Raw genomic sequence first — 230,686 nt, 5'->3', positions numbered from 1 at the left:
AGCCCGCGGAACGCTTCTTCAAACCGCTGCCGGTCGAGCTGCCCTTCGAGTAACATAGCTCCCGGTATGTTGTAGCTCAGCTCGCCTCCTTCCAGCTGGTTCAAGATGTAGAGACGTTTCTGAGCAGAAGAGAGCGGATAATACTCGCTAGGTTCCGCAACCGGAATAGCCGTAAACGAGCCGATCTCCAAACGCTCCATAGCCACAGCCATTTCCTCAACTGTCGAGTAGCGGAATACGTCGCGAAGCGGGAATTGGGCGCCCAGCTCCTTATGCATTTTGCTGACAAGTGTTGTTGCCCGCAGGGAGTGTCCTCCGAGGTCGAAGAAGTTGTCCGTTACGCCTACCGCCTTCTCCCGAACAAGCACTTCCTGCCAAATGGCGGCCAGCTTTGCCTCCAGTTCGGTGCGCGGCGCCACGTATTCGCGGCCTCCGCCTGCTCCCCCTTCCGGCGCTGGCAGCGCCTTCCGGTCAATTTTCCCATTCGGCGTTAGAGGCAATTGCTCCAGTTCGACGAAATACGATGGAATCATGTATCCCGGTAGCTCGCTGGAGATCGCCCGTTTCAAATCTGCCGCCGTCAAGTCTTTTTCCACTGTATAATAAGCGCACAACGCTTTCTGCCCCTCTTGATCTTCCCTGACAACAACGACTGCTTCCTTCACGCCACCTACACTCAGCAGTTTCGCTTCGACTTCGCCCGTCTCGATCCGGTAACCCCGGATTTTTGCCTGGTTATCGATCCGGCCGATGAAGTCCACGTTGCCGTCTTCCATCCACCGCGCCAAGTCTCCCGTGCGATACAACCGCTCACCAGCGGTGAAAGGGCTGTCTACAAACTTCTCTTCCGTCAGCCCCGGACGGTTCAAGTACCCGCGAGCCACACCGACTCCGCCGATAACCAATTCGCCCAGCACGCCGACTGGCACCGGATTCAGATGTGCATCCACGATGTAGAACTTCGCATTCAACCACGCTTTGCCAATCGGCACATGGCCTGTCTGCGGCAGTTTCGCCAGTTCCTCATCATAGAAACTGGAGTCGATTGCCGCTTCCGTCACGCCATAGGCGTTAATGATGCGGAATGACGGGCCGAACCGTTCCTGCAAGGTACGGTAATCTGCTACACTGCAGCTGTCCGAGCTTGTGATCAACAGCTCCATATCGCTTAATTCCAACCCCTGCTCATGCACGTACTCCATGAACGGCACGATCAGCGCTGGTGTTGATTCAAAGATGGTGACCTGCTCCCGTTCTATCCAGTGGTGCAGACGAGACGGATCGATCCGGTCGTCCTTCCGTACAATGACCATGCTGCCGCCGTTGTACAACGTCCGCGCGATATCGCCCACGAAAACATCAAACGAGAAGCTGGCGAGTTGCAGCAGGCGCACCGGGAACTGATCCAACCGATATTCCCGTCGGTAACCCGCTGCCGTGTTCACCAGGCTACGGTGCTCGATCATTACACCCTTTGGTTTACCCGTTGTTCCCGACGTGTAGATGACGTACGCCAGATCCTCTGGACGGGCTTCATGGAAGTTGTCCATACCGACAACATCAACATCATTTGGGTGACTCTCATTACGGTCGTTCACAGCACCCGTCAGCTCGCCAGAGACCAGACCTGAAACCATGCTGGAGCCAAGCGGTGTATTCGCTCGATCTTCGCTGTATGACGTTTCGTCATCGAGATACAGCACCGTCGCCAGTGCTAGTTCCTCTTCGCCGAGCCAGGATTCGGCACGCTCTCGCAGCAGCGTTTGTGTCAGCAGTACCTTCGCACCGCTGTCTTCCAGCATGAACCGCAACCGGTCTGCCGGATAATCCGGATCAAGCGGTACATACGCCCCTCCCGCTTTCCAGACGGCCATCACGGCCACCAGCAAATCGACCGAACGCTCGGCGAGAATGCCAACAATCTCCTCACGACCGATGCCGCTTGCACGCAACGTTGCCGACAGGCGGTTCGCCCGCTCGTTCAACTCCGCATACGTCAACCGATCGTTCTCGTACACGACGGCTTCCTCTTCCGGTGTGCGTTCCGCCTGTTCCTCGAACAGTCGATGGAACGCTGCCACAGGAGCCACTTCCGGCTGCACCGGATTAAACACGCAGACAATTTCTTCTTTTTCCGCCGCCGTCAAAAGCTCTAACTCATGTACACGAACATTCGGATTAGCCGCAACCTGCTCCAATGCACGGGCAAAATGACCGTGGATCTGCCTGATGTCTTGCTCTCTGAATGTCAGTGCATTGTACGTAAACCGCAGCAAAATATGCTCTTCCGGAATGACGGTAATGTCCAGGTCGTAGTTCGTTTGTTCCGGCGATTGGATATTAGCGATTTTCAGCGCTTCTTGGCCTCCGCCGACAACCTGCTCAATCTGTTCTTCCATCGGATAATTTTCAAAGACCATAATATGGTTGATCAAGTCGCGCTTTTGCTCACTCAGCGACTGAATTTCGAACAGCGGGAACGTTTCGTAAGCTCCCGATGTCAGCGCGTGATCCTGGGTTTTTCTCAAAATATCGGCTACAGTCTCCTCGGCTTTGCCTTGAATACGGACGGGGATCGTATTAATAAACAGGCCAATCATACTTTCGATGCCTGGAATTTCCGCCGGACGCCCGGATACAACGGAGCCGAACACGACATCCTCGCTGTTGTTGTATATCTGTAGGACCAGTCCCCATACAGTCTGCATAAACGTGTTGAGTGTCACCTGTTGCTGGCGCGCCACACGCTCAATTTGTCCAGTCAGTCCTTTGCTGAGTTCCACATCAATTTCAGCCATTTCAAAAGTATGCTGTTTCAGCTGCGTTCTCTCCTGCGGCAGCTTGGTCTGCTGATCGTAACCCGCCAAATACTCAGACCAGTAACCCGAAGCTTTCGCTAAATTTTGAGCTTCCAGCCATTCGATATATCGGGAGTACGAGGTAACCGGAGGAAGCTCCAGCGTCCGCTGCTCTTGGAACGCAAAGTAAGTGTCGAACACTTCCTTGATCATGAAGGACATACACCAGCCATCCATCAAAATGTGATGATGACTCCAGATCACATGGTAGGACTCATCGCCTGTGCGCAAAACGGTCACACGCATAAGAGAGTCTTGGGCCAAATCAAACTTGTTCGCTTTATCCGCGCTGACAAAATCGGCTATTGTCTTCTCCGGATGTTCATCTCTTGCCGAGCGAATATCTTCAAAATACACTTCACACTTCCGCTCGCGGAATACCACTTGAATCGGCTCGTCTCTCCAGCCGGTAATAAAATTGGTCCGGAGCGCCTCATTTCGCTGTACCAGCGTATCCAATCCTCGGGTGAAGGCTTCCACATTCAGGCTTCCGTACAGATCGAAGGTCACCTGTTCGAAGTAAGCTTCCGAATCGGCATCCAGCAAACTGTGGAACAACATCCCTTTTTGCAATGGAGTCAGGGTGTATACATTCTCCAGTTCGCCGAGTGCCGCCGTATGTTCGGACAGCCGCTCCAGTTCCTCCACCGTCACATCTTGAAGCAGTACATCACTAGGCGTAAGCTCCGGCCGCTCTTTTGATACGCAATGGCTGATGACTTCACGCAAACTCGATTCAAGCAAGGTGCCCAGGCGTTCAACCGTCTCCCGTTGATACTGGGTTTCCCCATAACGGATCGTAAGTTCCAACACACCTTCCGACACCATACCGTTGATATCGAGGACATAATCCATCACAGCATTTGGGCTTGAATCGGACCCCGGGCTGAACGGAGACGGCTGCGAGCCACTACTTTCGTAATCCTGGTCGAATTGACCCAAATAGTTAAAACTGATCTCCGGCTCCAAAGCAAAGCGCTCGCCGTCATGCGGCGCCGACAAATAACGCAGGATGCCGTAGCCGATTCCCTTGTTCGGAATGCGCCGCAAGTTTTCTTTCACCTGTTTCACCTGATGACCGAGTGCCTGAGCGTGACCCGGCTCCAGAACAACAGGGAATTGGCTTGTAAACCAGCCTACCGTACGCGTAATGTCCACATCCGGCAAAAGTTCTTCCCGACCGTGGCCTTCGAGATTCACCAGCACGCGTTCCCGACCGCTCCAAGCTTGTACCGCGAGGCCAAGCGCGGCAAGCAGCAAATCGTTCATTTCCGTATGGTAAGCACGGTGTGCCTGCTTCAGCAGCTGTTCGGTTTCCTCCGCCGTCCAGCGGACGGTCACGAGCCCGCTGTCCTTCAGCTTGGATGTGCCTTGTTCAAAATCTTTCGGAAGCGGCTCATAGGTCAATTGCTCGATATGCTGCCAATACGCTCTCTCGCTTTCCATCGCCGAACCGTTCGCATAATCAGCGAGCTGTTTCGCCCACGTTTGGAATGAATCCGTTTTGAGCGGCAGACGGATCGGCTGCCCTTGCAGCGCCTGCTCATAGGCGGCAGCAAAATCCTCAAGCAGAATCCGCCAGGATACGCCGTCTACAACCAAGTGATGGATTGCGATGAGCAGGTGGTCGCCGTCGTCACAGCGGAACAAACCCAGCTTCACCAGCGGACCGTTTTCCAGATCAATGCTTGCTTGAATGTCATTTGCCTTAGCCTCTACCGCTTCTTTCACGTCGAGGGCTCCCTTGAAATCGACAACCTCCAGATCGAACAGCACTTCGTTCTCCCCGGCGCCTCGGTTCCAGGCGGTATAACCATTCTCGGTTTGACGATAAACCGTACGAAGAGCATCGTGATGCACGATAAGCTGACGCACCACTTGGCGTAAAGCTTTTTCATCAAACCCTTGCTTGGAGAACTGCATGATCGCCTGGTTGCTGTGATGAACGTCGGCCGGATTTTGTTCAAAGAACCAGCGCTGAATCGGGGTCAGGATCACCTCTCCCGTCACTTCGGATTGGCTTGCCGTTCTCTCCGCTGTTTGCAACCGCAAACTAAGGGCGGAAATTGTCGGGTAATGGAACAAATCTTTCATGACCAGCTTGTACCCCGTTTGCAAAAGACGAGAAGATACCTGTAAAGCTTTAATTGAATCCCCACCAAGCGCAAAGAAATTATCCATGGTGCCAACCTGATCCACGCCTAACACTGACTGCCAGACCAACGCGAGTGCTTTCTCGGCAGGAGTACGCGGCGCCGTGTATGCAGCCTCGGCACGAATGCTTCCTTCCGGCACAGGCAACGCTTTACGGTCGATCTTGCCGTTCGGTGTAAGCGGTAGTTGCTCCAGACGCATGATGCGCGAAGGTACCATATGAGAAGGCAGTACGGCGTCCAGATGGGCCACAAGCCCTTCCAGATCAAAGCTGGCATCCACAACGACATACCCGCACAAATATTTCTGCCCCCGCTCGTCCGTCCGGTCGATGACAAGCGCTTGACGCACCTCGGCAACATTTTTCATGGCCGCTTCGATCTCACCAAGCTCGATCCGGTAACCGCGAATTTTCACCTGATTGTCGATTCGGCCGATGAAATCTACGTTGCCGTCAGGCATCCAGCGTGCCAGATCACCCGTCCGGTACAACCGCTCCCCAGTGGTGAATGGGCTATCTACGAATTTCTCCGCCGTCAAATCCGGGCGGTTCAAGTAACCGCGGGCCACACCCGCTCCACCGATAACCAGCTCGCCGAGCACCCCGATCGGCACCGGCTTCAGATTTGCATCCACGATGTAGAACTTGGCGTTCAGCCACGCTTTCCCGATCGGCACGCTGCCCGTGTTCGGCAACTTCTCCAGCGGCTCGTCATAGAAGCTAGAGTCAATCGCTGCTTCCGTTACGCCGTAGCTGTTAATAATACGGAACTGCGAGCCAAAGCGCTCCTGCAAGGTGCGGTAATCTGCTACACTGCACGCATCCGAGCTTGTGATCAGCAACTGCATCGAGCTGAGGTCCAGACCCTCGGTATACACATGCTCCATGAACGGCACAACCAGCGCAGGAGTTGATTCGAACACTGTCACGGCGTAGTCGCGAATCCAGCCATAGAGACGGGTTGGATCAATTCGGTCTTCCTTCGGCACGATGACCATAGTTCCACCGTTGTACAGCGTCCGTGCAATGTCACCAACGAACACGTCAAACGAGAAACTGGCAAGTTGCAGCAGTCGGATCGGGAACTGATCCAGACGGTAGTCCCGCCGGTAGCCCGCCGCCGTGTTCACCAAGCTGCCGTGTTCCACTGCCACGCCCTTCGGACGGCCCGTCGTACCGGAGGTGTAGATGACGTAAGCCAGATCACCTGGCTTGTTAACATTTGCCGGATTTGATGCGAGATCCGCCACTTGTACGTTCTGCTCAGCTTCTGCCGTGGCAGAAGTTTCGACAGTAGCCGTTGCCACTTGCGCCAAAGCCTCCGCCTCTGCGCCCGCTTCGCCCAAAGCTTGTACGCCTACAGCTGTTTCCGCCGCGCCGAGGCTGTACGTCGTGGCGTCATCAAGTGCAAGCACTGTTTGCAGCGTTAGAGCTCCGTCGCTGCGCCAAGTTTCCGCCTGCTCCAGCAGGCAGGTCTGCGTAAGCAGGACCGATGCCCCGCTGTCCGCGAGCATATATTCGATCCGCTCCGCTGGATAGTCGGGGTCAAGCGGTACATAAGCACCGCCAGCTTTCCATACGGCGAGTATCCCGATCAACAGCTCCGCTGAACGGCCGGCCAGAATGCCGACCACCTGTTCCGGCTTCACCCCGCGTGCCCGCAGTACATACGCCAAACGATTCGCTTTGGCGTTCAGCTCCGTATACGTCAGCTTGCTGTCTTCGTAGACAACCGCCAGCGCTCCCGGAGTGCGCTCCACCTGCTCCTCGAATCGCTCGTGGAACGTTCTCCCTCTCCACGACTCATCCGCTTCCAGACCTGCACCCTCTGTGGCGGATTGCTTTACAAGAGCCGAAGACGACACGTCAAACCCGACCAATAAATTATCCTTTTCGCTGTCCGTCAATATATCCAAATCCGAAATCCGCGCACCCGGCTGAGCCAGGATCGACCCCAAAATCTGCTCGTAATGACCCGCCAGCCGTACCATCGTGTCCTGTCTAAACAACGAGGTAGCGTACTCGATCTTGCAAACCAACTCGTTACCCTCTTCCACGATGTCCAAGCTAAGATCAAACTTTGCCGTCTTTTCCTCGATGTCATACAGTGACCATTGCAAGCCTTCAAGAGTTAAATCCAGGCTTTCGTGCTTTTGCAAAGAAAACATGGTGTCAAACAGCGGATTTCGGCTTAAATCCCGGCTCACCTGAAGAGCTTCTACCAGCTCCTCAAACGGATAGTCCTGGTGCTCGTAGGCTCCAAGTGTCGTTTCCTTCACTTCCTGCAAGTAATCCATAAACGTCCGCTCTGCCGTCGGACCCAAGCGAAGAGCCAGCGTATTGACAAACATGCCGATTATCGGCTGCACGTCGGCGTGAGAACGAGCGGCAATCGGAGTGCCGACTACGATATCTTCCTGTCCCGCGTATTTATGCAGCAATACGGAGTACGCAGCCAGCAGAAGCATGTACAACGTTGCCCCCGAATCGCTGGCAAGCTGTTTGAGAGCTTCGCCTTTCTCCGCATCTAGCCTAAACGTGAGCGTTTGACCGTCAAACTGCTGAACGGCTGGACGGGAGAAGTCAAGAGGCAGCTCAAGAACCGGAAGCTCGGAGCTGAATACCCCGCGCCAGTATTCCTCCTGTCGTTTGATGCGTTGACGCTGTTCCTCGGATTGCTGCCAAACGGCGTAATCCTTGTATTGAATCCGCAGCTCCGGCAATTCTTCCCCATTGTACAGCCGCACGAATTCGCGTAGCAGCACATCCATGGAAAGGCCGTCGGAAGCAATGTGATGCATATCCAGCGCGAGCAGGAATTTTTCTTTCTCCAATTCAATCAACAGGGCGCGCAGCAAAGGCGGCTGGGTCAAGTCAAAAGGCTGAATGAAGCCTTCTAGAATGGCTGCAACCTGATCTTCGCTTGCTTGAAGCTTCTCGACCTTGAAAGCGACGAGCGGATGAATACGCTGAATCGGCTCCCCATTCATGATTTTAAAACCGGTGCGAAGCATATCGTGCCGGGCCATCAAAGTAGTCAGCACATCTTCTACTTTGGCCTCGTTCAAAGCCCCTTCCAATTGTAAGGCGCTTGGAAGGTTATAATTCAGCTCCAAGCTATCCAGCTGGTGCAGGACGTACAGCCTTTTTTGTGCAGAGGAAACCGGATAGTACGCTTTCTCTTCTGCTTTTGGAATCGAGCTGTGCTGCGATTCTTCCAAACTGGCAATAGCCCCTGCCATCGATTCTACCGTCATATAACGGAACACATCGCGAAGCGGAAATTCCACGTTCATTTCCTTCCGAATCTTGCTGACAAGGTTTGTCGCCCGCAAGGAATGCCCTCCGAGCTCGAAGAAATTGTCCAGGACCCCAATGCCGGAGTTGCCCAGAACTTCCTCCCATATCTTCACAAGCTGGGACTCCGTAAGGTTACGAGGAGCTAAGTATTCAACGCCCGTTTGCAGGCTACCTTGCGGCTCCGGCAGTGCTTTGCGGTCCACTTTGCCGTTGGACGTCAGCGGCATGCGTTCCAGCTGCACGAAGTACGACGGGATCATATATCCCGGCATTCCCTGGGCCAGCGAGGTTCTCATTTCGCTAACCGTCAGCGTCCGGTCCGCCACAAAGTAGGCAACAAGCGCCTTTTCGCCCCCGTTGTCCTGACGGGCGAGCACCACCGCTTCTTCCACGCCCTTCACGTTCAGCAGTTGGGTCTCAATTTCGTCCAACTCGATTCGGTACCCGCGGATTTTGACTTGATGGTCGATTCGGCCGAGGTATTCAATGTTGCCGTCCGGCAGCCAGGCCGCCAAGTCACCCGAACGGTACAGTTTCTCCCCCTCCGCAAACGGAGAATCAACGAACTTTTCCGCCGTCAGATCCGGGCGATTCAGGTATCCTCTCGCCAGGCCTTCCCCGGCCACGTACATTTCGCCTGCTGCGCCGATCGGAACAGGACGACGGTTTCCATCCAGAACGTACACGCTCAGCGTCGGGATCGGCTTGCCGATATTACTCTTCGCCGCCTCCATCTCGATCCATGTGATTTCCTTATACGTCACGTGAACCGTCGTTTCGGTAATACCGTACATATTGATTAGTTTTGTCTCCGGATACTTCGTCTTAAAACCCTTGAGCAACAGCGGACTGAGCGCTTCGCCACCGAAGATGACGTTGCGAATCCTCAGATCGTACGCATGGTCCGCTAGAACCTCACGCAGCAGTTGGTAGAAATATGTTGGCGTCTGGTTCAAGATCGTGACCCGTTCGTGGCTCAGCAGTGCCAGGAACTCGGCCGGATTTTTCGCCGTAATCGGTGGTACAATGACCAGCTTGCCTCCATTCAGAAGCGCTCCGTACATCTCCCAGACGGAGAAATCGAAGCAGAACGAGTGAAATAACGTCCACGTGTCGGACGGGCCAAAGTCGAACAGGTTCTTGTCGTTGAACAAAAGGCGCACAACGTTTTTATGCTCGATCAACGTGCCTTTGGGTTTGCCAGTCGTTCCCGATGTGTAGATGACATAAGCCAAGTTACCCGGCCCGGAAATCGGCTCTAGATTCGAAGCGTCCAGCTCACCAGCGGAATCCGCCCCTTTGTCGCCCCAAACGATATCGTCCAATTCAAGGCGCGTTCCTGCGAAGTCGGTCTTCTCATGCAAATGCTTTTGAATCAGCAATAACGGTGCGCCCGAATCCTCAATCATGAAGCGGATGCGTTCCTCCGGGTAGTCGGGATCGACAGGCACGTAGGCTCCGCCCGCTTTGAGAATCGCCATAATGCCGACAACCATATCAAGCGAACGTTCGGCCAGAATCGCTACCAACTGATCCGCTTCGACTCCTGTCTCCCGCAGCTTACGTGCAAGGCGGTTGGATCGCTCGTTCAGTTCGTGGTAGGTCAACTGCCGCTCATTCATGACGGCGGCCACGTTATCCGGGTAAAGCTTCGCCTGCTCTTCGAACAAGCCATGAATCGTCTGCTGACGCGGGTAGTCTGCCTCCGAATCATTAAAACCGCGCACCAGTTCACGGATTTCCTGCTCCGTTAGCATTTCCAGTGAAGCAATATCCCCTTCCGGCGCTGTTGCGATAGTTTCGAGTAGCTTGTCATAATGTCGGGCGAACCGCTCCGCAGTCTCCTGTTTATACAAAGCCGTAGCGTACTCCAACCGGCATTCGAGCTGACCATCCAGCTCCGAAATATCCAGAAGCAGCTCGAACTTGGACGTTCGGTTTTCCAACGGATAAAACGATTGCTCCAGCCCCTCGATTACAATTTGCTCATTCTCCGTATTTTGCAGGGAGAAGAACGTATCAAAGAGCGGATTCCGGCCGGTCGCGCGCGGAATGTGAAGACTTTCCACCAAATCTTCGAACAAATAATTTTGGTGTTCAAAAGCCCCGAGTGTGATTTCCTTCATTTCTTCCAAATACTTAAGGTACGGCTTGGAACGCTCCGGCTGGCTGCGAATGGCAAGCGTGTTGATAAACATACCTACGATTGGCTGCACTTCTTCCTGCGTTCTTCCGGCAATCGGCGTTCCCACGATCAGATCTTCCTGACCCGAATATTTATGCATAAGGATCGAGTAAGCAGACAATAGCACCATGTACAGGGTCGTGCCCGTCCGTGCGGCCAGTTCTTTCAGCTTCTCCGTCCGTTCTTTCCCAATATCAAACTTCACGGTCCGGCCGTCAAAACTTTGCACCGCAGGCCGCGGGAAGTCCGTCGGAAGTTCCAATACAGGCAGCTCGCCCGACAGCTGTTCCAGCCAGTACTCCTTCTGCGGCTGGATCAACTGCCCGTAGGCTTCGGAATGCTGCCAAACAGCATAATCTTTGTATTGAATACGCAACGGAGCCAGCTCCTCACCCCGATACAGGCGGCTGAACTCGTCGAAAAGCAGCGCTGTCGAGATGCCATCCGAGACGATATGGTGCATATCAAACAGCAGAATGTGGCGATCCTCGGCGACTTCGATCAGGCCGATGCGAAGAAGTGGCGGCTTGGTCAGATCAAACGGGTGATAGTATGCTTCCACCACATGGTCCACTTCTCCCTCGCTCGCCTGGAAATAGTCTACAGCAAACTCCACCTCGTCATAGATGCGCTGCACAAGCTCACCTTGAACCTGCTCGATCCCGGTACGCAGCGTCTCATGGCGCTGAATCAACGCCCGGAACGCGTACTCTACGCGCGTGCGGTCCAGCTTGCCTTCGAGAAGAAGCGCCGCCGACATATTGTAGCTACGCTCGGCCGCGTCAAGCTGGCGCAGGACGTACAGACGCTTTTGCTCGGATGAAACCGGATAGTACTCGGCCTCTGCCGCCTTTGTAATCTCATACGTTTCTTGCTGCTTTAAACCGCTAATTCTTTGGGCAAGCTGTTCGATCGTGGTGTAGCGGAAAACGTCCCGCAGCGGAACCTCGACTTGCAGCTCTTTTCGAATCTTGGAAACAAGCGCGGAGGCACGCAAGGAATGACCACCCAGGTCAAAGAAATCGTCTTGGACTCCAACTCGCGCAATACCCAGCACCTGCTGCCAAATAAGAGCAAGTCTTGTTTCCAGCGTTGTGCGAGGAGCCACATACTCACGGCCGGCTTCTATCTCTCCTGTCGGTTCAGGCAGCGCTTTACGGTCAATCTTGCCATTTGGTGTGAGCGGAAGCTGATCAAGAGACACCAGTCGGGCCGGGACCATATGGGCCGGCAGCTCTTGCTTCAATTGGGACTGCAGATCGCTCAGCTGCAAGGAAACATCCCCCGCCACGTAACCGCACAAATACTTTTGCCCCTGTTCATCCGTACGGTCAGTCACCACAGCCTGCTTGACCCCCGGGAAACTGAGCAGGGCCGTTTCAATTTCGCCGAGTTCGATCCGGAACCCGCGAATTTTCACCTGATAGTCGATTCGACCGATGAAGTCAACGTTGCCGTCTTCCAGCCAGCGGGCCAAATCTCCTGTCCGATATAGACGTTCGCCAGGCACAAACGGGCTGTCTGCAAACTTCTCGGTGGTTAGGTCCGAACGGTTCCAATACCCGCGCGCTACCCCGGAGCCGCCGATGACAAGCTCACCCGGAACCCCTACAGGAACCGGTTTTAACCCGGCATCTACAATGTAAAACCGGGCATTCAGCCAGGCTTTGCCGATCGGCACATGACCCAACGATGGCAGCTTGTCCAGCGGCTCATCGTAAAAGCTGCTGTCAATGGCCGCTTCGGTTACGCCGTAACTGTTGATGATGCGGAATTGTCCGCCGAATCTTTCCTGCAGCAATCGGTAATCGGTGACACTGCAAGCATCCGAGCTGGTAATCAGCAACTGCATGGAGCTGACGTCCAGCCCTTCTTCATAAATATGCTGCATGAACGGCAGGATAAGCGCAGGTGTCGATTCAAATACCGTAATGTTTTGCTCCCGAATCCAGCCGTATAAGCGGTTCGGATCAATCCGGTCATCCTTTGGCACAATTACCATCGTGCCTCCGTTATACAGCGTCCGCGCGATGTCTCCAACGAACACGTCAAACGAAAAGCTTGCCAGTTGCAGCAGCCGCACCGGGAACTGATCCAACCGGTACTCACGGCGGTACGCATCCGCCGTATTCATGAGACTACCATGCTCAATCATGACGCCTTTTGGGCGTCCCGTCGTACCCGAGGTGTAAATCACATAAGCCAAGTCTTGCGGGGCACTATCAGCAGATTCAAATTCCACGGCTGAGGTATCCCCGTTATACATCTGTTCATCGTCCATCGCATACACAGCTTGAAGCTTCAGTCGGTCATCGGCCAACCAACCTCCGGCCCACTCCAACAGATGACGCTGCGTAAGCAGCACCGATGCTTCGCTATCGCTGAGCATGTACTCAATCCGCTCCGCCGGATAATCGGGGTCCAGCGGCACATAAGCTCCGCCGGCTTTCCATACGGCGAGCACACCAACCAGCAGTTCCACCGAGCGCTCCGCCCAGATCCCCGTAATCGTCTCCCTTCCCACGCCCTGTTCACGAAGGAGCGCAGCCAGTCGCTCGGCGCGTTCGTTCAATTCGCCGTAAGTCAGCTGTTTGTCCATGTAAACAACTGCCGGGTGATCCGGAATGTCTCGGGCAAACTTTTCGACATACCGATGAAACGCTATTCCCTCGCTCAGTGCTGCCACCGGCGGGTTAAACACGTCCAGAATACGGTGTCTCTCCTCATCGCTTAACAGAGAAATCTCATGCACCCGCAGTTCGGGAGTCTCAAGAAACTGGTCCAGAACGGTTACATACTGCTCCATAATCCGATCAATCTCGGTCGTCTCGAACAGGCCGGTACGATAGGAAGCATGGAGAATGACATGGCCTTCATTCAGCATATGGTCGAAGCGCAGCAGTAGATCGTCCATCTCGTGTCTAGCAAAGTGAGCCTCCAGACGTACCTTGATTTCTTCGTACTCCACGATTTTCAAAGGCAGATATTCCAGAGACGTGCGGAACAGCTCCGAAAGATCGTTGCGGCCGTGTTGTTCACGTAAATCCTGGATCAATTGGTTATAAGGATACTTCTGATGTCGCAGATCCGCCGTATTTTCCTTGGAAACCGTTTGGATCAAGGAAAGCACGGACCCATCTGGATTCAGACTAATCCGCGTAGCCACGGTGCTGACGAACATACCGATCGTTTCTTTTTCCTTCTTGCTGGTGCGATTGGCAAAAACCGTGCCGACCGGAACATCGGTGCTGTCGGTCAGCTTATACAATAAGACGTACATGGCGGACAAAAATAACGTATATAAACTGACCTGATATTGTTCGCTAAAAGCCAGAATGCGGTCATACCGGGAACCATCCAAAGTGATGGAACGTTTATTCGATTCGCTGCCAATCGAGAATGGCGGAACCGATTTAATGCCGCTCGTTTCAGGCAAAGTGTTGTACTTGGTCAGCCAGTATTCCTTGCCTTTTTGATAACGCTGCGATTGCGCATATTCATGTTCAGTTGAAATATAATCCAGATAGGAAGGGGCCTGGTAACTGCTGGAGATGCCTTTGCGCAGTTCCAGGTATTTTTCCATCACCGCATGCAGCAAAGCAGTGACGGACAAACCATCAGCAATGATATGATTTACAGTCAAATTAAGCCATACTTGGCCGTTTGCAATATGGATCATCGTAAATTGATAGAGGTGTTCGTCGAACACACTGGCCGGTTTTTCGGTTACTTCTTTCACCCAAGCATAGAATTGTTCGGTTGTGCCTATTTCGAGGTGGCTTATCCTGGCTTGGACATTCTCCAGCTCTTCGAACCACTGCGTTGGATTTTGCATATCCCCGCTAATGCGGATTCGGAAAGCGTCATAGGTTTTGACAATCTCTGCCGCCGCTTGCTCAAGCAGCTTGGTGTCGATCTCGCCTGTAATCTGATAGGTCGCGGAAAGCATCGTGATGGATGTGCCCGGATTCATAATTTCCATGAACCATATCCGGCGCTGGGCTTGCGTTAATCCATATTGCTTGTTCGTATTCTCTCTCACATCGACACACTCCCGTATTAGAGATTGTTTGTAGATAGGCTTTATACCTGGATATCAGCAGGAAGCCGCCCCGCCGTAAAGCGGGTCTATCCGTACAGCCGAGCGTAATAACCTCCGAGCGCCAGCAGGTCCTGATGGCGGCCCCGTTCGACGACCGTTCCTTGGTTCATGACCGTAATCAAATCTGCATGTTCCACCGTGCTGAGACGATGCGCAATCAGAATGGTGGTGCGCCCCTTCATCAATACGTTCAGAGCTTGCTGTACCCAATGCTGGGATTCGTTATCCAATGCAGAAGTCGCTTCGTCCAGCAGCAGAATCGGGGCGTTTTTGAGAATCGCCCGGGCGATCGCAATTCGTTGCCTTTGTCCGCCTGACAACGACGCTCCTCTCTCTCCCACCGGCGTTTTATACTGTTCAGGAAGTTCCTCAATGAAATGGTGCGCGTACGCCGCTTTGGCCGCTTCAACCACTTCTTCATCCGTTGCATCCGGGTTGCCATAACGGATGTTTTCCTCAATCGTGCCGGTAAACAAAAATGGCTCCTGCGGAACGTATGCAATCTGCCTGCGGATTTCGTCCAGCGTGTAATGGCCGAACGGTTTGCCCTGGAGCAGGATATCACCGCTATCCACAGGATAAAAGCCGAGCAGCAACTTGATCAGTGTACTTTTGCCGCTGCCGCTGGCTCCCACGATCGCAGCGACCTGACCAGGAAACACCTGCATGGACATGTCGACAAGTACCTTTTTATTTGCCTGATAGGAAAATTCCACATCGCGAAACTCCACCGCAGCCTCCGATACAAGCTCGCTACGAGAAGATCCCAGACGCTCCGGTTCCTCTTCCTCGCTTAGTACCTCTTGAATCCGGTGAGCGCCCGCGAGCGAATTTTGGGTCATCGACAGAACCGTCCCCAAGTTCAACAAGGCGTGCGTCAGATTCACTTGCAAAACTGCCAGAGCGGCGACGCTTCCCATTCCCATCAATCCGTAGGCATAAAGAAGACTTCCGATGACGATGATGCCGCAGAACGTGACGTAGCTGATAAAATGGTTCACCGCAGCCTGCATACCGTTCTTCTTCGCCGTTTGCCGAAGCGTTTGCGTCATTTGTTCGTTCAACGCCTCGTACTGGCCGTAAATCGTGCGGATGCGGAACAGCTTCACAATTTGAATGCCGCCCATAAAATCTTTGAATTTTTCAGTCATTTTACCGAGCGTTTGCAAGCCTTGTTCGGACAAAGCGCGGATATCCCGTGCAAATTTCAGGCTGACCAGAGAGGACAGCAGCAGAACGACGAAGGATACGCCGGCAAACCGCCAATCGATCACCACCATGGAGACAATGGAGCCGATGCAAAAGACAACTTGAAGCAACAAAACGAAGTAAACCTGCGAGAATGTAAACTCAACGGTCGTTACGTCGTTGTTCACCCGCGACAGCAAGTCACCATGGTGCGTCTGCTCCAGGAATCTCGGCCGCACCCGGCACAGCTTGTCATAAAGACGTTTGCGGATATTCAGCACAGTCAGCTCGACACTGCGCTGGTATAAGTAAATGAACCAGGGAGAAATTATATTTTCCAGAAACAGGGCCGCGCCCAAAATAATAAAAGCTTCCACCATCAGGGACGTATCTCGGGACACGGCGAAATCAACCAAGTTATGTACGACCAAGCTGAAGGCGATCAGAAACAATGTCTGGGTGAGCGCCGTTACAGCAAGGCCAATCGCGTACTGGGTTCTGCGCTTGCGGTTCATAAACGTCAGCAAGTAACCGAGTTCTTTCACTTGCGAGAGCCTTCCGCCCTTTTTCATGTGTACGACACCTCCCTGCGTTCGGCAGACTCGGTAAATTCCTGGTAGTACGACTGGGCGTACATTCCCTTCCTCTCGAGCAATTGTTCATGAGTGCCCTTTTCGATAATATTTCCTTGTTCCATAACCCAGATTTCATCGGCGTTTTGTACCGTAGAAAGCCGGTGGGCAATAACCATGGTCGTTCTCTGCTTCATCAATACGCCCAGCGCTTCCTGAACCGCGCTTTCCGACTCCGGATCAAGAGCCGATGTGGGCTCGTCCAGCAGCAGTACGGGAGCATCCTTCAGAAAAGCCCGGGCCATTGCAATGCGCTGTCGTTGCCCACCGGACAAAAAGCCGCCGCGCTCTCCGACATACGTCTGGTAGCCAGCCTCAAGCTGCATAATGAAAGAATGAGCCTGAGCGGCTTTGGCGGCTTCAATAATCTCGTCCATCGACGCTTCTTCCCGCCCGTAGCCGATATTTTCGGCGATCGTACCGCTAAACAAATATGAATCTTGGGTTACCACGGAAAAATGCGACCGAAGCTGCTCTGGATTAGAGCCGTGGATCAGGCTTCCGAACACGCGGATCTCGCCCTGATCCTCCGGAAGTGGATAAAAGCCGCATACCAGCTTAAACACCGTGCTCTTCCCTCCGCCGCTCGCTCCGACAAGTGCAATCGTCTTGCCTTCCGGCACCGAGAAACTAACATTCCGCAGAATCGGAGAACTCTCTTCATACCCGAAGGTTACGTTCTGAAAATGGATGGGAGCGGCGCTCGCTTTTGGAAGCAAACGGCCATTCTCCGTTTCGGTCGGCTGCTCGACGATTTCGGAGACCCTTCTCAGGGCACCGGTCATTTCGAACGTGCGCGTGATGAGCTCGGGAATATGCTCCAGCGGCTCCAGACACAGATTAAGCAAGTACAGGAAGGCGATTAGTTCTCCCGCGCCTAGCTGCCCGTTGTAGATCAAATAGCTACCGTAACTGACGGCGAAAATGATCGGGCTGATCATCAGCGTAGAAAGCAGCGGGTTAACCCAGGCTTCCCGCTTTTTCACGGCCAGCTTTTTTTGAGCCGTCAGTTGCAGCAACACTTGGTAGGAGCGAGATAACATACCGGATAGCAGATAGCTTTTTACAATAGGCATCCCCCCAAGCGTATCCTGGAGGTTGATGTTCATTCGGCCCATGTTTGCCTGGGCTTCCTCCGTCAACTGTTCCAACTGCTTGCCGATCCATTGGGAAACCAGCAGTGCTACGGGAAATAACAACAGGCTGTACAGCATCAGCTCCCATTGGAGATACATCAAATAAGAGAAACAGCCGATAAATAATAGCGGATGATAAAACCACTGGGCGAGGTCCCGAATCATAAATTGCTGGATGAGCTGCAGATCGTTGTTGATCCGCGACAACACGTCGCCGGAGTGCTGCTTTTCCAAATAGGGGACCGGGAGTTTGCCGATATGACGCATGACATGGTTGCGGATATCCTGCACCGCAGAGGCACTGCTTCGCTCCACACCAAAGCTCATGAAAAACTTCGCCGGCACACCGATCAAGATGACCACAAAGACCGTGTACACGATCTGCAGAACGATTGGCCCCGCCCCATTCTCGGCTTGTGTGGTCAGCTGCTCGACCAAACGCCCCGTCCATATCTCAATAACCGCGGCGGCAATTGCGGACAGGATACCGACGACCATCCAGCCTTTGTGATGGCTCACATAGGACATCAGCCAGCGGAATGCTTTCCAGGTGGCATAAGCGGTTCGGCGCTTGGAAGGCGCCGCTGTGCCTTGTTCTTGAACAGACGTCTGCCGATCAGCTCCCATGCAGGACACCGGCCTCCGCTTCGATTTGCCGCTTGATTTGCACTAAGATGTCACGGATGACAACAGCCGTTTCGTCCACGCGCGCGAGTTCCAGTAATTCCTCGTGTGCCCCTTCCAGCCGGTAATCGGCGTAAGCTTGCGTCGTTGCCCTCTGCCAAGACGGCAATTGGTGCTCCAAGCGGAACGCTTCACTGTCCTTCGCAATCAGTTCGTAAATCCGGGCAGTTATCGTGCCTGAATTAATAAGCTGCGCTTCGTATGTCAAGGTGGCTTTGATCTTCCGATGAACACGCTCCCGCACGAGCGGATTGCTCATTAATTCCTTCTCTTCTTCGTCGAAATCCGCAAGCATTTCTTCAAGCTCTTTCTCAGACGTTTCATAAGGTGTGAGTGTGTCCTTAATCCACGAGTCCACCATGAGCACGTCCGTTACGGAATACCCTCTTCTTTCCATCATTTTGGCTACCTCGAACGTCAGGTTGCCTCCGAAGCAGTAACCGAGCAGCACGTAAGGTCCTTCCGGCTGGATGCGAACAATCTCATCCACATAACGGTTCAGCATGGCCTCGTAATCGATGACATCGTCTATAAAATCAATGCCGTAAAGCACGACTCGGCCGTCTAGCCTGCTTGCAAGCTCTCGGTAACCGATGCCGAAGCCGCTGCCTGGAGGGAAGCAGAACACGTTCAGATCCCCTGTTTTATTCAGCTTAATGAAGGAATCTCCCCCCTTATCCAGGCCCAGATCCTCCTCTCCAAAAGCCATGGCTTCAACGGTTACACTATGGAATTGGCGATTCAGCGGTATCTCGATGCCCGTTTCATCGTAAACGGCTTGAACGAGCCTCATCAGACTTAAGGAATTGCCGCCCAGCTCAAAAAAGTTATCCTTTACGCCGACCTGTGGAATGCCAAGTGTATCCTGCCAGACACGGGCGATCTTCATCTCGAGCAGTGTTCTCGGCGCAACATATTCCACTCCTACAGCCGCAGCTTCCTCCGGTAGCGGCAGCGCTTTGCGGTCGATTTTTCCGTTCGCGGTCAGCGGCATCTGCGAAAGCTGCACAAGATGCGCAGGAATCATATATCCCGGAAGCTGCTGGGCGAGCTGCTCCTTGAGTTCATTCGCCGCCAGCTTTGTTTCCGCAACGTAATAAGCAACAAGTTGCTTATGGCCGTTTGCGTCGTCCCGGGCGAGTACCACCGCTTCTTCCACGCCCTGTGCGTTCAGAAGCTGCGTCTCGATTTCGTCCAGCTCGATCCGGTACCCGCGAACTTTGACCTGGTGGTCGATCCGGCCCAGGTATTCGATGTTGCCATCCGGCAGCCAAGTCGCCAAGTCGCCTGAGCGATACAGTTTTTCCCCATCCGCAAACGGGGAATCAACGAACTTCTCCGCCGTCAAATCCGGACGGTTCAGGTATCCTCTCGCAAGCCCTTCCCCGGCCACGTACATTTCGCCCGCTACGCCAATCGGCACAGGGCGGCGGTTTTCATCCAGGACATAAACCCTCAGTGTTGGGATTGGCTTGCCGATATTGCTCTTCGCCGCCTCCATTTCGACCCACGTAATTTCCTTATACGTCACGTGAACCGTCGTTTCGGTAATTCCGTACATATTGATCAGCTTTGTCTCCGGGTACTTCGTCTTGAAGCCCTTGAGCAAAAGCGGACTGAGCGCTTCGCCTCCGAAAATGACGTTGCGAATCCGCAGATCGTATGGATGATCCGCCAAGACCTTACGCAGCAGCTGGTAGAAGTACGTTGGCGTTTGGTTCAAAATCGTGACCTGTTCGCGGCCCAGCAGCGCCAGAAACTCGGCCGGATTTTTCGCCGTAAGCGGCGGTACGATAACCAGCTTTCCTCCATTTAGAAGCGCTCCGTACATCTCCCAGACGGAAAAATCGAAGCAAAACGAATGGAATAACGTCCACGTGTCGGACGGCCCAAAGTCGAACAGGTTCTTGTCGTTGAACAAAAGGCGCACAACGTTTTTATGCACGATCAACGTGCCTTTTGGTCTGCCAGTCGTTCCCGACGTGTAGATGACATATGCCAGGTTGCCTGACCCGGAAATTGGCTCCAGATTCGAAGCGTCCAGCGCACCTTCCGAGTTCGCCCCACTGTCTCCCCAAACGAAATCATCTATTTCAAGGCGCGTTCCTGCGAAGTCGGTCTTCTCATGCAAATGCTTTTGAATCAGCAATAACGGTGCACCCGAATCTTCGATCATAAAGCGGATGCGCTCCTCCGGGTAGTCGGGATCTACAGGCACGTAGGCTCCGCCCGCTTTGAGAATCCCCAGTATGCCGACAACCATATCGAGTGAGCGTTCGGCCAGAATCGCTACCAGCTGGTCCGCTTCGACTCCCGTCTCCCTCAGCTGGCGCGCAAGACGGTTGGATCGCTCGTTCAGCTCGCGGTAGGTCAACTGCCGTTCGTGCATGACAACGGCCACGTTGTCCGGGTAAAGCTCCGCCTGTTCTTCAAACAAACCGTGAATCGTTTTCCCCCGCTCGAACCCGGTTTCGGTATCATTAAATCGATTCAGCAACGTCTCCCTCTCGTCCGGGGAAAGTACATCGGCTTGTCCAAGCTCCAGATCCGGCTGAAATACAAGCACGGACAGAAGCCGAACAAGGTGGTCGGCCGCCTGTTCCACAAATGCCTGCTCGTATCGATTCCCGTCAAAGCTTATTTCCAGCTCGATAGAGTCGTTTTGGCGGTCGAATCGAAAAACCGTATCGGCTGCCACCCGGTTAACCAGCGGTTCAGGATGAATCGGGGCGAAGGATGCAACGGTGTTGACGACCGGAAGACCTTCCCCTGTATAGTCCAGATGGAGCGGCTCCACCATTTTCCGAAAAGGCAGATGCTGATGCTCCAGCGCCTCGCCGATAGAAGCTTTGATGCCCCCGAGCAGCGTTTTCAGCGTGGTCTGGCTGCTTACGGACGTTTTGATCACCAGGATGTCATGCGGAGGCTGAGTCACGTCCGGGTCCGCGCTATAAGAAGGCATGCCGACCAGTACTTGATCCTGCCCGGTATATTTGAACAGCAGGCTTTTTACTCCTGCCAAAACAATCATGTACAAAGCCAGATCCGAACCATTGGCGAGGCGAATAATTCTCTCCGAGAGCTCACTCGGCAGGGTACGGTGAAGCAAAGCCGGCTCTGCCGCAGCTTCGCCGCCCGCAGATAATTTGGAGGATTGACTATAGGGAAGGAAGCTCAGGCTGTCTTCGTCGTCAAACTTGCTGCTCCAGTACCGTTCTTCCTTTTCAAATAAAGATTTCATTCGTACCTCCCCTAAAAATGAAGTGACCGCATGCCCCGGCGCAGGTCCGATAAAACTTGCTTTCGGCCTGCGCGTTTACGGGCTTGATTTACGGACTTGCAAGTTGTTCGACGTCTTCCTGGGATGCGCACCACTTTCGCTTGACGGCGGAGCGCGCTTGTAATATTAAAACGCGAATTCGATCGTATCGACGGCACTCTTTGCGCCTGCCGCCGGTTTATGACATTCAATCCGGCTTAGCTCAAGTTGTGGATTTTCCGCAATTTGAGAAAGTACCCGCAGGTAATCCTCGGTTAAGGTGCGGATCATCGTTTCTTTGAACAGTTTGGTGGCGTAGAAAAAGCCCCCGCTCAGCGCCCCTTCGTTTTCATACATAAACAGCGTCAGATCAAACTTCGCTTCTTCCAGTTGGTCAAGCTCGTAATTCTTCAGGCTGACCCCTTCCAGTTCGGCGTCTCGTTCTTCGATATTTTGCAAGTCGAAAACGGCATCAAACAGTGGGAAGCGGCCAGGCTCCCGCTTCACATTCAAACGCTCCACGAGCTCCTCGAATGGATAATCCTGATTCTCAAAAGCTCCCAAAGCCGTTTCCTTGACTTCATCAAGGTAGGACAAGAACGTTTTTTCGCCTGACGGACGATTTCGGAGCGCCAGTGTATTAACAAACATGCCGATGACCGGCTCCAAATCGGCGTTAGTTCTTCCCGCCACCGGGGTGCCCACGATTAAGTCTTCCTGCCCGCTGTACTTGGACAGCATCACGGTATATGCCGCAAGCAGTACCATGTACAGCGTGCTTCCACGCTCGGCCGCCAATTCACGCAGCCGCGCAGAGAGAGAAGCATCGACATCGAACTCCAGATGCGCGCCTTCGTAGTTGCGAACTGTAGAACGTTCGTAGTCCATCGGCAGATCCCCCGTTGGCAGCTCGCCTTCAAAGGTTTGCAGCCAGTACACTTCCTGCTGCCCGATCCGCTCTCGGTGAACCTCCGACTGCTGCCAAACGGCATAATCCTTATATTGAATGCGTAGTGGCGGCAGTTCTTCCCCGGCATAGAAACGCGAGAATTCATCCATCACAATCGCCATCGATACGCCGTCCGACACAATATGATGCATATCGAAAAGGAGAATATATCGGTTCGGCTCCAGTTCGATGACTCCGGCGCGCAGCAGCGGCGGCTTGCCGAGATCAAACGGACGAACGAAGTTGCGGACGATCTGCTCAACTTGAGCTGCATCCTCTGTATCCGCTTGATGATGCTCAATAGCAAAATCGACCTGCGGGTAAATCCGCTGAACCGCTTCGCCTTTCACCATTTCAAAACCGGTGCGCAGCGATTCATGCCGTGTTATCAGTTTCCGCAATGCGGCTTCCAACCGGTCTAAATCAAACTTGCCTTCCACCTGTACCAGTTCCGGCATGTTGTAAAGTTGATCCGCTCCATCCAGCGTGTGCTGAATAAACAGCCGTTTCTGCGCGGAGGACAGAGGGTAGTACTCTCTCTCTTCCGCTTGAGGGATGGCCTCATGCTCCCGCCGTTCCATCCGGGCGATCGCCTCGGCCATCGCCGAAATCGTCGAGTGACGGAATACGTCACGCAGCGGGAGGTTGACGTTTAATTCCTTAAATACCTTGCCTGCCAGCGTTGTCGCTCGCAGGGAGTGACCGCCGATGTCGAAGAAGTTGTCGTACACGCCAATCTCCTTCGCAAGCCCCAGCACCTCCTGCCAAATCACCGCCAGCTTCGTTTCCAGCTCATTGCGTGGTGCGACGTACTGCGTTCCGCTTCCCGCTTCTCCTTCCGGCGCTGGCAGCGCCTTCCGGTCTATTTTGCTGTTCGGTGTCAGCGGCAGACGCTCCAGCTCCACGAAGTACGACGGGATCATGTAACCCGGTAACTCCTGTGCCAGCGCATTGCGCAGATCGTTCACCAACAGCTCCGCACCGGTCTCCAGCGTGTAATATGCACACAGCGCCTTCTGACCGTTCGCATCACTTCGAACCAGCACCACCGCTTCGCGCACACCTTCCACCCGCAGCAGCTGCGACTCGATCTCACCCGTCTCGATCCGGTAACCCCGGATTTTTGCCTGGTTATCGATCCGCCCGATGAAGTCCATGTTGCCGTCTTCCATCCACCGCGCCAAGTCTCCCGTGCGATACAACCGCTCACCCGTGGTGAAAGGGCTGTCTACAAACTTCTCTTCCGTCAGCTCTGGACGGTTCAAGTACCCGCGCGCCACGCCGACTCCGCCGATAACCAGTTCACCCAGCACGCCGACTGGCACCGGGTTCAGATGTGCATCCACGATGTAGAATTTCGCATTCAGCCACGCTTTGCCAATCGGCACATGGCCTGTCTGCGGCAGTTTCGCCAACTGCTCGTCATAAAAGCTGGAGTCGATCGCAGCTTCCGTCACACCGTAGGCGTTAATAACGCGGAACGACGAGCCGAACCGTTCCTGTAAGGTACGGTAATCCGCCACACTGCAACTGTCCGAGCTTGTGATCAACAGCTCCATCCCGCTTATATCCAGCCCCTGTTCGTGCACATATTCCATAAACGGTACGATCAGTGCCGGCGTCGATTCAAAGATGGTGATCCGCTCCCGCTCCATCCAGTGGTGCAGACGAGACGGATCAATCCGGTCCTCCTTAGGCACAATCACCATCGTGCCTCCGTTATACAGCGTCCGCGCGATATCACCCACGAATACGTCAAACGAGAAGCTGGCGAGCTGCAACAGCCTTACCGGGAACTGATCCAATCGATATTCCCGTCGGTAACCCGCTGCCGTGTTCACCAGACTACGATGCTCGATCATTACACCCTTCGGCTTACCCGTCGTACCTGACGTGTAGATCACGTAGGCCAAATCCTCTGGACGAGCTTCATGGAAGCTGTCCAAGCCAGCAACCTTCAGATGACTCGGATCATCGCTGTTCACAGCACCCGTCAGCTCGCCGGAGGAGCCTTGTCCGAAGTCCATTGGTGCATTCGCTCGGTCTTCGCTGTATGACGTTTCGTCATCGAGATACAGTACCGTCTCCAGTGCTAGTTCCTCTTCGCCGAGCCAGGATTCGGCACGCTCTCGCAGCGGCGTTTGTGTCAGCAGTACCTTCGCTCCGCTGTCTTCGAGCATAAACCGCACCCGGTCCGCCGGATAATCCGGGTCGAGCGGTACATAGGCCCCTCCCGCTTTCCAGACGGCCAGTACGGCCACCAGCAAGTCCACCGAACGCTCGGCGAGAATGCCGACGATTGACTCCCGGCCGATACCGCTTGTGCGCAGCGCAGCCGCCAAGCGGTTCGCCCGCTCGTTCAGCTCCGTATACGTTAAGCGATCGTTCTCGTACACGACGGCTTCCGCTTCCGGTGTGCGTTCCGCCTGTTCCTCGAACAGCTGGTGGAACGCCGCCACAGGAGCCGGTTCTAGCTGCGCTGGATTAAACGCACCGAGAACTTGTTCTTTTTCCTCTGCAGTCAGCAAGTTCAGCTCGGCAATCTTCGCATCGGGACGGTTTACAATTGTCACGAGCAGCTGCTCATAATGTTTTGCCAGCCGTTCAATCGTCTCCCTTTTGTAAAGAGCCGTCGCATATTCAAAGCTGTAATCCAACCCGCCGTTCTCCTCGCCCACATCCAAGCTGATATCAAACTTCGCAGTATCCAGTACGCTCGGATAAGGAATCAGGCGAAGCCCTTCCAGCTCAAATTGTTCGTTCTCCGTATTTTGCATCGTAAACATCGTATCAAAGAGCGGATTACGGCTTAAATCACGGGTGACTTGCACCTTGTCCACCAATTGTTCAAACGGATAGTTCTGATGCTCAAAGGCATGCAGAGTTGTTTCTTTGACTTCGTTCAGATATGACAGGAATGTTTTTTCCGAAGACGGATAACTGCGAATCGCCAGCGTGTTTAGGAAAATCCCGATCAACGGCTGCACATCTCCATGATTCCTTCCGGCAATTGGCGTACCAACGATCACGTCTTCCTGACCTGAATATTTGTGCAAAAGCACGTTATACGCCGCAAGCAGCACCATAAACAGCGTCGTGCCCGTTTCCGAAGCCAGCCGTTTCAGGCCGTCGGTTTTTGAAGCGTCGAAGAAAAACTCCATCGTTTGGCCCTCATAGCTCTGTACAGCCGGACGTGGATAGTCGGTCGGCATTTCCAGCACTGGAAGCTCGCCCTGGAACATGTCCAGCCAATACGCCCCCTGATGCTGAAGCCGTTCCTGCTGCTCCTGCGAATGCTGCCAAACGGTGTAGTCTTTGTACTGAATGCGCAGCGGCTCCAATTGCTCTCCACCATACAAGCGCACGAATTCTTCAACAAAGATTTCCATTGAAACGCCGTCAGAAATAATATGATGCATGTCGTACATCAAAATATGGCGTTCCGGAGCCAGCTCAACAAGGCCTACCCTCAGCAGCGGTGGCTTAGCCAAGTCAAACGGACGGACGAAACCGTGAACCACCGCTTCGACCTCTTGCTCATCCGCTTGATAGAACTCCACCGCAAAATTCACATCCTGGTAAACTCGCTGTGATGCTTCGCCATCCATCATTTCGAACCCTGTGCGCAACATTTCATGCCGCGCCACGAGCTTGCGGAACGTTTCTTCGAACCTTGCCCGGTCCAAAGCACCCTCCAGCAGCATCGCTTCCGGCATGTTGTAACTAAGCTCCGCACCTTCCAGCTGGTTCAGGATAAAGAGACGTTTTTGAGCAAAAGATTGCGGGTACACCTCTCGGTCATCCGCCACCGGAATGGCAACGAATGTCTGCTCATCCAGCTGGTAAATGACGGACGCCATGCTCTCGATCGTGGAATGGCGGAACACGTCGCGCAGCGGCAGATCCACGTTCAACTCCTTATGAATCTTGCTGACCAACGTTGTCGCGCGCAGGGAGTGGCCACCGATGTCGAAGAAGTTGTCGTGAACACCAATCTCCTTCGTAAGCCCCAGCACTTCCTGCCAAATCACCGCCAGCTTCATTTCCAGCTCATTGCGTGGTGCGACGTACTGCGTTCCACTTCCCGCTTCTCCTTCCGGCGCTGGCAGCGCCTTCCGGTCTATTTTGCCGTTCGGTGTCAGCGGCAGACGCTCCAGCTCCACGAAGTACGACGGGATCATGTAACCCGGCAACTCCTGTGCCAGCGCATTGCGCAGATCGTTCACCAACAGCTCCGCACCGGTCTCCGGCGTGTAATAAGCACATAGCGCCTTCTGCCCGTTCGCATCACTTTGAACCAGCACCACCGCTTCGCGTACACCTTCCACCCGCAGCAGCTGCGACTCGATCTCACCCGTCTCGATCCGGTAGCCCCGGATTTTTGCCTGGTTGTCAATCCGCCCGATGAAGTCCACGTTGCCGTCTTCCATCCACCGTGCCAAGTCTCCCGTGCGATACAACCGCTCACCCTCGGTGAAAGGACTGTCTACAAACTTCTCTTCCGTCAGCTCTGGACGGTTCAAGTACCCACGTGCTACCCCAACGCCGCCGATGACCAGCTCGCCCAGCACCCCGACAGGCACCGGGTTCAGGTACGCATCCAAGATGTAAAACTTCGTATTCAGCCACGCTTTGCCGATTGGCACATGACCTGTCTGCGGCAGTTTCGCCAACTCCTCGTCATAAAAGCTGGAGTCGATCGCAGCTTCCGTCACACCGTAGGCGTTAATAACGCGGAACGACGAGCCGAACCGTTCCTGTAAGGTACGGTAATCCGCCACACTGCAACTGTCCGAGCTTGTGATCAACAGCTCCATACCCCTTAATTCCAACCCCTGCTCATGCACGTACTCCATGAACGGTACGATCAGTGCTGGTGTTGATTCAAAGATCGACACTTGCTCCCGCTCTATCCAGTAGTGCAGACGAGACGGATCAATCCGATCGTCCTTCGGTACAATGACCATGGTGCCTCCGTTATACAACGTGCGAGCGATATCGCCCACGAACACGTCAAATGAGAAGCTCGCGAGTTGCAGCAGCCGCAAAGGGAACTGATCCAACCGGTATTCCCGCCGGTAGCCCGCCGCCGTGTTCACCAAGCTGCGGTGCTCGATCATTACACCCTTCGGCTTGCCTGTCGTCCCCGACGTGTAGATCACATAGGCCAAATCCTCTGGACGAGCTTCATGGAAGCTGTCCATGCCCACAACCTTCGAATGGCTCTCATCTCTACCGTTCACAGCCCCCGTTAGCTTGCCGGCGACTGGATCGGAAACCATGCTGGAGCTAAGCGTTGCATTCTCCCGGTCTTCGCTGTACGACGTTTCTTCGTCGAGATACAGCACCGTCGCCAGTGCCAGTTCCTCTTCGCTGAGCCAGGCTTCAGCACGCTCTCGCAGCGGTGTTTGCGTCAGTAGCACCTTCGCTCCGCTGTCTTCAAGCATGAACCGCACACGGTCCACTGGATAATCCGGATCAAGCGGCACATATGCCCCGCCTGCTTTCCAGACGGCCATCATGGCCACCAGCAGGTCCACCGAACGCTCGGCGAGAATGCCAACAATCTCCTCCCGGCCAATGCCGCTTCCGCGCAGCGTAGCCGCCAAGCGATTCGCCCGCTCGTTCAGCTCCGCGTACGTTAGGCGGTTATTTTCATACACTACGGCCTCCGCTTCCGGCGTGCGTTCTGCCTGTTTCTCAAACAGCCGGTGGAACGCGGCCACAGGAGCCACTTCCGATTGCGCCGGGTGGAACTCGCCGAGAATTTTCTCTTTTTCATCTGCCGTCAACAAGTTCAGCTCAGCGATCTTTGCATTCGGACAGCTTACGATCGCCGCAAGCAAATGTCCAAAATGAATCGACAGCTGCCGGATCGTGCTTTCTTTATAAAGAGCCGTTGCGAATTCAAAGTTGCACTCCAGCCCGCCATTTTCTTCCGTAACATCCACACTCAGATCGAACTTGGCCATACCATATTCGCTAGGGTACGGGGACAATTTCAGCCCTTCCAGCTCAAACTCTGACTCCTCCAGGTTTTGCAGGGAGAACATCGTGTCAAACAGCGGGTTGCGGCTCAAATCCCGGCTAACCTGCACTTTATCGACGAGTTCTTCGAACGGATAATTCTGATGCTCATAAGCGCCTAAGGTCGTTTCTTTCACTTCTTCCAAATACGACAGGAAGGTCTTCTCCGAAGCTGGATAATTGCGGATCGCCAGCGTGTTGACGAACATTCCAATCAAAGGCTGCATGTCGCCGTGCGTTCTGCCCGCAATTGACGTGCCAACGATCAAATCATCCTGACCTGTGTATTTATGCAAAAGCACGGTATATGCGGCAAGCAACACCATATATAGCGTCGTTCCTCTTTGAGCGGCCAGCTGCTTCAAGCCTTCGTTCGTTGCCTCATCCACGAAGGACGTCAGCGTATGTCCCTCATAGCTCTGTACAGCAGGACGCGGATAGTCCGTTGGCATTTCCAGAACCGGCAGCTCGCCCCGGTAACGGTCCAGCCAGTAAGCTTCCTCGCGTTTCAATTGCACTTTTTGCTCGTCCGATTGCTGCCATACCGCATAGTCCTTGTACTGAATGTGCAAAGGCTCTAATGACTCACCCCCATACAGACGAACGAGTTCCTCAACAAACACGTCCATCGAAACCCCGTCGGAGATGATATGGTGCATGTCAAACATCAGTAAATAACGATCGGCTGCCAGCTCTACGAGCTCGGCACGCAGCAACGGTGGCTTCGCCAAGTCGAAAGGTCGGATAAAAGCCTGCACGACTGCAGACGCTTCTTCCTCGTTCGCATGACGGCACTCGACGGCAAAATTAACGCTCTCGTAAATACGCTGTACCGCTTCGCCTTGTACGATCTCAAATCCGGTTCGCAGCGTTTCATGACGTTTGATCAGTCCGCGGAAAGCTTTCTCCAGCAGGCTATGGTCAATCGATCCTTCGAGCAGCAGCACACCCGGCATGTTGTAGCTCTGATCGGCTCCTTCCAGCTGATTCAGGATAAACAGCCGCTTCTGAGCTGAGGAAAGTGGGTAATACGCTCTTTCATCTGCCAGCGGAATCGACGAGAACAACTGCTCTTCAATCCGGGAGAGGGCGAGAGCCATCTCTTCGATCGTTGAGTAGCGGAATACGTCGCGGAGAGGCAACTCGACGTTCAACTCCTGATGCACCTTGCTCACCAGTGTCGTTGCCCGCAGGGAATGGCCGCCCAAGTCAAAGAAGTTGTCATGAACTCCGATGTGCTCCAATCCAAGCACGCTTTTCCATATTTCAGCCAAGCTGGCTTCCAACGGAGTCCGAGGCGGAGTACGTCCTTCGCCCGGCTGCAGGCTCTCCTCAGGTGCCGGGAGGGAGCGGCGGTCGACCTTGCCGTTCGTTGTCAGCGGGAGCCGCTCCAACTGGATCATGTAAGCCGGGATCATATAGGCCGGCAGTTCCTGGGAAAGCACGCTCTTCAGCTCAGCCGCCGGAAGATCACGGTCCGCCTCATAATAGGCGCAAAGCTGCTTCTCTCCGGAGGTGTTTTCCCGCGCGAATACCGTCGTTTTCCGAATTCCCTCCACTTTCTGAAGCTGAGCTTCGATCTCGCCCAGCTCAATACGGAAGCCGCGGACTTTCACTTGGTCATCTGTCCGCCCCACGTATTCAATCGTGCCGTCCGGTAGCCATTTCGCCAAATCCCCTGTCCGGTACATGCGCTCTCCCTGCACAAACGGATGGTCCACAAATTTCTCCGCCGTCAGCTCCGGCCGGTTATTGTAGCCCCCTACCAAGCCTTCTCCGCCGACGCAAAGCTCCCCGGCCACGCCGATCGGCAGAAGTTTATTCTGGCTGTCGACGATATACACCGTCGTATTGCTGATCGGCCGTCCGATGGGTACGGTAACCGCGGACTCATCGACAAAGTCGACTGGAAGATACGTGGTATAAACCGTGCTTTCCGATGGGCCGTACAGGTGGTTGAGCCTGCCCGGTCCGATATGAGCGAGTGCTTTACGCACATGGCCGACCGATACGCGCTCTCCTCCGAACAAAATCGCCCGGACATCCCGCAGGCAGTCGACGTTCACATCCACAAGGACGTTGAAGAAAGCCGTCGTAATCAGCATGACCGAGATTCGCTCACGCTGGATGAGATCCGCCAGCTGGCCGATTTCCAGCAAAGTCTCGTGGGGAACCAGCACCAGCCGTGCCCCGTTGGTCAAAGCGCCGAAAATATCAAAAATCGCTCCGTCGAACGAATAGCTCGAAAGCTGGAGGACATGGTCCCGCTCAGTGATGTCGATATAATTCGTATTGCGCACGATCCGCACGATATTGCGGTGTGAAACAAGGTTGCCTTTTGGCTTGCCCGTCGTGCCTGACGTATAGATGATGCAAGCCAGATCTGTCGCTTCGTTACCCGGATTTAGATTTGTGCGGTCCTCGTGATAGAAGGACTCGTCATCCAGTAAAATCACGGAGTCCGAACCCGCCAGGCGCTCGCGCAATCGGCTTTGCGTCAGCATAACCTGCGCACCCGAATCCTCGATCAAGAAACGGATACGCTCCTCGGGATATTCCGGGTCAATCGGTACGTAAGCCGAACCGGCTTTGTGTGCCGCCAGCATACCCACCACCATTTCGATGGAACGCTCAGCCATAATGGCGACCAAACGACCTTTGGATATCCCGTGGCTACGCAAGGTACGAGCAAGGCGGTTAACGCGTTCGTTCAGCTCGCGGTAGGTCAGCTCTTGCCCATTCAAGGAGATGGCAGCTGCATCCGGGATGCGCTCCGCCTGCTCTTCGAACAATTGAATGAGCGTTTTCCCGCGCGGAAATTCCGTGGTGGTGTCATTAAAACTTCCGAGAAGGTCAGCCTTTTCCGCCTCCGTCACAAGTTCCAGCTCGCCCACGGTAATTTCCGGGTTATCCGCCACCTGTTCCAGCAAATGAACGAGATGCCCCTTAAGCCGCTCAATACTATCTTTATCAAACACTTCGGCGTTAAAGTCGAACCGAATTTCAATCTCGTCTCCCGGCACCACGGTGACGTTGAAGTTATAGTTTGTCTGCTCCTCCATCTGAACATCAGCGATCGTCAGGTCGCCGTGCTGCTGGTCCCCCGCCTGCTCCATCTGCTCGTCCACCGGATAGTTCTCAAAAGCGATGATGTGGTTGATCAGGTTCTGCTTTTGCACGCTGCGGGCCTGAATTTCATACAGCGGATAGTAATCATAACGCCCGGACTCCAGCGCCCGCTCTTGAAGCTTCGCCATCAGGTCGGCGAACACGGTGTCCGCTTCGCTCGTAACCCGGACTGGCACCGTATTGATGAACAGCCCGATCATGGACTCAATGCCCGGGATTTCCGCCGGTCTTCCGGCCACGACGCTGCCGAATACGGCATCGTTTGTTCCGTTATATTTTTGCAGCATCACGCCCCAAATAGCTTGCAACAGTGTATTGACCGTAACCAGGCGCTGTTTCGCCACACGGTCCATCCGCTCGCTCAAGTCCTTGCCCAGCTCGGCGGTGACGTGATCAGCCGTAAATCTGCCGTTGGGCGCCAGTTCCTTTTGTCCCGGGAGTACGGTTTGCCCTTCATAACCTGCCAGGAATCCCATCCAATAGGCTAATGCCGCCTGATCGTCCTGTTTCTCCAACCATTCGATATAGGCGCCATAATCCGATCCCTTATCTCCCGCTGACTGCTCGCCGGATGCCAAGGCCGAGTATGCCTCAAACAGCTCCTGCATCAGCTGAGCCAGGCACCAGCCGTCCATCAAAATATGTTGGAAACTCCACAGTACATGATAGCTTTGCTCTTCGGTGCGCAGGATCGTGAACCGAACGAGCGCGTCATGTTCCATGTCGAAGCCGCGAAGCTTGTCCTCCTCGGCCTTTTTATCCAAGTAAGCTTGTTTCTCGTCCACCTGCAAATGAAGCAGCTCTTCATATTCAAAACCGACCGGCTTGTCGCGGTATATGATTTGCAACGGCTCGCCCGCCGGTCCTTTCACAAAATTCGCCCGCAGCACCAGATGACGTTTCGCAAGTTCCATCCAACTCCTCTCAAAAAGCTGGACGTCGAGCGCTCCCCGCATCGTAAACCGCGTCTGCTCAAAGTAAGCTGCCGTTTGCCGGTCAAGCGCGCTGTGGAACCACATGCCCTTCTGCATCGGCGTAAGCGAGTAAATATTTTCGATTTCCCCAAGATGGCCGGAGCGCTGGGGGATTTGCTCCAATTGGGCAATGGTCAATCCTTTAAATTGCACGTCGCTCGGCGTCAATTCAGTGTTTTCTTTACCTGCACAGTGGATAATGATGTCTCGGAGACTTTGCTCAAGCCCCTGAGCGAAGGCTTCCATCGTTTCCTTGCGATACTGCTTCCGGCTGTAGCTGAGATCGAGCGATAAAGCGCCGTCCAGCACCATGCCGTTGATATCCAGCACAAAGCTACGGGCCTGCCGGTCGCTAGCCGGGCTGCCGCTGGAATAAGAAGATATGCCGATCTCGTCCTGGTTGACATCATCGTCGAACTGACCGAGGTAGTTAAAGTTAATTTCCGGCTCTGCGCCCCAAACCAAGCCATCCTCCGATTTGGAGAGATAGCGGCATACCCCGTACCCAAGCCCCTTGTTCGGAATGCGGCGCAAGTTTTCCTTGACCTGTTTAATCTGATAGGCCAAATCTCGGTCGGTTTCCGGCTCCAGTACGACCGGAAACTTGGTCGTAAACCAGCCCACTGTACGCGTGATGTCGATATCCGTTCCGATTGATTCACGTCCGTGTCCTTCGAGATTGATCCGCACCCGTTCGTACCCCGTCCATTTGTGTAAGGCTATTCCGAGCGCCGTTACCAAAATATCATTCATTTCAGTGTTGTAGGCACGGTGAACCCGCTTCAGTAGCAGCTCCGTTTCTTCAGGAGTCAAACGGACAAACAGCGATTCGCTGTCCTGCTGCGTCGTAACGTCCGCCTCCATATCCTTCGGCACGGCCAGAACCTCCATTTGTTCCACGGCCTGCCAATAGGCCCGTTCCTTTGTCATCTCCGGACTTTGCGCGTAAGCAGCCAGCTGCTCGGACCAAGTGCGGTACGCATCTGTTTTCGCCGGGAAACGAATTTCCTCGCTTTTTCCAGTCTGCTCGTAACCTAGAGCGAAATCCTCCATCAAAATGCGCCAAGACACGCCGTCTACCACAGCATGATGAACCGCGAGCAGCATATGATCTCCGTCCTCGCACTGGAACAGTCCCGCCTTCATGAGGGGCCCGTTCTCCAGATCGATGCCTGCTTGAATGTCCGTTGCCTTCGCTTCCACAACCTGCGTGGGATTCTCCGCATCCTTAAAGTCGAACACGTCCAGCGTGAACAGCCCACCATCCTGAATCGCTCGGTTTAACGCACTAAACCCTTGTTCCGTCTTGCAGAACACCATGCGCAAGGCATCATGATGCTCGGCCAGCTTTTGCAGCACCTGATACACTGTCTCTTCGTTGAAGCGTACCTTCCGATAAAACATCACCGACTGGTTGAAATGATGCGGGTCCGCAAAGGAACTCTCGAAAAACCAATGCTGAATCGGTGTCAAAGCCGTTTCACCCGTTATTTCGCCTTGATCGATGGTACGTCTGATCGGTTTCACATGCAGGCTGAGCTGTGAAATCGTCGGATATTTGAATAAATCCCGGATTTCCAGCTTGTACCCGGCTTGATGAAGCCGCGAAGATACTTGAATGGACTTGATCGAGTCTCCGCCGAGCTCAAAGAAATGATCCGTTACCCCAACACGATCGGCGTTCAATACCGCCTGCCACACAGCAGCAAGCGTTCGCTCAGCTTCATTGCGAGGAGCTACGTACGCGCCGCCGGTCAGTGCGTTTCCTTCCGGGGCAGGTAAAGCTTTACGATCGATTTTGTCGTTCGGCGTGAGTGGCATCCGCGGAAGCTGAACAAAATGTGCCGGAATCATGTAATTCGGCAATTTTTGCGCCAGCGCGCTTCTCAGCTCGCCGAGCGTAAGAGGGAGACTCGCGACCAGGTAAGCGCACAGTTCTTGCCCGCTTTTGCCTTCCCGCGCGATCACAATCGTCTCCTGCACCGAGTTGATCTGCAGAAGCTGCTCTTCAATCTCACCGACCTCGATTCGGAATCCACGGATTTTCACCTGATGGTCGATCCGGCCCAAGTACTCCATATTACCGTCCGGCAGCCAGCGGGCGAGATCTCCTGTCCGGTAAAGGCGTTCTCCCGGCGCAAACGGATGTTCCACGAACTTCTCTGCCGTCAGCTCCGGTTGGTTCAGGTAACCTCTCGCAAGTCCCACGCCTGCCACGCACAGCTCGCCGTCCACTCCCGGAGGCACAAGTTGCAGGTGGGCATCCAAAATAAAAATCTGATGATTAGCCAGCGGGCGCCCAATCGGAATAACTCTGCGCTCCGGCTGCTGCTCATCCGCATCCCAAAGCGTCGTAACAATCGAAGCTTCGGTAGGACCGTAAGCATTGAAATAGTGAACCTTTGCTTTCCACTGCTGCACGAATTCGGCCGATACCGCCGAACCTCCGGTTACAAGCTTTGTTAAGCTGGGAAGACGGTCCGGGTTCAAATGAGCGCTGTATGTTGGAGGCAAAATCGCCGCCGTAATCGCATGCTCGTTCATATAACTCTCGAACAGACGAGTGTCGAGAATTGTTTCGGCCGTCGGGATGTACAAAGCCGCGCCAAAATAGAGTGCTTTGAACACTTCCCAGCAGGATGCGTCGAAGGACAAGCTGGCAAATTGAACGATCCGGTCATGCTCCGTGATGCCCAGCCTGTCTGCGAACATCAGCTTCAAACTGACCAAACCACGATGCTCCAGCATAACCCCTTTGGGTTTGCCCGTTGTACCTGACGTATAAATGACATAAGCAAGATCGTTTGGACCACTGGCCGCCTCCAGGTTGGAGCCATCGTCGCTATAGGCTTGTTTGTCATCTAGCGCCAATACGGTCCCTTCGAACGGGACTTGCTGTAACAGCTCTCTTTGAGTCAATAGCAGCTGCGCGTTCGAGTTCTCCAGAATGTAGCGGATACGTTCTTCCGGGTACTCCGGGTCGATCGGCACGTAGGCACCGCCAGCTTTCAGAACCGCCAGAATGCCAATGACCGTCTCCAGCGATCTCCTGACCATCAAGCCTACCAACTGATTGGGCAGCACACCGACCGATCGTAGCGTACGCGCCAGTTGGTTTGCCCGTTTGTTCAACTCTGCATATGAAAGCCGCTGCCCCTCAAAAACAACCGCCGTCGCCTCGGGCACACGCTTCGCTTGCTCCTCCACAAGCTGATGAATCGTCCGATCACGAGGATAGTCCTTCTCGGTATCGTTAAAGCTTTGCAGTAATTGAAATTTTTCGTCCTCCGACAGCATGTCCGCTCGCACGATGTCCAGCTCCAGCTCATGAAGCCCCACGGACAGCAGGCGATTCAGATGGCCGACGACCCGATTCATGAACTCGGAGTCATATAAGTGCTCGTTATATGACAGCGCTAGCTGTATCGTCCCGTCGGTTAAACTGAATTCAAAGGAACAGTCCGTGACCACGTTTTGCCCAATTTCGTCCAGATGCAGCTCATTAAGGGATACTAGCGTATGGACGAAGGGTATCCCTTCTGCATATTGCAGATCCAGCTTCTCCGTCATTTTCAAGAACGGAATATGTTGATGCTGAATGGCTTCCGGCAAGGAAGTCCTCAGTTCGCTCAGAAGCGTTTTAAAAGTTGCCCCCACCGAAAGCGAGTTTTTCAAAATGACCGTATGATTAACGGATCGACGCGTCTCCCCCTTTTTCGGCACAACCGGCATGCCGACCAGAATGTCTGAAGCGCCTGTATATTTATGCAAGAGTGCCTGAACACCGGCGAGCAAAATCATAAAAGCGGCCAGCGGAGTACCCTTGCTCATTTGAAGGACGCGCTGCGCCGCTTCCTCCGAAAGCGAACCGCCAACGGTTTTCACATTGGGCACCAGGGAGTTTGGAGCTTTGCTGTAAGGCAACCGCGTCAAGGTATAATCGTCACTACCGAATTTTTCGTTCCAAAACAACGTTTCTTTTTCAAAAGCCATCTGGATCGTTCCCCTCTCTTCATCGGTAAAAGCAATCCGGCGGAGCATATGCCAAAGCAACACTCCAGCCTCGCTCATCTCCTTTTCAAACATCTGACAACAATATTAATGGCTTGCGCCATGTCACCGCTTGGATTGCCCAGTTGATCGCATGCGGCAATCCTCTGCCTAGCAGCTGTCCCGCTCGGCTCCCATGCGTAAAGGACAACAACAAGCATTGTTCTACGCAAGAGATGCTCGGACTTCTCTGCTTCAATATGCTTGCTGCAGACGAGCCACCCGAAGACGGGATTTGGTTTAACATAGGGTTTGGAATTGGATTTGGGGATAAACGACAAGGAATGTACCTCCTGTCGATGTAAGGCTTGCCGCAGGGTTCCGGCCGTCCAGCAGGAAGTCGACCGTAATTCCTGATTTGGCACCCGAGCTGCCTTTGACGAAGCCTATGTTTAAGGGGTATTGATACACTCTATGTACGATTTGCTTATTCCCCCACAGCCCTGGTGTGGATAAGTAAAGATTCGGCTGCGGGGTAGTGAGCTTTTCCTGACGATTAAATTTAACGAGGGTACTGCATGAGACTCAAGGAACGCTCCGTATGGCACAAACGGGACTGCCCTTGGCGGAGAAGTCCATGTTGATTGACGTTACCGCAGGTAGCATGAGGAGAAAGTCTTCCACTGAGGTGAAAGCGCTACCTTAACATCAAGTCCGCACGCCCTCCGGAAGGCACTTTCGTGCCTCTTGCCGGGGGCGGCCATCGGCTTGGCCAAGCTTAGGTCGTAACTAGCAAATCCTTGGTCTCCTGAGAGATCACCTGCTGCATACTGGACTTGATAATGTCGCAGCCGGCAGCCAGATGCTCCATCGAGACGGTCAGCGGAGGCATGATCTTCAGCACACAGTCTCCTCTGCCAGCTCTTTCAATGATGAGCCCGTTGTCGAAGCTGATATCCGTCACCCGCTTCGCCCCGGCTTCATCCATGAACCCCGAGACGTCAATGCCCCAGATCAGGCCGAGTCCGCGGATGGCGATGGACGGATGCAGAGGCTTGATTTCTTGATCAAGGAACGAGCGCACAAACTCTTCCTTCTGTTTCACCTGAGCTTCCAGTTCGGTTCTGTCCCGGAACTCGAGAGCAGCCTTCGCGGCCACAAAAGCCAGCTGGTTGCCGCGGAAGGTGCCGTTGTGCTCGCCCGGCGTCCAGATATCCAGTTCGGGCTTCAGCAGCAGCAGGGACATTGGCAGGCCGTATCCGCTGATCGACTTCGACAGGGTAATGAGATCCGGCTCGATCCCCGCACGTTCGAAGGAGAAGAATTCGCCTGTCCGGCCGCATCCTACTTGAATCTCGTCTGTAATGAGCAGAATATCGTGTCTGCGGCAAAGCTTCTGCAGCTCGCGTAGCCACTGCGCGTCGACAACGTGAATTCCGCCTTCGGCTTGTACCGTTTCAAGCAGGATCGCGGCCGGCTTGTCGATTCCGGAGTGCGAATCAGTCAGGATATTCTCGATATAACCGAGCGTATCCATTTCTGCGAAAGCCCCGCTCGGGTGCGGCATGAACGTAACTCCGTCCAGAGGAAGCCCCGCCCCTTCTCTCATGGACTTGGAGCTTGTCGCCGACAGACTGCCGAGCGACATGCCGTGGAAGCCACCCATGAATGCAAATATTCCACTTCTCTTCTTCGCCTTGCGTGCGAGCTTCAGGGCCGCTTCCACCGCATTCGTCCCTGTTGGACCGCAGAATTGAAGCTTGTAATTCAGCTTCTTCGGCTCCAGGATCCGCTCCGAGAAGCTCTGGATGAATTCACGCTTGGCCATTGTATACATATCCAGACCGTGCATAATCCGGTCGGAGGTCAAGTAATCGAGAACCCGGTCTTTAATATAATCGTTGTTATGGCCGTAATTGAGTGCCCCGGCACCTGCAAAGAAATCAATATATGCTCTTCCGTCCTCAGAATATAAAAGGTCTCCCTTGGCCCGGTCGAATACCACCGGAAAGCTTCTGCAGTAAGATCTTACGTTGGATTCCAGCTTTTCAAAAATGCTCACTCACTTCATCCTCCATCGGAATTGGGATAAGGTTGGCTCCATCTTTCTGAACCTTCCTTTCTGAACCTTCTGACGTCATGGAGCAACATATTCTAGGCTGTCATTTTCCACAATTGTTGGTCCCCGCATGCCGGCTTGTTGGTTAGCCAGTATACTGGTCTTTCGCACACAGCTTGGATGGGTATAAAAAACCCTACAATTCCATTTATTAGAATAATAGGGAATAAGACCTAGGTTGAATTATAACAAAATTTACAAGAATGTATAGTGATTTTTTTGTTAAATATAGTCATTATATTGTTAAATTTGGTTCATAAAACATAATGTGTTAACAATCTTCGCTAAAAAGAGTGAATGGAGAAGAAACGTGGGAATGGTTTGGCATCAATCGAGGTGTTGACATTCAGCCATGGAATAGGATAAATTGGTATATATTCCCTGTAAGTATTCTTTGTCGGTGTTCCGATTCCTTGCACTTTGTAATAACTTAACATGATTACCTGACCAATTTCTGAAAGCCTGGCTGGAAACTGGCCGCAGCGTCCGCACGGATGGCAGCCGGCATAGTTTTGTATCACGCCTTCTTCTCTGCACCTCTGTTAGAGTAAAGGGCAAATATTTTCTGCTCCTCTTCATCAAACTGTACGTAAGGTTTTCCCTCATTTGCTTTCCGATGTCCTTCATTATTTACATGCAGATTACAATCGCGTTCTGAGTCCGAATTGAACGGACAATGATTTCATTTCGTGTAATATGCTCCTCCATCGAGCACGTTGACGCTTCTTGGCATACCATTTTGTGCGTAGCTGAAGGATGTACCAGTCACGTTTAGTCATCTTCCTTTATTGTTCAAATGATCTTTTATGCCCGACCCGCATCCTTCTTGGGGATATATTGACACTTTCGAGTTGCTAATTTTAATGACTTTATTTAAGAAGTTGATTACATTCGTGCACGAAGAGTATTTCAAATGTGAGAATTACAAAAAGATACTCTTCCTAAGGTACTCTATAATATGGGTGAGTTTTCGTTCAATGAATGACCGCAATTTGCAATGCACAAACACAAATAAGGTGGTTCTAATATTTTGAACCACCCTCCTGAAACATCAAAAAAGTCCTGATGACTTAGAGTCATCAGGACCATTATTTTGTTCATACTTTATTAGTTTACTAAATCTATTGATTAACCCATTATCCATGTCATTGGACAACAGTTAGTGTAATTCCATACTTTTGTTAATGGTTCTACACTTATTTATCACTAGACAATAAACTAATTTATACAGAATACCTTATTCAACCGTTACACTTTTCGCCAGGTTACGTGGTTTATCCACATCATGACCCAGTGCCAGGGAAGCATAGTATGCCAGCAATTGCAGCGCAACAACAGACAAAGCAGGGCTAAGCAGTGGCAACGTCTTAGGAATCGCAAACGCTTGGTCTACGGATTTCAGCAATGGTGCTACGTGCTCTTCGTACGTAATTGCCAATACATCTGCGCCACGTGCTTTTACTTCCTTAATGTTGCTCACTGTTTTCTCAAGTACATTCTCCTGCGTTGCCAGGGCAATAACAGGGATACCGTCTTCGATCAATGCAAGCGTACCGTGTTTCAACTCACCCGCAGCATACGCCTCGGAGTGAATATAAGAGATCTCTTTCAGCTTCAAAGATCCTTCTTGAGCTACTGCATAGTCAAGACCACGGCCAATGAAGAAGAGATGTTCATGTTTGGAGATTTGCTCTGCATATCCTTTGATTGCTTCGGCTTGCTCCAACATGGATTCCACTTGCTCAGGCAATGCTTGCATCGCTGCCAGCGTGTGTGCAATCTCTTCAGCAGATTGTGTACCACGAACTTGTGCAAGGTACAGACCAAGCAAGTTAAACGCGATCAACTGTGAAGTATACGCTTTGGTAGAAGCTACTGCAATTTCAGGACCTGCCAAAGTTGCGATAACATCATCTGCATCACGTGCAATGGAGCTACCCACTACGTTAGTGATTGCCAGTACATGTGCACCATTGGATTGTGCTTCACGCAATGCAGCAAGCGTATCGGCAGTTTCACCGGATTGGCTCACTACGATTACGAGTGTATCTTTGTGCACGATTGGGGAACGGTAACGGTACTCGGAAGCCACATCTGTTTCAACCGGAATACGTACCAATTGCTCAATCACTGTACGTCCAACCAGACCTGCATGGTACGCTGTACCACATGCAATGATTTGAACGTTACGGATATTTTTAATTTGTTCTTCAGTCATCTTCAACTCAGGAAGTTGAACTTTTTTACCTTCATTATCGATGCGACCCAGCATTGTATCACGATATGCTTTTGGTTGCTCATGAATTTCTTTCAGCATGAAGTGCTCAAATCCGCCTTTTTCTGCGGTTACAGCATCCCAATCGACACGAATCATTTCCCGAGAAATAAAGTTGCCTTCAATCGTCATCAATTCGACAGCATCATGTGTCAATACAGCCATTTCACCATCATTCAGAATGTACACGTTACGTGTATGTTCCAGAATTGCCGGGATGTCGGAACCAATGAAGTTCTCGCCTTCACCAATACCAATAATCAATGGACTTGCTTGACGCACAGCTACGAGTTTCTCAGGCTCATGCTCTGTCAATACACCCAATGCAAATGCGCCACGCAACAACGTGATCACTTTTTGTACTGTTTTGACGATATCACCATTGTATTCACGTGCGATCAGGTGAGAGATAACCTCAGTATCTGTCTCGGAAGTGAACGTGTGACCTTGAGCCATCAATTCGTCCTTCAGATCCAGGTAGTTCTCTATAATACCGTTATGCACAACAGAGAACTTCTGGCTTCCATCCGTGTGTGGATGAGAGTTCTCATCCGATGGTTTACCATGAGTTGCCCAACGTGTGTGTCCGATTCCGGCATTACCTACCAGTGGTGCACCATCCAGCTTGGCTTCAAGGTTCGCAAGGCGACCAAGAGCTTTCGTGATTTGCAGACCTTCGGGTGTGAATACCGCAATACCTGCAGAATCATAACCACGATACTCAAGTTTCTTCAACCCTTCAACCAATACCGATTGAGTGTTCTTATTACCAATATATCCAACAATACCGCACATAATTTATTTCCTCCGTTTGTATATGAATACTGTGTCACGAAGAGAAACAGGCAGAGGCGGCACATCGGAAAAATGAGTGATTGCCTAGCGTTTCATGAATACTTGGTACTTATTCAATTATCAATGATCAGAGCGACCTCGTGTCGCCCCGCAGTCATCATAAGCTGTTATGAATGCAATCATGAATGTACATCATTTTCCCGTCCGCGTACTGTTTACGCTCTTCACGCACATTCATTTTAATTTTAGTTTAACTCTTGCACCTGCACCGGCGCGTTGTGTGGACAGTCACCCATCCATTTTCCGCAATCCGGTTTACGGCTCTGGTGCTTCACCGGGAGGTCCCCGCCGAACAATCCGAACACCTCCACCTCGTCAGCTTGATTGCCGTTGATCTTAATCAGTCGTTCTTCAACCTAGAAGAAATCCTGATCAACATCATCCCGCGCAACTTCAAGCTCTGGCGCTTGTGTAACTGTAACCTTACGTTCCTCACTTTCTGTGTCTGAATGACGACTCCACTCATTATATGCACGTCAGGTCCATTTTGCAATGGAGCAAAGTACCTGTGACAATTTCAGCATATTTACCCACAATCCCGACCGGATAAACGGACCTATGGTCTCATCAGGCCGGGACGCAGGAATATTAAGAGGAAATTCAAAAAGTCCGCTTTTGATTACGAATCATGCCTATTGGCATAATCAGCATCGAATATGAAATTCAGCCGAAATGTCCGTTGTTCACGTAGTTTCCCTACGCTCCGCTACTCCATTTCTATCTTCATTCCATCTTCTCGGTACTGAAAACCAGACTTTTTGAACACGCACTATATGTCCTAAATCCTGTTATATCATACCCTTTATACACAACAATTCTCTTAAGAAAACCGTATGCACAAGGGATTGCTTCCAGTCTTATACCAGTTCTTTTTGCACTACATCTGCGATTTGAGACACAAATTGTTCAAGTTCGTCTTTATCTGGTCCTTCCGCCATAACACGGATCAGAGATTCAGTACCTGAAGCACGAACGAGTACACGTCCATTATCGCCGAGTTGTTGTTCTACTGTAGTAATGGCTTGCTCGATTGCAGCATTACCCTCGTATTTGCTCTTATCTTCAACACGCACATTCACCAGTACTTGTGGGTACTGGGTCATCAACGCTTTGAGCTCACTCAGTTTTTTACCGGAAGCCTTGAGTGTGTCCACGAGTTGAATCGCAGTCAACATACCGTCTCCGGTTGTATTGTAATCCAGGAAAATAACATGGCCAGATTGCTCTCCACCCAAGTTATAACCGCCGCGACGCATTTCCTCCATCACATAACGGTCACCCACTGCCGTTTTAGCTGTTTTCAGTGCAAGTTTCTCCGTTGCTTTATAGAATCCGATGTTACTCATAACGGTCGATACAACAGTACTGTCCTTCAACTTGCCTGCACGATTCATCGCATCACCGCAGATACACAAAATGAAGTCTCCATCCACCTCAGCGCCTGTCTCATCAATAGCAATCAGACGATCCGCATCCCCGTCAAAAGCAAGACCCAGATCTGCTTTATGTTTGAGCACTTCTTGTTTCAGGTTCTCTGGATGAGTTGATCCACATTGCTCATTGATATTCAGGCCGTTAGGTTCAGCGCCAATGGCAATGACTTCTGCACCAAGTTCACTGAACAATTTCGGTGCCAGCTCATAAGCTGCTCCGTTTGCACAGTCCAAAACAATTTTAAGACCAGAGAACGACTCATTTACTGTTGTTTTCAGGAAATCGAGGTAACGATAACGGGATTCTTCATCCGTCGTCACGGTACCCAGACCGCCACCAACTGGCCGTGGCAATTGATCTGTCTCCGCATCCATCAGCTCTTCAATCCGGTTCTCTGTTTCATCAGACAGCTTGAAGCCATCTCCACCAAAGAACTTAATTCCGTTATCCTCAACCGGATTGTGGGAAGCCGAGATCATCACGCCCGCGTCAGCTTTCAACAAACGTGAGATATACGCCACTCCCGGAGTGGATACAACGCCCAGACGAATCACATCAGCGCCAATGGACAACAGACCTGCAACAAGTGCGGATTCCAACATCAATCCCGAGATACGAGTATCCATGCCGATAACCACTTTTGGTCTTTCCACACCACCTGCAAGCACGTAACCACCACAACGTCCAATGCTGTAAGCCAGCTCTGCCGTTAACTCTTTATTGGCAACCCCTCTTACACCGTCTGTACCAAAATATTTACCCATGATTTAACTCCTTCTATTCGCATCATATACGAGCACTATTATTATTTTTTGAGAATTTTAAAATTAGAACGTTTACGGATTCGCGCCACTTTTACTGCCAGTACCGCTGTTATTATTATTTAAATTACCTCGACTGCTTGTGCTCCCCTGTTGGCCCTGATCCTGAGTATCCGTATTCGATTCCGTTTCTTCTTCATCAGGAACAGGCTCCGTTTCCCCGTTTTCGACCTCGGCTGGTGAAGGGTCAGGTGATACGGTTCCCTCGTCAGTCGGATCTTCGCTAGGAGTAGTTGCGGTGTCTTCAGTCTTTTCGCTAATTTTGACCGTTGCACTCAGAGCATTGGATGATTCATCCAGTTTGGCATAACGGGGCAGGTCGGCTTCAAGCTTGATCTCGTGCGTTCCGACCGCAAGTCCAGCAAGATCCCCGGTCAACGTGAGATCATCACTACTCAGACCCTCAAGCATACTTGCTGAGCCTGTAAGTGTAAGGTTCAGACCGCCGCTTCGAGGCGTAACCAGCGTCCCTTCCAGTCCATTCCCCGCACCAGTAAGTGTGATGGGCACGTTCGGAAAGACTTTGGTTGTCTCCTCTGCCTCGTCAAATGGTGATATGGTTACCTTGATCTGAATCGAACTAGGCTCGATTTTCTCAAAACCGGAAGGCGGCGTCAAGTCCACGTTAACTGTCGATGTACCCGACTGATCAAACTGTGTTAGATCAAGGGTTACTTGGTCGTAGGACTGTATACCCGCAAGCGCATCCTCTGATCCATAAACCGAGACTTCTTTCACGCTTGGCTCTACCGTGGAGAGTACCAGGCCTTCCGGAAGCTGTCCCGAATATTTGATTCTTAAGGGTACAGATGTATAGGGCTGATTGACCGGAACTCGGACTTCAACCGTTTGAGGCGTTATAATCGCATTTTCAAGGACCTTGCCTTCAGCATCGTATGCTTGAAGTTTCACTTTTTTCTGTATGACATCTTCCTTGGCATCTTTCACGTTCACACTGCCCTGGACCTTCGCTACAGCCTCGAGTTGCCCTTCAGGCAGAGTTACCTTAACCGGCGTCGAAGGTTCAATTACGGGCGTTCCAGCGCTGTATCCGGCGGATGGTTCCCCTTCGGATACAATATTCACATTGAAGGATTTGGTGCCCAATTTTTCTACATTCACCGTAACCATGGAAGGTTCCATGCTGACCACTTCTACCCCGGAAGGCAAATCAGGTACGAGTGGCAGTGTATTGGACCCATCTTTCACCTGACTCAGATCGACCAGTACCTTGTAATCGTCATTCGTAAAAATCGATGTTAGCATCGAGCGCTGTCCTTTGATCTCCAGCCGGACCTCATCCGTACTTAATGAAGTAAGCACATAGCTGTTGCTGTCTAATCCATAAGGTTGAACAGGAACCGTACGTTCCACAACCTTGTTGGTTGTCCCTGTTGTAATTGTAGGGGTGGTTGGTACTTCATCCAGATGAATCATGAACCAGAGCAGCAGGCTCACCGCAAGCGCAAGTATTTTGGCAAAGTTATTATTGTTAAACCATTTATCCATTGTTACGTCCTCCCTTCCGTTTCCAGAAGGTTGTCCAGCCATTCTTTTTCAGATTGGATGTAGGGCGCAACTCCTCATACAGTTTGGCAATCAGCGATTCTTCCTTAATATCACGAACGACCTGTCCATTCATTGCAAGTGACACTTGTCCTGTCTCCTCGGAGACAACCAAACAGATCGCATCTGCAACTTCGGTAATCCCGATTGCTGCACGGTGACGCGTTCCCAATTCCTTACTGATAAACGGATTCTCTGATAATGGCAAATAACAGGCTGCCGCCGATATCTGTTTCCCTTGTATAATGACGGCTCCATCATGGAGCGGTGTATTTGGAATAAAGATGTTAATCATCAGCTCCGAGCTGACCAGTGAGTGCATCTTAATGCCCGATTCCGTGTAATCGTTCAGACCCGTCTCACGTTCAAATACGACCAATGCGCCAATTTTACGCCGTGACAAATAATTAACAGACTTAATAATCTCACCAATTAACACCGTTAATTCTTCATCACTCGCTGCCGCTGAACGTCCAAACAGCTTACCGCGTCCCAATTGCTCCAGACCACGACGCAGTTCCGGCTGAAAGATAATGAACACCGCAACGACACCAAACGTAAACATCTGGTTCATTAACCATTTGAGCGTATACAGGTTTAGCCACGTACTTAATGCCCAGATCAGCACAAGGAACAGAATCCCTTTCAGGAGCTGAACTGCACGTGTCCCCCGCACAAGTAAAATCAGTTTGTACATAATATAGGTAACGATCAATATATCGATAACGTCCTTAATGGACTCTGTCCACGTTAAGTCAGCAAAATAATTCATAAGCCAGCCCCCGCTATCCCCATTGATGAGTAAACCCTGATCTCATATTAACCCATTAGGATTTTATATAATCCTTTGTCTCCGCATTTCTGCATCATTCGATTTGTGCAAAATGCGTATCTATATGTAGTAGTATGTTCTCTTTAGTATCTAGGTTATAACGTTAACGTTCAGGTTGCAAGTTACGGCAGTCTCAAACTGCACATAAACATCACATTTACCATTAATTACAAAGTTTCGTATAAAAAAAGAGTACCCCATGCAATCTGGAGGTACCCTGCTTGGTATATACCATTGAAGATTTTACCCTGTTCTAGCGATAAGCCACTTCATTTACCATATTGGTTATTTTGTACCAGAACCAGTCCAGCGCCTGATCAATACTTTTCACCTGACCAGAAATATGCGCCGTTGAAGCCTGAAACAGTTGTCCGTCGATAACCGTCAGATTGCCGTTCACATCACCATATACTTGTGCGGTTCCATTTTCTATCGTAAGATCGCCAGCAATAGACTTACCTTCAGGAACAATAACCGTGTTACCCTGAATCACGATCTGGTCCAGATTATTTCCCTTAACAACCATTTCGTTATTCTGATTCCAGAAATTCAAGGCGCTAAAGAGCATCACGACCAAAAAGAAGGCTGCCGCCGTCAGCGCGGGATGTCCTTTGACCCATTTGAGCCATGCTTGCTGTCTCTTGGGCTGGGGCAGAGCATTCATAATTCGATTGGTCAGCTCATCAGAGGCAGACGGTGAATAGTGTTTCATGGCAAAGAGTAGCATTTCCGTCTGTTCCAACTCTTTAAAGCGCATGCGACAATCCGGACAGATCACAAGGTGACTTTTCAGTTCAACCTTCTGGGCCGGGGACAACGACTCATCCAAACATTCATGCATTAAAGAGACGGCCGAGTTGCAATCCATATGAGAGCCAATCCTTTCTTAAATCACTTAGTCCATGTGCCATTAAAAAGCACGCATAAGACTTGCATACATTACATACGCATCCGTTTCGGATATGTTTCAAATAATTTCGCCCATAATTTAAAGGCTCTTAACATTTATAACTTATACTCCAATTTTTTACGTAGAAAATCACGGCCCCGATGAACGCGTGTCTTGATCGTTGTTACGGGCATACCTGTCACATCACTGATTTCCTGTAGCGACAAGTCCTGTAAATATCTCAGAATCATAACGGACTTATACTTGGCTGGCAAACTGTCAATGGCCTCACGAATGAGTGTCTGCGTTTCTGACAGGAGTGCTTCACTCTCCGGTGTACGATCATCACTCGGGAGCATCGCATAACCATCAGATCCTTCCTGATCATTCAGTTCAGCATCCAAAGAGTATGAAGGTTTCTTTCTGCGCAGTCGGTCAATACACAGATTCGTCGCGATCCGGTAGATCCAGGTTGAGAACTTCTGGTTCGGATCGTACTTCTCCATATTACGAAACACACGCAAAAACGTCTCCTGCACAACGTCTTCAGCTTCATGACGATTGTTCAGCATCCGGTATGCCAAATGAAATAGCTTGTCCTTATATAGTTCAACGATTTCTGCGAAGGCTCTCTGGTCGCCCTTGAGCACCAGTTTCACAAGCCTGTTCTCCAAATTGTCCACCCTTATTCCCCCAGACATGCTGATGGGTCTTCCGTCTTCTGATACCCGTCCACACTTGTAATTCACCAATCAAATCGTAAATCAACTTTGGTCAAAAATCAAGACTGTATGACAAATATCCGCCAAAAACAGTAAAAACGGGAACTCCCGCAGGAGTCCCGTTTCATCTCTCACTCCGTAGAGCAGAGAATGGAGCTTTTATTCAACAAAGTAATGGGTACTTTGTTACATATAATTATTCAATGCAGCAGTTCAATCATCAACCTGTGTTACGCAGTCCTGCAGCGATGCCATTGATGGTCAGCAACACTTCTCTGAGCAGTTCCGTATCATCCTCACCACGTTCACGCATATCTCTGAGCTCGCTCAGAAGTTGAACTTGCATGTAGGACAACGGATCTACATAAGGGTTACGAAGGCGAATGGACTCTTGAATAACCGGTACATCATCCAGAATTTCAGCTTCTCCGGTAATTTTCAGAATCAGATCTTTTGTGAGCTTGAATTCGGCTTCGATCTGACCGTATATGCGATCACGGGCTTCCTCGTTCGAAGTCATGGCTGAATATTCTTTGGCAATCACCAGATCTGCCTTGGCTACGGCCATCTGTACCGTATCAATTAATGTACGGAAGAATGGGAAGCTTGCATACATTTCTTTCAGGACAGCCAGATTTTCCTCTTTATCCTGATAGTAACTTTGCAATCCTGTTCCTGCCGCATACCATGCCGGAAGCAGATAACGACTTTGAGTCCAGGCGAATACCCAAGGGATCGCTCTCAGATCTTCAAACTTATCGCTATTTTTACGCTTGGATGGACGGGAACCAATATTCAGCTCACCAACCTCCGGAAGCGGCGTTGATTCTTTGAAGAAGGTAAAGAAGTCTGGATCACGGAAAATCAGATCCTGATATTTCGTCAGAGATACTTCCGAAATCTCTTTGATGATGCTGTCCCAATGACGTTCGGATGCTGACTCTTGCGGCTCAAGCCCATTAAGTGCTGCTGTGATTAGAGCCGAAGTTGCCTGCTCCAGACTGCGGTATGCAATCCCCTGAAGGGAATAACGGGAAGAAATAACCTCTCCCTGCTCCGTAATCTTGATGCCTCCACCAATCGTATGTGGTGGTTGAGCAAGAATACTGCGGTTGAGTGGCATGCCGCCACGTCCAAGAGCCCCGCCACGTCCATGGAAGAACTTCAGCTTAACGCCGTGTTCATTACCTACAGCCGTGATGGCATTCATTGCTACGCGCAGTTCCCAGTTGGCTGTAACCACGCCGCCATCCTTGTTACTATCTGAATAACCAAGCATGATTTCATGCAGTTCATTCCGCCCTTTTACGCTTGCGCGGTATACAGGAAGGTTGAACAGCTTCTCCATAATGTCCGAAGCCGCATGTAGATCATCAATCGTTTCAAACAGCGGTACCGCTTGAAGTGTAGATACAACATCACCGTTGTGACCTTTGGTGAATAAGCCCACTTCCTTGGCAAATACCATAACCTCCAGCAAATCACTTGCGCCCTGCGTCATACTGATCAGGTAACTTGTGATACAGCCGTTCCCAAATTCATTCTGGGCACGCTTAATGGTACGGAAGACATCCAGACACTCTTTGGTTCCCTCCGTGTATTGGTGATAAGGAGAAGTAAGCGGACGTGGATCATCCAGCAAACGAGCAAGCAGATCAATTTTACCGTCTTCAGTCAGACGCGCATAATCCTCTACAATGTTCATTTTAGCTAAAATTTCCGACATCGCATTTTCATGTTCCTTACTGTGCTGACGCACATCCAAAGCTGCGGTATGGAAACCAAACAATTCGACTTGACGAATCATTTTGCGAATGGTCGTATCTGCTACGTAATCTGCAAAATGATGGCGCAGACTTCGATCAATAATCATCAGTTCATCAATCAAATCCTGTGCGCTATGATAACGGTCAGGCTGACCTAATTTGTTCTCATCCAGTACATTGTTCAGCTTGGCAATCATATAGGCCAATTTGATGCGGTATGGCTCTTTTTCATTCCGCCAGATATCCACTTTTTTCAATGTAACAGATTTACGGTCCTGCTCAATCGACTGCACCAGCTCATCCGATACATGAATGATGTTTGTGCTGAAGCTGAGATGGCCCATAAGTTCAATCATAATCCGTTGGTATTCACGCAAAGCAAGCTTGCGTTGCATCAACAGCGTCTGCCATGTTACATCTGAAGTTACCGAAGGATTTCCATCCCGGTCTCCACCGATCCAGGAACCGAACCGCAAATACGTCGGCACATGCCAGTCATGGTCAGGATAAAATTTGTTCAGGCAGCGTTCCAGCTCCTGATATACATCCGGAAGTACGTGGAACAACGTTTCATGAAAGTAATACATCCCGTTCCGCACTTCATCGAGTACAGTCGGTTTGCGGTCGCGAAGTTCATCTGTCTGCCAGAGTGTAATAACTTCATTCAGCAGTTTCTCCCGCAACTGTTCACGTTCACGCAACGTCAGCGTAGGATTATCAAGTGACATGACGTCTTCGGATATCCGCTTGTGGATGTCCAGTATAACCCGGCGCATGGCTTCGGTTGGGTGAGCTGTCATAACGAGTTCCAACGACAAATCGTCGAGAATCTCTTCCACCTCTGTATGAGACAGTCCACGTTCCTTAAGATCCTGTACTGCTTTCTCAATCGATCCTGGCTGCACAGCGTCCCCTGCAGAACGTTCATAATCCCGTTTACGCCGGATCCGATGGTTTTGTTCAGCAATATTAACTAATTGAAAATAAATAGCGAAAGCCCGAATAACCTGATGACGATTGTCCGAGTCTAATTCCTGGATCATCGTTTTGAACTCTGCATAGAGTTCTGGCAGAAATTCTGCACGCAACGATTTGCTCGTTTCCCGAATCTTCTCAACGATATCTAGAAGCTCCGTGCCGCCTTGATGGACAAGAACTTCTCCGAGTATATTGCCCAGGAACCGCACGTCTCGCCGAAGCAGGTTGTTGGATTGGCTTTTGCTGGCGGTTACCATAGTTTCAGTCATGCTTATCCTCCCATCTGATCGTTCCATTCGTACACGTAAATTTGACACCTTCATAACATCATACAATAAAATGGTACGAAAATCTTTATTTTTCTACTAGAAAAAATGGGGATTATCCCCGATTTACAGCACAAAAACACGCTTTTTTATTCATTTTCTTGTTCTGCTTCAATTAATGGTCATATGCTGTCGCATGATACCTTTTTCACGTACTTTAAATAACTCAAATGTCTCATACCTATTCTAAAAAATTCATAAATATACAGTTCTTTTAGATATGATCCCATGTACCTGATCGTAAGGTTTAACCGCATAATTCCATTGTTTGAGAACAGATGATATACAAAGAAACATGACCGGCAAAGCAAGCTTTTGTATACTTTACCACAGTGACGCAATAAATTAAAGATGTAATTATAATTTTCTTCCCACTTCAGTCTGCTTATTAGGGGAGCTTCTTATGTACTTTGTTAATTCTCTGTAGTCAAAGGGATATCTTAACAGACCATTTTTACATATTGTCCTTGTCTTCTTGGGCAGATTAATTTATAGCTCTAACCAAAAAGGAGGAATTCAAATGATGAAGAAAGGTACAACAATTATTGCTTCCGTGCTTCTGGTGGCCGCGATGGCTGGCCCTGCTGCTGCAGATGGTCATATGTCCAAAGGAATGGATACAACCGGCTCACGTGTCCGGTCTTATCAGGACACCAACTACATGGATCGCACAAACACCAATCTGAATATGGATGGAAACTACCGCAACAATGGTGACTATCGTACCAATAGTGTTCGTGCAAACGCCACAACAACCGACCGTGACAACGGCATGGATTGGGGCTGGCTCGGTTTGCTGGGACTGCTTGGATTAGCTGGCATGCGTAGAAGAGTGACGGATCACAACGAACGTTAACTTGTACTCACGTCACGTTACAATAGCTGCTACGTCTTAGAAGCAACTCATCCACAGAGATACACAGAAGAGCCAAGACCCCTTTGCTATTGAGATAGGGAGGTCTTGGCTCTTTTTTAAGTAACCTATACTGTACTTTACATAAAATATCACATAAAATAACTGCTGATTCTTGCTTTAATATAAATAAAAAAGCCTCTGCAGATGCAAAGGCTCTTTCATTATGTCCTGTAAGCGGGTGATGGGAATCGAACCCACGCTATTAGCTTGGAAGGCTAAAGTTCTACCATTGAACTACACCCGCATAAATAAAAATCGGGATGACACGATTTGAACATGCGACCCCCTGGTCCCAAACCAGGTGCTCTACCAAGCTGAGCTACATCCCGATACTAAAAAAATAATGGCGCGCCCTGAGAGATTCGAACTCCCGGCCTTTTGATTCGTAGTCAAACGCTCTATCCAGCTGAGCTAAGGGCGCAAAATATTGGAGCGGAAGACGGGAATCGAACCCGCGACCCTCGCCTTGGCAAGGCGATGCTCTACCGCTGAGCCACTTCCGCAAATAAAGGATGCGCGTGGAGGGACTTGAACCCCCACGTCAAAGACGCTAGATCCTAAGTCTAGTGCGTCTGCCAATTCCGCCACACGCGCATATGATGGTGAGTCATGAAGGGCTCGAACCTTCGACACCCTGATTAAAAGTCAGGTGCTCTACCAACTGAGCTAATGACTCATACTAAAATGGCTGGGGATATAGGATTTGAACCTATGCATGACGGAGTCAAAGTCCGTTGCCTTACCGCTTGGCTAATCCCCAATAAAATAATATGGTGGAGGCTGAGGGGATCGAACCCCCGACCCTCTGCTTGTAAGGCAGATGCTCTCCCAGCTGAGCTAAGCCTCCAACTATATGACCCGTAGGGGATTCGAACCCCTGTTACCTCCGTGAAAGGGAGGTGTCTTAACCCCTTGACCAACGGGCCCCATTTCCAAAGCTCTCAACCGGGATCGAACCGGTGACCTCATCCTTACCATGGATGCACTCTACCTACTGAGCTATGAGAGCAAATGGCTCCCCGAACAGGGCTCGAACCTGTGACAACTCGATTAACAGTCGAGTGCTCTACCAACTGAGCTATCAGGGAATAATATGCATTTGCAGGGCAAATGCAATTCATCGTACAACGTCCACATGCAGAGCCTGTTTTCTATGTATGATGAAAGAGTTCGCTTGGCGGCGTCCTACTCTCCCAGGACCCTGCGGTCCAAGTACCATCGGCGCTAGAGGGCTTAACGGTCGTGTTCGGGATGGGTACGTGTGGAACCCCTCCGCCATCGCCACCAAACGCGTAGCTTACATTTCAGAGTGTTGTTCTCTGAAAACTAGATTCGAAACGAAACACGCGAATTATCACTTGCTATTGGATAAGCCCTCGACCGATTAGTACTGGTCAGCTCCATGCATTGCTGCACTTCCACCCCCAGCCTATCTACCTCGTCGTCTTCAAGGGGTCTTACATACTGGGAAATCTCATCTTGAGGGGGGCTTCACGCTTAGATGCTTTCAGCGTTTATCCCGTCCGTACATAGCTACCCAGCGGTGCTCCTGGCGGAACAACTGGTACACCAGCGGTACGTCCATCCCGGTCCTCTCGTACTAAGGACAGCTCCTCTCAAATTTCCTACGCCCACGACAGATAGGGACCGAACTGTCTCACGACGTTCTGAACCCAGCTCGCGTACCGCTTTAATGGGCGAACAGCCCAACCCTTGGGACCTACTTCAGCCCCAGGATGCGATGAGCCGACATCGAGGTGCCAAACCTCCCCGTCGATGTGGACTCTTGGGGGAGATAAGCCTGTTATCCCCAGGGTAGCTTTTATCCGTTGAGCGATGGCCCTTCCATGCGGTACCACCGGATCACTAAGCCCGACTTTCGTCCCTGCTCGACTTGTAGGTCTCGCAGTCAAGCTCCCTTATGCCTTTGCACTCTTCGAATGATTTCCAACCATTCTGAGGGAACCTTTGGGCGCCTCCGTTACTCTTTAGGAGGCGACCGCCCCAGTCAAACTGCCCACCTGACACTGTCCCCGCACCGGATTACGGTACCAGGTTAGAACCTAGATACGATCAGGGTGGTATCCCAACGTTGCCTCCACGCAAGCTGGCGCTCACGTTTCAAAGGCTCCCACCTATCCTGTACAGATCGTACCCAAATTCAATATCAAGCTGCAGTAAAGCTCCATGGGGTCTTTCCGTCTTGTCGCGGGTAACCTGCATCTTCACAGGTATTAAAATTTCACCGGATCTCTCGTTGAGACAGCGCCCAAGTCGTTACGCCATTCGTGCGGGTCAGAATTTACCTGACAAGGAATTTCGCTACCTTAGGACCGTTATAGTTACGGCCGCCGTTTACTGGGGCTTCGGTTCACAGCTTCGGGATTACTCCCTAACCACTCCCCTTAACCTTCCAGCACCGGGCAGGCGTCAGCCCGTATACTTCGCCTTACGGCTTCGCACAGACCTGTGTTTTTGCTAAACAGTCGCTTGGGCCTTTTCACTGCGGCCCCCTCGTGCTATTCACACTACCGGGGCACCCCTTCTCCCGAAGTTACGGGGTCATTTTGCCGAGTTCCTTAACGAGAGTTCTTCCGCGCGCCTTAGAATACTCTTCTCGCCTACCTGTGTCGGTTTGCGGTACGGGCACCATCACCTGGCTAGAGGCTTTTCTTGGCAGTGTGAGATCATGACCTTCGCTACTACAATTTTCGCTCCCCATCACAGCTCAGCCTTACAATGTGCGGATTTGCCTACACATCAGCCTCACTGCTTAGACGGACATCCATCAGTCCGCGTCACTACCCTACTGCGTCCCCCCATTGCTCATAACGGCTTACGGTGGTACAGGAATTTCGACCTGTTGTCCTTCGACTACGCCTTTCGGCCTCGCCTTAGGTCCCGACTTACCCTGAGCGGACGAGCCTTCCTCAGGAACCCTTAGGCTTTCGGCGGATCAGATTCTCACTGATCTTTTCGTTACTCATACCGGCATTCTCACTTGTATAATGTCCAGCGCTCCTTACGGTACACCTTCAACCCTTATACAACGCTCCCCTACCCCTGATGCAAAGCATCAAGCCATAGCTTCGGTGGTGTGTTTAGCCCCGTTACATTTTCGGCGCAGAGTCACTCGACCAGTGAGCTATTACGCACTCTTTCAATGGTGGCTGCTTCTAAGCCAACATCCTGGTTGTCTGTGCAACTCCACATCCTTTCCCACTTAACACACACTTGGGGACCTTAGCTGATGGTCTGGGCTGTTTCCCTTTTGACAATGGATCTTAGCACTCACTGTCTGACTCCCGGAAGTAAGTCTATGGCATTCGGAGTTTGACTGAGCTTGGTAACCCTTGCGGGCCCCGCACCCAATCAGTGCTCTACCTCCACGACTCTGTTTTCCGAGGCTAGCCCTAAAGCTATTTCGGGGAGAACCAGCTATCTCCGAGTTCGATTGGAATTTCTCCGCTACCCCCACCTCATCCCCGCATTTTTCAACATGCGTGGGTTCGGGCCTCCAGTGCGTGTTACCGCACCTTCACCCTGGACAGGGGTAGATCACCCGGTTTCGGGTCTACGTCCACGTACTCAGTCGCCCTATTCAGACTCGCTTTCGCTGCGGCTCCGGCTCTTCACCTTAACCTTGCACGGGAACGTAACTCGCCGGTTCATTCTACAAAAGGCACGCCATCACCCCTAAAACGGGCTCTGACTTTTTGTAAGCACACGGTTTCAGGTTCTATTTCACTCCCCTTCCGGGGTGCTTTTCACCTTTCCCTCACGGTACTGCTTCACTATCGGTCGCTAGGAAGTATTTAGCCTTGGCAGATGGTCCTGCCGGATTCATACGGGGTTTCACGTGCCCCGCACTACTCGGGATCCGTCTCGGAGGGAACAGACTTTCAACTACAGGGCTTTTACCTTCTTTGGCGGGCCTTTCCAGACCTCTTCGCTTAACCGGTTCCTTTGTAACTCCATGTGAGACGTCCCACAACCCCAAAGAGCAAGCTCTCTGGTTTGGGCTTCTCCGCGTTCGCTCGCCGCTACTGACGGAATCACTATTGTTTTCTCTTCCTCAGGGTACTTAGATGTTTCAGTTCCCCTGGTATGCCTCACACTAACCTATGTATTCAGTTAGGTGTAACTGGAAATTACCCCAGCTGGGTTTCCCCATTCGGACACCCCCGGATCAAAGCTTGCTTACAGCTCCCCGAGGCAGTTTCGTTGTTCGCCACGTCCTTCATCGGCTCCTAGCGCCTAGGCATCCTCCGTGTGCTCTTAGTAGCTTAACCATTTTGTTCCGGTTTCGGTCGCTCGCTTCCCTTGGTTTGGACTGCGTCCAAATCCAAAAGTCACTCTCACCCGATACCATCACAAAAGCAATTTGACTACCGTTTTTATTGAAACTTGTTTAACACAAGTTCAGCTAAAAAGGAATGTTCTAATTCGCGTTTGTTTCGTTTCGATATCTAGTTTTCAAAGAACAAACTTGTAAATCATTTTTGGTGGAGCCAAGCGGGATCGAACCGCTGACCTCCTGCTTGCAAGGCAGGCGCTCTCCCAGCTGAGCTATGGCCCCATATAAAGTTTAAAGGTATAGATGGTGGGCCCTGGTGGACTCGAACCACCGGCCTCACCCTTATCAGAGGTGCGCTCTAACCAACTGAGCTAAGGGCCCACATTACATATACTATTTGAACCCAAAATGGGTTACGCTTGGCGGCGTTCTACTCTCCCAGGACCCTGCGGTCCAAGTACCATTGACGCTGAAGGGCTTAACGGTCGTGTTCGGGATGGGAACGTGTGGAACCCCTTCGCTATCGCCACCAAACGTTTGAGAGTTTGAGCTCTCAAAACTGAGCAACGAGTGAGTTGCTTGTGCTCTTCATTTCATCCACACCGAAGTGACGGACCGAAATGAATCGCTGTTGCAGGTTCTGAGAACCTGCATATTTGAATGTTTCCGTTGCAGGAAACGATTCTCCATAGAAAGGAGGTGATCCAGCCGCACCTTCCGATACGGCTACCTTGTTACGACTTCACCCCAATCATCTATCCCACCTTCGGCGGCTGGCTCCTTGCGGTTACCCCACCGACTTCGGGTGTTATAAACTCTCGTGGTGTGACGGGCGGTGTGTACAAGACCCGGGAACGTATTCACCGCGGCATGCTGATCCGCGATTACTAGCAATTCCGACTTCATGCAGGCGAGTTGCAGCCTGCAATCCGAACTGAGACCGGCTTTGTTGGGATTGGCTCCATCTCGCGATTTCGCAGCCCGTTGTACCGGCCATTGTAGTACGTGTGTAGCCCAGGTCATAAGGGGCATGATGATTTGACGTCATCCCCACCTTCCTCCGGTTTGTCACCGGCAGTCTATCTAGAGTGCCCATCCGAAATGCTGGCAACTAAATATAAGGGTTGCGCTCGTTGCGGGACTTAACCCAACATCTCACGACACGAGCTGACGACAACCATGCACCACCTGTCTTGAATGTTCCGAAGAAAAGGTACATCTCTGCACCGGTCATTCAGATGTCAAGACCTGGTAAGGTTCTTCGCGTTGCTTCGAATTAAACCACATACTCCACTGCTTGTGCGGGTCCCCGTCAATTCCTTTGAGTTTCAGTCTTGCGACCGTACTCCCCAGGCGGAGTGCTTAATGTGTTAACTTCGGCACCAAGGGTATCGAAACCCCTAACACCTAGCACTCATCGTTTACGGCGTGGACTACCAGGGTATCTAATCCTGTTTGCTCCCCACGCTTTCGCGCCTCAGCGTCAGTTACAGCCCAGAGAGTCGCCTTCGCCACTGGTGTTCCTCCACATATCTACGCATTTCACCGCTACACGTGGAATTCCACTCTCCTCTTCTGCACTCAAGTCACCCAGTTTCCAGTGCGATCCGGGGTTGAGCCCCGGGATTAAACACCAGACTTAAATGACCGCCTGCGCGCGCTTTACGCCCAATAATTCCGGACAACGCTTGCCCCCTACGTATTACCGCGGCTGCTGGCACGTAGTTAGCCGGGGCTTTCTTCTCAGGTACCGTCACCTTGAGAGCAGTTACTCTCCCAAGCGTTCTTCCCTGGCAACAGAGCTTTACGATCCGAAAACCTTCATCACTCACGCGGCATTGCTCCGTCAGGCTTTCGCCCATTGCGGAAGATTCCCTACTGCTGCCTCCCGTAGGAGTCTGGGCCGTGTCTCAGTCCCAGTGTGGCCGATCACCCTCTCAGGTCGGCTACGCATCGTCGCCTTGGTGAGCCGTTACCCCACCAACTAGCTAATGCGCCGCAGGCCCATCCCCAAGTGACAGATTGCTCCGTCTTTCCAGTTTCCTTCAGGCGAAGAAAACAATTATTCGGTATTAGCTACCGTTTCCGGTAGTTGTCCCAAACTTGAGGGCAGGTTGCCTACGTGTTACTCACCCGTCCGCCGCTAACCATCAGAGAAGCAAGCTTCTCTTCAAGTCCGCTCGACTTGCATGTATTAGGCATGCCGCCAGCGTTCGTCCTGAGCCAGGATCAAACTCTCCAATAAAGTATTGAAAAGAGCGATAAGCTCATTTTGAATCTGACGAGATTAAAAATCTCATTTGTGCTCCAGCCGATTCAAGCCAAGGCTTGTTTCAAACTTTCGCGTTCATTCTGCAAGCAGAATGTTTACTCACTCGTTGTTCAGTTTTCAAAGATCAAACATTCAATTTAGTGCGGTTTTTCATGTTGTCGTCGTTTCAGCGGCGACTTTTATAATATATCATGTTGAAGTTCTCTTTGCAAGCATTATTTTTTCGATTATTTTCAATCGCTTTATTTTCATGCTTGTTTTAGTGAACTGCTCCTAAAAAAGGAACGAAAATTAATTTACCATATGAAATTAGAAAGGTCAACCCTTTTTCGACAAAAAGTATGAACCCCCTTAACAATCTCACATTCTCATGGTTCAGAGGTACAGCACCCGCTAACAAGAGCCGCACCTCACTTCCATTACTGTAAAGCGAATATATGATCAGCTTCAGCATTACGGCTTCGACTTTTTCAGCTTCCCACCTCTTGCATACTTGGACAACTCTTTTGGTGGGGCAAAGCGTGCATACATGCGGAACACAGTCTTATATCGGCTCGCGATAGCATATTTGATCTCTTGGTCAAGACGATTATCACTTAGATCGAAAAGCATCTCATCTAATTCTTTACGCAGCACATAGTCTAGTTCCTTGCATTCCTTCTCGTTAAACAACATACCCAGCATTAGAGTTCTCCTTTTTGTGCATAGCCTCTTTATCACACTTACAGAAGTTCCATGCAGCACCTCGTGCATTCGCTTTTTGTAGGTGCTGCTGGAACCCGTTTTATTGTTATGGTCAACTTTCTGAAAATTTATGAATGCCAACCATCACAAAATTTTATCCTCTCACCAGAGTATACGTAAGTGTGCTTTCGATGATTGCTGCAACAAGAAGCAAGATGACAACCCAGAAGGATGCCGTTAACGTCCTATACATGAATGTTCTCCACCGGCTACCCATCGTATTTCGCTTGTCACTTCCAAGTTGTGCAAGGCTTTTGATAACCAGACCACCAAACTTCAGTCCGAAGGCGCAAGCAATAATAATGACCGGAATTTCAATAATGCCATGCGGAAGTAAACCTTTAACCACAATATCATAGAAGCTTGCTCCATAATTCATCGTGGTGTGCACCACAAATCCAAGGACCATCCCATTGATCAGCAGGAAGATGACAGGCAGAATTCCGAAGAATATACCGGCATAGATGACAAGTACACTTTTGATGGCATTATTGAAAAAGATAAACAGAAAGAAGTTCCATTGCACATTTCCCCCCTGCTCCAGCCGTTCACTGACTTCACGTAATCCTCCGATTTGGTTCAATAACAGTTCTTCCAGTGGCCCTGTACTCACCCATCCTGCCCCTATACCAACAGCAAACAAAACTACGGACCAGATTAATGCACTGCGGATGGAACCAAGATCTTTAAGAAATGTACTGAATTTTAACATAATAACCTCCTGTAGAATCTAAAATGATGGACAAACAAGGATCAGTGACGAATAACTGGGCAGTACGAGCATACATTGGAGAGTAAACAAGCATTTCTTATGGGAGAGGGGCGCTTATTGAAATGAACTCGTTCTATGTATTTAGCGGCAAAAAGATTAAACGGTACCTGATTGTCCTCGTTGCTGCCATCTTTGCGATCGGTATTATCTATCTGGAGAGAGGCAATGTCTCCGTATTCTCGGAGGAAGCACCATCAGCCGTTTACAGCGTTCCAACCGAGAAGAAGGTAATCGCACTTACCTTTGACATTAGCTGGGGGGATAAACGGACAGAGCCGATTTTGAAAGTTCTTCAGGAGAATAAAGTGCAAAAGGCAACCTTTTTCCTTTCCTCCCCCTGGAGCAAGACACACCCCGAAATTGTTACTGCCATCAAAGAGGCAGGATATGAAATTGGCAGCCATGGTCACAGACATGAGAACTACAGCAGCCTGACTGAGGAAGAAATTCGCAAAGAAATTTCGACAGCTCATAGCATTTTAACCGATTTAACGGGAAAAGAACCGAAATTACTACGTCTGCCCAACGGGGACTTTGACAAGCGAGTGCTTCAGGTAGCCAATAGTCTGAATTATCAGGTTGTGCAGTGGGATACCGACTCCTTGGATTGGAAAAACCCTGGTGTACAGACCATTGTTGATCGCGTGGTTAGTAAAGCACATCCGGGTGACATCGTGTTACTGCATGCAAGCGATTCCTCCAAACAAACGCATGAAGCACTCCCTGTCATTATCGACAAATTGAAAAATCAGGGTTATGAATTCGTTACTGTCTCGGAATTACTGAACCATTCCAGTGTCGAGGGCAAAGAAGTTCGTGACCAAGCCAGTAGTCAATAAGTGGTTGATTGCTAGAGCTACAGCTCGAATACGAGTGTAAAAGTTGAAAAGAGCTAACCAGGTTAGCTCTTTTTGGTATGTTTTTTATGCAAATTGAATTCTATGCTCGGCTTTCTTTCAACTGTTCTGCCTTTCCACTTACACTCCGGTTCGTAGATACATCCACCAGCCTGTGCAATATCAGCATTTGGTATGCATTACATAGGAGCAAGGGAACCACAATAAATATGGTTGCAGCATTTACATCAATACGTAATACGCCGATCGTCTCCACTATGGTGACGGCAATCATGAAAAAGAGTGTAGGTACAAGCGCGGAGAGATGAGTGAGCTTTACTTTAACGTAAGCGGTAACAATTGCAGCTGCCAAAATAATGAGACCTAACACAATATCCGATATGCGCTCCCGGTCTCCCCCAACAAACAGACGTAAAAACATCACGTCAAACAGGGCTAACACGGTTAATACTACTTGCACGATCTGCCAACCGCGCTTAGGAAATACACCTTTACCCATATAATTCAATATCAGATATGCAAAGAAACCCATTTGTGAATACACGCTGATCATAACCCCTGATCCAAATAGGATCAAAAGATACAGAAGAAAATCATTTAATCCATTTGTTTTCTCCCCGTTCACCAGCATCATAATCAATCCTGTACCCAATGCTCCCGCGGCCCCGATAAGCAAGGCTGTCCAAAACAGGAAAAACCATCTACGTAAATTCAAAAGTTTTCCACCCCCGAGTGTTTATTTTACCAACCTTCTCAGCAAAAAACCATCATCGCTCAACATATTTCCCCCTTTCCCATCACATACTACATCCAGTATCTAATCAAGGAGGGATTGTACACATGAAACGGCCTTTGTGGCAGCTATGCTGTGTCGTACTGGGGCTATCCGTCATGCTTGCCGGCTGCGGTTCAGATCAGAGTTCTTCGCCTCCTCAGGGCAGTTATAAAGAGATGAAAACAATGGTTGTAGATATTTTGAAAAGTGATGAAGGCAAGAAAGCGGTGGAGGAAGCTCTTACAGGTCAAAGCTCATCCAGCGGTAGCAGCGGTTCTGAAGAAGGCGGCGGTTCGGGTGGTGCTTCGGGATCCATTGGTATGAAGATGTTAATGCCTGTGCAATCTTCGGAACAAATACGTATTGCAGTAAAAGATACCATCACAGCTCCCGAATATAAGAAGGAATTCGAAAAGATCATGACCGATCCGCAGTTTGCGGGTGAATTTGCCAAAGTGATCAACGCACAAAGTAAACAACTTCATATGCAATTGATTAAAGATCCCACATATCAAAAGTCTGTTGAAGACATCATGAAGTCACCTGAGGTATCCAAGATGTTCATGGATATGACGAAGACTCCGGATTATCGTAAACAGACGATGACTGTCATGCAGGAAGTGATGCAAAACCCGTTGTTCCGCATGGAAGTACTAACTTTGCTCAAGAAGGTAGTGCAGGAGGAATTGCAACCCAAAGTAGAAAGTGGCGGACAACAAGGGCAAGAGCAAGGCGGACAGCAAGACGGTCAAGGCCAAGGTGGTAGTGATGGCGGAGATGGTGGTAGCAGTGGAGATTCGGGCGGCGGATCATAAACAGTAGGTGTTAATACGCACCACAGATACTGAAAAGCCTGCATCCAAATGGACGCAGGCTTTATTTGTATTTATAACACTCATACCATTAGAATTTGGATTCAATGGACCGGGCAACTTCATCGTAGATAGCCCCTATACGGGAATCTGCTTTGTAAACAGAAGGTGAGAAATCAGGCTCGGAAGGATGATTATCCGGCGTGCCTAATGGAATCTGGGCAAGCAGGCTCGTATGCAGACTTTCCGCAAGTCTTCCCCCACCTCCACGACCAAAGACATAATCCTTCTCTCCGCAACTGCCACACTCATAGTAAGCCATATTCTCAACCACACCAAGTAACTCATGATCGGTCTGAATGGCCATCGCACCCGCACGTGCTGCGACAAAAGCTGCCGTTGCATGCGGCGTGGTAACGATGATTTCCTTGCTCTGTGGCAACATCTGATGCACATCCAAAGCAACATCTCCCGTACCTGGTGGCAAATCCAGTAATACATAATCTAATTCGCCCCACTGGACATCCGTAAAGAATTGACGCAGCATCCGACCTAGCATGGGTCCACGCCAGATTACCGGGTTATTCTCCCGAATAAAGAAGCCCATCGACATGACTTTGACGCCAAAACGTTCAACCGGTTGAATAACGCCATCTTCAACGACCGGATATTCTTCAATCCCCATCATGTCGGGTACACTGAAGCCATAGATATCCGCATCAATTAAGCCCACTTTCTTGCCTTGACGTGCCAAGGCTGCAGCGAGATTAACGGTTACCGTTGATTTACCAACGCCACCTTTACCACTGGCCACGGCAATAAAACGAACACCTGATTCAGGACTCAACAACTCATGTCCATCTAGACCCGCTGCATGACCTTTTACGAGCACTTCGTCCCGATCTGGCTCATTATCGGGTTGTCCCATATTCAGGCTCTCACGATCATGCTCAGAAGCTGCACGCACACGAATATGTACATCCTTCAGTCCGTGCTGGGACAACAAGTTACGCGCTGCATCACTTAAGGCTGTTGTATCCTCAGGTCGATTTTCCAGTGTCACTATGGTCAGAGCCACATGATTTTCTTTCACCATAATATCTCGAACCCATTCCAGTTCGGTCAGACTTACTCCCAATTGCGGTTCTTGTAATGGCTGTAATAGTTCAAGTATCTGTTCTTTTGATAACATCAGACAGCACCTCAGCTTTATCTATTGGCATGTAATTAGGTATGCTGATCCAATTATATCATTACCTTTCTTGTTCTGACTAACTTTTAGGCCGTTCTCCTGAGGAATATCTGAGAATCCCATTATAGATCGAAGCAGCTACCTTGCGTTGATAAGCTTCGTCGGCAAGCATACGTGCCTCTTCCGGATGAGAAAGGAAACCCACTTCTACCAGCGCTGAAGGGATCTTCAGAGCCTGTAACAGATAAACCGTATTCACCGTTTTGGCGATTCGATCTGTATTCTCCAGATTACGAACCATCTCTTGTTGAAGCAAATTGGCCAAACCTTCGTTATCCGGATGGTTAGTTGTATAGAAAACCTGCGCTCCACTCCATCGGTTGGACGGGACGCTGTTCATGTGAATGCTAATAAAGAGATCTGCTTGCTTATCCTCTATCCGCCGTACTCTTTGTTTCAGATCTTCCGTCTTGCGTTTGGAGTACCCTTTAGTGTCCGCTTCCGCCAGATCGGTATCTATTTCTCGTGTCATAATCACTAAGGCCCCTGCCTGTTGCAAATAATCTCTCACATACAGGGCGATAGACAGGTTGATATCTTTTTCAATAACCCCCTGTTTACTCACAGCTCCCCCATCTGGACCTCCGTGTCCTGCATCAATGGCAATGACTTTACCCGCCATCGGCAAACTCCAATAACCTGACGTCTTGGCGGAAGGCAGCTCATAGGACATTACGGCCACTAACATGGCCAGCAGACAGAGGCTCAGCATGACCCTTTTGAGTGTTTTTAACCTAATCCAAACTACAAAGTGTTTCCCCATATTTTTACGCATAAAAAAAACCACCTCGTCCCTATAAATGACTCTAATCATCTATATGGGACAAGATGGACAAATATACCGCTAGGACCGGACTTGCTCCGCCATTCCCTCAATCAGCACCTCAGCTACCTCAGGACGTGTAAATTCAGGTGGAGGGCACTGACCGTCACGGAGCAACCCGCGTACTTTGGTGCCGGAAAGCGCCATATGGTGTTCTTTATCATGTGGGTAAGTTTTGCTAGATGCCATGTTTTCACATTTGGTACAGAAGAAACTATGTTCGAAGAACAACGGAGTGATCCCCAGTTCCTCTGCTGTAAAGTTAGTAAATATCTCTTGTGCTTCATATGTTCCATAATAATCACCCACACCCGCATGGTCACGACCAAAAATAAAATGGGTACACCCGTAATTTTTGTGAACCATCGCATGGAAATAGCTTCCCGTGGACCGGCATACCGCATGGCTGCAGGGAACACACCAAGAAACGCACCATCAGCCGGGTAATAGTTCTCCAGTAATACCAGATAACTCTTCATCCGAACATCTGCGGGAACATCGTCGGACTTCGTCTCTCCCACAAGCGGATTCAGGAAGGGGGCATCTACAATCTCCATAGCGCTCTTCTGGATGTACTCATGAGCCTGGTTGGTGGACCGGATTACGTGTCTGAAAACCGACTACCGTCTTCCAACCCTTCTCCTTAAAAATCTTCCGGGTATCTGCAGGATCATAATAGAACTCTTCAAATTTCGGAGGTTTTGGACGGTTCAATACTTGATTGGACCTCCTACGTATGTTTCAGGGCGCTCCAACAGTTTTTTAACACCAGGGTGCTCGGGATCATCTGTTTTGAGTACACGCCGGACTTCGTCACCCTGATCCACCTGGTATAAACTTTGGACTTCGAGCAGTCCATAAGTTACTCCATCTTGATCACCAACAAGTTTCACAAGTTCACCAATCTGGAGGGATGCAGCTTGTTTATCGTCAACAGCAAGTGTAATCGGTATACTCAAGACCGTTCCATCAGCGAGACGCATGCGAGACACCACCGAAAGGTAATCTTCCTCATTCAAGAAACCTTAAAGTGGTGAGAAGGCACCCACACCAATCAGATCCAAATCTGATATCGTCCAGGTATTAATAAGCAAAGAGGATAAGTTTTTACTGTCTTGCAACAATTGCTCCCGTTCTTTTCCTTGTACGATACGCTGAACCAGCGTACCTCCATGTGGCAGAATCGATGTCATCTTGTCAGTTCCTTGTGTATCTATTATTTATGAAGGCCACATTCCGTTTTATCATTACCAGACCAGCGTCCAGCACGAGGGTCCTCGCCAGGCATAACCTGACGTGTGCAATGCTCACAGCCAATACTCGGGTAGTTCTGATCATGTAGAGGATTATATACAACGTTATTGTCACGAATATATTGCCATACATCCTCCGTCGTCCAATGTGCAATCGGATTAAACTTCATCAGGCCAAATTTTGAATCATACTCAACCTTCTTGGAGTTTGCACGAGTTGGTGCTTGATCTCTGCGAATACCTGTAATCCATGCATCATACTGAGAAAGAATTCGTGTTAACGGTTCGACTTTGCGAATGTTACAGCACGCATTGGGATCAGACTTCCACAACTCTTCACCGTGTTGAGCTGCCTGCTCTTCCGGAGTAATCTTAGGTGACACGCGTACAAATTCAAGGTTGTAGTTCTCTTGCATCTTATCACGTGTTTCATATGTTTCTTTGAAGTGGAAATCAGTATCCAGATAAAAAATATCTGTGGATGGGCTGATCTTCTGCAACATATCTACAAGTACAACATCTTCCGCACCAAAGCTACATGCAAAAGTGATATTAGGAAATGTTTCAATAGCATAACGAATAATATCCTCTGGACTAGCATGTTCCAGTTCCTCTGCCTTCGTCCGTGCCAATTCTTCTTTCTCCAACAAGTTCATCTGTGAATTTCCCCCATTCTGCATTTCAATACATCTTAAAGCCGACTAATCTAATATGAATTATGTTTAGTATAAATCTTTCAATGCGGATGTCAATGCCTGCCATATGGTAAAATAAATCAGTTTTTGCCCATTTTTGATTGTCGCTCTAACACAATATTTTGGTTCAATTTATCCATTTCTCAGTTCATGAGACAAAAACAATGATGTTGGTCCAAGTCATTGGTCAGATGATAAATATCTCTTCAGCTTGGAAAGTTTTGCTGCTACTAGGTTTGGACAGTTCTTGCAGGCAAAAGCAGCATTCAAAAATCACTGGTCGATTGAAAATAAGAAAAAGAAGATAAAGTTTCAAAGGGAGCTGAGTGACAACATATATCAATTGATATGTAAGGGACTTTTATCGTTTCCATAAGAAATACTGATGAGACTTGCAGTAAAGAATTAAGTGCAAAACCAGTAAACCAAACGCTTTAAGAAATCCAGCGTAAGCGCCAATTGATGATTTTATAAGAAGGTGTTGATCGTGGTGACCGATGGGTAAGCGCAAAATGAATGATCTAAAACAATTAGAGAGGTTCAATAAGATGTAGATGTATTAACGTACATATTATAGGGCTGTATTGAGGGACATTAAAAGAAGATTGAAAAGGCAATGAAGGAAAAATGCACAAGCATGTGGAGAGACATCAGAGTTATGAGAGTTATTGCAAAACATATATAGTATAAGGTTGAATGGTCATGAATATATAAAAAAGCCTTTGACCGAGGCCAAAGGCTTTTAATATTAACGTTTGGAGAACTGAGGTGCGCGACGAGCCGCTTTAAGACCGTATTTTTTACGCTCTTTCATACGTGGATCACGAGTCAGGAATCCTGCTTTTTTCAGGGATGCACGGTATTCCGGATCTGCTTTCAACAGAGCGCGGGAGATACCATGACGGATTGCGCCGGCTTGACCGGAGATTCCGCCACCATGAGCAATAACAAGAACGTCATAGTTGTTAAGCGTTTCTGTCAAGTTCAGTGGTTGTTTTACGATCAGTTTGAGTGTTTCCAAACCGAAGTATTCATTAATATCACGTTTATTGATGACAATGCGTCCTTCACCCGGTACAAGGCGAACACGTGCTACCGAATGTTTACGACGACCTGTCCCATAGTATTGTACTTGTGCCATGAAACTGTCCTCCTTTTAATTAACCGCGAAGTTCGTAAACTTCTGGTTTTTGTGCTGCATGTGGATGCTCAGTGCCTCTGTACGCTTTAAGTCTCAACTTCATTTTCTCGCCCATGCGAGTTTTAGGAAGCATACCGCGAACAGCCAATTCCAACATACGCTCAGGTTTGTTTTTAACCATCTCTTCAGCAGTAGTTACTTTCAAACCACCTGGGTGCATAGAGTGACGGTAGTATTTTTTACCTTGCATTTTCTTACCAGTCAATACGATTTTCTCAGCATTGATGATAACAACGAAATCGCCAGTGTCCACATGTGGAGTGAATTGTGGCTTATGTTTGCCGCGAATCAAAGCAGCTGCTTCGCTCGCCAAACGTCCGAGGGTTTTGCCTTCAGCATCAATGATGTGCCATTGGCGCTCAACTTCGTTAGGCTTCGCCATGTACGTAGTACGCATGAAAAGTTCCTCCTTAAAATGTTCAAAATCATCATTTTCATTTATCTTCGTTCGTTAAGTTATAACTTTAGGTGTTGATGGATTGTAAATTTGATGTGAACCTCTTAATTGGGGCTGTGGGAAAGCCATTAAGAAAACACAACTTTTATATTACATGATAGGCGATTAAATCGCAAGTGTTAATTAAGCTTTTCACTCACCAAATTTAATCTTTTTTGTATTCAAGATCCCAGAGCATTAAACCGCAGCTAACTGCAGTAGGTCCTGCAGCAGATCGATTACATGCAGCAATCATATTTGGTACATCAGAGGCTTTCCGTTTGCCCTCTCCGATCTCCAGCAGTGTCCCAACAATAATACGAACCATATGCTGCAAAAAGCCGTTACCACTCACATAAATGTGAATGACACCCTGATCGCGTGGATGGTCTCTGCACATTGATCGGTCCACTTCCATCCATGCTTCGTATACCGAACGGACATGATTCTCTTTCTGAGACTTGCGTGAAGCAAAAGAGGTGAAATCATACGTCCCTATGAAATGTCGTAAGCCCTCCTGCATTGCCATAATATCAAGCTTCGCATGATGATGATATTGCAGTCTTCTGTTGAATACATCCGGGAATTGATTCGCATTGACTGTATAACGATACGTTTTCTTTTTCGCTGCATAGCGAGAATGAAAATCAGCCGAAACTTCAATCGCATCAATAACGACAATATCGGAAGGTAATCTGGAGTTGAGTGCAATACACCAACGTTCAATCGGGATCTGGGACTCCGTAGGAAAATTGAAGATTTGTCTGCGGGCGTGAACACCTGCATCTGTTCGGCCTGAACCAGTAATTTTAACCTTCTCACCGGTTAAAGCACGAATCGCATCTTCAAGATGATCCTGAATGGTATTCCCGCCCGGCTGTACTTGGAAGCCGTAATAGGCAGTGCCATCATAAGTTAACGTCATACATAAGTTCCGCATTATTACCACACCTTTGTTCCATACTATACATATCCCTATCCCGAACAGCAAAAGAAGCCCCTTACGGAGCTTCTATTACAGCACGAATTCCGAAATGAAGAGAAAAAAAGGGTTAATCCAGAATCGTTGATTCTGTCCCCTTTCCTCATCTCATCTGTTTTACGCGCGGTCTACCAGTTCCAAGTAAACCATTGGCGCTGCGTCACCACGACGAGGTCCCAGTTTCAGGATACGAGTGTATCCACCTGGACGCTCAGCGTAACGACCGGACAATTCGCTAAACAGTTTTTGGATTGCATCTTGCTCACCATCGATAGTTTCGCGGCGAACATAAGCTGCCACTTGGCGACGGGCATGAAGATCTCCCTTTTTCGCTTTAGTGATCAATTTTTCAGCAATAGAGCGAACCTCTTTTGCTTTCGCTTCAGTTGTCTGAATGCGTTCGTATAAGAACAGGTCGGTTACCAGGTCACGGAACAAAGCTTTACGTGCGCTGGAATTACGGCCCAACTTTTGGTATGCCATTGTTTTCCCTCCTTCACTTCAAGCACTCGGCTGTCTATTCTTCTGTACGGAGTCCCAAACCAAGTTCCTCAAGCTTCTCTTGAACTTCTTCCAAAGACTTGCGTCCGAGGTTACGGACTTTCATCATGTCTTCTTCCGTTTTCGTAGTCAGCTCTTGCACGGTATTAATACCGGCACGTTTGAGGCAGTTGTAGGAACGAACAGAGAGATCCAGCTCTTCGATCGTCATTTCGAGTACTTTTTCTTTTTTGTCTTCTTCTTTTTCGACCATGATCTCTGCATCTTTCGCTTCGTCTGTAAGACCCACGAAGAGCATCAGATGCTCAGTCAAAATTTTAGCGCCGAGGCTTACAGCCTCTTCAGGACGAATACTTCCATCAGTCCAAACTTCCAACGTGAGCTTGTCATAGTTGGTCACTTGACCGACACGCGTATTTTCCACAGCGTAGTTAACGCGACTGATCGGGGTGAAGATGGAATCGACTGGGATGACGCCGATCGGCTGGTCATCGCGTTTATTCCGATCTGCCTGGACGTAGCCGCGACCGCGATTGGCAAAAATACGCATGTGAAGTCTCGAACCTGGTCCGAGCGTAGCAATGTGCAAATCCGGATTAAGGATTTCCACATCGGAGTCAGCACGGATATCTCCAGCCGTAATTGCTCCTTCGCCTTCAGCATCAATCTCGAGCACTTTCTCCTCATCAGAATGAATCTTAAGCGACAAAGCTTTCAGGTTAAGAATAACCTCCGTTACATCTTCCATTACGCCAGGAACTGTAGCAAATTCATGCAGAACGCCATCGATTTGAACCGAAGACACTGCCGCACCCGGCAGTGACGAGAGCAAGATTCGGCGAAGCGAGTTTCCAAGCGTCGTACCGTATCCGCGCTCAAGCGGTTCTACTACGAATTTCCCATAGGTGCCATCATCGTTGACGTCTACCGTCTCAATTTTCGGCTTTTCGATTTCAATCACTGCAATACCCCTCCTTCAAAACGTCGGTCCTCTATGACACATTTACCTTCTCTTGCGAAAACATGTAGTAGTATGCCTAAACAACCATTATTAGCAGATTGTGCCGGAAATATACCACACGCAGGGGCAAATCTCATTAGACACGACGACGTTTTGGAGGACGGCATCCGTTATGCGGGACTGGAGTTACGTCTTTGATCAGGTTAACTTCAAGACCAGCAGCTTGCAAAGAGCGGATCGCTGCTTCACGGCCTGCGCCTGGTCCTTTAACCATAACCTCAACGGCTTTCATCCCATGTTCCATTGCAGCTTTGGCAGCAGTCTCAGCAGCCATTTGTGCAGCAAACGGAGTCGATTTACGGGAACCTCTGAATCCGAGGCCGCCGGAGCTTGCCCACGAAATTGCATTTCCGTGAGGATCCGTAATAGTAACGATAGTGTTATTGAAAGTGGAACGGATATGCGCCACGCCAGATTCAATATTTTTACGGTCACGACGTTTAGTACGTACGACTTTTTTCGGTTTAGCCATTTTCTCTTATCCCCCCTTATTATTTCTTCTTGTTCGCTACTGTACGACGAGGACCTTTACGAGTACGAGCATTCGTTTTCGTACGTTGTCCACGAACAGGCAGACCACGACGATGACGAACTCCACGGTAACAACCGATCTCCGTCAAACGTTTAATATTCAAAGAGATTTCTCGACGCAGGTCACCTTCTACTTTGACCTCTTTATCGATACTTTCACGCAATTTGCTGACTTCATCTTCCGTCAAATCACGAACACGAGTGTCCGGATTGATGCCTGTTGTGCTCAGAATTTTCTGGGAAGTCGTTTTACCGATTCCGAAAATATAAGTCAAGGCGATCTCAACGCGCTTATCACGTGGCAAATCCACACCAGCTATACGTGCCATTTTACGCTACACCCCCTTCTTTAACCTTGTTTTTGTTTGTGTTTCGGATTTTCACAGATAACCATAACATTCCCTTTGCGGCGAATGACTTTGCATTTTTCGCAAATCGGCTTGACCGAAGGTCTTACCTTCATGTGAATTACCTCCTCAAAGTTTTGCTAAGCAAAACCCTCTTCGTAAGCATTGACCTTGTTCTACTATTGTAAAACCGGCTTCGAAGCTTTCGCAAGTTTTGCCGGGCAAAACCCGCTACATAAGCTTCACAGTTCATTGCAACTGTCTACTACTATTTACGGTAAGTTATGCGACCTTTTGTTAAATCATAAGGCGACAACTGAACAACTACTTTGTCTCCAGTCAGGATACGGATAAAGTGCATCCGCAGTTTTCCGGAAACGTGAGCGAGAATTTGATGACCGTTCTCAAGCTCAACCTTGAATGTTGCATTCGGTAGCGGTTCGAGAACCGTACCTTCCACTTCAATGACATCTTCCTTGGCCATTAGTCAGTCTCCTTTCTCTTCAGCTTGAATGTTGGTGGATTCCAGAAATGAATGAACCGCGTAACGGAGCTTTCCATTTGTCACCCGACCACTCTCGTTTAAACTGTTCACAACCTCGCTGCTAATCATGGGCTGGAGTTCAAGATGAAGAAGATTCTTCTTCTTAGGTTGATCAAACTTACGTTTGTCTCCATCCGCAATATATACGAACTTACTGTCCGCTATAGCAACAATTACTGCGGCTTGGTCCGCATTGCGGCCTTTACGGATCTTCACAAGTTGACCGAGCTGCGGATTAGACTGACTGTTCATGCCTCATCACCTACGCATTCAGTTTCGTGAAAATTTCCATACCATCTGGTGTAACTGCTACGGTGTGTTCAAAGTGGGCACATAACTTACCATCAACCGTGACGACAGTCCAGTTATCTTCCAACGTTTTCACATACCGTCTACCTACGTTAACCATCGGCTCTATGGCCAGCACCATGCCCGCTTTAAGCCGTGGTCCCCGATCGGGAAGACCATAGTTCGGAATCTGTGGTTCTTCGTGCAGATCTGCGCCTATGCCGTGACCGACATATTCACGAACTACGGAGAACCCTTCATCTTCAATATATTTCTGAATCGCATGAGATATTGTAAACAAGCGAACGTCCGGTTTCACCAGCGCCAGACCTGCGTATAACGAAGCCTCGGTAACGTCCAGAAGACGACGGGCTTCTTCGGAAATACGGCCGACCGGATAAGTCCAGGCGGAATCTCCATGATACCCCTGGTACTGCGCGCCAATGTCAAACGTAACGATATCGCCCTCGTTCAACTTGCGTTTGCCGGGAAATCCATGTACCAACTCTTCATTGACTGAAGCGCACACACTGGCAGGGAAACCGTTATAACCTTTGAAAGACGGCACAGCTCCTTGACTGCGGATATATTGATCTGCCATATGGTCAAGTTCTCCAGTCGTAATACCGGGAGCGATATGCTCTGCCAAGAGACGATGCGTTTCCGCAACAATTCTCCCTGCTTCCCTCATCAAGCCCAGTTCCGTTTCGGACTTACCAATGATCATCAATTAACCTCTCAGTAAGGACACGATTTCTTGAGAAACTTGATCGATATCCTGTTCTCCGTTCATTTGACGAAGAAGACCTTTAGTCTCATAGAACGTGAGGAGTGGTGCTGTTTTGTTGATATACTCGTCCAGTCGTGTACCTACACTCTCTTCATTATCATCAGAGCGTTGATACAACTCACCAGCGCATTTATCACAAATACCTTCCTGCTTAGGCGGATTGAATACCACATGATAAGTGGAACCACAGTTTTTACAAATTCGACGACCCGTCAAACGAGCGAGCAATTTGTTGCGATCCACTTTCAGGTTGATTACATGATCGAGACCTGAGTTCAATCGATCCAGAATGCCATCGAGCGCTTCTGCTTGCGAAAGAGTTCTTGGAAATCCGTCCAAGAGGAAACCTTCTCTGCAGTCAGGCTGCTGCAAACGTTCTTCAACGATGCCAATGGTTACATCATCTGGTACAAGCAATCCTTGATCCATATATTCCTTGGCTTTCATGCCAATGGGAGTTCCCTGTTTGATCGCGAGACGAAATGCATCGCCTGTTGAAATATGGGGAATACCGAACTCTTTCACGATGACGTCTGCTTGCGTTCCTTTTCCTGCCCCCGGAGGGCCCATGAATAGGATGTTCACGTTATGTCACTCCCTCCAAGACTACCCTACATCAACAAACAGCACAATAGGTGCCGGCAAGTAAATCTTCACTCGACCGGTACCTATTGCCTATTTATTGATAAAACCTTTGTAGTGGCGTTTGATCAATTGGCTTTCGATTTGCTTCATCGTATCCAGCGCAACACCGATAACGATCAGGAGGGATGTTCCTCCAATTTGCGCAGATTGAGGCAAACCAGAAAGTGCCCCTAAGAATACAGGCAGAACGGAAATGACTGCCAAGAAGATGGCTCCGGCCATTGTCAAACGAGTCATGACACGGGTCAGATATTTCTCGGTTGCTTTACCCGGGCGAATGCCTGGGATGTAACCGCCGTTCTTTTTCATATTGTCAGCCATCTGCTGTGGATTCATCTGTACAAAAGTATAGAAGAATGTGAAACCGAAGATCATCACGACATACAGCAACATACCAAGAGGTTTGTGTGTAGTCAGGTTTTGTCCGATCCACTGTGCCCAGAGGCGATCTGCCCAGAAGTTGGCGATGATCGTTGGGAACATCAACAGCGATGAAGCAAAGATGACAGGGATAACACCTGCTGCATTAATTTTCAGCGGGATATGTGTATTCTGTCCACCGTACATTTTGTTACCTACGACACGTTTAGCGTACTGTACCGGAATCTTCCGAATCGCCTGCTGAATGTAAATGACCCCTATGATGATCAACACAATAACAATTGCGATGATAACACCTTTAAGAATATTCATAAACAGTTGGTCAGGTTGAATGAAGTCAGATTCGATCGTTTGTTTGATAATGTTAGGCACCGTAGATAGGATACCCGCAAAGATCAAGATCGAAATCCCGTTTCCTATGCCCTTCTCGGTGATCTGCTCACCAAGCCACATCAGGAATGAAGTACCGGCCGTAAGTACAATCGCGATCAAGATATAATCTGCAAATGTAGCGTTAGGCACCATCTCTGTATTGTACAAGCGGTTGAATCCGATCGACGTACCAAACGCTTGAATCAATGCCAGCCCGATGGTTAAATAACGGGTCAACTGTGCAGATTTCTTCTTACCTTGTTCACCTTGCTTTGCCCACTCCGCTAATTTAGGAATAACGTCCATGGAAAGCAACTGTACTATGATAGACGCAGTGATGTAAGGCACGATCCCGAGCGCAAATATCGAGAACTGGAAGAGCGCTCCACCCGAGAACGTATTGAGAAGTCCAAAAACTTCTTTACCCGCAGAATTTGTCGCTTCGAACACATCTTTGTTAACTCCCGGTACGGGAACAAAGGAGCCGATGCGGTAAATGATCAGTACAAAAAGGGTAAATAATACCCTTTTGCGCAGATCTTCAACCCGCCAGATATTCTTTAGGGTCTTGAACATTAAATCACCTCAGTTGTACCGCCGGCAGCTTCAATTTTCTCAATAGCAGATTGAGAAAACTTGTTAGCTTTAACAGTCAGCTTCACAGTGACATCACCGTTACCCAGGATTTTGATTCCGGATTTAGCGTTTTTAACTACGCCATTCGTCATCAAGAATTCTGGAGTTACTTCAGTACCCGCAGCAAAACTGTTCAGGTCTTCAGTATTCACAACTGCATATTCTTTGCGAGTTGGGTTTACAAAACCACGTTTTGGCAAGCGACGATACAATGGATTTTGTCCACCTTCGAAGCCTGGACGTACTCCACCGCCAGAACGAGCGTTTTGTCCTTTGTGACCGCGACCTGATGTTTTACCTGTACCACTACTTGGACCGCGACCAAGACGTTTACGTTCTTTGCGGGATCCAGGAGATGGTGAAAGCTCATGTAACTTCATCGTTCGTTGCACCTCCTTAAAGATTTGTGGGATTAACCCGTTTTTAAGCTTCTACTTCTTTAACAGCAACCAAGTGGCTTACTTTGTTAATCATACCACGGATGGCAGGATTATCGTTTTGTACCACTTTGCTATTGATTTTGCGCAAACCCAATGTTTTCACAGTTGTTCTTTGCGTCTCCGGACGTCCGATCAAACTGCGGACGAGGGTAATTTCTAATTTAGCCATGAGAATTCCCTCCTTAACCCAGAAGCTCTTCGACGGATTTTCCGCGCAGTTTAGCCACGTCTTCAGCACGCTTCAAACGGGACAAACCTTCCAAAGTCGCATTGACCATGTTCATGGAATTCGAAGAACCCAGAGATTTTGTCAAAATGTCACCTACACCAGCAAGTTCGAGAACCGCACGTACAGGACCACCAGCGATAACACCAGTACCTTCAGATGCTGGTTTCAACAGCACGCGTCCTGCGCCGAACTTACCTGTTACCAAGTGAGGAATCGATGTTCCTACGAGTGGAACGTGTACAAGGTTTTTCTTAGCGTCTTCAATACCTTTGCGAATTGCATCAGGTACTTCGCCCGCTTTACCGATACCAGCTCCAACCCAGCCGTTGCCGTCGCCGACTACAACCAGTGCGCTAAAGCTGAAACGGCGTCCGCCTTTTACTACTTTAGCTACGCGATTAATATTTACAACTCTTTCAGTCAGTTCCAAAGTATTCGGATCTACACGCAAGTCGTTAACCTCCTTTTGAAAAATATCTTAAAACTCAAGTCCTGCTTCACGAGCCGCTTCAGCCAATGCTGCGATACGACCATGGTACAGATAACCGCTACGGTCAAATACGATGTTGGAAACACCTTTATCTTTAGCACGTTTAGCAACGAGTTCGCCAACTTTACGAGCTGATTCAACAGATGCACCATTTTTGATGTCAGTGCTCAATTCTTTGTCTACAGTAGACGCAGAAGCGATTGTTACACCAGCAACATCATCGATGATTTGAGCATACATATGTTTACCAGAACGGAATACGTTCAAACGAGGACGTGCTGCCGTTCCTTGGATTTTCTTACGAACACGAAGGTGTCTTTTCAGACGAGCCTTATTTTTATCTGGTTTCGTAATCATCTCAAAGATTCACTCCTTTCAGGTTACCTCGCTGGCTTCAAAGCAGAAGCCACGGGGTATATTAGAAACACACGAAGCAAGCAAGCCGAAAGCCGCGCAAAGGCGGTAAGAGAAATCTTATTTCTTCTTACCGGCTTTACCTTCCTTACGGATGATACGCTCGCCTTCATATTTAATACCTTTACCTTTGTACGGCTCAGGTTCACGTACGGAACGGATTTTAGCAGCGTAAGCACCTACACGCTCTTTGTCAATTCCGCGAACGATGATTTTTGTATTCGAAGGTACTTCGAATTCAATTCCCGCTTCCGGTGTAATTTCAACCGGGTGAGAGTAACCAACGTTTAGAACGATTTTATCTCCGGATTTGCTTGCACGATACCCGACCCCAACCAATTCCAGAGATTTCGCGAATCCTTCAGTAACGCCGCTCACCATATTGTTTACAACGCTACGCGTTGTGCCGTGCAAAGAACGGTGAGTTTTGTTATCGGAAGGACGCACAACTGTGATTTCGTTATTTTCAACTGTAACCTTCATGTCTTTATGAAGCTCACGAGTCAAAGTTCCTTTTGGTCCTTTTACCGTAATAACGGTGTTGTCCAGGGTGATGTCTACACCACTTGGTACTGTGATTGGTTTGCGACCAATACGAGACATATGTTGCACCTCCTATCTTGTGACGTTATATTACCAAACGTAGCAAACGACTTCTCCGCCGGATTTCGATTGACGAGCTTCTTTGTCCGTCATGATACCTTTAGATGTCGAGATGATCGCGATTCCCAGGCCACCAAGTACACGAGGTACTTCGTTGCTTTTCGTGTAAACACGAAGACCAGGTTTACTGATTCTTTTCAGACCAGTGATAACGCGCTCGTTATTTTGACCGTATTTCAGGAAAACACGGATAATCCCTTGTTTGTTATCATCGATAACTTCAGCGTCACGGATGAAACCTTCACGCTTCAGGATATCGGCGATTTGTTTTTTCATTGTCGAAGCAGGCATTTCTACCGTTTCGTGACGAACAGTGTTCGCGTTACGAATACGAGTAAGCATATCTGCAATTGGATCAGACATAGTCATTGTGAGTTAACCTCCTTCCCGTTCAGGACTTTTTACCAGCTTGCTTTTTTCACGCCAGGGATCTGGCCTTTATAAGCTAATTCACGGAAACAAATTCTGCAAATTTTGAACTTTTGCAGGACCGAATGTGGACGTCCGCAACGCTCACAGCGTGTATATGCACGTACTTTAAACTTAGGTGTACGTTGTTGTTTAACTTTCATCGAAGTTTTTGCCACTTAGCCTGACACCTCCTAAATAATTTCGGAGAAAAGGGAGTCTTTCCAGACACCCGGAAACGTTATGCCAACATTACTTAACGAAAGGCATTCCCATTTGCGTGAGCAATTCGCGGGACTCTTCGTCTGTTTTCGCCGTTGTTACGATGACAATATCCATACCGCGGACTTTATCAACTTTATCATACTCGATCTCTGGGAAGATCAGTTGTTCTTTCAGACCCAGCGTGTAGTTACCACGTCCGTCGAAAGCTTTGCTCGATACACCGCGGAAGTCGCGGACACGAGGAAGCGTAACGTTGAACAGTTTATCGAGGAAGAAGTACATACGCTCGCCGCGCAATGTTACTTTAACACCGATAGGCATATTCTCACGCAGTTTGAATCCTGCGATAGATTTTTTTGCACGAGTGATTACAGGTTTTTGACCTGCGATCAGTTGCAAATCGTTTACTGCGGAATCCAACACTTTGGAGTTTTGAACAGCCTCGCCCACACCCATGTTGATAACGATTTTCTCGATTTTCGGCACTTGCATTACCGTTGTATAGTTAAACTTCTGCATCAAAGCAGGAGCGATTTCTTGCAGGTAACGTTCTTTCATTCTTGATGCCATGAATCATAGCCCTCCTTTCTCATTCGGTTCAATTAGTCGATAATTTCTCCGGAACGTTTAGCAACGCGCACTTTCTTTCCGTTATCCAAAACTTTGTAACCTACACGGGTTACTTTTCCGCTCTTCGGATCGATGTGCATTACGTTGGAAACGTGAATCGGAGCTTCCTTCTCGATAATGCCGCCTTGCGGATTTTGCTGGTTAGGCTTCTGGTGTTTTTTCACCATGTTAACACCTTCCACAAGGACGCGGTTCTCACGAGGATAAGCAGCGATGACACGGCCTTTTTTACCTTTGTCTTTACCGCTGATCACCATAACCGTATCTTCCTTCTTAACGTGAAGTTTGTTGTTATGGGATTCCAGAACTTTTTTCACTCTTGGCATTTCGTACACCTCCTGTTTCTAACATCACGAGATTAAGCTTTAGATAACTTCTGGAGCCAAGGAAACGATTTTCATGAAGTCTTTATCGCGAAGTTCGCGAGCAACTGGTCCGAAAATACGTGTTCCACGTGGGCTTCTGTCGTCTTTTACAACAACCGCTGCATTTTCATCAAAACCGATGTAGGAACCGTCTTTACGACGTACAGAACGTTTCGTACGAACGACAACCGCTCTAACTACATCACCTTTTTTGACAACGCCGCCTGGTGTTGCTTGTTTAACAGAACAAACGATCAGATCACCGATTTGAGCTGTACGACGTCCCGTACCGCCGAGTACGCGGATACACATCAGTTCCTTCGCACCGGAGTTGTCAGCCACAGTCAAACGTGTAAATGGTTGAATCATTTAGTATTCCTCCTTTCAGCAGTGCTGCTGAGCATTAGATGATAACCGCTTTTTCTACGATTTCAGTAAGTCTCCAGCGTTTATCTTTCGAAAGCGGACGAGTCTCCATGATTTTCACCGTGTCACCGATTTTCGCAGTGTTTTCTTCGTCATGTGCTTTGAATTTTTTAGTAACCTTAATGCGTTTATGGTACAAGTTGTGTTTTTTGTAAGTTTCTACAGCAACAACAATTGTTTTGTCCATTTTATCGCTGACCACTTTACCAGTTTGCACTTTACGTGCGTTACGTTCTTCGCTCATTGTTGGCCTCCTTCCTGATTACGGACGGATTGTCCATCCTATCCCTAATTAACCGATTCCCAATTCTCTCTCACGGATAATGGTTTTAGCACGAGCTATTTCTTTCCGCACATCACGGATGCGAGTCGGGTTATCCAGCTGACCGGTAGCTAATTGAAAGCGGAGGTTAAAGAGTTCTTCTTTAAATCCGGCAATCTTTTGCTCGATTTCAGCAGAGGTTAGGTTGCGAAATTCACTAGCTTTCATTTGCTTCACCACCCAATTCTTCACGTTTCACGAACTTCGTTTTGATTGGCAGTTTGTGAGCGGCAAGACGCATTGCTTCGCGTGCAATTTCCTCCGGTACACCAGCAAGTTCAAACATGATCTTACCTGGTTTCACTACTGCAACCCATTTTTCTACGTTACCTTTACCGCTACCCATCCGAACCTCGAGAGGCTTTTGAGTGATTGGTTTGTCTGGGAAAATTTTGATCCAAACTTTACCACCACGTTTGATGTAACGAGTCATCGCAATACGAGCCGCTTCGATCTGACGGTTCGTAATCCAAGCCGGTTCCGTAGCTTGCAGACCGTATTCGCCAAAGTTCAGAGTCGTTCCGCCTTTAGCTTGGCCTTTCATATGTCCACGTTGTTGCTTACGGTGTTTTACGCGTTTTGGTACCAACATGATTAGTTGCCTCCTTCCTTAGCAGCTTGTTTCTTAGCCGTAGGAAGAACCTCTCCACGATAGATCCATACTTTTACGCCGATACGTCCGTAAGTAGTATGAGCCTCTGCTGTACCATAGTCAATGTCAGCACGCAGTGTGTGCAGTGGAACAGTTCCTTCGCTGTAGCCTTCAGAACGTGCGATCTCAGCACCGCCAAGACGTCCGCCTACTTGAGTTTTGATACCTTTAGCACCGGAGCGCATAGTTCTTTGAATTGCTTGTTTCAGAGCACGACGGAAAGAAACACGACGTTCCAATTGTTGTGCAATGCTTTCTGCTACAAGAACAGCGTCCAAGTCTTGGTTCTTAATTTCAGAAATGTTGATGTGTACTTTTTTACCGCCAGCAATTTTCGTAATTTGGTTACGAAGATTTTCAACTTCCGAACCACCCTTACCAATAACCATACCTGGTTTAGCAGTGTGAATCGTTACGTTTACGCGGTTAGCCGCTCTCTCAATTTCTACACGAGATAAAGCGGAGTCTTTCAATTTATTTTTCAGGAATTCACGAATTCTCACGTCTTCCATCAAAAGATCACCGAAGTCTTTGCCTGCATACCACTTAGATTCCCAGTCACGGATAATTCCGACACGGAGTCCGACTGGATTTACCTTTTGGCCCACACATTTCCCCTCCTTCTACTTCTCAGATACCACCAAAGTAATGTGGCTAGTACGTTTGTTAATACGACTTGCACGTCCCATTGCACGAGGGCGGAAACGTTTCATTGTCGGTCCTTGGTTCACGTAAGCTTGCGAGATAACCAAGTTGTTAACATCCAAAGAATAGTTATGTTCCGCATTCGCAATAGCGGAGTTAAGCAACTTCTCAACGATTGGAGAAGCGGATTTCGGAGTGTGACGGAGAATGGCAACCGCCTCACCTACTTGCTTGCCGCGAATTAAGTCAACAACGAGTTGAACTTTACGAGGAGCAATCCGGATAAACTTAGCATGTGCTTTTGCTTCCATTGTGTAACCTCCTCTCAAACATTAAAGATGTTCATTTATCTTCTTGTTTTCTTATCATCATCAGTATGGCCTTTGTACGTACGGGTTGGAGCGAACTCACCCAGTTTGTGTCCGACCATGTCCTCAGTTACATACACTGGCACGTGTTTACGACCATCGTAAACGCCAAATGTGTGTCCGATGAATTGTGGGAAAATTGTAGAACGACGGGACCAGGTTTTGATTACGTTCTTCTTACCTGAAGCTTCCATCTCTTCTACCTTTTTGAGCATGTAGCCATCAATGAATGGCCCTTTTTTCAAACTGCGACCCATGTGGAGATCCTCCCTTCAAACGTAGCTATTATGCATCCGCAGATGCCTCACGAAGTTATGCACAATGTGTATTACTTCGTGCGGCGGCGAATGATGTATTTATCAGAAGCTTTATTTTTCTTACGCGTTTTGTAACCAAGAGTAGGTTTACCCCATGGTGACATTGGCGATTTACGTCCGATTGGAGCACGACCTTCACCACCACCGTGTGGGTGATCGTTAGGGTTCATTACTACACCACGAACCTCAGGACGTTTACCCAACCAACGGCTACGACCGGCTTTACCGATTTTGATGAGCTCGTGGTCTTGGTTACCAACAGATCCGATTGTCGCGCGGCAAACTTTCAAAATACGACGAACTTCTCCGGAAGAGAGACGAACGGAAACGTATTTTTCTTCTTTACCAAGCAATTGAGCTTCTGTACCAGCAGCACGAACCAATTGTCCGCCTTTACCTGGTTTCAACTCGATGTTGTGGATAACAGTACCTACTGGAATGTTTTCGAGTGGCAGTGCGTTACCGATTTTGATGTCTGATTCAGGTCCGGAGAATACTTGATCTCCAACTTTCAAACCTTTAGGAGCGATGATATAACGTTTCTCACCATCAGCATAGTGAATCAGAGCGATGTTGGATGTACGGTTCGGGTCATACTCAATCGTAGCAACGCGGCCCGGTATTCCATCTTTAGTACGTTTGAAGTCAATGATACGGTATTTACGTTTGTGTCCACCACCATGGTGACGAACTGTAATTTTACCTTGGTTGTTGCGGCCTGCTTGTTTGCTCAACGGGGCCAACAACGATTTCTCCGGCTGATTTGTGGTGATTTCCTCAAATGTAGAAACGGACATGTTCCGTCTTGCCGGGGATGTTGGTTTATACTTTTTGATTGGCACTGGGTTTCCCTCCTTACTTCAAAAATTCAATTATACTGTTTCAAAGAACTCAAGCGTTTTGCTGTCTTTTGTCAGCGTTACAAACGCTTTTTTCCATTCGCTAGTATATCCGGAATAACGTCCGTACCGTTTCGGCTTAGCTGGAACACGAAGCGTGTTCACGTTTTTCACTTTTACATTGAAAATAGCTTCTACTGCCTTTTTGATCTCGGTTTTGTTTGCACGGATATCGACTTCAAATACATATTTCAAGTCGTTCATCATGTCAGCAGTACGTTCCGTAATAATCGGACGTTTTACAATATCACGAGGATCCTTCATTACGCGAGCACCTCCTCTACCTTCTGAACTGCTTCTTTCGTAATGATCAATTTGTCGTGCGAAAGCACGTCAAGAACATTAATGCCGTCAGCAGCTACGAATTTCACGCCTGGAATATTCCGTGCGGAAAGAGCTACATTATCATCATAGCTAGGAGCTACGATCAAAGCTTTACGTCCCACTTTGAGGTTACTCAAGATGGCTGCGAATTCTTTAGTTTTAGGCGTGCTCAATGTGAGAGCGTCCAAAACGATAATGTCATTGTCAAGCACTTTGGATGAAAGGGCTGATTTGATCGCCAAGCGGCGAACTTTCTTAGGCAGTTTATACGCATAGCTCCGTGGTGTTGGACCAAATACGATACCGCCGCCTTTCCATTGTGGTGAACGAATTGAACCTTGACGAGCGCGACCTGTACCTTTTTGTTTCCAAGGCTTACGTCCACCGCCACGTACTTCAGAACGTCCTTTTACTTTGTGGGTACCTTGACGAAGGGAAGCGCGTTGCATAAGAACTGCATCGTACAGAACGTGTTGGTTCGGCTCAATTCCGAAAACCGCATCGTTCAATTCAACTTCGCCTACTTGGCTACCATCTACATTGTAAACTGATACTTTTGGCATTTTGTGTTCCTCCTTTCTTCAGTGGTTATTTTTTCACCGTTTCTTTAACTTTAATGAGACTGTTTTTCGGTCCAGGAATGGAACCTTTCACGAGCAACACGTTACGCTCAGCGTCTACTTTAACTACTTCAAGACGTTGGATTGTAACAGTATCATGTCCCATGTGTCCTGGCAGGCGTTTGCCTTTAGGAACGCGGTTAGCTTGGATCGAACCCATTGAACCAGGGCCACGGTGGTAACGCGAACCGTGTGACATAGGTCCAGTGCTTTGTCCCCAACGTTTGATAACGCCGGCAAAACCTTTACCTTTAGAAATACCCGTTACGTCAACGAATTCGCCTTCAGCGAAAATGTCAGCTTTCAGCTCTTGGCCAACTTCATATTCTGCGATGTTGATACCGCGAACTTCACGAACGTAGCGCTTAGGGGCAGTGTTCGCTTTTTTAGCGTGACCTGCTTCTGGCTTGTTAGCATTTTTCTCTTTCTTATCGGAGTAACCGATTTGAATTGCTTCGTAGCCATCGTTCTCAATGTCTTTCTTTTGCAAAACAACACAAGGGCCTGCTTCGATAACCGTTACTGGAACGACGTTACCTTCAGGAGTAAATACTTGAGTCATTCCGAGTTTTTTTCCTAAGATTGCTTTCATGTTGACACCTCTTTTCCTCTATACATGGTCTTTGTTGTAGCTATATTACAATTTAATTTCGATATCTACACCGGACGGCAGATCCAAGCGCATCAAGGCATCCACAGTTTGTGGAGTCGGGTTAACGATGTCGATCAAACGTTTATGAGTACGTTGTTCGAATTGTTCCCGAGAATCCTTGTACTTGTGCACCGCACGAAGAATAGTAATGATTTGTTTTTCAGTAGGAAGCGGAATCGGACCGGATACACCAGCACCCGAACGTTTTGCTGTTTCAACAATTTTCTCCGCGGATTGATCAAGAATTCTGTGGTCGTAAGCTTTCAAACGAATACGAATTTTTTGCTTTGCCATTTTAGTCCCTCCTTCTATCGCCCAATTTTTTATCGGACATACTCCGTGAAAATTTTCTAGCCACTCTCCCATGGCAAAGGGGCCGGGTGTGCCAGTAACCTCTCACATCATCGCAACGTCACAGAACAACATTCATTATTATATAGAAAAGATAGGCGTATTGCAAGCATATTTAAGAAAAACATTTAAACTTATCTTTTCTGATGAAATGACTTCGTTTATTGCAGTGTTTATCTTCAATATCCAGGCTGCCTTGCCAATCCTTCTAAACTCGTAAATGATGTTCATTTCATGTGACGCAGGTTCCGAGCTTTAAACATAATAAAAGAGTTCTCTATCCGATGTCGGATAAAGAACTCTTCCGAAGCTTCGTTACAATACAATGTTACTCGTTCCAGTACACTGTTACATATGCTTTATTCAGCGTTAAGCCGAATTATTTTTGGATAGATGCTACGGAACCGGCACCTACTGTACGTCCGCCTTCACGAATGGAGAATTTAGTTCCTTCTTCAATCGCGATTGGGGAGATCAGGGAAACAGTAACAGTGATGTTATCACCAGGCATTACCATTTCAGTACCTTCAGGCAAGTTGATGATGCCTGTTACGTCAGTTGTACGGAAGTAGAACTGTGGACGGTAACCAGTGAAGAATGGTTTGTGACGTCCGCCCTCTTCTTTAGTCAGAACGTAGATTTGAGCTGTGAATTCTGTGTGAGGCTTAACAGAACCCGGTTTAGCCAAAACTTGGCCACGCTCGATGTTGTTACGGTCAACACCACGAAGAAGTGCTCCGATGTTGTCACCAGCTTGAGCGGAATCCAGCAATTTGCGGAACATCTCAACGCCTGTTACAACAGATTTTTTAGTTTCTTCAGTGATACCAACGATTTCGATCTCTTCGCCGACTTTAACAGTACCACGCTCTACACGGCCAGTAGCAACAGTACCACGACCAGTGATGGAGAATACGTCCTCGACAGGCATCAAGAAAGGTTTGTCAGTTTGACGCTCAGGCAGTGGGATGTAAGTGTCGATCTCTTTGAACATCTCAACGATTTTTTGAGCCCATTCGCCATCTGGGTTTGCCAGTGCTTCACGAGCGGATCCACGAGTGATTGGAGTATCGTCACCTGGGAACTCATATTCGTTAAGAAGGTCGCGAACTTCCATCTCAACCAATTCCAACAACTCTTCGTCTTCAACCATGTCACATTTGTTCAAGAATACAACAATGTAAGGTACGCCTACTTGACGGGAGAGCAAGATGTGCTCACGAGTTTGTGGCATTGGGCCGTCAGCTGCGGATACTACCAAGATAGCTCCGTCCATTTGTGCCGCGCCAGTGATCATGTTTTTAACATAGTCGGCGTGACCTGGGCAGTCTACGTGAGCGTAGTGACGAGTGTCAGTTTCGTACTCAACGTGTGCTGTGGAGATAGTGATACCGCGCTCGCGCTCTTCTGGCGCTTTGTCGATTTGGTCGAATGCTACAGCAGCACCACCGTAAGTTTTGGACAATACAGTTGTGATTGCAGCAGTCAGTGTTGTTTTACCATGATCGACGTGACCGATAGTACCGATGTTAACGTGGGGTTTATTACGTTCGTATTTAGCCTTTGCCATTTGAACGTGGCCTCCTTAAAATTATAATTTTATGTTTTCACTGAATGAAGTGCTCCGAATTAAATTCTTATGCACTTGCATCCAGTGTGAGAAAACTACTCGGTGCCTTTTGTTTTGGCAACGATTTCTTCAGCGATGCTCTTAGGAACTTCTTCATAGTGAGAGAGTTCCATGGAGAATACGCCGCGTCCTTGAGTACCGGAACGAAGAGTTGTAGAGTAACCAAACATTTCAGACAGAGGTACCTTAGCACGGATGATTTGAGCTCCACTACGGGAATCCATACCTTCGATGCGGCCACGACGGGAGTTCAACATACCCATTACGTCACCCATGTACTCTTCTGGAACAGTTACTTCTACTTTCATGATAGGCTCAAGCAGAACTGGTTTACACTTGTCTTTAGCCGCTTTAAGCGCCATAGATCCGGCAATTTTAAATGCCATCTCGTTGGAATCGACATCATGGTAAGATCCGTCTACGATTGTAGCCTTAACGTCAACAAGCGGGAAGCCTGCAATAACGCCGTTTTTCATTTGCTCTTCAATCCCTGACAGTGCAGGTTGAATGTATTCTCTTGGAACGGAACCACCGACAACCTTACTTTCGAACTGGCTGCCTGTACCCGGCTCGAGAGGTTCGAATTCAACCCATACGTGACCGTATTGACCACGACCACCGGATTGACGTACGAATTTACCTTCAACGCGCGCTGGAGCACGGAATGTTTCACGGTAAGCTACTTGTGGTTTACCCACAGTAGTTTCAACCTTGAACTCACGACGCATACGGTCGATGATGATATCAAGGTGAAGCTCACCCATACCTGCCAAGATTGTTTGACCTGTTTCTTCGTCAGTATGAGCACGAAGAGTTGGATCCTCTTCAGTCAACTTACCGAGAGCAACACCCATTTTATCTTGGTCAGCTTTGGTTTTAGGTTCAACGGCGATTTCGATAACCGGATCAGGGAAGTTCATTGACTCCAGGATAACCGGATTTTTCTCATCACATAGTGTATCACCTGTACCCGTATCTTTCAAACCTACGGCAGCTGCAATATCACCGGAGTAAACTTCAGTGATCTCTTGACGGCTGTTCGCGTGCATTTGAAGGATACGACCGATACGCTCACGTTTGTTTTTAGTGGCATTCAATACATATGATCCGGATTGAAGAACACCGGAGTATACGCGGAAGAATGTCAATTTACCAACGTAAGGGTCAGTCATGATTTTGAATGCCAATGCGGAGAATGGCTCTTCATCAGAGGACTTACGAACTGCTTCAGTTCCATCTTCAAGATGACCAGTGATTGATGGTACATCTGTTGGAGCTGGCAAGTAGTCGATAACAGCATCCAACATCAGTTGAACACCTTTGTTACGGTATGAGGATCCACAGATAACTGGGAAGATCTTAACATCTACAACACCTTTACGGAGTACGGCTTTGATCTCATCAATTGTGATTTCTTCGCCTTCCAGGTATTTCATTGTCAAATCTTCGTCCAATTCAGCAACGCGTTCAATCAACTCGTTGCGAAGTTCTTCAACTTGATCTGCAAATTCTGCAGGAATGTCGGTTTCTTCGATATCTTGTCCAAGATCATCTTTGTACATATGAGCTCTTTGTGCAACGATATCGATGATACCTTTGAAATCATTTTCAGCGCCGATTGGAAGTTGAATCGCAACAGCGTTCGCTTGAAGGCGATCACGCATGTCAGATACAACGTTCAGGAAGTCAGCACCGATGATATCCATTTTGTTTACATATGCGATACGAGGTACGCCGTACTTGTCAGCCTGTCTCCATACGGTTTCGGACTGAGGCTCAACGCCTTCTTTCGCACTGAATACACCAACTGCTCCGTCCAATACACGAAGGGAACGTTCAACTTCAACAGTGAAGTCAACGTGTCCCGGGGTATCAATAATATTAACGCGGTGGCCTTTCCAAGCAGCGGTAGTTGCAGCGGAAGTAATCGTAATTCCGCGCTCCTGTTCCTGTTCCATCCAGTCCATTGTCGCAGCGCCTTCGTGTACTTCACCGATTTTGTGCGTACGTCCTGTGTAGAACAAGATCCGCTCAGTTGTCGTGGTTTTACCCGCATCAATATGAGCCATGATCCCGATATTACGTGTATTTTTCAAGGAGAACTCTCTAGCCATGAAATGGGTCTCCCTTCAAAATTGAAGTTTTTTATTGTGAACTGAATCCTACCAACGGTAGTGAGCAAACGCTTTGTTCGCTTCAGCCATTTTGTGCGTATCTTCACGTTTTTTAACGGAAGCGCCTGTGTTGTTGGAAGCGTCGATGATCTCAGCCGCCAAACGCTCTTCCATTGTTTTCTCACCGCGGTTGCGGGAGTAGTTCACGAGCCAACGTAGTCCCAGAGCAGTACGTCTCTCTGGTTTTACCTCGATTGGTACTTGGTAGTTGGCACCGCCGACACGGCGAGCTTTAACTTCCAGGACTGGCATGATATTCTTGATTGCTGCTTCAAATACTTCCATCGGGTCATTACCCGTACGTTCTTGAATCAACTTGAACGCATTATACAGAATGCTTTGAGCAACACCGCGTTTTCCGTCGAGCATGATGCGATTGATCAAACGAGTAACCAACTTGCTGTTGTATACCGGATCTGGCAACACGTCTCTTTTCGTAACTGGACCTTTGCGTGGCATGGATATCCCCCTTTCTTTCTTGTTCAGCAGACCCTGTACCTTCCAGACCTAAGCCAGAAGGCTTTCAGGTTCTCTGCTTATAATGGTTTAGGCTTTTTTAGCTTTTGGACGTTTTGCACCGTATTTCGAACGAGCTTGCATACGGTTGTTTACGCCTGCAGTATCGAGAGCTCCACGAACGATGTGATAACGAACTCCTGCAAGGTCTTTAACTTTACCTCCGCGGATCAATACCACACTGTGCTCTTGAAGGTTATGTCCGATTCCCGGGATATAAGCAGTTACCTCGAGACGGTTCGTCAAACGAACACGAGCATACTTACGAAGTGCAGAGTTTGGTTTACGTGGAGTCATTGTACCTACACGAGTGCAGACACCACGTTTTTGTGGGGCACTGATGTTAGTAGATTCACGTTTCAAAGCGTTGAATCCTTTTTGCAAAGCTGGAGATTTTGACTTCTCAACTTTTGCTTGACGTCCTTTACGAACCAGTTGATTAATAGTTGGCATGTGATTGCCACCCCCTTCCTCAAATATTCATGTTTCTTTATAAACCTCTTTTAGCTAAGTCCACAGACCCAGGCGGTTCATAAAAAGACAAATGAAAAGTTTTTGCCTTGGAGAATCCCTAAAAGTTCTCGGACAAAAACGTTCCTTACACTATCATTTTACGACAGCAGCCATAGCTGCTCCCACTCCAATCCCGCAAGCTTTGCCGAGATTTTTCATTGTATCCACTTTCGTGTACTTCACATTGTGTTGTTCACACAAAGCAATGATTTTGGAAGTGAGCTGCGGATCACTATCTTCTGCGACATAGACTTCAGAAGCCATACCTGTCTGCACCATCCGCATGGTCTGTTTGGTACCTATTTTGACATGAGCATCTTGCAAGGCTTTTTCATTAGACATTGTGCATTCCTCCGAATAGAACCATGTACAATCAGCTGCCCACGCACCTTTGATATATTAGCATCTAGCGCAAGCATTGTCAATGCTAATCCTAAAACATTTTTTAAAAGTTTACGCACATCAGGATTCGTCCGCCTGCATTATACAAGCGTCCGCCTCCTGACGTACAAAACTTTCATTCTCCTCTAAATGAGGAGGAATCTATTTAATCAACCGAAACTGGCTCAAGTTCTTCTACTGAAGATTGACCATCTTCTGGCTCAGCAAATTTGATGCTGCGGTAACGGTGCATACCTGTACCTGCAGGAATCAATTTACCGATAATTACATTTTCCTTCAGACCTAGCAACTGATCGACTTTACCTTTGATCGCTGCATCTGTCAGTACACGTGTAGTTTCTTGGAACGAAGCCGCCGAGAGGAAGGAGTCTGTTTCCAGGGATGCTTTCGTAATACCGAGCAGGATTGGTTTAGCAACCGCTGGCTCTTTATCACTAAGAATCGCAATTTTGTTAGCTCTTTCGTACTCATGCGTATCTACGAACGATCCTGGCAACAGTGTTGTATCACCTGCATCTACGATGCGGATTTTACGCAGCATTTGACGGATCATAACTTCAACGTGCTTGTCATTGATTTCTACGCCTTGGTTACGGTATACGCGCTGTACTTCCTGCAAAATGTAGTTTTGTACGCCACGTACGCCTTTAATGCGCAGCATTTCTTTAGGATCGATGGAACCGTCTGTCAACTCGTCACCCGCTTCAATTTCCATGCCTTCGCTTACGCGCACACGGGAACCGTAGGTAACAGAGTATACTTTGGACTCCGCTTCACCTTGAATTTCGATTTCACGACGATCTTTCGCTTCGCGAATCTCTTTAACCACACCATCAATCTCACTGATCGTTGCTTGACCCTTAGGATTACGAGCTTCAAACAACTCTTGGATACGCGGCAAACCTTGCGTAATATCGTCTCCGGCTACACCGCCGGTGTGGAACGTACGCATTGTAAGCTGTGTTCCTGGCTCACCAATGGATTGTGCTGCAATGATACCAACTGCTTCACCAATCTCCACGTGTTTACCTGTCGCAAGGTTACGACCATAACACTTCTTGCAGACACCATGACTTGCACGGCAGCTGAGTACGGAGCGGATTTGCAATTTGGTGATTCCCGCTTTGATGATCGCTTCTGCTTTATCGGAGTCAATTAACTCATTGCGACCTGCAATGATTTCTTTTGTTTCCGGATGACGAACTGTCTCGAAGCAGTATCTGCCTTCAATACGGTCGTAGAGATCTTCAATAACCTCTTTACCATCCTGGATACGACTTACCGTAAAGCCTTTATCTGTACCACAATCATCATCACGCACGATTACGTCTTGGGCTACGTCTACGAGACGACGAGTCAGGTAACCTGAATCGGCTGTACGCAGGGCTGTATCCGCCAAACCTTTACGCGCTCCGTGAGTGGAGATAAAGTACTCGAGTACTGTCAGACCTTCACGGAAGTTCGATTTGATTGGGAGTTCGATAATACGACCGGATGGGTTGGCCATCAGACCACGCATACCGCCCAATTGGGTGATTTGCGATTTGTTACCCCGTGCTTTGGAGTCTACCATCATCATGATCGAGTTGTAACGATCCATGGACTTCATCAGAATCTCAGTGATGTCATCTTTGGATTTTGACCAGATATCAATGATGCGGTCATAGCGCTCTTCATTCGTAATCAGACCACGACGGTACTGATTCGTAACGATTTGTGCTTTTTCCTCAGACTGTCTAAGAATTTCAAACTTCTCAGGCGGAACGATAACATCAGATACCGCAACCGTAATACCGGCACGTGTAGAGTATGTGAATCCAAGTTGTTTGATTTTATCCAAAATAACGGCTGTTTCCGTTGTGTGATAAATTTCAAAACAACGTGCAATGATGGAGCCGAGGTATTCTTTACCGACACCGCCAGCCAGAGGAGCATTCATAATAGCTTCTCTGAGATCAGCACCTTTTTCATATACAAATGAGTGATCTGCAGTACCTTGGTATAGGTTAGCACGAGTCGCATCATTGATATACGGGAAGCTTGCCGGGAAAATTTCGTTAAAGATAATTTTACCGATAGTTGTCAGCAACATTCCTTCTTGCTGTTCTTCCGTGAAGCTTGTTTTACCAAGCGCCTTAACCGGAATAGCTACACGCGCATGCAGACCAGCAGTACCACGTTGGTATGCCGATACAGCTTCGTTAACTGTACGCAAGATCATACCTGTGCCCTTTTCTTCCTTGTTGTCCATAGTGAGGTAATAAGAACCAAGCACCATATCCTGGGAAGGAGTAACAACCGGTTTACCGTCTTTCGGGTTCAAAATGTTACCAGATGCAAGCATCAGGATACGTGCTTCCGCTTGAGCTTCAGCGGACAACGGAACGTGCACGGCCATTTGGTCACCGTCAAAGTCGGCATTGTATGCCGTACATACGAGTGGGTGAAGACGAATTGCTTTACCTTCAACGAGAATCGGTTCAAATGCTTGAATACCGAGTCTGTGAAGCGTAGGGGCACGGTTCAACAGAACCGGATGCTCCTTGATTACTTCTTCAAGAACATCCCATACTTCAGGACTTACACGCTCAACTTTACGTTTCGCGCTCTTGATGTTGTGGGCAAGCCCTTTATTAACAAGCTCTTTCATAACGAAAGGCTTGAACAATTCAAGTGCCATATCTTTTGGCAGACCACACTGATACATTTTCAGGTAAGGTCCGACAACGATAACGGAACGACCAGAATAGTCAACCCGTTTACCGAGCAAGTTCTGACGGAAACGTCCTTGTTTACCTTTCAGCATGTGGCTGAGAGATTTCAATGGACGGTTACCAGGACCCGTTACCGGGCGTCCACGACGACCATTATCGATCAATGCGTCAACAGCTTCCTGCAACATCCGTTTTTCATTTTGCACGATAATATCTGGCGCGCCCAGATCAAGCAGACGTTTCAGACGGTTGTTCCGGTTGATTACACGGCGATACAAGTCATTCAGGTCAGACGTTGCAAAACGTCCACCATCCAACTGTACCATTGGACGAAGTTCCGGCGGGATAACAGGAAGTACATCCATGATCATCCACTCTGGCTTGTTGCCGGAGTTGCGGAATGCTTCGATAACTTCCAGACGTTTGATTGCACGATTACGACGTTGTCCTTGCGCAGTCCGGAGCTCTTCTTTCAGGAACTCGAGCTCTTTGTCTATATCAAGGTCTTGAAGCAGTTTTTTAACCGCTTCTGCGCCCATGCCAGCCTGGAAACCATAGCCGTATTTTTCACGGTAGCTGCGGTATTCTTTCTCGGACAACAGCTGTTTTTTCTCCAGTGGAGTTTCTCCTGGATCAGTTACAACATATGATGCAAAATAAATAATCTCTTCAAGAGATCTTGGAGACATATCCAGAGCAAGACCCATACGGCTCGGAATACCTTTGAAGTACCAGATATGCGATACCGGAGCAGCGAGCTCAATATGGCCCATCCGTTCGCGGCGTACTTTCGCACGTGTTACTTCAACGCCACAACGATCACAGACAACGCCTTTATAACGGACGCGTTTGTATTTACCGCAATGACATTCCCAGTCTTTTGTAGGGCCAAAAATCTTTTCGCAGAACAGCCCTTCTTTTTCCGGTTTCAACGTACGATAGTTGATCGTTTCCGGTTTTTTCACTTCTCCGCGGGACCAAGAACGAATTTTCTCTGGGGAAGCAAGCCCGATCTTCATGTATTCGAAATTGTTGACGTCCAACAAGGAGCAACCCTCCTTAACCAATTCCTGTATTCTAGGTTACGCCCACTCCGGCCGAAGCCGGAGCAAGACGCGAGCCTGATGAAAAACGCCGGTCATCATGCGCTCGAAGCGGTTTATTCCGCTCCGACCTCTGTACCCTCAAGGTTGAGGCTGAGCTTATCGCTCGCAGCGTCATCTTCATCGTCCATTTCTCTCATTTCAATCTCTTGCTCATCTTCGCTCAAAATCTTAACGTCCATACCCAAGCTTTGCAGCTCTTTGATCAATACTTTGAATGATTCAGGAACACCTGGTTCCGGAACATTCTCACCTTTGACAATGGATTCATACGTTTTAACCCGACCAACAACGTCATCGGATTTAACAGTCAAGATTTCTTGCAGTGTATAAGCAGCACCGTATGCCTCAAGCGCCCATACTTCCATCTCCCCGAAACGCTGTCCACCAAATTGGGCTTTACCACCCAATGGCTGTTGCGTAACAAGTGAGTAAGGACCCGTGGAACGGGCATGGATTTTATCATCAACCATGTGTGCCAATTTGATCATGTGCATGACACCTACGGTAACTTCACGTTCAAACTCTTCACCTGTACGACCATCATACAGGACAGTTTTACCATTACGTTGCATACCTGCTTCTTCCATCGTATCGAAGACGTCATACTCCTTCGCTCCGTCGAATACAGGAGTTGCTACGTGAATACCCAGTTGCATCGCGGCCATACCCAAGTGAACCTCGAGCACTTGACCGATATTCATCCGGGAAGGTACGCCCAGTGGGTTAAGAACGATCTGAACCGGTGTACCGTCTGGCAGGAAAGGCATATCTTCTTCCGGCAAGATGCGGGCCACGACCCCTTTGTTACCGTGACGTCCGGCCATTTTATCACCCTCGGAAATTTTCCGTTTTTGAGCGATATATACACGAACGAGTTGGTTAACACCTGGAGGCAGTTCATCACCGTTTTCACGGGTAAATACTTTCACGTCTACTACGATACCGTCAGTACCATGTGGTACACGCAAGGAAGTATCACGTACTTCACGTGCTTTCTCACCAAAGATTGCATGCAAGAGACGTTCTTCTGCTGTCAGCTCTGTTACACCCTTAGGTGTTACTTTACCAACCAGAATGTCGCCAGCGCTAATCTCAGCACCGATGCGGATAATACCGCGCTCATCCAAGTTACGCAACGCTTCTTCCCCAACGTTAGGGATATCACGTGTGATCTCTTCAGGTCCAAGCTTGGTATCACGTGCTTCTGACTCATACTCCTCGATATGGATGGATGTGTATACATCTTCCTTAACGAGTTTTTCACTGAGCAAGATCGCATCCTCGTAGTTGTAACCTTCCCAAGTCATGAAGGCAACAACAACGTTACGTCCCAGAGCCAATTCACCCATTTCCGTTGAAGGACCATCAGCGAGGATATCGCCAGCTTTGACAGCAGCACCTCTTTTGACAATCGGACGTTGGTTAATGCATGTTCCTTGGTTCGAACGCATAAATTTGTGTAATTTATATTTAACGATATCGCCTTTAACTTCCTGACCGTCCACTTCTTCAACACGACGGAGCCAAATTTCGTTCGCAGAAGAACGTTCAATAATTCCGTCATAATCGGAGACAATACATACACCAGAATCTTTTGCAGCTTTGTGCTCCATGCCTGTTCCTACAAGTGGTGCTTTAGGAATCAAGAGTGGAACCGCCTGCCGCTGCATGTTAGATCCCATGAGTGCACGGTTGGAGTCATCGTTCTCAAGGAACGGGATCAGCGCTGTAGCGACGGATACAACCTGTTTAGGAGATACGTCCATGTAGTCAACTCGCTCACTCGGCATCGTAAGGATGTTATCCGACTGTTTGTTGTAACGTACAATGATCGCTTCTTCTTCAAATGTACCGTCTTCGTTCAACTTCGCATTCGCTTGCGCGATAACATAGTTGTCCTCTTCGTCCGCTGTCAGGTAATCAATTTGCTCGGTTACAATACCTGTCTTCGGATCAACCCAACGATATGGAGCTTCAATGAAGCCATATTCATTCACACGGGCGAACGTAGACAAGGAGTTGATCAAACCGATGTTTGGTCCCTCTGGCGTCTCGATTGGACACATACGGCCATAGTGTGATGGATGGACGTCACGCACTTCCATACCTGCGCGCTCACGCGTCAAACCACCGGGTCCGAGTGCGGACAAACGACGTTTATGTGTCAACTCACCCAGTGGGTTCGTTTGATCCATAAACTGTGACAACTGAGAGCTACCAAAGAACTCTTTAATCGATGCAATAACAGGACGTATGTTGATCAAAGCCTGTGGTGTAATTACGTTAGCATCTTGAATGGACATTCTCTCACGAACCACACGCTCCATACGGGACAAACCGATACGGAACTGGTTCTGCAGGAGTTCACCCACCGAACGCAAACGACGGTTACCCAGATGATCGATATCATCCGTGCTACCAATTCCCTGCAGAAGGTTAAGGAAATAACTGATGGACGAAATAATATCCGCCGGTGTCACGTTTTTAACGGACTTGTCAATGTTTGCATTGGCAATCAGTTTGACCACTTTACCATCTTCAGTTGGTGAGAACACATCAATCGTTTGCATAGGGATATCATTGGCATCCAAAACGCCGTTACCCACGTGATACGTGCGGAATCCAACGCTCTTCTCCAGATACGGCATGATTTCATCCAACAAACGACGATCAACCATTTGACCTGCTTCAGCAATGATTTCACCTGTCTCAGCGTCAACAAGTGACTCAGCCAAGCGTTGGTTAAACAAACGGTTTTTGATGTGAAGTTTTTTATTCATTTTGTAACGACCTACATTAGCCAGGTCATAACGTTTTGGATCAAAGAAACGTGCTACGAGCAAGCTTTTCGCATTATCCAGCGTTGGCGGCTCGCCCGGACGAAGACGCTCATAGATCTCAATGAGTGCTTTCTCCGTGGAATCCGTGTTGTCTTTGTCCAGTGTGTTGCGGATATATTCGTCATTACCGAGCAGATCCAGAATCTCAGCATCTGTGCCAAAACCAAGTGAACGCAGGAGAACCGTAACCGGTATTTTACGTGTACGGTCGATCCGGACGTAAACAACATCCTTCGCGTCCATCTCCAGTTCCAACCAAGCGCCGCGGTTAGGAATAACTGTAGCGGTATACGTTTTTTTGGCGTTTTTATCTACTTTGGTACTGAAGTAAACGCTAGGAGAGCGAACCAACTGGCTGACAATAACCCGTTCCGCACCATTAATAATAAATGTGCCCGTGTTGGTCATCAGCGGGAAATCTCCCATGAATACTTCCTGCTCTTTGACTTCGCCGGTTTCCTTATTAATGAGCCGGACTTTGACCCGAAGCGGTGCTGCATACGTAACGTCACGCTCTTTCGCGTCGTCTACTGTATACTTCGGTTCACCGAGACTGTAATCGATAAATTCCAAAATCAAGTTACCTGTAAAATCCTGGATCGGCGAGATATCCTGGAACATTTCGCGCAACCCTTCCTCCAAAAACCAATCATAGGATTTTTGTTGGATTTCAATCAGGTTAGGAACTTCGAGTATCTCGTTAATTCGTGCATAACTGCGCCGAGTGCGTCGACCATATTGAACAAGATGTCCTGCCAACTTAAACTCACCCCTCAATGTCTACTCACTTTAAAAATTTCGTTGCGAACCTCTGTTTGTAACCTTATAATGGTACACATACAGAGCAAAGCAATGCATCCACAAATAAAGAAAAGCCCTTACTCGAAATGTCGTTCGAAAAAAGAGCAACTTTGATCGGCGGATGTCTTTCCAAATCATTCTTATCCCCAGTTTGCCCAAAATGTACATATTATACGCCAAACGTAGGCATAATAAGCCCGTTCGGCGTAAAAAAAGGTTGACATTTTTAGTTAGCTAAAGCCAAGTAGGGCATCTTAATACTGACATTTTACAACTATACCACGACCTGAATTTCAAGTCAATAGTCCTATTGCAAAAAAATGATCCCCTGCTTACTTTACAAACTTGGATTCAGCTTTTAGTAGATACCTCTTCCGATTTCACCGCTTTGAAAATCCGATAGCCTTTATCCTTCGTCACTTCTTCCACTCTTCCAAACAAAGATTCCAATTTTGCTTGCGCTGACGGAGCCCCTTGTTTCTTCTGAATGACAATCCACAACGAACCGCCTACCTTCAGATGGCGATGTGCCTGTTCGAAAATAGTATGAACCGTCTCTTTCCCAGCCCGTATAGGCGGATTGGTTAGGATAACGTCAAAATCTTGCTTTTTTACTTCAGCCAGTAGATTACTTTGTAATACCGTAACATTGTTAATTCCGTTCGCTATTGCATTTTCCCTGGAAAGTTCAACGGCTCTCTCGTTGATATCGATCATGGTGACATGCCCATCCGGTACAAGTTTGGCTGCTGTAAGACCCATTGGCCCGTATCCACAACCCACATCGAGAACATGAGCCCCTGATGGCAACTCTATCGCATCAATCAATACTCTGCTGCCATAATCGATTCCGTTTTTGGAAAACACACCGGCATCCGTCACGAATCGCAGACTGAATCCGCGAAGAACCGCTTCAGTTGCTCTGCGATCATGCGCTACTTGCGGTTTGTCCGAATAATAATGATTGGACATGCCCTCACTCACTTTCCATTTACAATTACAGCAACAAACCCCTTGATATAAGTCAAGGGGTTTGTTGTTTTGTTCATCTAGCTTATAAAAGCTAAATTATTTAACTTCGATTGTAGCGCCAGCTTCTTCAAGCTTAGCTTTAACCGCTTCTGCTTCTTCTTTAGCAACTTTTTCTTTCAATGCTTTTGGAGCGTTGTCAACCAGTTCTTTTGCTTCTTTCAGGCCAAGACCTGTGATTTCGCGAACTGCTTTGATAACGTTGATTTTGGAAGCACCAGCGTTAGTCAAGATTACGTCAAACTCGGATTGCTCAGCTTCAGCAGAAGCTACTGCACCTGCAGCAGCTACTGGAGCTGCAGCAGTTACGCCGAATTCTTCTTCGATTGCTTTAACAAGATCATTCAATTCCAGTACAGTCATGCCTTTGATTGCTTCCAAGATTTGCTCTTTACTCATGAGTGAACCTCCATATATAATATTATTTTTTTTTGAATTCATTTGCCGCCTAAGCAGCATTCAGATCAAGTTGCTTACGCGCCTTGTTCTTCTTTTTCCGCAACTGCTTTAACCGCAAGCGCGAAGTTGCGCACTGGCGCTTGAAGCACGCTGAGGAGCATGGAGAGAAGTCCATCGCGGGATGGCAGTTCTGCCAATGCCTTAACTTCTTCTACTCCGATTACGCGACCTTCTACTACTGCACCTTTCAATTCCAGTGCATCGTTCTTTTTCGCGAAGTCGTTCAGAATTTTAGCTGGAGCCACAACGTCATCTACGCTGAATGCAATTGCAGTAGGACCTGTAAGAACACTATCGAGTTCTGTCAGTTCTGCTGCTGCAGCTGCACGGCGAAGCAACGAGTTTTTCAGCACTTGGAATTCGATACCCGCTTCACGAAGTTGCTTACGCAACTCAGTTACTTGGGCAACGTTCAATCCGCGATAGTCAACAACAACAGTTGTAACGCTCTCGCGCAATTTTGCTGTTACTGCATCAACGGACTCTTGTTTTGCTTGAATCACTTTTGCGTTTGCCAATCTGTACACCTCCTGATCAAATTTATCCCATTAAGAAAAGCCTCCGTAGAATCACGAAGGCTTGATATATACTCATCATCGATTTGCATCGTTCTAAGTTCTATAATCACACCTCGGCAGGAAATTAAGCCAAATGGCACCTACTGTCTACGGCAAGCATATTCAAATGTCAACGGTCAGTCACTCGGACTCACAACTTTTATATCTTATCAAAAACAGGACAAGCCTGTCAAGAGATATTATCTAAAAGCTGCTGCGTTCACGCGTGCGCCAGGGCCCATCGTGGAAGAAAGACTAACATTCTTCAGATAAACACCTTTTGCTGCCGCTGGTTTAGCACGATTCAGAGCTTCCATGAGAGCTTTGAAGTTCTCATTAAGTTGCTCAGAAGAGAAAGAAGCTTTACCAATCGGTGCATGAATTTGACCTGCACGATCCAGACGATATTCGATTTTACCGGCTTTAATTTCTTGAACAGCCTTAGTTACATCGAAAGTTACCGTTCCGGCTTTAGGGTTAGGCATCAGACCTTTACCGCCGAGCAGTCGGCCCAATTTACCTACTTCACTCATCATATCTGGTGTCGCTACGCAGACGTCGAATTCGAACCAGCCTTGTTGGATTTTGTTGATCATGTCTGCATCACCAACATAGTCCGCGCCAGCCGCTTCCGCTTCTTTCGCTTTGTCACCTTTTGCAAATACCAATACGCGTTGTGTTTTACCTGTGCCGTGTGGCAAGACAACAACACCACGTACAGCCTGGTCTTGCTTACGAGGGTCTACGCCCAAACGAACTGCTGCTTCGATTGTTTCATCGAATTTTGCAGTAGCTGCCTTTTTCACAAGCTCTACAGCTTCTGAAGGCTCGTAAGTTGCTTCGCTGTCAATCAGCTTAGCAGCTTCCAGGTATTTTTTACCGTGTTTAGCCATGTTTTATTCCTCCTTTGTGGTGTTAGCGGATATACCTCCCACATCAACCGGTCGCGAATCGACCGGTTTTACGAAGCCATGTTTCTTATGAAAATTAGTCTTCGATGGTGATACCCATGCTGCGGGCAGTACCTTCGACCATACGCATAGCGGACTCAACGTCTGCTGCATTCAGGTCAGGCATTTTTGTTTCTGCGATTTGACGTACCGCATCACGTTTAACAGTAGCAACTTTTTTCTTGTTCGGTTCGCCGGATCCTTTTTCAACTTTAGCTGCCACTTTCAACAGAACTGCTGCTGGTGGAGTTTTAGTGATGAAAGTAAAGGAACGGTCCTCGAATACAGAAATTTCAACTGGAATAATCAATCCCGCTTGATCAGCTGTACGAGCATTGAATTCTTTACAGAATGCCATGATGTTGACACCTGCTTGACCCAAAGCTGGACCTACTGGTGGTGCTGGGTTTGCTTTACCTGCTGGAATCTGCAGTTTTACCATTTTAATAACTTTTTTCGCCATGATTGACACCTCCTTGCAAAATAGTGGTTAACGGGTTTTTCAACCCTCCCACAAGAAACTTGAAGAGACTATATCTTCTCCACTTGTGTGTATTCCAACTCAAGCGGTGTTTCCCGTCCAAACATGTTCACGTGCACTTTCAACTTGCTTTTGTCTACCAAAATTTCTTCCACGGAGCCTACGAAATTCGCAAAAGGACCGACTTTAATACGTACGGATTCCTTAATATCGAACTCAATTTTCGGCTTAGGTTCAACCATACCCATGTGCTTCAGAATTTGTTCCACTTCTTCAGGCAACAAAGCAGTTGGTTTGGACCCAGAACCTGTCGAACCGACAAATCCTGTAACACCTGGTGTGTTGCGTACAACGTACCAAGAGTCATCCGTCTGTACCATTTCCACCAAGACATAACCGGGGTAAACTTTACGCATAACGGTTTTTTTCTTACCGTCCTTGTTTACCACTTCTTCTTCCATAGGAACAAGAACGCGGAATATCTTGTCTTCCATGCCCATAGACTCGACGCGTTTTTCCAAATTGGCCTTGACCTTGTTCTCATACCCTGAATAGGTATGAACGACGTACCATCTTTTTTCCATATCAAGCCACCGGAACCCTTCTTAAATAATCGCTTCGATCACAAAGGAGATGCCAATGTCAATGACCCAAAAAAACAGCGTCATAACCACAACAGTACCAAGTACGATCAATGTGTAGTTGGTCAGCTCTTTACGATTAGGCCAGCGAACTTTTTTAAGTTCAGCCCAGCTTTCTGAGAAAAAGGAAATCAGAGATTTGAAACTTCGTTTCACGCCGACACCTCCAAAAACTATCTGGTTTCGCGATGAGAAGTCTGCTCGTTACAAAACTTGCAAAATTTCTTCATCTCCATGCGGTCGGGGTGATTACGCTTGTTTTTTGTCGTAGTGTAATTTCTTTGTTTGCAGTTAGTACAAGCCAAAGTAATAATTACCCGCATGATGTACACCTCCCGAAGACTTCCACATTCAAGCAGAGTCTCTAAATTGATCCTGAAAAAAAGCCATAAATTTAGGCCTACCTAAAACACTTTATCACAAGGGTATAACCATGTCAATGAAAGAATAGCCTTTCATTCATTGGGTATTACTTCCGTACAACGTACATTCGTTTCTCATCTCTGTTTTTCTCTTCTCCTGCATGGACCGAGCGATTACTAGTATAAACATTCTTAGATTTTATAAACTTGAGACACTAAAAAAAGACTCAAACACCGAGCCTTTTCCGTCAACGACAACATGTGTTTAATTATCTCGAACTTCCAGGTACTTTTCAAGTTTGCGCTTGACGCGCTGAAGTGCATTATCAATGGACTTCACATGTCTGTCCAAATCTACTGCAATCTCTTGATAAGATCTCCCGTCCAGATACAACATCAATACTTTACGTTCCAGATCACTCAGAATCTCGGACATTTTATCTTCCAGGCCCACAAACTCTTCCTGATTGATGATAAGTTCTTCCGGATCACTGACCTGGGTTCCACAAATCACATCGAGTAACGTACGATCAGACTCTTCGTCATAAATAGGCTTGTCCAGAGATACATAAGAATTAAGCGGAATATGCTTCTGACGTGTTGCTGTCTTAATCGCCGTGATGATCTGTCTTGTAATACACAGTTCGGCAAAAGCCTTGAACGAAGCCAGCTTGTCCCCTTTGAAATCTCGAATGGATTTGTAGAGGCCAATCATTCCTTCTTGAATAATATCTTCCCGGTCTGCCCCAATCAGAAAATAAGATCTTGCCTTGGCGCGTACAAAGTTACGATATTTGTTAATTAGAAACTCTAACGCTTCGCTTTCGCCTTCACGGAAAGCTTCGACAATGTCTTCGTCACTTTGGTAATCATACTTGGATAACATGATATCTTTGAGGTCGACACTCACAGACAATCCCTCCGGCTGCAACGCAAGGTACCCCGTTACTCTACTCTATGAAATATAGGATCAGTATATATGATGGTACCTCACACCGTCAACCACGCTCTGCCTAAAAAAGAACATCAATAACATAAATGTCAAGAGTTTCAATATTCTAAATTTTGTAAAAACGTGCTGTTATTCCCGGCGCCATCGCTCAAACTCTTTCAATACATCCGGACTCAACTTGCCCCCGAGTGTGTTACGCGTGGTCTTTGCCTGATCTTCTTCCAGTCGTTTTTTTAATTCTTTTTCGTTCTGCTCAACTTCAATCAGCAATTCCCTTGCAGATACACGTAGCGCTCCCTGTCCAAAAATGACATGTTGCTCTACCATATCGCTCGTAGCCACATAGATTTGACGTCTTCGCATGCTTAGTTCCCGAACGAGTCTCTCAATGCATTCGTCTGCCGTCTCTTTTTCCTTTGTAAAATAGATCTGCACTTTGCTCTGAGTAAAGGATTTACCGAGTCCAGGCACGAGGTAGGCGTCAAACACAACAATGACTCGACGGCCGGAGAAAGCCTGGTAGTCTGCAAGACGAAAGAGAAGCCTGTTACGCGCCTCTTCGAGCCCACTTTCCGCCAGTTTGGTTAATTCCGGCCAGTCGCCAATCATGTTGTACCCGTCTACAAGAAGTACATCACGGGAATCAGCCATACCTTCTATTCCTGCGCTTGACGCGAGCGGAGCACTTCGTACATGACAACCCCGGCTGCCACGGAAGCATTCAGGGAATTAATCTGACCTTGCATTGGTAGTTTGATCAGCACATCGCATTTCTCACGAATAAGTCGTCCCATTCCCTTGTTCTCATTTCCGATTACCAATGCCACAGGGCCAGTAAAGACGCCATTACCAAAGACACCTTCATGAGCCGTGACATCTGTCCCTACAACCCATACACCTTCCTCTTTGAGGCGATCGATGGTCTGGCCAAGATTACTTACACGAGCCACTGGCACGTACTCCACAGCGCCTGCTGATGTTTTGGATACGGTCACGGTTACCGCTGCCGAGCGACGTTTGGGTACAATGACGCCATGCGCACCCGTGCAATCTGCTGTCCGCAAAATGGACCCCAGGTTATGAGGATCTTCAATCTCATCCAACAGAATCAGGAAAGGATGCTCATTCTTCGCTTTTGCTGCGGCAAGAATGTCTTCTACCTCCACATAAGCGTAAGGTGCTGCTTGTGCAACTACCCCCTGATGCTGAATGCCTGGTACCGTTTGATCCAGCTTGCGCTTGTCCACATGTTGAATGACAATACCTAGTTTTTTAGCTTCCGAGATAATAGGTTGAGTCAGATGTTTCTGTGCTGTATCGGCAATCCATATTTTATTAATGGTCCGGCCTGAACGCAGCGCCTCCGTCACGGAGTGTTTACCGGCGATCCATTCTTCTTCCATCGTTGTTCGATCCTCTCTGTAATGCGTTGTTTTGTTGAAATTTCTATTTTTTTGTCGGCGATGGCGATTGTTGTTCCGCGTGCTCAATGCCAAGCCCGATCAGTTCAATCATGCGATCATGATGACCACTACTGTAGAGGTAACCAATGAGACATTCAAAAGCCGTGGCATGTCTGTACTGCAACACATCTGCATTTTTGGGTACACTACCCGACTTGGCATTCCGCCCTTGCCGGACGATATCCCGTTCTTCCTCTGTCAGTTCAGCCTCAATCGTTGTAAGTATGCGGCTCTGTGCCTTCGCTGATACCAGCCCTGTTGCACTACGGTGCAAATGATTGGGACGCATGTTGGCTTTCGACAACAGATATTGACGAACAGCTACCTCATAAACCGCATCACCAATATAGGCCAGTGCAATAGGTGGAATCAACCTCGCAGGTCTGGAAGGAGGATATGGGAACCATCCTCCCTCTGTGACCTGCTCCTGTTGTTTTGGTGTATTTGGATGTCCTTCGCTCATTTGCGCCGCCATCTCATGCCCTGCGCCGTATCTTCAAGCAGAATGCCACGTGCAGACAATTCATCGCGAATTTCATCCGCTCTTGCCCAGTTTTTGGACTTGCGTGCTTCTACACGCTCTTCAATCAGACGTTCTACTTCCTCATCCAGAAGTTCTGGCTCTGCGTCAGTATAAATGCGCAGTACAGCATTCAATTCACTGAACAATTCGAGGAGCGCGCGAATGTCTGCCGCATTAACTACTTCTTGCTGCAACAGTTGGTTGGCTTCCCCTGCCCACTCAAACATCGCAGTAATTGCATCAGGAGTATTGAAATCATCCTGCATCTTCTCGTGATATTGTTGACGAATTTGGTCGAGTCTTGCCGCAAACTCTGCTGTGATATCCTGATCAACAGTTACTGCATTCAGACGATGGTTCAGGTTACCTACCGCATTCGCAATCCGGTCCACACTGTTCTGTGCCTGCTCCATCGTATCATCCGTGAAGTTCAATGGGTTGCGATAGTGGGTAGACAACATGAAATAACGAATCGCTTCGCGTTTATATTGATTCCGCAAGTCTTTAACAAGAACACCATTACCGAGTGATTTTGACATCTTCTCGTTATCAATCCGGATGAATCCATTATGCATCCAGTAGTTCGCAAGTGGTTTACCTGTTAATACCTCGGATTGGGCGCATTCGCACTCATGGTGCGGGAACTGCAAATCCTGTCCACCCCCGTGAATGTCCAGTGTATCCCCAAGGTACTCCCGAGCCATGGCGGAGCATTCAATATGCCAGCCTGGTCGACCATCGCCCCAAGGACTGGACCAATAGATCTCACCTGGTTTGGCAGCCTTCCAGAGCACAAAATCTTCGGGATGCTCTTTGCGCTCGTCTACACCCACACGGATTCCGAACTGCAGCTCCTGCAGGTTCTGTTTCGAAAGTTTGCCATATTCGCTGAATTTGCCTGTACGATAATAGACGTCACCGCCATTTTCATACGCAAATCCTTTTTCAACGAGCTCACGGATAAAATCAATGATCAGCGGCATGTTTTCCGTTACTCTCGGATTACTGCTCGCCTTGGGAATACCCAATCCCTCAAGGTCTTCATAATAGGCAGCAATAAATTTCTCAGCCACGTGAGGAACGTCTGTTCCAAGTTGTTCTGCTTTGCGAATCAGCTTATCGTCCACATCCGTGAAGTTCACCACATAGTTCACATCATGTCCTGTCTGTTCCAGGTATCCACGAACCGTGTCGAAAAAGATAACCGGACGTGCATTCCCGATATGAATGTAGTCATATACCGTTGGTCCGCAGACATACATTTTTACTTTCCCTAGCTCTTGGGGAACAAATTCCTCTTTGGTACGACTCATCGTATTATAAATCTGAAGCGTCATGGTCACTTATCCTTTCATCCTATACTGCCTTTATTTATTGTATCACGTATCACGCACAGTCTCATTTTCACGGGCATTCTGCAGTGTACGTACTTCTTCCTGCAATCGTTCGAGTTCTTTTTGCATACTGCGCAAGGAGTCAACGACCGGATCGGGCAATTGCTGACTGAGGCGATCTACCCGTCGGCCATCCTGTTTTACAATTCTGCCCGGTATACCTACCACGGTACTATTGGAAGGGACCTCCTTAAGCACAACGGAGTTCGCACCAATGTTGCATTGATCCCCCACGCTAAATGAACCCAGCACCTTTGCTCCGGATGAGATAACCACATTATTACCAATGGTCGGATGTCTCTTTCCTTTTTCTTTCCCTGTTCCGCCAAGAGTAACCCCCTGGTAGATAACAACATCATCGCCAATCTCACATGTTTCTCCAATAACGACGCCCATTCCGTGGTCAATAAACAACCGATTTCCGATCGTAGCTCCAGGATGTATCTCGATCCCTGTCATAAAACGGCTAACCTGCGAAATGAACCTGGCAACCGAGAACCATCTTCGCTTGTATAAAAAATGAGCGATCCGGTGTGCCCATATCGCATGCAGCCCTGAGTAGGTGAATACCACCTCAAACCAACCTCGGGCCGCCGGATCGTTTTCAAACACCGCCTGGATATCTGATCTGATCTTCTTGAACATGCTCGTTCCCCTCTTGTTCAGGTTCCCGTCCTCCGGCTTACCGGACGGCGCGTTCCTTGGTAGTGTACTGCACACTCGCCTAAACAAAAAAACGCCCCTGCAGCATTTAGCTGCAGAGGCGTTTATCGCGGTCCCACTCTGCTCGGTTCATTCTTAAATAGAATAAGCCCTCAAGCGGTTTGGTAACGGAAACCAATCGTCACAACCTATCCTAACGTTTTCCTTTGTCATGATCGACAAAGGCGGGGCTGGATTCGGCTGTGCAGCTCACGGGCGCATTTCGACTGATGGACAGTGGACGGTTCACAGCCACCGCAACCAAAGAAATCTCTTTGGTGCGGGACCATCCTCTCTGAATCTGTCCGGGTCAGTCTACTCCTCCCGATCTTTGCTGTTCTATTAGATAAATCATATCAATTATTCGTTGTGTTGTTATTATAGCGAAAAGGCCTCAGACTGACAACAGCCTCCTACGTAATCCATACATCATAGGACTGTGTTCAGATTCCAAATAAACGGAATGTCCTCGAATAAGCTTATTTTACTTGTGCAAGCAATCGCTCGATCACCGTATCACGACCCAGAAGTACGATCGTTTGGTTCAGATCCCGTCCATGCGTCTGTCCAGTCAAGGCTACACGAATTGGCATAAAGAGCTGTTTGCCCTTAAAGCCGGTTTCTTTCTGTACTTCCTTGATCAATGCAGCCATTTTGCTTGGAGTAAACTCTTCGCTCGCCTGTACTTTATCCGCAAATGCCTTCAGTACAGTTGGCACCTGCTCCTCCGCAAGCACTGCTTCTCCTTCACTTTCAAGCTCCAGATTGGAACGGAAGAATACTTCCGACAATTCGACAATATCGGAGGCAGAATTCATTTGCTCCTGGTACAGGTGTACCAGAGTATAAGCCCATTCTTTTTGTTCAGCAGACAGCTCGGAAGAAATACGTCCAGCCTTTTGCAGATGCGGAATGGCCATTTCGGCAATACGTTCCGGATCAGCGTGTTTGATATAGTGGTTGTTCAAGTGAGCCAGCTTGTGGGTATCAAATACCGCCGGGCTCTTGGACAGACGTTTCGTATCAAAAATGGAGATCAGCTGCTCTTGCGAGAAGATTTCTTCCTCCCCTTCCGGCGACCAGCCAAGCAGGGAAATGAAGTTAAACATCGCTTCAGGCAAATAGCCGAGCTGATCATACTGCTCAATAAACTGAATGACGGATTCATCCCGTTTACTCAGCTTCTTGTGATTTTCATTCACGATCAGCGTCATATGACCGAATTGCGGTGGCTCCCAGCCAAGCGCTTCATAGATCATCAGTTGACGCGGCGTGTTTGAGATGTGATCTTCCCCACGCAGGACGTGGGAGATCTTCATCAAGTGATCATCCACAGCAACGGCATAGTTGTATGTGGGAATGCCGTCTTTTTTCACAATGACGAAGTCACCGGATTCCTTGCTGTTGAACGAGATTGTACCTTTAACCATGTCATCAAACGTATATGTGCGCTCTTCCGGCACACGGAAACGAATACTCGCTACGCGGCCTTCCGCTTCAAACGCACTAATTTGCTCTGGAGTCAGGTCACGGTGTTTGCCAGAATAACGCGGTGTTTCTCCACGTGCTGACTGTTCCTCGCGCTCTTGCTCCAATTCTTCTTCCGTGCAGAAGCAACGGTAAGCCAGACCTTTATCCAGCAATTCCTGCGTATATTTACGATAGAGGTCCAGACGTTCCGTTTGACGGTATGGTCCGTATTCTCCGCCCACGTCAATACTTTCGTCCCACTCAATTCCGAGCCATTTCAGGTATTTCAGTTGGCTTTCTTCACCACCAGCAATATTCCGTTTCACGTCTGTATCTTCAATACGAATAATGAATTTACCGTTATTATGTTTGGCATATAAATAGTTAAACAACGCCGTACGGGCATTCCCGATATGCAGGTGTCCCGTTGGGCTCGGCGCGTAACGCACACGAATTTCCGTGCTCATATGATCCCCTCCGTCACTAATTGATTGATGATATCACACACGTACAAGGCAAACAACGGATTGAGCGGCAATGCCCTCTCCCCGTCCCGGGAATCCCAGTTGCTCTGTCGTTGTTGCTTTCACGTTCACCTGTGTTACATCCGCTTCTAGCGCCTTGGCAATAACCTCAGCCATCTGTGGAATGTAAGGAGCCATCTTCGGCTTTTGGGCAATAATCGTTGAGTCGATATTCCCTAGCTTATACCCGCGATCCTTCACAAGCTGCCATACATGCTCCAGCAATTTCAGGCTGTCGGCATCTTTGAATTCCGGATCGGTATCCGGGAAGTGCTTGCCAATATCTCCAAGTGCCAGCGCACCCAAAATGGCATCACTAATCGCGTGTAACAGCACGTCTGCGTCCGAGTGACCCAGCAGTCCTTTTTCATAAGGAATCGTTACTCCGCCAATAATACACGGGCGTCCCTCTACCAGCTGATGTACATCAAATCCCTGTCCTACACGTATCATCGCTTCTTCTCTCCCCCCAGCAAAAACGCAGCGTATTGCAAATCTTCCGGCGTTGTTAATTTGATATTGGTATAATTGCCTTCCACAACCTTGACCGACATTCCCTGACGTTCAGCCAGCATGGCATCATCTGTTCCCAGAAATCCGTCCTGCTCCGCTGATTCGTAGGCGGAGAGCAGGGATGAAAGACGAAAAGCCTGCGGGGTTTGAATGCTCCACAGACTGCTGCGGTCTGGCGTCGCCGTAACGACTCCTTCCGCATTCACTTGTTTGATCGTATCCTTCACGGGAACCGCCAGTACAGCTGCTCCACCACCGGATATGGCAGCCGCCATGCATCCCTTGATCTGCTCATGGTTCACAAAAGGACGTACCCCGTCGTGAACGAGAACCCAATCCGTCCCAAGTGCCTCAAGGCCTTTATGGACAGAATGTTGTCTCTCTTTCCCTCCGGGGATAACACGGACACGTGAATCCAGTTGGTATTCTTTTACCCAATCCTGGCAGCGTTCAACATCTGCGGCTCCTGTGACCAGCACCATCTCGCGGATCTCGTCCAGCGCAGCAAATACCTCAAGCGTATGTATGAAAACGGGCTTGTCCTGCAGCAACAGAAACTGTTTACTCTCGGTCGTCCCCATCCGGGTTCCGCGACCTGCTGCCACAATGACAACGCCCCACCCTTTATCCATGCCGCAATCCCTGCCTTGTCTGTCAGTTTATCGTCCAAAGATATACAATATCATTCAACGATACACTACCCATCATACCGCTTTATTGGGCTTTTTCCAACAGTTTCGGCTTGGCAAAAATCATTCGCCCCGCTGAAGTCTGCAGCACACTGGTCACCAGCACTTCCATCATCATGCCGATATACTCGCGTCCACCCTCCACAACGATCATTGTGCCATCATCCAGATAAGCTACACCTTGACCATGTTCCTTACCATCCTTGATGATCTGCACCATGATCTCCTCACCTGGCAGAACAACCGGCTTAACCGCATTGGCGAGATCATTAATGTTCAATACAGATACACCCTGGAGTTCGCACACTTTGTTCAGGTTAAAGTCATTGGTGACCACTTTGCCCTGAAGCACTTTAGCCAGTTTAACCAGTTTGCTGTCCACCTCGGAGATTTCCTCGAAATCCCCTTCATAGATGAGGACTTTTACATCGAGTTCCTTCTGGATTTTGTTCAAAATGTCCAGTCCACGCCGTCCTCTGTTCCGCTTGAGCAGATCCGATGAATCGGCAATATGCTGCAGCTCCTCCAGAACAAATTCCGGGATTACGATCGTGCCTTCAATAAATCCGGTTTTGCATATATCAGCGATACGTCCATCGATAATAACACTGGTATCCAGAATTTTATGTTCTTCCATCCGTCTATCCTCGTCCACCTCGGGATGACCCCATCGCCCAGACATCCAGAAGGCCCCCAGATCGTCTTTCTTTGCCATGGCAAGGGTGTAGCCGGAATAAGCACTAATCACCGTCAGCGCCACTTGCAGCACTTCTCCTGCCGTCCCCATCCATCCCACAACAGGGTAGAGCAACAAGGCCACCAGCAATCCTGCAACGGTACCTGCGGCACCTGCCGCCAGTTCGTTCATAGGTACTTTTGCCAATGAATTGATTCCACTATGCAGCCTGTCTGCCATCAATGTTCCACCAATATTACATACAGCCATAAACATTACAGCTCCCAGCAGTGTCGATATACCAGCTCCCAGTAATCCTGCTGACTGAATCCACTCAGCCATCCATGGGACCGATTTTCCTGCCAGATGATATGCCGTGTAGCCGAACCATGCACCGCACAATCCTGTAAAAGTTAAAATGCCTTTTTTCCACATTAGTCCCTGCACCTCCTTCAATGTATCTTGATCTTTATATCCAGTATGATCCAATTCCAGAAATGCTAATCCCATCCGGAAGAACTTTTTGGAAATGTTGCAATCGTCAGTTGAAAGTAGGTAAATTATTGGCATATAATGAATTCAATTCATATCCCGAGGTGAGTGGCAAAATGAGTACGCTAAGTTTACAGGCTTTCCAGGATCAAGTTTCTGAACTGTTGCTGCGTCATCGCAGCCTGATTGATGTACTGTCCAAAACGGGACAAGCCGGAGCGTCTGTTAACCGTGCCGTGTCCAAAGCCATTACCGAATGCGGCTGCATCGAGCTGCACGCCACCAAGCAAAAATATGCCCCGGAGAGCGATATCGCTCAAACCAAGGGCCTGCTGGAAACGCATGTGGAAGGTGAGTTGTGTGAGAACTGCAGAGAGGTCATCAGCTCTGAGCTAGGGCGTAACCTGTTCTACATGTCGGCTCTCTGCAATCTGCTGGACATTAACATGGAAGAGGTCGTAAATCACGAATCACAGAAGTGTTCAACGTTAGGGATGTTTAATCTGTCGTAAGAAGATATGTATGTCGTCCGCAAGGGTTTCTTTTACCGTAAATAGATCTGAATAAACAAAAAGCACGCATTCTCCAGTTCAGGAGAGTACGTGCTTTCTTTGTATACTGTCTGTACCCAAGGCGACTTAACGATCGGAAGGACGGGAAGATTTCTCATCCTTGCGCTTTTTCGCCCGACTACGCGAGGCCGCTGTTCGCACATTATGCTTCATTCCATACAAGGCGTATAACACCAGCGGAATAAAGATCAATTTGGATAACTGCTCCGGGAAAATAACGGCTACGGCTATGGCAAATAACACAACCCATGGTGCAATCCAGATTGCCTTGCGTGGCAAACCGACCTTTTTGAAATTGGGATATTTAAGCGAACTCACCATCAGATACGATAATAGCAACGTAGCAATCATCATGCTAACCGGGCCAATATCCTTATTGAACAAGGACAGTGTGGCCAGTACCCCGCCGGCTGCCGGAATTGGCAGACCTGTGAAGTACCCGGGGATGCCCGGCCGAACATTAAACCGCGCAAGACGAATGGCTCCACAGATCGGAAAAGCCGCTGTTGCGATCCAGGCGAGGATCGGCATCGAATCTTGAAACGACACCATAAATATGATCAGGGCTGGTGCTGCACCAAAGGAAACCATGTCAGACAAGGAATCAAGTTCCTTGCCGAATTCACTTTGAGCATTGAGCGCACGTGCCACTCGGCCATCCAGACCATCCAGCAGCATCGCTACAATGACCATAATGGCAGCCAAACTGTAATTTCCATCAATCGCAAGCAAAATTGCCATCATTCCAAGAAACAGATTACCCAGGGTAAAGAGATTCGGAATGAATCTGGTTAGCATCGTTGTTTCACCTCATCCATTTCAAGCCTTTATATAGGCAAACCCTTACATCTGTCTGTCGATAAACATTTGCTCCTGCAAACGTTTGAGGCCTTCCTTAATGGTCCGGGCACGAACTTCACCAATACCATCCACTTCGTCCAGTTCTTCAATTGTAGCCATAATAACATGAGGCAATTGTTCGAATTGATCCACCAGATTATGGATAATGACATTGGGCAGGCGGGGGATCTTATTTAATACCCGGAATCCACGAGGTGCAACCGAATCCTCAGAAGTAGCCGCTGATGATGGATAGCCGAGCAGACGGACAATATGATGTGCATCCAGCAACTCATCGTCCGACAATCTTTTCAGTCCCACGATAATTTCACGGATTTTGTCATCACTGTCGTCACGGGCATAGTCCTTATACAACAACCAGGCTTCTTCTTCCGTTGTACCCACGAGTTCTTCCATTTGCATGGAAATGAGTCTTCCCTCATTCCCGAGTTCATGAATATATCGTTTGATTTCCGTTTTGATCCGCATCACCATTTCGGTACGCTGAATCACATTAACCACTTCAGGAATCGTCACCAGTTCCTCAAATTCAGAGGCACTCAGATTCGTAAGGGACTGTGTTAATACCGCTTTGTATTTCTCCAGGGTTTGAATCGCTTGATTCGCTTTGGTCAAAATAACCCCGATTTCCTTGAGGGAATAACGAAGTGTTCCCTGATACAAAGTAATGATATTCCGGCGCTGTGATATGGATACGACCAGTTTACCCGTTTGCTTTGCTACACGCTCTGCCGTCCGGTGACGAATCCCCGTCTCTGATGAAGAGATCGAAGAGTCCGGGATTAACTGGGTATTGGCGTAAAGAATACGCTTCAAATCCTCGCTAAGAATAATGGCTCCATCCATCTTGGCGAGTTCATACAGATAGTTCGGGGAGAAATCACAGTTAATCGAGAATCCCCCATCCACTACTTCCATGACTTCAGGGCTGTATCCTACAACAAGCAGTGCGCCTGTCTTGGCGCGCAGCACATTTTCCAGACCTTCGCGGAAAGGTGTACCTGGTGCGATCAGCCTTAACAATTCATTCATATTATCCAGTTGGCTCATATCTTTCATCTTGTTATGCCCCCTAATCTAAAGCAACCGCTAGTGCATCTGCCACGGTATTCACACCGATCAGTTGTATCCCGCGAGGATGTTTCCAGCCCTTTAAGCTTTTTTCCGGTAAAATGACTCGTTTGAAGCCCAGCTTCGCGGCTTCCTTCACTCGTTGTTCGGCCCGTGATACGGCTCGAACCTCACCTGTCAGACCAATCTCGCCAAAGATGACGTCATCCGGCTTGGTCGGTACATCTCTCAAACTGGATGCAATGCTGACAGCAACCGCCAAATCTACAGCGGGCTCATCCAACCGTACTCCACCAGCCACGTTCAGATATGCATCCTGGGTCTGTAAAAACATGCCCATCCGTTTCTCCAGCACTGCAATGATCAGATTTAATCGATGCAGATCTACCCCTGTTGCCATACGGCGGGGAGAAGGGAAATGAGTAGTCGAGATCAACGCCTGTAATTCCACGAGCAGAGGGCGTGTACCCTCCATACTGGCAACTACCGTTGAACCTGCTACACCCAGTGGACGTTCTGACAAAAAGAGTTCGGACGGATTGCCCACCTCACGAAGTCCATCCTCTCCCATTTCAAAAATGCCAATCTCATTGGTTGAACCAAAACGGTTCTTCACCGCACGCAGCAGGCGATACGTATGATGCCGTTCTCCTTCAAAATAAAGCACGCAATCCACCATATGTTCTAACATACGCGGACCGGCAATGGCACCTTCTTTGGTAACATGCCCCACAAGAACCGTTGCAATGCCTCTGCCTTTGGCAATTCGCATGAACCTTGACGTACATTCCCTTACCTGTGCTACACTACCCGGCGCACTGGTAACTTCGGGAAGATACACCGTCTGAATGGAGTCGATGACAAGAAAATGCGGCTGGATCTGATCCACCGCTTCCTCTACACGTTCCATATTGGTTTCACACAGCACATACAACTCGGCAGAGAGTGCCCCGAGACGGTCTGCCCGCAATTTGGTTTGCTTGACTGATTCCTCACCGGAAACATATAACACACGCAAACCCGAGTGCGTTAAAGCATGAGACGTCTGCAACATCAACGTTGATTTACCGATACCCGGATCTCCGCCCACCAGAACGAGTGAACCTGGAACGATTCCGCCACCCAATACCCGGTTCAACTCTCCGATTCCAGTCTGTACACGCGGTTCCTGACCGCTATCTATATCTATGATAGGAAGCGGTTTATCTTTACTGTCAAACAGAGGAGAATTTCTCCCTTGTGTTTTGACCACCGTCTCTGTTTCTTCCACCATTGAATTCCATGACTGACAACCCGGACACTTACCGTACCACTTGGGGGCTTCATAGCCGCATTCCGTACATTGAAACTTGGTTTTAACTTTGGCCACTTCAGCACTCCTATAATTTAGTTTTATAACAGCATTTTGCATTATTCGACGAATTTCACCCAAACTCCCTGACGTGCAGGGTTACTAAAAGTTTACCATTGTTTGAGATTTTTCGTAAAGGATTATCGCAAACTTTACACATGTTCCTGACATAATCATGTCCGTCTTCTGTCCAAAGTGCAAAAAATCCTCCCCGGCCGAAGCCGAGAAGGATTAAGGATTAATACAAGCTGAAGTTTAACTCCAGTGCTTGCTGTATATTATTTGGTTTCGATTTCCTCATTCGAAGGAACAACCACGTCTTTTTTCGTAACAGACAATGCACCGTTCTCTTCGTCGATGAGCAATGAATCCCCTTTGGTTACGTTACCTGTGAGCAACTCTTCAGACAATTTGTCCTCGATATGCTTCTGGATTGCCCGACGAAGCGGACGTGCACCGTAAGCTGGATCAAAGCCGGCTTTGGCAAGGAAGTCCTTCGCATTGTCGGTGAGTTCGAAGTCAACTTCGTATTCACGCAGCCGTTTGCGAAGTTCCTCACTCATGAGGGTAACAATCTCTGCAATGTGTTTCTGTTCCAGAGAGTGGAATACGATAATTTCATCAATCCGGTTAAGGAACTCTGGACGGAAGCTTTTCTTCAGCTCATCCATGACTTTACCCTTCATGTTATCGTAATCTGCACCTGCATCCACAACTGCTGTGAAGCCAAGTGTAGAGTTACGTTTGATCGCTTCAGCACCCACGTTGGATGTCAGGATAATCAGCGTATTCCGGAAGTCAACAACGCGACCTTTGGAATCCGTCAGACGACCATCCTCAAGCACTTGCAGCAAGATATTGAATACCTCTGGATGTGCTTTCTCGATCTCATCAAGCAGGACTACGGAGTATGGCTTGCGACGAACTTTCTCTGTCAGCTGACCACCTTCTTCGTATCCAACATATCCCGGAGGCGCTCCGACGAGTCGGGAAGTCGAGTGCTTCTCGCCATACTCGGACATATCAATACGGATTACTGCATTTTCATCACCGAACATTGCTTCAGCCAGAGCACGAGCAAGTTCTGTTTTACCTACCCCAGTAGGACCGAGGAAGATGAATGAACCCATCGGACGTTTTGGATCTTTAAGTCCCGCACGAGCACGACGAACCGCACGGCTGACGGACTTCACAGCCTCATCCTGGCCGATGACACGTTCATGCAGAATCGATTCCAGATTCATCAGACGTTGTGTCTCTTCTTCTTTCAGCTTGTTCACCGGAATTCCTGTCCAGTTGGCTACCACTTGTGCGATATCTTCAGGTGTTACTTCGGAATCCGTGCGACCTTGTTTTTCTTTCCATTGGTTCTTCGTTACATCCAGCTCTTCACGGATTTTTTGTTCCGTATCACGCAGAGCGGCTGCTTTTTCGAACTCCTGGCTTTGAACTGCAGCGTCTTTTTCCTTGCGGATATCTTCCAGACGGCTTTCCAGTTGTTTCAGGTTTGGTGGGATCGTGTAAGAGTTCAATCTTACTTTGGAACCCGCCTCGTCAATCAGATCGATCGCTTTGTCTGGCAGGAAACGGTCTGTAATGTAACGGTCAGACAGTTTAACCGCCTGTACAATCGCTTCGTCCGTAATTTTCACGCGGTGATGCGCCTCATAACGGTCACGCAAGCCATGCAAGATTTGAATCGCTTCTTCCGGAGAAGGCTGATCTACAGTAATCGGTTGGAAACGACGCTCAAGCGCTGCATCCTTCTCGATGTATTTACGATATTCATCCAGTGTTGTCGCACCGATACATTGCAATTCTCCACGGGCCAGAGCCGGTTTCAAAATGTTAGAAGCATCGATGGCACCTTCAGCTCCGCCTGCGCCAATCAAAGTATGCAATTCGTCGATAAACAGGACAATGTTACCTGCTTGGCGAATCTCATCCATGATTTTTTTCAGACGATCTTCAAACTCACCACGATATTTGGTTCCAGCGACTACTGAACCCATATCCAGAGTCATTACACGTTTGTCGCGCAATGTTTCCGGAATCTCATTTGCAATGATTTTTTGTGCAAGGCCTTCAGCAATCGCTGTTTTACCTACACCTGGCTCACCGATCAATACCGGGTTGTTCTTGGTACGACGGCTGAGCACTTGGATGACACGCTCAATTTCTTTGCTACGTCCAATGACTGGGTCCAGGTTATTCTCTCTGGCGTAAGCCGTGAGGTCACGTGCCAGACTGTCCAGTGTTGGTGTGCTGACATTGGCAGGTGTTCCATTATGGCTGGATACAGCTTCACTGCTGCCAAGCAACTGTAACACTTGTTGACGTGCTTTGTTCAGGCTAATTCCCAGGTTATTGAGTACACGCGCTGCAACACCCTCGCCTTCACGAATCAATCCGAGCAGGATATGCTCTGTGCCTACATAGGTATGGCCCAATTTACGAGCTTCATCCATAGACAGCTCAATTACTTTTTTCGCACGTGGCGTATATGCAATGTTGGTAGGTTGCTCTTGGCCACGGCCAATCAGCGTTTCTACTTCATCCTGAATTTTTTCCAATCCGAGTCCCAGGCCGATCAGTGCTTTGGCTGCGATGCCTTCGCCTTCACGAATGAGGCCGAGCAAAATATGCTCAGTACCGATGTTATTATGACCGAGACGGACAGCTTCTTCCTGCGCGAGTGCGAGCACCTTTTGGGCCCGTTCCGTAAATCTTCCAAACATCATATCTCCTGCACCTCCATGGTTTTGGATAAAACGAGGGGAATCAAATAATTCCCGTCGTATTCTTCATATCATTTTTGTTTGCAGCCGTGCTGCGAATAAAGTCATTCGGCATTTGTGCATGCCTTATTATATAAAAGCCGCAATGCGGCATGAAACCATAATTCAATACAATATCAGGCTAAGCTAGGACTGCTTCGCTGCATTGATCGTATCACGAATCAACTGAGCACGATAGATGTCACGCTCATCTGTGCGCATATCTTCCCCGAATGTTTTCTGCAAAAATCCCGGCTGTGTCATCACGTTCAACTCATTCATTACCGTGATGGACAGTCCATCCAACAAGCCGAGATCCACGCCAAGGCGTACATCCGATAAGCGCTGTGCAGCTTCCTTTGAATCAACAATAGCTGCATGAGACAATATGCCGTAAGAACGCATGACCCGATCCGTAATTCGAAGTCTGGAGTCGGTAATTAACCGTTCTCTGGCAGTACGTTCATGACCAATCATCTGTAATACAACACCATGCAGGTTCTCGATGACTTCCTGTTCGGTCTGTCCCAGTGTAATCTGGTTCGAGATCTGGAACAGGTTACCCATCGCCTCACTGCCTTCACCGTATATCCCCCTTACAGTCAATCCCACTTGGGAAACTGCGGTTAAAATACGGCCAATCTGCTGCGTCATCACCAGGGCAGGCAGGTGCATCATAACCGATGCTCTGACACCTGTACCTACATTAGTAGGACAGCTGGTTAAGTATCCTCTGCGATCATCAAAAGCATAATCCACGTGCGCTTCAAAAGCATCATCTATTGCAGAAGCTTTCTCCCAGGCTTCTTTCACCTGGAACCCCGGATAGAGGCACTGGATACGAAGATGATCCTCTTCATTAATCATAATACTGACAGACTCATCCTCACTGAGAATAACCGCACCATTTCTGGATTCATTCGCAAGACTTGGACTGATGAGATGTTTCTCCACCAGCACCCGTTTGTCGAGTTCGTCAATATCGATCAGATCCAACGTATGAAAATCCCCAAAGGCATGAACGTCATCGTATTGAAGTACTTCGCTCAGCTTATTCAGCACCTCTTCCGATTGCTCATTGGAAGCCAGCATCGGAAACGGAACATGCTGAAGGTTGCGCGCAATCCGGACACGGCTGCTAATGACGATTTCGGAATCAGCCGCATCACTGCGCATCCAGTCGCTGAGCGCCTTCTCTGTAAAGCGCAGATTAGGCATTACGCATCCCTCCTACTCATGACAAACTTTACTCCTGAGCTATTCCTTTTTCAAGTCCTCTGATCTGGTCACGGATCTGAGCCGCCTCTTCAAATTCCTCTTGGGCGATGCTCTCCTGGAGCTCACGCTTCAGATCAGCGATTTGCCGTTTCACCTTGATGCGACCACCAGCTCGTGCAGGCACTTTGCCTACATGGGACGTACTACCATGAACCCGCTTGAACAAAGGGTCCAGACGGCTGTCAAAATATTTATAACATGAACTGCAGCCAAATCGGCCTATCTTGCTGAATTGTGAGTACGTCATACCACACTCTTCACACTGAAGTGCTTTTGCAGGTGGTGTTCCTGCCGATCCACTTTTGCTGGCTGGATCAAAATCAAGCAATCCGGACAACAAGTTGTGAATGGAAAACCCGCCTGCTGTTCCAGGGATCATTTCCCCTTTTTCACGGGCACATGACTCACAAATATGGAATTCCGTCTTCTCTCCATTTACGATTTTCGTAAAATGAAGTGTCGCCGGACGTTTATTGCATTCTTGGCACAGCATATTGATGTACCTCCTTTGACCCCGATAGTTTTCATTTACCGAGCAAAGATATTAACATCGCCTTCAACATTCTGGCACGAATTTGATCCCGGTAAGGAAGTTTGACTAATATAACCTCTCTAGATACAGCAGCTCGCATCAACCCGGCTTCCCGCTTGCTCAAGAAGCGTGCTTCTTCCAATTGATAGATCAAACCTTCGGCAGCTGTCTGCCCGATCTCTTCACCAATACTATGGTGCAAATGATTATGCAGAGCTGATTGGGCCGGTAATTCAATGCGCTGTATGCGAACATAACCACCACCGCCGCGTTTACTCTCTACCAGGTATCCCTTCTCGAGTGTAAAACGTGTGCTGATGACATAATTGATCTGGGAAGGTACACATGAGAATTGATCTGCCAGATCATTACGCTGAATTTCAACCATTCCTTCGGGACTTTCATGCAAAATACTCTTCAGATATCGTTCGATAATATCAGAGATATTACGCATCCAATCATCCTCCACTGTCTGAAACGTTAAGTCAATAAGGACCCACACGCCCCCACAGAGTACACCTTCTCTACCCATTTAACCAATCAGGAAAACAGCGAATCTTGCTTCCACAGGTATCAACAGGAGAGCGAAGGAAGCACGAAGGTCCTTTAATATTCCCTTGATCCTCCGATGAAATGAATCCCGTATATTAGCGCTCATCCATCAGATTGTAGAAAGAAAGTTACTTAAGTATTAAACCTTTAGTTGACTTTGACTTTCTTTGACTTTATAACCATTATAGCATATTTTGTGGTTTTGCCAAGTGGGGTCACTATTCATTTTTTACGATTTTACACGAAATATTCCCCAGACACAAAAAAACCTCTCCAAAATTGCTGGAGAAGTCCATTTGTCTTTCGATCACGCCGTATTTCTATATAAGCCAATCAAGTTAAATGAAGCATTGGGAATAATAATAGTCATCAGAAGAAATCGAGTAAATAGGTTTCCCGTTCAGGAATCGCTTGTTCCAAAGCCTTGATTGCTGCTTCTGGTCCGTGAATTCTTCCGATCCGTGCCATTTCCGTTGGTCTGCGATACCCCATCAGCACTGCGGTAAGGGACTGAATGTCTAACTTAATACTCTGATCATCAGTAATTGGTTCCGAAGTTTTCCATATGGACGCTGTTCCATTCATTGCTACGTTTAATTGCCATACCCCTTCATTCCACGGAGCGTGGGTATCCTCTACCTGTAGAACAATCTGCACCGGTGAGTCCTGGCTTGCAAATGGATACTGGGATATAAACTGCTCCACACTAACGATGCGTGCCATAAAATAAGGTACGATCTCCTGCTGAATCCGTGGGTTATCCAATTGGAAGGCAAGCGTATCACTGGCAGGCGCCTGTAAAGTAACTTCCTGGATCATGGAATCATGATTAGCAATGAAGGTCCACAGCCCTTGCCTAGCCTCTTCATTCAGATAGATGATCTCTTTAATGGTAAATTTATTTTCCTTAACTTCATATAAAAGATAACCTTGTGCTGCATCAGCTTCATCGTAATATACAGCCTTCTGGCTGGTCCCATTAACAAAAACTGAATTCTCCCACCTTGCATCATCCCGAACCAGAGTTCCGTTATAACGCTCAGCATAAGTACTGTATACTTCCTTTAATATGCTGAGGCCCGGATCCCCACGCCGAATTGTTCCAGGTGTCGCTTTTTTCATAGGCAAATGAGCTGTAGGTACTTTATAACGTTTAAATTCAACATAAGTCTCCCATCCATACTTCCGATAGAAACCAAAAGAGAATGGATGCAAGAACGATATACTCTGTTTGTTACGATTCATTTCTTCCAACGCATGCTTCAGCAGACCCGCTACCCAGCCTTTACGTCTATACTCTGGCCAGGTGGCTACACCCGCAATACCGCCCATTTCGAACGATCTGCCATGAATATAGGTTTGAAAAGGAATGATGTGAAGTTTGGCTCCTAGCTGCCCGTCCTCATATACACCCCATATATCCTGTGACGAAAATTGACTCCGCCGTTTTTCTTTTTGTTCCTCACTCATTACTACTTGAAAAGCATATTCGGAAAGTGCCATAGCCGGTTCAAAATCATCTACCGTCAATTTCTGAATTTCCATGTCGTCCTACACCCCATTCGCTAGAGTTATTATCAATCCAAATCATGGCCTGATATGTGATATATGTACCCCTTAGAGTGTGTCAGAGGATTCTTACAAAGTCAAATAAGAGATGCTTTCGCATCCCCTTAAATAAACAAATAAAAACCACCACCGAATAACATCGGCAGTGGTTCTTCGCTTGGCGGCGTCCTACTCTCCCAGGACCCTGCGGTCCAAGTACCATCGGCGCTAGAGGGCTTAACGGTCGTGTTCGGGATGGGTACGTGTGGAACCCCTCCGCCATCGCCACCAAACGCGTAGCTTACATTTCAGAGTGTTGTTCTCTGAAAACTAGATTCGAAACGAAACACGCGAATTATCACTTGCTATTGGATAAGCCCTCGACCGATTAGTACTGGTCAGCTCCATGCATTGCTGCACTTCCACCCCCAGCCTATCTACCTCGTCGTCTTCAAGGGGTCTTACATACTGGGAAATCTCATCTTGAGGGGGGCTTCACGCTTAGATGCTTTCAGCGTTTATCCCGTCCGTACATAGCTACCCAGCGGTGCTCCTGGCGGAACAACTGGTACACCAGCGGTACGTCCATCCCGGTCCTCTCGTACTAAGGACAGCTCCTCTCAAATTTCCTACGCCCACGACAGATAGGGACCGAACTGTCTCACGACGTTCTGAACCCAGCTCGCGTACCGCTTTAATGGGCGAACAGCCCAACCCTTGGGACCTACTTCAGCCCCAGGATGCGATGAGCCGACATCGAGGTGCCAAACCTCCCCGTCGATGTGGACTCTTGGGGGAGATAAGCCTGTTATCCCCAGGGTAGCTTTTATCCGTTGAGCGATGGCCCTTCCATGCGGTACCACCGGATCACTAAGCCCGACTTTCGTCCCTGCTCGACTTGTAGGTCTCGCAGTCAAGCTCCCTTATGCCTTTGCACTCTTCGAATGATTTCCAACCATTCTGAGGGAACCTTTGGGCGCCTCCGTTACTCTTTAGGAGGCGACCGCCCCAGTCAAACTGCCCACCTGACACTGTCCCCGCACCGGATTACGGTACCAGGTTAGAACCTAGATACGATCAGGGTGGTATCCCAACGTTGCCTCCACGCAAGCTGGCGCTCACGTTTCAAAGGCTCCCACCTATCCTGTACAGATCGTACCCAAATTCAATATCAAGCTGCAGTAAAGCTCCATGGGGTCTTTCCGTCTTGTCGCGGGTAACCTGCATCTTCACAGGTATTAAAATTTCACCGGATCTCTCGTTGAGACAGCGCCCAAGTCGTTACGCCATTCGTGCGGGTCAGAATTTACCTGACAAGGAATTTCGCTACCTTAGGACCGTTATAGTTACGGCCGCCGTTTACTGGGGCTTCGGTTCACAGCTTCGGGATTACTCCCTAACCACTCCCCTTAACCTTCCAGCACCGGGCAGGCGTCAGCCCGTATACTTCGCCTTACGGCTTCGCACAGACCTGTGTTTTTGCTAAACAGTCGCTTGGGCCTTTTCACTGCGGCCCCCTCGTGCTATTCACACTACCGGGGCACCCCTTCTCCCGAAGTTACGGGGTCATTTTGCCGAGTTCCTTAACGAGAGTTCTTCCGCGCGCCTTAGAATACTCTTCTCGCCTACCTGTGTCGGTTTGCGGTACGGGCACCTTCACCTGGCTAGAGGCTTTTCTTGGCAGTGTGAGATCATGACCTTCGCTACTATAATTTTCGCTCCCCATCACAGCTCAGCCTTACAATGTGCGGATTTGCCTACACATCAGCCTCACTGCTTAGACGGACATCCATCAGTCCGCGTCACTACCCTACTGCGTCCCCCCATTGCTCATAACGGCTTACGGTGGTACAGGAATTTCGACCTGTTGTCCTTCGACTACGCCTTTCGGCCTCGCCTTAGGTCCCGACTTACCCTGAGCGGACGAGCCTTCCTCAGGAACCCTTAGGCTTTCGGCGGATCAGATTCTCACTGATCTTTTCGTTACTCATACCGGCATTCTCACTTGTATAATGTCCAGCGCTCCTTACGGTACACCTTCAACCCTTATACAACGCTCCCCTACCCCTGATGCAAAGCATCAAGCCATAGCTTCGGTGGTGTGTTTAGCCCCGTTACATTTTCGGCGCAGAGTCACTCGACCAGTGAGCTATTACGCACTCTTTCAATGGTGGCTGCTTCTAAGCCAACATCCTGGTTGTCTGTGCAACTCCACATCCTTTCCCACTTAACACACACTTGGGGACCTTAGCTGATGGTCTGGGCTGTTTCCCTTTTGACAATGGATCTTAGCACTCACTGTCTGACTCCCGGAAGTAAGTCTATGGCATTCGGAGTTTGACTGAGCTTGGTAACCCTTGCGGGCCCCGCACCCAATCAGTGCTCTACCTCCACGACTCTGTTTTCCGAGGCTAGCCCTAAAGCTATTTCGGGGAGAACCAGCTATCTCCGAGTTCGATTGGAATTTCTCCGCTACCCCCACCTCATCCCCGCATTTTTCAACATGCGTGGGTTCGGGCCTCCAGTGCGTGTTACCGCACCTTCACCCTGGACAGGGGTAGATCACCCGGTTTCGGGTCTACGTCCACGTACTCAGTCGCCCTATTCAGACTCGCTTTCGCTGCGGCTCCGGCTCTTCACCTTAACCTTGCACGGGAACGTAACTCGCCGGTTCATTCTACAAAAGGCACGCCATCACCCCTAAAACGGGCTCTGACTTTTTGTAAGCACACGGTTTCAGGTTCTATTTCACTCCCCTTCCGGGGTGCTTTTCACCTTTCCCTCACGGTACTGCTTCACTATCGGTCGCTAGGAAGTATTTAGCCTTGGCAGATGGTCCTGCCGGATTCATACGGGGTTTCACGTGCCCCGCACTACTCGGGATCCGTCTCGGAGGGAACAGACTTTCAACTACAGGGCTTTTACCTTCTTTGGCGGGCCTTTCCAGACCTCTTCGCTTAACCGGTTCCTTTGTAACTCCATGTGAGACGTCCCACAACCCCAAAGAGCAAGCTCTCTGGTTTGGGCTTCTCCGCGTTCGCTCGCCGCTACTGACGGAATCACTATTGTTTTCTCTTCCTCAGGGTACTTAGATGTTTCAGTTCCCCTGGTATGCCTCACACTAACCTATGTATTCAGTTAGGTGTAACTGGAAATTACCCCAGCTGGGTTTCCCCATTCGGACACCCCCGGATCAAAGCTTGCTTACAGCTCCCCGAGGCAGTTTCGTTGTTCGCCACGTCCTTCATCGGCTCCTAGCGCCTAGGCATCCTCCGTGTGCTCTTAGTAGCTTAACCATTTTGTTCCGGTTTTGACTGCTCGCTCCCCTTGTTTTGCTAGCGCAAAGCCAAAAGTCGCTCCCATCCAATACCATCACAAAAGCAATTTAACTACCTTTATACACTTCACTTGTTTACACAAGTTCAGCTTAAAGGATTGTTCTAATTCGCGTTTGTTTCGTTTCGATATCTAGTTTTCAAAGAACAAGCCAAATAGATGAAATTGTTTGGTGGAGCCAAGCGGGATCGAACCGCTGACCTCCTGCTTGCAAGGCAGGCGCTCTCCCAGCTGAGCTATGGCCCCTCAAATTCCATCAAAACTGAACAAATGGATAAGTAACTGTGTTGCTGTTGCAGGTTCTAAGAACCTGCTTATTTGAATGTTTCCGTTGCAGGAAACGATTCTCCATAGAAAGGAGGTGATCCAGCCGCACCTTCCGATACGGCTACCTTGTTACGACTTCACCCCAATCATCTATCCCACCTTCGGCGGCTGGCTCCTTGCGGTTACCCCACCGACTTCGGGTGTTATAAACTCTCGTGGTGTGACGGGCGGTGTGTACAAGACCCGGGAACGTATTCACCGCGGCATGCTGATCCGCGATTACTAGCAATTCCGACTTCATGCAGGCGAGTTGCAGCCTGCAATCCGAACTGAGACCGGCTTTGTTGGGATTGGCTCCATCTCGCGATTTCGCAGCCCGTTGTACCGGCCATTGTAGTACGTGTGTAGCCCAGGTCATAAGGGGCATGATGATTTGACGTCATCCCCACCTTCCTCCGGTTTGTCACCGGCAGTCTATCTAGAGTGCCCACCCGAAGTGCTGGCAACTAAATATAAGGGTTGCGCTCGTTGCGGGACTTAACCCAACATCTCACGACACGAGCTGACGACAACCATGCACCACCTGTCTCCTCTGTCCCGAAGGAAAGATACATCTCTGTACCGATCAGAGGGATGTCAAGACCTGGTAAGGTTCTTCGCGTTGCTTCGAATTAAACCACATACTCCACTGCTTGTGCGGGTCCCCGTCAATTCCTTTGAGTTTCAGTCTTGCGACCGTACTCCCCAGGCGGAGTGCTTAATGTGTTAACTTCGGCACCAAGGGTATCGAAACCCCTAACACCTAGCACTCATCGTTTACGGCGTGGACTACCAGGGTATCTAATCCTGTTTGCTCCCCACGCTTTCGCGCCTCAGCGTCAGTTACAGCCCAGAGAGTCGCCTTCGCCACTGGTGTTCCTCCACATATCTACGCATTTCACCGCTACACGTGGAATTCCACTCTCCTCTTCTGCACTCAAGTCACCCAGTTTCCAGTGCGATCCGGGGTTGAGCCCCGGGATTAAACACCAGACTTAAATGACCGCCTGCGCGCGCTTTACGCCCAATAATTCCGGACAACGCTTGCCCCCTACGTATTACCGCGGCTGCTGGCACGTAGTTAGCCGGGGCTTTCTTCTCAGGTACCGTCACCTTGAGAGCAGTTACTCTCCCAAGCGTTCTTCCCTGGCAACAGAGCTTTACGATCCGAAAACCTTCATCACTCACGCGGCATTGCTCCGTCAGGCTTTCGCCCATTGCGGAAGATTCCCTACTGCTGCCTCCCGTAGGAGTCTGGGCCGTGTCTCAGTCCCAGTGTGGCCGATCACCCTCTCAGGTCGGCTACGCATCGTCGCCTTGGTGAGCCGTTACCCCACCAACTAGCTAATGCGCCGCAGGCCCATCCCCAAGTGACAGATTACTCCGTCTTTCCAGTTTCCTTCAGGCGAAGAAAACAATTATTCGGTATTAGCTACCGTTTCCGGTAGTTGTCCCAAACTTGAGGGCAGGTTGCCTACGTGTTACTCACCCGTCCGCCGCTAACCATCAGAGAAGCAAGCTTCTCTTCAAGTCCGCTCGACTTGCATGTATTAGGCATGCCGCCAGCGTTCGTCCTGAGCCAGGATCAAACTCTCCAATAAAGTATTGAAAAGAGCGATAAGCTCATTTTGAATCTGACGATTCATTGTGAATCAAAAGTTACTATCCATTTGTTCAGTTTTCAAGGAACTTGTATGTCCGTTTATGTTGATGTTTGTCAACCGGACAGGAATCTTATCATATCATGTTAACTAACTTACTGTCAACACTTTGTTTTCGTCACCTTTCAAATGATTATGACAATCATTCGTTTGAAGCGACAAGAAATAATATATCATGTAGCGATTTATTTAGCAAGCATTTTTAATCAACCTTTTGATATCATGATATCTTCATCTTCGGAGTCTTGTCTCCAACCTGTATTCGACAGATTAGCACATGATCTGAACAAGTGAAAGGCTACCCTTAAAGTGCATTACATATAAAAGAAATAAATCATTTCTATAATACTGCCTTCTATAACCACAAGTAATAATGTCTAGATGAGTTTTAGTTAGAGCACCGATCGGGATAACGATCCTTGCCCTTCTGTTGGTTTGAAGAAAGTGATCCAAAAACTCTATAATAAGGTATATAGATATAGGGATAAGGTTAAGCAGTCAAGTATACTACTTTCATAAGTAGCCTATGCACAATCGTATAACTATCTCGCATAGCACCTTTACACAGATCACGTACTCCATTCACAGCTAGCTATTACATATCAAAGTTCTGAATAAACTCATTACTAACCTATATGGGGTGATCGCAATTGAAACAATGGTTGAAGAACATGCGCAAAGGTTACGGCAAAAAGTTGGTTTCCATCCATGCTTGGAATGCCTGGATTGTTGTGATCCTTGCTATATCAGGTCTTATGCTGGTAGGCGGCTTTTGGCGAGAGATACTCGGAATTGGGCGTGTATGGTTAAAGTGGCTACATATCATCGTTGGGCTAGCTATGCTGGCACCCGTGGTATATTACTTGATTTTAGCCGGAAAGCACTGGAAGCAGCTTCGTAATAGACCTTGGCAAAGGGTGAACACCATCTTTGTTCTTGCGCTGCTAGTAGGCTGGCTACTCTCGGGTATTGTATTATGGCAGTTCAAGCTGGCTGGACCTCGATGGTCGAATGCTGCACTTCTGATCCATGACCTGCTGACTTGGGTGGGCTTACCTTATATTATCTATCACTCCATCACTCGGACCAAATGGTTAAAGGACCCTGCACGTCGTGCGGTTAAAACTACTACAACTTCAACAAAAACTCAAAATACAGCTGATCCATCTGATTCAATATCGGATGAAAAAGAAACTCCGGCTGCTATATCTTCCTCACAGTTTGATCGCAGTTCCGAGAGAGATCCCCTCAAATCTGAGGAGCGACCTCAACCGTTGTATACACGACGAGCTTTCATCCGTTCTGCTGTGGGGGTTGGTCTCGCCGTGACTCTTGGACCTACTTTTATATCCTGGGTAGGACGAAATCTCAAGATCGATAATAGTATTGATAGCATGCTGGAGAACGATCCTAACCGTATGGTTCCTCTGCCACAACCGCTGTCTGCCTCTTCACCTCCCATTGGAGGCGGAGCTGAAGGTCATTTCCGCGTATATACGGTTACGCCCATACCGTCCTTCTCCAATGCTAACTGGTCTTTTCGAATTGATGGGTTGGTTGAACGGGCACAGGTATGGAACTGGGAACAATTCGTGAAGCTCGCTCGTACCGTACAGGTTAGTGATTTCCACTGTGTAACGGGCTGGTCTGTATATAAGAATACCTGGGAAGGCATTTCTCTTGCACAGCTTTTGAAACAAGCCGGGGTCAAACCGGAAGCTCACAGTGTGAAGTTTTATTCCGGTGATGGTGTGTATACAGATGCGATTACGATGGATCAAGCACAAATGGAAGATATTATGGTCGCTGTCATGCATGATGGCAAACCTATCCCGGCTGATCTTGGCGGTCCGGTACGACTCGTCATTCCTCAGATGTATGCCTATAAATCGGTAAAATGGTTAAATCGCATTGAACTCATCGACAGCGAACATATTGGTTACTGGGAAGAGCGAGGATATGATAAGGATGCATGGCTTACAGGCGCATCTCAGCGCATTCCTAACAATTTAAGTGGATCATGATCAGATAAGATCGGTGAGCGTTCATTCTTTGTAAAAATAATTTAGATAAATAGCAAAAGCCCCCGATCACATATTCGTGTCTTCGGGGGCTTTATTATATGAGCTCTTCTGTTAATTCATCCTTTAACCCTAGGGATTCAAAAGACGTACAAGTTCGTCCTCATCCTCAATCGTTGGAATACCGAGATCATGGGCTTTGGTTAGTTTACTACCTGCCTTCTCTCCGGCAATAACCAGATCTGTCTTTTTCGACACACTGCCAGTCACCTTCGCTCCGAGCGCTTCCAGTCTTTGCGTCGCCTCTTCCCGCGTCAATTGGTGCAGCGTTCCGGTCAAGACGACCGTTTTACCACTGAAAAAGGAATCTTCCACAACAGCAACGGCTGGCGCCTCAGGTGCCTGAGCTTTCACACCCAAGTTGAGCATTTTCTCAATTGCCGCCTGTGTAAACGGATCTGCAAAGAAAGTTACGATACTCTCTGCCACAATACCGCCGACGTCAGGTAGTTCAACCAATTCTTCTACGGTTGCATTCATAATGGCGTGCAGATCTCGGTAATGATCAGCCAGCATGCGCGTTGTCGATTTACCTGTGTTCGGAATACCCAGTGAGTATAAGAAGGAAGCCAAGTCTCTATCTTTACTAAGCTCAAGCGCAGCGAGAAGGTTGTTCGCTTTCTTTTCCCCAAACCGCTCCAGCTTCACCAGATCATCAAACTGTAACGTATACAGGTCAGCAGGCTCACGTACGTTCAATTCATCATACAGCTGAATCGCTGTTTTCTCACTGAACGTCTCGATGTCCATTGCATCACGGGAAGCAAAATGGGAAATACGTGCCACCGTTTGCGGTTTACACGCAAGTCTATTGTTACAGAACAGATGCGCTCCGCGTTGCTCCAGTGGGAATCCACATGCAGGACACTGCTCAGGGAAGACGATCTCCTCACCATCACTCTCCTCCGTCACTTTGCCCAGAATTTCAGGAATGACGTCGTTGGAGCGACGAATAAAGACCCGTGTGCCCAGAGCGAACTTCAGATTTTTGCGCTCAATATCGCCGACATTGTTCAGCGTACAGTTCTGTACCGTTACTCCGGCAAGTTCAACCGGTTCTACGCGAGCCAGCGGAGTTACTTTGCCAGTACGGCCCACATTCCATACTACAGCATTAAGAACCGTCGTGGTCTCTTCTGCCTCGAATTTATAGGCCACAGCCCAGCGAGGGAATTTATCGGTATAACCCAACACCTCGCGGGTGCGCATGTCCGTAATTTTGATAACAGCTCCATCGATCAGATAGTCCAGTTGACCCCGGTTCTCCTGAATCGCAGCCAATTGTTCCATCACATCATCAAACTCATGGAAATAAGTAATCGATGGGTTAACTTTGAAGCGATTCTCACGCAGGAAGTCCATCATCTGCTGATGATTGGTAAACTGAATGTCATCCGAATAACCTACGTTATAAAAATAAGCGTTCAGCCGACGCTCAGCCGTCGCCTTTGGATTCAGGTTACGCAGTGCTCCCGCTGCTGCATTCCGTGCATTCTTGAGCGGTTCTGCCGCGGTCTCATTATATCGATCCAGGACAGACAAGTTCATGATACCTTCACCCTGTACTTCAATCGTGCCGCTTGTGTAAGGAATTTTGAGCGGGACCGATCTGATCGTTCTCACCTGAGCCAAAATGCCTTCGCCTACGGTACCGTTCCCTCGCGTAGAGGCTTGCACCAACTCACCGTTGGTGTATGTCAGGTTCAGCGTCAATCCGTCAAACTTCAACTCAATGACATAACCTGGTTCCGGTAAAGGCGTATCGGGATTTTTGCTGTTATAGTCATTAATCAGTTTCAGTACACGGGTATTCCAGCTACGCAGCTGCTCAATATTCTGTGCTTTGTCCAGACTCCATAAGGAGGATAAGTGGCGATGCGGGGTAAACCCCTTGAGCAGTTCGCCACCCACACGCTGTGTTGGAGAATCAGGCAGAACCATGCCGCTTTCCTGTTCCAGCGTAACCAGTTCATCGTACAGAAGATCATACTCCTTATCGCTGATCTGTGGCTGATCCATCGTGTAGTACTGATAATTATGCTGGTTCAGCTCGGTAACGAGTTGCTCCATCCGGTGCATCGGGTCCATACAGGGCCATCCCTCCGTTAATTTGATCTATGTAGAACGAACACTCCTATTGCACTGAACTGCGATAACAGAAAAACGTTCCATCGTTGATATCACTACATAATTTCAATGAATGAATATCCACACTGACACTCCGATAACAGAATAACTTTCCGATCGCTGTTATCCCCGGATTTCTTTTAATCCATTTTAAAAGGTGGAATCCGGGGATAAAGGCGAACGCTATGCTTCTTCAAGTTATTTCTGCTCTCTCCGTTATCGTGCAAAAGGAAGTTGCGTTCTTATTCTACTTTTGTAATTGGGGCAAAACCGGCAAGCAAACGTTTCACACCAACCGGAGCCGGGAATGCAATCTGCAACTCAGTATCATTACCTGTACCTTTGACCGCAACAATCGTGCCTGTCCCCCATTTACCATGCTGTACTTTATCTCCTGCCTTGAACCCTGCTTCACCATTAGAAGCTGCCGGCTTGGAAGCAGATGATGGCGTAGAATACGTTGGTCGGGAGACACTTGTAGTCACACGCGAAGTTGGCGTGGATGAGGTAGCAGATGAACCGCTCTTGCTTTGGTGATCAAAGAGCTTGGTGCCACCACCAAAGTTACTTCCTCCACTGGAACCTAACCCACGTCCACCATATGAGCCGCCTCCGCTACTGCCACGACGGTAACGATCACGAGCCATGGAGGTGTCTTCCTTCAACTCATCCGGAATCTCATCCAGGAAGCGGGAAGGGGGATTCGCTGTGGTACGTCCAAACAAGGTACGCATCTGGGCACACGACAAGAAGAGTTGCTCTTCTGCACGAGTAATCCCCACATAAGCAAGTCGGCGTTCCTCCTCCAGCTCTTCATTGTCCATAAAGGCCCGGCTATGCGGGAAGACCCCTTCCTCCATACCCACGATAAAGACAACCGGGAACTCCAGACCTTTGGCGCTGTGCATGGTCATCAGGGTAACCGCGTCGCTCTGATCCTCTTCATCATCGTTCATGCTGTCTATGTCAGCAATCAATGCAAGATCGGTGAGGAACGAAACAAGCGTTTTGTCTTCATTATTTTTCTCAAATTCCATCGTTACCGACAGGAACTCTTCAATGTTCTCCAGCCGTGCACGAGATTCGAGTGTATTTTCATTTTGCATCTCAAGACGATATTGGCTCATCTCAAGGATCTTCTCGGTCAGTTCAGTGACAGACAGATACTCTACCATCTGATGCAGCGCAGCGATCATGTCATAGAACTCCACGAGCGCATTACGCGTACGTCCAGCAAAACCAAGATCATCCACGACCTGCAGTACTCGGAAAATGGAAATTCCACGCTCTCCTGCCGCAGCCGCAAGCTTCGCTACCGTTGTATCACCAATGCTACGCTTCGGTACATTAATGATCCGGGTGAGACTGATATCATCGTCGGGGTTGGATAACAGGCGCAGATACGCCAGAATGTCCTTGATCTCTTTACGATCGTAGAACTTGATGCCGCCGACAATCTGATACGGAATATCAGACTTGATCAGAATTTCCTCTATAACCCGGGACTGGGCGTTGGTACGATACAAAATCGCATGGTTCTGATAGGATTTGCCGTTCTTCACATTTTTACTAATCTCGGAGGTAACAAAATACCCCTCATCATGTTCGGAATCCGCACGGTATACCTTGATCTTCGAACCACCCTCTTTGTCCGTCCACAGTTTCTTCGGTTTACGCCCTGTATTAAGGCCGATCACTTCATTCGCTGCATTCAGGATATTGGAAGTTGAACGATAGTTCTGCTCCAGCAAAATCGTGTTTGCTTCAGGGTAATCTTTCTCAAAGTTCAGGATATTGCTGATATCCGCCCCGCGCCAGCGATAGATCGATTGGTCACTATCCCCTACAACGCAGATGCGGTGGTGGCTGTCAGCGAGCATGCGGCACAGCATGTACTGTGCACGGTTCGTATCCTGATACTCGTCCACGTGAATGTACTGGAATTTCTTTTGGTAAAAGTCGAGGACTTCCGGTACTTCCTTGAACAGTTGAATGGTCTGCATAATGAGATCATCGAAATCAAGTGAGTTGTTGGCTCTTAACCGTTTCTGATACATCTTATATATCTTCGCTACAATACCCTCGAAATAATCTCCTGCCTGCTTCTCATATTGCTCCGGACTAATCAGTTCATTCTTGGCCGTGCTCATCATCGATTGAACTGCTTTTGGCTCGAATTTCTTGGTATCGATATTTTGGTCTTTCATACAGCTACGAATTACAGATAATTGGTCCGATGAGTCCAAAATACTGAAGTTGGAGGTAAAGCCAATACGTTCAATATCCCGGCGCAAAATTCGCACACACATGGAGTGGAATGTGGATACCCAAATGTCGCGGCCCTGGGAGCCACCAACCAGTTGGGATACGCGGTCTTGCATCTCACGGGCGGCTTTGTTCGTAAATGTAATCGCTAAAATGCCCCACGGGGGCGCTTTCCGTGTTGCAATGAGGTAGGCAATCCGGTGTGTCAGCACCCGGGTTTTGCCGGAGCCCGCTCCCGCCATAATCAGCAGTGGGCCATCCGTCGCCTCGACGGCTTGCCGTTGGGGGGTGTTAAGCCGTGCAACGGCATCATGTATATTTACAGGTTGCATGCATGCATGCTCCTTTCGTTGGTTGGTTGGTCGGTCGGTATAAGTGAGCTATCGGTTACACTTGGACTTCGACTGCAGCAGCATCTTCCGATCGTCGTTATCCCCAGATTTTTCAATTCCCTTTATTAAAGGGAAAATCCGGTGATAAATACGAACACTTCGTTTCTTCAGATTGCTTCTGCACTCTCCGTTTCCGTGTAAACATAATCCTGTATACGAATTATTGGTAAGAGGTTAAAAACCGGAAATAAAGGCGAATGCTTCGCTTCTCCAGCTTATTTCTGTCCTCTACGTTCTCGTGTAAACGACATTACGCTCATATAACTTCTTAAAATTAGTAAGGGCAAAGTTCTATTTTAACAGATCATAAGGGGAAAATGGGGGAATGGTAAACTAAACCGATTAAATGGTACCTTTTACAGCCAACACCGTCTCAAGTGCCTTATTCAAATCGCTGTACACAATGTTGCCTACCACGATGGTATCTGCCACCTGGGCAGCTTGCGTGGCTTTCTCCGGATCATCAATTCCGCCGCCGTAGATAAGGTGTGCCCGCTCCATTTGTCTGTGTGTCTCACCAACAAGCTCCATATCTCCGAACGTTCCACTGTACTCCATGTATACGATTGGAAGATTGAGCAGACGCTCCGCAGCCTGGGCATATGCCACCGCAGCTCCTGTCGTCAGATACGTATCTGCACCAGTCAACCGCGCTACCGTGGAGTTTGCATTAAGCACAATATAACCCTCGGCAATCAGCAGATCCCAAGGGATAAGATAACCGTAACGCTCTATAGCTTGCTGGTGGTGCCCAATCATCCATTTGCTGTCCGTTGCATTCAGGACCATTGGGATCAGATATCCGTCAAACCCGGGGACAACCGCCTCCAGATCGGATACTTCAAGCACACATGGCAACTCATAACGACGCACACGGGACATCAAATCTACCGTATTATCATAAGTAATTCCCGAAGAGCCACCGACGATAATTGCATCGGTCCCCGACATGCAGACCAGATCGAGTTCTTCGTCCGTAATCTCCCTGTCCGGGTCAAGCTTAAATACATGTCTCCACTGCTTAATCATGTCTATCAACGAACATTCCTCCAGAGGTTCTTCTGCATCCTAGAAAGCTTGTAAACTAAGTCTAAGTCAGCAGACAGTGAGTGTCAATGTTCGTATAAAAAGGGGAACAGAAAAATATGAATTTTTACGGTTTCCAGGCAAAACGTGTATTCATATCATCCAGTTCCTGCTCCGTCAGCACGTCCGAGTACACCCCGTACACGCCCCATTTCTCATAGTTAGCCACCTGTTCAGTGTCATTGATAGTATGCACGTAGGTGACTGAGCCTGCACTATTCAGCTTAGCGACAAAATTCTGGTTTACTTTATATTCCGGCATAGTCACGGCATCAATATCATTTTTTTGTACAAAATCAACAACCTGAGCTTCTGTATCCTGTGTGGCATATAACGTATAGATAATGGAAGGGAATGCATAGACTTCTTTCACCGTTTCAAGCATCGGTTCGTTATAGATCTGTACAACCACCCGATCCAGCACGGAGGGATCATGTTCTTTGGCTGCATCCACGAGGGATCTTAACACCTGCTGTATATCCTCATCCTTCTGTTCCTTGGTGTCGGTTACGATATACATATCCGGGTACTGAGCCAGTACATCTATAATGCCATCGGCATCCATGGGTTGGTACATGCCCAAGATTGGCGTATCCATGAATTCATCATGTGTCAACGCCCCGGCCTGTTTTTCCTCGGGAAGCTCTTGGTCCTGTCCTAGCATTTTACTCATATTAGCGGTCCACTCATGTCTGGCTACGGCTTTGCGATCCGAGGTCAGCATAAAGTCGATCTCAAAAACACGTGTGCCTTTCTCGTAATTGGCAATCATCGCTTCATAGGCGTTGGTATATGGTTGATCACGAATACTGCCCATGGCGTGGGCGATTAATCTATAAGCGGTAAATCCGTCCCGTTGTTCCTCACTCTCGCTTTCATAGGCGAAAAAGAGTGTGCCCACGGTAACGATCAGTAGTATTAACACGGCGGCAATGCGTTTCATATCTCATTCACATCCTCAGTACCTTTTTGTTAGCTAACTACCCGAATTGAGGGGGTACAAAACAAAATAGCCGCCCGAGGCGGCTGTTAAATGGTGGGATGAAATTCTATACCTATATCGTGTTCCATTATTAATAAGCATTTTTGAGGCCTTTGCGAATAGTCTCCCATATGATTTTGATATCGAATAATAAAGACCAGTTTTCAATGTAAAAGATATCTTGTTCAATTCGATCCTCAATCGAGGTATCTCCTCGTAATCCTTTGCTCTGTGCTAATCCTGTTATTCCCGGGCGGACGTGGTGTTTGATCATATATTTCGGGATTTCATCCCGGAATTGATTCACGTAGTATGGACGTTCTGGCCGAGGACCAACAACACTCATATGACCCAGCAGCACATTAAAAAATTGCGGTAATTCATCTAGGCTGGTGCGTCTAATAAATGTACCAAATGGCGTACGTCGCGGATCATTCTTGGTGGACCACCCTGTGTCCATTGTGCTCTCAGGAATGACTTTCATCGAGCGGAATTTGAACATCATGAAGTTGCGTCGGTTAAGTCCAACTCGCTCTTGTTTGAAGATGACTGGTCCTGCAGAAGTCAACCGTACTCCTACCGCGACAACGAGCATTACCGGAGAAGTTAACAGAATCGCCACTAGCGAGAACACTATGTCAAAGGTTCGCTTCATCAATCGGTTCACCGCAATATCCAGCGGAATATCACGGACATTAATCATGGGCATACCCGCAAAGTTGTCGAAATGAGGCCGTGCTGGCAAGTAATCAAAGAAATCAGGAATGATTAGTGTCCGGACACCAGCTTTCTCACACACATTGATAATATGCGAATACTTATCATGAGCATCCAGAGGTAATGCCAGAATGACTTCATCAACAAGATGCGTAGACAAGAATTCTTCCAGTTCATCAATTCGTCCAAGGATAGGTTTGTACCTTTTCTGTTCACTCTGATCCCAGTGACGATAATCATCCAGGAATCCAGTCACTTCATATCCAAGTTCAGGATAATTTTTAAGGTTGTCATAGAAACGTTTACCTAGTGATCCAGCACCAAGGATGAGCACAAACTGACGGTTGAAGCCTTTTTTACGCAAGCGTTTCAGCTGCACTTTCACTATATAGCGATAAAACAGTGTGAATGATACATTGCCAATCATATACATGGCGAGATATGCACGTGAGATGTTTACTTCCTTGAAAAAGAACATCAGGCTCAGCAACATGAAGAAGGCTATGCCATGAGACTGAACGATTTTCCAAAGTTCGTCTACAAATCGTTTTTTTCGCTTGGCTATATACAGAGAGGACATCAGTCCTGTGATGATGGCAAGAACTGCGTAAACCAAGCTCCACATCATATATTTCTCTATAGGTAGTGGATTTTGGTTCGTTAACAGGTCACTCTCAAATTTCAGCCACCAGGCCAACAAAAATGAAAGCTGGATTACGCCAAAATCAGCCGCAATATACAATTGGGTTAGAAATCGTTGATTACGCCGAATCATGGGTTCACCTCGGAAGATGCTTCATTCTCCGCTCTCATGCGGGTTGCAGTCTGCCCTTGTCGAGAAGGAAGGGACAATTTGCTGCGCAGCAGGGACAAAGTAAATTTGAGCGAGATGCCCACCCACACAGCTGTATTCGTGAGTAGATTGTACTTCTTCGCGTAGTGTTTGCGGTGGAACACCCACATCGCTCTATGAAACTCATACGTAATTTTCAAAGGTTTACGACGAGCACTGCCGCCCTTATAGTGCACAATATATGTACGCGGATAATAAAAAATGCCCCATCCCGCCTCTTTGATGCGATAACACCAGTCAATATCTTCTCCATACATAAAGAATGTTTCATCCAATCCGCCAACCTGTTCAATCGTCTCTCGCCGCACTAGCATGAACGCACCGACAAGACAGTCAACTGGATATTCATCATCCGGGCTAAGATGCCCCAGTTGATATTGATTAAACTTCGGCCGATCAGGGAAAAGACGAGAAATACCGAATGCATAATAGAATGATGCCGATGGCGTAGGAAATCCACGCTTGCATGCTTTGTCCAAGGAGCCATCAGGAAGAATCACCTTACAGCCAGATGCGCCCATCTCAGGATGGCGATCCATGAAATAGATCATGGTGTGGAGTGTATCAGGCTGGACAACCGTGTCAGAATTGAGGAGGAGGATATAGCGTCCTTTGGCTACTTCCAATCCTTGATTATTGGCTACGGCGAAACCTGTGTTGTTCTGATTAGCGATGAGTTGGACGTCCGGGTACAGCTCACGAATCGCTTCCACCGAGCTATCATGAGACGCATTGTCTATGACAATGACTTCGTAATGGTAAGAGGTTTGGGATGCATACACTGATGCCAGACAGTCCAATGTTAGCTGGCGTGTTTTATAGTTGACGATGATGATGCTGACGTCAAGAAGGTACGTATTATTCATTTTCGATGCCTCCAGCAAAGGAGTATCTGTTGTTTGAAGCATTTTAAAAACTCCTGACTTTTTCTCTATGTTAACTACTGAAAGTATAGCATATCATAGGTGGAAGAGTGGGGATCAAAGGCAATATCTCGATTTATATTTTCCTCAACACGTATATAAGCTTAAGAACAACGTCATCTAAAAATGCCTGACGGTAAAAAGGCATTTTAACCGCATAACCAATCCTTTTAACCCCATTGCAATCCAGTTGGTTTAAAAAATGTTGCAAGTTCTTCTGCTGCTGAGTAGATAACTTATCCCTATAGAGTTCCAAGAATAATCTCGCTTGTTTACTCAAAATTGAATGATTCTTTCCATTCAAGAAACGGTTCCACCTGTTCTTCCATTTTATGAACCATTTATCATTGCTCCCACCAAGAACATTCCCTTGATGTTGCCGATACAAAATGGTTGGTTCTTCATCAAAGATCACTTCACCAAAAGAGCTAACAAAAAGATATATCCACCAATCATGCATGATGATGTGGGTTAGATCAGACGGGGCATTCGTCCTGATCTGCTCGAATGTGACTGGGTTCAAGACCATGGTACAACCAACACAACAGTTTTCTACCAGAGCATTATACATACTGAGCGGCTTTGGAGGCAGATGCGGCCATACGTTCAGATGGTTCAAATCCTGATCTACCATTTGTGTAGAAGAACAATACATCAGCGGTACGTCTAATGGCCCAGACTGCAATTTCGAGACGGCTCTACTTAGTTTGTACGGCTTCCATACATCATCTTGATCACAAAATGCATAGAAGTCGTATACAGGCTGCGTTTGACGCATTAATTCAAAAAAACTTCCGATTACGCCTACATTTTCACCTTCAATCATACGAATCTGATCCGGATATGCCTTGGCATACCCACGAACCTTCTGGACAGTTTCATCGGAAGAACCATCATCCCTGATATGAATGTGGAGATCTACCTGACTCTGTACAAGAAGGCTTTCGAGTTGTTCATCAATATACTTTGCTCCGTTATATGTAGAAAGCATGACACATACTATAGGCTGGTTCACGTTTCACCTCAAAAATTAACTTTTCTTCATTATATACGAAAACTCCCGCCCAGAAATACCAGAGCGAGAGTTACCTAAAAGGATGTTATAATTGTTTAGTTTCTGACAAGGAAAAAATAAAATCTTTTAGTCCGTCCCGCCATGGACGGAGATCTGTCAAGTCATTTGTCCGAATGGACATGTGGTCCATCACTGAATTGACGGGCCTAGGAGCTGGTCTGGGAAACTGTTCGGTTGTGCAAGGTTCCAATTTTGCTTGAATGGATACCCCTCCAGTGGTTTGAGCCTCCTCAAATATAGCCTGAGTAAATTCATACCATGTACAGGTACCACTATTGGAGGCATGGTATATTCCATACATTTCTGTAGCCATGAGTTCCATAAGGAATCCTGCCAAATCTACAGTATACGTAGGCGATCCTTTTTGATCATGGACAACCTGCAATTTTGGTTTTTCCTGACCCAGCTTCAACATCGTTTTAACAAAATTATTTCCGTAAAGTCCGTACACCCAAGACGTTCGTACAACGAACCATCTGGATGACAACGACTGCACCAACCATTCTCCTGCTCGTTTGGATTTGCCATACACGCTTTGCGGATTCGTATTATCATATTCTTGATAAGGATCTACCGATTTACCATCAAATACATAGTCGGTACTAATATAGATAAGCTTGGCTCCAGTTTTTTCTGCCGCTACAGCAACATTGCGCGTTCCCACAGCATTCACCTTATACGCACCATCGATATCGGTCTCTGCTGCATCTACGGCCGTATATGCTGCACAATGAATGACCACTTCAGGATGAAATGACGAGACTACTTCATTACACTGTGCCTGATTGGTAATATTCATTTGATCCCGATCACAAGCAAGAACAGAATGTCCCTCATTCTCCAAAAGAAGAACGACATCACGTCCCAATTGTCCGTTTGATCCCGTAACCAATACCTTCATTACTTATCGTCTCCCAATCGAGATCCGTATTGCTTGGTATAGTACTGTTGATACACCCCGGACTGAATACGGGTCCACCATTCCTTGTTATCCAGATACCATTGAATAGTTTCTTTGATACCAGTTTCAAATGTATACTTTGGCTTCCAGCCGAGTTCGGACATCGTTTTTGTCGGGTCGATGCCGTATCTGCGGTCATGTCCAAGCCGATCCTGTACGTATTTGATAAGGGATTCTGGCTTACCGAGTTGCTCCAGAATGGTTTTCACAATGTGCACGTTAGTTCGCTCGTTATTGCCACCAATGTTGTATACCTCACCATTACGCCCCTTATGGATAACCAGATCAATTGCGCTGCAGTGGTCCTCTACATATAGCCAATCCCGAATGTTCAATCCGTCACCGTAGACTGGCAGAGCCTCATCATTCAACGCACGTGAAATCATAAGTGGGATCAGTTTCTCCGGGAATTGATAAGGACCATAATTGTTGGAGCAGCGTGTGATGTTCACAGGTAAGCCAAAGGTCTCATGATAAGCACGCACGAGCAAGTCCCCGCCCGCCTTCGATGCGGAGTAAGGACTGTTTGGCTGCAAAGGTGTCTCTTCAGTGAAGAGTCCTGTCTCTCCCAGTGAGCCGTATACTTCATCGGTGGATACCTGCACAAATTTGGTTACACCATACTTCTTAGCCGCATCTAGGAGCACCTGAGTTCCCAGTACATTGGTCTTCACAAATACCTCAGGCTCCAAAATACTCCGGTCTACATGTGATTCAGCGGCAAAGTTGACAACTACATCAATCCCTTGCTGCATCAGTTGATCGATGGCCTGGACATCCGTAATATCAGCCTTTACGAAAGTATGATTGGAATTTTGCTCGATGGATTTCAAATTCTCCAGATTTCCCGCGTAGGTAAGCGCATCTATATTGATAATCTTATAATCTGGATGCTGCTTAAGCATATACATAACAAAATTACTGCCGATAAAGCCGGCGCCGCCGGTTACGAGAAGTTTCATAAAGCCCTCCTAAAATAACTCTTTGATATACACACTTATAGTATGTCTCGTATGCGAATAAGGCGCACACATAAGCGGATTTTTTATCGATTTAATGCCTACAAAGAGCCATTATGTCTAATCAAAATTCAGCTCAGCATCCGCCAATAACGGATGTCTTTGATCCTTATCGGAAAGGATTGGGTTTGAAGTCGGCCAATCAATTCCAAGTGACGGATCATTCCACAGAATTCCTCGATCGTTCTCTGGGGAATAGTATTCATCCACCTTATATAACACCTGTGTGTTAGGGACAAGTGTACAGAAGCCATGCGCAAATCCCTTAGGAACAAGTAGCTGCCGTTGATTATGCTCACTTAAGATTACCCCTACCCATTGACCGAACGTTGGAGAGCTTTTGCGCACATCTACAATGACATCGTAGATTACACCTGATAGTACACGAATAAGCTTGGTTTGAGCTTTGGGATTGAGTTGGTAATGCAAGCCTCTAATTACACCAGTCTCCACAGATAAAGATTGATTGTCTTGTATAAATGAATAATTTACGCCGTTATCCTTCATAATCTGATCATTGTAGCTCTCCATGAAAAAACCACGATGATCTCCATGAACCTTGGGCTCAAGAATTTTTGCACCTTCAAGTTTCAGAGCGGTAACCTTCACTTGAATTCCTCCTTAGTCTATATCCCTACACAAATGATTAAACCCTGCACAGATTAACTACAATTATTCCAATTTAATTTTAATGTCTGTTTTGATTAAAGTATCTGAAATCTCAAACAGTTTACTGATCTCGTCGAGATAAGGTGCACATACATTCGAGTCCGTAGCTTGCCCAGCCGCTAGGTTAGCACACACATTCGTACTATATACTACACCATCCGTTACAAAGCTTCCATCTCTCGAAGGAACAACACGATCTTCAAGCTCTTCTCCGAAAAGATTGGAACCCATAAGCAGATACTCCTTTGGATCAACACCCAGTAAATGCAGAAGAGTCGGTGTAATATCCAAATGACCTGAATTCAATTCACTTTTTCCAATCACATCACTAGAAGGTACATGTAGAATAAGTGGTATCTTATCAGCAAGTTTATTAATCTGTACCGGCGACTCCACCAAATCCAGAATTTCTTCCCCTGGAATTCCTGCGTCATGATCACCATATATAGCAATCATCGTATTGTCATAAAGCTGTGCGTCCTTTAGTTCTTCAACCAGTATACCTATTGCGCTGTCAGCATAGTGAACAGAGTGTAAATAATTCCCCATCAGGGTCCCTTCCAATTCTCCTAGCTCCAGTACTTTCTCGCTTTCTGGAACCACATCATACGGATGATGATTGCTTAGCGATATCAGAAATGCGAAGAATGGCGATTGGATATCCGTTATTTTATGGACTGACTGTCTGAAGAACTCTTTATCTGAAAGTCCCCAGCCCACATAGTCATTCAATTCAAAATCATCCTCGAAATTGGTTACTTCAAAGCCGTAATTCTCATGGACTGCTTTTCTGTTCCAGAATGAGCCTTTATAAGCATGAGCTGAAAATGTGCTGTACCCGTTCTCCAACATGATTTTCGGTAAAGTGTCGACTTGAGTATGCGGATATCTGAAATTTATAGTTCCTTCTCTAAGCGGATAAAGTGATGTTAAGGCCGTTAATTCACCGTCTGAAGTTCGGCCTCCATATGTCTGATCATAAAACTCATCAAAGTAATAACCTTCTTGCAGTAGCTTATTCAGGTTCGGAGTGATCTCTTGGCCATTAACTTTTAGTCCAACTACAAAAGTTTGTAAAGATTCCTCCTGTAGCAGGATTACATTTTTTCCCTTGGCTGTCCCAAAATAAGTTTGCTCTGGATAGTACGTTTTGTGTTCTTTAAACCAATCCTTTATCTCTGATTTCTGAGAGGTAGATAATGATGGTTTATTCCTAAGAAGGTTAGCATACTGATATAGATCATAAAGGTGATAATTAAAAATTCCAAGCCGACTAGCGACCTCTTGATTGGAGAAGGTTTGTTTGTAAATATTTGTATCATCATGTATAATTTTAGTCAAATGAGTGGTAAGGAATAGGATAGCAAGAATACCACATACCCATTTGAACAGTTTTGTATTTATTGTAATTGCCTTTGTAGGTGGATGACTTATGAAGAACAACACACCTATTACAAGTAGAGGATCCATAAAAAACAAAATGTCTTCAAGCTTGAGCAATTCTCTTATGCTATCGCCCAAACTGGTCGTTTGTTGAACGTAATCTAACATAACAATAGATGTTACATCATTGAAATAGCGCAAGTATACAATATCTGTGAAAATAACAAAAGACATCAAAACATTTATAAATATAATGATTGAGTAACGCAGGTACCGATTCTTTATCCAGGAAGCAATTAAAAGAATCAACCCTAACACAGCTGCCGTACTCAATATATTGATTATATAAGTTTGGTGACCAATAGCTTGTGAGAACATCAAGGATTTCATAACTACACTAGCAACAAACCAAATATTTAAGCTAAGAACAATCCCTAACTGAACTTTAACATTATCCTTAATTCTTTGTCTGAATTTAATGAATATAACTATCCAAGCTATCAGAAATAGCCCTAAAATAGATCCTATATAATATTTTAAAAAACTAGCCTTTTGCTCAAAATTATGTTCATAGAATAAGATTTCTTCTCCTCGATCCGTTACAAACATGAATTTTAGAGTATGATAGCCAGTCTCCAAATTTTCTATGTTTAGCGTGTAATCAAACCCACTATATTCAGCATAGCTTTGATCAGGGAAAACCTGTTGAACATCTCGACGTTGAATTCCCGATTTTGCATTCCCCATCAAGCTATCATCAAGAAATACTTTAACTTCATGGATATCCCTGCTTGTGAACACCCAGCCAGAGAGATTAAGATTCTTTTCCCCGTTTTTATTCACAATAGTCGGCAATACTCCACTTTGAAAGTTCAACTGGTTAGAGAACTGTACTTGAGTAACTGAAGTCTCTTCTCCAAGAGAATTCAATACTCTTACTTCTAATGTATGTTCACCCATAGTTAAGTCGCTTACGGAATAGCTTCCCGAGAAGCCACTGGTCCCTGCATACTTATGATCAGGGAAAGCAACTAAAAGATCTCCCCGACTCAAGCCATATTGAACGTCAGGCTGCTTTTGTCCATCTATGTAGATATTCACTTGTGAAATTTCTGCACCGGTTGTATCAAGAGCCCAGCCAGAAACGGACATTTCATCCGTAAACACACCTGATTCCGCATTTGGGCTGTCCAGTGCACCTATATAATTTGCTGAGGAGTCAACTGGTGAAGCCAGTATGACCCCTGTTAAGCATACAATTGTAGTAAGGTATATTCTAAGAAGTTTGATGTAATTCATTATTTAATAATATCCTTTCAGATTCCTCTTCTCTCCAACCTTTCCTAAATCGCTTTATTCCTCTATAGCTCGGTTTACAATATCCAATAGATATTGTCCGTAAGCATTCTTTTTGAGCGGTTCAGCAAGCTTACGTAATTGTCCCGTTGATATGTATCCATTTCTGAATGCAATCTCTTCGAGACAAGCTACTTTTTGATTCTGACGTCTCTCAATGGTCTCAATAAACTGTGAGGCCTCAAGCAAAGATTCATGTGTTCCCGTATCCAACCAGGCAAACCCTCTACCCAATAAGGTCACATTAAGTTCATTGGCCTGTAAATAGGCATTATTGATATCAGTAATTTCCAGCTCGCCGCGCGGAGAAGGTTCGATCTTTTTAGCAAATTCAACAACTCTATTGTCGTAGAAATATAGACCAGTTACTGCATATGATGACTTGGGTTTTTCCGGCTTTTCCTCAATGGATATTGCTTTTCCTTCCTTATTGAATTCTACAACTCCGAATCGTTCTGGATCTTTAACATTATAGCCAAATACAGTTGCTCCATGAGAACGCTCCGAGGCTTCCTTCACCAATTTCGTTAAACCATGTCCGTAGAAGATGTTATCCCCTAGTATGAGAGCAACACTGTCATCGCCAATAAACGACTCTCCTATAATGAATGCTTCAGCAATTCCATTAGGTGAGCTTTGGATTTCATAGGTTAATTGAATCCCTAGCTCTGATCCATCTCCCAATAATTGTTGGAATCGTGGTGTGTCCTCTGGTGTAGATATAATAAGTATTTCCCGAATACCAGCCAACATCAATATAGATAAAGGATAGTATATCATTGGCTTGTCATAGATCGGAATCAATTGCTTAGAAATTGATCTAGTTAAAGGATATAAACGCGTTCCACTTCCACCAGCTAAAATTATTCCTTTCAAATAATCCACTTCACCCTTCTCTTGTCGTTTTCTTCTTATCCAGCAAACGTTGCCCTAAACGAATACCAGGCTGTTCAATGAGGTAATACGCCAGAACAGAACCAACCACAATGACTAGAAATGAAATCACACTGCTTACCAGGAACCAAATGGCTGAATTAGGCATTAATGAGCCTATGAATTCATACAAACCCATACGCTGAAGCAGCACAATGGCAATAGGGTTTAATAAATATAATCCGTAGCTTGTACGTCCTAATAGTCTTGTAAAAGGGTTATTTAATAGTTTAGAAAACCCGATGTAGGCAGAGCTCATAAGAGTGAAAAATAGCAAGCAGCTCACAATGTCTTTAGGTATATGTCTTTCCAATATAACAAACAGTGTAACAGAAGCAACAAGAATAATAATGTCGAGGTGCTTCAGCCAAGCGTATTTATCTTTAATGTTTTCTAGATAAGGTCGGCATATAAAAACCAAAGCACCCAAAAGAAAATAAACAAAGTGCTTCATTATACTCATATAGTCCAGACTTGAATCTGCCTGAACAACCGCTGCAGTTAAAGAAGAATAACCTACAGAAATCATCAAAAAGGCAACAAACACTGTAATGAGTAACTTTTTCGACCTTGTAGTTAATACTACCAAAGGAAAGCATAGATAGAAGACCCACTCAATTCCTAAAGACCATCCTGCCCAAACAATACTCTGATGCTGTGAAGGTACCAGTTGGAACATAAAAGTCATATTTAAGATAATATTAGATAAGCTATATTTTGCTCCCCATACATAAAATGCCTCTATCAGATAAACCACTAACATTACATAGAATAGCGGCGCAAGGCGGAAATATCGCCTAACATAGAATTTTTTTAAACTTTGTTCATCAAAAATCTTGGTAGAGTACCCATATAATAACGAAAATGCACTAATTGCAAAAAATAGTGGTACTCCTATCCCAAGATAATTAGATATTTGGTCGACCAGAGGTATTACACCTTGGAAGCCACCTAAGGCCCACATGTGGTAAAGGACGATTGCAGAAGCTGCAATCCCCCGCAATACTTCAATTTCATCTAGTCTATTGAGCCTCTTGTTGTCAATGTTAGCTAAACCCAAGTATAACACCTCTTTGCATCCCACGAGCAACTCAATCCAATATAGAGAGCTTCACTCTACAGGTAATTAATTTAGCTTTAAATATTCTTGAAGAAACACTCGATATTCATTCACCTTGTTCTGGATTGTCGGTGCAACCTCATAACGAGCCATGATGTAGTCCTGCATCTTCACAACCTCATTGTAATGCAATCGGTTATTCTCACTAGTAGTGACGCTATTTACATGTCTTCTGTGATAGTTAAGTGATTGTTCATTAAAGTAGATATTCCCCTTCTCCAACAACCAGGTATAGAAGAGCCAGTCACCCGCAATCTTATATTCCAGTAGTTCTCCCAGTATCTCTTGAATATCAAACTTCTTAAACACAGTGCCCGAGACATTTGGAATAGCATTTTTAATGACCAGACTTTCACTGATTTCTTTCTTCCCATCATTCAAGTAACTACTTTTCCACTTCAACGGATCCAAATCATGAGTATAATCCAGATAATGATCGACCAGTATATGACCATAACTATCCATTTGTTTGGATTGAGTGTATCCCATGACTACAGATGAATCTTTATGAAAGCCTACTGTAACCTTTTCAAGAAACTCAGGTGATGCTAGGTCATCCGCTTCAGCCATCCATATATAGTCTCCAGATGCCTCGCCTATCCCTTTAGACCATTGCTTGAATACAGATCCAGAATTCTGTGAGTTTAGTAGTTTGACTACTCTGATTTCTCTGTTTGAAGAGAATTCTTCTATTAGTTGAGCACTTTTGTCCTTAGAGCAGTCATCCAGTATTAACAGCTCATACAGAGGATAGGTCTGCTTCTCAATTGTATCCAGACGTTCCGGCAGATAGCGCTCATAGTTGTAGTTAGGTAATACTACACTGACCTTCTTAAATTCATGCCCTAGCAAATGAAGAAGCTCATAGACATAATCCATAAAATAGTGCTGTTTCTCCACTAACTCACGACCGAATTGTCCCTTTTTAGCTAGCTGTTCACGATTGTTAATCAGATCAATAACCTCTGATGACATGCCCGATGTGTCTAGAAAATCAACTAATTTCCCCGTGTTCTCATTAACAATATCGGCAAACCCTCCCGCATCCCTAAATCCGATTACCGGTACACCCACATTCATGGCTTCCATGACTACAGAAGGGAATGGATCCTCTCTAGAGGTCAGTAAATACAAATCGGCTCCGGCATAATATTGGTCCACCTCAAGTGTAGCGGGGACGAAAACCACATTTTCCTTAAGTCTGTCAGGGATTGAGCTCATTACATCAGGATCACAATTTCCTACCCATACGAATATGATATCGGAGTTGCTATCATTAACCGATGTAGCAACTTCGCAGAACAGATCAATCCCTTTTCTTAAGTCAGCATAGCCTACTCCAAGTACTACACTAGCCTGATCTGGGAGATTCAGAGTCCTTCTTAGCATCTCACGAGCAGTCCGATTGTCGTTCTTATACTTGTTGTTCTTATAAAGTCCCTGCGGCAAAATAATCGTTTTTTCTTGGTCTAGCCGATAGACTTCCTCGCTAAATTTCTGACTGACATAGTCGGAAGGAAAGATTACCTTCTCTGAGAAAGTCGCAATTTGTTCTGCTCTTTTCTCTGCCTTATACCGCTTTATAACACCTGGAAGTTCATGAATCAGCGATATTGTCTTTATCCCATTATAGTGGAATACTTCCACAAAACCGCCAGATATCACAGTGTTAGAAATAGCAACTTTATAATTTTTCAGAGACAAGCGTTTGATTAGCTTTTCCGTTTCCTGTTTATTATCTGTTGGATGCAGTACATGAACGTTAGCATACTTTTTGAACTCAGTAAGTAGAATTCCACCTTCTTGACAGATCATTTCAATATTGTAGTTAAAATTTTGCTTTAAAGCTTTAATAATGTGTAATGATAGGAGTTGCGCTCCATTAAAGTGTGCATCATGGGATACAAAAACGATATTTCTCTCAAACTCTTGATTCGTTTCCACTAGCGATTCTCTTGTAGCTTCCAAAAAGGCATAACCGTATTTCCGGTCAGGCTCCAAGTGTGCTCCCTCTGCCCATTCATTCCATGCATTTATAAAAACCACTTTATCATCATCAAAAGTTGATTTTGTATGATTTATAGCATTTTTAAGCCACTTCTTATACAACTCAGGTGAGGATTTGTGATAAATAGTCCCATTATTAGGTTTCCTAGCTGTGTTATCCCAGCTTGGAGACACACCTTTGTACATTCTGTAGTCTGTTTCGAATATATACTTTTCTTCATTTACATACTTCTCGTAATCAAAAATCAAACCATTAAAATTAGGATTTACGATATTAAATTCATGATTAATCAATTCGCTTCCATATTCATGGATTGAATGTGGTGGGAATTCAACTAATCCGTCCAATCCAAATTCATCCGGATGCTTGATTCCCCAAGATACACCTAAAAGATGAATTTCACCAATACCTGCTTCACGGCAATACTCTCTCCAGATCTGGGCAGTTTCTTTGAAGTTAGGAAATAATGCAGGTCTGTAAACTAGAACTACTGCTTTATCATTAACCTTAATATATCTGGAATCTTTAATATATCTGGATAAGTCCTTAATAAATGCAAGGTCATCCTCAGAAGAGTATTTCTGCTCTATTAAGATATCATTTTCCTGCCCGTCCCATCTTCTGGACCAATTTTCATTCGCCCAGCATAAACAAAACGGAAGATCAATCTCTGGATGCTCTAGAAGTTGATCAACGGGCCGTTCCATCAGTCTATGGCCTGTAAACCAATAATGATAAAAGCAAAACCCATGTACTCCATACTGTTTGGCCAATTCAGCCTGACGCTTCATAATATCAACTAATCTCAAATCGTAGAAGCCTAACTCATCAGGTAAATGCGGTTGATAATGACCAACAAATTGCGGAACAGCCTTAGTTACATTGGTCCATTCTGTAAACCCTTTTCCCCACCACTCATCATTCTCAGAAAAAGGGTGAAACTGTGGTAAATAGAAGGCAATCAGTCTCACGTCAAAGTCCTGTGGAGGTAAGGATGCTTCTTTATACTTGACATAATGGGGAGATTTGCTGTCAGCTGCTCTAAACAGTCCCTGAATATATTGAATTTCGATAGGATCATTTGTCTGAGCTTGGCTGTGTACTGCAGCTACCTCCGTTTGAGGTACTTGAGCTACGCTTTGCTCCCAAATTTTAAAGGTTCCAGTATCCTTCAATACACCCTTAAAGGTTCGAAAGAATAGATTTTTAGCCTTTTTTTTGGTCTGCTCTGATACAGGCATTTTATGATAGGAATTCCTTAGTAACACCTTAAGATTGTTTCTTAGCTTTCTCATATCCGACTCCTACGATTTATTTTTGGGACTAATTTTATTTTTGACAAACCTAATTGGTTTTGTTATTTTCCAAGAATAGGAATTGAATAACTCTTCAAGTCGAGAAGTAGTTAAACGCAATTCGTTTTGAAGTGCTTGAATTTCTGAATCTTTTCGTAACCCTTCTATTTCTGTATCCTCACGCAATTTTCTATAGGCTTCATTTGAAGAGTATAATTTAATTTGATAATCCGAAATTTGTTTCATTAGCTCGTTAATCTTCTGTACGTGATGCCCGTTCTCTTCTTGGTGTTCGGATAATTGATGATTTAACGCATCTATTTCCTCTTGTGTCTGTTGTTGGTAATGCTGATACTGCTGACTAATGTCATTTCGCTGTTGGGAAAATTCCTTAATGATGTCTAAAAACACTTCGGGGTCTATAGCTCCAATAGCTCGATATTCAATATCCAGCATTAATTTCTGAATATATTTATCTTCATAGTTCCACTCCAACAACAATTGGGGATCATTGTTCAAAAAATAAAATGTCCGATCCCGAATGTACTCAGCATTTGCTTCCAATATATCTAGCTCATCCAATCCATCCTCAGTTACAATGCTAATCTTTGATATTGTAGCAATCCCTTTACTGTTTACTGGGTCAAGCCTTATAGCTGAAATCCCTTTATTATCAATCGGAATTTCAAAATGCATGACATTTCCCTGAATTTTAATACGTATACAATCTTCCTCTGTGAATCCCGTTCCTTTGTCGAGATAACACTCCAAAAAAGGCATGGTATTTGTATTATTTTGTGAAATTTTCAAAAGAGTATCGTAAGAGAGAGCAGTAGTTCTTTCTGGAATGGATTGATCCAAGGTATCTATATATTCTTGCACTATACCAGTCTTGTCATCATCAATTGGGTAATAGAATTTTCCAAGAGACTCTCCTTGCCTATACATATGAATAGAACGTGATAAAAAGTTTTCAAACCATTCAGAATCCTGTATTCTAAACTTCGGCACTGCATAATGCGTCATAATCCAATATAGTAGCTTATCAGTATCTGTCCGTTTAGATAAGTCGTCTAATCTTTCTATATTCTTACCCTGTGCAATAAAATCCAGGAAGTCCTTGCCCAGTGTTATAAGTTCTTTATCCCAGAGGATAGTCTGAAGGCCTACACTTGAAGATACTGTAACCACAGCGTCCACTTCAGCAAGTAAATACTGAGAGGAAGCATAGTACTCTTCAAAAGTCTGATCATATATAAAATTAGAGTAATTCTTTTGCAAAAATTCAATCATATCTTTGGATAAAATACTGAACTCAGGATGTGTCGTCACGATAACACCTGTATGTGCAGGCACTTTCTCTAGCACATCAAGCAGATAATCAAACTGACTTCTATAATGGGTTAATCCGTCAAAGAGATAATATCTGCTGAACTGTAATGGTAACAGTATAAGTTTATCGAACTTTTCCTTATATGGGGCTAGTTGTTCCTTAAACGGGCTTTTAATAGTAAGTAAATTCTGAACTTTAGCTTTGAATTCTTTGACTTTGTCATATTCAGTGTCCTCAACCTGAAACTGCGCCTGTAGGCTATTCCAGTACTTATTTAGGTAAGCCCCTCCATTCATTCCAATAGGATCAAAATACCAAGTCTCAATGAATGGTTTTCTAGAGAACAAGCTATATTCAATATGCAGTATAAGAGTCTCTGGAAATAACGCCTTTAAAAATGGAACAGGGCTAAAAGTCAGAATCACATCAGGAGCACTAGACAGCTTAGAAAGCTTCTCGGAGAAAAGATCCTTATAATATTCCAGCTGCTCTTCACCATAACTAGCCCAATACCACGAGATTAATAGGTCCAATTGGTTATAAGCACCCTGATTCAGTAGTTCTCTTTGGAATAAGGTTATAGCCTCTACATTAGCGCGATTCTCAAAACCAAACGACAAAGCCTCATTTAACACAAGAGTAATGTTATGAGCAGGGTTGGATAATGATGTCAGGATTGTATCACAAACCCCCGTCAACCACCCTTTTTTAAAATACGGTTTCTCCAATTCAATTAGTGGCTCCACATAAAAAAGTATATTCACTTCTAGCTCCCCCTCCCTGGCGTTCTATATCAGATATCAGAAGTATATATAATCTGCAATTTCACGTAGACACCCATTCCCACCTTTAGTCTTCAGTCTCCAATCGCAATGATCAAATACCGAGAAGTGAGCATCGTTAGGGCAAATAGCTAAACCACAGCGTTTCATGACCTCAACATCATTGATATCATCCCCGATATAAATGACCTCATCAGATGAAGTATGATTATCTAGCAAGAATTGCTGAAACCTATCCAGTTTGGATGTTCCATCCACACTAATATAATCGAATCCTTGAGCGTTGAACCTCTTGTTAATAGCATTCTTAGCAAACCCCGCGCTCAGCACTCCTAATTTGAAACCTTTTTCTTTCAACAGAGCTGCTGCAATACCATCTCTCACATGGAACTGCTTAAACTCGTCGCCATTCTCCGTCAAGTTCATTTTTCCGTCCGTCAGAACACCATCTATGTCGGTAATCAACCATTTGCATTGCGTTAATTTCTCTTTCAATGTATCTTCAGAGGCCCTTAATGAAGGCTTATACACTCCACTCAAACTTTTTTTTTTGCTACTTCATGAATTCGCAGCGCCTGCTCCAGAACACCTTCAAGTTGATCTAATGGAATCATATTAGGGCCATCTGAAAGAGCATTATCCGGATCTGGATGAGTTTCCGCAAATATAGCATCAATTCCAACTGCTGCTGCTGCATTCATCAGGTATGGTACAAATTCACGGTCACCGCCAGTGGCTGTTCCCATACCACCCGGACGCTGAACAGAATGCGTAGCATCAAAAACGATCGGATAGCCCAGTTTGCGCATCTCAACCAATCCCCGCATATCTACTACTAGATTATTATACCCAAAAGTAGTTCCACGCTCGGTTAGTAGTATTTTCTCATGTCCTACTTCTTCAAGCTTCGTAATTATGTTCTTCATCTCGCCTGGTGATAGGAACTGCCCTTTTTTTACATTAACTGTTTTTCCAGTCTTGGCAGCTGCTATCAATAAATCCGTTTGTCTGCATAAGAAGGCCGGTATTTGCAAAATATCCGCAACCTCGGCAGCAATGTCACATTGCCAAGTCTCATGCACATCAGTAATAACCGGTACATCGAATGTTTTTTTTACTTTACCAAGAATCTTCATGCTCTCTTCCATTCCAAGTCCACGAAAGGAAGCAATGGAACTACGATTAGCCTTATCAAATGAAGATTTGAAAATAAAGCTCAAACCAAGCTTCTCAGTTATAACTTGGATTTTCTCAGCCGTCTCCATGACAAGTTGCTCGCTTTCGATGACGCACGGACCACCAATAAAGGCAAGAGATCTTGTCCCCCCAATACTAACGTCCTCACTAATCATTACTTGTCTAACATCAATCATCTTCATATCCCCCTCAGACACTAATCCCGCTCTTGGCAATATCGATAAACGTAACTACGCCTTTTAAATAAGCATGCTCATCAATAACTGGTAAGAACGAGTAAGTAAATTCCTCTTTGATCATTGCCCTCATCGCATCTATGGCAAGAGTATCTTCCAAAATGGTAACTGGGTTCGGTTGATAAATATCTTTCACCTTGATCTGCGAGATAAGCTCATGCTCATACAGACTACGACGAACGTCCCCATCTGTAATAATGCCCAGCAGTTTCCCAGAGGGGTTGACTACGTTGACCATTTTCAGACTTTTAGAGTTCATTTCAAAAACAACCTCCCTAAAGTCTGTATTAAGCAGAACCTTGGGAAGTTTTTCATCCTTATACATCAGATCACTTGTTTTAAGCAATAACTTCTTACCCAAATTCCCTTTAGGGTGATAGAGAGCAAAGTCCTCTTTATCAAAACCTTTAGCTTTAGATACAACAAGGGCCAGTGCGTCACCAAAAACTAAAGTGCCTGTAGTACTCGTTGTTGGAGCGAGATTGTGATAGCAAGCTTCCTCCGTAAAAGCAAGTACGATATTCAGACTCGCGAATTTAGCAAGTGTTGTGTTAGCCTTACCCGTAACTGCCACAATGGTTGCTCCAATCATCTGAACAGATGGGATAATTAGCAGCAACTCATCGGTTTCACCACTATTGCTAACAGCAATAACCAAATCATTGGATTGCACGAAGCCCAAATCCCCATGTACAGCTTCTGTGGGATGCAGATAGTAAGCAGAAGTGCCGAGACTTGACATTGTAGCCGAGATTTTCCTGCAGATTAATCCTGACTTTCCGACGCCGGTTAGAATCACTCTGCCATCACAGTTTAATACCAGCTCCACAAGTTCTGAGAACTCCTGCCCCAGATGTTCTTGCATATGCGTTAACCCATCAATTTCTTTCTGGAAAATACGCTTTGCTTCTACAATGTAGTCCATTTTCATCTCTCAGTTCCTCACTAAAATTCCCCCACTTTTGTATATATGTCCAGCGCTTCTGTCTTCTCAAATATGGAAGTAAGAACATCTTTCTCCTTCTTAACAGAATCTGCGGCCCGTTTTAGAACTTCAGCTTCATGCGCTCTAGGAATAACCACAACTCCATCGCTATCGCCGAAGATCAGATCCCCAGGTCGAACTACAATGCCGCTAACTTGTATAGTCTTATTCATACTTTCAACTGTAGCTCTTTTACGAACATCCTGACAGTTATATCCCTTTGCAAACACAGGGAAATCTAGCCCCTTAACTTCCCTGCTATCGCGAGTAACTCCACCTATAATTGCTCCAGCCGCCCCAGAGCGAATGGCAAGATTGGCGTTCAATTCACCGAAATAGGCATTCTCCGAGGACTCGTTTTCAACAACAATAATATCATTATCAACAATTGTCTTATAAGAATCCAAAGCGTCATAGATACCTCTGTAATCTTCTCCCGGCTGAAGGGTACGAAGCTTTAATGTTTTTGCTCTGCCTATAATTTTTTTTCCTTCCAGGTTAAGATTTAGATCACTGATCACACCATTCAAAGACAAATCATCCAAAATGTCAGACAGTAACGAACTGGACAAATGATTTTTGATATTACGCAAATGCTGGACTTCCTTTTGATGAATGCCCGCAGTTATGATATTTGCAAACTCAAACTCATCTGGATAATTCACGTCCACAGCCTCAAGAGGTGAAGCTTCAATTAAAAATGCTCTTTCTCCATATCTTTTCTGATAACGTTTAGCAGCTTCTCTTCTAACAATGTATAGCCCCATAGTCTCAATAATGGTATCAGGCAGATCCTTGCTATTAGGAATATGATCTTTATTATATAAAGGGCCGTTCTGATCCCAAGTGTATTGCTTATCTTTCTTAATCATCACTACCGAATCATAGTTGCTATCATTCTTCAAAGCATCGATACCACGCTTAATAGTCTCTTTCTCAATAAATGGACTTGTGCATAGTATTTGCACGTAGATGTCCGCCTCAGTATGATTAACCTCATTCATGAACAACTCATGTCCATCCGTTTTGTTCGTGGCAAATCGAGAATCTCTACGCATGATTTTACAGCCTGTCTCGCTGGCAAGCTGAATAATTTCTTCACTGTCCGTATCCAAATAAACTTCATCCAAGAAATCACAATCCATTAGTTTCTCAAGCGTATATAAAAAAAGAGGTTTTCCGTTTAGCAACTTCAAGTTCTTAGACTCGATCCGCTCACTTTCCCCTTTTGCAGGTAAAAAAGCTACGATTTTCAAATAAATCCCTCCGAAACTGTTATGATATTAGATAGTATTGAACAATTAATCAATGAACAATTTGGCAGGAGCATATATGTAGCCCTCAGCCATATTTCGAGTACTAATTACATTGATTTTTTTGACGGGCCACCTTTGATCAAGCTCCACTCTAGGCTCCGTACTGATATCAGCCAACCCCAAATACAATAGATACTCCCCAGGGGAAAAATTCATGTTGAACTCAAAAGTGAAGTAATTCCAGCCTTTTTTCAAAGAGATAGCTTGACCAGCCTCTAATGAGTTATCGCCCCACAACACAACACCATTAACATCTTTGAATGATGCTCCGATGACAACAGATTCAAAGGTGCGTTCGGCGACAATTGCTATTTTCAAACGTACAAGAGAGCCTGATTTCAGGATCTGATCGTCCTCCCATACTCCTTCTTTGCTGGTAATAAACAGATCATTAATAAATGCTGTATGTGTTCCGAACCGGTGCTCGTTCACTTCTTCATTAGCTTGAACAGGATTCACTTCGGCATGATACGGTTGCTCTGGATCCTCATTGCTACTGTGAGTTACATTTCTCATCAACTCTTCGTAGTGGAATACAACACGCTCAACATCATAAGAATCTTCTAATACATTTCCTTCATTTAAAAGGATGGCTCGGTCACAATACTTGATAATTTGCTGATTGCTGTGTGTGACTAACAAAATAGTAATACCCTTTTTCTGAAGCTCCTGTATTTTCAAATAACATTTATTCTGAAATACAAAATCCCCTACACTTAGTGCTTCATCTATAATGAGTATTTCCGGCTCTACATTAATTGCAACTGCAAAGGCCAATCTGGCAAACATACCGCTGGAATAGGATTTTACTGGCTGATGAATAAAGTCGCCAATGCCAGCAAACTCCATGATATTCGGAACCCTCAATTCCATTTCCTCTTTAGTGTACCCCATAATGCTGCCGTTAAGGTAAATGTTCTGCATCCCGGTAAACTCTGGATTGAAGCCCGTCCCTAATTCCAGTAGAGCAGAGACTTTACCATGTGCGATCACTTCTCCAGAGGTTGGAGATAGCACACCTGTTATGATCTTGAGCAAGGTTGACTTCCCGGAACCATTTTTACCGATAATACCGATCGTCTCACCCTTGTTCAGCTCTAGGTTTACATTTCTCAATGCGTCAAAACTTCTATGATATTTCTTTTTAAGAGGATGCAGTGATTCCTTGAGCCGATCTATAGGCTTCTCATAAAGCTTATACTGCTTGCTTACATTCTTCACCTTTATTGATACATTATCCATAACCGACCTCTTTCCCTTATAGTACATCAGCAAAGTGGGGCTTCAATTTCTTAAAGCACAGTAACCCTACGATAAAGGTAGCTGCCACCCCGACCCAAAACCATGGAGTCATTGCTAGAACCTCTGCACTCCATTTATTGTATAAGAGGGAGCTTCTATAGCCTTGGACAATGTAATACAACGGATTAATCTTAAAAATCCACTGCAGGTGCTCTGGAATAAGCTCAGTGGACCACATAATTGGAGTCAGCCACATTCCAAATTGAAGAACAATACTAATAATTTGCCCAAGATCCTTAAAAAAAAGCACTACCGACGAGGTAAGCAGGCTGATACTGGTCACAAGTATAAACGTGCTTAACGAAAAATAGAGTATCGAAAAAATTGAAATCAAACTGATAGAATAGCCATAAGCCAAATACACTACCAAGAGAAATACGAGAAATACCATATGAATAAAAAAGGAAGAAATAACCTTAATCAAAGGTAACATACTTACTTTAAACACGATCTTTTTCACAAGAAAGTTATAATCATAAAAACTGTTGGTTGCATTGGATAGGGCATCAGAAAAAAAGAACCACGGCACAAGACCGCAAATTAGCCATAAACTAAACGGCACATTGTTATCCGTAGGTGTTGTTCTCAGTCCGACTTGAAAAACAAACCAAAAAACAAAAATCGTTGCTAGCGGTTGAACAATAGCCCAAAATACACCAAAAAATGACCCTGTATACTTTGTCTTAAAATCATTTAAGGAAAGGGAAAAAAGCATTCTCCTATTTCTGAATAAATCCATTAATAAATCCAACTCATTCACTCCATTACCATTTAGATAAAACCGATATAATAGCCATATGAATTACGATTGTGATAAACTATTGACGTACTTTCAAGAAAAGGAGACTCATATCTTGTCGAATCCAGTATACGGGAAACAAAAGAAGGCGTCGAGCAAAGACAGTACTAGCTCAACTTCTCCGCTACTATGGACCCTGACCATAGGACTCATCTTATTTCTACTCTGGTCCTCTTTCCAAGTTGCGCTATTCAATGGACAATTGCTTCAATTTGAAGGACCCATTTATTGGGCGGTAGCCCTAACAACCCTCCTGTTCGTGATGTGGGTTGCTGTCTACTTCAAACAGATTAAGTTAGAAACTCAGCAAGATTGGCTTAAGATCGCGGTGATATTGCTGCCACTTACCTATGTCCTGTCACTCATCAGTACAGCATCTGAATATTTGGCAATCAACATGATCCTCATCCAATGCATTTACGCCATGATCTTTGTAATGGCTATGTACCTGCTACAAAACAACAAAATCAATCATATCATACATTCCTCCTTGATAGGAATTGCATATGTTATTGTTGGATTTGGTTTTTTGAATTGGCTCGGGACATTCAGTCTCGCCGGTAAGCTTGTTGGGTGGTTTTCGGCCGGTGTCGTGAATGGAGTCTATAACCAAGCGATATGGAATGATTCCAACGGTCCACGGCTTGCATCGGTGTTTCAGTATCCCAATACATACGCCGCTTTCCTGATGACATTTTTTTTTATTTCCATTTTCAGTATGATCCGTTCCAAAAGAGTATACACACAGCTACTGCATGGATTTATGCTTGTGCCGATCATCCTGTCACTGTTGCTGACGCTCTCCCGGACGGGACTTGTCATGCTGCCCATTGTATTTGTCATCCTGTTATTGCTATTGAAACCCGCCAAGCAAATTCTATGGTTCATCTATAGTGGAGTTGCAGCGATAGGTACACTGATTGTTCTGAACCCCATAAATACAGCTGGGCTTGAATTGCAAAAGCAATTTTCAGGCTCTCTTGCAGCCAAGGGTTGGATGGTTCTGGTTGCAGCATCTATCGTTGTCGCACTGTTATGTTGGGTTATCCAGCGCTGGGTTGCGCCTCGCCTTGAAGGCAAACTTCAGTCCTGGTCCGCTCGAAAAGGATCAAGTTTGTGGATTCCATTAGGTTCTGTTGTTCTTACCGTCATTGTTGCCGTGCTTCTACTCGGAACGAGTGTGCGAAATATTTTGCCGGATAGCATCAGCACACGGCTTGAAAATATCAATTTTCAACAGCACAGTGTGCTGGAGCGGATTACATTTTATAAAGATGCTACAAAGTTATTTGCAGACTACCCAGTCATTGGTGCGGGCGGTGGCGCTTGGACCGCCTTGTATGAGAAGTACCAGAACAATCCTTATATTAGCGCCCAGGCTCACAACTTCTTCATGCAATATCTGGTTGAGGTCGGGATCATAGGCTTTGTTGTTTTTATGGCATTTATTCTCTTTGTATTCTATCAATATGTGCGTGCTTATTTAAAACGGAGTGAGGAAGAACGCGAATCGCATTTTGTGTACTTCATTCTATCGATGTCCATTCTGGTATTGAGCCTTCTCGATTTCAATATGAGTTATGTCTTTATTGGGATCTTGGTATTCCTTGGACTCGGCGGTATGGCTGCTGCCATGGACCTCAAGCCGATGCGTCGATTGAAGATGAGTGACTCCACCGCACGCGGAATCTACAGTTCGATTTCGGGAATAGCTGTAATCGTTCTGCTCATTATGTCTATTCGTTTCCTGCAAGCGAATCAATATGCCTACGAGGCTAAAGAGGTAGCTCAAACGAGACAAGACTTCCAGATGATCAAAGCTCCACTGGAAAAAGATCTTTCGATTCGCAGCACACATTCAGACTCCTTGCTGATGCTGGCTTCCCTGTATCAACAAGGCTATGAGCAAACAAAAGATGATCAGTTCTATACAGCCTCAGCACAGTTGCTCCAGCGTGGTCTTGAAGCAGAGCCCTTTAATAAAGCTATGGTTAAGCAACTCATAAGTTTAGACGAATTGAAGGGTGAGTTTGACCAGGCTTATGCGCTCCAAAAAGAATATGCCTCCAATTACGCCTGGGATATGGCTTGGTATGAGACACTGATCAGCCGTTCGTTCGATCTTGGGTACCAAGCACTTGGACAAGGTGATGCTTCTAAGAAAGGATCTTATTTCAATTCAGGTCTGGATGCTTACCAGCACGTTGTTGATGGAGTAGAACATCTAAAGACTCTTCCTGAAGGACAGCTTCAAGGACAGCCTTTCCAGCTCACTCCAACAATGATTCTGAACGCAGGGAAAATAAAATATATGTTAAACGATTCCGTCGGTGCTGCTACTATCCTTAAGGGTGGAATCGCAGAGGATCTGACCGATGCTACCAACCGTGAAATTGCTCGTTGGTACCTTGCCGCTCTAACTAAGGATGGACAACAAGATCAAGCTATATATGATAACCTTATCGCTGTCGCACCTAATGAAGCAGACGAGATTAAACAGATAGCAGAACTGAATTTCTAATAAAATGCACTACTTGTCCTCTATAACTCCATACAAAAAAAGGTTTTCCCTCTTCAAAGGGCAAACCTTTTTTTGTGATCTTATTCATTAGAAATATATTAGTTCGACGCCACTATCTTCTTCAGGTACGCCAACAAATCCTCCCGCAAATCCGGGTGCTGCAACGCATAATGAATCGATGTCTCAATAAAACCTAACTTCTCACCAACATCATGACGCAGACCATCAAAATGATATGCAAGAATCTGCCGCTGCTCATTCAATCGGGACAAGGCATCCGTGAGTTGGATTTCGCCCCCCACGCCAGCAGATTGTTGACCTAGTATCTCGAAGATATCCGGTGTAAGAATGTATCGTCCCATAATAGCAAGGTTAGACGGGGAATCCTCAGTCTTTGGTTTCTCAATTAAGCGGCGCGCACGAAAAACCCGTTCATCGGTAGGGGTCAGCAACTCTCCGTCTACAATCCCGTAGCGGGATACCTCATTCCAATCGACAGGCTGTACACCAACGATTGGAGACTGCAGTTCATCATAGACCTCGATCATCTGCTTCAGGCAGGGATGGCCCGCCTCCACAATGTCGTCCCCTAACAGGACGGCAAAAGGTTCGTTGCCGATAAACTTGCGTGCACACCAGATGGCGTGACCAAGTCCCTTCGGTTCCTTTTGACGGATATAATGAATGTCTGCCATCTCGGAAGGTTTGCGTACTTCGTTGAGTAGGTCCCATTTCTGTTTGCCCGCCAAATTCTGCTCCAGCTCAAAAGAATAGTCGAAGTGATCTTCAATGGCCCGTTTCCCTTTACCCGTCACAATAATGATATCTTCAATGCCAGAAGCTACGGCTTCTTCAATAATGTACTGGATCGTTGGCTTGTCCACGATGGGTAACATTTCTTTCGGCATCGCCTTGGTGGCAGGCAAAAAACGGGTACCCAGCCCTGCGGCTGGAATAATTGCTTTACGAATTTGCATACGAACCTACTCCTTTTGCTAGATACATATTTTAATATATTTAATGATTCTGAGTTCTAGGATGCTTGGACTCCATTATACCATCAACAATTCGCGGATATCCTGTTCGGATAAGGTCGTTGATCCTCCGTCTCCCGGTTCGATTACTTCGGCAATCAAGTCCTTCTTCCGCTGCTGGAGTTCCAAAATCTTCTCTTCGATCGTACCTTCGGTAACTAAACGAATGACTTGCACCACTTGTTTCTGTCCCATACGATGGGCACGGCCAATTGCCTGTTCTTCCACGGCGGGATTCCACCATAGATCATATAATATAACGGTATCTGCCCCTGTTAAGTTTAGTCCGGTACCGCCAGCTTTCAGGGAGATTAAGAACAGTTCAGCTTCGCCCTCGTTAAATCTGTGGCACATCTCAACCCGGCTCTGGGCAGGGGTCTGACCATCGAGGTAGAAAAGATTCCTTCCTTGTGCCGCAAGTGTCTGACGAATCAGGTTCAACATGCTCGCAAATTGGGAGAAGATGAGAATTCGTTTGCCTGAAGCCAAACAATCCTCGACCGTTTCAAGCAACTGTTCCATTTTCCCGGAATCGCCTTGATATCCTTCGACAAAGAGGGCCGGATGACAACACAACTGACGCAAGCGTGTGATACCTGCCAGAATTTTGATGCGATTCTTCTGGAATCCGTTATCCTCCATGTCCTTCGATGCTTCATCCTGAAGCTGGGAAAGGTATGCGGCGTAAAGTTTCTTCTGTTCAACCGTAAGCTCTGACCGCTGTACCGTTTCAATTCGATCAGGCAATTCTTCCAACACATCCTTCTTCAGGCGACGCAGAATAAACGGACGCACCATCCGCGAGATCCGTTCCGGAGGAAGGTCGCGGAATCTTCTGTAACTTGGAAATAACCCTGGGAATACGGCTTCAAAAATGGACCACAATTCATCCAGCGAGTTCTCCACAGGTGTACCTGTGAGTGCAAAACGGCGCGGTGCCTGAATCTGTTTCACTGCCTGCGCGGTCTGAGAAGAAGCATTTTTGATTGCCTGAGCTTCATCCAAAATGAGCGTATGGAAGGTTCGGCCCAGGTAGGTATCCAAATCCCGTCGCAACAGAGGATAAGACGTCACAATCACATCTGCCTCATCCATGCCTGAAAGCATGCTGGCTCGCTCTTCTTTCTGACCGGCTGCGATCAAGACGTTCAGATGCGGGGCGAACCGTGCAAACTCATTAGCCCAGTTGTAGGTCAGCGAGGCAGGAGCCACGACAAGTACGGGAGGATGAGTAACCCTCGTTCGGATCGTCAATCCATCCTGCTGTATCGTGGACCATAAACCATCCGTATTCTCTGAAGCCATCTTATCCAATGGGAGTCCAGTTTCAGGATCGATGTCGGAAGTCGCCAACGTTTCACCATCCCATAATGATCCGCTCTCCCGATATTTATCATCGCCCGTATGGTCCATATTGTACTCGGGCTTCTCCTGAAGCACTGCTGTGATATAGGCGATGCTTTGCAACGTTTTACCAAGTCCCATATCATCCGCCAGAATGCCGCCAAAACGATAATAAGCGAGAGTACGCAACCACTGGTATCCGCTATTCTGATAATCCCGCAGTATGGGGGTCAGTGATCCCGGCAATGCAAAATCCATCCGTTCGGGATCTCTGAGATCATCGAGGAAACGTTTCAGGGAGCCTCCCCACTTCACATGACCGGAAACTTCGTCCCTGCCTGGCAATTGTAACGCCCGAACAGCTGGCAGCCGGATATGGCTGCTCTTGATGTCATCTGCCCCCAGCCCAAGTGAATCGGCCATGTGAGCGAAGCTATCTGCACCTTCATTTTCAAGCGACAGAAAGACACCGCTCTTGAGACGGAAATACGGTTTCTTTTCCACAATGCGACGCATGAGTTCCTGAAGTTCCTGCTCGTCCACACCTTCCATCTCGAATGAAATCTCCAGCCAGTCCAATCCTCTTCCCAAATCTGCTCGTACTTTCGGCGGTGTTGGATAGGATTGCACCATCGCCTTCACGGCGTTTGGCATGTAGATTTCTACCTGTTTCTCAAGTTCAGGCAACAGATGATACATGACATCATAGATGGCATCTTCCCGTTCGCTCGCCCAAACACTACCATCCCTTTCGAGAAAGGATCGATCAAGCCGTTCAATCAGATTCCGCTCTTTGTATCGGTCACGCACCAAAATAACCTTTTTCTCTTCTTCATCTATTAAATACTCTGCAAGCGGATTAATAACCATGACCTCATAGTCGAATTCCAGACGCGCTGTAATACGTTCACGATAGAAGTCGATGTACAGCTTCGGTGAAAGTTCCGGTTCCGCGATCTGTTCACGCACCTGCGAATCAATGGACAGATGTCCAAGCGTACGCAGTTCTGGCACGACATGCTGTACAAACTCATCCACCTGCTGGGTCGAAATATCAATGCTTTCCTTGATTCCATATGACGTGAGCGCCCCACTCAAGTCCTCCAGACTTCGCATCTGCATCGGCTCCAACATATGCAACTGCCCTTCCACCACAGCGGCATCATAAGCAGGAAGAAGAATCAGCTCACGCAGACCCGAAATTTCAAGCTGATATCCTTCATTTGCTCCCTGGGCAATCCGGTAAAACAAAGGCAATACTCCCTCACCGAGCGTGAGTGGTCCATTGGCAAATCCTGTACCCTCCATCCGACTATCAGCCTGCAGCAGCAATTCCAGCAGTGGCTTCCATACGAGTGGAGCAATCAATATATCCCGTCCATCTGACGCCCCCAAATAACCGGAAATGGATTCGCGGTATGCCTCTTCACTCTGCCTCATTCGAATGAGCATCGAGAGAATCGCCTGATCCTGCGGAGTGAACACATGCATTAATGGATCATAGTGGAACAGTTTGGTAAATGACATGGGCTCGCCTTTTTCGATGCAGTTCAGGAATTGCTTCACTTTTTGCACCACATACAGACGTTTATTACCAACTTTCAGTTCAAGAGCAAGTTTCCCCCCACCCTTATGAACTTGTATCAGCTTGAGTATAAACTGAATCTGCAACTCTTCCCGCAAGGAGGATCGGCTGACAGGAGCGGTGTATTTACGGTCATTTCCATGCAGCGTTCTCCGATCCTTGGCAAACATGGACAGAATCTGATCCGCCGTACGGTAAGAAGGTTTATCTGCCGAGCGCCCCCACCCCGAAGCTGAGCTTGGACGACCTGCCTGGGCAAAATGAACCGGAGGACGCTTTGGAGCATCATTCAGTTGCTCTCGTTGTGAAGCAGACTGGGGGCGCTCCCACATGCTCTCTTCGACCAGTGTCCCGACCCTGGACTTGGAACCTGAGCTGAAACCAGTTCCTTGTCCTGTAGCAGGTTGAGGAGGCTTCCCAGAAACAATCGTGGCATTACGCTCCTGCTGCTCACCCCATTCGTGAATAGCCAACAGGACAGCAGCGACATGTTTGCAATAGTCGTAATGCCTGCCGTCACCCGGACAACTGCAGCCTGCCACAACCTCACCTGATCCATCTATATCCACCGTCACCTGATAGCGCTCCGATCCACGTACCTGTGCTTCATAATGAAGCTGATCCTTACTGACCACCAGATTGGTCACCCTGCCAGATTGGTTATAATCTTCTCCGCGCTTGAATGCCGTGACCCCGCACAGCAATTTGATATCCATAATTGTGAATGGCGCCACGCTTCTTCGCCTCCTGTGTCATGATGTAAAAAAACCCCAAGAGCTCCTTAAAGCAGAGATTGGGGTTGCTTCATGCTTGATTGTAAATGTTGATGTAAAATACAATCTGTTTATTTCACCAATTGACCACGTGTAACGCCCAGTTGGTTTGTTGCTTTAAGTGTTTTCCAAACTTGTGTACCACTGATCTCGCCGCGTAGTGCACGGTTGTACAGATCAATAACCTCGCGTACCTGATCCGGTGTCTCTTCCAGGAATTCCACACGGTAACGGGATACACCCAGATCCATAAAGTTGGTCAGATACTCGGCACCTGACTGCTCCACTGCGTTGTATACCGTATTACGGCAACCTTCATCCACACGCACCGGGTGGGACATGCCGATCCGGTCTTGCAGTGATGCACGCTGTTCCTCACAAGGACGGCCACAGTTAGTATAGTCCGTTCCTTCACTCATGAACGTACAATATACACAGTGCTCGGTGTGGAACATCGGCAGATGCTGATGGATAACCACTTCGGTCTGACTTGTACGGGAGTGGCCCAGCAAATCAACCATTTGTTGAATGTTCAAGTCATAGGATGGGGTAATCCAGTCACATCCGGCTTCCAGGAACAATTCTACTGCTTTGTGATTGGCGATGTTCAATGAGAAGTCACCGATCAGTTCCGGGTGCTTCGCATCCGGGTTTTCCATCCGGTGACGAAGGTAGAAGTACAGTGCTCCTGTATTACGTACCAATACTGCATCCGGCTTCAGACGCAGGATGTTGTTATGATATCCGTTCTCCCCTGGCATATGAATACGCGGTGTTGCCAACGCGATCTTGCGACCAGCGGCATGCACAGCTTCCACGGCTGCCGGGAACTGCTTGATAAACTCGAAGTCGGCATAGATCATGCCGATTCCTGCTTCAATCGCTGCCTCCACTTGTGGCAGGCTGCGACAGAGCGCAGTCAGCTCTGCTTGACCGCGAGCGACTGGTGATGCCGGTTTAACCGAATCGCCGTATACATCTACCGCCCGTTTCACGTAGACGGGTGGTTTAGGACGTTCACCCGCGAGTTGTTCTACCGCCTGACGGCGAATGTTATTCAACTCGCGCATCGGGATGATGACGTCACCGTGCAGATTGACGTCCATTCCTTCCAACTGGAACACTGTGCCTCCCAGACGTCCGAACTGCTCTTCGAGCAATTCATGTGTCATTGGACGCTTCTGGGCGATGTCCAGTTCCATCTCGGAATCAATACGGACGGTCGTGCCTTTCTGCACGTCTGTCCACCACGTGCTGAGCGGTTGCCCCGGGCTGCCGATAACTTTTACTTTCACCGGGAATACACGGTAAGGCTTCTCGGTCTCGAAGCTTTGACGCAGACGTTTGTCGAGCGCAGGGTCATTCGTTTTCCACACTTTGTCGCCAACTTTCACACGACGCAGATCTACGTCACTACGGCCTGGCACAACGTCAACAATCCAGCCCTCTTCGGCTTCGCCTTCGAGTTTTACGCCTTTGCGACGTACATCGTATACCCGTCCGCCTTCTTCCTTCTGAGTCGGGTCTCCAGCGTCAAATACAATCCCGTCTCCACGTTTCACAGGTGCATCCAGCTTCAGGACCACACCATCACGCAACACTTGATCTACACGACCAAGGTAGACACCACGGCTTTTCGGGAACGTTCCATCCACCAGTTCTTTGTTGTTTGTACCGCTGAGGAAACCATGTGTGAATCCACGGGAGAAGCTTTGCTGCAATTCGCGAACTTCTTCCTTGCTTGGCGGTGTGTTATCTCCATCAAAATAACGGTCAATCGCTTTACGATATTTGCTTACTACGTTTGCTACGTATTCTGGCGTTTTGAGACGTCCTTCAATTTTGAAAGAAGTTACTCCTGCTTCGATCAGTTCCGGCATCAGATCAATCGCTGCCAGATCCTTCGGAGACAACAGATAAGCTACATCACCCATCGGTTTGTGCACCCCATCCACCATCAGATCGTATGGAAGACGACAAGCTTGTGCACACTCTCCACGGTTCGCGGAACGCCCTCCCCACATTTCGGAAGTCAGACATTGCCCCGAGTAGGATACACACAGCGCACCATGAACGAATACTTCCATTGGAAGCTTCGCCTGTTCACCGATCTTTTGGATCTGCTTCAGGTTGTTCTCCCGTCCCAGAACGACACGTTCCATATCAAACGGCTTCGTAAACTCGACCGCTTCCGGTGACGTAATTGTCATCTGTGTTGAACCGTGAATCGGGAAATCCGGTGAGATCTCGCGGATCATCTTCACCAAACCCAAATCCTGAACAATTACAGCGTCCACACCTGCATCGACACAAGCGTCAATCAGTTCTTTTGCATCCGTCAATTCATTTTCAAAAATCAATATATTAAAGGTCAAAAAACCTTTTACGCCATAACTGTGCAAAAACGCCATAATCTCCGGCAGCTCGTCCATGCGGAAATTGTTCGCCCGTGCCCGTGCATTAAACTTTTCGACTCCGAAGAAAATTGCATCTGCGCCATTAGCTACCGCCGAACGCATACAATCCCAGTCACCAGCAGGTGCCAGAAGTTCAACGTCTTCTCTTCGTATTGTTGCTGTTTTCATGTAGATCCTCCCCATAACCGGCTATCCGCCGGATTTCGTCCCTATATCCTCAAACGCCTGAACATACTAAGCCTAAGACTGCACCTTATCGGGTACACCTGCATTGTCACGGTATTACAATATCTATCTATTATGTCTGTATTGCCTGAACTCCAAGCTTACAGTCATTCATATTCATCAGATCAGCAGTCATAACTCCTGAACTAGTATAGTGTACCACTTCTGCACCGACTCTTCTACGTTTTCCTGAAAAAACCGTTTACCATTTTCATTTTCATTAAGATTTACACTAGACACTCCGATTGCAGTACCATCTTCCGATCTCTGTTACCCTCTAGATTTTTTTATTTCCTTTTCTAAAGGGGAAAATCTGGTGATAAACGCGCACGCTTCGCTTCTTCAGATCGGTTCTGCACTCTTCGTCCCAGTGTAAATATTTAATTTATCTTATACAGGAAACAAATAAGCCGAAAGGTCTTTTGACCCTCCGGCTCCACTACAATTATTTAATAAAAGTAAATGAGTTCACTGCTTTTTCCAAGGCTGCCGCCTGAACTTCTGTCTTGTTGGCATCATTCAGCCCACTTGTGATCGTATAGGTTGTTCCATCCTTTTCAAACACGATCTGCCGACCCGCATATGGCACGCCTTTGTCCAGCTCATGATACGTAAAGGAAAATGCAGGCACACCCGCAAACGTCAGCTCCTCACTGCGTAGCAGCTGGAAGTTTTTCCGCGTTTTGGTGGCTTCGGCATAAGCTTCTCTCAATTGGCTGACCGTCATCTCGATTGACTTGTCTTCGCTCGCCGCAATGGAGAATTCTCCGCCGGTAAAGGTGTACACCACAGGTGAATATTCGAATCGATCACTATACGGCGTCCAGTAACGCGGAATATCTACACTGTATTTATAACGTTTGGACGTACGTGTAAGTGTCTTCGTTTTGTCTGTCAAATAAGGATCTTCATCCAGCTGACCGAAATTATCGGCAACCGTATCAAAATCAATCTCCACACTCTTCATAATCCGTTCAAACCATGCCCGATCTGCAACCTGCTCCTCAGGGAACGTATACTCTGCATAATATCGATACCCATTCTTCTGCAAAAGAACATCAAACTCGGTCTGCCAGCCTCCGCCAAAGTTATAACGGAATTCATTCACCTCGGCAGTCTCTCCCGAGATATCCATCGTATATGAGCCAATTGGCTCGTAACTCTCTGGTGTAAATGTCTCGCGCATCCACTTATCCAGTTGGCCGCTCCAGTCTTTTACTGTTGTACCTGCCTTCGCCGATGTGACACGCCATTGCAGAAATGCACCATCCTTGGCTTCATAGATCATCTGATTGTTATCCATCGACCAGCCGGCAGGAATCTTCAATTCAATACCATAGTCATCGTTCCACGCAGAGCGCATGCCATTATCTACGGTGGACAGATCCTTAATCGTTCGATCCGATTCCGCATAGGTTGGCTGGAATGAATTGAGCAGCGCTGCACGTTTGCCCAGATCTTTATAATTCAGAGCTTCGTAATCCGCGAGGTACACATCATATTGACGACCTTCGCTCAAATACTGACGCATCTCCCATAACATGCCGTCTACATCTTTCACGATAATCCGTGCATAAGGCGTTTTGCCTTTCGACACCGCTTCACGATCCAGCACCGTATCTCCCGATTGTTTGGCCTCCTGGACAAGTTGCTGCAACAAATCATCCGCATCCAGAGCCACATCCTGATCGCTGACATACACTTCAAGATAATAACTGTTGTCCGCAGCGCCAAAAGTCATCATGCGCTCCTGCTCACCGGTCTGGAAAACCATAAGGTCTGCCGGGTAGTTAATGGACCAACCGTAAAAACTGTTGCCAATTCTGGTTTTGCCTTCATCCGGATGAATACCATCCTCATCATCCACCGAATCATCGGTTTGCAACAGACGAATGACCATTTCTCCGGAACTGGTTGGAGCTAGCGTCGCTCCGATACCGGCAGCAACCGCACGAAGTGGAACCATAAGTACGCCATTCACCATCTTGGGGGCGGCACCCATTTCATGTTTTACACCATCCACCCAAGCAATCGAACTGCCAATCGTTAGGGTAACCGTGTGTGAACCTTCCTTGATTTTGACAACATCATTTTTCTCCAGCCGGATCTCGCTGCCAAATGCTTTCTTGAACACTCCAACAGGCACCATCGTTACACCCTTGAACTTGTAAGGTTTGGCTATGGCCTGCTTATCGCCGTTAATGTAGGCGCTCGTGCTACCCGCTTTGACACGTAGTTCACTTGTCGTCAGATCAGATGCCCATACAGGCAATGCCGCGCCAATGGTCAGCATCCCGGTTAATACACCTGTGCTTAGCACACGTATCCATGACTTTTTCATTCCGTTCTTTCGTCCTCTCTACATCCGGGCTGATCGCCGGGCTTTATTGTTCTTCATCTGCAAGGAACGCTTCATCTTCCTCGTCTACGATGTCTGCGCGATCAGCAAGCACCAACGTGCGGGTGACGATATCGCCATCCGATTGCATCAACAGCTTTACCTTTTGTCCAGGCAGATACTTTTTGAGCAACTCATTGATATCCACTACTGAAGAGACACGTGTGCCCGCGACACTGTAAAGGACATCGCCCTCTTTGATTTTGGCTTTCTTGGCTTCAGGAGACAGTACGCCCGTAATCGTTAAGGGATCATCTGTAGGCAGGCCCACAATCGCAGACCAGCTTTCTTCCAGCTGTAACCCCAGACTTGCACGTTTTATTTTGCCATATTTAAAAAACTGATCGATGATATATTGAACGGTATCCACTGGAATCGAAAATCCCAAACTCTCTACGCCTACCGCAGAGAATTTCATCGAGTTGATACCAACCACTTCACCCTTCAGGTTGACCAGCGGTCCTCCGCTATTTCCTGGGTTAATGGCCGTGTCGGTCTGAATCAACCGGTAGGTCGCCTCAACACCACGATTCAAGCCGCTAATTACCCCTACCGTTGCCGAGTTGCGCAAAGAAAAGGAAATCGGCGTACCCAAGGCAATCACCGTTTCTCCAACAGTGGTTTGTGAAGCTTTGGCGAAGCTCGCCGGTTTGAGTGATTTGGCATTGATTTTGATTAGCGCCAGATCACTGAGTGCATCACTGTATGTTTTCGTAATTTTGTATGTATTGCCATCCGTTGTAACGACCACAGGGTTTATTAATCCATCTACCACGTGAGCATTTGTTACAATCCATCCATTGGACCGGATAATGACACCTGTACCATGTGCAAGATTATATCGATCGTCTGATGTTGCACCGTCCTGCACTTCGGTAGATTTCCCAATAATGCCTACGACCGAAGGAGATACCTTTTCGATCACTTTGGGAATGGCTTCACTTCCCTTGTACGTGTACGTTCCGGATTTGGCATCATATTGTCCACTTCCACCAACTGCCTTGAGCAGATCCTTGGTGTTCACATAGACTTGACCGTCTACCACCTTCGCTTGCATTGCCGTTTTGGATTCAGCTGCACCGGCCGTTGCCGCCACACTAATCGAGAGTACAGCAGCCATCAGTATGGCTATTCCCTTTTTACCCAACACGCTCATATTCTCACCTGACCCTCTCTATACATCCTTCTTGCGCGACTCGACATCGGATTCATTGCTGAATCTATTCTCTCTTTCTCTCATCTGCAATTCCGGTATCCCTCAATGTATCATACAGAATCTGGATATACAATTGTTTTAAGTCCTATTTTAGTAGAGAAGGTAGAATCTTGTTCTATCGCTCGATATAAACGAAAAAAACACCCTCCATGTCTCTCTGGAAAGTGTTCGTCTGTACCTCTTTTGGCTTAGATTACATTTAACGGCATTCCTACTGAGCAAACCAACCCGTTATCATCGCATAGTCTGTCATCAGAAATACCAGTAGGCTGACTACTGCAAATCCGATCGCAAACAGATTTTTCTTCGGTGCCCGAAGAAGCCGAACAACTCCGATGAAAATCAGAATCGTAAATAAGATGACAAAAATATCAAATGCATTAAAATTCGATGTACTCGCCGTGGCAGCTTCTGCAAACAGCATGGATAGACAGACCTCCTTACCATAGTTGAACAGCTAACGCATACCCTAATATCTTCCTCTATGTTATCTGTACCCTGCTTGTAATGCAAGCCCTATCATCCATAAAAATGAAAAAAAGCCAATTTGGCCGAATATTCCTGTATTGCTCGTCATCATGCATATGTAAACACTTTCACGAAATAACTTTAATCCGAAGAAAAACGGTGCATAATTCAAAATTAAAAAGCCCTTCTTCTCGGAAGCAGAGCACATCAGATCGTAATCCAACGTCTCAACCTTTTCGAAAAGAAGGGCCAATAATGCCACTTCATAGGATATAACTAATGGTTAGCTGACCTTAGTCCACCAATTGCAGTGCCTTGCTGCGCTCGGTATCCCGCTCCAGAACCGGCTTCAAGTACTTGCCTGTGTAGGAAGCTTCCACTTTGATGATATCCTCAGGGGTTCCGGTTGCAACAATGGTTCCTCCACCACTACCGCCTTCCGGCCCCAGATCAACAACATAGTCTGCTGTTTTGATCACATCCAAGTTATGCTCAATCACCAACACCGATTCCCCGGAATCAACCAGACGGTGCAATACGTTCAGCAAACGGTCGATATCATCGACATGCAAACCGGTAGTCGGTTCATCGAGGATGTAGATGGTTTTCCCTGTACTGCGGCGATACAGCTCGGAAGCAAGCTTCACCCGCTGGGCTTCACCACCAGACAATGTGGTTGCAGGTTGTCCAAGGTTGATATAACCCAAGCCCACATCCATCAGTGTCTGCATTTTACGATGGATCTTCGGAATGTTCTCGAAGAATTGGGTTGCATCTTCAACCGTCATTTCCAGCACATCGGAGATATTTCTGTTTTTATATTTCACTTCAAGCGTTTCCCGGTTGTATCGTTTGCCTTTGCAGACTTCACAAGGAACATAAACGTCCGGCAAGAAGTGCATCTCGATTTTGATAATACCGTCTCCACGGCAGGCTTCACAACGTCCACCTTTGATATTAAAGCTGAACCGGCCTTTCTTGTATCCACGTACTTTGGCTTCATTCGTCTGAGCAAACAGATCCCGGATATCATCAAAGACACCGGTATACGTAGCCGGGTTGGAACGTGGTGTCCGCCCGATTGGTGATTGGTCAATATCGATAACTTTATCGATATGCTCCAAACCACGAATTTCTTTATGTTGACCCGGACGTACCCGAGCACGGTTCAGATCACGTGCCAGCGTTTTGTACAGGATCTCATTGATTAATGTGGATTTACCAGAACCTGACACACCCGTTACCGCGGTGAATACACCTACAGGAATCTTCACATTCAGATTCTTCAGGTTATTTTCTTTGGCTCCACGTACTTCCAACCAACGGTCTCCTACACTTCTACGTTCCGTACGAATCGGAATGAATTTGCGTCCACTCAGATATTGACCGGTTAAGGAGTTCTCATCATTCATGATCTCCTCCGGTGTACCCTGTGACATGATGGTACCCCCGTGGATACCTGCACCTGGGCCAATATCAATAATATAGTCGGCAGCCATCATCGTATCCTCATCATGTTCAACCACGATCAACGTGTTACCAATGTCGCGCATATGCGCAAGCGTTGAGATCAGACGGTCATTATCCCGTTGATGCAGACCGATACTTGGCTCATCCAGAATATACAGTACACCCATCAGGCTGGAACCGATCTGTGTAGCCAGTCGGATCCGCTGAGCTTCCCCACCGGACAATGTTCCGGCAGCACGACTCAGTGTAAGGTAATCCAGACCAACATTCACCAGGAAGCCGAGACGGCTGTTGATTTCTTTCAAAATCAGTTTGGCAATTGTCTGCTCTTTCTCCGTCAATTCCAATGTATCAAAGAATCGGCCAGCTTCACCAATGGACAAACTAGTCACATAGGCCATGTTGTGATCATTAATCGTAACAGCAAGACTCTCGCGTTTCAGACGTTGACCTTTACACGTACCACAAGGCTTCGCACTCATGTAACCTTCAATAAATTCACGGATACCTTCAGATGCTGTATCACGGTAACGACGCTCCAGGTTATTCACGATACCTTCAAAGGTAACCAGCGCTTCCTTCCGTTGTCCAAAATCATTCTCATAACGGAAACGGATTTTCTCCGTACCTGTACCCTGCAACAACTTGTTCATCTGCTCAGCGGGCAGATCTTCGACAGGTACATTCTGCGGAATGTTGAAGTGTTCACATACTGACTTCAGGAACTGCGGATAATAGGTGGATGTGCCACCTGTCCAGGCATCAAAAGCTCCCTCTTCGATCGTCTTGCTGCGATCCGGTACGAGCAGATCAGGGTCAACGATCATTTTGACACCTAACCCATCACAATCCGGGCAAGCCCCGAAAGGACTGTTAAATGAGAACATCCGTGGTGCCAGCTCTTCAATACTGAATCCACACACCGGGCAGGCAAAGTTGGAACTGAATCGCAGCTCTTCTTCACCCATAATATCCACCAGGAGTTGTCCACCGGACAAATTAAGTGCTGTTTCAATAGAGTCGGCCAGACGTGCCTGCACATCATCTTTAACGACAATTCGGTCAACAACGACTTCAATCGTATGCTTTTTATTTTTCTCCAATTGAATATCTTCTGACAGGTCACGCAGTTCCCCGTTCACCCGCACACGGACAAAGCCCTGCTTGGACACATCAGCAAATACACTTTTATGCTCGCCCTTACGGCCCGAGATAATGGGTGCCAAAATCTGCAACCGGGTACGCTCTGGGTATTGCATAATACGGTCAACCATTTGCTCTACGGTCTGGGAACTGATCTCCACGCCATGGTCCGGACAATGTGGATGGCCCACACGTGCAAATAACAGACGCAGATAATCATAAATTTCGGTCACGGTTCCTACTGTGGAACGCGGGTTACGACTTGTTGTTTTCTGATCTATTGAAATGGCAGGAGATAATCCTTCAATGGAATCCACATCCGGTTTCTCCATCTGTCCCAGAAACTGCCTTGCGTAAGCTGACAATGATTCGACATAACGTCGCTGTCCTTCGGCATATATGGTGTCAAAAGCCAGCGAGGACTTGCCTGAGCCACTCAGGCCGGTCAATACCACAAAGCGGTCACGTGGGATGGTAATGTCGATATTTTTCAGGTTATGCGCTCGTGCGCCTTTAATGACAATGTTATCGCTCGCCAATAGTATTCATCCTCTCAAATTTACTAATCCAAACCTTTTAAAAGGCTTTTCGATCCCTCCCAAACCCTCCCTTCCAAGGGAGGGCCCCAGAGGGCGCAGCCCTCTGGACACCCGAAACAAGCGGTGCAACGGTGAGGGGTCGGGTCTTGCTATGTGAAGGGTTGTCGTGTGCCCGCGGCTCCGTATAAGGTTCTGGCTCATTGCCGGAACCTTATACGGCCGCTCTACTGCGAGAGTGACGCTCTCGGCTTCGCCTTGATCGCGGCAGGTCGCCATTGCCTTTGGCTCGGCTCCAAGGTCAAGAGCGGGACGCTCTCGGCTTCGCCTTGGTCGCGACAGGGTCGCTATTGCCTTTGGCTCGGCTCCAAGGTCAAAAGCGGGACGCTCTCGGCTTCGCCATGTTCGCGGCAAGTCGCCATTGCCTTCGGCTCGGCTCCAAGGTCAACACCGGGACGCTCTCGGCTTCGCCACGCTCGCGACAGGTCGCCATTGCCTTCGGCTCGGCTCCAAGCTCAACACCGGGACGCGCTCAGCTTCGCCTTGATCGCGTCAGGTCGCCATTGCCTTTGGCTCGGCTCCGAGGTCAACACTGGGGCACTCTCGACTCCCAATTGATTTCCTATAAACCTTTTAACCAATTTCAACATTTCTATCAGTATAGACCCGAATTCAAGATTTCAACATCTCTTATTATCGGTAGATATCAACGATTTCCTTACTCAACAAGAGAACGGCCAATTGGCCGTTCCCTTGTTACAAATCCTTTACTGGAGCATATAAATGAGCAGTATCTTATTCAGCGCGAAGTTCCAGCAACGCATCGCGAAGCTCAGCAGCACGCTCAAACTGCAGGTTTTTGGCTGCATCTTTCATCTCTACCTCTAGGCGCTGAATAAGCGCCTGGCGATCTTTCTTCGACATCTTCTCGGCTGCGCCTGTGAGATAGTCTTTCTTGGATTCGGCAACTTTGGTTGCCTCAATCACATCACGCACTTTTTTGCGAATCGTCTGTGGTGTAATTCCGTGCTTCTCGTTGTACTCGATCTGAATCGCACGACGACGTTCTGTTTCCTTTATCGCCTTATCCATCGAATCCGTCACTTTGTCACCGTATAGAATAACGCGACCCTCGCTGTTCCGTGCTGCACGACCAATCGTTTGGATCAGTGAGCGTTCGGAACGCAGGAATCCTTCCTTATCGGCATCCAATATGGCTACCAAGGATACTTCGGGTAGATCGAGACCTTCCCGGAGCAAGTTAATTCCAATTAGGACATGGAAAACGCCTAATCTTAAATCACGTAAAATCGCCATCCGTTCCAACGTCTTGATCTCGGAGTGCAGATAACGAACCTTGATTCCAACTTCCTTCAGATAATCCGTAAGATCCTCGGACATCTTCTTCGTTAATGTTGTAATCAACACACGCTCGTCTTTGGCAATCCGGTCGTTAATCTCACCGATCAAGTCATCGATCTGTCCCTTCGTTGGACGCAGTTCAATGATTGGATCAAGCAGTCCGGTTGGACGGATAATCTGTTGCACCATCGTATCGGTATGCTCAATTTCATACGGGCCCGGTGTGGCCGATACATAGATGATCTGATCCATCTTGCCTTCGAACTCTTCGAATTTGAGTGGACGATTATCCAGCGCTGACGGCAGGCGGAAACCATGTTCAACCAATACCGTCTTCCGCGCTTGGTCACCATTGTACATTGCACGGATCTGTGGCAAAGTCACGTGAGACTCATCGACCACGATCAACATGTCATCCGGGAAGTAATCCATCAGTGTGTATGGGGTATCGCCGCGTTCGCGGAAAGTCAGTGGACCGGAATAGTTCTCAATCCCCGAACAGAATCCAACTTCCTTCATCATCTCGATATCGTACCGTGTGCGCTGCTCCAGTCGCTGAGCCTCCAGCAGTTTCCCCTGTTCACGCAACACTTCCAGACGCTCCTCCAGTTCACGCTCAATGTTCACCAGCGCAACCTTCATCGTCTCTTCTTGCGTTACGAAGTGAGACGCCGGGAAGATGGCAATATGTTCACGTTCGCCAATCAGTTCTCCGGTTAACACATCAATCTCCGTAATTTTCTCGATCTCATCACCGAACAATTCAACCCGAATTGCATGTTCACCCTTGGAGGCAGGGAAAATCTCAACAACATCCCCACGAACACGGAACGTCCCCCGCACAAAGTTAATATCGTTCCGCTGATACTGGATCTCTACCAGACGGGACAAAATCTGATTGCGCGGTTTCTCCATGCCTACCCGAAGGGACAGCAACATGCTTGAATACGAGTGCGGTGAACCCAAACCATAAATGCAGGATACACTCGCTACAATGATGACGTCCCTGCGTTCAAACAACGAACTTGTCGCTGCGTGCCGCAGTTTGTCGATCTCTTCATTAATACTTGAATCCTTCTCGATATACGTATCGGAGGACGGGATATATGCTTCTGGCTGAAAGTAATCATAATAACTGACGAAATACTCAACCATGTTATTAGGGAAAAAATCTTTGAACTCACTTGCAAGCTGCGCTGCCAACGTTTTGTTGTGTGCAATAATCAGCGTTGGACGTTGCAGTTGGGCTATCGTCTGGGCTATCGTAAACGTCTTACCCGTACCCGTTGCACCCAGCAGTGTCTGGTACCTCTTCCCCTCCTGAACACCCTTCACCAATTCTTTAATGGCTGCCGGCTGATCACCTTGGGGAGAAAACTCTGACTCGATTTCGAACGTTTTGTCGCTCATTATAATATCGCTCATTGCCGTATCTCACCCTATCGTCTAAAATAATAGTCACTATATATTGTCGAAGTTCCCCGAATTTTCATATGGGAAAACTTATAGTAATAGGAATATTTGTTCCCGTTTAATTATACCTCGTTCGTTTTAGTGATGCAAACGTGAAATGAAGATAGGAGTGGGTTAATTTATGGATATTGCGACACTTATCGGTATTATTGCCGGAATTGCCGCAGTCATTAGCGGTTTTTTGTGGGAAGGCGGCCAATTGTCTGGTCTCCTGCAAAAAACGGCTGCTTTAATTGTATTCGGTGGAACGATTGCTGCTGTGGTTGCCAGTTTCCCGGCGCATCGCCTTCGTACGATTCCAGCTGCCCTGCGTATGGCTTTTGGACGTAACAACAATGAATCAGGCTTATGGGTCGAAGAACTGGTGGAGATGTCTTCAATCGCACGCCGCTCAGGTGTACTTGCATTGGAACGCAAGGTTATGGATCATCCGCATCCATTTTTGCAAGACGGTATTCAGATGGTTGTTGATGGTACGGATCAGGATGTGGTTCGCCAGATCCTGGAGATGGAGATTGACTCCATTGAACAAAAACATGAGGGTTATGCCAAAATATTCGAATCCGCTGGTGGTTACGCCCCAACCATGGGGATCATCGGAACCGTGATGGGACTTATTCAGGTACTTGGCAGTTTAACCGATCCAACCGGACTCGGACCTGCCATTGCTGTTGCCTTTACCGCAACCCTGTATGGGGTCGCCAGTGCCAACCTTATCTTTTTGCCCATTGCCTCCAAGATCAAATCAAGAGGTGCCGACGAAGTGCAGACCATGGAAATGCTTCTCGAAGGTGTACTTGCCATTCAGAACGGTGAGAATCCCCAGCTTGTACGCAAAAGACTGGAGTCCTTCACCCTCACGCATCGTCAGCATATACGCCCCCTAGCAAAGGAGGGATTGGATGAGTCGGCGCAGTAAACGGCGCGGAAAACGTGAAACTATCGATCATCGGGATCGCTGGATGATTACTTATGCCGATCTCATAACCCTGCTTTTGATCTTTTTTGTCATCATGTATGCCATGAGCAATCTGGATTCCGGTAAATATGACGTCGTTACTCAATCGTTACAAAATACATTCAATGCGTCCGACTCTATCCTTGAGCTTGGTGAGGGACTTGGTGAGAAACCTGGTCAAACGATTACAGAGACTCCACCATCCGAGGTGCAGGGTGAAGATCCTTCAAAAGGTGAAGGAACCCCTTCCGATGCCGGAACTGCAACGCCAGATGATGATGACAAGCCCCTCACAGAACGGGAAGAACAATTCAGATCACAGGAGCAGGAATTGCAAAATCTGTTCAATGTGATTACCCAATATATCGAGGATAATAAACTGGAAAATCAGATTTTTGTTGCGGACAAGCCACAGGGCCTATCCATTACACTTAGTGACCGCTTCCTGTTTGATCAGGGCCAGGCCGCTCTAAAGGACGGTGCAGCACCAACGCTCAGTAAACTTGCCAGCCTGTTTCGGGATCTGAATACCGTTGTCAGCATCGAAGGACATACGGACAATATTCCGGTCGGGGCCAACTCCACGTACAAAGACAACTGGGAACTTTCCGGAGAACGCGCACTGTCTGTATTACGATTTTTTCTGGATACAGAGAAACTTAACCCGGACGGATTCCAGTATGCTGGATATGCGGATACTCGCCCAACGGGTGACAACACTACAGCGGCCGGAAGACAAAAGAACCGTCGGGTCGAAATAACGGTCCTGCGTCAACTCCAACCTTAATCATCTATATCTCACATAATGCATCATTTCTTATAAGCAAAAAAAGCATGTTCTAACTGAATTCAATTCAGCAGAGCGTGCTTTTTTTATGTCGTATTACCTTTATGCCTCTACACCTGGTTGGCTAGGGCGTAAAATCGCGGAGCCTACGGTCAGTAAAATGGCAGCCATGCCAAACAAAATCAATAGTGGCAGTGTGATATCCGACAATGTACCGCCAGCAGAGATCGTTTCCACCGCCTGAATCGCCCATTTCTGTGGAACGAAGTTGGCGAGCTTTTGCATATAATCCGGCATCAACGAGATCGGCCAGAAACAACCACCTATCATGCAGGTTGGCATAATGACAAGTGAATTCAGCATGTTGGCATTTTTCGGATTACGGATTAATCCTGCCACCGTACTTGCGATCCCCATGGAGACCAGCATGAATGCCGCCAATATCATGAAATGAATGCCAAAAGGAATGCCGGCATCATAATGCAACAGCCACCTGCTGACTCCTAGAACCATCACAATCTGAATCATGCCAATGACAAAGCTACCGAGGAAATTACCAAGCGCAATCTCATATGCACGGACGGGTGCCGTATATACTCTGGCCATCGTACGTTTCCTGCGATCTTCCATAATCACAGCCACTGCACTGGTCAGCAGCCCCATCATAAACATAATCGTAAATCCAGTCACATTGTTCAGGCCCCGCTTAGGATAGATCTGCAGATCCGTGACTTCACCAGCAATCTGATGCTTTCCTGTTTCCTGTAATAGCTGTTCAAACGGCTTCTGTATCTTCACCGCTATGTCATTCTCACTTGAGACACGACCCGCGGCCAACGTAACAGCTGAAGCAGATTGTTGCAATCCGCTCGTCAAACCTTCAACCGCCGCTCGTAGTGTATAGGAATCTTCACTTATACGCAGTTCCACAAGTTTAATTTCGGTTGGCTTTCCTTGTAACAGATCCTCCGTATAATGTGCCGGAATGATGATACCAGAACTTCCTTTTTGCTGAGCGATGGCTTCCTTCACTTCTGCTTCGTTTGTCATCGGCTTGAGCAGATACTCCTCTTTGCCAGCAAGTTCATGAATCATCCATGTCCCTGCCACCCCTCCATCCTCGTTGACATAGGGAATAACAGTACGTGTACTCTGCTCGCTTCCAAATAGAGCAACCGCTCCTGTAACCACCAGGCAAGGCAGAAGCAGAAACGTAATGAAGCCCATTTTACGGCCAAGTGTACGTCTAATCATCAACCAGGCGATGTGTAGACTATTCATATCGGTATCCTGCCTTTCTATAGATCATTCCTGAGATGAACAGTAATACAGCGCATACCACGCCTAACATTAGAATGTTATATACAATCTCTCGTACAGGTGCATCCAGCATCATTCTCAGAAAACTCTGGAGTGCCCAGTGGTTAACCGTAAATTGGCTAAGCCGTTGTACAAAATCAATCGGAATGGGCATGAACCCACCGCTAATGAATGTCATGGCAACGATGATACCTTGTAAGGTTGCACTGGCCGATGCCGTGCTTTTGCATACCAATGCCACGATCACGCCAAGGGTCATGGATGCCAATGTGATACATACACAAGTGAGCACAATATACCAAGGATGCGTTCCCCAATCTACACCATAGAACCAATACGTCATAAGTATGATCGTTGTTGCTTGTAAGAAAGCGAGCAGACTATTACCTGCAATTTTGCCAGCGAAAATAACTCCATTGCCTATAGGCGCAGCCTGAAGACGAATTAACGTTTTGTTATCACGCTCTCCAAAAAGGCTGGTACTTGTTGTCATACCCGAGTACAACATGAACATCGCCAGCATGGAAGCTGCATAGTATTGGGAGGCACTATACGCCGTACCTGTCTTACCGGGATTAGTGACAGCAATAGAGGTGGAATTCGCCGTACCAGACTCCGAAGCAGAGGCCATGGCAGCAGTCACTTCCGGACCGAGCACTTTGGTAATCGCCATATGTCGGTTCCATTCATCCGTAAAACGTGTGAACAAAGTTTCACCCAAGGTATTAAGTGTGTTGTCCTTTCCTCGTATCCACTGTAACCTGGCCTCTTTTCCCGTCATCACGTTTTGCTCAAAATCCGAAGGAATCATTACAGCAAAGTCTAGCTTGCCGGTACGCAGCGAATGGACTGCCTCTTCTTCAGTCGTAAAGTTCTGCACCTTGACCATCTCAGCCACTTCCGGGGATTTAACGAATGTATCCAGCGCTTGATTAAGCGTACTTGATCCTCCACCAGATTCAGTGCTCAAATGGATGATTCCCACACGTACAGTATCCGGAATAACGTCATCCGCCGTCCCCATCGTACTGGAAAGTGCCGTGCCCAATATAAAAATCAGTAACAACGGCAAAATAAACAGGTTTAACACTACAGATCGAATCTTAAGATTACGCCTTAATTCAAAGATGCAAATATGCCATATATTCATCTCTTGTTCCCCCTAGTCCCGAAGCGTACGCCCGGTCAGATTGAGGAACAACGTTTCCAGATCGGGCTCTTCGACCTTGAGCGACTGAATGGATACTTCATGTTTGCTGCAAATGAAGAGCAGATCCTGGAGATCCTGCTGTGCCGAAGGCAGCGTAATGGTCAGTGTATTCTCTGAAACGTCTACCATCCGCACACGGGGGTGAAGTTTCAGTTCTTCCACGACGTTGGGACCAATACCGGAAGTGGAAAGCACTACTTTTTCCTCCGATGCTACTCGTTCTCTCAGCTCTGCTTCAGTCCCACAGGCAATAATTCGCCCCTGATCCATAATCGCAACCCGGTGACTAATCGCCGCCACTTCCTCCATGTAATGACTTGTATATATGATCGTTGAACCCATCTTGTTGAGTGTCCGTACCGATTCCAGAATATGATTCCGAGATTGCGGATCAATGCCAACTGTAGGTTCATCCATAATAATGAGATCCGGGCGATGTGTAATCGCACATGCGATGTTTAACCTGCGTTTCATACCACCAGAGAAGGTCGAGGGGGCATCTTTTGCTTTATCCTGCAACCCTACAAATTCAAGAGACTCCTGCACTCTTTCCTTGAGCAATTTTCCACGCAGTCCATACAGTCTGGCAAAAAAGGTCACATTCTCCGCAGCAGACATGGTTTCGTATAAAGCCAGATCCTGCGGAACGAGTCCGATCTTGCGCTTTACTTCAAGCGGTCGCTCTTTGACCGATATCCCATCTAATCTGATTTCACCCTGATCCATATTCAGGAGCCCTGCAATCATGCTGATGGTGGTACTTTTTCCTGCTCCATTGGGACCGAGCAATCCAAAAATCTCGCCTTTGCCAACACTAAGGTTCAAATGATCCACGGACAGCTTGCTGCCGTATCGTTTTACTACATGATCTACTTCAAGAATACCCATCCCTTTTACGCCCCTTTTCCGTTTCGGCCCTCGCCGCTGGATTTCATAATTTTATTGTAACGGTTCGCAATCTGTAGCGAAGGTACAAAAAGTCATGAATCGAAGGTGACTTAAGTCATCTCCTGATTCGAATGCTGCTTATGGTATAATCAAGGGCGCATTACCAAGAGATTTTCTACTCCACTTTTTATATAAAGGATGTCATTTACATATGCCGATGCGGTTTCTGCAATACGGATTAATTATCGTTCCAGCAGTACTGTACATGTTGATGCTGCCCTTGGAAAACGAAGCCATCTACACCCTGTATATCATCATCGCACTTGGACTCTCCGTGTGGAAAGATTTTAACCGTTCGAGTACACAGCAGTGGCTGTTACTTCTAGCCGAAATACTCTGGAGCTGTTGGCTGATTGCTTCGTATGGAACATTTCTGCTATTCCTCTCTCTATCCGTGCTCTACGTATATATATACAGACTGGAGGGAAGTAGGAGATGGTTGATGTTTGCGATTCAGCTCATTGCTAACAATGTCGCTTTGCATTGGCATTATTCTGTCCCACAGGCATCGCAGCCTGGGTTAACCACACTAAATACAACCGCCACTGCATTACTCTCCACAGAGACAATTGCGATGGTTCTTGGCAACCTGCTTCTGCTCATCACAGCGGCTCTGTCCTGGCAGGGATCAAGAACGGCGAGTAGCCGCGGACAACTGGAACAAGTCTATGACGAGCTCCGCAGTAAACATTACGAGCTACAAGAAGCGCGCGAACAGCTGCTGTTATTTACAAAGCAACTTGAAGGAGTAGCTCAGGCAGAGGAACGCACTCGTATCTCCAGACAGCTTCATGATGATATCGGACACCGAATGATTCGCACCAAAATGATGTCGGAGGCCGCTTTGCTGACCCTCCCCCTGAATATGGAACAAGGAACGGAAATGGTGAGACAGATTCGCGATCAATTGGCCACCAGTATGGATGATATGCGCAGCACACTGCACAAACTGCAACCTAAATCCTATGCATCCGAAGCCTACTCGCTGGATCGTCTCCTAGAGGAATTCGGTAGAGACACGGGCGTAAAGACAAATTATGAAGTTCATGGCCTATCTCATGCGCTGTATCCCAGCATACAAATCGTTTTATTCAAAAATGCCAAAGAAGCCCTGACCAACGCACTGCGACACGGAAATGCTTCTTCGATCACAGTGGGGTTGGTATTCAGAGATCAGGAAGTCTGTATGAGCGTAAGTAATGATGGCATCATCCATCCTCATTCGTCTAAGGGAAGTGGCATAGGACAGGAAAGCATGCGTCTACGTACACAAATGGTGGGAGGAACGTTGGAGATCCAATCGGCTTTTCCGTATACAGTGATTACACGCATTCCAATAACGAACCCGATGGATACACTTTGAAAAAGGAAGTGAATGTTCTCATGTCCGAACAGAATGATATGAACAACAAGAATGATTCAGCTCAGCCCCCACTTATTCGGCTGATTCTCGCCGACGATGACTACTTCATTCGCGAAAGCCTTAAAGTGTTGCTCGGACTGGGCTCCGGCATTACTGTTACAGGCACGGCCTCCAACGGGCAGGAAGCGTTGGCATTGCTTGAGACAGGGACGCCTGCGGACGTGGTCTTGATGGATATTCGGATGCCGGAATGTGACGGAGTTGAAGGTACACAGCGCATAAAGGCACGTTTTCCCGAAGTCCAGGTGCTCATGCTGACGACGTTTGATGACGATGAGTATATTATTCAGGCATTACAGAATGGCGCAAGCGGTTATTTGCTCAAAAATGTTCCACCCGAGCGGATCATTCAAGGCATCAAGACCGTACATAACGGCGATATGTTAATCCATCCGGATATTGCCCGCAAATTGGCAGGCTTTCTTCGTCCTGCTGCGATTCCCCTGACACAGAACCCAATCGAAGCCTATGGACTGACACGTATGGAGCTGGCGGTTGCCGAGGCCATATCGGAGGGGTTGTCCAATAAGGAAATTGCCGCCAAACTGTTCCTCAGTGAAGGCACGGTCAAAAACTACGTCACGGATATTCTCGGCAAGTTGAGCTTGCGTGATCGAACCCAAATCGCCATCTTTATGTTAAAACAATAACAAAAAAGGTATTTCCCTTGCCTGCGACGGCTTTAGGAAATACCTTTTTCATTGCTTGATTTATGCAACATACTTCATCACGTATGCTTAGTGGTTACATCTCTATGGAACCTTTATCACTGGCCACAGGGGCTGGCGGTAACGCCAAGGGAGCTTCGTCCCTTTGTGGTTTTTTCAGACGGGCAAACAATTTGAGGTTGATGATATGGAACAGTGTCAGTGGACGTAACCGAATTGCCCAGACCTCGTGATTGTCCGGTGCCATAATGACCCCCAGCTGATGATGCTCCCCTTCATAGATCGCTCGTTGCATGAACTTGCTTTCTCCCTGGTGATTTCGTACCTCGAGCTTGCAAAAAGCCGGGTTCATCCGCAGAGCACGATGTAACTCTTCCGGCGAATGAACCAACTTACCATTCACCTTGTACAAGGTCTCTCCTGCTTCAATCCCCAAATCTGCAGCAGGACTCTCCGGAATAACAGCCAATACCTTCAACCCATGTTGCGGATGGACAAATACCGGACTGCGGTTTTGCTCTTCAAACGCGCTGTACCATACCAGAAATTCATGTCCAATAAATGCAATCAGCGCAGCAACCACCATGAGTGGAGACCACCATGCAGCAAGCAAACTGAACACAAGCAAAGTTGCCCCATATATCATCAACCGCTTGGATGAGATCTGTACCTTTTGTCCCGGAAGCATACTCTGCGTTATCTCACCAAATCCGAGCATAATCGGCAATGCAACCAGCATATAACTATGTCCTGCACTCATCAGTGGATTCCAAGCCAGTTCCGCGCCACTGCCTGTGACAGGGACAAGAATCAGTAGAGGAATGGCCCAGAACTGTTGCAGTTGATATCCACCAACCAGTTTCCCGCGTTTTCCCTCGAAGAGAAGCGGTGATGCCATCGATACCCCTTGCATGCGTACCAACAGGGCTTCACCCATATGTAGAAGCGCCGCCAGGACAAGCAGTGCAGGCATATCCAGTGTACGTAGCGTTTCCGTTACACTACCCATCCAACCCGATGGTTGCCAGCCTGAAGCCAGATTCAAACCAAATTGCAGCACACCCAGTAACCCTGCCGCATAAGCAAAGCACAGATACCGGATACGGAACAAGGATAGAATTAATGTTGCAGCCCATATGCATATCAGGCTTCCCAGTGTAAGATGTGCACCGAGGAATAGGGACACAATCGAGACGATGGTACCAATGAGTATGCCTCCGAGCACCGCTCGTATCGTCTGTGTTATCGAGCTTTGCAAACGAACATGGAACAATTTACGCTCCTGCAGTAACTGACGATGATAGATCAGCGCAATCAGGATCACCGCAATATAATAAAACGGCTGAATAAACAACTGCAACAAAGCTTCCCCTAATGTAGTTAACCACGGCCATACCCATTCCATTGTGGTCGGTCACCCCTCTCTTTCAGCCGGTTCAGAAAAAAAGAAGGCTGAAAATCAGCCTTCTTTATGGCTTCGACACAGCGGACGAAATATCCTTTGAGACATTTTCGATCGCGCGTTTCAGCTGTGCATCATATTGAGGATTGGCAATACGTTCAATCAGAGCCGCTTCCAGTGATTCAGCGGTTTTCTCGTCAATCTGGCCTGTAGCCTGAATGCCTTTTTGCTTCTGGAATGCCTTGACCGCTTCTTCCGTCTTCTGGTCGTAGTATCCGTCCACACGATCCGGTTTGAAATCGAGTCCTCTCAGCATCGTCTGCGCACTTTTCACATCCGTGCTATTGCTGTCATATTTCAGTGGTAACTTCTCTTTGTTTATCGGTGCCACCGAGAAATAATCCGGCTGGTCTACCGCAATATCCGGTTTAATTCCTTTTTCATGAATCCAGTCTCCGTTCGGAGTGAGCCACTTGGCAATGGTGATCTTCAGCAAGCTGCCGTCACCCATCTGCTTGTCATAACTCGTCTGTACGGTTCCTTTACCAAAAGAGTTTTCACCAATCAACTTAGCACCTGCTGACTGTTGTAATGCACCGGCCAAAATCTCCGACGCACTCGCACTGCCTTTGTTCATCAGGACTGTGACTGGGTAAGCTTTGGCTGATCCATTGGACTTGCTTTGTTCCTTTTTGCCGTTCTTGTCTTCAACTTGCACAATAACCTTGCCTTTAGGAACAAACTGTTCAGCAATATCAATAACGACTTGCAATACACCGCCTGGGTCATTCCGTACGTCGATGACCAGACCTTTCATGTTCTGCTTCTCAAGCTTCGCCAACTCTTCCTTAAAGCGATCACCTGTATTCAAAGAGAATTGAGTAATGGCAATAACGCCAATTCCGCCATCCTCCATGTGAGCATATACGGTCTCCAGATCAATGTCATCCCGTACAATGACAAATTCAATCAGCTCGGAAGATCCGGCACGTTTGACCTGTACCTTCGCTTCACTGCCCTTGGGACCTCTGATTTTGTTAACAGCCTTGTTCAGTTCCAAACCTTGCAAGGATTCGCCGTTGACCGACATAATCATGTCTTTTGCACGAATACCCGCTTTCTCGGCAGGGGATCCTTTGATTGGGGAAACAACAACAACGTTTCCATCCTGTGAGGATACCTCTGCGCCAATACCGGTAAATGAACCTTCGATCGACTCTTCAAACTGAGCAGCCGTTTCCTGCCCCATATAGTTGGAGTACGGATCACCAAGCGATTCCATCATGCCGTTGATCGCACCGTCAATCAATTTGGTCTGATCCACGTCTTTATAATAGTTGCTTGAGATCAAATCCATCGCAGTTTCAATCTTTTTCAAGTCGTTCTTCTGCTGTGTATTGCCGGTTACACTAGCCAGCAAACCTTCGCCCGGTGTGGCCTGGCTCGCTATTCCCGGATACGTCATTAATACCAGGGTTAGCAAACTACCGCCAAGGAGACCCACAATGACAAGCAGTAGCGCCGATCTTTTCTTCATCATCCGTTTGTCACCGCCTTTAGTTTTGAAGCGTGTCCGATTCCATTGTTGCCAGAATCCATTCCCTGAACATGCCAGCTTATTATATGTCTAGCTTGTACGGAATATGTTTTTTCCATTCGAACGATGGAGCAATAATTACAAATAGTTCATCGGATTTACAGCGGTACCGTTGTCTCTCACTTCAAAGTGCAAGTGAGGTCCAGTAGAGTTCCCTGTATTTCCTGACTCAGCAATGGTATCCCCTTTGCTTACTGTGTCTCCCTTGCTGACTTTGAATCCACCTTCGCGCAAGTGACCATATAACGTCCATAGTCCACCGCCGTGGTCCACAATAACCGTATAACCATAACCGCTATACCATTCAGCCATGATCACGATTCCGCCAGAGGCAGCGTGAACTGAGGTTCCCTGTGGAACAGCAAAATCGACACCGGCATGCATTTTACCCACTACGCCCGTAATTGGATGGGTACGGGGGCCGAATCCAGAAGAAATACGTCCTCCAGATACCGGTCTTGAGAAGATACCATTACCGGATGAATACGTGACCTCACTGCTACTATCCGAACTCACTCTGGTAGGCGCCTTGGCTGCAGCTTTCGCCCGAGCCGCTGCTGCGGCTTTTGCTTTGGCTGCAGCTGCAGCCTGCTGTTCACGCAATTTATTTTTCTCTTGAAGAAGTGCCGAACGTTTGCTGGCAATCTGCATTAATACATCTTCCTGCTCTTGTGTCAGCTCTTCTGACTCTTCAATTTTAGCATCATATGAAGCGAGAAGCACTTGCTTTTCCGCTTCTTTCTCATTCAATTGGGACTTGCGCTGTTTCTTCTGTGCATACAGGCTCTTGGCTTCCGCATATTGCACATCCAATTCTGCTTTTTTGTCCACAACCAGTTGCTTGTCCGCTTTGTGCTCATCCAGCAGATGCTGATCCTGATCCACAATCGTTTTGAGTGAATCCGCACGGGTCAGGAAGTCAGTGAAGCTAGTAGAGGACAACAATACATCCAGATAGGATACAGCACCGTCCGTATACATCAGGCGCACGCGTGACTCCAACAATTTTTCCCTTGCAACAATGCGTTCTTCTGCCGCTTGCAAATCTTTTTTCGTTGTACGGAGATCTTCCTCCGTGTTCTCGATCTGCAAGGATACACTCGCCAGTTCATCACTAACGACATTGATCTGTTCCATGACAACCTTCAGATAAGCGTTGGTTTTGTTCTTGTAATGCTGTGCTTCCTTTTTGTTGGAAGCCGCTTTTTTTTGCTCCTGCTTGGCAGAAGCTGCCTTGCTCTCCAGTTGCTGAATCTGTTGGTCAATATCGCTGATGCTACTCTTGGCATATCCGTCAGAAGGTTGAAGCGTCAAACTGGCCAATAACGTAAAGGCCAGCAGCGAAGCGGTTTTTTTCAAAATGATGATCCCCCATCCTATGATTTCACAAGAAAGCAACCTGCACAGGTGGTGAACAGCATGTTCTTTGCTTTCTTCAATCTTAAAAGACTCCGTCTTTCCTACATATCGTCAAACAGCGTCCATTAATGAACCTGCTTTACCATTCTTTTCGACATATTCTGCAATTCGATCGTTGAAAACAAAATTAAACGTTGAGTGATTTCCGAATGGACAGTGTACTTCCCAAAATACCTACCAGCACACCGAGTCCGATCAACAATGTTCCAAACAACAACCAGATTTCGCCCAGCGGAATCAAGTTAAGCATCTGCATGAAGACATCCTGACCAATCGTCTTCATCAACTGGCTGTATCCAACAAACAGCACCCCAACCGTAATGACCGAGCCAATAAATCCAATGAGTGCACCTTCAATAAAGAAAGGCCAGCGAATAAAGGTGTTGGTTGCGCCAACCAACTTCATAATTCCGATCTCCCGGCGACGTGCCAGAATCGTTACGCGAATCGTATTCGAGATCAGGAACATGGACATGAGACCCAGTCCCCCGACAAAAATAAATCCGATGTTACGAACAAGCTTCGTAAATTTGAACAACACTTCCACCGTTTCCTTGCCGTAGTTCACTTTCATGATTGGCTTCTCCGGGTGTTTTTCGTTCAAAGCTTCGATTTTTTGCGCCACAAAAGTGACGGTTTCCGGTTCAATGACCTCAACTTCAATGGTCTCCGGCAGTGGGTTGTTGTCCACATCGAAACCGCTAAGCACGTTATCTGCACTCTCTCCAAGACGCTCACGGAACTCCTTGAGTCCTTCTTCCTTGGAAACAAAACGAATCTCACTTACTTCAGGCATCGCGCTGATTTCTTGCTCCAGTGTGTTACGCAGGTTCTCGTCCACATTCAGTTCGAGGAACGTGCTGATCTCCACTTGGCTATCAACCTGATTCGCCATGGAGTTCACATTGAGCACCAACAGCATGAACACACCAAGAATCAACAGCGACACAATGATGGACATGATGGAGGCCACGGACATCCAGCCGTTGCGGAATACGTTTTTGAATCCCTCCCGCAGATGGCGCAAGAGAGTACTAAAATTCATAACCGTATTCCCCTCTCATCTGATCCCGTACAATCTGTCCACGTTCAATGGCGATTACCCGTTTACGCATCGTATTCACAATATCTTTGTTGTGGGTCGCCATAACAATGGTTGTTCCCCGGAAATTAATCTCATCCAGCAGCTGCATAATGCCCCATGACGTCTCCGGATCGAGGTTACCTGTAGGCTCATCCGCGATAATAACCGATGGGTTATTGACGATAGCCCGTGCAATGGCAATACGCTGCTGTTCTCCACCCGAGAGCTGCGAAGGTTCACGATTCGCCTTGCTGCGCAGTCCCACCAAGTCGAGCACTTCCATCACTCGTTTCTTGATATGACGCTTCGGTGCTTCAATAACTTCCATGGCAAAGGCCACATTCTCAAATGCTGTCATCCGTGGCAGCAGACGAAAATCCTGGAACACAACGCCGATGTTACGACGCACATAAGGAATCTTTCTTGGCTTCAACTTACCAATATTAAATCCGTTAATGGATATTTGTCCTTTGGTCGGAACTTCTTCTCTGTACATCAATTTCATAAATGTCGATTTACCTGCGCCGGACGGACCGACGATATAAACAAATTCATTGCGGTCGATCTTCACCGACACCCCTTGTAATGCGTGGGTACCATTGGCATAGGTCTTCCACACGTCCTGCATTTCTATCACATCATCACTTCCTGCTCGCATAGTTAGCCATTATCATTTCGACACAATCCCGGCATTTCCTTTAAAAAGACCTGAATTTCATCAGGAAAAATCCACTTCGTCCCTATTTCGTTGGTGAAGCATGGATTCATATGAAGTTTATTGTAACAAATTTGTTACCTATTGAGTACCCGAAAGTTTTCCTGCATTGGATCATATATATAGAAAGTGTTACAAAGTGCGGAACAACAGAAGTATAAAGGAGCGTACGGTTATGAAAAAAATACATGTGACGGTCATTGTTCTATTCTCCATCCTCTTGATCGGCTCCGCGTCTTATGGATTGCTGTATATGTACGTGAATCAACCTGCCCTGCCCAAAGATGTTCATGTTGGCGGTATGCTGGTGGAGGGGAAGAATCGCAAGAACGTATTGCATGAACTGCATGAACAGATCCAAAAGCTGGAGGACTGGCCTGTTACCTTTGAAGTGGCTGAACCCGCCCCCCAGACGATGACGTATACCGCAGCTCAGGTGGGGGTGAGTTACAACGTTAACAGCTTGGAATCCGCAATACAGCAGCTGGAGGAAGGTAACTTGTGGGAACGCGCGTATGCACGTTATCATTTTCCGAAAGAGTTCTCTCTAGATATGAGCTACGACTTAGAGCCACTTCAAGAACATCTCAGCCCTGCCTGGGAAAAAGAAACCTTCGGTACACCCGCGGACGCTGTTCGCCGCATTACCCCAAGTGACAAAGTCCAGTATATCCCGGAAAAGGGCGTCCGCCGGATTGATTGGGATACACTCGCAAATCTCATTCAGACGAAGCTACACAAGGATTTCAGTGTACTGGGCCCGGATGAGAAACCTGCCCCATTGCTGATCCAGGTACCACTGTATACGCTCAAGCCTGAAGTAACCCTTGATTCGCTACGCCAGGAAGGCATTGACCGAAAGATCATCCAGTTCTCCACGGGTCTGGGCAATAGTAGTGAAGGCCGGATACATAATGTCAGCGCAGCGGCGGAAGCGATTAACGGCATGATTTTGCCACCGGATGCCATATTCGATTATGAGAAGATCATCCGTAAAGCCGAGAAGGATTATGGGTTTCGTGAGGCTCCGGTCATTGTTAATGGAAGACTAACGCCTGGAATTGGCGGGGGAATCTGCCAGGTATCCAGTACGGTGTATAACGCAGCGTTACTGACGGGTCTTGATATTATCGAGCGTCGCAACCACTCCCTGCCGGTCAAATATTTGCCAAAAGGACTGGATGCCACCTTTGCCTCTGGAGCCATCAACTTTCGCTTCAAGAATAATACCGGAAAATCCTTGCTCATTCATGCAGAGGTGAAGAACCATCAATTGATGGTGAAATTTTTCGGCACATTCCCGGAGAATGTCAGCTATGCACTTGAATCTCGTACCATTGAAACATTAAGTGTTCCAGTAAAGTATGTGTCGAGTGCGGTACTGCCTGATGGTGCACAGCAGGTGCTGCAAGACGGACAGCCTGGATATATTGTCGAGACGGTAAGAACCAAAAGGCTGGACGGCAAAGTGGTCGAATCCAAAACGATTACACGAGACACGTACAAAGCTCAGAATCGCCTGATTGCCCGCTCCGGTCATAGCAGCCTGCCTGACCCGCAAGGGCCTTCTGTGGTCGAGGACGGGATTAGCGATACGAAGCAACCTTAATTTTTTTCAAAGCAACCGACAACTTACAGATCACGAAAGGGTACAAACAAGGTCCTGCCGTAATTCATGGATAAGCATAAACTGATCACACGAAAACAAAAAGACACACTTCACGTCCCTTTTGAGGATAAGCGAGAAGTGTGTCTCTACATTTTCAAGATAAGTTATTCGAGTTTTACGAAGCTAAGATTAGCTTTACTACCGTAACTTATGGTTTACTGCATAACGGTTTAGTGACCGCCGGTGTATTCGCCTTGCTCTTCGCCTACAACCATCTTCTCTTTTCCCATGAAGAAGGAAGCGACCAACGCGAGTGCAGCCGGAATTACAGCCCAGGCAAATAACTGCACGATGGAAGAAGACAGGGCATGTGTAATGGTATCCAGCACCTGAGGCGGAATCGCCTGTCTGAGTTCTGGTGAGAGCAACGCATGTGGATCGGTCAGATCCACTCCCTGAGGCACGCCACCCGCTGAAGCACCGCCTGCTTCCGCAGCTGAACCAGCGAGAGCATCGTTCATTTTACGCGTAAATACCTGGCTCTGTACGATACCAAAAATCGTAATGCCCATCGTCATGCCGAGGGACCGCAAAAAGTTAAGTGTGGAGCTTGCTGCTCCTCGTCTTTGCGGTTCAAACGCATTCATGGCTGCATTGCTAAGTACGGAGAACGACGCACCGACACCCAGACCAACCATCACCATGTAGATACGTATCGTCCAAAGGGATGAATTCTCATCCAGCGTAGTCAGCAATCCAAGTCCAATGACAAGCAAGGCTAACGTAGGGATCATGATATTGCGATACTTGATTTTGGTCATCAATACCCCTCCCAGGGACGCCGTCACAACGGACCCAAGCATCATGGGCAGCAGCACAAGACCGGAGTTGGTCGCTTTACCACCAAGTACCCCCTGTATAAAGATCGGAATGTACACGGATGCTGTAATGAACGCCGCACCACTGAACATACCAATAACGTTACTGGACCAGTAGACCCGGTTGCGGAACATGCTGAAGGAGATAATTGGTTCTTTGGCTTTTGTTTCTGCAAAAAGGAAGAGCAGCGCTAGTGCTACAAATCCAGCAAACAAGCCAAGAATCTGCCAGGAACCCCAGGCAAATGTTTTGCCGCCCAGTTCCAGACCAAAGATCAGGCACACAACAGCACCAATCAGCGTTACAGCACCCAGCCAGTCGATCTGTTGGGATTGATGCTGATGAGACTCCTTGTAGAAGAACGCAATAAACACAAATGCAATCAAGCCTAGCGGCAGGTTGATATAGAATACCCATTCCCATGTCGCATACTGGGTAATGTAAGCACCGAGCAGAGGTCCAAATACGCTGGACAGGCCAAAGACCGCTCCAAACAATCCACCCAATTTACCACGAGATTCTGGTGCAACGACATCAAACATGATCGTAAAGGCAATCGGCACCAGGGCCCCCGCACCAATACCTTGAATCGCTCTGTACATCGTCAATTCCACAATAGACGTTGCCGTTCCGCACAGCGCTGAGCCAAGCATAAACACAATAATACCAAATACAAAAAACTTCTTCCGTCCATACATATCGGATAGCTTACCGAATATCGGCATCCCTGCCATCTCAGCCACCATGTACGCGGAGGTAACCCAGACGAACTTGTCGAGCCCACCCAGCTTCCCGACAATGTCCCCCATAGCTGTTGCCACGATGGTATTATCCATCGAAGCCATTAGTATGCTGAGCAGTAACCCTGCCAGCACCAATCCAATACTGTTTTTACGTGCAACCATTGTACTCAATCTCTCCATTCACGCTCTATTCATATGACTGCATTAGTATATCCGAAAAGAAGTTTTCGTTAATCAGTCCAAGGACCGATTGCTTTGCAGCAAAACTTCCGATTGCGGATGAATTTGCAGAGATGAACGGTATTCCACTGTACCAATCCGGCAGCCAGGACCGATTTTTATTTTATCGCCACGGACAATCTCGGCCTCCGTATTCTCTAATTCAATGTCATCACCTTCAATAATCAGTGCCTTGAGAATTGATTTATTCCCCGTAAACAAGTCATTCAACCGGCCACTCTTCACCGAGATGATGGAACCACCCATTTCCTTGACCTCGGATGGACCCATGATTTTGAGTGTCATTTGTTCAGCGCTGAGCATCCCCGCTATCGTCAAACGCCCGTTCAGCTTGATATTTTCTGCCTGACAATCCCCTGACAAATGAAGTTCACCGACCACTTTTATATGCTCAGCTTTGGCATGCAGGTCAGATGCCTGGATTCCATCCTCAACATCGTTGCTGGCCTCTCGCTCTTTCAGTGTAAGGGTGCCGGTAATTTTAATATCTGTGGATTCAAGCGATCCGTATATGACCGATGTACCCGTACATTTGAATCGATCACAAGATAGATTGTCGTTAAAGGACGCGTCCCCTACGACCTTGATCTTGCCGTACACGCCACCAGAAGAACTGCCATCACCAACGATGCTGATATCCATTTTTTTGTCCAATGAACGCCCAGGATTGTTATTCATGTCGATCCCATCCCTTTCTCTCCATATCCAAACTTTAAATTCGCTGACTGCTGCCCACCTTGGCATCCTGATCTACCTCAAGTTCACCTGAATACTCAACCAGTCTGATGTTACAGCCGCGACCGATAAAAATGTTACTCCCCCGAACAATGTCAGCTTCGGTATCTTCCAGCACAATCTCATCACCCTCAATTAAGGATGTCTTAAATGAAGGGGTCCCGCCCAGACCAATACTTTTCCAAAATCCATTCTGTTGTTCCTTGCGACGAATATCGATACGCTCTCCGCCAATCTCTTTAGCCGAAGAAGATGTATAGAGCCTGATCTCCACTGTTCCCGCATTCAGTAAACCGCTGATCTTAATATTGCCCCGTACATTCAGGGACTCACATTGGACATCCCCTTCAATATCGATCACACCGCCAATATCAATTCGTTCCCCATCCACTCTTCCACGTACGGTACACTTTCCGTTCACTTCAAGTTCAGGGCTATGGAGATCTCCGTTAATCGTCGTCATGCCATCCACCCGAACACGAGAACTGGTCAGAGGTCCATTCAACGTGCACATGCCGTTAATCGCTGCACTCTCGGAGGTCAAAGCGCCGTGCATCTTCAATGTTCCATTCACTTCCATAGAGGTGCAGTCCAGGTTGCCGTTCACCTTAGCCATGCCATCAATAGATACACGGTGAAAATTCCCGCCTGCCGTTTGACTTATGCCCGCCACATTCAGATCATTCCGCTTATTCCGCTCTTCCATAGATGATCCTCTCCTTATCCCAATTTGAGTTTTAATTCTTCCATAAATGTTCCCATCGGCTGCCTAAGAACCACTTTCACACCATTGTCAAAATAAAACTCCGTTCCTGCTGTTACCAGCATGAATGAAGGAACACCCATCTTACGAATAAGCACGAGTTCGCTGGGTTTGCCTGTAAAACGATAATAATGTTCGGACATCACTTCGATCAGCAACGCACCCTCTTGCCGAGTAATATCTCCGCTCATTAACAGCTTATCAAGGACGTAGAGCATCATAATCTGTTCCAAAGCATACAGCGGTTGTTCCCGACCTGCTTCTTTCAACAGATCCAGCGAGATTTGTGAAACAATGTTTCGCTCTAACAGTTGTTGTGCAGACATCTCCACTTCACCCAACGTAGGTGAGAAGACGTCTGCCAGCTCATCCAGCGATAATCCGTCTTTCATATTGAGAATCTTGTCAATGCGCAGTAAAATCTGTTGTTTGGGAAAAAAGGTCTCTTGTCCGGTGTAGGACGACTTCCGAATGAACCATTCTTCCGGAATGAGATTTTTCCGCTTCCAACGGTATAACTGGCCGTATGAGATTCCTGTCAGGTCCAACAATTCTTTCTTGGAGATCAAATCATCCGTCATATATGGTCCCCCTTTTTATTGAAATGAGTGTAACATAACATTGTTACGTTGTAAACCACATTGAAAAATCGATGATCCGATTACAGACTTCCATTTTAACCACTGGTGTGAAATTCTTTGTTTTCTACTGTAGATCTTGTTATTGCAATGGAGGGGTAATGCGTATAACCTGTTACATATAAACACTTTGGAGGCCTAGGCATCCGATTTCCATCCCATCGTCTCATGTCAGAACACGTGGTTAACGAACTTATGAAAGGGGTTTCTTATACTCATGGCACTTATTAAATGTGATTTTTACTCGGATACACTCGGGCTTAGCACCAGCATGCATGTCATTCTGCCGCAACAAACCCACAATCAGATCGGTATGGAGAATGTGACTGGCAAAGGGTTACACCCAACCCTGTACCTGTTGCACGGTCTGTCTGATGATGATTCCATCTGGCTGCGCCGGACTTCCATTGAACGATATGTAGCTAACCTCGGGATCGCTGTTGTTATGCCACAGGTACATCGTAGCTTCTATACAGATATGGTAGAAGGGGGACGTTATTGGAGCTTTATCAGTGAGGAACTGCCAGCACTCGCTCGCTCTTTCTTCCCATTGTCACCAAAACGTGAGGATAACTTCGTTGCAGGTTTATCCATGGGTGGTTATGGTGCATTCAAGCTGGCCCTTCGCAAACCGGATCAATACGCTGCAGCTGCCAGTTTGTCCGGAGCACTCGATATGTCTGCACATATGGATAGAAACGCATCCTCAGCATTGCAACAGACGGAGTTACAGCGAATTTTCGGACCCGAGGTGGCAGGTACAGAGAACGATCTGATCCATCTGTTAAAAGAAAATCAATCTAGCGAAAGTCCTCGACCTTTGCTCTACCAATGTTGCGGAACGGAAGATTTCCTGTATGAGGATAATCAAACCTTCCGTCAAGCCTGTGAACAGACGAACTTCGAACTGACGTACGAGGAAGGGCCTGGTGAACATGAGTGGGGCTACTGGGATGCCAAGATCCAGGATGTATTGAAATGGTTGCCTTTGCCCAAGCGCGATTAGTGGATCATTGGGAGCTACTGAGGATAAAAAAGGCTGGTACTCCGATGACAGAACAACCTTCCTTCTGTTCGCGGTTGAGTTGAATATATTTAAAATATATCGCTGTAAAACACAAAAAGCAGGCCGCTGAGAACAAAGTTCTCTGGCCTGCTTTTTTTATTGTACTGTCGTATCTGTATGGCAACCTATTGTAACCGTGACATTAACCGCGGTTCGTAATCCATTGCTCGGTAATCTCCAGTACCTTCTCACTACGTCCAATGGCTTCAGCCACTTGACCCGAAGCTGTTCCGCCGTAAACATTACGAGCGTTCACTACCGCTTCCGGTTGAAGCACATCATAGATCCGGTCATCGAACAGTGGTGAGAACTGACGGAATTCATCAATCGTCAGATCCAGCAAATACTTGCTGTTCTGGATGCAGTACAGCACTGTTTTACCAATCACTTCATGCGCCTGACGGAAAGGTAAGCCTTCACCCACGAGGAAGTCGGCAATATCCGTAGCGTTGGAGAAATCCTGGTTGACCGCTTGACGCATCCGATCCTTGTTCACTGTCATTGTTGCGATCATTGGAGCGAACAGTTGCAATGCACCTTCCAGCGTCGCTACAGTATCAAACATGCCTTCTTTGTCTTCCTGCATGTCTTTGTTGTATGCCAGTGGAAGAGATTTTAATACTGTCAGCAAACCAATCAGGTTGCCGTACACACGTCCTGTTTTACCACGCACGAGTTCAGGAACGTCCGGGTTTTTCTTCTGAGGCATAATGCTGCTGCCTGTGCAGAACGCATCGTCCAGTTCAACGAACCCAAACTCTGTGCTGCTCCACAGTACCAACTCTTCACTCAGACGGGACAAGTGAGTCATGATGAGCGAAGCTGCCGCCAGGAACTCAACGATGAAGTCACGGTCGCTTACTGCGTCCAGACTGTTCTCGTACACTCCGTCGAAGCCCAGTTGTTCCGCCACAAAATGGCGATCAATCGGGAATGTTGTACCCGCGAGCGCACCTGCGCCCAGTGGCAGGATGTTAATGCGTTTGTAGCTGTCCATCAGACGCTCCGCATCCCGTTGGAACATGGATACATACGCCATCAGGTGATGGGCGAACAGAATCGGCTGTGCCCGTTGAAGATGCGTATAACCTGGTACGATAGTATCGAGGTTATCTTTTGCTTGTCCAATCAGTGCTTCCTGCAAGGAGTGCAGCATGCCAACAAATCCAACGACGCGCTCACGCAGGTACAAGTGCATATCCGTTGCAACCTGGTCGTTCCGGCTACGGCCTGTATGTAGTTTACCGCCTACAGGGCCAATCGTTTCGATCAGGTTTTTCTCAATATTCATGTGGATGTCTTCGTCCGATACGGAGAATTCCACTTCACCTGCACGGATTTTGTGCAAAACGGTGATCAGACCTTCTTTGATCGTCTCTACATCTTCCGCCGGAAGAATACCGCATTTGCCCAGCATCGTCACATGGGCCAGACTGCCCTGGATATCTTCCTCAGCCAAAGCTTTGTCAAAATTGATCGATGCCGTATATTCCTCAACCAAATGATTGGTTTGTTTTGTAAAACGTCCTCCCCACAGCTTGCTCACAGTGAGTACTCCCCTTTCGCTCATGGACAAAGCCGCTCCTGCCAGATGTGCAAGAACGGCCTGCCTTGTCATTTATATTGGTGTAGCTTTATTGTGCAGGTTGAAATTAGTTTTTGTTTTGCTCCACGCCGGAGTTTACTTTCAGACGCAGTGCATTCAGGCGGATAAAGCCTGTTGCATCGCCTTGATCGTAGGCTTGCGTTGGATCAGCTTCCATCGTTGCGATGTCCGGATTGTAGAGGCTGACAGGACTTTTCACACCAGCGCCGATGATATTTCCTTTGTAAAGTTTTACACGAACCGTACCTGTAACGTTCTTCTGGCTTTCAGTCACCAGCGCTTGCAGCGCCAGACGTTCCGGTGCGAACCAGAAACCGTTGTAAACGAGTGTGCTGTAACGTGTGATCAGGCTATCACGCAGGTTCATCACTTCACGATCCATCGTGATGGATTCCATTTTGCGATGTGCGGTGAACAAGATTGTTCCACCTGGTGTCTCGTACACGCCACGGCTCTTCATACCAACAAAACGGTTCTCAACCATATCTACACGGCCAATCCCATGTTTACCACCCAGCTCGTTCAGTTGCTCCATCACTTGCAGCGGGCTCAAGCGCTCACCGTTCAGTGCAACACAGTCACCTTGTTCGAATTCCAGTTCAACATATTCCGCTTGATCTGGTGCATCTTCAGGTGCACTGCTCAGCAGGAACATGTCTTTGTTTTCGTCCGCACTTGGATCGAACCATGGATCTTCGAGCACACCGCTCTCATAGCTGATATGCAGCAAGTTACGGTCTGTGGAGTATGGTTTAGCCGCAGATGCGGTTACCGGAATACCATGTTTTTCAGCGTAAGCAATCATCTCGGCACGTCCCGGGAATTGGTTACGGAATTCTTCCAGACGCCAAGGTGCAATTACGTTAATGTCTGGTGTCAGCGCAGCCGCGTTCAGCTCAAAACGAACTTGGTCATTTCCTTTACCTGTAGCGCCGTGAGCGATGGCTGTAGCACCTTCTGCACGAGCGATATCGACCATGCGTTTAGCGATCAGTGGACGAGCGATACTTGTACCGAGCAGGTATTGTCCTTCATAAAGGGCACCCGCCTGGAACATCGGATAGATGAAATCTTTCGCGAACTCATCGCGCAGATCGTCAATGTATACTTTGGAAGCGCCTGTTGCCAGTGCTTTTTCCTCCAAGCCATCCAGTTCATCCTTTTGTCCAATATCCGCTGTGAACGCGATAATCTCTGCATCATACGTTTCTTTCAACCATTTCAAAATTACAGATGTGTCCAACCCGCCTGAATACGCGAGTACAATTTTTTCCTTAGCCATGTTCGATGGTCCTCCCCAAGATCAGTTAAGTTAAACAGAGCCTTCATACACTGAATCCTAAGAGCCAGAAAACCCTTCCGATCACTGTTATCCCCAGATTTTTTCATCCTTTATGATAAAGGGTAAAATCCGGGGATAGCCTATGCTTCCGATGCAGCTTTCTTTCAGAAAGCTTTCAGGTGCACGCTTCGCTTCTTCAGACTTTTTCTGTCTCTCCGTGTTTGTGTATGCTTCTTGTTTAATTAACTTTTTAAAGTACATTATAGATGAATATATCATCGCGAAATCTGCGCCTAAAATCAACCCATTCAATGAAATAGCAGCTATTCGCTCATTAATGCAGCCATTAAGGCTTTCTGTGCATGCAAGCGATTCTCCGCCTGATCAAAGATCAGGGAGTTCGGTCCGTCAATTACACCGGCACTCACTTCTTCGCCGCGGTGTGCTGGCAGACAATGCAAGAACATGTAGTCCGGCTTCGCGCCTTTCATCAGTTCCTCGTCCACTTGATATGCCGCAAATGCCTGCTCACGAATCTTCTGCTCTTCTTCAAAGCCCATGCTAGCCCATACATCCGTGTACACGATATCTGCATCTTTCGCAGCTTCCTGTGCACTGTAGGTTACAGTCACTTCAGAACCGCTCTCCTGTGCGATAATGCGTGCCTGCTCCACAACTGCACTATCCGGCTCATAGCCTTCTGGCGTTGCTACAGCAACATGCATTCCCATCTTCGCTGCACCGAGCATCAGGGAGTGCGCCATGTTGTTGCCATCTCCGATGTAGGCCATTTTCAGACCTGCCAGCTTGCCTTTGTGCTCCAGCACCGTTTGGAAGTCTGCCAGTACCTGACAAGGATGCGCCGCATCGCTCAGGCCATTAATGACTGGAACATCCGCATGCTCTGCCAGTTCAGTTACATTATGGTGTCCAAAGGTACGAATCATGATGCCGTCCAGGTAGCGGGACAATACTTTGGCTGTATCATGTGTTGTTTCCCCGCGACCCAGCTGGATATCATTTTTGCTCAGGAAGAGTGCGTGTCCGCCCAATTGGAACATACCCACTTCAAAGGATACACGCGTACGTGTGGATGATTTTTCAAAAATAAGTCCGATCGTTTTACCTTTCAACGGTTGAAAAGGTACACCGCTTTTTTGCTTCCCTTTAATCTCAATCGCGAGATCAAGCAGATAACGAATCTCCTCGGCCGTGTAGTCCGTGAACTCGATAAAATCCCGGCCTCTCAGATCAATCTTCTGAATCTTTTCCGTTTGTTGTGCTGTCATGTATAATGTCCTCCTTATTTCCGGTTCCCTGCACCCGCATGGGCAGAAGTGATAGCAACGTTAACACTTTGTCTGGATGCTTCTCGAGTTTATCCATTCCCGCCTTCTGCAATTTCACCACGCGGCTACAGGGATTCATCATCTCATTCTGCTTCGAGGCCTGTAATGGCCCCGAGACAGAAAGGTTCTCATTTTTATATTAGGCTTTCGCCGCTACATGCTCTTCGATCAATGTGCCTACCAGCGATACGGCCTCGTCGATCTCATCTTTGCTCACATACAGGTTCGGAAGCAAACGAATCACATTCGGTCCTGCAGAGACGAACAAGATACCGCGTTTTTGCCCAGCAAGCACAATATCACCTACCGGCTCAGCACATTCGATACCGACCAACAATCCCAAGCCACGAACTTCCTTCACAAAGGAATTGCCCGCCAAACGTTTCCGCAGGGAGCTCATCAGGTATTCACCCATCTCCGCTGCGCGCTCTGGCAAACGATCTTCCAGCATCGTTTCGATTGTTGCAATCACAACGGATGAAGCAAGTGGTGTTCCACCAAATGTTGTCGCATGGCTACCTGGTGTGAACGCATCCCGCAGGAAACCTTTACCCAACATCGCACCTACAGGGAAACCACTACCGATACCTTTGGCAACGGTGAACACGTCTGGCTCAATGCCATAATGTTCGTGCGCGAACAGTTTACCCGTACGTCCCATTCCTGTTTGTACTTCATCAACAATCAGAAGCAACCCATGCTCGTCACACAATTTCCGTACATGTTTGACGAATTCCGGTTCGACCGGATATACACCACCCTCAGCTTGAACCATTTCCAGCATAATAGCTGCTGTGTTGGGTCCAATTGCCCCTTCAAGGGCAGGGATATCATGCAAAGGTACAGTTACAAATCCGGCTGGCAATGGCAAAAATCCTTCTTTTACCTTATCCTGTCCGGTGGCTGTCAGTGTAGCGAGTGTCCGTCCATGGAAGGACTGGGCAAAGGTGATCACTTCATACCGATCTGTACCCTTCACCTTCTGGTGATAACGACGGGCTACTTTAATAGCCGCTTCGTTCGCTTCGGCACCACTGTTACAGAAGAACACTGCGTCAGCGCATGTATTGGCTGTCAGCAATGCTGCTGCCTTCTCCTGGCCTGGAATCTGGAACAGATTGGATACATGCCACAGCTCATCAATCTGAGCTTTCAGCTTGGCTCCAACTTTCTCCGGTGCATGGCCCAGGCTAGTTACAGCGAGGCCGCACATGAAATCAAGATAACGGTTGCCCTGATCATCCCACAACCAGCTACCTTTACCTTTGACCAGACTGATTGGATAACGCGCATACGTTTGGAAAAGCGAGCTTTCCGTCTGTGCTGCTGCACCTGTTGCTGTTGCGCCTGCTACCGCTGTGCCAGAACCTGGCTGTTCGTTGCCTTTTGCCATGACCATATCACTCCTATTGGTTGGTGCAACGGCAATCATATAAGAGTCCTGATTTACACTAGACCACTCCGATTGCAGAACCATTTTTTGAACGTTTGCATACTCCACTTCGATGACAGAACAACCTTCTGATCGCTGTTATCCCTGGATTTTTTTTATTCCCCTTCAATGGGGAAAATCCTGTGATAAAGGCGCACGCTCCGCTTCTTCAGGTTATTTCTGTCCTCTCCGTTATGCATTTTTATTCTTCAGATTGGTTCTGCACCCTACGTTATTATGTGTGTAAAATTAGATTTCTTATATAAAAAAAAGCCGTGCACATATTTTTTTATTTAATATAAGACTATTAAAACCCTAGCGCACTGAGAAACTTATTGCATACGGATGATTTTTGTTCCGATGATTTCTCCGCCGAGCACGCGGCTCAGGATTTGGGGTTCGCTGCCGTCTACGATGACGACCTCACGTACTTGGCCATGGATACAAGCGATAGCTGCACGTACTTTGGGAATCATGCCGCCATAGATTTCTCCGGTCTGGATCATGTCCTCAATCTCTTGTACAGATACAGATGGCAGTACTTTTTTCTCGCCGCCTACGTTCTTCATGATGCCTGGAACGTCGGTCACGACAATCATCCGGCTTACGCCGAGATGAGACGCCACTGCACCTGCAGCTGTATCTGCGTTAATGTTGTAGCGTTGTCCAGTTGCATCTACACCAACTGGTGCGATAACTGGCATGTAACCCATGTTCACTATACCTTGGATAATCTCTGCATTCACACCAGTGACATCGCCTACCCAACCGATCTCTGCGTGGTTTGTAACAATTTTAGCCTGGATCAGACCCCCGTCCACGCCAGACAAGCCTAGTGCACGACCACCAACACGTTGAATCAAACGCACGATCTGTTTGTTGATACTTCCAGCGAGCACCATCTCCACTACGTCCAGCACAGGTTCAGTCGTTTTGCGTAGACCATTAACGAATTCGGTTTCGATGCCAAGCTTCGCCAGGTTATCTGAGATTGCAGGACCTCCACCATGTACGATGACTGGCTGTGTGCCCTGAGACTGCAAATCACGCAGATCCGCAAAGAAAGACTCAGGCAATGCCGCCAGTGTGCTGCCTCCACATTTCATGACAAACATCTGTTTCTCTGTGCTCGCTTCCGTTGCGGTACTCTTGTTTGGCATTGTTGAATTCATGAGACAAGCTCCTCTCGTTCAAATATTCTAAAAGGCTTAACACTTAATTGATGCGATATTCGGTAGCTGACCGTTCCGAATCCGGATCGTTCTTTTGATCGCTGTTGTCTCCAGGTTTTTTTGATTCCCTTTTTAAAGGGAAACCCGGAGACAAAGGCGAACGCTTCGCTTCTTCAGAATCGATTCCGTCTTCTCCACTGCCTTCGCCAGTTATCTCAAAAACCAAATAAAGTTCAATCCTTATAGATTTTCTATATATTTACGAAACAGCTTCTCATAGGGAAGCTGTTAGCTTCAATAGAATAAATGCTAATTCTTATTAAGTGCGGTATGCTGCGTTAATTCGGACGTAGTCATACGTCAGGTCACAGCCCCAGGCTGTAGCCGTTCCTTCGCCGTGGTGCAGATCTACCACAATGCGAACTGTATCGGTCTGCAAATAAGCCAATGCCAATTCTTCGTCAAACACGACTGGGCGGGACTGCGCAAGTACCGAGATATCTCCCAAACGGATATCTACGGTATCCGGGTTCACCGGTTGTCCTGCACGCCCTACGGCTGCAATAATCCGTCCCCAGTTGGCATCAGCGCCAAACATAGCGGATTTCACCAGACTGGACCCGATGACAGTTTTGGCAATTGCCTGTGCGGATTCATCACTTACTGCACCTGTAACTTCTACCTCAACCAGTTTGGTTGCTCCTTCACCATCGCGAGCAATGGCTTTGGCCAGCACTTGGCATACATAGGTGAAGCCTGCTGCAAAAGCGTCCCAATCCGGGTGCTCTGTGGTCAGCTCTTCATTGCCTGCATATCCGCTGGACATAGCTACCAGCATGTCGTTTGTACTCGTATCTCCATCTACGGTAATCATGTTAAATGTATGATTGGTTGCCTGGCGCAGCAGGCGCTGCAACGCTTCTGCACCAATGACCGCGTCAGAAGTCATGAAAGCGAGCATCGTCGCCATATTCGGATGAATCATACCCGAGCCTTTGGCGGCTCCCGCAATCGTAACCGTCTTACCGTTAACCAGAACGGAGACGCAAGCTTCCTTTTTCACCAAATCCGTTGTCAGAATCGCTTGTGAAAATTGTTCCGCCTCATTCGACTCCTTGCCCATATGCGCTGGAAGTCCAGTGATGCCTGAATGTACAGCATCCATCTTGAGCAATTCCCCAATGACACCTGTGGATGCCACAGCCACATCCTCTTCTGCCACACCCAGCTCCCGCGCAGCGGCCGAACGCATCGCATAAGCATCTTCTTCACCTTGTTGCCCTGTACATGCATTGGCATTACCACTGTTAACGATAACAGCTTGAAGGCGTCCGTTGCTCAAGCTTTCGCGCGTTACTTTGAGTGGTGCGGCCTGAAATACGTTCGTTGTGTATACAGCAGCAGCTGTAGCAGGTACATCACATCGGATCGCTCCGATGTCATTACGAGATGTCTTTTTCAATCCGCAGTGAAGTCCACCAGCAGTGAATCCCCCAGGGGTTACAATTGTTCCGTTCTCAACCACGGTAAAAGTCTGTTGCTCCACATTCGTTCCCATATCATATCCCCCGTATGCGTTCAGCTATATGCCGATGATCCGCCTGCTTAACCTGATCCGTTCTCCCTAGAAGACTCTGAGAGAGCACTTTTACACCGAATGTTCCAGTGCTCCTCTTGAATTCCAATCCCTTATGGGTATACTGGTGTCATGTTCAGCCCGAGGTTCTCCTCCCATCCCATCATCAGGTTCATATTTTGAATCGCTTGCCCGGATGCACCCTTCACCAGGTTGTCGATGACCGAAATAATCGTCAAACGCCCTGTGCGAGGATCCACCGCAAATCCGATATCACAATAGTTGGATCCGTACACTTCTTTGGTAGATGGCCAGATGCCCGGTTCACGTACACGTACAAAAGGTCTGTTCTCATAATATTTACGGTACAAATCTACGATCTCCCGGTCGCTGTGTTCCCCAACGAGTTTTGCATACATCGTACTCATGATTCCACGTGTCATTGGCACCAGTTGTGTTGTAAAGGTAACCGTAACAGGCGTTCCTGTTATATCACCAAGCACTTGTTCAATCTCGGGAATATGTTGGTGTTTGTTCAGTTTATAGGCTTTGAAATTTTCATTCATCTCTGCATAATGGTTGGTCAGACTTGTTCCGCGTCCTGCACCGGATACGCCTGATTTAGCATCAATTATAATTGTAGAAGGATCAATCCAGCCTGCCTCTACTGCAGGGATCAGTCCAAGAAGTGTAGCTGTTGGATAACAGCCTGGGTTGGATATAAAATTCTGTCCCTTCACTTCTTCGCCATACACCTCAGCCATGCCGTATACCGCTTGTTCCAGCAAATCAGCTGAAGGCGCCGGATGTTTGTACCACTCTTCGTACACCGTTCCATCCTTGAGTCTGAAATCGCCAGACAGGTCAATCACCTTAAGGCCTGCTGCCAGCAGGCTTGGTACGAGCTTTGCACTTACGCCGGACGGGGTCGCTGTGAATACCAGATCCGCACGACTCGCAATCTCAGCCGGATCTACACCGTCGAGTGGCCTGTGAATCACGTCCGTCAAATGCGGAAATCCATCTGCGATGGACTCACCACTGCTCGATGATGAGATCACCGATGTGATTTCAACCTGCGGATGGTTCTGGAAAAAACGAATCAGTTCCACCCCGCCGTAGCCGGTGGAACCGACGATTGCTACTTTTAATTTGTTATTCACTCTCGCTCCCCCAATCTCGATGTATGCGCTACTTGTGCTATGCCCTTGCATGAATGTGGCCCGAACACAGCAATTCCGTCGCTTATATGCATATTTGTGTATTATTATACGACTCTGGTTATATAAATACAACACTCTATCAGCAATTTCACATGGATTTCCATCCAATCCGAACATATCTTTTTTTAACATCCGGGACGAATAGGTATACTTCTGTTAAAATACGTATTAGTAGGAAACATTACAATCAGGGTCTCATTCATAACTAACCTGCTAATCAAGGACATATGAATAGATTCATGATGGTCATTATGAGACGTGGGGGACTATAGTGCATATTGAATCCATTTTACTTATTGTACTCCTTGGCCTGAATATTATTTTTGCCGCAGCAGTTGTTTTCTTCGAACGGAAGGATGCCAGCGCTTCCTGGGCTTGGCTGCTCGTCTTGAACTTTATTCCGGTGTTTGGGTTTGTACTTTATCTTTTAACCGGTCAGAATCTGACCCGATACCGGCTTTTCCAGTGGAAAGAACGTAAGAAGCTCGGGCTAGAGGAACGTATTGAAGCCCAGCTCACGCAGTTGCACGATAACCGCACCCCTTTCCGCAACCAAGCAACCGAGAGTAGCCAGGACATGATCTATATGAACCTGAAGCAGAACGGCGCTCTGTTGACAGAGGATAATGCGGTTGAGATCATTACGGACGGAACAGACAAGTTCCAACGGCTCTTGGATGACATCGAAGCGGCCAAGGATCACGTGCACGTACAATACTACATTTATAGAGGCGACCGTCTGGGCAAAAGAATTCGGGATGCACTTATCCGCAAAGCGCGGGAAGGTATCAAAGTCCGTTTACTGTATGACGCGCTCGGATCGCGGCGGGTATCAAAACGCTTTTTCAAAGAATTGCGCGAGGCAGGCGGTTTGGTTGAAGTCTTTTTCCCCTCCAAATTCAGTCTGATCAACTTGCGTATGAACTACCGGAACCACCGGAAGATTGTCATCATCGATGGTAACCTGGGATACACGGGTGGGTTTAATGTGGGAGATGAGTATCTCGGCTTGAACTCGAAATTCGGTTACTGGCGTGACACACATCTGCGTATTCAGGGGAATGCCGTTCATGCGCTGCAGACCCGTTTCCTCCTGGATTGGAACGAAGCGTCCAAGCAACACGACACACCTTACGTTCCGGCGCATTTCCCTCATATCGAGGGTACAGGAAAGATTGCCATGCAGATTGTCTCTAGTGGACCGGATGCAGAGACCGAGCATATCAAGAACAGTTATCTCAAGATGATTAATGGTGCCAAACATTCGATTCTGATTCAAACACCTTATTTTATCCCGGATGCCAGTGTATTCGAAGCTATTCGTCTCGCGTGTCTGTCCGGCATAGATGTTCGCATCATGATTCCAAATAAACCCGACCATGCCTTTGTATATTGGGCTACGTTATCTTATATTGGTGAGTTGTTAAAAGTTGGCGCCAAAGTATTTATATATGATAATGGCTTCATACATGCCAAAACACTTATCATTGACAGTTTGGTTGCATCCGTGGGAACCGCCAATATTGACTACCGCAGTTTCCGCTTGAACTTTGAGGTTAATGCCTTTATGTACGATGAGACGATTGCGACAGCACTTGTACAAACCTTTGAGCACGACTTGCACGTATCCCGTGAGATGACACTCGATGAATACCAAAAACGCAGTCTGATTATCCGCTTCAAAGAAGCCATTTCCCGTCTGTTATCTCCGATTCTGTAGCATCAATATTTATAGTAGAAAGCAGGCACATCCTCTACCTCTATTTCGGTGAAGGATATGCCTGCTTTTTTTGATTTCTTTTTGAAAAGGGAAAAATCCGAGGATAACATATGCTTCCGAAGTAGCTTTCTTTCAGAAAGCTTTTAGGCGAACGCTTTGCTTCTTCAGGCTATTTCTGTCCTCTCCGTTATTGGATGTTTAGTTGAAATTATATTAATAGTAAAAAAACAGGCACATTCTCTCCCGTCATTTCGGAGAAGGATGTGCCTGTTTTTTTCTTGTCTTGAACTTTCAAACTTATGAGCCTACACGGCTCATTCGCTATTTTTCACACCGTTCACACATGTTCTCCCCGCTTAAAACCTTCGCCGAGCACTTCGTGCGCGTTACTGATAATGACAAAAGCTCCCGGGTCCACAGACCGGATTAACGCTTTGAGTCTTGGTACCTCATTTTGCCCAACCACGACCATCAGTACTGTTCGTTGATCGTCAGTGTAACCGCCTTTGGCCTCGAGCTTTGTTAATCCGCGATCCAGATCATCCAGAATCACTTTGCTAATTGCTTCTGTTTGGTTGGAGATAATATACGCCACCTTGGAGAAGCCCAGTCCCATCTCAACCGCATCGATCACTTTACCGGTAACATACAACCCAATCAGCGCGTAGAGAGACTGCTCCAACGATAATACAAATGCAGCCATAATAATAACGGTGGCATCCATAATCACAACACAGAGAGAGTAACTCAGCCCACTGTATTTCTGTACGATTCTGGCAAGAATACTCATGCCACCTGTCGATCCTCTACCGCGGTATACAATTCCAATCCCTAAACCAACGCCAATCCCACCATACAGTGAACCAAGTAGCGGATTCGTTGTTGGGATAGCCCAATCCTTTGTGAGATAGACTAAGAGCGGCAGGACTATACTGCCCAGGACTGAACGAATACCATACTGCTTACCAATAAGCAGAAAACCTGCAATCAGGAGTGGTATATTAATTGCCCACTGAGTATAAGCCGGCTCCCAATTGAGCCATTCCTTGCCGAGGATCGATAACCCGGACACCCCGCCTGAAGCGATCTGATTCGGTAATAGGAATAAATTAAAGGCCACTGCAATTAAAAACGAGCCTAGAATGATAGACACCGTATCCACCACGTTCCTCCATGGACCATTAAGGGGAATAAGGCTGGTTAACCTCTTTTTGCGGTTATTATGAAATTGTGATCGTTGTTGCATGTTCTCGTGCTCTCCTTTGTTGTGACTGATCAATTGTTCGCTCATTTTTTCTATATCCTATAAAATTATTCAAAAAAAAGCTCCCATATACACCAGCATACGCCTACACGTATGGGTCCATACAGGAACTTATATTAATCGGTTTCTACTTTAATCTGGCTACGCAAATAACCATCGATGAATGCATCGAGGTCGCCGTCCATTACTGCACCTGTATTCCCAGTCTCTACGCTTGTACGGTGATCCTTTACCATACTATAGGGATGGAACACATAGGAGCGAATCTGGCTACCCCATGAAATATCCGACTGATCCCCTCGGATTTCATCCAGCTGTTGTTTTTGCTCTTCAATTTTACGCTCATACAATTTCGAACGGAGCATCGTCATCGCTCGCTCACGGTTCTTGATCTGTGAACGTTCATTCTGACACGTTACAACTACACCTGTTGGTAGGTGAGTAATCCGTACGGCAGAGTCGGTGGTATTGATGTGCTGTCCACCCGCGCCACTCGCCCGGTACGTATCGATCTTGAGGTCCTCTGTACGGATGTCCAGTTCAATCGTATCATCAATCTCCGGTACCACATCACAGGATACGAATGACGTATGTCTACGGCCCGATGAGTCAAAAGGAGAGATCCGCACCAGTCGGTGTACACCCTTCTCGGCTTTCAGATAACCATAAGCGTTATGTCCCTTGATCGACAACGTAACACTCTTGATCCCAGCCTCATCACCTGGCAGATAATCCAGTACCTCAACCTTGAAGCCACGCTTCTCGGACCAACGTGTGTACATCCGGAGTAGCATCTGTCCCCAATCTTGGGACTCGGTGCCACCCGCACCCGGGTGAAGCTCCAGAATCGCATTCATCTTGTCATATGGTTGATTCAGCAGAAGCTGAAGTTCGAACTCTGCGACTTTGTTCACGATCGCTGTAATACTGTTACCAATCTCGGTAGCGAGGTCTTCGTCGCCTTCTTCGTCCGCCAGTTCGATCATCATCACTGCATCATCATAGTCCTGTTGGAGTTTGGTGTATTGATCCACAGATCCCTTCACCGCATTTAGCTCAGCGATTACGGATTGCGCCTTGTCACTATCATCCCAGAAATCCGGGGCAGACATCTTCACTTCGAAGTTGCCGATCATCTCTTGCTTCAGATCTAAGTCAAAGAGACCCCCTAAGGTTTGTTAGTTTCTTACCTATTTCACGCAGGTCATGCTTCACGTTTGGATCGATCATGTGCAATTCCTCTTTTCATTAAGATAAGCTCCCCGCATCCAGGGTATTCCTCCAGATCAAGTATGCGATGCGTCACCCTGGTGTTGAGACAACTGTTGTATCAGTATATCTCTTCTCCATGATCATGGTCATATTATTATAACTATGCACCATTAACCGGTTTTGCATCCTTCACTTCATCCTATGGAATACCCGGCTGCAAGGAGCCGTTCATGTCATTCGTGTATAGAAAAAACCTTCAACTACTCTTGACCGTGGCAGTGTTTGAACTTCTTGCCACTACCGCATGGGCATGGATCGTTACGTCCGATTTGGTCAGAAACCTTCACTGGACGTTTCTCAGCAGGTTCACCGCTTGTCGAGATCTGACTTTCCTCAACAACCGCTTGACGCTCCTGATTGCTCTCGATCTGTGCTCTCATCACATAAGTCGCTACTTCTTCCTGGATCGAAGCAATCATCTGATGGAACATCTCGAAGCCTTCGAACTGGTACTCACGCAGTGGATCTGTACCGCCGTATGCGCGAAGGTGGATACCTTGACGCAATTGATCCATTGCATCAATATGATCCATCCACTTGCTGTCTACTGCACGAAGCACAACCACTTTCTCGAACTCACGAACCATATCTTCGCCAATTCGCTCTTCACGTGCATTGTACTTGTTCTGAACTTTCGTAAACAGGTACTCGATAATCTCTTCTGCTTCCTTGCCCCACAGATCATCTTTTGTTACCGAACCATCATCCAGCAATTTGCTGTTCATGTAATCGGCAACTTCCTGCAACTCCCAGTTTTCCGGAATATCGTCACCACAGTGTGCTTCAACGATACGTTCAATGGAAGGTTTGATCATATCCATAACGATTTGTTTAATATTTTCGGACTCCAGTACCTCGCGGCGCTGTTTATATATAATTTCACGTTGTTGGTTCATAACATCATCATATTGGAGAACGACTTTACGCACGTCAAAGTTGTTACCTTCAACACGCTTCTGCGCCGATTCTACTGCACGGGTAATCATCCGACTCTCGATCGGTTGGTCTTCTTCAAAACCAAGGCGCTCCATCATGTTCAATACATTGTCTGCACCGAAACGTCTCATCAATTCATCACCCAGTGACAGGTAGAATTGTGTTGAACCCGGGTCACCTTGACGTCCTGCACGACCACGCAGCTGATTATCAATCCGGCGTGATTCGTGACGCTCTGTACCGATAATATGAAGGCCGCCTACTTCAGCTACACCTTCACCCAAGATAATATCCGTACCCCGTCCAGCCATGTTGGTTGCAATCGTTACTGCACCCGCTTGACCAGCTCCTGAGATGATCTCTGCTTCTTCCGCATGGTACTTGGCGTTCAGTACCTGGTGTTTTACACCACGACGCTTAAGCATGTCAGACAGGCGTTCAGAGTTCTCGATGGATACTGTACCTACCAGAACCGGTTGATTCTTGCTGTGGCGTTCCACAATCTCTTCCACAACCGCTTTGAACTTGCCATCAATGCTCTTATACACGACATCTGCCATGTCATCCCGTTTGTTCGGACGGTTAGTTGGAATCTGCAGTACTTCGAGACCGTAGATTTTTTTGAACTCTTCTTCCTCGGTTTTCGCCGTACCCGTCATACCCGCAAGTTTACGGTACATCCGGAAATAGTTCTGGAAGGTAATCGTAGCAAGGGTCATGCTCTCGTTTTGTACTTCAATGCCTTCTTTGGCTTCAATCGCCTGGTGCAATCCATCACTATAACGACGTCCAGACATCAGACGACCTGTGAATTCATCAACGATCATAACCTCTTCATCACTGACCACATAATCCACGTCACGACGCATGATTACATTGGCTTTCAAGCCCTGTACAATGTGATGGTTGAGAGTAACGTTGGCATGATCATACAAGTTCTCGATACCAAATGCTTTCTCCGCTTTGGCCACGCCGGCCTCAGTCAACGCTACGGATTTCACCTTAATGTCTACCGTAAAGTCTTCTTCCGGCACCAAACGTTTCACAAAACGATCTGCTGCATAGTACATATCCGTCGACTTCTGAGCTTGTCCAGAGATAATGAGTGGCGTACGCGCCTCATCGACCAGGATGGAGTCTACTTCATCAATGATACAGAAGAACAATGGACGTTGTACCATTTGCTCTTTGTAAAGAACCATGTTGTCACGCAGATAGTCAAAACCAAACTCGTTGTTCGTTCCGTACGTAATATCACATGCATACGCATGTTGTTTCAAAGCATGGTCCATACCGCTCAGGTTAACCCCTACCGTCATGCCCATGAATTCATAGATTTGTCCCATTTCCTGGCTATCCCGCTGTGCCAAATAGTCATTGACCGTGACCACGTGTACACCTTTGGACATCAATGCGTTCAGATATACCGGAAGTGTTCCTACCAGCGTTTTACCTTCACCCGTTTTCATCTCGGAAATACGGCCTTCATGCAGAGCGATACCGCCCAGCATCTGTACATCGTAGTGACGTTTGCCCAGTACACGGCGTGATGCCTCACGTACGGTTGCAAATGCCTCTGGAAGAAGCTCATCTGTTGTTTCTCCCTTTTCAATACGAGCACGGTATTCGTCCGTTTTACCTTTCAGTTGTTCATCAGACAACGCCTGAAATTGTGGTTCCAGTTTATTGATCACATCGACCGTCTTCATCAGACGTTTAACATCACGTTCATTCATGTCGCCGAAGATCTTTTTGACAAGTCCTAGCATGGTATACCCCTTTCGTGCAAAACAGAATAGACCCCCTGTTGCCGCCACGCGACACCATCGGATGGATGTAATGCATCCACTTGCCCGGGGGTGACAAACAATATAAAAAGTAATATGGATGAATCAACTCCAGGCTTGCCAAGGGTTCCTCATGAAGCTGATTCGGTATTCAAACGGATTCGGTTATTAAAAACTAGCCGAAGCCCGAGCCTTGCGAATCATGTTCATGGTGCTGTGCCTGTCATTGATTATGATTAGCGATCATTCGTTGACAATTCCTCATCAGGACAATGATTCTCTTTGCATAAATTGTAACAGTTTGTAAGGGCCGCCGCAACACGCCACGGCACACTTCTTTGAACTTCTGAGACATATCAAATGGAGTTTAAGTGCAAAAAATCATAGTCGTTAGCAGAAGCGTTCAATTGTCATGTTTCATTTTGCAAGGTAGACAGCCCTGTCAACGAATTTTGATGGTAAATTTGGATGATAATCTCAATATCCAGTTCTCGAATGTAGGTGTACGAATATTTTCGTAACCATCGGAATCTGGTGATAAACTTGTACCAATTATGATTATTCTTATTATCTATTAGACGCAGCAGCATAGGGAATAGTTTCACCATTTTATTTCCAAAGGTCATTTCCCAGCTTCTCTAAGCACAAAAGAGCCCCATCCCCTAAGGGATGGAAGCTCTTGTTAAGTCTAATCCAGGAAACTACAGTCCCTGTCTTCATTATTATTAGATATTCATACGCATGTCCGTTCCGATGATCCTGTACGTTAAGATTAACCTTGTTCGATCAATCCGTACTTACCATCGTTCCGTTTGTAAACTACGCTAACTTCTTCACTGTCAATGTTGGAGAATACGAAGAAATTGTGACCAACCATGTTCATTTGGAGGATGGCCTCTTCCACGTCCATTGGTTTCAACATAAAGCGTTTCGTCCGTACAACTTCCAGATCATCGTCATCCGTGTCCGCATCCAGTTCAGCTGTAGCTACAGTACCTGTTGGATCTTCAACGAAGAGTGTTTTCAGGCTACCTTCCTGGCGGAACTTACGGTTAATTTTTGTTTTGTGTTTGCGGATCTGACGTTCCAGCTTGTCCACCACGGAGTCAATGGATGCATACATATCATCGCTCTCATCCTCAGCGCGGAGCACAATGCCTTTCAATGGGATCGTCACCTCTACCGTATGCAAACCTCTCGTCGTGCTCAATGTAACAGCACCGTCAGAGTTAAGGGGTGCATCGAAATACTTCTCGAGTCTACTCAACTTTTTGTCGACATAATCCTTCAAAGCATCAGTAACCTCGATTTGTTGACCTCGAATACTTAAATTCATAGGGCACTCCTCCTTTTTCCTTTGCCACTTCATTATAACACGAATGTAAGCGCCATGTAAAAACTCCCTGTGACCGAATAATGACATCTGTTCAAGCCACATCTGCCAACATAGGCATAACGCCATATTTCGCGATATTTCATCATATTCAGCCATAATCGAATATTTACTTGGTATGAGTTATTAGGCGCTTGATGATGTATTTAACCGTTTTTGGGCCAGCTCAATCTAATATGTAAAATGAACTTCAATCTATCTCTTTAATCAACAGATTCATAGGAATAATGTACCTCGGATGCTCCTCAAATCTCGAATCTATTGAAACAAAAAAAGACCCCGGAAAGTACCGGAGTCTGATGCTAGCGATAATTCAATTTGGTAACCATCTAACCATATATGTAGGTCGGATTGTCCGGATGATTATAATTTGATTACGTTAGCTGCTTGCGGTCCACGCGCGCCTTCGACGATGTCGAATTCTACGGATTGACCTTCTTCCAAAGTTTTGAATCCTTCGGATTGAATTGCGGAGAAATGTACGAATACGTCGCCGCCATCTTCAGTCTCAATGAAACCGTAACCTTTTTCTGCGTTGAACCATTTTACTTTACCTTGCATGCACTAACATTCCCTTCGTCATCAAATGAAGTGAAGCTTTCGGCCTTAACCTCTGCCCACAATTCAGATAATACCATCCAAAGTTATCCATTGTCAATTGGAAAAGTAAATGTTTTCTTGGAATTTTTTGTAGATTAATTGGGGATTGTGTTGAAAGGTGGGATAACTTGAATATATCAGGTAATACAGAGAGAATAGGGAAAGAAATCTTGAGTATTACATAAGTCTAGCTCCAAGAAATCTTCTACTTTTAAAAATCATATAGGAATGATCAACCGAATTATCACAGAGGGAATTAACAATCTCAGCTGCTTAAGCTTACTTTCAATTGTTCAAGAATCTAATTCTGTACCAAAACCTCTTCACCCTCAAAATAAACTATGACTTTCGCATATCCATAAGTGTTTCGTAAGTTATCCATTATTTCTTTGTTATATGATGAAGCAAAAATGATAATTGCATCACTTTCATCTATTATACTTTGTTGTACTTTCTCAATTTGTAAATCAATACCATTTATATAAAGGCCAATTTTATCTTCAGATGAATCCACAAGATGTTTAAAAGCATGTGAGTTATCTATGAGCTTTGAGTATACTTCACTTTTTGCTCCAGCGCCCCAGATCGTAATGTTGCTATAGTTAGATAGTATTCCTTGTAATTTTTCTTTTTGCTGCTCTTTTGTATTGTTAAAACCAGTGTATTTTTTAGGCTTTCTAATATAAATGTCTAACTCTATTGTTTCATCGATACTATCTATTTCAAGAATGTCAAATTTCGACTTTTTAACCATAGTCGCCAGACTAAATGGAGTAAAATAATTAACATGCTCACAGATAATCTGATGATATAAAGATTTTTCAACTATATTTTGACCATTGGGTACATTAATAAGTCCTACCCCACCAGGTTCCAGTATCTCATAGGCATAATCCAAAACATTATAAAAATCATGAAGATGTTCGAAAACCTGAAAACTCATAAAAGCCGAATATCCCGTTCCGATATCAAGAGAATTATCAAAATATGCATTAATTACATTATGGCCATCTCTTTTTGCTATGTCCGAATGTAACCCGGAAGGTTCAATGCCTAAACACTCTACGAAATATCCTCCAGCTTTTTTCAGCCCTGTTCCAGTTCCGCATCCTATTTCAAAAATTTTTTCATTAGTTAATGAATAATTTTGAATTTTTTGAATTTTGTTCTCTGCTAAATTTAATGAACCATAATACTGTGATGCTCCTCCAAAACCAGTGTACTTATCATAATAGTCATCTGGTAATAAATATTCGGTTTGAAGGTGTGAGCATACTGTACATTGATATAATTCAATATCTTTAGTAAACGTACTAAAGGCTGTTGTATTTAAAAAGTTGTGCTCATATCTACAGTCATTTACTATTTCTAATAGTGTTAACGCCTCTCCACACACACGGCATTTCATAATATCCCCCCGATTTCAATATAATATTCTAGCCTAAATAAGGCTATTAGACATTTTTCATTCTCAATAGGTTTCACACTATATTTTATAATATAATTAGCATATTCATTACAATAAACATATTGGAGCTGCTCGCTAAAGCTTGCATACAAAGCGTCATCTTTACTCAAAAAATCTAATTTAGATAAACACATAAAATAAATTACTGAATGCGGTAATATTCCAATATTCGATTTACTGCAATGATGACATCATTAACATCAGAATTAGTCATTTTTGGGTATAAAGGCAATGTAATTAGTTGTTCATAAACTGCTTCGGCAACAGGACAACTTCCATTTTTATATCCAAGTTCTTGATAATATGGCTGAAGATAAACAGGAATATAATGAACATTAACCCCTATATTTTCCGCTCTAAGAGCTTCAAATACTTGCTTTCTCGACGCTCGAAGTTGCTCCGGATCAAGTTTCAGTACATATAGATGCCAAGCGGAATCAGAATCAGGATCTTGAAATGGAGTTGCGACACCCTCCATTTCTTCAAAAGCTTGATTGTATAACTGAATAATCTCTCTTCGACGATTCAAAAAAGACTCCAATTTATTCAACTGAGAGGAACCCAGACTTGCTTGCAAATCTGTCATTCTGTAATTGTAGCCAAGGGACTGCATTTCATAATACCATGGCTCCTGGAGATCAGACATCAATCTCTCAGGTTCTCTAGTTATCCCATGACTTCGAAATAAAAGCATACGCTGATAATACTCCTCATTATCTGTGACAATAACCCCGCCTTCACCAGTAGTTATATGCTTCACTGGATGAAAGCTAAACATAGTCATTTCAGCCATTGTACCTACCTTATTCCCTTTATAACGGCCACCAAGGGAATGTGCAGCGTCCTCAATGACAACCAATCCAAACTCGCGAGCGATGTCATTAATTTCCTCCATATTAGCAGGCTGACCTGTGAAATCTACCGGAATTAACGCCTTCGTTTTGGAAGTAATTTTTGCTACAATATCTTTTGGATCGATATTGTATGTTTCTGGATCAATATCAGCAAAGACTGGTCTTCCTCCTTGGTAAAGCACACAATTACTACTCGCTACAAACGTTAATGGTGTTGTAATAACTTCATCGTCTACCCCTATACCTGCTGCATTACAAGCAGCGTGAAGGGCAGCAGTTCCATTACAGAATGCAACGGCATATTTTGCACCGACATAGGAGGCAACTTGATTTTCGAATTCTTGGATGGCAGGACCTTGAGTAAGAAAATTACTTTGAAGTACCTTTACCACCTGAGCTATATCTTCCTCTTCAATCCACTGTTGCCCATACGGCAACCAAGAATCCCTTACCGGAGTTCCACCATGAACAGCCAAACGACTCATTAGAAAACCTCCATTTCAAAAGGTAAATGCTATTATAGCAACTCAAGGTAAGTCTTGTTTAAAAAAATCACCCCAATATATCCCATGTAACAGGAGTCCCCTTAGGAATATCACTTTTCACTGTTCTGCCTAGTATCTGATTGTAATACTTAGGAGATAATCCAAATCCGGGGCGTATGGTTCGCACATTCTGCTCACTCAGAATTTGTCCTTCTTTCAGGTCTTCGACAACATAAAGTGAACGGCGAAACTTAAGCGAGGCCTTTTCTCCGTCCAGAGTGCCATAATTTACATTTCCAATGGCCTGCCACGCTCGCTTCGTTTCAATAACCAAACTTTGTAATTCCTCTGGCTCCAACGAAAATTCGGAATCCACTCCTCCGTCTGCTCTCTGTAAGGTAAAGTGCTTCTCAATCACTGTAGCACCCATAGCTACACTAGCAACTGCTGCGCCAACTCCCATAGTGTGATCAGATAAACCAACATGACATTGAAATAACTCTTTCATATGAGGAATGGTAGACAAATTTGTATTTTCAGGAGTTGCAGGATAAGTACTAGTGCACTTCAACAACACAATATCTTTACAACCGGCTTCTCTAGCAGCTTGAACCGTATCATCTAGTTCAGCAACCGTTGCCATTCCAGTTGAAATAATCATTGGCTTTCCTGTTGAAGCCACTTTACGTATTAATGGGAGATCCGTATTCTCAAATGATGCAATTTTGTAGATTGGTACACCCATCTCTTCAAGAAAATCTACTGCACTTTCATCGAAAGGTGTACTAAAGCCTATCATTCCTAATTCCCTACATCTATCGAAAATAGGCTTATGCCACTCCCATGGAGTAAAGGCTTGCTGGTATAGAGAATATAACGAATTCCCTTTCCAAAGACTGTTTGGGTCATTGATAAAAAAATCACCTGTATTTATATCCAAAGTCATTGTATCCGCCGTATAAGTTTGAAGCTTAAGAGCGTGAGCGCCTGCTGCTGCTGCCTCGTCTACGATCTGAAGGGCTCGTTCCAAAGATTGATTATGATTACCCGACATTTCAGCTATAATGAAGGGCGCATTGTGCGCACTAATTATATAATCATTTACTTTAATATCAGGTGGTTGAACTCTCATATGTTATTATCCTCTCCTTTTTTTAACGCTTTACCCATAAGATGTGCAACAGGTGTATGCCACCCCTTTGTTAATAACGATATATATTCTTGCTTATCTCTTGATCGGTGAGTCGTTCCTTCGAATAAACTTTGAGGTACGGGTTTTATTTCTCTATTCACAAGAGAATGCCATGATACAATCAATAAATTTTCAATCGTATTTGAGAGTCTTTGATAACTTGTGTGTAACGTGTCCTCGATATTTTCTTCAATAAGCTGCTGTACGAGAATTTCGCCCGTATCAAGGCCACTGTCAACAAGATGAATAGTGACGCCCTTGGGGGTATTCTCCAAATAGCTCCACAAATTTGGATCAGCACCTCGATTCCACGGCAAATATGAGATGTGAAGATTAATAATCTTCCCTTGAAAGTAATCGACAATATCTTTTTGTATCAAGTGTCTGTACCTATAACTAATAATAAAATCAATGTCTTTCTTTAAGAGTCCCTTTAGAAGAATCGGCTCTTCCGTTTGACTTATTTGGCAATCCTGGGATATCAAATAATCATTTATATCAGAGTTAGTTGGACCTAAGAAAAGAACATTTATGACAATCTACCCACTTTCAAAATGCTGAAGTTATTTACTTTTTTTATATTCCGTTAGTGACATCATTTTATTAATAATAACAGAAGAACCTTGATAATTGCCTATCACAGCCAAACATCGCTTAGACATTTTGTGTACTTCTAACGGATGATTAACAGCATAGCGGATAGCTTGGATAATTGTTGTTTCTGTAACAGTCCAATGTTCACCCAGATTCCATGTGGCCCCATAATGTTCTACAGCCTTAGTAATCTCTTTTTGATTGTCTGCTAACACAGTAGTAATGGACGGAACCCCAAGTATGCACCGCTCCCAAGTCGTCGATCCGCCTGCGCCAATAAATAAATCGGTTTGATTCATCAACTCTGCCATATTAGAAACATGATCCTCAGTGATAAAATTGCGCAAATTAAGACAACTTTGCATAATTTCCAATCGTTTAGGGTTGTTCTGACCAACAATGATCTTGATCTTAATTTGTTCTAATGATAGTTGCTTTAATGCCCTTATTGCCTTAAGTGTTTCTCCGGTTGAATCATTTCCACCGTAAAATACAGTAATACTCTTAATGTTACCGTTACGAGGCTCCACTAATTTATGAGCAATAATAAATTCATTCCTTAATAATGCATAGGAGGGACCAAAATATGTTGTGGCTGTATCTGGCAATTTATTTTTATATCTTGTGAGCGAATTTTGATTCAAATTCTGATCTAGAAAAACATCACAAATATGCCTCCTGTCAGCCAGGTCATCAATAACAAATATTCGAATCGCTTCTCTGTACAATAAAATTTGCTTTTCCCAACGCCAATCTATTGCATAATGATCGACCACTACCCAATCAACAACACTTTCTTGTTTTAAACAATCGACTGTTTGTTGTGCATCAGTATCCCAGTTGACACCCAACCAATTCAAGCTATTTTCCTTATGATCAACCCCAAAAAGCACGTACACTTTATAACCTTTGCTTCTAATAAAATCGATCATATTACCAGCATGTTCTCTACATATAAATACTACTTCATGTTGATTTGCTATGAGTTTTTCAGCCAACGTTAGACATCTCATAATGTGTCCGGTACCAATTAGAAGGGAGGCATCTGCCCTTATTACAACTCTCATACTTTATATACTTCCTCTAGGTTGTTCATTTAAAAAGAACTTAATCTTCTCTGACATATAGTCTAACATTTCAACCGTCATACCAGGATAAACCCCAATCCAAAATGTGTTATCCATAATCTGATCGGTTTGTTCTAAGTTTCCTACCACACGATAACCCTTACCTTCTTTACGCATTTCATCAAAACATGGGTGTTTCAATAAATTACCTGCAAATAACATCCGAGTTTGGATACCTTGTTCCTCTAAATATCGCACCAGTTTATTTCTATTTATTCCTTCCTTCACCGTAATTAAAAATCCAAACCAGCTTGGTTTAGAATCTGCCATAGGTTCCGGTAAAATGATCTTATCTTGAAAATCCACAAGTGATGAATATAAGTACTCCCAATTATTCCTTCTTGCCTCAACAAAATATGGCAATTTTTTCAATTGGGAACAACCCACAGCCGCCTGCATGTCAGTTACTTTCAGATTGTACCCGAAATGAGAATACACGTATTTATGGTCGTATCCACACGGAAGTTCTCCGTATTGTCCATCAAAACGACGCCCACAAGTATTATCGATTCCAGAATCACACCAACAATCACGCCCCCAATCCCGAAATGAACGAATAATCTTGTGAAGCAAACCATTTTTTGTGAATACTGCGCCGCCTTCCCCCATCGTAATATGATGAGCTGGATAGAAACTTGACGTAGCAATATCGCCAAAAGATCCAGTCTTCCTCCATTGTCCATCCATTTCATATTCAGCCCCGAGAGCATCACAGTTGTCTTCAATTAACCAAAGATTATGTTCATCACAGAAATTACGGATTTGTGCAATATTAAACGAATTCCCGAGTGTATGCGCAATCATGACAGCTTTCGTCTTATCTGATAAAGCATCCTTTAATTGACTGCAATCAATATTGTACTGTGGAATATTAACATCCACAAAAACAGGTATTGCTCCAAATTGAACAATTGGAGACACGGTTGTAGGAAAACCGGCTGCAACCGTAATGACTTCATCTCCACGCCGAATAGCTCGGTCTCCTAACCTAGGAGAAGTAAGAGCCATGAATGCTATTAGATTAGCAGAAGAACCCGAATTGACAAGTGAACAAAATCGCACGCCCACATATCGTGCAAGGCTCTCCTCGAACTCCTCGGCATATCTACCCGCAGTCAGCCAAAAATCAAGTGAAGAATCTACGAGGTTAATCATATCCTCTTGATCGAAAACCCGTCCACCATAAGGAATACGATTTCCAGGAATAAAAGAGTTTTTGGGTTTGTGATGCTCATTGTAATAATCATTAACCAAAGCTAGAATTTGAGTTCTCAAGTCCGCTGACATTTTTAGTTACACTCCCGTAGTAATCCGAAATTTGAGTATCCGTATAAGTTGCAACATTTCCACCTTCATTGAGGAAATTCTTGTACCAATCTGTAGTTTTCTCGACCGCCTCTGTGATTGTCCACTTCTGCTTCCACTTAAGAATGGTTCTTGCCTTCATACTGTCTATTTTTAGATACGTAGCTTCATGGTGTACACTGTCGCCCTGAGTGAACCAAGAAAGCTGATCCCCCCAGTAATGACAAAACTGATCGACTAATTCCCCTGTTGTCAAACAATTTTCATCAGAGGGACCAAAATTGTAACTTCCTTCATACCGTTCTTTCTCTTCATACTGCTTTTTTGCCAGCAGTAAGTAACCATCTAGACAATCCAAAACATGTTGATACGGTCTAACCGACTGAGGAGAACGCACCATTATAGCTTTGCCTTTGCTTGCTGCACGAAAACAATCAGGAATGATACGGTTAGCTGAGAAATCGCCACCTCCAATTACATTTCCAGAGCGTGCCGTAGATATCGCTTGACTCTCAATCGAATGGAAGAAGGAGTTACGATAACTAAACGTAACCAATTCACTACAAGATTTACTATTTGAGTACGGGTCAATCCCGCATAGGTTTTCGTTTTCACGATAAGCCCATAAGAATTCCTTGTTTTCGTAGACTTTATCAGTTGTAACATTAACTGTAGACCGAACAGAATTACACCGTCGAACCGCTTCAAGAATGTGAACAGTACCCATAATATTTGTACTAAAAGTCCCTACAGGATCAGCATATGACTGGAGAACAAGAGGCTGCGCAGCTAAATGAAATACAATGTCAGGGCGTACTTTGGACACTACATCACAAAGAAAATCGATATTTTTGATATCACCTGCATAGCTCTCGATTTCTTTATCCAAATTTAGTGTGTTAAATAAACTCTCTTTATCCGGTTCCATGGAATACCCGGAAACTTTGGCTCCCGCATTCAGTAATAGACGACACAACCAACTTCCTTTAAAACCAGTGTGTCCTGTAACGAACACTTTTTTTCCTCGATAAAATTCAAGCATATCTAGTCTTATTTCCATAGTTTCCATGGAGGATGCTCCTCTTTCCACAAGTCCTCTAAAGCAAACTTATCTCTTTGTGTATCCATGCATTTCCAGAACCCATGATGCTTGTAAGCATAAAGTTGTCCATCATGAGCCAAGTTTTTAAGGGGTTCTTTTTCAAAAAATTCCTTATCGTCTTCACTTATATATTCAAACACTCGAGGCTCCAAAACCATAAAGCCTCCATTAATCCATGAGCTATTATCTACTGCTTTCTCTTGAAAATTCTCTACAGTATTATCCTCATTAATTTCAAGCAATCCAAATCGACCATCTGGTTTAACTGTTGTCAGGGTTGCTATTTTGCCTGATTTGATATGTTCTTTTAGCAAAACATCTATATTAATATCACTCACTCCATCACCATAGGTGAGAAAAAACCTTTCATTTCGTACGTACTTTTCAATTTTTTTAATTCTACCGGCGGTTTGTGTTTCGAGTCCCGTGTCTACCAATGTAACTCGCCAAGGCTCTACACTATTGTTATGAATGGTCATACTATTATTATTAGAGAAGTCAAAAGTGATATCGGACATATGAAGATAATAATCGGAAAAGAATTCTTTTATAACGTAACCTTTATATCCAAGGCAAATAATAAAATCATTGAAACCAAAACTAGAGTAAATCTTCATTATATGCCAAAGTATGGGTTTACCGCCGATTTCAATCATTGGTTTTGGCTTCAGATGTGATTCCTCGCTGATCCTTGTACCTAGTCCACCTGCCAACAATACAACTTTCATTCGACACCCCTTCTCTATTCACAATTCCAATTTGCTGTCGTTAAATATAATCGTAGAAAAACGTTATTTAGTCTGAATCAGCACGTTATAATCAATTAATTCACGATTTTGATTATACCAGTTATACAACAATTCAATGCCACTCCGTAAATTCATGGGAGAAAAACCTGGCATTTCGTCTCGCAACCTATTGTTCGCACCAGTGTAGTTCATATTGCGGCCATTATTAAGTAGAACTATTGGCAAATCTTTTCGTGCAACATCCAGAACTATCCGTGCTATTTCAGTAAGATCGTACGGTGCAGAAGTGCAAACGTTATAATCATGAAACGCAGGTGAATTTTCTAAAAACCAGTCTACAACAGGAAAAATATCATCAATATAAAGAAAATCAAAAGAACAATCCTGTCGGATGGAAAGCGGTAAATCAAAGATGGCTTTACAACATAAATTTGAAATGAAGGTTGTTCTCCAGTTTTCATATTTACCATAAACACCGAAGAGTCTGAGATTATATATATTTTCGGAATTTCGAGTAGCGTGATTCATCACATATTTACCAAAACCATAAGCATTATCAGGAATACTTCGACCTATCTCATCTTCTGATACCAAATCAATTCCTTGGCCCTTATCAAACTCCGCCCCAGAACCCAAATAAATAATCTTTTCCAGTTGGTTGTGACAGAATTCAAGGTTATAGAACATTTTTAAGTTAGCGTCCAATTCTGCTCCTGGATTTAGATTCCGCTTAGTATACGTCGCAGCATGAATTACACAATTAATTCGATTTTTATCAATAAAGCGCATAACTTGATCCAGGTTACAGAGATCTAATTCCGTACTTGATGTTACAAATACTTGATGGGTTTTCTCTAAATGTTCTTTCAAATTCCGTCCAATGAACCCGTTTGGCCCAGCCCCTGTAATCCATAGCCGCTTCATTCTGTGTCCAATGAAACCTTCATATTCTCGCGCACCTCTTCAGCGGAAAGATAAGGATATAAATCTTCTAGTGAAGAAGAGACTAAAGTTCCATCGTCATTAACCCTTGTCATCGCCTTAGGAATTTCATCAAATTCTATACTTCCTATAACTTCACATAAAACTGGGCGGTTGTCTTTCATCACTTGGTCAAGTATTTCATCCAACTTATCATTATGGTCGATTCGATAGTAGTCTAATCCGTATAAATCTGCCAACTTCTCAGCAGCAGGGAATTCGAGTGAAGTATCTGAGTTACACGCCGAATAATTTGATTTAAAATGATTACGCTGCATTACATAAATAGAAGCGTAACCACCATTATTCAATACAAACAGCTTAATGGGGAGATCGTATGTCGATATAAGTTGAAGCTCTTGTAGATTATGTTGCAAGCTTCCATCTCCCTCCAAAGCTATAGTTCTCTGTTTGCCGCCAGCAATAGAAGATGCTATAGCAGAAGGTAACGTAAAGCCCATAGACCCCAATCCCATTGAAGTAATAAATTTTTGATCTTGTTGAACGTTAAAAGCCATATGTGAGATACCGCAAGTACGTCCGGATGATGAGCCAACCAAAATATCATCTTGTGAACTCCTACGACTAATCTCGTAGCCAAGCCTATATCCATCTACAGAACCATTGTCTTCAAATGGTTGTTTTTCTTTTGAAAGTTGATATTTTTCTCGCATTTCCTGACAATAAGCAAGCCAATCGGTCAAAACTGGTTTGTCAAATTGTTCAATTTGTTTTTGCATAGCTAGGATAAATGAAGAAGAGTCATTCACTATACTTTCTGCAAGTGGAACTGAGAGTCGTTTGATTTCGTTTTCATCGATATCAACAACTACTTTTTTTGCATTTGGGGCAAAGTTTCCAAGATTATAAGCTGTCATTGGTGCATTTAAACGTGCTCCAATAACAATTAAAAGGTCAGTGTTCTGTAAGATATAGTTGGAGAATCGTGCTCCTGGCGAGCCTGGATGGCCAAAATAAAGCGGGTCGGAATCCGAGAAAACCCCTTTGGCTCTCCACGAAGCAAGAACAGGAATGCCCAACTCGCGTACAAGTAGTCGGAAGTCTTCTATAGCATCTGAGGCAATCAAACCATGTCCAATTAAAAAGGCTGGTCGTTTAGCTTTATTCAACAAATCATATACTTTTGTGATTTTCATTTTGTCGATAATACTAGTTTTATTCGTAAAACCTTCTTCTTCAGGACTAAACCCATAAAGTTTAGTCTCGTCTACTATTGCTCCCTGGATATCAAGAGGAATATCTATCCAAACAGGGCCCCTACGCCCACTAGTCGCCAAATAAAGTGCTTTCTCCAAGTGGTAACGAATGCTTTCCTTGTCTAGTACAATGACTGAATATTTAGTAATCGGTTTGGAAATAGCCACCACATCTACCTCTTGGGCCCCCACCTGTCTTACCCCGGTGTCCATTACAAGGTCTGTCGATTTGGCCTGTCCAGAAATAACCATAACTGGATTAGAATCCAAATAAGATGCAGTTACACCTGTGACAGCATTTGTTCCTCCCGGTCCAGTTGTTAAGAGACATACCCCTAATTTATTCGTATATTGAGCATAACTATCTGCACATATAGACGTAGCTTGTTCATTTAAATTACAAATAATATTCAGGGATGGTGAACGCTCAGCCGAATCCAGCAAATGCATCATTCCACCACCAGAAATAAGAAAAACATCCTTCACCCCAACGTTTTCGATAAATTGAATGACATAATCAGATACTTTTATCATGAAAAATCTCCTTATTCCATCCGTGCTACCAGATCGGTTAATTGGTCAACTGTGAGCCATTCTTTATTTGTGCCAGAGTTGTATTCGAAACCTGCCGGAACTTTTTTACCCCCAGGAATATAGTTGCTTTCGTCATAAATCCACCAATCCATATTCGGATATATGACGAAGAAATCTTCATACTCATAGGTAAAAGCTGAATCTTCTGACGTGATCATAACTTCGTGCATTTTTTCTCCCTCGCGAATTCCCACCTGTTGTAATTCAAGAGATGGAGCCATAGCTTTCGCTAAATCTGTGATTCTAAAAGAAGGGATCTTTGAAATGTAAGTTTCTCCACCACGGGAATTCGCCAAAGCATTCATTACAAGCTCAACGCCTTGGTCTAAACTAATCCAAAAACGCGTCATCTGAAAATCAGTAATCGGGAGATTCGAGACTCCTTTACTCAATAATTCTTTGAAATATGGAATGACGGATCCTCGACTTCCTGCAACGTTTCCATAACGTACAACCGAGAAAGAACTTTTGGTCCCTCCTGTGTAAGCATTCGCAGAAATGAAAAGTTTGTCAGAAACCAGTTTTGTACCACCATACAAGTTTATAGGGTTTACTGCTTTATCCGTTGAGAGTGCAACAACCTTCTTCACATTGCGATCCAAAGCCGCATCAATGACATTCGTTGCGCCATTAATATTCGTTTTAATTGCTTCAATCGGGTTGTACTCACATGCCGGAACCTGCTTCATAGCAGCTGCATGAACAACATAGTCTACTCCGTCAAATGCTCGCATAAGACGATCAGAGTCCCTAACATCACCGATGAAAAATCTTAGGACATCTGTATATTCCTTAAACTTACTCTTCATTAAGAACTGTTTATACTCGTCCCGGGAGAAAATTATAATTTTTTTCGGTTTGTAATTATTTAATAGATACTCAGTGAAATATTGACCGAAGGTTCCCGTTCCTCCAGTTATCAGTACTACTTTATCATTAAGCATGGTATCACCCTAACTATATTGTTTTAGATACGAAATAATTTATGGAACAATCCACAAGCTTCATATATATTTTCGACTTCAAAAAGAGATGCATCTAACACAAGTGAGCTATCCTGTTGAATCCCTCGACTGTATCGTTTTTCAATAGACTCAACATAACTCAAACCTTTAAAGTCGGGGTTGCCCGAATAGGTTTCTTTGAACCACTGCCTGAAACTTTCGTCTCCAAGGGCTTTTGAGGAAACTTCATATTCATTAATTCTTTCTTGAAGACTGGGATCTGTCGCCGAAAGAGCTTCAACACACGATGAATACGCTAGCTTCCAGTTTAGTCGATCTAAATTAAATTTTGGATCGATCCTCTTCTGACATATTTTAGCAAACTGATTGAACAACAACCATTTATCAGAGAACCCTCGCAGGGGAAGTATTTTAGTATTATAAATTCTATTAGTAGCAAATTGATTGTTTTTTTCCTTATACTCCCTTATTGCATCACTGGACTTGAGCATTTTTGAGGTTTGAATACCAGCACTATGTGAAGACATACCTGCAATTGTTATCGGATGTTTTATATAAAGTACACGTTCGTTCAATGCATAGTTTATCAAACCCATGTAGATATCTTGTGAATCACCGTCAAGAAATTTTCCTGTTTTCTCAATTATTTTGTGTATATAGCTTCGTCGAAACCCTGAATTTATGTAACCCATTGGAAGAGAATACATGGAAACTTCTAAATTCAGAATAGCCTGAAGAGAGTCATTGCAGTTAATATATCCAGCCTCTAAGTGCTCCGGTTGATAAGAACATGTTGGAATAACAAATTGATCATCCTGTCCATTACCTACACCAGGCCAAAAATATAACAATCTATCCCAAAGGATTACATCTTCATTTGGGAAATACTTGAGTATGTTCCTCAGCCTCTCCACACCATGATGTA

The 230,686-nt window shown here is 46.9% G+C and carries 165 protein-coding genes, 14 tRNA genes, 7 rRNA genes, 1 pseudogene and 1 other annotated feature (2 of these 188 only partly in view); of the genes and pseudogenes, 14 read left to right on the top strand and 173 right to left on the bottom strand.

Annotated features, from left to right (window positions below):
* The 13 genes from NSQ38_RS09230 to ppc all read right to left on the bottom strand — a co-directional run.
* Window positions 1-14,540, bottom strand: the 5' portion of a protein-coding gene (locus NSQ38_RS09230; protein WP_339788692.1) for a non-ribosomal peptide synthase/polyketide synthase. It extends 4,459 nt beyond the left edge of the window; only the first 14,540 of its 18,999 coding nucleotides appear in the window; it begins with the start codon at window positions 14,538-14,540; its stop codon lies off the left edge, out of view.
* Window positions 14,541-14,626: 86 nt separating this feature from the next.
* Window positions 14,627-16,360 carry an ABC transporter ATP-binding protein gene (locus NSQ38_RS09225; protein ID WP_339788689.1) on the bottom strand — a complete coding sequence of 578 codons (1,734 nt, stop codon included), beginning with the start codon at window positions 16,358-16,360 and terminating at the stop codon, window positions 14,627-14,629.
* On the bottom strand, window positions 16,357-18,183 hold the full coding sequence (locus NSQ38_RS09220; protein WP_339788686.1) for an ABC transporter ATP-binding protein: 1,827 nt from the start codon (window positions 18,181-18,183) through the stop codon (window positions 16,357-16,359). The genes NSQ38_RS09225 and NSQ38_RS09220 overlap by 4 nt, the downstream gene beginning before the upstream one ends.
* Window positions 18,173-21,481 (bottom strand): amino acid adenylation domain-containing protein, encoded by a 3,309-nt coding sequence (locus tag NSQ38_RS09215; protein WP_339788683.1) that lies wholly within the window; start codon window positions 21,479-21,481, stop codon window positions 18,173-18,175. The genes NSQ38_RS09220 and NSQ38_RS09215 overlap by 11 nt, the downstream gene beginning before the upstream one ends.
* A 165-nt stretch (window positions 21,482-21,646) precedes the next feature.
* A complete protein-coding gene (locus NSQ38_RS09210; protein WP_339788681.1) occupies window positions 21,647-36,664 on the bottom strand; it encodes an amino acid adenylation domain-containing protein in 15,018 nt (5,005 codons plus the stop codon).
* Between the two features lie 682 nt (window positions 36,665-37,346).
* Entirely contained in the window at window positions 37,347-38,630 is a 1,284-nt protein-coding gene (gene ectB / locus NSQ38_RS09205; protein ID WP_339788679.1) for a diaminobutyrate--2-oxoglutarate transaminase, read from the bottom strand.
* 1,294 nt (window positions 38,631-39,924) lie between these two features.
* Window positions 39,925-41,757, bottom strand: a complete 1,833-nt coding sequence (gene glmS / locus NSQ38_RS09200) for a glutamine--fructose-6-phosphate transaminase (isomerizing) (RefSeq protein ID WP_076217241.1) — start codon at window positions 41,755-41,757, stop codon at window positions 39,925-39,927.
* Window positions 41,758-42,674: 917 nt separating this feature from the next.
* Window positions 42,675-44,015 (bottom strand): phosphoglucosamine mutase, encoded by a 1,341-nt coding sequence (gene glmM, locus NSQ38_RS09195; protein ID WP_338588636.1) that lies wholly within the window; start codon window positions 44,013-44,015, stop codon window positions 42,675-42,677.
* Between the two features lie 72 nt (window positions 44,016-44,087).
* Window positions 44,088-45,581 (bottom strand): CdaR family protein, encoded by a 1,494-nt coding sequence (locus tag NSQ38_RS09190; protein ID WP_339788676.1) that lies wholly within the window; start codon window positions 45,579-45,581, stop codon window positions 44,088-44,090.
* Window positions 45,574-46,410, bottom strand: coding sequence for a diadenylate cyclase CdaA (gene cdaA / locus NSQ38_RS09185; protein WP_017692119.1), 837 nt, complete (start codon window positions 46,408-46,410; stop codon window positions 45,574-45,576). Before cdaA ends, NSQ38_RS09190 begins: the two co-directional genes overlap by 8 nt.
* A 313-nt stretch (window positions 46,411-46,723) precedes the next feature.
* Window positions 46,724-47,338 (bottom strand): zf-HC2 domain-containing protein, encoded by a 615-nt coding sequence (locus NSQ38_RS09180; RefSeq protein ID WP_036614042.1) that lies wholly within the window; start codon window positions 47,336-47,338, stop codon window positions 46,724-46,726.
* Between the two features lie 137 nt (window positions 47,339-47,475).
* Window positions 47,476-48,042: an RNA polymerase sigma factor SigW gene (sigW, locus tag NSQ38_RS09175; RefSeq protein ID WP_017692117.1), complete on the bottom strand. Its 567-nt coding sequence runs from the start codon at window positions 48,040-48,042 to the stop codon at window positions 47,476-47,478.
* Between the two features lie 259 nt (window positions 48,043-48,301).
* A complete protein-coding gene (gene ppc, locus NSQ38_RS09170) occupies window positions 48,302-51,094 on the bottom strand; it encodes a phosphoenolpyruvate carboxylase (RefSeq protein ID WP_339788674.1) in 2,793 nt (930 codons plus the stop codon).
* 577 nt (window positions 51,095-51,671) lie between these two features.
* Between ppc and NSQ38_RS09165 the strand changes: the two genes are divergently transcribed.
* Window positions 51,672-52,007: a WGxxGxxG family protein gene (locus tag NSQ38_RS09165; protein WP_338588639.1), complete on the top strand. Its 336-nt coding sequence runs from the start codon at window positions 51,672-51,674 to the stop codon at window positions 52,005-52,007.
* A 233-nt stretch (window positions 52,008-52,240) separates the two neighbouring features.
* Here the strand turns inward: NSQ38_RS09165 and NSQ38_RS09160 are convergent.
* From NSQ38_RS09160 to NSQ38_RS09070, 19 genes are all read right to left on the bottom strand, one after another.
* A tRNA-Gly gene (locus NSQ38_RS09160) sits at window positions 52,241-52,311 on the bottom strand.
* Between the two features lie 11 nt (window positions 52,312-52,322).
* Window positions 52,323-52,396 (bottom strand) — tRNA-Pro (locus NSQ38_RS09155).
* 15 nt (window positions 52,397-52,411) lie between these two features.
* A tRNA-Arg gene (locus NSQ38_RS09150) sits at window positions 52,412-52,488 on the bottom strand.
* A 7-nt stretch (window positions 52,489-52,495) separates the two neighbouring features.
* Window positions 52,496-52,570, bottom strand: a tRNA-Gly gene (locus NSQ38_RS09145).
* A 10-nt stretch (window positions 52,571-52,580) separates the two neighbouring features.
* Window positions 52,581-52,661 (bottom strand) — tRNA-Leu (locus NSQ38_RS09140).
* A gap of 6 nt (window positions 52,662-52,667) precedes the next feature.
* A tRNA-Lys gene (locus NSQ38_RS09135) sits at window positions 52,668-52,743 on the bottom strand.
* A gap of 9 nt (window positions 52,744-52,752) precedes the next feature.
* Window positions 52,753-52,827: transfer RNA gene (locus NSQ38_RS09130), tRNA-Gln, on the bottom strand.
* Between the two features lie 11 nt (window positions 52,828-52,838).
* Window positions 52,839-52,914: transfer RNA gene (locus tag NSQ38_RS09125), tRNA-Val, on the bottom strand.
* Between the two features lie 7 nt (window positions 52,915-52,921).
* Window positions 52,922-52,993, bottom strand: a tRNA-Glu gene (locus NSQ38_RS09120).
* Between the two features lie 10 nt (window positions 52,994-53,003).
* Window positions 53,004-53,076, bottom strand: a tRNA-Thr gene (locus tag NSQ38_RS09115).
* Window positions 53,077-53,079: 3 nt separating this feature from the next.
* Window positions 53,080-53,155, bottom strand: a tRNA-Asn gene (locus NSQ38_RS09110).
* An 84-nt stretch (window positions 53,156-53,239) separates the two neighbouring features.
* Window positions 53,240-53,356, bottom strand: a 5S ribosomal RNA gene (gene rrf / locus NSQ38_RS09105).
* Window positions 53,357-53,431: 75 nt separating this feature from the next.
* Window positions 53,432-56,359 (bottom strand): 23S ribosomal RNA (locus NSQ38_RS09100).
* Between the two features lie 211 nt (window positions 56,360-56,570).
* Window positions 56,571-56,646 (bottom strand) — tRNA-Ala (locus NSQ38_RS09095).
* Between the two features lie 22 nt (window positions 56,647-56,668).
* Window positions 56,669-56,745, bottom strand: a tRNA-Ile gene (locus tag NSQ38_RS09090).
* A 36-nt stretch (window positions 56,746-56,781) separates the two neighbouring features.
* Window positions 56,782-56,898 (bottom strand): 5S ribosomal RNA (gene rrf / locus NSQ38_RS09085).
* A 158-nt stretch (window positions 56,899-57,056) separates the two neighbouring features.
* A 16S ribosomal RNA gene (locus NSQ38_RS09080) occupies window positions 57,057-58,609 on the bottom strand.
* Together the 16S, 23S and 5S rRNA genes with 13 tRNA genes alongside form the textbook arrangement of a ribosomal RNA operon.
* Window positions 58,610-59,089: 480 nt before the next feature.
* Window positions 59,090-59,320, bottom strand: coding sequence for a hypothetical protein (locus tag NSQ38_RS09075; RefSeq protein ID WP_017692114.1), 231 nt, complete (start codon window positions 59,318-59,320; stop codon window positions 59,090-59,092).
* A 154-nt stretch (window positions 59,321-59,474) separates the two neighbouring features.
* Entirely contained in the window at window positions 59,475-60,092 is a 618-nt protein-coding gene (locus tag NSQ38_RS09070) for a stage II sporulation protein M (protein WP_338588640.1), read from the bottom strand.
* Window positions 60,093-60,214: 122 nt separating this feature from the next.
* Here NSQ38_RS09070 and pdaB point away from each other — a divergent pair, with 122 nt between their 5' ends.
* Complete coding sequence (gene pdaB, locus NSQ38_RS09065) at window positions 60,215-60,991, top strand: polysaccharide deacetylase family sporulation protein PdaB (protein ID WP_338588641.1); 777 nt, start codon at window positions 60,215-60,217, stop codon at window positions 60,989-60,991.
* Between the two features lie 100 nt (window positions 60,992-61,091).
* Here the strand turns inward: pdaB and NSQ38_RS09060 are convergent, their stop codons facing one another.
* Window positions 61,092-61,724, bottom strand: coding sequence for a KinB-signaling pathway activation protein (locus NSQ38_RS09060; protein WP_339788672.1), 633 nt, complete (start codon window positions 61,722-61,724; stop codon window positions 61,092-61,094).
* Between the two features lie 125 nt (window positions 61,725-61,849).
* Here NSQ38_RS09060 and gerD point away from each other — a divergent pair, with 125 nt between their 5' ends.
* Window positions 61,850-62,599 (top strand): spore germination lipoprotein GerD, encoded by a 750-nt coding sequence (gerD, locus tag NSQ38_RS09055; RefSeq protein ID WP_338588643.1) that lies wholly within the window; start codon window positions 61,850-61,852, stop codon window positions 62,597-62,599.
* Window positions 62,600-62,687: 88 nt separating this feature from the next.
* Here the strand turns inward: gerD and NSQ38_RS09050 are convergent, their stop codons facing one another.
* The 63 genes and pseudogenes from NSQ38_RS09050 to NSQ38_RS08740 all read right to left on the bottom strand — a co-directional run bounded on the left by NSQ38_RS09050 (window position 62,688) and on the right by NSQ38_RS08740 (window position 111,250).
* Window positions 62,688-63,788 carry an Mrp/NBP35 family ATP-binding protein gene (locus tag NSQ38_RS09050; protein ID WP_338588644.1) on the bottom strand — a complete coding sequence of 367 codons (1,101 nt, stop codon included), beginning with the start codon at window positions 63,786-63,788 and terminating at the stop codon, window positions 62,688-62,690.
* A gap of 79 nt (window positions 63,789-63,867) precedes the next feature.
* The gene (gene cwlD, locus NSQ38_RS09045; protein ID WP_339788669.1) at window positions 63,868-64,623 is read right to left on the bottom strand and encodes an N-acetylmuramoyl-L-alanine amidase CwlD; all 756 of its coding nucleotides are present in this window, start codon (window positions 64,621-64,623) and stop codon (window positions 63,868-63,870) included.
* Window positions 64,624-64,692: 69 nt separating this feature from the next.
* Window positions 64,693-65,864 (bottom strand): annotated as a pseudogene (gene sat, locus NSQ38_RS09040) (sulfate adenylyltransferase).
* Window positions 65,865-65,887: 23 nt separating this feature from the next.
* A complete protein-coding gene (locus NSQ38_RS09035; RefSeq protein WP_091039173.1) occupies window positions 65,888-66,580 on the bottom strand; it encodes a phosphoadenylyl-sulfate reductase in 693 nt (230 codons plus the stop codon).
* A 787-nt stretch (window positions 66,581-67,367) separates the two neighbouring features.
* Window positions 67,368-67,760 (bottom strand): 30S ribosomal protein S9, encoded by a 393-nt coding sequence (rpsI, locus tag NSQ38_RS09030; protein ID WP_017692105.1) that lies wholly within the window; start codon window positions 67,758-67,760, stop codon window positions 67,368-67,370.
* A 19-nt stretch (window positions 67,761-67,779) separates the two neighbouring features.
* The gene (gene rplM, locus NSQ38_RS09025) at window positions 67,780-68,217 is read right to left on the bottom strand and encodes a 50S ribosomal protein L13 (RefSeq protein ID WP_024633564.1); all 438 of its coding nucleotides are present in this window, start codon (window positions 68,215-68,217) and stop codon (window positions 67,780-67,782) included.
* 205 nt (window positions 68,218-68,422) lie between these two features.
* Window positions 68,423-69,196 carry a tRNA pseudouridine(38-40) synthase TruA gene (gene truA / locus NSQ38_RS09020; protein WP_076216861.1) on the bottom strand — a complete coding sequence of 258 codons (774 nt, stop codon included), beginning with the start codon at window positions 69,194-69,196 and terminating at the stop codon, window positions 68,423-68,425.
* A 159-nt stretch (window positions 69,197-69,355) separates the two neighbouring features.
* On the bottom strand, window positions 69,356-69,721 hold the full coding sequence (rplQ, locus tag NSQ38_RS09015) for a 50S ribosomal protein L17 (protein ID WP_017692102.1): 366 nt from the start codon (window positions 69,719-69,721) through the stop codon (window positions 69,356-69,358).
* A 34-nt stretch (window positions 69,722-69,755) separates the two neighbouring features.
* Window positions 69,756-70,700 (bottom strand): DNA-directed RNA polymerase subunit alpha, encoded by a 945-nt coding sequence (locus NSQ38_RS09010; RefSeq protein WP_017692101.1) that lies wholly within the window; start codon window positions 70,698-70,700, stop codon window positions 69,756-69,758.
* Between the two features lie 136 nt (window positions 70,701-70,836).
* Window positions 70,837-71,232, bottom strand: coding sequence for a 30S ribosomal protein S11 (rpsK, locus tag NSQ38_RS09005; protein WP_017692100.1), 396 nt, complete (start codon window positions 71,230-71,232; stop codon window positions 70,837-70,839).
* Between the two features lie 19 nt (window positions 71,233-71,251).
* Window positions 71,252-71,620, bottom strand: coding sequence for a 30S ribosomal protein S13 (rpsM, locus tag NSQ38_RS09000; RefSeq protein ID WP_062329455.1), 369 nt, complete (start codon window positions 71,618-71,620; stop codon window positions 71,252-71,254).
* Between the two features lie 20 nt (window positions 71,621-71,640).
* Window positions 71,641-71,754, bottom strand: a complete 114-nt coding sequence (gene rpmJ / locus NSQ38_RS08995) for a 50S ribosomal protein L36 (protein ID WP_003333770.1) — start codon at window positions 71,752-71,754, stop codon at window positions 71,641-71,643.
* A gap of 152 nt (window positions 71,755-71,906) precedes the next feature.
* On the bottom strand, window positions 71,907-72,122 hold the full coding sequence (gene infA / locus NSQ38_RS08990) for a translation initiation factor IF-1 (RefSeq protein WP_017692098.1): 216 nt from the start codon (window positions 72,120-72,122) through the stop codon (window positions 71,907-71,909).
* A gap of 3 nt (window positions 72,123-72,125) precedes the next feature.
* Complete coding sequence (locus tag NSQ38_RS08985) at window positions 72,126-72,434, bottom strand: KOW domain-containing RNA-binding protein (protein WP_091039171.1); 309 nt, start codon at window positions 72,432-72,434, stop codon at window positions 72,126-72,128.
* 10 nt (window positions 72,435-72,444) lie between these two features.
* Window positions 72,445-73,197, bottom strand: a complete 753-nt coding sequence (map, locus tag NSQ38_RS08980; protein WP_036607191.1) for a type I methionyl aminopeptidase — start codon at window positions 73,195-73,197, stop codon at window positions 72,445-72,447.
* A gap of 3 nt (window positions 73,198-73,200) precedes the next feature.
* A complete protein-coding gene (locus tag NSQ38_RS08975; protein WP_036607188.1) occupies window positions 73,201-73,845 on the bottom strand; it encodes an adenylate kinase in 645 nt (214 codons plus the stop codon).
* A 90-nt stretch (window positions 73,846-73,935) separates the two neighbouring features.
* Entirely contained in the window at window positions 73,936-75,234 is a 1,299-nt protein-coding gene (gene secY, locus NSQ38_RS08970) for a preprotein translocase subunit SecY (protein WP_047841120.1), read from the bottom strand.
* A complete protein-coding gene (gene rplO, locus NSQ38_RS08965; protein ID WP_062836188.1) occupies window positions 75,234-75,674 on the bottom strand; it encodes a 50S ribosomal protein L15 in 441 nt (146 codons plus the stop codon). Before rplO ends, secY begins: the two co-directional genes overlap by 1 nt.
* A gap of 43 nt (window positions 75,675-75,717) precedes the next feature.
* Window positions 75,718-75,903, bottom strand: a complete 186-nt coding sequence (gene rpmD / locus NSQ38_RS08960) for a 50S ribosomal protein L30 (protein ID WP_017692092.1) — start codon at window positions 75,901-75,903, stop codon at window positions 75,718-75,720.
* Between the two features lie 13 nt (window positions 75,904-75,916).
* Window positions 75,917-76,414, bottom strand: a complete 498-nt coding sequence (rpsE, locus tag NSQ38_RS08955; protein WP_017692091.1) for a 30S ribosomal protein S5 — start codon at window positions 76,412-76,414, stop codon at window positions 75,917-75,919.
* A gap of 27 nt (window positions 76,415-76,441) precedes the next feature.
* Window positions 76,442-76,810 carry a 50S ribosomal protein L18 gene (gene rplR, locus NSQ38_RS08950; RefSeq protein ID WP_017692090.1) on the bottom strand — a complete coding sequence of 123 codons (369 nt, stop codon included), beginning with the start codon at window positions 76,808-76,810 and terminating at the stop codon, window positions 76,442-76,444.
* 117 nt (window positions 76,811-76,927) lie between these two features.
* Window positions 76,928-77,470, bottom strand: coding sequence for a 50S ribosomal protein L6 (gene rplF, locus NSQ38_RS08945; RefSeq protein ID WP_017692089.1), 543 nt, complete (start codon window positions 77,468-77,470; stop codon window positions 76,928-76,930).
* A 30-nt stretch (window positions 77,471-77,500) separates the two neighbouring features.
* Entirely contained in the window at window positions 77,501-77,899 is a 399-nt protein-coding gene (gene rpsH / locus NSQ38_RS08940) for a 30S ribosomal protein S8 (RefSeq protein ID WP_017692088.1), read from the bottom strand.
* A 32-nt stretch (window positions 77,900-77,931) separates the two neighbouring features.
* Window positions 77,932-78,117: a type Z 30S ribosomal protein S14 gene (locus NSQ38_RS08935; RefSeq protein WP_013312154.1), complete on the bottom strand. Its 186-nt coding sequence runs from the start codon at window positions 78,115-78,117 to the stop codon at window positions 77,932-77,934.
* A 73-nt stretch (window positions 78,118-78,190) separates the two neighbouring features.
* Window positions 78,191-78,733, bottom strand: coding sequence for a 50S ribosomal protein L5 (gene rplE / locus NSQ38_RS08930; RefSeq protein WP_338588647.1), 543 nt, complete (start codon window positions 78,731-78,733; stop codon window positions 78,191-78,193).
* A 32-nt stretch (window positions 78,734-78,765) separates the two neighbouring features.
* Complete coding sequence (gene rplX, locus NSQ38_RS08925; RefSeq protein ID WP_017692086.1) at window positions 78,766-79,119, bottom strand: 50S ribosomal protein L24; 354 nt, start codon at window positions 79,117-79,119, stop codon at window positions 78,766-78,768.
* Between the two features lie 39 nt (window positions 79,120-79,158).
* Window positions 79,159-79,527, bottom strand: coding sequence for a 50S ribosomal protein L14 (rplN, locus tag NSQ38_RS08920; protein ID WP_017692085.1), 369 nt, complete (start codon window positions 79,525-79,527; stop codon window positions 79,159-79,161).
* 34 nt (window positions 79,528-79,561) lie between these two features.
* The gene (gene rpsQ, locus NSQ38_RS08915; RefSeq protein WP_017692084.1) at window positions 79,562-79,828 is read right to left on the bottom strand and encodes a 30S ribosomal protein S17; all 267 of its coding nucleotides are present in this window, start codon (window positions 79,826-79,828) and stop codon (window positions 79,562-79,564) included.
* Window positions 79,829-79,876: 48 nt separating this feature from the next.
* Window positions 79,877-80,074 (bottom strand): 50S ribosomal protein L29, encoded by a 198-nt coding sequence (gene rpmC / locus NSQ38_RS08910; RefSeq protein WP_017692083.1) that lies wholly within the window; start codon window positions 80,072-80,074, stop codon window positions 79,877-79,879.
* On the bottom strand, window positions 80,064-80,498 hold the full coding sequence (rplP, locus tag NSQ38_RS08905; protein ID WP_017692082.1) for a 50S ribosomal protein L16: 435 nt from the start codon (window positions 80,496-80,498) through the stop codon (window positions 80,064-80,066). Before rplP ends, rpmC begins: the two co-directional genes overlap by 11 nt.
* A gap of 2 nt (window positions 80,499-80,500) precedes the next feature.
* On the bottom strand, window positions 80,501-81,166 hold the full coding sequence (gene rpsC / locus NSQ38_RS08900) for a 30S ribosomal protein S3 (protein ID WP_076216858.1): 666 nt from the start codon (window positions 81,164-81,166) through the stop codon (window positions 80,501-80,503).
* A gap of 15 nt (window positions 81,167-81,181) precedes the next feature.
* Window positions 81,182-81,514: a 50S ribosomal protein L22 gene (gene rplV, locus NSQ38_RS08895; RefSeq protein ID WP_024633583.1), complete on the bottom strand. Its 333-nt coding sequence runs from the start codon at window positions 81,512-81,514 to the stop codon at window positions 81,182-81,184.
* A gap of 35 nt (window positions 81,515-81,549) precedes the next feature.
* The gene (gene rpsS / locus NSQ38_RS08890; protein ID WP_062836183.1) at window positions 81,550-81,828 is read right to left on the bottom strand and encodes a 30S ribosomal protein S19; all 279 of its coding nucleotides are present in this window, start codon (window positions 81,826-81,828) and stop codon (window positions 81,550-81,552) included.
* A gap of 71 nt (window positions 81,829-81,899) precedes the next feature.
* Complete coding sequence (gene rplB, locus NSQ38_RS08885; protein ID WP_017692078.1) at window positions 81,900-82,730, bottom strand: 50S ribosomal protein L2; 831 nt, start codon at window positions 82,728-82,730, stop codon at window positions 81,900-81,902.
* 30 nt (window positions 82,731-82,760) lie between these two features.
* Window positions 82,761-83,051, bottom strand: coding sequence for a 50S ribosomal protein L23 (gene rplW / locus NSQ38_RS08880; RefSeq protein WP_017692077.1), 291 nt, complete (start codon window positions 83,049-83,051; stop codon window positions 82,761-82,763).
* Window positions 83,051-83,674, bottom strand: a complete 624-nt coding sequence (rplD, locus tag NSQ38_RS08875) for a 50S ribosomal protein L4 (RefSeq protein ID WP_017692076.1) — start codon at window positions 83,672-83,674, stop codon at window positions 83,051-83,053. Before rplD ends, rplW begins: the two co-directional genes overlap by 1 nt.
* Before the next feature lie 25 nt (window positions 83,675-83,699).
* Window positions 83,700-84,323 (bottom strand): 50S ribosomal protein L3, encoded by a 624-nt coding sequence (rplC, locus tag NSQ38_RS08870; RefSeq protein ID WP_024633587.1) that lies wholly within the window; start codon window positions 84,321-84,323, stop codon window positions 83,700-83,702.
* Between the two features lie 45 nt (window positions 84,324-84,368).
* Window positions 84,369-84,677, bottom strand: coding sequence for a 30S ribosomal protein S10 (gene rpsJ, locus NSQ38_RS08865; protein ID WP_017692074.1), 309 nt, complete (start codon window positions 84,675-84,677; stop codon window positions 84,369-84,371).
* A gap of 436 nt (window positions 84,678-85,113) precedes the next feature.
* The gene (tuf, locus tag NSQ38_RS08860; protein WP_062836181.1) at window positions 85,114-86,304 is read right to left on the bottom strand and encodes an elongation factor Tu; all 1,191 of its coding nucleotides are present in this window, start codon (window positions 86,302-86,304) and stop codon (window positions 85,114-85,116) included.
* Between the two features lie 95 nt (window positions 86,305-86,399).
* Entirely contained in the window at window positions 86,400-88,478 is a 2,079-nt protein-coding gene (fusA, locus tag NSQ38_RS08855) for an elongation factor G (protein WP_091039168.1), read from the bottom strand.
* A 48-nt stretch (window positions 88,479-88,526) separates the two neighbouring features.
* The gene (gene rpsG / locus NSQ38_RS08850) at window positions 88,527-88,997 is read right to left on the bottom strand and encodes a 30S ribosomal protein S7 (RefSeq protein WP_018753997.1); all 471 of its coding nucleotides are present in this window, start codon (window positions 88,995-88,997) and stop codon (window positions 88,527-88,529) included.
* 87 nt (window positions 88,998-89,084) lie between these two features.
* Window positions 89,085-89,507: a 30S ribosomal protein S12 gene (gene rpsL, locus NSQ38_RS08845; protein ID WP_017692070.1), complete on the bottom strand. Its 423-nt coding sequence runs from the start codon at window positions 89,505-89,507 to the stop codon at window positions 89,085-89,087.
* Between the two features lie 153 nt (window positions 89,508-89,660).
* A complete protein-coding gene (locus NSQ38_RS08840; RefSeq protein ID WP_047841123.1) occupies window positions 89,661-89,909 on the bottom strand; it encodes a ribosomal L7Ae/L30e/S12e/Gadd45 family protein in 249 nt (82 codons plus the stop codon).
* Window positions 89,910-90,114: 205 nt separating this feature from the next.
* A complete protein-coding gene (gene rpoC, locus NSQ38_RS08835; protein ID WP_091039166.1) occupies window positions 90,115-93,729 on the bottom strand; it encodes a DNA-directed RNA polymerase subunit beta' in 3,615 nt (1,204 codons plus the stop codon).
* A gap of 113 nt (window positions 93,730-93,842) precedes the next feature.
* On the bottom strand, window positions 93,843-97,388 hold the full coding sequence (gene rpoB, locus NSQ38_RS08830; RefSeq protein ID WP_091039164.1) for a DNA-directed RNA polymerase subunit beta: 3,546 nt from the start codon (window positions 97,386-97,388) through the stop codon (window positions 93,843-93,845).
* A gap of 393 nt (window positions 97,389-97,781) precedes the next feature.
* Complete coding sequence (locus tag NSQ38_RS08825) at window positions 97,782-98,402, bottom strand: class I SAM-dependent methyltransferase (RefSeq protein WP_339788666.1); 621 nt, start codon at window positions 98,400-98,402, stop codon at window positions 97,782-97,784.
* A 96-nt stretch (window positions 98,403-98,498) separates the two neighbouring features.
* On the bottom strand, window positions 98,499-98,858 hold the full coding sequence (rplL, locus tag NSQ38_RS08820) for a 50S ribosomal protein L7/L12 (protein WP_062836176.1): 360 nt from the start codon (window positions 98,856-98,858) through the stop codon (window positions 98,499-98,501).
* A 74-nt stretch (window positions 98,859-98,932) separates the two neighbouring features.
* Entirely contained in the window at window positions 98,933-99,436 is a 504-nt protein-coding gene (rplJ, locus tag NSQ38_RS08815) for a 50S ribosomal protein L10 (protein WP_017692064.1), read from the bottom strand.
* Between the two features lie 23 nt (window positions 99,437-99,459).
* Window positions 99,460-99,607, bottom strand: a sequence feature (ribosomal protein L10 leader region).
* Between the two features lie 68 nt (window positions 99,608-99,675).
* Window positions 99,676-100,368, bottom strand: a complete 693-nt coding sequence (rplA, locus tag NSQ38_RS08810) for a 50S ribosomal protein L1 (RefSeq protein WP_017692063.1) — start codon at window positions 100,366-100,368, stop codon at window positions 99,676-99,678.
* A 94-nt stretch (window positions 100,369-100,462) separates the two neighbouring features.
* Window positions 100,463-100,888: a 50S ribosomal protein L11 gene (rplK, locus tag NSQ38_RS08805; protein WP_017692062.1), complete on the bottom strand. Its 426-nt coding sequence runs from the start codon at window positions 100,886-100,888 to the stop codon at window positions 100,463-100,465.
* A gap of 68 nt (window positions 100,889-100,956) precedes the next feature.
* Complete coding sequence (gene nusG / locus NSQ38_RS08800; RefSeq protein ID WP_024633599.1) at window positions 100,957-101,490, bottom strand: transcription termination/antitermination protein NusG; 534 nt, start codon at window positions 101,488-101,490, stop codon at window positions 100,957-100,959.
* Window positions 101,491-101,511: 21 nt separating this feature from the next.
* Window positions 101,512-101,703 (bottom strand): preprotein translocase subunit SecE, encoded by a 192-nt coding sequence (secE, locus tag NSQ38_RS08795; RefSeq protein WP_017692060.1) that lies wholly within the window; start codon window positions 101,701-101,703, stop codon window positions 101,512-101,514.
* Window positions 101,704-101,720: 17 nt separating this feature from the next.
* Window positions 101,721-101,870, bottom strand: coding sequence for a 50S ribosomal protein L33 (gene rpmG, locus NSQ38_RS08790; protein ID WP_072735843.1), 150 nt, complete (start codon window positions 101,868-101,870; stop codon window positions 101,721-101,723).
* Window positions 101,871-102,174: 304 nt separating this feature from the next.
* Window positions 102,175-102,819, bottom strand: a complete 645-nt coding sequence (gene sigH, locus NSQ38_RS08785; RefSeq protein ID WP_017692059.1) for an RNA polymerase sporulation sigma factor SigH — start codon at window positions 102,817-102,819, stop codon at window positions 102,175-102,177.
* Window positions 102,820-102,990: 171 nt separating this feature from the next.
* Complete coding sequence (locus tag NSQ38_RS08780) at window positions 102,991-103,512, bottom strand: NYN domain-containing protein (RefSeq protein WP_036607162.1); 522 nt, start codon at window positions 103,510-103,512, stop codon at window positions 102,991-102,993.
* Between the two features lie 5 nt (window positions 103,513-103,517).
* Complete coding sequence (gene rlmB / locus NSQ38_RS08775; RefSeq protein WP_017692057.1) at window positions 103,518-104,264, bottom strand: 23S rRNA (guanosine(2251)-2'-O)-methyltransferase RlmB; 747 nt, start codon at window positions 104,262-104,264, stop codon at window positions 103,518-103,520.
* Window positions 104,265-104,307: 43 nt separating this feature from the next.
* Window positions 104,308-104,787, bottom strand: coding sequence for a ribonuclease III domain-containing protein (locus NSQ38_RS08770; protein ID WP_339788662.1), 480 nt, complete (start codon window positions 104,785-104,787; stop codon window positions 104,308-104,310).
* A complete protein-coding gene (gene cysS / locus NSQ38_RS08765) occupies window positions 104,784-106,184 on the bottom strand; it encodes a cysteine--tRNA ligase (protein ID WP_339790463.1) in 1,401 nt (466 codons plus the stop codon). Before cysS ends, NSQ38_RS08770 begins: the two co-directional genes overlap by 4 nt.
* A 42-nt stretch (window positions 106,185-106,226) precedes the next feature.
* On the bottom strand, window positions 106,227-106,886 hold the full coding sequence (gene cysE, locus NSQ38_RS08760) for a serine O-acetyltransferase (RefSeq protein WP_307415963.1): 660 nt from the start codon (window positions 106,884-106,886) through the stop codon (window positions 106,227-106,229).
* A 536-nt stretch (window positions 106,887-107,422) separates the two neighbouring features.
* Complete coding sequence (gene gltX / locus NSQ38_RS08755) at window positions 107,423-108,880, bottom strand: glutamate--tRNA ligase (protein ID WP_076334125.1); 1,458 nt, start codon at window positions 108,878-108,880, stop codon at window positions 107,423-107,425.
* A 33-nt stretch (window positions 108,881-108,913) separates the two neighbouring features.
* A complete protein-coding gene (ispF, locus tag NSQ38_RS08750) occupies window positions 108,914-109,390 on the bottom strand; it encodes a 2-C-methyl-D-erythritol 2,4-cyclodiphosphate synthase (protein ID WP_017692052.1) in 477 nt (158 codons plus the stop codon).
* Entirely contained in the window at window positions 109,387-110,082 is a 696-nt protein-coding gene (gene ispD / locus NSQ38_RS08745; protein ID WP_091039159.1) for a 2-C-methyl-D-erythritol 4-phosphate cytidylyltransferase, read from the bottom strand. Before ispD ends, ispF begins: the two co-directional genes overlap by 4 nt.
* Before the next feature lie 82 nt (window positions 110,083-110,164).
* Window positions 110,165-111,250 carry a PIN/TRAM domain-containing protein gene (locus NSQ38_RS08740; RefSeq protein WP_338588652.1) on the bottom strand — a complete coding sequence of 362 codons (1,086 nt, stop codon included), beginning with the start codon at window positions 111,248-111,250 and terminating at the stop codon, window positions 110,165-110,167.
* A gap of 173 nt (window positions 111,251-111,423) precedes the next feature.
* On the opposite strand from NSQ38_RS08740, the gene NSQ38_RS08735 reads away from it, so the two are divergent.
* Entirely contained in the window at window positions 111,424-111,819 is a 396-nt protein-coding gene (locus tag NSQ38_RS08735; protein WP_017692049.1) for a hypothetical protein, read from the top strand.
* Between the two features lie 126 nt (window positions 111,820-111,945).
* On the opposite strand, the gene pssA is transcribed toward NSQ38_RS08735, so the two are convergent.
* From pssA to NSQ38_RS08675, 12 genes are all read right to left on the bottom strand, one after another.
* A complete protein-coding gene (pssA, locus tag NSQ38_RS08730) occupies window positions 111,946-112,677 on the bottom strand; it encodes a CDP-diacylglycerol--serine O-phosphatidyltransferase (RefSeq protein ID WP_017692048.1) in 732 nt (243 codons plus the stop codon).
* 45 nt (window positions 112,678-112,722) lie between these two features.
* Window positions 112,723-113,799, bottom strand: a complete 1,077-nt coding sequence (gene disA / locus NSQ38_RS08725; RefSeq protein WP_047841130.1) for a DNA integrity scanning diadenylate cyclase DisA — start codon at window positions 113,797-113,799, stop codon at window positions 112,723-112,725.
* Between the two features lie 13 nt (window positions 113,800-113,812).
* On the bottom strand, window positions 113,813-115,180 hold the full coding sequence (radA, locus tag NSQ38_RS08720; protein WP_036671578.1) for a DNA repair protein RadA: 1,368 nt from the start codon (window positions 115,178-115,180) through the stop codon (window positions 113,813-113,815).
* 260 nt (window positions 115,181-115,440) lie between these two features.
* Window positions 115,441-117,903: an ATP-dependent Clp protease ATP-binding subunit gene (locus NSQ38_RS08715; RefSeq protein WP_062836200.1), complete on the bottom strand. Its 2,463-nt coding sequence runs from the start codon at window positions 117,901-117,903 to the stop codon at window positions 115,441-115,443.
* Between the two features lie 183 nt (window positions 117,904-118,086).
* On the bottom strand, window positions 118,087-119,157 hold the full coding sequence (locus NSQ38_RS08710) for a protein arginine kinase (protein WP_036607140.1): 1,071 nt from the start codon (window positions 119,155-119,157) through the stop codon (window positions 118,087-118,089).
* Window positions 119,158-119,185: 28 nt separating this feature from the next.
* The gene (locus NSQ38_RS08705; protein ID WP_091039155.1) at window positions 119,186-119,710 is read right to left on the bottom strand and encodes a UvrB/UvrC motif-containing protein; all 525 of its coding nucleotides are present in this window, start codon (window positions 119,708-119,710) and stop codon (window positions 119,186-119,188) included.
* 31 nt (window positions 119,711-119,741) lie between these two features.
* Window positions 119,742-120,203 (bottom strand): CtsR family transcriptional regulator, encoded by a 462-nt coding sequence (locus NSQ38_RS08700; RefSeq protein WP_036607135.1) that lies wholly within the window; start codon window positions 120,201-120,203, stop codon window positions 119,742-119,744.
* Window positions 120,204-120,670: 467 nt separating this feature from the next.
* Complete coding sequence (locus NSQ38_RS08695) at window positions 120,671-121,846, bottom strand: GNAT family N-acetyltransferase (protein ID WP_339788659.1); 1,176 nt, start codon at window positions 121,844-121,846, stop codon at window positions 120,671-120,673.
* A gap of 179 nt (window positions 121,847-122,025) precedes the next feature.
* Window positions 122,026-122,142: ribosomal RNA gene (gene rrf / locus NSQ38_RS08690) — 5S ribosomal RNA — on the bottom strand.
* A gap of 75 nt (window positions 122,143-122,217) precedes the next feature.
* Window positions 122,218-125,145: ribosomal RNA gene (locus NSQ38_RS08685) — 23S ribosomal RNA — on the bottom strand.
* A 210-nt stretch (window positions 125,146-125,355) separates the two neighbouring features.
* Window positions 125,356-125,431 (bottom strand) — tRNA-Ala (locus NSQ38_RS08680).
* Window positions 125,432-125,539: 108 nt separating this feature from the next.
* Window positions 125,540-127,092: ribosomal RNA gene (locus NSQ38_RS08675) — 16S ribosomal RNA — on the bottom strand.
* 710 nt (window positions 127,093-127,802) lie between these two features.
* Here NSQ38_RS08675 and NSQ38_RS08670 point away from each other — a divergent pair.
* On the top strand, window positions 127,803-129,176 hold the full coding sequence (locus NSQ38_RS08670; RefSeq protein WP_339310978.1) for a molybdopterin-dependent oxidoreductase: 1,374 nt from the start codon (window positions 127,803-127,805) through the stop codon (window positions 129,174-129,176).
* Between the two features lie 129 nt (window positions 129,177-129,305).
* Here the strand turns inward: NSQ38_RS08670 and ligA are convergent, their stop codons facing one another.
* The 21 genes from ligA to NSQ38_RS08565 all read right to left on the bottom strand — a co-directional run bounded on the left by ligA (window position 129,306) and on the right by NSQ38_RS08565 (window position 158,287).
* On the bottom strand, window positions 129,306-131,321 hold the full coding sequence (ligA, locus tag NSQ38_RS08665; protein WP_339788655.1) for an NAD-dependent DNA ligase LigA: 2,016 nt from the start codon (window positions 131,319-131,321) through the stop codon (window positions 129,306-129,308).
* Window positions 131,322-131,602: 281 nt separating this feature from the next.
* Entirely contained in the window at window positions 131,603-133,957 is a 2,355-nt protein-coding gene (pcrA, locus tag NSQ38_RS08660; protein WP_339788652.1) for a DNA helicase PcrA, read from the bottom strand.
* 402 nt (window positions 133,958-134,359) lie between these two features.
* Complete coding sequence (locus tag NSQ38_RS08655; RefSeq protein ID WP_339788651.1) at window positions 134,360-135,055, bottom strand: heptaprenylglyceryl phosphate synthase; 696 nt, start codon at window positions 135,053-135,055, stop codon at window positions 134,360-134,362.
* Window positions 135,056-135,170: 115 nt separating this feature from the next.
* Window positions 135,171-136,046, bottom strand: coding sequence for a phosphatidylinositol-specific phospholipase C/glycerophosphodiester phosphodiesterase family protein (locus NSQ38_RS08650; RefSeq protein WP_339788648.1), 876 nt, complete (start codon window positions 136,044-136,046; stop codon window positions 135,171-135,173).
* 130 nt (window positions 136,047-136,176) lie between these two features.
* Window positions 136,177-137,577 (bottom strand): undecaprenyl-phosphate glucose phosphotransferase, encoded by a 1,401-nt coding sequence (locus NSQ38_RS08645; protein WP_339788645.1) that lies wholly within the window; start codon window positions 137,575-137,577, stop codon window positions 136,177-136,179.
* Entirely contained in the window at window positions 137,574-138,563 is a 990-nt protein-coding gene (locus NSQ38_RS08640; protein ID WP_339788642.1) for a glycosyltransferase family 2 protein, read from the bottom strand. The genes NSQ38_RS08645 and NSQ38_RS08640 overlap by 4 nt, the downstream gene beginning before the upstream one ends.
* 91 nt (window positions 138,564-138,654) lie before the next feature.
* The gene (locus tag NSQ38_RS08635) at window positions 138,655-139,593 is read right to left on the bottom strand and encodes a glycosyltransferase family 2 protein (RefSeq protein ID WP_339788640.1); all 939 of its coding nucleotides are present in this window, start codon (window positions 139,591-139,593) and stop codon (window positions 138,655-138,657) included.
* An 85-nt stretch (window positions 139,594-139,678) separates the two neighbouring features.
* Entirely contained in the window at window positions 139,679-140,554 is an 876-nt protein-coding gene (gene rfbD, locus NSQ38_RS08630; protein WP_339788638.1) for a dTDP-4-dehydrorhamnose reductase, read from the bottom strand.
* On the bottom strand, window positions 140,554-141,576 hold the full coding sequence (rfbB, locus tag NSQ38_RS08625) for a dTDP-glucose 4,6-dehydratase (RefSeq protein ID WP_339788635.1): 1,023 nt from the start codon (window positions 141,574-141,576) through the stop codon (window positions 140,554-140,556). Before rfbB ends, rfbD begins: the two co-directional genes overlap by 1 nt.
* Before the next feature lie 117 nt (window positions 141,577-141,693).
* The gene (gene rfbC, locus NSQ38_RS08620) at window positions 141,694-142,242 is read right to left on the bottom strand and encodes a dTDP-4-dehydrorhamnose 3,5-epimerase (protein WP_339788633.1); all 549 of its coding nucleotides are present in this window, start codon (window positions 142,240-142,242) and stop codon (window positions 141,694-141,696) included.
* 63 nt (window positions 142,243-142,305) lie between these two features.
* Window positions 142,306-144,984, bottom strand: a complete 2,679-nt coding sequence (locus NSQ38_RS08615; protein ID WP_339788630.1) for an LTA synthase family protein — start codon at window positions 144,982-144,984, stop codon at window positions 142,306-142,308.
* 54 nt (window positions 144,985-145,038) lie between these two features.
* Complete coding sequence (gene rfbA, locus NSQ38_RS08610) at window positions 145,039-145,917, bottom strand: glucose-1-phosphate thymidylyltransferase RfbA (protein ID WP_339790460.1); 879 nt, start codon at window positions 145,915-145,917, stop codon at window positions 145,039-145,041.
* A 10-nt stretch (window positions 145,918-145,927) separates the two neighbouring features.
* The gene (locus NSQ38_RS08605; protein ID WP_339788627.1) at window positions 145,928-147,034 is read right to left on the bottom strand and encodes an acyltransferase; all 1,107 of its coding nucleotides are present in this window, start codon (window positions 147,032-147,034) and stop codon (window positions 145,928-145,930) included.
* A gap of 66 nt (window positions 147,035-147,100) precedes the next feature.
* A complete protein-coding gene (locus tag NSQ38_RS08600) occupies window positions 147,101-150,397 on the bottom strand; it encodes a glycoside hydrolase family 99-like domain-containing protein (RefSeq protein ID WP_339788624.1) in 3,297 nt (1,098 codons plus the stop codon).
* Between the two features lie 9 nt (window positions 150,398-150,406).
* Entirely contained in the window at window positions 150,407-152,494 is a 2,088-nt protein-coding gene (locus NSQ38_RS08595; RefSeq protein ID WP_339788621.1) for a hypothetical protein, read from the bottom strand.
* 36 nt (window positions 152,495-152,530) lie between these two features.
* The gene (locus tag NSQ38_RS08590) at window positions 152,531-153,043 is read right to left on the bottom strand and encodes an HAD-IA family hydrolase (RefSeq protein WP_339788619.1); all 513 of its coding nucleotides are present in this window, start codon (window positions 153,041-153,043) and stop codon (window positions 152,531-152,533) included.
* Between the two features lie 5 nt (window positions 153,044-153,048).
* A complete protein-coding gene (gene kdsA, locus NSQ38_RS08585; RefSeq protein ID WP_339790457.1) occupies window positions 153,049-153,864 on the bottom strand; it encodes a 3-deoxy-8-phosphooctulonate synthase in 816 nt (271 codons plus the stop codon).
* A gap of 34 nt (window positions 153,865-153,898) precedes the next feature.
* Entirely contained in the window at window positions 153,899-154,876 is a 978-nt protein-coding gene (locus tag NSQ38_RS08580; RefSeq protein ID WP_339788615.1) for a KpsF/GutQ family sugar-phosphate isomerase, read from the bottom strand.
* Window positions 154,877-154,890: 14 nt separating this feature from the next.
* Entirely contained in the window at window positions 154,891-156,186 is a 1,296-nt protein-coding gene (locus NSQ38_RS08575; RefSeq protein ID WP_339788612.1) for an NTP transferase domain-containing protein, read from the bottom strand.
* 45 nt (window positions 156,187-156,231) lie between these two features.
* Window positions 156,232-157,488, bottom strand: coding sequence for an ABC transporter ATP-binding protein (locus tag NSQ38_RS08570; RefSeq protein ID WP_339788609.1), 1,257 nt, complete (start codon window positions 157,486-157,488; stop codon window positions 156,232-156,234).
* Window positions 157,489-157,504: 16 nt separating this feature from the next.
* Complete coding sequence (locus tag NSQ38_RS08565) at window positions 157,505-158,287, bottom strand: ABC transporter permease (protein WP_339788606.1); 783 nt, start codon at window positions 158,285-158,287, stop codon at window positions 157,505-157,507.
* 115 nt (window positions 158,288-158,402) lie between these two features.
* Between NSQ38_RS08565 and NSQ38_RS08560 the strand changes: the two genes are divergently transcribed.
* The gene (locus NSQ38_RS08560; protein WP_339788604.1) at window positions 158,403-160,868 is read left to right on the top strand and encodes an O-antigen ligase family protein; all 2,466 of its coding nucleotides are present in this window, start codon (window positions 158,403-158,405) and stop codon (window positions 160,866-160,868) included.
* Between the two features lie 98 nt (window positions 160,869-160,966).
* On the opposite strand, the gene galU is transcribed toward NSQ38_RS08560, so the two are convergent.
* The 8 genes from galU to uvrB form a co-directional block, all read right to left on the bottom strand.
* Entirely contained in the window at window positions 160,967-161,845 is an 879-nt protein-coding gene (gene galU, locus NSQ38_RS08555; protein ID WP_339788602.1) for a UTP--glucose-1-phosphate uridylyltransferase GalU, read from the bottom strand.
* Between the two features lie 75 nt (window positions 161,846-161,920).
* The gene (locus tag NSQ38_RS08550; protein WP_339788599.1) at window positions 161,921-165,565 is read right to left on the bottom strand and encodes a DEAD/DEAH box helicase; all 3,645 of its coding nucleotides are present in this window, start codon (window positions 165,563-165,565) and stop codon (window positions 161,921-161,923) included.
* A gap of 110 nt (window positions 165,566-165,675) precedes the next feature.
* The gene (locus tag NSQ38_RS08545) at window positions 165,676-168,189 is read right to left on the bottom strand and encodes a DUF3656 domain-containing protein (protein WP_339788597.1); all 2,514 of its coding nucleotides are present in this window, start codon (window positions 168,187-168,189) and stop codon (window positions 165,676-165,678) included.
* A gap of 502 nt (window positions 168,190-168,691) precedes the next feature.
* Window positions 168,692-170,587 carry a stalk domain-containing protein gene (locus tag NSQ38_RS08540; RefSeq protein ID WP_339788595.1) on the bottom strand — a complete coding sequence of 632 codons (1,896 nt, stop codon included), beginning with the start codon at window positions 170,585-170,587 and terminating at the stop codon, window positions 168,692-168,694.
* Window positions 170,588-170,630: 43 nt separating this feature from the next.
* Complete coding sequence (locus NSQ38_RS08535) at window positions 170,631-171,800, bottom strand: trypsin-like peptidase domain-containing protein (protein ID WP_339788593.1); 1,170 nt, start codon at window positions 171,798-171,800, stop codon at window positions 170,631-170,633.
* Between the two features lie 271 nt (window positions 171,801-172,071).
* A complete protein-coding gene (locus NSQ38_RS08530; protein ID WP_017692026.1) occupies window positions 172,072-172,284 on the bottom strand; it encodes a hypothetical protein in 213 nt (70 codons plus the stop codon).
* Window positions 172,285-172,621: 337 nt separating this feature from the next.
* Window positions 172,622-175,480, bottom strand: a complete 2,859-nt coding sequence (gene uvrA, locus NSQ38_RS08525) for an excinuclease ABC subunit UvrA (RefSeq protein ID WP_289390465.1) — start codon at window positions 175,478-175,480, stop codon at window positions 172,622-172,624.
* A 792-nt stretch (window positions 175,481-176,272) separates the two neighbouring features.
* A complete protein-coding gene (gene uvrB / locus NSQ38_RS08520) occupies window positions 176,273-178,264 on the bottom strand; it encodes an excinuclease ABC subunit UvrB (RefSeq protein WP_091013102.1) in 1,992 nt (663 codons plus the stop codon).
* Window positions 178,265-178,433: 169 nt separating this feature from the next.
* Between uvrB and NSQ38_RS08515 the strand changes: the two genes are divergently transcribed.
* Window positions 178,434-179,231, top strand: a complete 798-nt coding sequence (locus NSQ38_RS08515; protein ID WP_062837042.1) for a flagellar motor protein — start codon at window positions 178,434-178,436, stop codon at window positions 179,229-179,231.
* Window positions 179,215-180,057, top strand: coding sequence for a flagellar motor protein MotB (locus NSQ38_RS08510; protein ID WP_339788591.1), 843 nt, complete (start codon window positions 179,215-179,217; stop codon window positions 180,055-180,057). The genes NSQ38_RS08515 and NSQ38_RS08510 overlap by 17 nt, the downstream gene beginning before the upstream one ends.
* Before the next feature lie 102 nt (window positions 180,058-180,159).
* On the opposite strand, the gene NSQ38_RS08505 is transcribed toward NSQ38_RS08510, so the two are convergent.
* The 3 genes from NSQ38_RS08505 to NSQ38_RS08495 are packed head-to-tail and all read right to left on the bottom strand — an operon-like array spanning window position 180,160 to window position 183,475.
* Window positions 180,160-181,338, bottom strand: a complete 1,179-nt coding sequence (locus tag NSQ38_RS08505; RefSeq protein ID WP_339788588.1) for an ABC transporter permease — start codon at window positions 181,336-181,338, stop codon at window positions 180,160-180,162.
* Complete coding sequence (locus tag NSQ38_RS08500; protein ID WP_339788587.1) at window positions 181,331-182,527, bottom strand: ABC transporter permease; 1,197 nt, start codon at window positions 182,525-182,527, stop codon at window positions 181,331-181,333. Before NSQ38_RS08500 ends, NSQ38_RS08505 begins: the two co-directional genes overlap by 8 nt.
* Before the next feature lie 12 nt (window positions 182,528-182,539).
* Window positions 182,540-183,475 carry an ABC transporter ATP-binding protein gene (locus NSQ38_RS08495; protein ID WP_339788585.1) on the bottom strand — a complete coding sequence of 312 codons (936 nt, stop codon included), beginning with the start codon at window positions 183,473-183,475 and terminating at the stop codon, window positions 182,540-182,542.
* A gap of 211 nt (window positions 183,476-183,686) precedes the next feature.
* Between NSQ38_RS08495 and NSQ38_RS08490 the strand changes: the two genes are divergently transcribed.
* The gene (locus tag NSQ38_RS08490) at window positions 183,687-184,898 is read left to right on the top strand and encodes a sensor histidine kinase (RefSeq protein WP_339788582.1); all 1,212 of its coding nucleotides are present in this window, start codon (window positions 183,687-183,689) and stop codon (window positions 184,896-184,898) included.
* Between the two features lie 20 nt (window positions 184,899-184,918).
* Window positions 184,919-185,608, top strand: coding sequence for a response regulator transcription factor (locus tag NSQ38_RS08485; protein ID WP_339788579.1), 690 nt, complete (start codon window positions 184,919-184,921; stop codon window positions 185,606-185,608).
* A gap of 94 nt (window positions 185,609-185,702) precedes the next feature.
* Here NSQ38_RS08485 and NSQ38_RS08480 read toward each other — a convergent pair whose 3' ends face one another.
* The 5 genes from NSQ38_RS08480 to ftsE form a co-directional block, all read right to left on the bottom strand.
* Window positions 185,703-187,031, bottom strand: coding sequence for a PDZ domain-containing protein (locus NSQ38_RS08480; RefSeq protein ID WP_339788576.1), 1,329 nt, complete (start codon window positions 187,029-187,031; stop codon window positions 185,703-185,705).
* Window positions 187,032-187,095: 64 nt separating this feature from the next.
* A complete protein-coding gene (locus NSQ38_RS08475) occupies window positions 187,096-188,568 on the bottom strand; it encodes a S41 family peptidase (RefSeq protein WP_289390471.1) in 1,473 nt (490 codons plus the stop codon).
* 135 nt (window positions 188,569-188,703) lie between these two features.
* Entirely contained in the window at window positions 188,704-189,984 is a 1,281-nt protein-coding gene (locus tag NSQ38_RS08470; protein WP_036612408.1) for a M23 family metallopeptidase, read from the bottom strand.
* Between the two features lie 187 nt (window positions 189,985-190,171).
* On the bottom strand, window positions 190,172-191,089 hold the full coding sequence (gene ftsX / locus NSQ38_RS08465) for a permease-like cell division protein FtsX (RefSeq protein ID WP_091013078.1): 918 nt from the start codon (window positions 191,087-191,089) through the stop codon (window positions 190,172-190,174).
* Complete coding sequence (ftsE, locus tag NSQ38_RS08460; RefSeq protein WP_024631580.1) at window positions 191,079-191,765, bottom strand: cell division ATP-binding protein FtsE; 687 nt, start codon at window positions 191,763-191,765, stop codon at window positions 191,079-191,081. The genes ftsX and ftsE overlap by 11 nt, the downstream gene beginning before the upstream one ends.
* A gap of 253 nt (window positions 191,766-192,018) precedes the next feature.
* On the opposite strand from ftsE, the gene NSQ38_RS08455 reads away from it, so the two are divergent.
* Window positions 192,019-193,452 carry a VanW family protein gene (locus tag NSQ38_RS08455; protein ID WP_339788573.1) on the top strand — a complete coding sequence of 478 codons (1,434 nt, stop codon included), beginning with the start codon at window positions 192,019-192,021 and terminating at the stop codon, window positions 193,450-193,452.
* Between the two features lie 230 nt (window positions 193,453-193,682).
* Here the strand turns inward: NSQ38_RS08455 and NSQ38_RS08450 are convergent, their stop codons facing one another.
* The 4 genes from NSQ38_RS08450 to NSQ38_RS08435 all read right to left on the bottom strand — a co-directional run bounded on the left by NSQ38_RS08450 (window position 193,683) and on the right by NSQ38_RS08435 (window position 197,393).
* The gene (locus NSQ38_RS08450; protein ID WP_338588675.1) at window positions 193,683-195,236 is read right to left on the bottom strand and encodes an MDR family MFS transporter; all 1,554 of its coding nucleotides are present in this window, start codon (window positions 195,234-195,236) and stop codon (window positions 193,683-193,685) included.
* A gap of 72 nt (window positions 195,237-195,308) precedes the next feature.
* Entirely contained in the window at window positions 195,309-195,992 is a 684-nt protein-coding gene (locus NSQ38_RS08445; RefSeq protein WP_339788570.1) for a hypothetical protein, read from the bottom strand.
* A 34-nt stretch (window positions 195,993-196,026) separates the two neighbouring features.
* Window positions 196,027-196,755: a polymer-forming cytoskeletal protein gene (locus NSQ38_RS08440; protein WP_076328757.1), complete on the bottom strand. Its 729-nt coding sequence runs from the start codon at window positions 196,753-196,755 to the stop codon at window positions 196,027-196,029.
* 14 nt (window positions 196,756-196,769) lie between these two features.
* Complete coding sequence (locus NSQ38_RS08435; protein ID WP_036612427.1) at window positions 196,770-197,393, bottom strand: YhbD family protein; 624 nt, start codon at window positions 197,391-197,393, stop codon at window positions 196,770-196,772.
* A 274-nt stretch (window positions 197,394-197,667) separates the two neighbouring features.
* On the opposite strand from NSQ38_RS08435, the gene NSQ38_RS08430 reads away from it, so the two are divergent.
* Window positions 197,668-198,456, top strand: a complete 789-nt coding sequence (locus NSQ38_RS08430) for an alpha/beta hydrolase family protein (RefSeq protein ID WP_339788567.1) — start codon at window positions 197,668-197,670, stop codon at window positions 198,454-198,456.
* A 202-nt stretch (window positions 198,457-198,658) separates the two neighbouring features.
* Here the strand turns inward: NSQ38_RS08430 and argH are convergent, their stop codons facing one another.
* The 7 genes from argH to argC form a co-directional block, all read right to left on the bottom strand.
* Complete coding sequence (gene argH / locus NSQ38_RS08425) at window positions 198,659-200,062, bottom strand: argininosuccinate lyase (protein WP_036612430.1); 1,404 nt, start codon at window positions 200,060-200,062, stop codon at window positions 198,659-198,661.
* 106 nt (window positions 200,063-200,168) lie between these two features.
* On the bottom strand, window positions 200,169-201,404 hold the full coding sequence (locus NSQ38_RS08420; RefSeq protein ID WP_017692004.1) for an argininosuccinate synthase: 1,236 nt from the start codon (window positions 201,402-201,404) through the stop codon (window positions 200,169-200,171).
* Between the two features lie 323 nt (window positions 201,405-201,727).
* Entirely contained in the window at window positions 201,728-202,693 is a 966-nt protein-coding gene (gene argF / locus NSQ38_RS08415) for an ornithine carbamoyltransferase (RefSeq protein ID WP_047840650.1), read from the bottom strand.
* 199 nt (window positions 202,694-202,892) lie between these two features.
* Entirely contained in the window at window positions 202,893-204,146 is a 1,254-nt protein-coding gene (locus tag NSQ38_RS08410) for an aspartate aminotransferase family protein (RefSeq protein ID WP_339790454.1), read from the bottom strand.
* A 371-nt stretch (window positions 204,147-204,517) separates the two neighbouring features.
* Complete coding sequence (argB, locus tag NSQ38_RS08405; protein WP_339788565.1) at window positions 204,518-205,357, bottom strand: acetylglutamate kinase; 840 nt, start codon at window positions 205,355-205,357, stop codon at window positions 204,518-204,520.
* A gap of 319 nt (window positions 205,358-205,676) precedes the next feature.
* Window positions 205,677-206,915, bottom strand: a complete 1,239-nt coding sequence (gene argJ, locus NSQ38_RS08400) for a bifunctional glutamate N-acetyltransferase/amino-acid acetyltransferase ArgJ (protein ID WP_339788562.1) — start codon at window positions 206,913-206,915, stop codon at window positions 205,677-205,679.
* A gap of 131 nt (window positions 206,916-207,046) precedes the next feature.
* Window positions 207,047-208,096 (bottom strand): N-acetyl-gamma-glutamyl-phosphate reductase, encoded by a 1,050-nt coding sequence (gene argC, locus NSQ38_RS08395; RefSeq protein ID WP_249912641.1) that lies wholly within the window; start codon window positions 208,094-208,096, stop codon window positions 207,047-207,049.
* 331 nt (window positions 208,097-208,427) lie between these two features.
* On the opposite strand from argC, the gene cls reads away from it, so the two are divergent.
* On the top strand, window positions 208,428-209,876 hold the full coding sequence (cls, locus tag NSQ38_RS08390) for a cardiolipin synthase (protein WP_133386068.1): 1,449 nt from the start codon (window positions 208,428-208,430) through the stop codon (window positions 209,874-209,876).
* A 337-nt stretch (window positions 209,877-210,213) separates the two neighbouring features.
* Here the strand turns inward: cls and NSQ38_RS08385 are convergent, their stop codons facing one another.
* The 3 genes from NSQ38_RS08385 to secA all read right to left on the bottom strand — a co-directional run bounded on the left by NSQ38_RS08385 (window position 210,214) and on the right by secA (window position 215,117).
* Window positions 210,214-211,122 (bottom strand): YitT family protein, encoded by a 909-nt coding sequence (locus NSQ38_RS08385; RefSeq protein WP_339788560.1) that lies wholly within the window; start codon window positions 211,120-211,122, stop codon window positions 210,214-210,216.
* Window positions 211,123-211,256: 134 nt separating this feature from the next.
* A protein-coding gene (prfB, locus tag NSQ38_RS08380; RefSeq protein WP_124116498.1) for a peptide chain release factor 2 occupies window positions 211,257-212,370 on the bottom strand; the annotation gives its coding sequence in 2 pieces (ribosomal slippage) (window positions 211,257-212,297 and window positions 212,299-212,370; 1,113 coding nt in all).
* Window positions 212,371-212,612: 242 nt separating this feature from the next.
* Window positions 212,613-215,117 (bottom strand): preprotein translocase subunit SecA, encoded by a 2,505-nt coding sequence (gene secA, locus NSQ38_RS08375; RefSeq protein ID WP_339312668.1) that lies wholly within the window; start codon window positions 215,115-215,117, stop codon window positions 212,613-212,615.
* 114 nt (window positions 215,118-215,231) lie between these two features.
* Between secA and NSQ38_RS08370 the strand changes: the two genes are divergently transcribed.
* On the top strand, window positions 215,232-215,375 hold the full coding sequence (locus NSQ38_RS08370; RefSeq protein WP_181155499.1) for a hypothetical protein: 144 nt from the start codon (window positions 215,232-215,234) through the stop codon (window positions 215,373-215,375).
* A gap of 532 nt (window positions 215,376-215,907) precedes the next feature.
* Here the strand turns inward: NSQ38_RS08370 and raiA are convergent.
* The 14 genes from raiA to NSQ38_RS08300 all read right to left on the bottom strand — a co-directional run.
* Window positions 215,908-216,471, bottom strand: coding sequence for a ribosome-associated translation inhibitor RaiA (raiA, locus tag NSQ38_RS08365; protein WP_047840659.1), 564 nt, complete (start codon window positions 216,469-216,471; stop codon window positions 215,908-215,910).
* 420 nt (window positions 216,472-216,891) lie between these two features.
* Entirely contained in the window at window positions 216,892-217,089 is a 198-nt protein-coding gene (locus tag NSQ38_RS08360) for a cold shock domain-containing protein (RefSeq protein ID WP_024631599.1), read from the bottom strand.
* A gap of 340 nt (window positions 217,090-217,429) precedes the next feature.
* Window positions 217,430-218,536, bottom strand: coding sequence for a class I SAM-dependent methyltransferase (locus NSQ38_RS08355; RefSeq protein ID WP_339788558.1), 1,107 nt, complete (start codon window positions 218,534-218,536; stop codon window positions 217,430-217,432).
* A gap of 202 nt (window positions 218,537-218,738) precedes the next feature.
* Window positions 218,739-219,935 carry a UDP-4-amino-4,6-dideoxy-N-acetyl-beta-L-altrosamine transaminase gene (gene pseC / locus NSQ38_RS08350; RefSeq protein ID WP_339788555.1) on the bottom strand — a complete coding sequence of 399 codons (1,197 nt, stop codon included), beginning with the start codon at window positions 219,933-219,935 and terminating at the stop codon, window positions 218,739-218,741.
* Between the two features lie 67 nt (window positions 219,936-220,002).
* Window positions 220,003-221,067, bottom strand: a complete 1,065-nt coding sequence (pseI, locus tag NSQ38_RS08345) for a pseudaminic acid synthase (protein WP_339788552.1) — start codon at window positions 221,065-221,067, stop codon at window positions 220,003-220,005.
* Window positions 221,064-221,612, bottom strand: coding sequence for a formyltransferase family protein (locus NSQ38_RS08340; protein ID WP_339788549.1), 549 nt, complete (start codon window positions 221,610-221,612; stop codon window positions 221,064-221,066). Before NSQ38_RS08340 ends, pseI begins: the two co-directional genes overlap by 4 nt.
* A 78-nt stretch (window positions 221,613-221,690) precedes the next feature.
* Window positions 221,691-222,788 (bottom strand): UDP-2,4-diacetamido-2,4,6-trideoxy-beta-L-altropyranose hydrolase, encoded by a 1,098-nt coding sequence (gene pseG / locus NSQ38_RS08335; protein WP_339788546.1) that lies wholly within the window; start codon window positions 222,786-222,788, stop codon window positions 221,691-221,693.
* Between the two features lie 3 nt (window positions 222,789-222,791).
* Complete coding sequence (gene rfbH, locus NSQ38_RS08330) at window positions 222,792-224,135, bottom strand: lipopolysaccharide biosynthesis protein RfbH (protein ID WP_339788543.1); 1,344 nt, start codon at window positions 224,133-224,135, stop codon at window positions 222,792-222,794.
* A complete protein-coding gene (gene rfbG / locus NSQ38_RS08325; RefSeq protein WP_339788540.1) occupies window positions 224,095-225,222 on the bottom strand; it encodes a CDP-glucose 4,6-dehydratase in 1,128 nt (375 codons plus the stop codon). Before rfbG ends, rfbH begins: the two co-directional genes overlap by 41 nt.
* Window positions 225,204-225,983, bottom strand: a complete 780-nt coding sequence (gene rfbF / locus NSQ38_RS08320) for a glucose-1-phosphate cytidylyltransferase (RefSeq protein ID WP_339788537.1) — start codon at window positions 225,981-225,983, stop codon at window positions 225,204-225,206. Before rfbF ends, rfbG begins: the two co-directional genes overlap by 19 nt.
* A gap of 63 nt (window positions 225,984-226,046) precedes the next feature.
* A complete protein-coding gene (locus tag NSQ38_RS08315) occupies window positions 226,047-226,928 on the bottom strand; it encodes an NAD(P)-dependent oxidoreductase (protein ID WP_339788535.1) in 882 nt (293 codons plus the stop codon).
* The gene (locus tag NSQ38_RS08310) at window positions 226,925-228,736 is read right to left on the bottom strand and encodes a thiamine pyrophosphate-binding protein (protein ID WP_339788532.1); all 1,812 of its coding nucleotides are present in this window, start codon (window positions 228,734-228,736) and stop codon (window positions 226,925-226,927) included. Before NSQ38_RS08310 ends, NSQ38_RS08315 begins: the two co-directional genes overlap by 4 nt.
* 11 nt (window positions 228,737-228,747) lie before the next feature.
* Window positions 228,748-229,740, bottom strand: a complete 993-nt coding sequence (gene pseB, locus NSQ38_RS08305) for a UDP-N-acetylglucosamine 4,6-dehydratase (inverting) (RefSeq protein WP_339788530.1) — start codon at window positions 229,738-229,740, stop codon at window positions 228,748-228,750.
* Window positions 229,741-229,763: 23 nt separating this feature from the next.
* A protein-coding gene (locus NSQ38_RS08300; RefSeq protein WP_339788527.1) for a glycosyltransferase family A protein crosses the window boundary here: on the bottom strand, window positions 229,764-230,686 show its 3' portion. Its footprint extends 1,222 nt past the window's final position; the window shows 923 of its 2,145 coding nt (coding positions 1,223-2,145); its start codon lies off the right edge, out of view; it ends in the stop codon at window positions 229,764-229,766.

Source organism: Paenibacillus sp. FSL R7-0313, from assembly GCF_037969885.1.
Classification (GTDB): Bacteria; Bacillota; Bacilli; order Paenibacillales; family Paenibacillaceae; genus Paenibacillus.
The sequence above is the reverse complement of the archived record's forward strand: the minus strand, read 5'-3'. Positions and strand labels throughout refer to the sequence as shown.

Bases quoted from the DNA above. Each gene is read 5' to 3' on its own strand.
- NSQ38_RS09225 (WP_339788689.1), bottom strand. From the start codon at position 16,360: ATGAAAAAGGGCGGAAGGCTCTCGCAAGTGAAAGAACTCGGTTACTTG.
- NSQ38_RS09220 (WP_339788686.1), bottom strand. From the start codon at position 18,183: ATGGGAGCTGATCGGCAGACGTCTGTTCAAGAACAAGGCACAGCGGCG.
- NSQ38_RS09215 (WP_339788683.1), bottom strand. From the start codon at position 21,481: ATGAAATCTTTATTTGAAAAGGAAGAACGGTACTGGAGCAGCAAGTTT.
- NSQ38_RS09210 (WP_339788681.1), bottom strand. From the start codon at position 36,664: ATGTTTGAAAAGGAGATGAGCGAGGCTGGAGTGTTGCTTTGGCATATG.
- glmS (WP_076217241.1), bottom strand. From the start codon at position 41,757: ATGTGCGGTATTGTTGGATATATTGGTAATAAGAACACTCAATCGGTA.
- glmM (WP_338588636.1), bottom strand. From the start codon at position 44,015: ATGGGTAAATATTTTGGTACAGACGGTGTAAGAGGGGTTGCCAATAAA.
- NSQ38_RS09190 (WP_339788676.1), bottom strand. From the start codon at position 45,581: ATGGATAAATGGTTTAACAATAATAACTTTGCCAAAATACTTGCGCTT.
- cdaA (WP_017692119.1), bottom strand. From the start codon at position 46,410: ATGAATTATTTTGCTGACTTAACGTGGACAGAGTCCATTAAGGACGTT.
- NSQ38_RS09180 (WP_036614042.1), bottom strand. From the start codon at position 47,338: ATGGATTGCAACTCGGCCGTCTCTTTAATGCATGAATGTTTGGATGAG.
- ppc (WP_339788674.1), bottom strand. From the start codon at position 51,094: ATGACTGAAACTATGGTAACCGCCAGCAAAAGCCAATCCAACAACCTG.
- NSQ38_RS09165 (WP_338588639.1), top strand. From the start codon at position 51,672: ATGATGAAGAAAGGTACAACAATTATTGCTTCCGTGCTTCTGGTGGCC.
- NSQ38_RS09075 (WP_017692114.1), bottom strand. From the start codon at position 59,320: ATGCTGGGTATGTTGTTTAACGAGAAGGAATGCAAGGAACTAGACTAT.
- NSQ38_RS09070 (WP_338588640.1), bottom strand. From the start codon at position 60,092: ATGTTAAAATTCAGTACATTTCTTAAAGATCTTGGTTCCATCCGCAGT.
- pdaB (WP_338588641.1), top strand. From the start codon at position 60,215: ATGAACTCGTTCTATGTATTTAGCGGCAAAAAGATTAAACGGTACCTG.
- gerD (WP_338588643.1), top strand. From the start codon at position 61,850: ATGAAACGGCCTTTGTGGCAGCTATGCTGTGTCGTACTGGGGCTATCC.
- NSQ38_RS09050 (WP_338588644.1), bottom strand. From the start codon at position 63,788: ATGTTATCAAAAGAACAGATACTTGAACTATTACAGCCATTACAAGAA.
- cwlD (WP_339788669.1), bottom strand. From the start codon at position 64,623: ATGCGTAAAAATATGGGGAAACACTTTGTAGTTTGGATTAGGTTAAAA.
- NSQ38_RS09035 (WP_091039173.1), bottom strand. From the start codon at position 66,580: ATGAACTTGTTGGAGAAAGAAGAATTGGCACGGACGAAGGCAGAGGAA.
- rpsI (WP_017692105.1), bottom strand. From the start codon at position 67,760: ATGGCACAAGTACAATACTATGGGACAGGTCGTCGTAAACATTCGGTA.
- rplM (WP_024633564.1), bottom strand. From the start codon at position 68,217: ATGCGTACTACGTACATGGCGAAGCCTAACGAAGTTGAGCGCCAATGG.
- truA (WP_076216861.1), bottom strand. From the start codon at position 69,196: ATGCGGAACTTATGTATGACGTTAACTTATGATGGCACTGCCTATTAC.
- rplQ (WP_017692102.1), bottom strand. From the start codon at position 69,721: ATGGCATACCAAAAGTTGGGCCGTAATTCCAGCGCACGTAAAGCTTTG.
- rpsK (WP_017692100.1), bottom strand. From the start codon at position 71,232: ATGGCTAAACCGAAAAAAGTCGTACGTACTAAACGTCGTGACCGTAAA.
- rpsM (WP_062329455.1), bottom strand. From the start codon at position 71,620: ATGGCACGTATAGCTGGTGTGGATTTGCCACGTGATAAGCGCGTTGAG.
- rpmJ (WP_003333770.1), bottom strand. From the start codon at position 71,754: ATGAAGGTAAGACCTTCGGTCAAGCCGATTTGCGAAAAATGCAAAGTC.
- infA (WP_017692098.1), bottom strand. From the start codon at position 72,122: ATGGCCAAGGAAGATGTCATTGAAGTGGAAGGTACGGTTCTCGAACCG.
- NSQ38_RS08985 (WP_091039171.1), bottom strand. From the start codon at position 72,434: ATGAACAGTCAGTCTAATCCGCAGCTCGGTCAACTTGTGAAGATCCGT.
- map (WP_036607191.1), bottom strand. From the start codon at position 73,197: ATGATCATTGGTAAGTCCGAAACGGAACTGGGCTTGATGAGGGAAGCA.
- secY (WP_047841120.1), bottom strand. From the start codon at position 75,234: ATGTTCAAGACCCTAAAGAATATCTGGCGGGTTGAAGATCTGCGCAAA.
- rplO (WP_062836188.1), bottom strand. From the start codon at position 75,674: ATGAAGTTACATGAGCTTTCACCATCTCCTGGATCCCGCAAAGAACGT.
- rpmD (WP_017692092.1), bottom strand. From the start codon at position 75,903: ATGGCTAAATTAGAAATTACCCTCGTCCGCAGTTTGATCGGACGTCCG.
- rplR (WP_017692090.1), bottom strand. From the start codon at position 76,810: ATGATTACGAAACCAGATAAAAATAAGGCTCGTCTGAAAAGACACCTT.
- rplF (WP_017692089.1), bottom strand. From the start codon at position 77,470: ATGTCTCGTATTGGTCGCAAACCAATCACAGTACCAAGTGGTGTAGAC.
- rpsH (WP_017692088.1), bottom strand. From the start codon at position 77,899: ATGACTATGTCTGATCCAATTGCAGATATGCTTACTCGTATTCGTAAC.
- rplE (WP_338588647.1), bottom strand. From the start codon at position 78,733: ATGGCATCAAGAATGAAAGAACGTTACCTGCAAGAAATCGCTCCTGCT.
- rplX (WP_017692086.1), bottom strand. From the start codon at position 79,119: ATGCCAAGAGTGAAAAAAGTTCTGGAATCCCATAACAACAAACTTCAC.
- rplN (WP_017692085.1), bottom strand. From the start codon at position 79,527: ATGATTCAACCATTTACACGTTTGACTGTGGCTGACAACTCCGGTGCG.
- rpsQ (WP_017692084.1), bottom strand. From the start codon at position 79,828: ATGAGCGAAGAACGTAACGCACGTAAAGTGCAAACTGGTAAAGTGGTC.
- rpmC (WP_017692083.1), bottom strand. From the start codon at position 80,074: ATGAAAGCTAGTGAATTTCGCAACCTAACCTCTGCTGAAATCGAGCAA.
- rplP (WP_017692082.1), bottom strand. From the start codon at position 80,498: ATGTTGGTACCAAAACGCGTAAAACACCGTAAGCAACAACGTGGACAT.
- rplV (WP_024633583.1), bottom strand. From the start codon at position 81,514: ATGGAAGCAAAAGCACATGCTAAGTTTATCCGGATTGCTCCTCGTAAA.
- rpsS (WP_062836183.1), bottom strand. From the start codon at position 81,828: ATGGGTCGCAGTTTGAAAAAAGGGCCATTCATTGATGGCTACATGCTC.
- rplW (WP_017692077.1), bottom strand. From the start codon at position 83,051: ATGAAGGATCCTCGTGATATTGTAAAACGTCCGATTATTACGGAACGT.
- rplD (WP_017692076.1), bottom strand. From the start codon at position 83,674: ATGCCAAAAGTATCAGTTTACAATGTAGATGGTAGCCAAGTAGGCGAA.
- rplC (WP_024633587.1), bottom strand. From the start codon at position 84,323: ATGAAAGCAATCTTAGGAAAAAAACTCGGAATGACTCAAGTATTTACT.
- rpsJ (WP_017692074.1), bottom strand. From the start codon at position 84,677: ATGGCAAAGCAAAAAATTCGTATTCGTTTGAAAGCTTACGACCACAGA.
- tuf (WP_062836181.1), bottom strand. From the start codon at position 86,304: ATGGCAAAGGCTAAATACGAACGTAATAAACCCCACGTTAACATCGGT.
- fusA (WP_091039168.1), bottom strand. From the start codon at position 88,478: ATGGCTAGAGAGTTCTCCTTGAAAAATACACGTAATATCGGGATCATG.
- rpsG (WP_018753997.1), bottom strand. From the start codon at position 88,997: ATGCCACGCAAAGGTCCAGTTACGAAAAGAGACGTGTTGCCAGATCCG.
- rpsL (WP_017692070.1), bottom strand. From the start codon at position 89,507: ATGCCAACTATTAATCAACTGGTTCGTAAAGGACGTCAAGCAAAAGTT.
- NSQ38_RS08840 (WP_047841123.1), bottom strand. From the start codon at position 89,909: ATGTCTAATGAAAAAGCCTTGCAAGATGCTCATGTCAAAATAGGTACC.
- NSQ38_RS08825 (WP_339788666.1), bottom strand. From the start codon at position 98,402: ATGTCCAATCATTATTATTCGGACAAACCGCAAGTAGCGCATGATCGC.
- rplL (WP_062836176.1), bottom strand. From the start codon at position 98,858: ATGAGTAAAGAGCAAATCTTGGAAGCAATCAAAGGCATGACTGTACTG.
- rplA (WP_017692063.1), bottom strand. From the start codon at position 100,368: ATGGCTAAACACGGTAAAAAATACCTGGAAGCTGCTAAGCTGATTGAC.
- rplK (WP_017692062.1), bottom strand. From the start codon at position 100,888: ATGGCGAAAAAAGTTATTAAAATGGTAAAACTGCAGATTCCAGCAGGT.
- nusG (WP_024633599.1), bottom strand. From the start codon at position 101,490: ATGGAAAAAAGATGGTACGTCGTTCATACCTATTCAGGGTATGAGAAC.
- rpmG (WP_072735843.1), bottom strand. From the start codon at position 101,870: ATGCGGGTAATTATTACTTTGGCTTGTACTAACTGCAAACAAAGAAAT.
- NSQ38_RS08780 (WP_036607162.1), bottom strand. From the start codon at position 103,512: ATGGCTGATTCCCGTGATGTACTTCTTGTAGACGGGTACAACATGATT.
- rlmB (WP_017692057.1), bottom strand. From the start codon at position 104,264: ATGGAAGAAGAATGGATCGCCGGTAAACACTCCGTGACGGAGGCGCTG.
- NSQ38_RS08770 (WP_339788662.1), bottom strand. From the start codon at position 104,787: ATGAGCGAAGGACATCCAAATACACCAAAACAACAGGAGCAGGTCACA.
- cysS (WP_339790463.1), bottom strand. From the start codon at position 106,184: ATGACGCTTCAGATTTATAATACGATGAGTCGTACCAAAGAGGAATTT.
- cysE (WP_307415963.1), bottom strand. From the start codon at position 106,886: ATGTTCAAGAAGATCAGATCAGATATCCAGGCGGTGTTTGAAAACGAT.
- gltX (WP_076334125.1), bottom strand. From the start codon at position 108,880: ATGAGCACGGAAATTCGTGTGCGTTACGCGCCGAGCCCAACGGGACAC.
- ispF (WP_017692052.1), bottom strand. From the start codon at position 109,390: ATGATACGTGTAGGACAGGGATTTGATGTACATCAGCTGGTAGAGGGA.
- ispD (WP_091039159.1), bottom strand. From the start codon at position 110,082: ATGGATAAAGGGTGGGGCGTTGTCATTGTGGCAGCAGGTCGCGGAACC.
- NSQ38_RS08740 (WP_338588652.1), bottom strand. From the start codon at position 111,250: ATGTGGAAAAAAGGCATTTTAACTTTTACAGGATTGTGCGGTGCATGG.
- NSQ38_RS08735 (WP_017692049.1), top strand. From the start codon at position 111,424: ATGAGTACGCTAAGTTTACAGGCTTTCCAGGATCAAGTTTCTGAACTG.
- pssA (WP_017692048.1), bottom strand. From the start codon at position 112,677: ATGCTAACCAGATTCATTCCGAATCTCTTTACCCTGGGTAATCTGTTT.
- disA (WP_047841130.1), bottom strand. From the start codon at position 113,799: ATGAAAGATATGAGCCAACTGGATAATATGAATGAATTGTTAAGGCTG.
- NSQ38_RS08715 (WP_062836200.1), bottom strand. From the start codon at position 117,903: ATGATGTTTGGAAGATTTACGGAACGGGCCCAAAAGGTGCTCGCACTC.
- NSQ38_RS08710 (WP_036607140.1), bottom strand. From the start codon at position 119,157: ATGCCTAATCTGCGCTTTACAGAGAAGGCGCTCAGCGACTGGATGCGC.
- NSQ38_RS08705 (WP_091039155.1), bottom strand. From the start codon at position 119,710: ATGCTGTGCCAAGAATGCAATAAACGTCCGGCGACACTTCATTTTACG.
- NSQ38_RS08700 (WP_036607135.1), bottom strand. From the start codon at position 120,203: ATGCGTAATATCTCTGATATTATCGAACGATATCTGAAGAGTATTTTG.
- NSQ38_RS08695 (WP_339788659.1), bottom strand. From the start codon at position 121,846: ATGGAAATTCAGAAATTGACGGTAGATGATTTTGAACCGGCTATGGCA.
- ligA (WP_339788655.1), bottom strand. From the start codon at position 131,321: ATGGACCCGATGCACCGGATGGAGCAACTCGTTACCGAGCTGAACCAG.
- pcrA (WP_339788652.1), bottom strand. From the start codon at position 133,957: ATGCAACCTGTAAATATACATGATGCCGTTGCACGGCTTAACACCCCC.
- NSQ38_RS08650 (WP_339788648.1), bottom strand. From the start codon at position 136,046: ATGAAACGCATTGCCGCCGTGTTAATACTACTGATCGTTACCGTGGGC.
- NSQ38_RS08645 (WP_339788645.1), bottom strand. From the start codon at position 137,577: ATGATTCGGCGTAATCAACGATTTCTAACCCAATTGTATATTGCGGCT.
- NSQ38_RS08640 (WP_339788642.1), bottom strand. From the start codon at position 138,563: ATGCTTCAAACAACAGATACTCCTTTGCTGGAGGCATCGAAAATGAAT.
- rfbD (WP_339788638.1), bottom strand. From the start codon at position 140,554: ATGAAGGTATTGGTTACGGGATCAAACGGACAATTGGGACGTGATGTC.
- rfbB (WP_339788635.1), bottom strand. From the start codon at position 141,576: ATGAAACTTCTCGTAACCGGCGGCGCCGGCTTTATCGGCAGTAATTTT.
- NSQ38_RS08615 (WP_339788630.1), bottom strand. From the start codon at position 144,984: ATGAATTACATCAAACTTCTTAGAATATACCTTACTACAATTGTATGC.
- NSQ38_RS08600 (WP_339788624.1), bottom strand. From the start codon at position 150,397: ATGAGAAAGCTAAGAAACAATCTTAAGGTGTTACTAAGGAATTCCTAT.
- kdsA (WP_339790457.1), bottom strand. From the start codon at position 153,864: ATGATTAGTGAGGACGTTAGTATTGGGGGGACAAGATCTCTTGCCTTT.
- NSQ38_RS08580 (WP_339788615.1), bottom strand. From the start codon at position 154,876: ATGAAAATGGACTACATTGTAGAAGCAAAGCGTATTTTCCAGAAAGAA.
- NSQ38_RS08570 (WP_339788609.1), bottom strand. From the start codon at position 157,488: ATGGATAATGTATCAATAAAGGTGAAGAATGTAAGCAAGCAGTATAAG.
- NSQ38_RS08565 (WP_339788606.1), bottom strand. From the start codon at position 158,287: ATGGATTTATTCAGAAATAGGAGAATGCTTTTTTCCCTTTCCTTAAAT.
- galU (WP_339788602.1), bottom strand. From the start codon at position 161,845: ATGCAAATTCGTAAAGCAATTATTCCAGCCGCAGGGCTGGGTACCCGT.
- NSQ38_RS08545 (WP_339788597.1), bottom strand. From the start codon at position 168,189: ATGAAAACAGCAACAATACGAAGAGAAGACGTTGAACTTCTGGCACCT.
- NSQ38_RS08540 (WP_339788595.1), bottom strand. From the start codon at position 170,587: ATGAAAAAGTCATGGATACGTGTGCTAAGCACAGGTGTATTAACCGGG.
- NSQ38_RS08535 (WP_339788593.1), bottom strand. From the start codon at position 171,800: ATGAGCGTGTTGGGTAAAAAGGGAATAGCCATACTGATGGCTGCTGTA.
- NSQ38_RS08530 (WP_017692026.1), bottom strand. From the start codon at position 172,284: ATGCTGTTTGCAGAAGCTGCCACGGCGAGTACATCGAATTTTAATGCA.
- uvrB (WP_091013102.1), bottom strand. From the start codon at position 178,264: ATGAGCGATATTATAATGAGCGACAAAACGTTCGAAATCGAGTCAGAG.
- NSQ38_RS08515 (WP_062837042.1), top strand. From the start codon at position 178,434: ATGGATATTGCGACACTTATCGGTATTATTGCCGGAATTGCCGCAGTC.
- NSQ38_RS08510 (WP_339788591.1), top strand. From the start codon at position 179,215: ATGAGTCGGCGCAGTAAACGGCGCGGAAAACGTGAAACTATCGATCAT.
- NSQ38_RS08505 (WP_339788588.1), bottom strand. From the start codon at position 181,338: ATGAATAGTCTACACATCGCCTGGTTGATGATTAGACGTACACTTGGC.
- NSQ38_RS08500 (WP_339788587.1), bottom strand. From the start codon at position 182,527: ATGAATATATGGCATATTTGCATCTTTGAATTAAGGCGTAATCTTAAG.
- NSQ38_RS08495 (WP_339788585.1), bottom strand. From the start codon at position 183,475: ATGGGTATTCTTGAAGTAGATCATGTAGTAAAACGATACGGCAGCAAG.
- NSQ38_RS08490 (WP_339788582.1), top strand. From the start codon at position 183,687: ATGCCGATGCGGTTTCTGCAATACGGATTAATTATCGTTCCAGCAGTA.
- NSQ38_RS08485 (WP_339788579.1), top strand. From the start codon at position 184,919: ATGTCCGAACAGAATGATATGAACAACAAGAATGATTCAGCTCAGCCC.
- NSQ38_RS08480 (WP_339788576.1), bottom strand. From the start codon at position 187,031: ATGGAATGGGTATGGCCGTGGTTAACTACATTAGGGGAAGCTTTGTTG.
- NSQ38_RS08475 (WP_289390471.1), bottom strand. From the start codon at position 188,568: ATGATGAAGAAAAGATCGGCGCTACTGCTTGTCATTGTGGGTCTCCTT.
- ftsX (WP_091013078.1), bottom strand. From the start codon at position 191,089: ATGAATTTTAGTACTCTCTTGCGCCATCTGCGGGAGGGATTCAAAAAC.
- NSQ38_RS08455 (WP_339788573.1), top strand. From the start codon at position 192,019: ATGAAAAAAATACATGTGACGGTCATTGTTCTATTCTCCATCCTCTTG.
- NSQ38_RS08450 (WP_338588675.1), bottom strand. From the start codon at position 195,236: ATGGTTGCACGTAAAAACAGTATTGGATTGGTGCTGGCAGGGTTACTG.
- NSQ38_RS08445 (WP_339788570.1), bottom strand. From the start codon at position 195,992: ATGAATAACAATCCTGGGCGTTCATTGGACAAAAAAATGGATATCAGC.
- NSQ38_RS08440 (WP_076328757.1), bottom strand. From the start codon at position 196,755: ATGGAAGAGCGGAATAAGCGGAATGATCTGAATGTGGCGGGCATAAGT.
- NSQ38_RS08435 (WP_036612427.1), bottom strand. From the start codon at position 197,393: ATGACGGATGATTTGATCTCCAAGAAAGAATTGTTGGACCTGACAGGA.
- NSQ38_RS08430 (WP_339788567.1), top strand. From the start codon at position 197,668: ATGGCACTTATTAAATGTGATTTTTACTCGGATACACTCGGGCTTAGC.
- NSQ38_RS08420 (WP_017692004.1), bottom strand. From the start codon at position 201,404: ATGGCTAAGGAAAAAATTGTACTCGCGTATTCAGGCGGGTTGGACACA.
- argF (WP_047840650.1), bottom strand. From the start codon at position 202,693: ATGACAGCACAACAAACGGAAAAGATTCAGAAGATTGATCTGAGAGGC.
- NSQ38_RS08410 (WP_339790454.1), bottom strand. From the start codon at position 204,146: ATGGCAAAAGGCAACGAACAGCCAGGTTCTGGCACAGCGGTAGCAGGC.
- argB (WP_339788565.1), bottom strand. From the start codon at position 205,357: ATGAATTCAACAATGCCAAACAAGAGTACCGCAACGGAAGCGAGCACA.
- argJ (WP_339788562.1), bottom strand. From the start codon at position 206,915: ATGGGAACGAATGTGGAGCAACAGACTTTTACCGTGGTTGAGAACGGA.
- NSQ38_RS08385 (WP_339788560.1), bottom strand. From the start codon at position 211,122: ATGCAACAACGATCACAATTTCATAATAACCGCAAAAAGAGGTTAACC.
- secA (WP_339312668.1), bottom strand. From the start codon at position 215,117: ATGCTAGGACTTGTCAAAAAGATCTTCGGCGACATGAATGAACGTGAT.
- NSQ38_RS08370 (WP_181155499.1), top strand. From the start codon at position 215,232: ATGGATGAATCAACTCCAGGCTTGCCAAGGGTTCCTCATGAAGCTGAT.
- raiA (WP_047840659.1), bottom strand. From the start codon at position 216,471: ATGAATTTAAGTATTCGAGGTCAACAAATCGAGGTTACTGATGCTTTG.
- NSQ38_RS08360 (WP_024631599.1), bottom strand. From the start codon at position 217,089: ATGCAAGGTAAAGTAAAATGGTTCAACGCAGAAAAAGGTTACGGTTTC.
- NSQ38_RS08355 (WP_339788558.1), bottom strand. From the start codon at position 218,536: ATGAAATGCCGTGTGTGTGGAGAGGCGTTAACACTATTAGAAATAGTA.
- pseC (WP_339788555.1), bottom strand. From the start codon at position 219,935: ATGAGTCGTTTGGCTGTTCATGGTGGAACTCCGGTAAGGGATTCTTGG.
- pseI (WP_339788552.1), bottom strand. From the start codon at position 221,067: ATGAGAGTTCAACCACCTGATATTAAAGTAAATGATTATATAATTAGT.
- pseG (WP_339788546.1), bottom strand. From the start codon at position 222,788: ATGAGAGTTGTAATAAGGGCAGATGCCTCCCTTCTAATTGGTACCGGA.
- rfbH (WP_339788543.1), bottom strand. From the start codon at position 224,135: ATGTCAGCGGACTTGAGAACTCAAATTCTAGCTTTGGTTAATGATTAT.
- rfbG (WP_339788540.1), bottom strand. From the start codon at position 225,222: ATGGAAACTATGGAAATAAGACTAGATATGCTTGAATTTTATCGAGGA.
- rfbF (WP_339788537.1), bottom strand. From the start codon at position 225,983: ATGAAAGTTGTATTGTTGGCAGGTGGACTAGGTACAAGGATCAGCGAG.
- NSQ38_RS08315 (WP_339788535.1), bottom strand. From the start codon at position 226,928: ATGAAGCGGCTATGGATTACAGGGGCTGGGCCAAACGGGTTCATTGGA.
- NSQ38_RS08310 (WP_339788532.1), bottom strand. From the start codon at position 228,736: ATGATAAAAGTATCTGATTATGTCATTCAATTTATCGAAAACGTTGGG.
- pseB (WP_339788530.1), bottom strand. From the start codon at position 229,740: ATGCTTAATGATAAAGTAGTACTGATAACTGGAGGAACGGGAACCTTC.